We start from the raw sequence: 230,686 nt of genomic DNA, 5'->3' as shown, positions 1-230,686 counted from the left end.
TGGACGCGTGTATCGTCGGCATTATCGACTCGGTAGAACGTTATGGCTGAACAGTCCTTAGGTATTCTTGAACTTAGAAGCATAAGTAAAGGTTACGAAATGGCCGATGTTTTTTTAAAAGCTGGCAATGTAACTTTATTTACTTTTCGTCCGACATGTCCTGGTAAATTTTTGATTATTTTGCAAGGTGCTTCCGGTGAACTTACTAGTGCGATGCAAGATGCAAAAGAAGAAGCAGGGAAATTTCATGTTTCTTCTTATATTTTGCATATGGCGCACGAAGAATTACTTGCTTTTCTAAACAATAAACACCCTAAAGTTGATGTTGATGCAGTAGGAATTATCGAAATCAGTCAATTGGGTGCTGGGCTAAACGCGGTGAATGAAGCGCTAAAAAAATCAGCTATTCATTTAAAACGAATGACGCTCGGTGCTTCGATTGGTGGGAAATTTGTGGCTGTTTTTACAGGGGAAGTTAGTGCTATTCAAGAAGGGATGCGGATTCTAATCGAAACCGCAGAACCAAAAAAGGTGATACATCATACGGTCATTCCTTCTCCTGATGAACTTTTAAAACGCTATCTATAGAATGGAGGAACACTTTTGAGCATTAATGAAATTATTATTTATTTAATGGTAATCTTTATGATTCTAGGAGCCATTGACAAAATTATCGGTAACAAATTTGGCTTAGGAGCACAATTTGAAGAAGGTATTATGGCAATGGGATCGCTAACTCTAGCTATGGTCGGTATTATTACTTTAGCGCCAGTTTTAGCGAAAATTTTAAGCCCGATTGTTGTACCAATTTATACAGCGCTTGGGGCTGACCCAGCAATGTTTGCTACAACTTTACTTGCGAATGATATGGGTGGTTTTGCGCTAGCTCAAGAACTTGCGCTAACGCCTGACGCTGGTCTTTTTGCAGGAGCTATTTTAGGCTCTATGATGGGACCAACAATTGTTTTCACGATTCCAGTAGCACTTGGAATTATTAAAAAAGAAGACCATAAATACCTAGCGACTGGTGTACTATCTGGTATTATTACGATTCCAATCGGTTGTTTAATCGGTGGTCTTGTAGCTGGATTTTCACCAATCATGATTTTCAAAAACTTAGTACCAATTCTTCTTGTAGCTGTACTTATTATGTTAGGTCTTTGGTTCAAACCAGAAGGCATGATTAAAGGCTTTACGATTTTCGGAAAAGGGGTAGTAATTGTTGCTACTATCGGACTTGTGGCTGGAGCTATTCAACAACTTACTGGATTAACTATTATTCCAGGAATTGCACCAATTGGCGAAGGTATCGAAATCGTTGGTGGTATCGCACTAGTTCTAGCAGGAGCTTTCTGTTTAGTTTTTGTTATTACGAAAGTGTTCAACAAACCACTTATGAAAATGGGTAAATTACTTGGAATGAATGAAGTTGCAGCGGCAGGTATGGTTGCGACACTTGCAAATAGTATCCCAATGTTCCAAATGCTAAAAGATATGGATGAGCGCGGTAAAATTATTAACGTTGCTTTTGCAGTATCTGCGGCCTTTGTTTTAGGGGATCATCTAGGTTTCACAGCTGGGGTTGCCCAAGATATGATTTTCCCGATGATTGTCGGAAAACTTGTCGGAGGAGTAACTGCAGTAGCTGTCGGTATCTACATGGCTAACCGAATGATGAAGAAAAATAAAGCAAAAGAACAAACGGCGGTGAAAGATAATGGCTGATATTAGTAAAGAATTAATTGAGCAGCTAGTAAAACAAGTTGTCCTAGAAAAAATGGGTCAAAGTTCCAAACACGTTGATCCAAGTGGTATTTTATCCGTTAAACTTCCAGAAGTAAGAGTTTCTGAAGAAGACCGTTTAGATACTGGTAACCCTAGCGATGTTGTTTATACAAAAGATTTAGTAACACTAGAAGAAAGTAAACGTCTAGGTTTTGGTCTAATGGAAATGAAAGATACAACATTTGATTGGTTCTTAGATTACGATGAAGTAGATTATATTATTGAAGGCAGACTAGATGTTGTCATCGATGGTAGAAATGTTTCTGCAGGACCAGGCGAACTGATTTTCATTCCAAAAGGAAGCCAAATTAAGTTCTCTGTAACTGGAGAAGCGAGATTCATTTATGTTACTTATCCGGCTGATTGGCAGTCACAATAATCATAAAAAAACGATTTCGGCAATATTTGCTGAAATCGTTTTTATTTAAGTGAATCGCGATATTCTTTAGGAGTCATATCGAACTCTTTCTTAAAGACTTTGCAAAAATAACTAGCACGCGAAAATCCTAAATTCTTTGCAATCGTGTGGACGGCCCAGTCACTTTTTTCTAGTTGTTCCTTTGCATATAGCATTTTTTGTTCATTGACGTAATTAATAAAATTGATATTCAATTCGTTTTTAAATAATTTACTTAAATAAAAAGGGCTTAAATAAACATAATTGGCTACTTCTTCTAGAGTGATGGAACGATGAATGTTCTTTTTAATGTAGCGAATAGCTTGTTTGATTTCTTTATGTTCACCACTCGTTTTACTGGATGTGGCAGCTTCTTTTTTGGGTTGTTTTTGTTTTTCGTGAGCGGTGTAGTAGTCACTTAAAACATCAAGTACTTCGACTGTTTCGAGCGAATGAAGTAGGGCAGAGTGATCTGGATTTTTTTTGTTGAAGTCTTCTTGAATTTGTTGGGTAAATTGATTTTCTACCTGACTATTCATCAAAGGTTGAATATTTACTACTTTTTCTTTCTCCAAAAATCTTCCCTCCTTATTTTATTCTTGCACTAATTATACCATAAAATCGCTTAAAATAACGTTTTATCCTGCATTTTAAACAGAACAATAAATTCTTTTTTATAACAAAATATTGTCATTTTTGCTTTGTGAATTAGAGAAATTGAGAAAAAGTTCACACTGGTGGCTATTTTAAGTGTATACAATGAAAAAAATACGATTTTAAAAGCTTGCACTATTTTGCTTTCTAGCCTGTTAGTGCCCTTGTACCAGTGTTTTAACAGGGATATAATGAAATGGAAATAACGCTTTCACGAGAGGGTGATCTTTTCAATTGAAGATTCAAAAATTAGTATTATGTGCGATGTTGATTGCAATGTGTGTAATTGGCGCAAACATAAAATTAATGGGTTCTGTTGCATTTGACGCAGCCCCAGCTTTTATTGGGACTTTGCTGCTTGGTCCGATGTACGGTGCAGTGCTTGGGATTTTCGGTCATTTAACTTCAGCATTACTTGCGGGATTTCCGCTGACGCTACCGATTCATTTGATTGTTGCTGGAATGATGGGCGTAACGATGATTGCTTATGGATTTACGCGCCACAAGCTAGCTGAAAAGAATCAACTAGTTGCTATTAGTGCTTCTAGTGTTGTCGCTTTTGTTTTTAATTGTCCGTTATCATTACTTGCGCTTTATCCATTAATGCATCAAGCGGTATTTGTGTTATTTCCGGTTCTAGCTATTGGTTCGATTTGCAACATTTTTGTCGCTGAAGTCGTTTACCAAGTGTTACCAGAACGCTGGAAAAGGCGAATTGCCGGGTACTAAACAACTAAATAGGTGAATATATTAATCCGGGAAAGAGGTGAAAATCCTCTACAGGCCCTAGCTACTGTAATTCGGACGAAAGCCAAACATATGTCACTGGAAGAAATTCCGGGAAGACTGGTGAGTAGGTTGATGATAAGTCAGGAGACCGCTAGTATATTCGATATCCAAAAACAACTTCTAAGGGAGCGAGTTGTCTTTATTAAACAGATTTTCATGATAAGAAAGTTTCTTTGTGCTACATAGAATTCTTATTGATGTTAAATCTCTAAAAGACGCCAAAGTTCTGTTTGGCGTCTTTTTTTATGGCTAAAGTGAAAGGTGAAAAAAGATGAACAAAATCTTAATTGCAGCCGCATCAAGTGGTGCAGGAAAAACAACCGTAACCCTCGGAATTATGCAAGCTTTGAAAAAAAGAGGCCTCGCGGTTCAGCCATTTAAAGTAGGACCAGATTACATTGATACGAACTACCATCAAGCAATTACAGGTATTGCTTCCATTAATTTAGATAGTTTTCTTATTGACGATGACGAGATGCTAGCCTCCCTTTTCCAAAAGCACGGAGAATCTGCTGATATTTCGGTCATTGAAGGGGTGATGGGATTATTTGATGGGCTTGGGACTGATCGCGATAATGCCAGTACGTCCTTTATTGCCAAATGTACAAAGACACCAGTCATTTTAGTTGTGGATGGAAAAGCTATTTCGACTTCAGCAGCAGCGATTGTTGACGGATTCAATCGTTTTGATCCGGAACTTAAAATTGCTGGCGTCATTATTAATCGAGTTGCCTCAGAAAACCATTTTTCTTTAATCAAAGGGGCGATTGAGCGTTATACGGATGTACCAGTGTTAGGTTACTTGCCAAAAAATGCGGCAGTGGCACTTCCAGAACGGCATCTAGGATTAGTACCACAAGAAGAAATGACTGAGCTCGAAGCAAAATGGGAGCTACTTTCTGACCTCATTACCACACATGTGGATTTAGACAAATTACTCGAAATAAGCAAATCTAGTGAGAACTTATCTACTTCTAAAGCGCAAATGAAAGTAGCGGATTTTTCTGGGCTTCGTGTCGCTTATGCGCTAGATGCAGCATTTCACTTTTATTATCAAGATAACTTGGATCTGATTCGTTTGACTGGGGCAGAGTTAATTCCATTTAGCCCGCTTGAGGATAACGAGGTTCCGGAAGCAGATTTCATTTATATTGGCGGCGGTTTTCCAGAAATTTTTGCCAAGCAGCTTAATGACAACAGATCTATGCGGAAGTCAATTTTGGCTGCGCACGAAAAGAGCATTCCAATTTACGCCGAATGTGGTGGGTTGATGTACCTTGGTTCGAGTTTAGAAATGGAAGGAAAACAGTATGAAATGGTGGGAGTTTTTAACGGTATTAGTAAGATGACAACAAGGCTGCGGAAGTTTGGCTACTGTATCGCGGAACCTTTAGAAGAAACGTTAATCGGCAAAAAAGGGATGTCGATTCGCGGGCATGAATTTCATCATTCAGTTTTTGAAACGACTGAAACAGCTTGTATGAAACTTTCAAAAAAACGTGACGGTGAAATAGTTAAAGAGTGGCGTGGTGGTTATCAAAAAGGCAATACTTTTGCCAGTTATCTCCATATCCACTTCTACCAAAATCCGGCCATTTTAATGCAGATGTTTGGGGCTGGAAAGAGATGAGCGTACTCTTTTATACGATATCGTTTATTTTAGATTTCATACTAGGTGACCCTTACAGCTGGCCTCATCCTATCAAGGTAATTGGTAACTTTATTCAATTATTAACGAACGCTTTGCGGAAAATTTTTCATGGTAAATCACTGTATTTTGCTGGAGGGTTGTTATTCATTCTTACAGTTGGAATGACGGGAATTATTTCGTGGCTCATCCTTTATATTAGTGCAAAAATTGCTTTTTGGCTTTATGCGGCGCTGTTTATTTACTTAGGGTATACGACACTTGCGATGACTTGCCTTGCGAAGGAGGCGCGGAAAATTCAGCGAACACTCGCGGATGGTGATTTAGAAGCGGCTAGAGTACAAGTTGGGATGATAGTTGGTCGGGATACAGACAAGCTTACGGCAGAACAAATTAGTAAAGCCACCATTGAAACCGTGGCGGAAAACACAGCAGATGGCGTTATAGCACCATTATTTTACTTATTCATTGGAGGACCTGTGCTAGCTCTGATGTATAAAGCAGTGAACACACTTGATTCGATGGTCGGTTATAAAAATGAAAAATATCGCGCCATTGGTTTTGTTTCCGCAAAAATGGATGATTTGGCCAATTTCATTCCAGCAAGGCTATCTTGGTTTTTCCTTGTGATTGCGAGTTTTATTTTGAAGTATGATGGACGCACTGCATGGCGGATAGGGCTTCGTGACCGGAAAAATCATACAAGTCCCAATTGCGCATATCCAGAAGGCGCGGTAGCAGGAGCGCTTGGGATAACACTTGGTGGCACCCATGAATATTTCGGCGAGACAGTTGTTAAACCAACCATCGGCAGTGGAACAAAAGCAGTTACACAAAAAGAAATCAGTCAAACAATTCACTTACTATACACAGCTTCCATTATTGCTTTTCTAATTTTTATCAGTATACATTTAATACTATTTTAAAGGAGTGGCACAATGAACTACATTAAAAATCCAGCCAAAATTGAAGAGAAAAGTTTTGAAATCATTCAACAAATTATTGACGATATTCGACCAGATTATACATTTCAAAACAAACTAGAGGAAGCCATTATCAAACGTGCGATACATACGACAGCAGATTTTGATTACTTGGATAGCCTCGTTTTTCAACAAGATGTTATCCAAAAAATCATTCATGTTCTTCAAAATAAAGGAACCATTTTTACAGATACTAATATGGCGCTTAGTGGTATTAATAAACGGCTGTTAGATGAACTTGGCTGTAGTTATCACTGTTATGTGAGTGATCCAGAAACGATGGAAATTGCCAAACAGCATGGCATCACGCGCTCAATGGCCGGAATTAAACTTGCTTCTTTAAAAGATGGACCGAAAATATTTGTCCTAGGGAACGCGCCAACTGCGGTTTATAAAATTATCGAAATGACGGAAAGCGGGCAATTACAAGCAGATGCGGTCGTTGCAGTGCCTGTCGGATTTGTCGGGGCAGCTGAATGTAAAGAAGAAATTCTTGAAACCGACATTCCAGCAATTGTCGCTCGTGGTAGAAAAGGCGGTAGTAACCTTGCCGCGGCAATCATTAATGCAATCTTGATTACGATGTAAAGAAGGCGACGAGCAGTGGAAGATTTTATTTATTATAATGGCAAAAAATATCGTAAAGGCTATACAACTGGAACGTGTGCAGCTGCCGCGGCTAAAGCGTGTGTCGAAATGATAGAAAACCAAGAAGAAGTGAACGCGGTAAAAGTCACGACAACAGGTGGAACTATTCTTGAAATCCCAGTTGCCTATCAACAGTTTTCTGAAAAAAAGGCAACTGCAGCTGTTCAAAAAGATGGCGGCGATGATATTGATGCGACACACGGCATGTGGATTTTTGTTGATGTCGAATTAACAGATAGTCCGGAAGTTACTTTAGATGGTGGCGTTGGAATTGGTCGCGCAACACAAAAAGGTATTTCGGTTGAAGTGGGTGAAGCGGCAATTAATCCAGCCCCAAGGAAAAACATTTTAGCTACAGTGCGCGAATCACTTGGCGAAAATCGTGGCGCAACCATTTTAGTATATGCTCCTGAAGGGGAAGAACGCGCGAAACGAACAATGAATAGCAACCTCGGTATTATCGGCGGGATTTCCATTTTAGGAACGACAGGAATTGTCACGCCAATGTCGGATGAAGGCTGGAAAAAATCATTATCAATGGAGCTCGAAATGAAACGGAACCAAGGACTTGACCAAATTATTCTTGTTCCCGGCAATTACGGCGATGATTTTGTTCAAAATACACTTGGTTTTGCGAGTGATAACATCGTTTCCATGAGTAATTTCGTTGGCTACATGTTGAAAGAAACTCAACGGCTCGCATTTAAGAAAGTATTGATGGTCGGGCATTTTGGCAAATTAGTGAAGGTTTCAGCTGGTATTTTTACGACCTATAGCAAGGATGCGGATGCGCGGGCAGAAATCTTGGTGGCTAACTTGGCCTTACTCGGCGCACCATTATCACTTTTACAAGAAGTAGAGAAGTGTAATACGACAGAGGCAGCAGGCGAATTAATTGAAGCTGCTGGTTTCACTCAAGTTTATGAGGTAATCGCACAAAAAATCAAAGCAAGGTCAGAACGCTTCTTGAAATTCACTAAGCCAAGTGTGGAAATCGATGTCGTTACATTTTCAACTGAACGAGGTTTACTTGCTGCAACGAAAGACATAGAAGTATTGCGGGAGGAATGGCGATGATTACAGTGGTTGGAATCGGACCAGGAGATACGAATTTGCTAATAAATGCAGCAAGACAAGCTTTATCTTCTGCAGATTCAGTATATGGATCGAAAAGACAATTACAAGAAATAGCTGAATTAACAACTGCAACGTGCCTATTGTTACCGAAAAAATTAGCAGATTTAAAAAATATTCCTCATCAAAATAAAAACGTCGTGATTTTAGCATCAGGCGATCCACTGCTCTACGGGATTGGCAACTGGGCGATGACGAATTTTTCAGAAGATATTCATATTATCCCGGGAATCAGTGCAATCCAGATGATGTTTCACCAAATCAAACTGCCGATGAATGATTGTTTTATAACGAGCAGCCATGGTAAAACACCAAATTTCGATTTTTTGCTCCAACATGAAAAAGTCGCAATGGTAACAGATTCCATTATTGGACCATACGAAATAGCTGCTGAAATCTCAAAACGAAATCTAAAAAAAATCATGTTTATCGGTGAAAATTTAAGTTCAACAGAAGAACGAATTCATAAGCTAAGACCAGAGGAAGTTGAAAAAAAATACGATATGAATGTTGTGGTGATTGTCGATGAAAGATGACGTATTTATTCGCGGAAAAGTTCCGATGACAAAAAGCGAAGTGAGAGCAATAAGTATTGATTTACTCGGATTAGATAATACAAGTAAAAAACTGCTAGATGTTGGCGCTGGAACTGGAAGCGTTGGACTTCAAGTAGCTTATAATTTTCCACACATAAAAGTTACTGCAATTGAACGAAATAAAGATGCGGTGGACTTAATTAAACAAAACCAAGCCAAATTCGGCGTAGAAAATGTAGCAGTCATCGAAGCTTATGCACCAATCGAATTACCTCAGGAAGAGAAATTTGATGCCATTTTTATTGGTGGTAGTGGTGGGAATTTAACCGATATTATCGACTGGTCGTTGGTTCATTTGAAACTAGGCGGTCGCTTGGTACTTAATTTTATTTTATTAGAAAATGCCTTACAAGCAATGAACCATTTAGAAAAATTACCAGTTAGTGAATTGACAATGAAGCAAATTCAAGTTTTAAATTGGCATAAACTCGGTGCTGGACATTATTTTGAACCACAGAACCCAACCGTCATTATTGGCTGTAAAAAACTAGAGGAGTGAAGAAAATGGCAGAAGTACATTTCGTCGGAGCAGGACCAGGAGATAAAGAATTAATCACACTAAAAGGATACCAATTATTAAAAAACGCAGATGTCGTTATATACGCTGGCTCACTAGTAAATCCGGAATTGCTAGAATACTGTAAACCGGACTGCGAAATCCATAATAGTGCCAGTATGAACTTAATAGAAATTATTGACTGTATGGAAGCGGGAGTAACAGCTGGAAAAGAAGTTGTTCGTCTGCAAACAGGAGACTTCTCTATTTACGGCTCGATCCGTGAACAAGTGGAGGAAATGAAAAAACGTTCGATTCCATTTACATGTACGCCAGGTGTAAGTTCATTTCTTGGCGCAGCTAGTAGTTTTGGCGTTGAATATACGGTTCCCGAAGTTAGCCAGAGTGTAATTATTACTCGAATGGCTGGAAGAACGCCGGTGCCATCACGTGAGTCACTCAGATCTTACGCAGCGCACCAAACGTCCATGGTTATTTTCTTATCTGTTCAAGGTATCAGAAAAGTAGTCTCAGAACTTATCAAAGGTGGCTATAAACCTGAAACCCCAGCAGCTGTTATTTATAAAGCAACTTGGGCAGAAGAGAAAAAAGTAACTGGCACACTTAAAGACATCGCTGAAAAAGTGGCAGAAGCAGGAATTACTAAAACGGCCCTAATTATGGTTGGTGATTTTCTCGGCGAAGAATTTTATTATTCTAAGCTATATGATAAGGATTTCAAACATGAATACAGATAAAATTGCCATTATCGCAGTTACTGAACGAGGGCGCGATTTAGCACTTTCATTAACAAAAACAGTACCAGGAACGGTCTTTGTCCCAGAAAAGCACCAGAATGAACAGACTGCTGTTTTAACGCCTAATTTCGGCACAGCAATGCGCGAAATGTTCACGACGCATCAGGCATTAATTTGTATTATGGCAACAGGTATTGCGGTGCGGACGCTTGCTCCAGTCATTCAAGATAAACTATCAGATCCGGCGGTAATTGTAATGGATGAATATGGTCAATTTATTATTAGTTTACTCTCAGGACATGTTGGTGGAGCAAATGAGTTAACAGAGCAAATTGCTGCAATAACTGGTGGTGCCGCGGTAATTACAACCGCTACTGATCGTGCAAATGTGGCAGCAATTGATAATATCGCCAAAGAAATCGACGGATATTTACCCGATTTTAAAGCGACGACTAAACGCATTAATGGCTTGCTCGCTGCTGGAAAAGAAGTCAGTTTGCACATAGATGAGCCATTTGAAGTAGATTCACGAGGTTTTACAAATAAAGAAATTAGTCCACAAATTTTCATTTCGACCAAATACAATTTACCAGAAACAAAAATAGAAAGAATTCAGCTAGTACCAAGGAAGTTCGTGCTTGGTATTGGATGTCGAAAAGGCGTTTCAGCGGAAACAATGGAGGAAGTTTTCACCCATTTTTGTGAACAAGAAAACATACATCCGCGCGCTTTTCGTGAAATCCATAGCATTACATTGAAAGCAGAAGAACCAGCCATTTTGCAATTAGCGAAAAAGTGGAACATACATTTTATTGTTCATTCTGCAGAAGAATTACAAACGGTAGCTGAAAAATATCCAACGTCAGAATTTGTTTTAAAAACCGTAAAAGTTGGAAATGTCGCTTTATCATCAGCAGATATTGGCAGTAATGGAAACGTCGTTACGAAACGATTTGCCGAAAATGGCGTGACATTCGCAGCAGGAAAACTAATTAAAAATAATGAGGTGGCAAAATGATTTATGTAATCGGAATTGGCCCAGGAGATAAACGATTAATGACAGGTGAAGCGCTAGAAGCAATAGCGGACGCAGATGTAATCGTTGGCTATGTAACATATATCAAACTAATCAAAGAATTAATTAAAGATAAAGAAGTAGTGAAAACGGGGATGCGCCGTGAAATCGATCGCTGCCAGGAAGCTGTAAATATCGCATTAACAGGAAAAAAAGTAGCCGTCGTTTCAAGCGGAGATGCTGGTATATACGGGATGGCTGGATTGGTTTTAGAACTAGCCGAAAAAAGCAACCCAGAGTTAGAAGTCAAAGTAATCCCAGGAATTACAGCTAGTATAGGCGCAGCAGCCGTTCTCGGGGCGCCAATCATGCACGATTTTTGCCATATTAGCTTAAGTGATTTAATGACACCGTGGGAAGTAATCGAAAAGCGTTTAACACATGCTGCGATGGCCGATTTTGTTGTTTGTTTTTACAACCCGAGAAGTAAAGGGCGCGCTAATCACTTAGCAAATGCTTTTCAAAAGATGATGGAACACAAGTCACCAAAGACTGTCGTTGGAATTGTTAAAGATGTCGGTCGAAAAGAAGAACGAAAAATCATTACGACAATGGAAGATATTGACTATGAGTTAGTGGATATGACAACGATGGTTATTGTCGGTAACAAAGAAACATACGTAAAAAATGGCAAAATGATTACACCTAGAGGATATTCTTTATGATTTTCGTCCTTGGAGGAACTTCTGATAGCTTGTTAATTAGTGACTGGCTAACGGAAACAAAACGGCCATTTATTCTTTCAGTAGCAACAGATTACGGGGAAACTTTAGCTAAGCAACATGCGGAAAAGGTGTTTTGCGGTCGATTAGCCAAAGAAGCAATGCTCGCAAAATGGCAGTTAGAGCAAATAAAGCTCGTTATTGATGCCACCCATCCCTTTGCAACAATCGTTTCTGAAACGGCCATGGAAGCATGCAAAGAAGCGGGCATTCCATACATCCGCTTTGAGCGAACAAGCGAACAAACCGACAATACTTATTTAGTAGATGATATTAACGAAGCATGTAAAGTTGCTGCAAAACTTGGTCAACGAATTTTTCTTACAACAGGTAGCAAAAATTTACCTGAATTTGTGGGGGGGCTGAGAAAACAACACATTATCGCTCGTATATTGCCAGTGTCTGATGTGATTCGTTCAGCAGAAGACCTAGGACTCGTTGCCGACCAAATAATTGGCATGAAAGGTCCGTTCACTAAAGAAGCCAACCGCACACAGCTAGAAATGACACAAGCGGACGTATTAATTACTAAAGAAAGTGGAAAACAAGGCGGATTTCAAGAAAAACTCACGGCAGCAGCAGAATTAAATATTCCTGTTATCGTTATTCGCCGAAAAAAATTAAATTATCCAATCGAAATAAATCATTTAACCGAACTACCAGAAATTTTAACTCAATTGGAGGTCTACTAATGGGAAAAGTCATGTTAATTGGCGCAGGTCCTGGTGATGCACAACTTCTAACAGTAAAAGGATTAGCCGCACTTCAAAAAGCGGATGTTATAGTCTATGATCGCCTCGTTGAACCAGCGATGCTCCAAGAACGAAAAGCTAGTTGTAAACTAATTTATGTCGGAAAAGAACCATTACATCATCCAATCCCGCAAGATGAAATCGAACAAATTCTTGTAAGAGAAGCAGCGACAAATGAGCTAGTTGTTCGTTTAAAAGCAGGTGATCCGTATGTATTTGGTCGCGGCGGTGAGGAAGGCGAAACGCTTTATAAAGCAGGCATTCCTTTTGAAGTCATCCCAGGAATTACTTCAGCTATTGGCGGGCTTGCTTATGCGGGAATTCCGGTCACGCACCGTGATTTTGCTTCTAGTTTTCATGTAATTACAGGTCACTTGAAAAAAGGGCGCGATCCACTAGATTGGGAAGCACTTGCAAGACTCGAAGGAACCCTCGTTTTTCTGATGGGAATGACAAACTTACCTAACATTTGCGCCAATCTACTAGCAAATGGACAAAAACCGGAGACAGGCGTGGCAATTGTACAGTGGGCATCGCGTGGTAAGCAATTAACCGTTACAGGAACTTTGCAAACAATTGAACAAAAAGTAGCTGAATCTGGTATTTCATCTCCTGCGCTTATCGTAGTTGGTGATGTGGTGAGCTTACGTCCACAGCTTAACTTTTTTGAAGAAATGCCACTTTTCCATACAAAAGTATTACTTCCAAGAGCACGCGCAGGTAAAAGTATGCTCGCTGAAAAAATTCGCGATTTAGGCGGAGAAGTAACGATGTATCCAAATATTCAAGTGCTGGATATTCTGCCAACGAAAACAAAAGCAGAATTATGTGAAACTAGCGAACTTCTTTTCACTTCAAAAGAAGCTGTAGAGCGCTTTTTCGATTATCTAGCAACACTTGAGTTGGATATTCGTTCCCTAAAAAATACCCATCTTACCGCTATCGGAAAACAAACGAAAGAAGCATTTAGTGAAAAAGGAATCATTCCAGATAGTTTTATTAAAAGACGGAGCACAGAACTAATTTTAGAGCATATAGCTCGTTTTCAAAAAAATGCTAGCAACTTAATTATCGGTAGTGTTGTTGATACAGCAGAAGTTAGTGCAATTTTATCCGAAGTTAAAACAACCGAAATGATGCCATTGTACGATATGCGTCCAGTGACAGAGCGCCCATTTGACCTCGAAAGTTTTGAACAAGTGTGCTTTTCCAGTTCTCGTTCAGTCCAAAATCTACTCGATGTACTAACAACCGAAGAAAAAGCGATTTTACAAACGAAAACGATTCTCTCAATTGGAAGATTCACAAGCGCAACCTTGCAGTCATTTGGCATTAATGAATTTGAAGAAGCTGAGAATGCTACACCAGAGAGCCTAATTGAACTAATTCAAAAAACAAAATTAGAAGGAGTACCACAATGAAAAAAGCCATATTAGTCGTTAGTTTTGGCACTAGTTATCCAGAAACAAGAGAAAGAACCATTGAAGCTTGTGAAAAAAGAGTGGCCCAAGAATTTCCTGAGTACACTGTATTTCGTGCTTTTACATCAAACAAAATTATTAAAAAACTAAAAACCCGCGATAACATGCACATTAACACACCAAGTCAGGCTTTAAACCAACTAAAAGAATTAGGTTACAAAGAAGTCATTATTCAATCTCTACATATTATTAATGGCGGTGAATTTGAAAAAATTACAGCTCAAGTGGAAAAATTTAAAGCGGATTTTGATTCAATCATCATTAGTCAACCATTACTTGATTCAAAAGAAGATTACGAAAAAGCCATTGAAGCCATTCGCCACCAAATGCCTCCTTTGAAAGAAAATGAAGCATTGATTCTGATGGGCCACGGCTCCAAACACCATGCTTTCAGCGCATATGCTTGCTTAGACCACATGCTTTTAAACGAACCGATTTATCTTTGTGCCGTAGAAAGTTATCCCGGCCTTGATCAAGTGATTGAACGATTAAAACAGGCAAAGATCAAAAAAGCCCATTTGATGCCGTTCATGCTTGTTGCAGGAGATCATGCCACAAATGATATGGCTTCAGATGACGAAGATTCTTGGAAGAGCATATTGGAGCAAGCTGGTATTGAAACCGAGTGCCACTTGCAAGGGCTAGGCGAAAACCCACTTATTCAAGCTCAATTTATCGATCATATCAAAGTAGCAACAGAAAGGGTGAACACGCGTGGCTAAATTTTACGGCATTGGCACAGGTCCAGGTGACAGCAAGCTAGTTACGATGGAAGCTGCTGATAGACTGGGGAAATTAGCGATTCTCTATACTCCCCAATCTAAAAAAGGTGGAGAAAGTTTAGCAAAAAAAATCGTTAATCCATATTTAAAAAACACGCTTATCATCAAAGAACGTCATTTTCCAATGAGTTACAACAAAACAGAGAAAATGCAAGCTTGGAAAGAAATTGCCGAAGAAATCAAAACAGACGTTCAAAACGGACACGATGTTGGTTTCATTACCCTTGGCGATCCAATGGTCTATAGCACTTATAGTTATTTGCTAGAACTTTTAAAAGGCGAAATTGAAACAGTTACACTCGCAGGGATTTCATCATTTTCAAATATCGCCTCTAAACTAGAACTGCCTCTTGTAATGGACGAGGAAAGTTTTGCTGTAATCCCCGTAACAGCAGGAGCTGAAAAAATCGAACAAGCGCTCACATTATTTGACACTATTGTCTTAATGAAAGCAGCAAGCAATTTACCCCTTCTTACGACATTACTAAAAAAACTGAATTTGCTTGATGCAGCTGTTGTAGTAAGTGATGTTGCCATGGCGACTGAAAAAATCACTTACGGCATGGGCGAGATAAATCCAGAAGAAAAAATGTCATATTTTACCACGATTATCGTGAAAAAAAGAAGGGAGCAATATAAATGAAAAAATTATGGAAGTTTCTACCATTTGTTTTAATCGGCGTTATTTATTTTACTTTAACGAACCCAGAATCCGCACATGCAATGCATATCATGGAGGGCTTTTTACCCGTTAAATGGGCAGTCTTTTGGCTAATTGTCTTTATCCCATTCCTTGTACTTGGTTTAATTCGTATTCGTAAATTAATCGCTTTAGATAAAAATAATAAATTACTGTTGGCATTATGTGCAGCCTTTATCTTCGTTCTTTCTGCACTTAAAATCCCGTCCGTTACAGGATCTTGTTCTCATCCGACAGGTGTTGGACTTGCAACGGTTATGTTCGGACCGCTCGTTGTCAGTGTTCTTGGCGTGATTGTCTTACTTTTCCAAGCGCTACTTCTTGCACACGGCGGTATTACTACTCTTGGTGCAAACGCAATGTCGATGGCTGTTATCGGTCCAATGGTTGGTTTTGTCGTCTATAAACTAGCTCGTAAACTAAACTGTAATAAAAGTGTTTCGATTTTCTTATGTGCAATGACAGCTGACCTGGCAACCTACTTAACCACCAGCGTCCAGCTCGGAGTCGTTTTCCCAGATCCAGCATCAGGCATGATGGCTTCTATTCTAAAATTCATGGCAATTTTCTGTGTCACTCAAGTTCCAATCGCGATTGCAGAAGGCTTACTCACTGTAGTTATGTACAATCTTATTAGCAAAAATTTACCAGAAAAGGTGGCACAATTACGATGAAAAAAATCAATATTAATATCATTTTAATTTTATTAGTAGTTTTGTTAATGGTGAGCCCGTTTTTCTTCAATAAAACAGGTGAGTACGGGGGATCAGACGGGGAAGCTGAAGCAGAAATCACCAAAATCGATCCAAGCTATGAACCATGGTTTGAACCTCTTTATGAACCAAAAAGTGGCGAAATTGAAAGTTTATTATTTACCTTGCAAGGTTGTATCGGAACAGGAATCATTGCGTATGTCATTGGTGTGAGTCGTGGCAAGCGGAAAGCCGAGAACGATGTTAACCATTGATAAATATGCTTATCAAAACCGGTGGATAGCTTTTTCGCCATCATTAAAAGCTTTATTTTATGTCGCGATTCTAATACTCGCGTTAACTGGCCCCGTGCTCATACAAGCGATACTATTTTTATGCATGGTGCCACTGACGCTTTATGTTGTTAAAATCCACTTTAAACAATATTTGAAATGGCTCCTTTTACCATTTTCATTTCTATTATTTAGTTTGCTTTCGATTCTTATTTCAATTTCAAAAGATCCAAGTAGTTTTCTTGCTTCAATCTCTATTGGAAGTTTTTATCTTGGTATTTCTGACGTGACGATAACGACAGCAACTCAAGTTTTTTTCCGGAGTATTGCTTGCTTAGCGGCAACATACTTTTTCGTCTTAACTGTTCCCGTGGTACAATTAACGAAAGTGATGAAGCAAATTTTTATTCCAAAAGTACTTATTGAACTAACGATTTTAATTTATCGGTTTATCTTTATTTTCTTAGAAGAAGCGGCGGCAATTCGAAAAGCGCAGAGCCTACGTTTCGGTTATCACGGCATAAAAAATAGCTATCGTTCATTTGGAATGCTCGTAAATACTTTATTTAATCGCGTAATGAAAAGATATAATGAAATGGTTATAACACTTGATGTGAAGCTATATCAAGGAGAATTTCATATCTAGGAGGAAGCCAATTTGCTTAAGACAGAACATATTTCATTCCAATACGAAGATGGCAAACAAGCCTTAACGGATGTTTCAATCGATTTAGATAAAGGCAATATTATTGGTCTTATTGGTGCGAACGGCTCCGGGAAATCGACCCTTTTTATGCAGCTTTTAGGCATTAATAGGCCAACTTCGGGGACAGTTTATTTTGAAGGAAAACCACTTGCTTACAATAAAAACGCATTATTTGCATTACGAAAAAAAGTAAGCATTGTTTTCCAAGACCCCGACCAACAAATTTTCTATTCCAATGTACGTGATGACGTGGCTTTTGCACTTAGAAACCTAGGTGTCAGTGAAATGGAAGTGGAGTCGCGAGTAACAAATGTACTAGAAACAGTTGGTGCGACAGAATTTCAACATAAACCTGTCCAATATTTAAGTTATGGTCAAAAAAAACGTGTCGCTATTGCCGGAGCGCTTGTTCTTGATACAGATTGGTTACTACTTGATGAACCAACTGCAGGACTCGATCCGATTGGTAAAAAAATTATGATGGAAATTATCGAACGTCTTGCAAAACAAGGAAAAAAGATTCTCATCTCAAGTCATGACATCGATTTGATTTATGAGATTTGCGATTATGTCTATATGTTAAAAAACGGAACAGTTTTAACAAGCGGGGAGACGAGCGAGGTTTTCTTAGAGAAAAGTCATATCGAACAAGCAGGGTTAGTGCAGCCATGGCTAATCAAATTACACCAACAAGCTGGCTACCCACTTTTCAAAAAAGAAGCCGATTTTTTCGCACATACAGGAAAGGTGATTAATTAATGGTAGAGCAAATAATGATTCAAGGTACCGCTTCCGATGCGGGGAAAAGTGTAATAGTTGCAGGTTTATGCCGCTTATTTAAAAATAAAGGCAAGCGAGTTGTGCCTTTTAAATCGCAAAACATGTCACTTAATTCTTTTATTACCGCAACAGGTGATGAAATGGGACGTGCGCAAGTTTTCCAAGCTGAAGCAGCTGGTGTTTTTCCAGATGTTCGAATGAATCCCGTATTACTTAAACCGACCAATGATCGTCAGTCGCAAGTAATTTTTATGGGAGCGATTTTAGATAATATGGATGCTGTTTCTTATCACGATTTCAAGCAAACACTTATCCCAAAAATTCAAGCAGTTTATCAGAGTTTAGCTGACGAAAATGATATTATTGTATTAGAAGGCGCCGGAAGCCCAGCCGAAATCAATTTGAATGACCGAGATATTGTCAATATGGGTATGGCTAAAATGGTCGACGCGCCTGTCGTGTTAGTTGCTGATATTGATAAAGGCGGCGTGTTTGCTTCGATTTATGGCACGATTATGCTTTTAAAAGAAGAAGAACGTGCGCGGCTTAAAGGAGTAATCATCAATAAATTTCGCGGTGATGTAGCCCTTTTACAACCAGGCATTGAGATGATAGAAGAGCTGACAAACGTTCCTGTCATTGGCGTTATCCCTTATGCTAACCTACAACTAGAAGAAGAAGATAGTGTTTCACTCAGCGGGAAAAATTACGTTCTAGATAGTTCGGCGTTACTTGATATTGCCATTATTTGCTTGCCTCGTATTTCTAATTTTACAGACTTTCATATTCTAGAAATTCAACCTAACATCAGTGTGCGTTATATACGAAATTTAGCTGATTTTGGCAATCCAGATTTAGTGATTATTCCAGGCAGTAAAAATACGCTGGAAGATATGGCTTTTCTCGAACAATCAGGCCTGAAAAAAGCGATTCAAAACTATGCCGAAAATGCCGGGAAAGTAATTGGGATTTGCGGTGGCTACCAAATGCTCGGTAAAAGAATGCTTGACCCAAATCAAGTAGAAAGCGAAAAAGTAGAAATTGCGGGACTTGGCTTATTAGATACTGAAACAATCTTTCTCGACCAAAAACGCACTACACAAATTACTGGCGTGACATTTTCTTTGGAACCAGTCGAAGGATACGAAATCCATATGGGCCAAACTAAGCGCGGCGAGAATACTCAACCGTTTTGTAAAATTAAAGCAGTCAACGGTAACCAAGAAACACATGAGGACGGCGCCATCTCCGCGAACAAAAATATTATCGGCACATATATCCACGGTATTTTCGATAATGATATTTTCTTAGGAAATCTATTCAATGAACTGCTAACACAAAAAAACAAATCCATTTATCCACATGAAATTATCAAACTAAAAGAACATAAAGAAACGGAATATGATAAACTAGCGGCTCTTTTAGAAGCAAATATTCAAATGGATCAACTAGAAAAAATTATGAAAGGAGAAAAAATATGCGTATCTACACAAAAACCGGCGATAAAGGAATGACAAGAATTATCGGGGGGAGCAAAGTAAGTAAAGATAATATACGAATTAATGCATATGGTACACTCGACGAACTCAATTCGCTTATCGGTTACACCATTACAACCCTTGGAAATGAGCCCGAAATTCAAGCGGAACTTGAGCAAATCCAACAACAATTATTCGATGCAGGAGGCGACCTTGCAACAGAAGAAGGGAAGCGCGATTATAAACTGACAGCTGAGCCAGTTGCTTGGCTAGAAGACCGCATTGATATTTATGCCGATGAACCACCTGAAATTGAAAAATTCATTTTGCCAGGAGGTACTCAAGCAGCTTCTTTACTTCATATGGCTAGAACAGTGGCAAGAAGAGCAGAGCGAGAAATTGTTGGTATGCTAAAAATCGCCTCCACTAACCAAGAAGTATTAAAATATGTAAATCGTTTATCTGATTACTTTTTCGCAGTTGCCAGAGTCGTGAACTACCGCGCAGGCGAAACAGATATTTTCTACAAAAATTCCGAATTAGTTTTCCGAAATAAAAAGAAATAACAAAAAACCTCTCCAGACATTCCATCAGGAGAGGTTTTCTTTATTAAAAGCGTTGAATTAAAAATACACCAATAAGCATTAATAAAACACCAATCATTCGATAACGGTTAATTGGATGAGGAATAACCCCGAAAAAACCAAAATGATCAATAATAAGTGCGATAATCATTTGCCCACAAAGTGCTAAAACTACTGTCATAGCAGAGCCAAGTAATGGTAAAAGTAAAATGTTAGAAGTTACAAACAATACTCCAAGTGCGCCACCAGTGAATACCCACCAAGGAATTCGACCGACCCCTTTCAGTTGAAAAGTCAAACGACGCTCCACAATTAAACAAACAAGCGTAAGTAACGTAGTCCCAACTAAAAAGGAAATAAATGATGCTACAAAAGGAGAACCGACAGTGAGCCGAAGTTGGCTATTAATCGATGTTTGAATCGGTGAAAGTAGTCCAGAAACAAGTCCCATTGCCATAAATAGTAATAATGATTTGGATGATCTTTTTGTCATGATTTCTCCTCCTTTTAAAATCGTTGCATCAAGTAAATGCCGCCGAACATTAAAATAACACCAAGCAGTCGTTCGATGTTAATCTCATGCATCGGAACTTGAAATAAGCCAAAGTTATCAATTACAATAGCCATAATCATTTGTCCACACACCGTAATCATTACAAGCAGTGCAGAGCCAAGTCGTGGTAAAAGTAAAATATTAGCTGTTAAGAAAATAACCCCTAATGTTCCACCGCCAACCCATATATACCAAGGATTTGAGGCAATCATTTCTGAAGATATTGGCCATGATTTTTGTGTAAATAAACAAACAATAAGTAAAACAGTCGTCCCTACCATAAAAGAAACCCACGAAGCTAAAAACGGTGATTTCGTATATGTACTAAGTCGTGTATTGATGGCTGTTTGAACGGGTAATACCATCCCCGCCAGTAGACCTGATACAATAAATAATATAATCAAAAATTTCCCTCCCTTTTATCACAATGAGATAATTATAAAATAAAAGAGGGGTAAAAAGATAGTATTTAATTTAAAGCGAGGTGTTTTTATGAAAATCCGAATAATCGGATCTGTTGGAAGCGGCAAAACCACTTTAGCAAAAAAAGTTTCCAAGTGGCTACAAATAGATTTTTTTGAAACAGACCGAATTGTATGGAAAAGAGAAGAAACGGAAGTGAGACGAAGCGATTCAGAAAAAATAGCCGAGTTAAATGCAATTCTCCAGAAGGATAACTGGATTATCGAAGGTGTGCATTTAGAAGCCTGGACAGAAGAGAGCATTTCACAAGCCGACATTATTATTTACCTTGATTTACCTAAAAAACAAATCCGCTCTCAGCTTATAAAACGCCAATTCAAACAATTACTACGAATCGAAAAAGCGCACTACGTAGTCCGTTTCAGCATGTTAAAGAAAATGTTTTACTGGGATGATTTATTTGATCAAAGGACTAAACCATTAGTGAACGAAAAAATAAATCAACATCCAGCTAAATGGTTAATTATTAAAGAAAATCTAGCGTTTCATGAAATTCAACAAAAAATATTGCAAATTATATCGAGCCGTGATATATTATGAGTATCAAATACATCGAGGTGCGATATAATTATGGATGAAAAACTACGAAAAACCTATCTCCCCATGACTGAAACTGCCTTTTACATATTACTTTCGCTAGTTAAACCGAAGCACGGTTACGCGATAATTGAAAATGTTGCCAAAATGACCAATGAGCGGATTAAACTTGGACCAGGAACTATTTACGGTAGTTTATCCAAAATGAACAAAGACAATTTAATCCAAATCATCCAAGAGGAGAGTAACCGAAAAATCTATCAAATCACAGAAATCGGCGCCGAGGTTTTGCAGTTAGAAAAAACACGTATAGAAGAATTGTATAGAAATTCGAGGGAGGTTTAATCATGGAGAAAAAAGTCTTAAAGTTTTTTACTGTAGATAATATGGAAAAAGAAGAAGCCTATTTAAACGAAATGGCTCAAAAAGGCTGGTTATTTAAAGAATATAAATCTTTTAGATACCATTTTGAAAAAGGGGAACCGAACAAATATCGCTATGCCATTGATTATAAAGTGAATCAAGGCGACGAAGCATCGTATAAAGCACTCTTTGCTGATGCTGGTTGGGATAATGTATTCTTCTATCCAGTATTAAATGGTAATTGGATGTATTTCCGAAAACTACAAGCCGAAGAAGCGGGAAGCGAAACGATATTCTCAGATGAAGTATCATATATTCATTTATATCGAAGTATTCGGAAACGCTGGACGATTTTTGGCATATTAATGAGTATTCTTTTATTGCTGGATTTATTTTTCCTAAACAACGCTGGAAGTTATCAAGTAATTACTATTTTCATTTTTATTCTATTTATTATTCTCATCGGTTTGTACGGAAAGATGTTTATCCAATTAACGAGGAAAATAAATAAATTTGCGAACAAAAATCTATAAAACAGAATGTAAGATAATTATGATGGCGTCAACTAAACCATTTTATAATAGAAGAAACTCGCATTTTTTTAAAATCATCCCATTTAATCCTGAACTTATATGACTAAATGATGGCAAATGTTACAAAATGAAGAACAAACGTTATCAAAGAAAATTAAATTGAATCTATAACTAACTTTTTGCCTTATCATAAAATGTTAAAGATTTCTTAAAAGACATTTAGATGGATTGCAATTGTGTTCAAATTAACGTATTCTAAAAACATCAAGGGATTCGGAGACAGAAAGGCGTGACGACATCTGAAGTATAGAAAATTATCCAAAAAGAAAAAACAAAAAAGGCTAATTGGGATAGCAGGGATTTTACTGCTGATTATTCTAGTAGGTGTCATAGCATCTGTAGTCAGACAACAATATTTAATTATGACAGCACCGAAACCGGACCCAGCATTCCATTCAAAAGAGCAGAACTTTCTCAATGAACTTTCTCCTCGTGCACAAGAAATTCAAGCAGAACACGGCATTTTAACGAGTATTACTTTAGCACAAGCTATCCTCGAATCTAACTGGGGTCAAAGCGATTTAGCACAACAAGGTAATAATTTGTTTGGTGTAAAAGGCAAAGCTCCACAACCAATGGTAAACATGACGACAAAAGAATTTGTAGATGGAAAATGGATTGAAATCAAAGCCAACTTCCGAAAATACAAAGATTGGAATGAATCATTAGAAGCACACGCAGAACTCTTTTTAAAAGGAACTTCCTGGAATAAAGATAAATATAATGGCGTGATCAAAGCCGATGATTATAAAAAAGCTGCGCAAGAATTACAAACAGCAGGCTATGCAACCGATCCAGGTTATGCAGAGAAGTTAATCAATATTATCGAAAAATATGACTTAGCTTTATATGATCGTATAGATGATAAGATATACTACGATGCAAAATCAACTGGTTATGGCAACGTAAAAAAAGACGTTTCTGGAGCAATTTGGACAAGGCCATATGGACTATCTGGAGCGCAAAAAGTAGAAGAAATTAACTACTACAAACGAGAAGATTTGAAACTTTTACGAGAAGCAAAGACAGATAGTGGCGTTTGGTATCAAATTTCCGTGAAAAATGATCCAATTGGTTGGGTAAAACAAGAATTAATCGATAAAAAATAAGAAATAACCGAAAAAGAGCTAAAATGACTTGTCTTATTTGTAGGCAAAAAGTCCTTTTGAAGCTCTTTTTCTTTTTTATTTTCATAACAGCGACCTCTCAAAAGGATTACTATTCAATAGCTAAAGGCCTTTTGTAACATAAGTAATGTAAAAGTAATGTGTATTACAAAGAAGTTTTGTTAGAATGAAGTGGTTGTTTTAAAGAACACACGTTTCTGACTAAATTTATAGTTAGATGGATATTTCAAAGAAGGATGTGCAATAAATCATTATGTTACAACTCGCAAAGAAGCATTTGGTGACAATTGGTCTTGGAATTACAATTACATTATGTGCAGTACCAATACACTCCCAAGCTGCTGGTCTAGAGGACGGCTTAACTTCCAAGCAAGAGAGGTTTATTAATGAAATTGCGCCGCATGCTCAAAAAGTGCAAAGAGAACATGGTATTTTAGCAAGTATCACTATTTCGCAAGCTATACTAGAATCCAATTGGGGAGAAAGTATGCTAGCAAAAGATGGCAATAATTTATTTGGAATTAAAGGTTCTTATAATGGAGCCTCTATTAAATTACCAACCAAAGAACACAATGGTCTTGTTTGGGTTGGTACCGATGCTAATTTCCGCGCATACCCGGGTTGGTATGAATCGATGAATGACCACGCACTTTTATTTGTCAATGGCCCATCATGGAACCCTCATTTATACGGGGGCTTAATCAAAGAATATAACTTTGAAAAAGCGGCTATTGCACTTGGAAAAACTGGCTATTCGTCTGATCCAGAGTATGCAGCAAAATTAATCGACCTAATTAAAAAAGCAAATTTAGATAAATATGATACAGTTTATAGTGAACGAGTATCTGATAAAGCAATCAAAGCTGCTGGTGAAGTAGCTATAAAAGATAACTCCTTTATTTGGTCCGCGCCAGGTGGAACAAAAGGAGCAAATCCAGTCGAAAAAACAACCAAATATTTTGGACATCAAGTTTCTATTAATAGAGAAGTTAAAGTAACGGATTCCAATATTTCGTGGTATCACATTCATCATAATGGCGATTCTATCGGTTGGATTGAAAGCACCTCTATAAAAAAATTCTATCAATTAGAAGATTATGCTCCAACGCGCGACGCTTTACTTAAAACAGATGATCAAAATCGTTTAGTAATTAATATGGATATTGATACATCAGAACTGCACAAACCTACAATAGCTAAGGAAGACACAAAGGGCAAAACTGCACTTAATCTACCTTTATTAAACGTTCAGTCAATTGCTTGGTAAGTAAAACGCAAAAAAAGTCGAATAGCTGTTTCGGCTTTTTTTGCGTTTTCAAAGGAATTTTAGAGAGAAACTGTTATAATGTAAAAGGAGTTTATAAGGAGGGTTATTTATATGGATGAACAATTAAAGATGTTAAAAGCACTAACGGATGCAAAAGGTATTCCCGGTAACGAACGTGCGGTTAGAAACGTATTTCGTGAATATATTGAACCGTTAGCTGATAGTTTTGAAACAGACGGCTTAGGTAGCGCCGTTGCGAAAAAAGTGGGCGCAGAAGATGGACCAAAAATCATGATTGCTGGTCATTTAGATGAAGTTGGCTTTATGGTGACTCAAATCGATGATAAAGGTTTTATTAAATTTCAAACAGTGGGCGGTTGGGTTTCGCAAGTAATGCTTGCACAAAAAGTAACAATCGTGACGCGTTCTGGCGAAGAAATCACCGGTGTTATTGGCTCTAAACCACCGCATGTAATGACAGCAGCAGAACGTCAAAAATCTTTTGATATTAAAGATATGTTTATTGACGTTGGTGCGGTTGATAAAGCAGAAGTTGAAAGTTACGGCATTCGTCCTGGTGATATGATTGTGCCAGCATTTGATTTTACCGTAATGAAAAACGAGAAATTCTTACTTGCAAAAGCTTGGGATAATCGTATTGGGCTTGCTATTGCAATCGAAGTACTTAAAAACCTACAAAAAGAAGCACACCCAAATATCGTTTACGGTGTTGGAACAGTGCAAGAAGAAGTTGGTTTACGTGGTGCCAAAACAGCAGCACATTTCGTTCAACCTGATATAGGTTTTGCCGTAGATGTTGGTATTGCTGGTGATACTCCTGGAGTAACTGACAAAGAAGCAATGAGTAAAATGGGAGAAGGTCCACAAATCGTTATCTATGATGCTTCCATGGTAGCACATGCTGGCCTTCGTGATTTTGTAACGGACGTAGCAGACGAACTATCTATTCCTTACCAATTTGAAGCAATTCCAATGGGCGGAACAGATTCAGGGTCTATTCATTTAACAGGAAACGGAATCCCGTCGTTATCCATTACAATCGCAACTCGCTATATTCATTCCCATTCGTCCATGCTACATCGTGATGATTTTGAAAATGCAGTTAAACTAATTACCGAAGTAGTTAAACGTTTAGATAAAGAAAAAGTATCAGAAATTCGCCTAGGTTGAGTTTCGAGAAAAGAGGACAACTTTTATGGAACAGATTCAATCAGTAAAAAACGACCGTGTCAAAACATGGAAGAAACTACAAACGAGAAAAGGCCGCGATAAAACCGGAACTTATTTGGTGGAAGGCTTTCATTTAGTGGAAGAAGCGTTACGTCAAGATGGTTTAGTACTGGAGCTGCTTGTTTCAAGTGGTGTTTCTGTTCCAGAAGAGTGGTTAAAAGGCGACTATGATGTCTTTGAAATTAGTTCCGAAATCAGCCATCTAATTAGTGACACAATGACAGAACAAGGTGTATTTGCTGTCGTTGCTATATCAGAGCCAGACATGATGCTTTTATATGGTAAGAAATTGTTACTCGTCGATGCAGTACAAGATCCGGGTAATGTCGGCACGTTAATTCGAACTGCTGATGCGGCTGGATATGATTGTGTCGTTTTAGGCAGAGGCAGTGCAGACCTTTATAATCCAAAAGTTATTCGTAGCACGCAGGGGAGTCACTTCCATATTCCTGTCATTCAAGCAGATTTATTTGAGTGGGTGGCGAATTTAGAAGAAGAAGGTGTTCCAGTGATTGGAGCAGTTTTAGATGACCAAGCCAAATCACTCAATGATATGCCAAAGCGTGAAACATTAGCCTTAATGGTTGGAAACGAAGGAAACGGCATATCAGAAGAATTACAAGATCGACTTTCCGAAAAAGTATATATTCCAATTTACGGTGATAGTGAATCATTAAATGTAGCTGTAGCAGCCGGAATTTTACTTTATGGTTTAAGAAAATAATAAAAGTGGTTGATAAGTCGGAATGAACTTATCAACCACTTTTTTAAATCTCTTCTTGTTTTTTCATTTTTACTTCACGAATTGCGACGCGTTTTAAATCAGCTACGACACTATGCATATAATCAAACGCAGCGCCCCAGTCAATCCCAGTAAAGAAGCCGTTCGAACTACCTGTTGAGATAATCGTTACTTCTGTTTCTCCGTGGAAATTATTAATGTTAACAAATAATGCCGCTCGATTAGAAGAACGGAAGTAAAATTTTTCGCAAGCAAGTGTCGCTAGTTCTCCAAAATCAAATGTTCTAATTTCGGAAAATACAATATTTGACCCTACTTGACCAGCTTTGATTATTTCGAAGGTTTCTGAAACATCTGTTTTAACAATGTAGCGAATAGATGGCATGAGAGACGCCTCCTTCATTAATCTATCTTACTTATATTTTAAGTCAGAAGGATACTTTGGTCAATTATATTTCGACTTACTAAATATAAGCAACAAAAGATTTATTAGTTACTTTCTGATGATAGATATGGTACAATAACGTTAGAGGTGAGAATTATGACTGATGCACATACAGTATGTCCGAAGTTTGAATCGGCGTTCCAACTATTAGGTAAACGCTGGACTGGACTTATCATCAATGTCTTACTGACTGGTCCAAAAAGGTTTAAACAAGTTGCCGCTGAGATCCCACAAATGAGTGATCGGGTGCTTGCAGAACGTTTGAAGGAACTTGAGGAAATGGATATTTGCTTAAGACAAGTTTATCCAGAAACTCCTGTACGCATTGAATATGAACTAACCGAAAAAGGTAAAGCACTCCAAGAAGTAATGCTTGAAGTCCAGTGTTGGGCGGATAAATGGGTGGAAGTACCTAATTAAAAAGAGATAATCTCTCCAACTAATATGGGGAGATTATTTTTTAGCTTGAATCTTTCGTAGAACCATACTATAATAGAAACTATCTAAATAAGTAAAGACAATGAAAGAGCCAAGTAGCATAGTGAGTCTGTATAGGGAGAAGTGGTCATAGACTGAAAGCCACTTTACAAACGAATTTGCGAACATTTCACCTCTGGAGTCGCCCCCCGAGAAGCACGTTTTGTGTGAAGGTGGTCCGGTTACTAAGCCGTTATCGAATTTTGAGTGGGAACAAATTTTGTTCTTATTAGGGTGGTACCGCGAGAAGTCTCGTCCCTTTGTGGATAGAGCTTTTTTATTTTGTCTAAAAAGAAGGAGTGAACGGTATGTTAGAGCAATTACAAACGCTGAAAAGTGAAGCAGAAACGCAAATTAACGAAGCAGCAGACTTAAAAACATTGAACGACTTACGGGTAAAATACCTTGGTAAAAAAGGCCCGATGACCGAAATCATGAAACAAATGGGAAAACTTTCCGCAGAAGAAAGGCCAAAAATGGGTTCACTTGCTAATGAAGTAAGAACAGCCTTAACAGAAGCGATTTCCAGCAAACAAGAAATTCTGGAAACAGCAGCAATTAATGAAAAATTAAAATCAGAAACAATCGATGTTACTTTACCAGGCACAGCGCCAAGCATCGGAACAAAACATTTACTAACACAAGTAATTGAAGAAATGGAAGATATGTTCATTGGTATGGGTTATGAAATCGCAGAAGGACCAGAAGTAGAACTGGATTACTATAACTTCGAAGCATTAAACCTTCCAAAAGATCACCCAGCTCGTGACATGCAAGATAGCTTCTATATTACAGAAAATACTTTATTACGTACTCAAACATCACCTGTACAAGCAAGAACAATGGAAAAACATGATTTCTCTAAGGGACCAATCAAAGTTATCTGTCCAGGTAAGGTATACCGCCGCGACAACGATGATGCAACTCACTCCCACCAATTTACGCAAATCGAAGGGCTAGTTGTTGGTGAAAACATCACTTTTGCTGATTTAAAAGGGACGCTGACTGTCCTCGCTAAAACTATGTTTGGTGAAGAACGCGAAATTCGCCTTCGTCCATCATTCTTCCCATTCACTGAGCCGTCTGTTGAAATGGATATTTCTTGTTTCAAATGTGGTGGTAAAGGTTGCCGCGTTTGTAAAGGAACAGGTTGGATTGAAATTTTAGGAAGCGGTATGGTACATCCAAACGTACTAGAAATGTCCGGTATTGATTCCACTCGTTACAGCGGATTTGCTTTTGGCTTAGGACCTGAACGTGTTGCGATGTTGAAATATGCAGTGGATGATATTCGCCACTTATATACGAATGATTTACGCTTTACGAAGCAATTCCAAAGCACAGAAACGGGGGAAATCTAATGTTAGTTTCATATAATTGGGTCAAAGAATTTTTCCAAGACTTCCCGTTAACGGCGGAAGAGCTAGGAGAAGCAATTACAAGAACCGGAATTGAAATTGAAGGCGTAGAAGAATTAAGCGCTAGTTTGAAAAATGTCGTGGTAGGCGAAGTATTATCATGCGAACGCCATCCAGATGCAGAAAAATTGAACAAATGCCTTGTCCAAACTGACGAAGAAGAGCCAGTTCAAATTATTTGCGGAGCTCCAAACGTTGCTGCAGGTCAAAAAGTAATCGTAGCCAAAGTTGGTGCAAGACTTCCAGGCGGACTTAAAATCAAACGTGCAAAATTACGCGGCGAAGTTTCAGAAGGAATGATTTGCTCACTTGCTGAACTTGGCTTTGAAAGTAAAGTTGTACCAAAAGCTTATGCGGACGGCATTTACGTTTTACCAGAGCATGTTGAAACAGGCGTGAGCGCAGTTACTTTACTTGGCTTAGATGATGCGATTCTCGATATGGCAATTACACCAAACCGCGCAGATGCATTAAGTATGAACGGCGTAGCTCATGAAGTAGGCGCAATTATCCATCAAAAGCCAGCGCAACCAACCGAGCCCGATGTATCTGAAAAAGGTAAAGCAGACGATTTTATTTCTGTAGAAGTAGAAAATCCAACAGAAACACCTTATTATGCTATTAAAATGGTTGAAAACATCGAAATTAAAGAATCACCTCTTTGGCTTCAAACAAAATTAATGAAAGCAGGCATCCGTCCACATAATAACGTAGTCGATGTAACAAACTACATTAATTTATTATACGGACAACCACTGCATTCGTTTGACTATGATAAAATCGGCAGTAAAAAAATCGTCGTTCGTTCCGCAAAAGACCAAGAAGAAATTACAACACTAGATGGCGAGAAAAGAACATTACAAACAGGGCACACTGTTATTACTAATGGAACTGAACCGATAGCAATTGCTGGAGTTATGGGCGGAGAGTTTTCTGAAGTAACTGAAACGACAACAACTGTGGCACTGGAAGGAGCTATTTTCAGTAGTTCATCTGTTGGAAAAGCATCTCGCGAATTATATTTACGTACAGAAGCAAGTATTCGATATGATAAAGGTTCTGATGCTTGGAAAGTAGAAAAAGCACTTGCACACGGCGGAGCACTTATCGCTGAACTTAGCGGCGGAACGCTTGTTGGCGGCGTAGTAGAAGTAGATAATCGTGAAAAAGCAGTAAATAAAATCGAAACAAGCTTAACACGTATTAACCGTATTTTAGGAACGAAGATTTCCCTTTCCGAAATAGAAACGATTTTTGATCGCTTAGGATTTGTATTAGAAGTTAAAGAAGACACATTAATTATTGAAGTACCGACTAGACGTTGGGACATTACAATTGAAGCGGATATTTTGGAAGAAGTTGCACGTATTTATGGTTATGATGAAATTCCTGTCACACTTCCAGCAACGAGCACAACCGGTGGATTATCTGACAGCCAAAAAGCTCGTCGTGTAATGCGCGCTTATTTAGAAGGAGCGGGACTTAACCAAGCATTAACGTATTCCTTAACTTCCAAAAAAGATGCGACTCGTTTAGCGTTATCCGATGAAAAAACAGTGGCGCTTTCGATGCCAATGAGTGAAGAACATAGCCATTTAAGAACAAGTATCGTCCCACAATTAATTCGTAGCGCAAGTTATAATATTGCTCGTAAAAATATGGACGTAGCACTTTATGAAATGGGAACCGTGTTCTACGCAACAGAAGGTGATAATTTACCAATCGAACAAGAGCATTTAGCTGGCTTAATTACAGGAAATTGGCACACGGCTGATTGGCAAAAAACACCAAAACCAGTAGACTTCTTTGTTTTAAAAGGAATTGTAGAAGGTTTAGTGAACAAACTTGGAATCGAAGCCGAACTGCACTGGAAGCAAATCGAAAAAGAAGAACTGCATCCAGGAAGAACAGCAAGCATCCAGTTAGAAGGAAAAGAAATCGGTTATCTTGGAGCGCTTCATCCAGCAGTGGAAGCAAGCTACGATTTAAAAGAAACGTATGTATTTGAAATTAATGTAAAAGCGTTACTTGATGCAACGAAAGAAAAAGTAGTTTATCATCCAATTCCACGCTACCCAGAAATGACACGCGACTTGGCCTTACTGGTGGATAAAGATACTGACCATGCTACAATCTCTCAAGTAATCAAAGAGCACGGCGGGAATCTCTTAGTCGACATTGAACTTTTTGATATTTTCGAAGGAGAAAGTTTAGGCGAAAACAAAAAATCACTCGCTTATACGTTAACTTTCCTTGATAGCGAAAGAACACTTGTCGAAGAAGATGTACAAAAAGCAACTAACAAAGTAGTAGAAGCATTACAAGCAAAACTACATGCTATTATCCGCTAGTTAACTAAAAAGAACTGAACTATTTGGAAAACATTTTCGAGTAGTTTGGTTCTTTTTTTGTACAGTGGAAATCTTGCCTGTTTTAACACTTCACTAACTAAAATAACACATGTTATAATGGTTAAATATGACAAACAAAAGAAGGACGAATAAAATGACCTATGTAGAAATGAAGGACGTATCTAAATTCTATCAAATGGGCGAAAATGTTGTTACAGCTAATGATAAAATTAATTTTGGAATTAAAAAAGGGGAATTTGTAGTTATTGTTGGTCCTTCAGGTGCTGGGAAATCTACCGTATTAAATATCCTTGGTGGAATGGACAGTGCCAGTGAAGGGCGTATCATGGTAGATGGCCAGGATATTGCTCAATATAACGCAAAACAATTAACTAAATATCGCCGCACGGATGTCGGATTCGTTTTCCAATTTTACAATTTAGTGCCTAATTTAACTGCCAAAGAAAATGTGGAATTAGCAGCACAAATAGCGCCAAATGCATTAGATGCAGAAACCGTTTTAACCCAAGTTGGCTTGAGTCATAGATTAGATAACTTCCCGGCTCAGTTATCTGGCGGTGAGCAGCAACGGGTTGCAATTGCTCGAGCATTAGCTAAAGCACCCAAATTGCTTTTATGCGATGAACCAACTGGCGCCCTTGATTATGATACGGGTAAATCAGTCTTAAAATTATTACAAGAAACTTGCGAAAAGACTGGTACAACAGTTATTGTTATCACCCACAATACAGCGATTACGCCAATTGCAGACCGAATAATTGAAATTAATAATGCAAAAGTTCGGAGCATCAAAGAAAATACGGAACCAATGTCCATTGATGATTTAGAATGGTAGAAAGGAGCAAGCATTGAAACGTTCAGCTTTATGGAAAGATATCTACCGAGAAATATGGCATTCAAAAAGCCGCTTTATTTCAATTTTTATGCTGATAATGTTAGGTGTTGCTTTTTTCTCCGGACTAAAAGCAACTGGACCGGATATGCTTTTAACAGCAGACAATTATTTTAATAAGTATCAACTCGCCAATTTCAATGTCCAGTCAACATATGGACTAGATGATACGGATAAAGAAGCTTTAGAAGGTATTTCGGGAGTCGCTCAAGTAGACTTAGGATATACAGCAGATACTTTAATGAAAGAAAACAACATCGTTACAAAATTATATTCAAGCTCTGCAAGTGATAATTTAAATAAATATAAAGTAGTAAGTGGTCGTTTGCCGGAAAAATCAGGTGAGATTGCTCTGGATAACAACAAAGTTATTCAAGACAACATCAAAATCGGCGACAAAGTAACTTTTGTTAAAAATGATGGAAGTGAATTAACCCATACACTTAAAAAATCAACGTATAAAGTAGTTGGCTTTGTTCGTTCACCCGCATACATCCAAAAATCCGAACGGGGATCAAGTACTGTTGGAAAAGGAAAAACAGACGCTTTCGGTGTGATTCCAGAACAAGATTTTGATTTGCCAGAATACACTATTGCCAGTCTCACTTTTAATAATCTAGCGGATAAAGAAGCTTTTAGTGATGCTTACATTCGCACGGAGAAAAAAGATAACAAAAAAGTGGAGCAAGCTTTAGCAGGACAACCAGAAAAACGACTGAATAAAATTAAAACGAGCGAACAAAAAAAATTAGATGATGCCACAGCTGAAATCAATAAAGGAAAAGCAGAACTACAAAAAAATCAAGCCAAACTAGATGCTGCAAAAGCACAATTGGATGAAGGCTTTTCCAAGTACAATGCAGCAAAAGTCAGCTATGATGCCAAAATTAAACAAGGTGAATCAGAAATTGCTTCTGGTGAAGCGGAACTAGCGAACGCCAAAAAACAATTAGATGCCGCAAAAATACAGATTAATCAAGGCGAAGAAGCCATTTTACAAGCTGAAAGAGAATTAAAAGAAGGCCTAGCTGCATGGAATGAGGCCAATAATATCCTCAATACAGCAAATGGATACTTAAAAAATGCGCGATCAACCTTAGAAAATGCTTTAAAACAACCTGATTTAACAGCTTTTGACATCGACCGAGAAAGCTTAACTAATGCATTCAACATGGCGGCTTCAGAACTTGATATTTCAGCTGAAGAGCTCGCCGAATACGAAGAAACCATTAACACTTTGCTCGATGATTATGAAAATGGAGCCATTAGCGATGCACAAATCCGGGAAGCTCTGAACGCTGCACTTAAACAAGTTGCTGAAGGTGAAAATGCCTATCAATCGGCTCGAACAGTTTTAGATGAAGAAAAACAAAAAATAGAGCAAGGCGAAAAAACACTAGCTAGTAAACAACAGCAACTTGAGCAAGCAAAAATAGCGTATCAAGCGGGATTAGCAAAATATCAAGCCGGTCAAGAAAAAATCTCCCTCGCTAAGAAAAAATTGGCTGAGGGCAAAGAGGCAGGCGCTGCAGAATTACAAAATGCGCTAAAAAAATTAAACAATGGTCAAGCAGAATACAATAAAAACCTCGCACTATTTGAAAAAGAGAAAAAGGCAGCCGAAGCCAAATTAGCTAGCGCCGAAAAAGACGTTAAAATTGGCCAAGAAAAACTCGATGCACTTAAACTACCGAAATACTATGTCCTTGATCGTAACGATAATCCAGGTTATAGCGAATATAAAGAAAATGCCGATCGTTTAACTTCTTTATCCACGGCATTTCCAATCTTTTTCTTCTTAATCGCAGCACTTGTTTGTTTAACAACAATGACTCGAATGGTAGAAGAACAAAGAACGCAAATTGGAACATTAAAAGCATTTGGTTATTCGAACGGTAGCATCATTTTGAAATATCTTGTTTATGGTTCGATTGCAAGTATTGGCGGAAGTATCGTTGGAATTATAATCGGTTTCCAATTCTTCCCAAATATTATCTTTAATGCTTATAAAACAATGTATGAAATGCCAGCTGTCGACATTGGATTTTACTGGAGTTACAGTTTATTATCCGTTTGTGTAGCATTATTCTGTACGACTTTCACCGCTTATGCAGCGTGTCGGGCAGAACTAAGAGCGAATGCAGCTACATTAATGCGTCCGAAAGCTCCAAAAATCGGCAAACGAATTTTCTTAGAACGAATTAGCTTTATTTGGAAACGAATGAATTTTACGAGCAAAGTAACAGCAAGAAATCTCTTCCGCTACAAACAACGGATGCTAATGACAGTACTCGGTGTTGCCGGTTGTACAGCGCTAATTCTTACTGGCTTTGGACTACGAAATTCCATTAGTGATATAGCTAAAATGCAGTACGGTCAAATAATGAAATATGACGCAGCAGTTTATCAAGATATGAGCGCTCCACCAACAGCAAAAGAAACGTACGATAACCTAATGGAAGATTCTAATATCAAAAGTAAACTAGCGATGTCGCAAACAAATATTGATGCAGTCAAATCAGGGCAATCTGCACAAGCGAGTTCCATCATTGTCCCTAAAAATTTAAACGAATTACCAGACTATATCGTGTTGCGTGACCGTGCTAGTCACACAACAGAAAAGCTAACAGATGATGGCGCAATAATTAGTGAAAAACTAGCTAAATTATTCGATATAAAACCAGGCGATTCGATTACTGTAAAAAATGCGCAGAACGATAAGTACAAAATCAAAGTTAGCGCTATTACAGAAAACTATGCAATGCACTATATTTACATGACACCAACGTATTATCAACAAATATTTGACGAAAAACCTAGTTACAATTTAGATTTATTAATGCTTAAAGACACTTCTGAAAAAGTAGAAACTGAGTTCGCAGAAAAATTAACAGATAGTAAATCTATTTTAACGATTACTTTCTCAAACAATATAAGTTCGATGCTAACGGATACTCTAGATAGTTTAAATATTGTCATTGTCGTATTAATTACATCGGCAGCGCTACTAGCCTTTGTCGTTTTATACAACCTTACAAATATTAATGTATCAGAGCGTATCAGGGAACTTTCCACTATCAAAGTACTCGGTTTTTATCCAAAAGAAGTGACAATGTATGTTTACCGAGAGAATATCATTTTAACCTTGATGGGCATTGTCGCTGGATTTATCCTTGGCTTCTTCTTGCACCGATTTATTATCACGACCGCAGAAGTCGATCAAATGATGTTCAGCCCTGCAATTGATTGGACAAGCTATCTATTCTCCGGCATTCTTACCCTTGTTTTTGCATCCATCGTCATGGTTGTGATGCACATTAAACTTAAACGAATTGATATGATTGAAGCACTTAAATCCGTAGAATAACCTTGAAAAGAACTTGCTATTTAAGCAAGTTCTTTTCATTTGACTTCAAAATAAATAAAGCTTAAACTTGGAAATAGTTAAGGGGGTGAACTTTATTTGGAAAAGCAAAAAGTGAAACAACTGATAAAGAGTTACCAACAAACTTACATATTCGCGATGACACATATACATCAGGCTATTTCTGAAATTTCAGCTAATACAGTAGACTTATCGATTGAACAATTTTTTGTATTGCGAGAAATAGCTACTGGTGATGAAATAAGCGCTACAGAACTTTCTGCTTGTCTAAATGTAAATAAAAGCGCAATTACACCAAAGTTAAAAAAACTAGAAGAAAAAGGCTACATTAGACGAGAACGAAACAAGCATGATAAGCGCGCCGTTGTTTTAACCATTACAGAAAAAGGGAATAGCGTTTACGAAGAGTGTGAAAAACAATTAGAGTTACTCGTAAATGAATGGCTTGAAATTCTAGGGGAAAAAGACAGCGAGCAATTTTTTGAGTTGTTTCAAAAAATTACCAAGTCAGTTGTCAAACCGAAAAAATAAAAGGAGAGATTTGGCATGAAATGGATTATGAAACTCCGCTGGGCCATTTTAGCATTTTGGCTTGCAGCAGCAGTCGTATTAATGTTTATCGCACCACCCATGGCAGATCTTGTACGCGAAAAAGGCGAATTAAAACTGCCTGATGGTTATCCGTCATCACTTGCGACAGAAATGCAAAAGAAACACAATCCGGATGACAAAGGTTCAGCATACATTGCGGTGTACACAGCTGACCACAAGTTAACTGGAACCGAGTTAAACAATATTAAAAAATCACTAGATTCCATTGACAAAAATAAAGATGAACTTCACGTAACCAACGTTGTATCAAGTTTTAATCAACCCGAATTAAAAGATAAATTCTTATCAAAAGACGGTAAAACGATGGTAGCAAGTCTAACTGTAGATGACACAGATGCCTCTGTTAAAAGCATTCGAAACGCTTTAGATAAAAAAATGGATGTTAAAGGCGTTGATACTTACTTAACAGGAAATAAATTAATTCAAGAAGATGTTGTTCAAGGTTCAGAAGACGGTTTACATAAGACAGAAGGCATCACAGTTGTCTTTATTTTAGTCGTATTATTCCTTGTATTTAGATCTGCAGTAGCGCCGTTCATTCCACTTTTAACCGTGGGAATAAGTTATCTCGTTGCACAAAGCACGGTCGCTTTCTTAATTGACATCTTTAATTTCCCTGTTTCGACCTATACGCAAATATTTATGGTGTGTATTATGTTTGGGATTGGGACGGACTATTGTATTCTCTTAATGAGTAGATTTAAAGAAGAAATGGGAGCAGGGCTAGATCCAAGAGAATCTGTTCATGCAACTTATCGTACAGCGGGTAAAACAGTTATTTATAGTGGTGTAGCTGTACTCGTTGCCTTCACTTCGCTTTATTTCGTTCAATTTGATTTATATCGTTCCGCAGTCGCTGTTGGTGTCGGTATTGTCGTCTTACTCGCAGCACTTTATACACTCGTACCATTCTTTATGAGTACGCTCGGAACCCATTTATTCTGGCCATTAAATAAAAATATTAGCCATAAAGAAAATAAAGTGTGGGGAGCTGCTGGGAAATTCACATTTGCGAGACCGTGGATTGCTTTACTCATCGTTGCAGCTATAACATTGCCACCAATTTTGTTGCATACAGGAACAGAATCATTTAACTCATTAGATGAAATTAGTGATAAGTATCCTTCTAAAAAAGGATTTGAAATCGTTTCAGATAGTTTTGGAGCAGGACAAGTCGCGCCTACACAAGTTTTTATCGAAAATGACGATAACATGCGTACAACAGAATACATTGCGCAAATCGAAAAAATTTCCGATGATTTATCTCACTTAAAAGGTATTGATATGGTTATGAGCGCGTCACGTCCAGCAGGAAAACGTGTCGATGATATTTACATTAAAAATCAAGCTGGACAAGTAAATGACGGCGTTGGACAAGCAACTGACGGAGTAGGTGAAGTCAAAAAAGGCTTAGATTCTGCTAGCTCAGAACTTAAAAAATCAGAACCAGCTCTTGATAAAGCAGTTGCTGGAGTTGGCGACCTTCAAAAAGGTACCGTGGCAACCGAGCAAGGCATCAATCAACTTCAAGCTGCACTCGCTCAAATTCAAACAGGAATTGAAAGTGGCGCAACTGGTGCAGGAGATTTAAAACAAGGAGTAGCAGAAGCCAAGTCACAACTCGCTTCACTTCAAAATGGAGAAGCACAAATTCAAGCAGGTTACGTAGAAATTCAGAAAAACTTGCAAAATGTAGCAGATCAATTAAAAGGCTTTGGAAATCCCAATTCACCAGCAATTGACACATCCAAGCTCGAAGCACAATTTAAGAAAATCGGGGAATCGTTCCAAACATTCGCAGCAGCACATCCAGAAGTAAGAAATGATCCTAAATTCCAAAAACTAGCGGCTGATATACAAGGTCTACAAACAGCTGGTAATGAATTAAAAACAGCTGCAGGACAACAAATGGCCGCTCTTCAAGCAAAAATGAAAGAACTAAATCAAGGTATTCAACAATTAGCAACCGCAATGAACCAATTAAATGAACAGTCCAAACAAATTTCAGACGGCCTAAGCGCATTTGGCACTGGACTTGGTCAGATTGAAACTGGACTCGATCAATTAGAAAACGGTCTAAATCAAGCCGCAGACGGTCAAGGTCAAGTCGTTTCTAAAATGCCTGAAATCTCTAACGCCCTATCTCAAATTGCAGCAGGACAAGGTGCACTAAAAGAAGGTTTTGCCGGAATTAGCGGGCAAATGGGTGAACTAACAAATGGCTTAACTTCAGGAGCTGATGGATTAGGAAAAGTTGAAAGTGGTCTAAACACAGCTAATGGATTGATTGATGATTGGTCGAAAGTTCCTTACGCAAGTTCTGGAATTTATGTACCAGATGCACTATTAAAAAACGCTGACTTCCAAAAAGTACTAGACCAATATATTTCTTCTGATGGAAAACTAGCTACGATTAATGTTATTTTGACAAAAAATCCATATTCGAATGGAGCAATGGATTCCATAGATGACATTAATGAACAACTCGCAGCTAGTATGAAAGGCACAAAACTAGAAAATGCCAAAATTGGTATTGGAGGAATGACTAGCGCTAACTACGATACAAGAGATATGTCAACAGCCGATTATCATTTAGTACTTGTTATCGTTCTAGCTAGTGTATTCGTAACCCTTGTTATCGTTTTACGTTCACTTGTAATGCCAATTTACCTTATCGCATCACTTGTATTAACTTACTTTGCGGCACTTGGATTTGCAGAAATAATCTTTATGCGAATTCTCGGCTATAGTGGACTAACATGGGCAACCCCGTTCTTCGGATTTGTTGTACTCGTCGCACTCGGTATCGATTATTCGATATTCCTTATGTCACGATTTAATGAATATAATGGGCTTTCCGTTCGTGATAGAATGATAAAAGCGATGAAAAATATGGGCGGCGTTATCTTCAGCGCAGTGATCATTCTCGGTGGAACATTCGCCGCGATGATGCCAGCAGGTGTCCTTTCCTTACTTGAAATCGCAACAGTAGTTCTGATTGGCTTAGTGCTCTACGCCATCGTTATCTTACCACTATTCGTACCAGTTATGGTTAAACTATTCGGTCGTGGTAATTGGTGGCCATTTATCACAAGAAAAGGCGATCATCAAGAAAACGTACCACCGAAAAAATAATTAACAAACCGCATTCCTTTAATCGAGGAGTGCGGTTTTTAGTTTAATTTAAAAAGTTATTTTGCTAAGATGGGTATAGAGATGAATAAAGGAGGAAGGAAGCAAATGATAAAACTCGAAAATGACTGGGATGAGTTATTAAAAGATGAGTTTAACCAGCCATACTATTTAAAACTTCGCCAGTTCCTAAAAAATGAATACCAAACCAAAAGAGTATTTCCTGATATGTATGATATTTTTAATGCTTTAAAACACACGGCTTATAAAGATGTAAAAGTAGTTATACTTGGTCAAGATCCATACCACGGACCAGGGCAAGCACACGGTCTTTCTTTTTCAGTCCAAAAAGGTGTTCAAATTCCACCATCGTTACAAAATATTTATTTAGAATTACATAATGATTTAAATTGTGAGATTCCAAACAATGGCTATCTGATACCATGGGCGGATCAAGGCGTGCTCTTACTGAACACAGTTCTTACCGTTCGCGCTGGTCAAGCCAATTCGCACCGTGGCCAAGGTTGGGAACTGCTAACAAACCGCATTATTGAAATGATTAACCAGAAAGAAGAACCCGTTGTCTTTTTACTTTGGGGAAACAATGCAAAAGAGAAGTTACAGCTACTCACAAATCCAAAACACATTGCTTTCACATCCGTTCATCCAAGCCCACTTTCAGCTTCACGCGGCTTTATGGGATGCAAACATTTTTCAAAAACAAATCACTTCCTAGAGCAAAATGGCATCAAACCAATTGATTGGCAAATTCCTTCTATATAATTAAAAACGCCTCGTCTTTATCTGACGGGGCGTTTTTTCATTTTTTAGCAATTTTCAAGGCTTTTTCTGTGTTAGCAAAATGTTGTTTGGTATATTTAGCTAATGTTTCTAGTCCAAATCGTTCAATAATTTCTGCTGCAACAACGTCCACGTGCGGTCCGGCACCTTTTGGAAGCGAGATACCAACTTCTTTTGACATAGCATCAAAGGCTTGCACAAATTTATATCGAGCAATAATCGAAGCTGCTGCCACTGAAAGATGAAGTCCTTCTGCTTTCGTTGCGAAAAATACATCTTCTCGAATAATACTTGGCTCTTTTGCTAAATATCGATAGTAAGTATTTTTTTCAGCAAATTGATCAATTAAAATCGCTTCTGGTTTTATGGGAGCAAGTTTTTTTAGGACATTTTCAATAGCACGGTTATGTAGTAATGCTTTCATTTGGCCTTGGTTCATGCCTCTTTTTTGAAGTTCATTGTATTTAGGATTAGGGCAAAGTAGCACACTATGTGGAACGATTGGCATGGTTTTCTCTGCTATTCGGCAAATTTCTGGGTCTTTCATGGCTTTTGAATCTTTCACACCAAGCTCTTTTAAAAGTGGCATCATTTCAGCGTCCACATAAGCTGCACAAACTGTAATTGGACCAAAAAAATCACCAGTACCGACTTCATCTGAACCAATAACATTTTTGGCGGCAAAGTTCGCTGGAAGAACGCCTTTGGAAACACTCGGCGCCTTCGTTTTTGCTTCTGGAAGAGTCGCAACCCATTTTTTTGCTTCAGCTTCTCCGTTGACTCCTTGGAACATTACTTTACGAGATTTGTAGCCAGTAATCGAAACACCAGGTTTTTTTGCCGCAAAAACGGCTCCAGGTGGGAGTTTTGGGCTTGAAAAGGGAAGATAAGTTTGTTTCATTTTTTCGAGTGTTGATTGATCAACTATGATAACTGTATTTGCGATAAGGCATCATCCTTTCAAAGTTCTATTGTAACATACTACGACGAAAGACTGAATATCTGTTAAACGGGTGGTTGACTCTTTTCTTTCCAGCTTTTTCGTGATAAGATTATGACAAGTAGCGGCCTAAATGAATTTGGGCGAGGAGGAATTTACGTGGCAAATGAGAGAAATAAAGTAGTGACAACAATTTATGGTAGAGAATATACGATTGTTGGCGTAGAAACAGCTGACCACTTACGAAAAGTAGCTCGTCAAGTTGATGAAAAAATGCACGAAATTGGCTCCCAAAATCATGCGCTAGATAGTGGTAGGCTCGCGGTATTAACAGCTGTGAATGCAACTCACGATTATTTAAAACTAGAACAAAAATATCTAGAGTTGGAACAAGAACTGGCTCGAATTAAAGGAAGAGATTAATGATTTTAAATGCGATTATTTTAATTTTACTTGTTTGCGGCTTTTTCGCAGGATTTAGAACAGGCCTAATCAAACAACTTATTTTATTACTTGGTTATATTTTGGCATTTTTTATCTCGTATACGTATTACGAAGATTTAGCGCCACATTTAACTTTTATACCTTATCCAGGTAGTGATACTTCAGATGGATTATCCATTATTTTACAAGAATTAAGAACAGAAACAGCTTACTACAATGTACTTGGCTTTGCGATTATTTTCATTGTGGCAATCATTGTTGTGCATATGCTCGCTTCCCTTGTTGGTGGCTTGACTAAAATCCCAGTGTTGCGTCAAATCAATGGATTATTAGCAGCTGTTTTTGGTGTTATTAAGTCTTATTTAATTATTTTTATTGTTTTGTTCGTCATGGCAATTTATCCGGCAAATTGGTCTGAAAACCTCATTGATAGCTCGACGGTTGCTCAGTGGATGCTTGAAAATACGCCAATTTTGTCCGAACAATTTTATGACTGGATGACAGATATTCTGCCAAAATAAAAGAAACATTCGATACCAGATGTATACTCTTAGCCAATTTTGGATAGGATTTCTCTGGTATTTTTTAATGACCAAGCGAGGGAGGAATTAAGATGGCTACGAATAAAAAAGAAATCATTCGTTTACTTGAGGAAATCGCCACTTATATGGAATTAAAAGGAGAAAATAGCTTTAAAATATCGGCTTTCCGAAAAGCCGCGCAAGCAATTGAACTAGATAGCAGAAGTCTGTCGGAAATTGAAGACTTTACTAAGATTAGCGGTATTGGAAAAACGACGGGTGAGATTATTCAACGCTATTTGGACAGAGGCGAATGCCCAGAACTCGTGGAACTAAAAAAAGAAGTGCCAGCTGGCCTCGTTCCACTTTTAGATGTACCAGGGCTTGGTGGTAAAAAATTATCACGTCTTTACCATGAATTAGGCGTAATAGATAAAGATACATTACTTAAAGAAGCTCGGAACGGTCACATTGAAGCATTAAAAGGTTTCGGTAAAAAGTCTGCGGAAAAAATGGCAGAAGCAGTGCGCGAAATGGGCGAACGACCTGATAGATACCCACTAAATGATGTGTTACCAATCATTCAAAAAGTAGAAGATTACCTAGCTAGCATAGATGCAATTGCAACCTTTGCTCAAGCAGGCAGTTTACGTAGATTACGAGAAACAGTCAAAGATTTGGATTACGTAATTGCTACTGAAAAACCAGAAGACGTTCAAAAAGCATTACTAGAATTTCCTCTGATTACAGATGTTATTGGGGCAGGTGAAACAAAAGTATCAGCTGTGCTAGAAGATAACATTACAATTTCAGTAGATTTTCGTTTAGTAGAAAAGAAAGCTTTTGCAACAACCTTGCACCATTTTACCGGTTCCAAAGATCATAATATCAAAATGCGCCAATTAGCCAAACAATCGAACGAAAAAATAAGTGAATATGGTGTGGAGCAAGAAGATGGAAGTATGCGTCACTTTGAATCAGAAGAAACGTTCTTTAAACACTTTCATATTCCATTTTTACCTCCAGAAGTACGGCGCGATGGTACAGAAATTGAACGGGTGACAAAAGATACGAAATTCCTCGAGTTAAGTGATATTCGCGGTGATTTACACATGCATACAACTTGGTCGGACGGAGCTTACGCGATTCCGGAGATGATTGAAGCTTGTATCGCTAAAGGTTATGAGTACATGGTCATTACCGATCATGGAAAATTTTTACGAGTAGCCAATGGTCTGGATGAGAAGAGATTACTTGAGCAACAAGCAGAAATTAAAAAAGTAGCTGCTAATTATCCGGAAATTAACGTTTATTCTGGCGTTGAAATGGATATTTTAGCAGATGGCTCTCTGGATTTTGATGATGACACTTTAAAACAGTTAGATTTCGTTATCGCATCGATTCATTCCAGTTTTCAACAATCAGAAGAAGAGATTATGAAACGACTAAAAACAGCCTGTGAAAATCCATATGTGCGCCTGATTGCTCATCCAACAGGTAGAATTGTCGTGAAAAGAAAACCATATCATGTTAATATGAAAGAACTAATCAAACTAGCAAAAAATACAGGCACAGCGCTAGAATTAAATGCCAATCCACAGCGACTTGATCTAAACCGGGAGCATTTAGAAATGGCCCATGCAGCAGATGTGCCTATCGCAATTAATACGGATGCGCACGATACGAAACACCTCGATTTTATGTCGATTGGAGTCCGTGCTGCAACGAAAGCTTGGCTAGATAAATCTGCAATCCTGAATACAAAATCAGCCGCAGAATTTAAACAATTTTTACAGAATAAATAACTTTTAAAAAGAAGGATGACTAATGGAAAAAAAAGTAGAAGCCATTTTAGAATTTGATAAAATAAAAAAACAACTTGCTGAATTTGCTTCTTCCTCACTAGGGGAGCAAGCGATTTATGAACTTGCTCCAGCTACAGATTTTCAAGTCGTACAAAAAGCGCAACTTGAAACAGAAGAAGGAGCCAAAATTATTCGTTTGCGGGGAAGCGCGCCAATTACTGGTCTAACAGATGTTTTTGCACATTTGAAACGTCTAGAGATTGGTGGCGATTTAAACGGGCTAGAAATCTACCAAATTGGTAGTAACTTGCGTGTAAGCCGCCAAATGAAAAACTTTATGAACGATTTACTAGAAATTGGGGTCGAAATACCATTACTCGGCGCACTTTCTGATGAACTTTTAGTATTAAAAGATGTAGAAGAAGATATTGCCATTTCAATAGATGAAAGTGGGAAAATATTAGATACAGCTAGTGAAGCGCTTAGCTCAATTCGTCGTACTTTGCGTCGGACAGAAGACCGCGTGCGTGAAAAGCTAGAATCTTATTTACGTGATCGCAACGCTTCAAAAATGCTAAGTGATGCGGTTATTACGATTCGAAATGATCGCTATGTTATTCCCGTGAAACAAGAATATAAAGGACATTACGGCGGTATCGTTCATGACCAGTCTGCATCCGGTCAAACGCTCTTTATTGAGCCACAAAGCGTGGTTGATTTAAATAACGAGCGCAAAGCCCTTCAAGCGAAAGAAAAACAAGAAATCGAACGAATCCTAGCTGAAATTTCTGCTTCATTAGCTGGCTGGATTAATGAGATTCATCATAATACCTTTATTCTGGGTCGTTTTGATTTCATTCTCGCAAAAGCTCGATTTGGGAAAGCTCTGAAAGCCGTAACGCCGCATTTGAGCGATACTGGAATTGTCCATTTAATAGCAGCCAGACATCCGCTTTTAGATGCGGAGAAAGTTGTTGCTAACGATATTTATTTAGGTGAAGATTTTAGTACGATTGTTATTACTGGTCCAAATACAGGTGGTAAAACAATTACATTAAAAACATTAGGCTTACTAACCTTGATGGCGCAATCAGGCTTACAAATCCCAGCCCAAGAAGATTCGACTATCGCTGTTTTTGAAAACGTATTTGCTGATATTGGCGATGAACAATCGATTGAACAAAGCTTAAGTACTTTCTCGTCCCATATGACAAACATTGTTTCGATCTTAGAAAAAGTAAATCATAAATCACTTATTTTATATGATGAGCTCGGAGCTGGTACGGATCCGCAAGAAGGAGCAGCACTTGCCATTGCCATTCTTGATGCAAGTCACAAAAAAGGCGCAAGTGTTGTTGCAACGACTCACTATCCTGAACTAAAAGCTTATGGATATAACCGAGCACATGCAACCAATGCTTCCGTTGAATTTAATGTTGAAACACTTAGTCCAACGTACAAACTACTCATTGGCGTACCCGGACGAAGCAATGCATTTGATATTTCACGCCGCCTTGGTTTAAGTGAAAGTATCATCACAGAAGCAAGAAGCCTCGTTGATACTGAAAGTGCAGACTTAAATGACATGATTTCAAGTTTAGAAGAAAAACGAAATCTAGCAGAACGAGAATATGAAGAAGCGCGTGAATTAGCTCGCGGTGCCGATGCTCTTTTAAAAGATTTACAAAAAGAAATTACCAATTATTATCAACAAAAAGATAAATTACTCGAACAAGCAAACGAAAAAGCTGCTGGAATCGTAGAAAAAGCCGAAACAGAAGCCGAAGAAATTATCCACGAACTGCGCACAATGCAATTAAACGGGGCAGCGGGAATCAAAGAACATGAACTAATCGATGCTAAAACAAGACTTGGAAAAGCTAAGCCAAAAACAATTAACAAAGCTATTCCAAAAGCACCAAAACAAAAACCACATGTTTTCCAAGCTGGCGACAATGTTCGCGTCCTATCTCTTGGCCAAAAAGGCACACTTTTAAACAAAATTAGTGATAAAGAATGGAACGTCCAAATCGGCATCATCAAAATGAAAATCAAAACGACCGATTTAGAATATATCGAGCCAGAAAAACCGAAAAAACAACGCATTATCACATCTGTTCATAGTAGTGACTCACCAGCAAAAAGTGAACTCGATTTACGCGGTGAACGCTACGAAGACGCTATTCAAAAAGTGGATAAATACCTTGATGAAGCATTGCTCGCAGGATACCCGCAAGTAGCAATTATTCACGGTAAAGGTACTGGCGCGCTTAGAACAGGCGTCACGGAATATTTGAAGAATCATCGTATGGTTAAATCCATCCGTTTCGGAGCCGCAGCAGAAGGCGGGAACGGCGTAACAATCGTTGAGTTCAAGTAAACAACTGAGCAAAAACATGGCTCCAAATAGGTCTAGGTGCTATACTGTGTGTACAAAAGTCATAAGGAGTGAATTAAATCATGGTAAAAGAAATTACAGATGCAACATTTGAACAAGAAACTAGCGAAGGCTTAGTATTAACAGATTTCTGGGCAACATGGTGTGGTCCTTGCCGCATGGTGGCTCCAGTTTTAGAAGAAATACAAGAAGAACGCGGCGAAGCACTTAAAATCGTCAAAATGGACGTAGATGAAAACCCAGAAACACCTGGAAGCTTTGGTGTTATGAGTATTCCAACACTTCTTATTAAAAAAGACGGCGAAGTAGTAGAAACAATTATCGGCTACCGTCCAAAAGAAGAACTGGATGAAGTCATCAACAAATACGTTTAAAATTATGCTAAAATGAAAGAAGCTTAGAACAAACATTCTAGGCTTCTTTTTAAATGTGTAACTGGAGTTGATAAAATGTCTTCTGAACATATCCAAAATAAATTAGCGCTTCTGCCGGACCAACCTGGTTGTTATTTGATGAAAGATAGACAAGGAACAATTATATACGTTGGGAAAGCAAAAGTGTTGAAAAATCGCGTGCGTTCGTATTTTTCAGGTACGCACGATAGTAAAACGCAACGTCTAGTCCAAGAAATTGTGGACTTTGAATATATCGTAACTTCATCCAACGTAGAAGCATTGCTACTTGAAATTAATTTGATAAAAAAACATGACCCACGCTTCAATATTCGCTTAAAAGACGATAAAACTTATCCGTTCATTAAAATTACAAACGAACGACATCCGCGACTAATTATTACCCGCCAAGTAAAGAAAGATAAAGGGAAATATTTCGGTCCGTATCCAAATGTGTACGCTGCCAATGAAGTGAAGCGCATCTTAGACCGACTGTATCCACTTCGAAAATGCAGTACATTACCAAATAAAGTGTGTTTGTACTATCATCTCGGACAATGCCTTGCCCCGTGTGTATTTGACGTGGAAGCAAGTAAGTATAAAGAAATGCAAGACGAAATTGTAGCATTCTTAAACGGTGGCTATAAAACCGTCAAAAATGATTTAATGAAAAAAATGCAAGAAGCCGCAGAAAATATGGAATTCGAAAAAGCTGGTGAATTCCGCGACCAAATCAACGCCATCGAAACAACGATGGAAAAACAAAAAATGACAATGAATGATTTCGTTGACCGTGATGTATTTGGTTACGCCATTGATAAAGGCTGGATGTGCGTCCAAGTATTCTTCATTCGCCAAGGAAAACTCATTGAGCGCGATGTTTCCCAATTTCCATTTTACAACGATGCTGATGAAGACTTCCTCACATTTATCGGCCAGTTTTATCAAAAAGCAAACCATATTCCACCAAAAGAAATATACTTACCAGATGATGTTGATAGCGAAGCCGTTCAAGCCGTCGTTCCCGACACAAAAATCATCGTACCACAGCGCGGAAATAAAAAAGAACTCGTGAAACTTGCTTACAAAAATGCCAAAATCGCGCTAAACGAGAAATTTATGCTACTTGAACGCAACGAAGAGCGGACAGTCGGGGCAGTTGAACGACTTGGTGAAGCGATGGGGATTCCAACTCCATCACGCGTCGAAGCATTTGATAACTCGAATATTCACGGTACAGATCCTGTTTCTGCAATGGTCACATTCCTAGATGGAAAACCAAGTAAAAACGATTACCGCAAATACAAAATCAAAACCGTGGAAGGACCGGATGATTACGCAACGATGCGAGAAGTTATCCGCCGTCGTTACTGGCGCGTACTTAAAGAAGGCCTACCAATGCCAGATCTAATATTAATTGATGGTGGGAAAGGACAAATTGATAGCGCCAAAGATGTCCTAACAAACGAACTCGGCTTAGATATTCCAGTAGCTGGACTCGCAAAAGACGATAAGCATCGTACTAGCCAACTATTATTCGGCGATCCATTAGAAATAGTTCCACTCGAAAGAAACAGCCAAGAATTCTATTTACTGCAACGAATGCAAGATGAAGTCCACCGTTTCGCTATCACATTCCACCGCCAACTACGCAGCAAAACAGGCTTCCAGTCCATTCTTGATGGCATTCCTGGCGTAGGACCTGGCCGCAAGAAAAAACTACTGAAACATTTTGGCTCCATGAAGAAATTAAAAGAAGCATCAGTAGAAGAAATTAAAGAAGCTGGCGTTCCACTTAATGTGGCAGAAGAAGTGCATAAACATATTACCGCGTTTAACGAAAAAGCCAAAAATACTGAACAAAAATAGATTTTAAATAAAGCTAACATACCAATGATTTTTTAGTTATTGGCGTGTTAGCTTTTTTATTTCAGCATCTATGATTTTCGCTAGAAGTAAAAACAAAAGAAACTCACCCTTCCCTTCAACACATAAATGCGCTAAAATAAAACCATTGATAAAAAAGCACCAAAAAGTCAGGAGGAGCGAGATTGGGACTAGTAGTATTAAAATTTGGCGGAACCTCTGTTAGCACCGTAGATAAAATCGGAAAAACAGCAGATCAAGCCATTTACGAGAAAAAACAAGGGAATAAAGTCATTGTCGTCGTTTCCGCGATGGGTAAATCAACCGACAAATTAGTAGCGATGGCAGAAGAAATCAGTGAAGCTCCAGACAAGCGAGAAATGGATATGTTACTTTCAACCGGCGAACAAATCACGATTGCTTTACTTGCGATGACTTTAAAAGAAAAAGGACATGATGCTATTTCTTATACAGGATGGCAAGCAGGAATTGAAACAGAAGCAGTACATAGTAACGCAAGAATTGCTGATATTGATAGCGCGCGCATTGAGTCTGCACTTGAAGCTGGGCAAATTGTTATTGTTGCAGGGTTCCAAGGTATAACTACAGACGGCGAAATTACAACACTCGGCAGGGGTGGCTCTGATACGACAGCAGTAGCAATCGCATCCGCTTTAAAAGCAGAAAAATGTGCTATTTGTACAGATGTTGTCGGCGTATTCACAACAGATCCCCGTTACGTTAAAAAAGCCCAAAAACTAGAACAACTAACCTATGATGAAATGCTAGAATTAGCCAATCTCGGTGCTGGCGTTTTACATCCACGCTCCGTTGAATATGCGAAAAATTTCCGAATTCCGCTTGAAGTAAGAGCGAGTCATGAACTAGAACCAGGTACAATGATTGAGGAGGATTTAACAATGGAAAATACCAAAGTAGTCCGCGGAATTGCTTTTGAAGATCAAATTACTCGTGTAACTATTCACTGGAAACAAAAAGAAGCGATGCGTGTTTCAAAAGTTTTTACTAAACTAGCTGAAAATAACATTGATGTAGATATTATCATTCAAGGTATCACAGGTCTTGGTCACGGCAACTTATCCTTCACGATTAAAACAAGCGAACTATTAGCTACTCTAGCTGTTTTAGAAGAAAGTAAAGAACTACTTCAAATCGAAAAACTAGAATCCGAGCAAGAACTAGCGAAAGTATCTATTGTTGGTTCCGGTATGGTAAGTAACCCTGGAGTCGCTGCAAAAATGTTTGAAGCTTTAACTGAAAATAATATCCCAATAAAAATGATTAGCACTTCAGAAATCAAAGTTTCGACTGTTGTTCCCGCACGTAAAATGGTAGAAGCAGCACAAGTTTTACATGACCAATTTGAATTAGATAAATAAAAATAAGCTTGAATTAACGAGCTGCATCCCAGTTAAGAGGGGCGTAGGCAAGTTATTTCAAGCTTATCTTTTTAGTAACGTTCTTCGTTATCAATCGTTTCTTTACGATCCCATTTAACGATAATCGTCACTTGTTTTTTACGTTTATCTATTTCATCGTAACTTTCTGTATAGAGCTTCTTCTGTGTTTGTAATTGCTCGGCGATAAAACCAGCTTCTAATTTAAAAGTTGGATTTTCTTGTGTACGGAACCGCGAAACAACCATGTCACCTTCTAAAAGTAAACGCAACTCATCTTTCTTTTCCTTTAAAATACTAAGTGTCCCAAAAGAGGCTTCTTCAAAGAATTCTCTTATCTCTTCCATGGATTCAAGTGGGAATTTACGCGCTAAGTCTTTCCCAGCCCAGTACATAATGTGAGGCGCTTCATCTCCAAGGATTTCAGGAATTAAATAATCTCGCAGTACATCTAATCCAAAACTTGGAACGAGTGCTTTTTCCTCGTAATTATTCTGTTCATTTTCTGTCATTTCGGATACCTCACTTTCATACACCATTATAACCAAAATCACCCTAAAATGGAAAGCACAATAAATAAATTTCTATAAAAAACCTTTTTTCTCAAAAAAGACTTGCGAAAAAAGCGAAAAAATAAGAAAATGGAAGGTATAGATAAAAAAATTTGGAAATTAATAAAGAAATTGAGGCGAGACTGTGAAACAAGCTATAGGCTTTATCGATTCGGGAGTAGGCGGTTTGACAGTAGTGCGTGAAGTACTAAAGCAGCTACCCCATGAACAAGTATATTATTTAGGTGATACCGCACGTTGCCCTTATGGACCACGCGACAAAGAAGAAGTAGCTCAGTTTACTTGGGAAATGACCAATTTTCTCGTAGATCGTGGCATCAAAATGCTCGTTATTGCATGTAATACTGCAACAGCGGCAGCACTATATGACATTCGTGAAAAACTGGATATTCCTGTTATTGGAGTTATTCAACCTGGCTCAAGAGCAGCTCTTAAAGCAACAAGAAACAACAAAATTGGCGTATTAGGAACGCTCGGTACAGTCGAAAGCATGGCTTACCCAACAGCGCTTAAAGGACTAAACCGCCGAGTAGAAGTAGATTCACTCGCATGTCCAAAATTTGTATCCGTAGTAGAATCTGGCGAGTATAAAAGCGCCATTGCAAAAAAAGTCGTAGCCGAGTCACTCTTACCACTGAAAAGTACCAAGATTGATACGGTGATTTTGGGTTGCACGCATTACCCACTTTTAAAACCAATTATCGAAAACTTTATGGGCGATGGCGTTGCGGTCATTAACTCCGGCGAAGAAACTGCTAGCGAAGTCAGTGCTTTACTGGATTACCATAATTTATTAGATGCGACAGACGATGAAATTGAACATCGTTTTTTCACCACTGGTTCCACACAAATTTTCAAAGATATTGCAAAAGACTGGTTAAATATGCCAGATATGACAGTAGAACATATAAAATTAGGAAAATAAGAGGTGCCACTAATGAGATTTGATGGAAGAGAAAAGAATGCATTACGAGAAATCGAAGTAACACCTGATTACTTAATGCACCCAGAAGGTTCTGTTTTAATCGCATCAGGAAATACAAAAGTTATCTGTTCTGCAAGTGTAGAAACAAAAGTACCACCATTTATGCGCGGGGAAGGTCGTGGCTGGATATCTGCTGAATATTCCATGTTACCACGAGCAACGAATACACGTAATATCCGCGAATCTTCTAAAGGAAAAGTAACTGGAAGAACAATGGAAATTCAACGTTTAATTGGACGAGCTTTACGTGCCGTGGTTGACTTAGACGCACTTGGTGAACGAACAATTTGGTTAGACTGTGATGTTATCCAAGCAGACGGAGGAACACGCACAGCCTCTATTACTGGTGCATTTATTGCAATGGTCATGGCGATTGCAAAACTAGATGAAGAAGTTCCGTTCACGAAATTCCCTGTCAAAGATTTTCTTGCAGCTACAAGTGTTGGCGTTTTAGAAGAAGGTGGAACAGTACTTGACCTTAACTACGTAGAAGATAGCGCGGCACAAGTCGATATGAATATCATTATGACTGGTAGCGGAGCCTTTGTAGAACTCCAAGGAACAGGCGAAGAAGCTACTTTTTCAGAAGCCGAACTTGCTGAACTAATCGCTCTAGGTAAAAAAGGAATAAGCGAACTAATCGAAATCCAAAAAGAAACACTCGGCGACAAAATCACAGCGCGGATTAAAGGAGAATAAAAAATGAGTAAAATTATTATTGCCACCGCAAATAAAGGAAAAGCAAAAGAATTCGAAAAAATCTTTGCGAAGTTTAATATCGAAGTTGCTACCCTTGCTGATTTTCCAGAAATTGGTGAAATTGAAGAAACAGGCACAACTTTTGCTGAAAATGCTGCTCTTAAAGCAGAAACGGTCGCTAGCTTGCTAAATCAAACAGTTATTGCTGATGATTCAGGTTTAATTGTAGACGCGCTTAACGGGGCTCCTGGTGTCTATTCTGCACGCTACGCTGGAGTCGCTCATGATGATGCAAAAAATAATGAAAAACTACTTAAAAATTTAGAAGGCGTAGAACCAGCAAAAAGAACTGCTCGTTTCCACTGTACACTTGCTGTAGCTACACCCTCTGAGAAAACAAGCTTCTATACTGGAGAGGTAGAAGGCATTATCGCAGAACAACTATGCGGTACAAACGGCTTTGGCTATGATCCACTATTTTTCCTACCAGAATTCGGTCTTACAATGGCAGAAATTCCAGCAGAGAAAAAGAACGAAATCAGCCACCGAGCTAATGCTATTAAACAGCTAGAAAAAGATTTAGCAGAAGTTGTAGAAAAAGTTACTAAAAAGTGAGAGAATAAGTAACAGAGCACTAGGGGGAGGAAATAAAATGAAATTATTAGTAGTTAGCGACAGCCACTCAGAACGTGACTGCTTAATCCATCTTAAAGAAAAATACGAAAATACAGTCGATGCCATGATTCATTGTGGGGATTCTGAATTAGAAGCTGATGATCCAGCGATTCAAGGATTTCATACTGTTCGAGGCAACTGTGATTTTGGCGGAGGATTTCCAAATGATTGGGTAGGAGAAGTGGATGGCTATCGTATTTTAACCACACATGGACATCTTTACAACATCAAAATGACACTTATGAACTTACGCTACCGAGCTCGTGAATTAAACGCTGATTTCGCATTCTTTGGTCATTCTCATGAACTAGGCGTTGATATGCTAGATGACACCATCATTTTAAACCCAGGAAGCATTTCCTTACCAAGAGGTCGCATTCGTATCAAAACATACGCGCTCATCGACTCTACGCCAGAAGGAATCAAAGTTCGCTTCATGGATCGTGACGATAACGAACTAACTGACCTAACCCAAGTTTTTCCTTTAACAAAGCACAACTAGGTCAAAAGACACCCAAAAAAGAAAAAATGCAATAACTTAAAGAAAACCATTGACAAACAAGCAATTTAAACATAAAATGGTATTTGGCTGTTGAAAAAACAGTGCCATTTGTCCTGATAGCTCAGCTGGATAGAGCAACGGCCTTCTAAGCCGTCGGTCGGGGGTTCGAATCCCTCTCAGGACGTTAAATAAAGCACCATAAACGTTGGTAATACAATGTTTATGGTGCTTTTTGATTTGCGGAAGTTCAAATAATGGTGTTCAAGCAGTTGTATCTATTAAGAGGGGAAGACAACATTGAATGCCTCTTAGAAATAATAAATGCTACTCTAATATGTCTTTTAGTAAATAATATAGGTGAAGACTGATAAAAATCATATGAAATTCTTGTTTGATTTTATAAGTTAATTAGTTAAATAAAAAAGGAGATTTCATTTAAAAAAACAACATATATTTTAAGTGAATATGTATTTTTCGAGATATTCGAGAAGAGTAAAGCATAAATCGTGTATAATGAACTATATTACGTGTTATCTTGTGATTTAATACACAATATTGTACCTGTCGTTTAAGAAAAAGTTTAAATAAGCTCTTTTTTGTTGTTCATGACTAGAATTGGACATTTCATTATATTTTTGGTTATACATTATCTTATTGTATTACGATGAAACTAGACTAGGAGGAGGGAGAAAAACATGAAAAAAGGATTTTTTTACGCTATTTTTATTCTCTTAGTAATAATAGCAAGTACATTATTTGCTCTCAACATCATTTCCAGTGTAGGATGGATGGCTAGTGTTTTTTGTTTAGTGATAGTCGCTATAATATTTACGAACATGACAAAAAAACGGACATAACGGAGGGAAAAACGGTTATACTTTAGAGCATTAGATCGTATTAGCAGATGCTTTCAAAACGCTAAACAGTAAAATAAAAAATCTCTAAAACATTTGAAACCCTTTGTAATTAAAAGGTGAATGTTTTAGAGATTTTTTTATCTTGCATTTCCCATTTTTATTACGCTGTTTTTGTGGCAATTTTCATTAAAACTAGTTCAAGTAATTACTAATCTCATTGAAAACGAAGAACTACTTTATAAAATAGTCAAAAATGAGAACAAGCAGATGATTGATCCTTTACTTTAACAATAATTTTTATGTAAATTCATCCCTTATTAGGTATTCTGTTATATGACTTGACAGTAATTTTTGAGAATTACAAGTAATAAATTTAAATATATTAGAGAGTCTAAAATTAGTACCGAACCTTAAAAAGATATGAACGATATGTGAACGATGATACCAAGAAATGAAAAAACCCCCTATACTATATTCAAATGGCTAGCTTAGGACTGCTATAATTAGTACTTATTGAGGCGATAAATACCACATACATCAAACACAGAATTCAACTCATTCTTTAAGATAATAATTACATCTAAGGAGACTAATCATGAAAAGAAAGATAAGTTCTATCATTGTAGTCGGGATAATGCTCTTTCAATCATTAAGTGCGTATCCATTTGTCACCGAAGCTAAAGAAAATGAACAAAAAGTAGAAATAAATACACCTTCAAAAACAACTAAGGGATTAACTAATTCCCTAAAATACACTAAGACCATTCTTGAAACAGGGGACACCTATGAAAGTATATTTCCTGACAGTGCCTTAGCTAAAGTAATTGCTAAAGAAGCAACGGGATCAGAGAATACAACTCAGCTAGTAACACAAGCAGACTTGAATAAAATCACATCTCTCAATGGTTATAATAAAGGAATAAGCGTATTAACAGGAATCGATTTGCTAGTCAATGTGACAAGTATAAGCTTGAATAATAATCAAATAACAGACATTTCTCCAATAGATCAATTACCTAATTTAGTAAGCCTATCGGTAAAAAATAATCAAATTAGCAGTCTTATCTTAAATGCGCAAAATCAACTCCCGAAACTAACAACCATTGATATTGAAAATAATCCCGATCTTAATACTATTGACATCCAAGATCAACCCCAATTGGTAAATGTAAAGACTTCTGGTTATACAGGATTACGCAAGTTAACAACGGTAATTGCCAAAAACAATCCAGAATTAGTCAATTTAGGCCAATACACTATGCGAAATGTCTATTTTAGCCAAGTAGCAAGTTTAACAAAAGTCGAATTAGTCAATCTCCCTAAGGTAAGAAAAGCAAACCTTGACAAAAACAGTATTAATGAGCTAAAAGTTACTGATTTGGCCATTGAAGATCTGCCATTAGGAGAAAATGAATTAACAGATACAGTATTCGATAACATCCAAAATCTGCCTAATTTAAAAACGTTAGACCTGTCAAAGAACCAACTAGAAGAAGTTGTATTAGACAAAACGGATGTAGAAAATCTACCCAATTTGATGACACTAAATATACAGCAAAATTTGGCTATAAAATTGATAAATGTTCAAGATCAACCCCAATTGGTAGATGTAAAGACTTCCGATTATCCAGACTTATCTGCGTTAACAACAGTGATTGCCAAAAATAATCCAGAATTAGTTAATTTAGGTTATTACACTATGCGAAATGTCTACTTTAGCCAAATAGCAAGTTTAACGAAAGTCGAATTAGCTAACCTTCCAAAAGTAACTGTAGTTCGATTTGAACGTAATAGCATCGATCAGATAGAACTAAATAATTTAGTTTCTGTAACAGACATGAATCTAAATACTAACAAAATAAATAGCGTCGAGAAATTTAAAAATATTCCTATACTGGCAACTTTAAATTTAAACAAAAATCAAATTACCAATATAGATATGCTTGATGATTTTCCAGAAATGACTACTTTAAACATCGATTTAAACTCCATCAGTGTTTTACCAAGTAACCTTAAAACAAAAATGCCAAAACTATCGAGAATTAGTGCATTAAATCAAGCAGTTACTTTAGATAAAGCAATTGTAGTGGATGATTCAGATTTAATTATTAATAATGAGATTAGTAATTTTGATAAGTTAATCAAGCCACTCCCAATATCAAATTTTGGAACATACGCAAATGAAAAAATAACTTGGTCGTCTGAAAGAATCAAAAATTTAACAGAGGTCAGCTTTCAGTTTTCTGAGCTAATTAATGTGACTGGTATAGATGGAACTTTTTCAGGAAAAGTAACACAACCATTTAAAAGATCAACTACCCCAGTAATTAATGCAGATTCCGAAATTCATTATCCACAAGGGACAGAAAAAACAGAAGCAGAGTTTTTAAAGGATGTTCAAGCGCAAACAACGGATGATTTATCCATTAAAAGCGATTTTGAAACAATGGTGAATCTCAAGAAAGTAGGAAAATACACAGTAACATTAAACGTAGAGAATATGGATGGAATTAAGGCTACTCCAAAAGAAGTGATTGTTTATATTGATGCTGTACAAGGTGCAAATATAACTGTGAAATATGAAGACGAATCAGGGAATAAACTTGCGGAAAATAGCATATTAACTGGAAATGTCGGTGAAGAATATAGTTCAAGTGCAAAAGAAATTTTAGGTTATACACTAACTGAAATGCCATCAAATGCACAAGGAGAATTTAGCTTAGAAGAACAGACTGTGACATATATCTATTCGAAAAATCCCGTTCCAGCTAAAGACATCACGATACAATATACCGATGAGGATGGGATGGAATTAGCACCAACCGAAACATTATCAGGTAATGTTGATGAAAATTATGTTACAACAGCGAAGACTTTTACAGGATACGAATTAATTGAAACACCGAGCAATGCAGAAGGAAAGTTTAGCGAAAATGCACAAACAGTGACCTATGTGTATCGCGCGATTAAAGTAGAGCCAATTTTAGCTAAAGAAGTTACGGTGAACTACCAGGACGAATTAGGAGCTAAAATTAGTGAAACGGAAGTATTGACTGGTGAAATTGGTGAAACATACACAACAGTGGCTAAAACAATAGATGGCTATACCTTAATTAAGAGCCCTACTAACGCTAACGGGATTTTTAACGAGAATCCTCAAACGGTTACCTATGTGTATCAATTACAAAATAGCCCAATAGCAGCAAATATCACCGTTAAACACTTGGATGAAAACAACAACGAGCTAGCACCAAGTGAGGTACTAAGCGGAAATGTCGATGAAGCATATACAACTAAACCAAAAGAAATAAAAGACTATTCGCTAGTAAAAGTACCAACTAATGCTAGCGGAAAATTCACGACAGAAGCACAAACGGTGATTTATCACTATAAAAAGAACAGTATACCGACATCATCTTATATTACTGTAAAATATGTAGATGAAACAGGGAAAGAGCTGGCCATAAGCAAGGTATTAAACGGAAACATTAATGATTCCTACGCAACTACAGCCAAGGAAATTAAAGGCTATACGCTAGTGCAAAAGCCCGCTAATGCAACTGGTAAATTTACGGATCAGAATCAAACTATAAAATATGTATATCGTGCTAATAAAGCCGAAGTAAATCCAAATCCAAATTCAGATGTACTAGGGAGTAATTCCAATGGAGATATTCAACCAACGAATGATATTAAGCCAACAAACGATGTCCAACCAACAAATGAGGCTCCACAAACCCTACCTAAAACAGGTAGTCAGCCGGCGAATTTGATCTTTGGATTAGGAATTTTACTAGTACTTCTTAGTACCCAATGGCTACACCGAAATAAAAGAAAAAAAGATAAATCTCATAACTGCTGATAACGTTTCTTGAAAAAACTCTCCTTATCATTAGGAGAGTTTTTGTTTATTAAAATAATTTTACCTATCAAATAGTGAAGGCAGCGAGTCATTTCATATAATCACTACTAAGTTAGTATTAATACGCTTTCTTACAAAAATTTTCTCACGGTTAGAAGATTTTTTATTTTACGCTTGAATTTCCAAAAACAGGGGTATTGTACAAGTGTTCTAAAAAAAGCTAATTGAAGGAGGATTTTTACATGAAAAAAATGCTACCTGAGAGTAAAGTAGAATCAATAAGAAAAGAAGGATTTTTAAATCGAGCTGTGGAGGCATACCGATTTTTCTATCCAACCGTTTCGAATGTATCAAATTTTAAAGCATTACACGATTTAGGAATTACCGAGAATCACGATTTTATTATTCAACTTACGACTCCTGACTTAAATGTACTGACACAAAATTCAGATACCCCGTATTGTCTTGGAACAGGGAACACAGAGAATGGTCCTGTTGTCATCGAATTACCGCCGGGTGCAATTGTTGGTGTGGCGGATGATATTAATTTTAAATTTATTACGAATATGGGATTAACAGGGGATGAAGAAGGTAAAGGTGCCAAGTATTTATATCTTCCTCCTAATTATGACGGGGATATTCCAGAAGGATACATAGTTCGCAAACCATCTAGTTTTAGGTTTTTAATTTGTTTACGGGCGATGGTCCACCAAGCAAGTGATTATGAAAAAGCATTTGAGTTACTAAAAACAGTAAAATTTTATCCGCTAAAAGAAGCAAAAAATAATCCAACCAGTACTTTCCATGATTTTTCTCATCGTAAAGCCATTTCAACACCTTATTATGTGGAAGGAAAATTCGATTATTGGGAAGTAATCAAATGGGCGCTGGATAATGATGAAACAGATCCAGAATATTACCAAATGTATGGCTTACTAAAAGCAATTGGTTTGGCTCCAAATAAAGAATTTAATCCTGATTCAGACACAAAAGCATTGTTAATTGAAGCTGGCGAAAAAGCAGATAAGATGATGTTTGTGAATTCCTTTAATACAGATGATCCTGCAGCCATTGTTTGGCCAGGGAAAAACTGGGAATGGGCTGTATACGGTGAGAATAATGACTTCTATGAAAAAACGTATTTAAACCTTCCTGTAAGAGAGCGCTGGTTCTATCAAGCGACACTCGAAACACACATGATGTTTATGCATAAAGTCGGATTTGGTTCCGTTTATATGCTAGGGGTGAAAGATAAAGTAGGAAATTATCTGGATGGAGGTAAAAACTATACATTAAAAGTACCAACACCAGTGCCAACGAGTATTTTCTGGTCTGTAACTGTTTATGATATGGATACTCGTTCAGAAATTGTTACTGAGCAGTTTATGCCAGCGCTTAATTCAATTAAAGATACCTTTGAAGTAGATGCTGACGGCAATACAACGCTTTACTTTGGACCAAATCCACCAGAAGATGAGTCGCTACCTTGGATTCAAACTGTTCCTGATGCCAATTGGTTCACGTACTTCCGTATTTACGGACCAACTGAACCAGCATTTGACAATAGCTGGCAACTATATGATTTTGAAGAAGTTAAATAAATAAAAAGAGGCGTAACTTTTAATAGTTGCGCCTCTTTTTATTAATCATTAAGTCCTAATCCATCTAAAATCGTTGCTTCATATTTCTCAATGCGCGAAACACGCGTTTTTGATTGCTTTGGAGCCGCAAAATAAAGCAAGTACGCTTTTTGGCGACCAGGAGTTAACGCTTCAAAAGCTGTTTTTAAAGCAGGTAATTCCTCAAATTTCACAAGTAACTCTTCTGGAATAGGCGTTTCCGCTCTTGGTTTAAGCGCTACTTCTAAACCAGCTTTTTCAACTTCGATTGCATTTTGAATATATTTTTTTAAAATCTCTTTTTGAACAAGAATTTCTTGTAAATTAGTGAAGCGAATTTGTCTAGCAGCTTGCACATTTTCTGTTTGTTGCACTAAAATATTGTCCGGATCACGGAGTAGTGCGCCTTTCATAAAGAGTAGTGCACAGTAGTTTTTAAAACCATGAATTAAGAAAACGTTGCTGCCATTAATAGCATAACAAGGTTTTCCCCATTTAAATTCTTCTTCTAGTTCAAATGTGATAGCTATTTCTCTTAATGCTTTGAATTCAGCTTGCCAGGTAGAAGGTTTATTAAGAAACGAATCTACTTTAGGATTTAACTCTGTCTTTGCCATAAAGAATACCTCTTTTCTACTCTTAAATAAGTGTTGTTTTACCTCGTGTAAATATGCTTTTTTAGGACAAAATGACTTAAAGAAAGAACCTGAAACTTATCCCAGGTTCTTTTGCTTTTAGGATAGATTAAGCTGCCAACCAATACCAAACTTATCAGTAACTTGACCATATTTTTCTGACCAAAATGTTTTTCCGAGTGGCATAATAATATTGCCGCCTTCCGCAAGTTGATGGAATTGTTTTGTCAGTTTTATTTCGTCCGTTGTATCGATAACGAGTGTGATATTGTCGCCAAATGTAAGTGGCATAGACTTCGGCACATCGGAAAACATGACTTTTACTCCATCGAGTACTAAACTAGCATTCATAACTAAATCTTTTAGCGAATCTTCTATAGGTTCTTCAGCGGACTCGATTTCCCCATATGTCATCAAATCTGTACACTTTGTTCCAAAAATTTCTTCATAAAACGCGATAGCATCTCTGGATTGTGTTCTAAAATTCAAGTAAACATTTAACGTCATTTGAATTCCTCCTCGATTTTTATTCGCTATAGTTCTATTCATTTTGGTGTATTTATTATAGCAGATACGATGAAAAAGAGGAAAAATTAAGCTAATTATTACTTGACTTAGAGCTACTCCAAGGTGATAGACTTGAAATAAGATATAGATACGGGGGAATTTACATGAAAAAAACAATGTATTTAATGCGCCACGGTCAAACTTTATTTAACCAACGCAAAAAAATTCAAGGATTTTGCGATGCACCACTTACAGAGCTAGGTATTAAACAGGCAAAAATAGCGGGAAGTTACTTTAAAGAAAACAATATTACATTCGACAAAGCATATAGTTCTACTTCAGAGCGTGCATGCGACACTTTAGAGCTTGTTACGACAAAAGAATACACTCGTCTAAAAGGATTAAAAGAATGGAATTTCGGTACTTTTGAAGGGGAGAGCGAAGACTTAAACCCGCCGCTGCCATATGGTGACTTTTTTGCGACCTTTGGAGGCGAGCGTGAAGCTGATTTTAGAGATCGTTTAGTGGAAACAATGGAAAGCATTATGAGCCAAGATGATCACGATACCGTTCTCGCTGTATCACACGGAGCCGCTTGCGCTCAGTTTGCCCGTTACTGGGAAAAAACGAGCAAAATTGGCAAAGTAACAGGATTAAAAAACTGCTGTATTTTAAAATTTGAATATGAAAACGGTCAATTTACATTAGTCAATTTTATTAATCATGATTTTGATAAAGGGACACATATAAAAAGCGCCAAATGAAAAAAGCACTCGTAAATGAGTGCTTTTTTTCTTATTGAAACAAATTCTTTATTTTATCCAAAAAACCACCTGTTAATTCATTCGCTGTATCTTGCAAGTTTTCTGTAAGGCCGCTCGCTTTATCCTGTAAGTTTTCTGTTAAATTGGTTGCTTCATTTTGCAGATTCTCAGTGACATTATTTGCTTGTTCGCCAAGCTCAGATGCTTTGGTTGTTGCCTCTTCTGTCAGTGTTCCTAGATTTTCCAGGGGCAGGGACTCGGTAACTTTATTCTTCAAATCATCTAAATTCATTGTTTCCTCCTTATTTTGGAAGCTTAGAGTCCATTTTAAAGGAAGTAGGAGCGAAGTACAAACAATTCGTTCCGTCATTTGTGAAAAAATATGGTATGATGATATGAGGAAATGAGGACTGACATGAATAATTTAAAATTAAGTGAAGAAATTAAAAGAGCCATTAATGAACTAGGATATAAAGAAGCTACCCCTGTTCAAAAAGCAGTAATTCCAGTTGCCTTAACAGGTGAAGACATTGTTGCTAAATCACAAACTGGTAGCGGGAAAACAGCAGCATTTGCGATTCCAATTGCAGAACAGGTTGTTTGGGAAGAAAACAAACCACAAGCGCTAATTATCGTACCAACGAGAGAACTTGCAATGCAGGTTAAGACAGAATGTACGAATATTGGACGATTTAAACGAATTAAAGCAGCAGCAATATATGGACAATCACCTTTTGCTAAACAAAAATTAGAATTAAGTCAAAAAAATCATATTGTTGTTGGAACTCCGGGTCGATTATTGGACCATATCGAAAAAGGATCACTTAATGTCGACAAAGTAGCCCATTTAGTTTTAGATGAAGTAGACGAAATGTTAAGCATGGGCTTTATTGACCAAGTAGAAGATATTCTTAGCCGTTTACCAAAACAGCGTCAAAACTTATTTTTCTCAGCAACATTACCTGAAGAAATGCAAGATTTAATTAAACGCTATCAAGATAATCCAATGGTAATTGAAATGGCTTCCGAAAAAACAAATCCAATTTTTCATGTGGAAATGCAAACGGATAATAAAGAAAAAACGTTAAAAGATGTTTTAATTACTGAAAATCCTGACAGTGCAATTATTTTTTGTAATACGAAAAATCAAGTCGATGAACTCACCGATTTACTCGATGTAAAAGCGAGTAAAATTCATGGCGGTTTAAGACAAGAAGATCGTTTCCGCGCTATGGATGATTTCAAAAGCGGAAAATCACGTTTCTTAATTGCGACAGATGTAGCCGGTCGAGGAATTGATGTTGATAATGTCTCGCTTGTAATTAATTACGATTTACCGATTGAAAAAGAGAACTACGTGCACCGAATCGGACGTACTGGCCGTGCTGGAAAAAGTGGAAAAGCTATCAGTTTTGTTAAGACGAATGAAAATCCGCTTCTTCGTGATATAGAAGAAATGCTAAATATTACGATTGAGAAAAAGCGGAAACCAACTATCATCGAAGTAAAAGCAAATGAAGAAGCTTTCCGTAAAAAACAACAAAAACGCCCAACCATAAAGAAAGCTCGCGGTGAAAAACTAAATAAAAATATTATGAAACTTTATTTTAACGGTGGTAAAAAGAAAAAAATCCGTGCGGTAGATTTTGTTGGAACCATTTCTAAATTAGAAGGGATTACAGCGGAAGATATTGGTATTATTACGATTGAAGATCATGTGTCCTTTGTCGAAATTTTAAACGGAAAAGGCCCAGCTGTTCTTGAAATGATGCGCTCACGAAAAGTGAAAGGCAGACGTCTCAAAGTCAACGAAGCAAGAAAACGATAATTTAAAGCAAAGAAGGTCACGCAATGGAAAGGCCAGATAATCGACTTATTATAATGGTGTTAGAAGTTGTCAAAAATCCTGTATACAATATAAAATCATTAACCATCAATTTTCTGCAAAGTGATATTGTTGGCAATTCTACGAGAAATGAGTTGTTATACTGCACTTACTGGCTTGAATTTCATGGCTTTATCATACGTGACGAAAATAATAATAATAAAAAATATTATAGTATGACGCAGCAAGGTAATCATTTACTTCAAAAAATTAAAAATGAACTTTCTTAGTTTGTTCATACTTTTTTCATATTTATTCGGTATATTAAGAGTAACCTTTTTTTCAATGAAATATCTCACCTGACAGCATCCGTTTCCCAACCTAAACACGGATGCTGTTATTTTTTATGCTGTTAAATATGCTATACTAATAAAAACGAAAAAAGAAGGTTAAACTATGTATAAATACACGCTCTGCTTTATCCAAAGAGCTGATGAAATTTTATTATTAAACAGACAAAAATCCCCTTGGATGGGAAGTTGGAACGGTGTGGGTGGGAAAATCGAGCCCGGAGAATTACTCATTGAATCTATCAAACGTGAAATCAAAGAAGAGACTGGAATTAATGCAGCCGACTACGAAATACGTGATATTGGTGAAATGAAATGGTTTGTAGAAGGGGAGAACCTTGGCGGCATGCATTTGTTTGTTGCTAAACTGAAAGATGACTTTATATACCAAACCCCGCTGGCAACCGTAGAAGGAATTCTCGACTTTAAAAAAATATCATGGATACTTAATCAAGAGAATACTGGTGTAGTGAACAATCTACCTTATCTAATCAAACATGTTCCGGATGATTTGAAGAGAATAGAAGTTACAACAAAATACCATGAAAATACATTATTACATATTAGCCATCAAGTCTTATAAAAAAAGCATTGCGCTGATTCGCAATGCTTCCATTTATCAAGATGTAGTAAAATAATTAGCTTCCCATCTACTAATTAAATTTTGAGCATCATCGGTAGATAATTTTTTATGCCCGATAATTTGTTCTTTTGCAATTTCTAGACTTTCAAAATGATCAATCAATCGCTGCGATGGGTTATTAATATAGACGTCACTAAGCAAAATAGAATGATTTTTTTCACTTTCAATCGCTCGGACTCCTACGATATAACCTGCTGCGGTAATGAGTAATAATTTATTCATAATTCTTCGCTCCCTTTTAGTTGTTCATGTGCGCCACTGGACACTTTTTTTCTGGATAAAAACATGTAAATAAATACGCAAACAAATGCGATAGCACCAGCGATAATGTAAATACCTTGGAATGAAAGAACATGATGAATTTCACCCATAATATAAGGTCCGATACCAAGGCCTAAATCAAGCCCAATAAAGTAAGTAGATAAACCAATGCCAATACGGTGGGGTTCACAAACTTTCAAACAAACAGCTTGTCCATTCGACATAAAAGTTCCATAACCTAAACCAATTAATCCACCTGAAATAAGTAAAACAATACTTGATGTTGCAGTACTAAGCACAACTAGACCAACTGCTAAAAAGAGATAACTAGGATACATGACATATTTTTCACCTTTTGCATCAAATAGTTTCCCTGACATAGGTCTGGTAAAAGTAATAACTAACGCATAGACAACAAAGAAAAAAGTACCAGCGCTAACTAAATTAATTTCTCGCGCATACGAAGCAAGGAAGGTAAGTACGCTTGAATAAGAAATCCCCATCAAAAAGGCAATAAAAGTAATCGGAATAACTTTCGTTTCAATAAAACTTTTGACAGTCCAAGTTTGTAATGCTGTCCGATGTTCTTTTGTTAAAACAATATTTTTTACTGGTAGATAGAAACAAAGCAGTGCAGTTAATAAGACAATAACCGTGGAAAAAATAATAATCGTATAAAAGCTTGTTTTGCTTAACAATATCATTCCAATAAACGGTCCAATGGCAGCAGCAAGACTCGTACTAAGACCATAATAATTAATGCCTTCTCCGTTTCTAGAATTAGGAATATAAGCAGTGACAATGGCGTTTGTTGCAGTAGAAGTTGTTCCGTATGCAAACCCATTTAAAAAGCGAATAATAAACATAATTGCAATCGTCGGCATGTATAAGTAAGCCATCGTCGTTACTAAGAAAAATAAAATACCAAACCTTAAAACTTGCTTGCGACCAAATAACTCAAGCTTTTTCCCCATATAAAGTCTCGCAAGGAGCGTACCAATAATATAAATACCAGAAGCAAAACCCGCTTCGCCGAGTGATGCACCCAGCTCTTCTTGGGCAATGACAGCGATAATCACCATCAGCAAATAATAGACAAGATAAACGACAAAGTTAATCAATGTTATTAAAACAAAACCCTTATTAAATAATTTTTCTTTCATAAATTAAAATCCCTTCCTACGTGTGATTTATCTCAGCGACAAAGAGTATTATAGGCGAAATTTTAAGAGTAGACTTTTTAATTTGGTAATTATTTCTGATATATACAAATTTGTATAACATATGTTGAAAAAATAGGGAATAGTATTTTGTATGATTAATATGCTTTAACTGGAATGACAAAAAGGAGGTTAAGAACATGAAACAAAATATTCTTAATAATTATGTAAGCACAAATGATTTTCCAGTTATTACAAGGGGAAAACGTAAATATTTAACTTACGAAGGGCTTGAAGATTCTTATGTGTACATACTTAAAAAAGGGATTATTAAAACGAGTATTATCTCAAGGGATGGCAGGGAATTTAATTTAAACTACATTAATAAAATGGATATTATCTCACTTTTAAAAGATGAGTATTCTCAATTTGCCAATGCGCCGTTCAATATTCGTGTGGAGTCAGACACAGCAGAACTATATCAAGTAGACCGAGTACGTTTTTGGAAAGATGTAAACCGTGACGTTGATCTGCAAATTTATGTCAAAGATTATTATCGCACAAGACTTTTACAATCCATCAAAAAAATGCAGCAAATGCTGATGAACGGAAAACTTGGCGCAATTTGCACACAGTTATACGAACTTTATACACTTTTCGGCGTGGAAATCGAAAAAGATCAATTTTTAATCGATTTTTTAGTGAGTAATGAAGAAATTGGTCACTTTTGCGGAATAAATTCAGCGAGCAGTGTCAATCGGATTTTTCAACAATTAAAAAAAGAGGGCGTCATCACCATGAAAAACCGCTATATTATCATAAAAAAATTAGATGTTATTCAAGAAAACGTAATTTTTTAAATGATAACAGTAGAAAAGCACTGCAATCATAATTTGCAGTGCTTTTCTATCCTCTTTTTTTAAATGTATATCGAACTCTAAGTGTAATAAGCCCAATGATGATTAGCAAAGAGCCAACCAGCATATTTTCTAAGTCGCTAAAGTCCCAAAAAATAGAAATTCCGATATTAGATAGTCCCAAAAAAACAAAAACCAAGCCAACAACAAGTAAAACCATATATGCCGGTTTAGATATTTTCATAAGGACGCCTCACTTACATTAAAAATAATTTCCACATCATTGTAACATAAGTTTCATAAAACAACATCATTCGCTTGTAATTTGTTTTGTGAATCCTTCTCCAACAACACTTTGCACGTCATTAATAATAAAGAATGCTTTTTCGTCATATTTATTCACGATTTTTGTTAGTGGGAGAAGTTGATCACGACTAATCACGATATAAAGGATTTTTTTATCTTGACGCATATAGAATCCTTGACCGTTAAACAGCGTAATTCCTCGTTCCAAATTCGCATCGATTTCGGTAGCAATTTCTTCATAGTAGTCAGATATAATCGTAACAGATTTTTTAGGATTATAACCTTCCAGGATGAAATCAAGCACTTTTGTAGAAATATAAAGTGAAACAACCGTAAATAGCATATTTTCAAAACCAATAACAAAAACAGAAGGGATAACGACAATTAAATCAAAGAATAATAGCGCATAACTAGTATTCCAACCTAAATATTTATTTGCTATTTTTGCTAAAATAGCACTTCCAGCAGTAGTTCCGCCACCGTTCATAATAAGCCCCATACCAATTCCCATCATTAATCCAGCAAAAATCGCTGCCACGATAGATTGGCTTGCAACAAAAGCAAGCGGTTCAGAAAAATGTAAGAATAGCGAAGTGAAACTAATCGCGACAATCGTCCAAACAATCGTCATGCGATCCAAAAACTTATAACCAATAACAAGTAAAATACCATTAAAAATAAACGTCGTAATCGCTGGAGTCCAACCAAGCAAGTAGTAAAGCATCATCGTTAACCCCGTCACGCCGCCTTCCCCAAGATTATTAGGGATTGCAAAAACATTGACCGCAAGCGAGAATATAAGCGCTCCAACAATAATTTTTGCGATGTTCCAACCAGTTTTATTTTTCATATCCATTTCTCCTTTCCACACAAAAAAAGACCCAAGAACACCGCGAAATCGGCACTCTGGAGTCTTTTTATAAAAAAAGCATTAACTGACATCTCTGTCATTAATTGTCTCACCATAAAAAATTGCTATTCATTTCAACACAATTTACAATATACCATAAAAAATAAGCTGCTTCAAGCACTATTAAGTAAAAAAATTAACCGAAGATCGCTAAGAATGGCATTAAATTAAGTAAAAATAAACCAACAAGAACACTAATAACAATTTTGATGACAAGCGGTTTTTCACTTTCTGTTTTTTTCACCTTGATTCCCTCCCTATTAGATGCTTACTTTGCCCAGTGTACAAATTCATTTTTTAGTGGCATATAAGTGGCAGTTTTTTTCTTATAAATCTGATAAGCAAATAAAAATCCAAGAAATGCTGGAACGATAATTGCGATAATAGTTAAAATAACTTTAGTCATAGAAAATACCTCCTCTTAAATCAAAACACAAGAACAAATCTTACTACTATTAGTGTAACAAATTTCACGTGATTTTGGTAATAAAGCGGACTAGCAAATTTCGGTTACATTTACCTACAAATATGCTACAATAGCGGTGGGTGAGTTAATTTGAATAAAAAAAATAAGTTTTTTGACATTTATTTAGAATTAGAGCAAGATATTACATCCGGCGTTTATCCAGCAGGCACACTACTTCCGAGTGAAAATGTCCTGGCCAAGCGTTTTTCAGTATCCCGTGAAACAATCAGAAAAGCACTTGTTTTACTACTTGAAAACGGCTGTATTCAAAAGCTCCAAGGTAAAGGATCGATTGTAATTGATAGGGAACGATATTCATTTCCAGTTTCGGGATTAACTAGTTTTAAAGAATTACAAAAATCCGAACATATGAATGCGACCACCAAATAATTCGAAACGAGCGAGCAACCTTGCCAAATCGTATTGCTGATTTCGCTGGTCTTCCGCGTGGATCATCTTGTTTAGCTATCTTGAGAGTTCGTTATTTAGAAGGAGAAGCAACCATTCTAGACTACGATTATTTATTAGACAATACAAATCCGATTGAAACCGAGATTTTAGAAGACTCTCTTTATCAGTACTTAGAAAATGAAAAAGGCTATGAAATCAGTTACGCTCAAAAAGAAATTACGGTTGAGCCGCTGAACGCAGAAGATAAGAAATACTTAGCGCTCCACGGTGATACTCATGTGGTTGTCGTAAAAAGCACCGTATTTCTAAAAGACACAACTCTTTTTCAATATACAGAGTCACGTCACCGATTGGATAAATTTCGTTTTATTGATTTTGCTAGAAGACGTTAAAAGGCCCGAGAAATATTCCCGGGCTTTTTTTATTGAATTAAAGTTAATGTTTCATAAGGCGATAACTCTATCTCAGCACTAATTTCTTTACGGTCATAATTTGATAGTAATATCTTTCCGTCCGAAAATTCTTTTGGAAGCTGTATTTTTTTCTTTGTAGCTCCAAAGTAATGAATTGCTAGTAGCGATGCGGTTTCATTTGAACGCTTATAGGCGATAATCAAATCTTCCTCGGTCAAATATGGCGTATAATCACCAGTTTGAATGACCGGATATTCTTTACGTAAAGCTATCAATTTTTGGTAAAAGTAGAAAATACTTGTTTTATCGGATAGCGCTTTTTGAACATTAATTTCATTGGCGTTATCTGCTACTTTTAACCAAGGAGTGCCAGTCGTAAACCCAGCATTGTTCGAACTATCCCACTGCATTGGTGTCCGGCTATTGTCACGCGAACGTTCTTTAATAATCGTCATTACTTCTTGTTCGCTCAGCCCGTTTTTGTGTAAGATGTCAAAATGATTGAGTGTTTCAATATCGACATAATCATCAATTGTAGGGAATTTTGGGTTCATCATGCCAATTTCTTCTCCCATATATACAAAGGGAGTTCCACGCATAAAATGAATTGTCGCACCAAGCAGGGTGGCAGAGTGATAATAATGTTCCGGACGATCAGAAGCAAAACGCCCGAGCGCTCTAGGTTGATCATGATTATTCCAAAAAAGCGCATCCCAGCCATTCTCTTCAGACATTGCGACTTGCCACGTATGGAAAATCGATTTCAAATTAGCAAAATTCACATCCGCTAAACGCCATTTTTCCCCATCAGGATAATCCACTTTTAAATGATGGAAATGAAATACCATCGATAATTCTTTTTCTTTCGGGTCGCTATAACGGATACAATTATCAATATCAGTAGAAGACATCTCCCCAACAGTTACAATCGGCTTATCACCAAAAGTTCGCTCATTTAACTCTTTTAAATAGGCGTGAATGCCTGGCCCATCCGTGTAAAAACGACGACCATCACCTTCAAAATCATCTTCTAAAAACTTAGGTTTCGCAATAACGTTTAACACATCTAAACGAAATCCTTCCACACCTTTATCAATCCAAAAGTTCACCACATCAAAAAGCGCTTCACGTACATTTTTGTTAGCCCAGTCAAGATCAGCTTGAGTAACGTCATATAAATGCAAATAATACTCAGATGAATTAGGTAACTTTTCCCAAGCACTTCCGCCAAATTTAGACTCCCAGTTTGTTGGCGGAGATCCATCTGCTTTTGCCGGACGGAAATAATAAAAATCACGATAAAAAGGGTCACCAGCGAGAGCTTTTTTAAACCAAGGGTGTTCGGTTGAAGTATGATTTAAGACTAAATCAATCATAATTCCGATATTTCTTTTCTTGGCTTCAGAAATAAGCGTAGTAACATCATTCATAGTTCCAAATAACGGATCTACAGCCGTATAATCAGAAATATCATACCCGTTATCATTTTGCGGAGAAGGATAAAAAGGATTAATCCAAATCATCTCAATTCCGAGTTCCTGTAAGTAATCAAGCTTAGCGGTGATACCAGGAATATCCCCAGTACCATCGCCAGTCGTATCAAAAAAAGATTTTGGATACACTTGATAAATAGTTTTTTGAGCAAACTTTGTCATAAAGAGAAGCCTCACTTTTTAATTGGTTGATTTAGCAGAACCGCGATATTCTTTTTTACCAAAAGTTCGAATTGGAGCAGTATCTACTTTGTTTAAAATATTATATTTGCGGAATAATACAGTTAGAACGAATGGAACAACAATTGTAATCAACATACATACAGCAAAGATTGCATAGTATTTAGGATTAATTGACAAGATTCCTGGCAATCCTCCAACCCCACTGGAGTTAGCCATAACACCACTAGAAACGGAAACGACAGCTGCAATTGCTGATCCAATCATGGCAGCAACGAAAGGATATAAGTACTTCAAGTTAATACCAAACATCGCAGGTTCAGTTACACCAAGATAACAAGAAATAGTTGCAGGAATAGAAACTTGTTCTTCTTTTTCATTACCACGGTGAAGGAAAATAATAGCAAGAACAGCTGAACCTTGAGCAATATTAGATAAAGCAATCATCGGCCAGAGATTTGTTCCTTTAAATTGGCTCATTAATTGTAAGTCGATAGCGTTAGTCATATGATGCAGTCCCGTAACAACGAGCGGGGCATATAAGAAGCCAAATAGGGCAGCGAATAACCAACTTAGTCCACCAGTCAAACCAGCATAAACGACATTTGAAATCGCGTCGCCAATTTTCCATCCAATAGGTCCAAGAATGACATGAGCAGCTAGAACAGTTGGAACAAGGGCAAAGAATGGAACAAAAATCATCGAAATTGCATTTGGAATAAATTTACGTAACCAGATTTCGAGATAGGCTAGTAAGAAACCTGCCATAATTGCAGGAATAACTTGTGCCTGATAACCAATCATCTGCACTTGAGCAAAGCCAAAATCCCAGACAGGAATGTCGCCAGCTTTTGTTTCAACAACACTGTAAGCATTTAGCAGTTGCGGGGAAACGAGCGTTAAACCAAGGACAATCCCTAGAATTTGAGTTGTTCCCATTTTTTTCGCGATTGACCATGTAATTCCAACTGGTAGGAAGTGGAATACAGCTTCACCAATCAGCCATAAGAAACTATAAACACCAGCCCAAAATGGATACACATCAACAATCGTCTTAGTACCGTCTTCTAAAAACTTAATATCACCGATAACATTACGGAAACCGAGAATAAGACCACCAACAACGATTGCAGGAATTAACGGTGTGAAAATTTCAGCTAATCCGGCAAGCAAACGTTGAAGTAAGCTCATATTTTTCTTAGCATCTACTTTGGCATCCTCTTTATTTACACCTTCCACACCACTAATTTTTGTAAATTCATTATAAAAAATAGCTACATCATTACCTATAATAACTTGAAATTGCCCAGCTTGAGTAAACGTTCCCTTTACAGCTGGAATGTCTTCGATAGCTTCCACGTCAGCATTATCAGGGTCTAGCAAAACAAAACGCATTCTTGTTGCACAATGTGTAACAGATGAAATATTTTCTTTGCCGCCTATTAATTCTAAGAGAGCGCTTGCATCCTTTTTATAGTCAACCATAAAATTTCCTCCTTTTTAACTTGTATATACAAGTTGTTCGCCATTACTATACTATAAATCGTTTGAAAGCGCAACCACTTTATTTATGCTAAAATAAGAAAAAGGAGAGAGGTTTATGAAACATATAAGAGTAGCAGCGATTATCAGGCATCAAAACAAAATTTTACTCCACACAACTAAGAATGAAAGTTATTGGACATTGCCGGGTGGTGCCGTTGAAAATGAGTTAACTAACGAAGGCTTACAGCGAGAAATGAGAGAAGAACTTGGAGAAGAAGTGATTATTCGCGATTTAAAAATTATCGCAGAAAATCGCTTTGTATATCATGGCGAGGAAATTGATAGTATTGAGTTTTATTATATTGTGGAGTTATATCCAAATAGCGCACTATTAGAACTTTCGACGTTTACAAAAATAGAACAGTTTGGGCAAAACGGGGAGACAGATTACGAGTTAAATTTTAAATGGTTTGAAATAGACAAGGTGAGCGATATAGAAATATTGCCAAAATTCCTCCAAACAGAACTAACTCAACTTTCAAGTGATCGTATAAAACACATTCAATAAACAGCATAAAAATACCCCGCGAAATATAAGTTTCGCGGGGGTTCATTTAATTAGTCAAAGATACTAATGTAATTTCTTTTTTGCTAAGGTCTAAAAATGGTAATTTAACACGTGTATCTAAGCAATATGCGTTGTATAGTAAAGGTTTTAAAGTCGTTGTAGAGCTCTCGACTTGGCGAACAAAATTACCAATTTCTTGATACAAAATTTCAATATTTTTTAGACTACCAATTTTTGAATCAATGCGGTTTTCACTAACATTCACATTGGAGTTCGTTACTTTTTCATTAAATTCATCATTGATAGCATCTTTTGTACGTTCGATTCTTGTAAAACGAGTATCTTCCCAATCAATCTCAATGATATGGCAATCGTCAAGTTGGAGGAAGTCACCTGTCCAAAGTTTTCCATCGATTTCAACAATCATTCGCGTGTCGGGGAAAACCTCTTTGTTACGGTATTTTTTTAGTAAATAATCATACATTTGTAATTGCGCTAAACAGTTATCCATGTGTGTCATCTCCTTATGGGTTTATTATAGCACATTGTGATTATGTGAACAATCAAGTTAGGATAAATGAATAGTTGGAACTGTAACTTTTTAACTAGTTATACAAAAGTCCTAATAAAAGGCAGTGAAATAGTGAAAATAACTGCCAGATGTTATACTAATATTAAGATGAAATGGGAGGGAGACACATGTACAAACAAATGAAATTAAAAGCGACAGATGGGTTAGATTTACATTTACATATATGGGATGAAGTTGAAAATCCAGTTGGTGTAGTTCAAATTGTTCACGGCATGGCAGAGCACGGGGCTAGATATGGCTTGTTTGCTGAACGTTTGAATGAAGCGGGATATATCGTAGTAGCAGACGATCATCGTGGGTTTGGAAAATCAGCTATAGATGAAACTTATTTGGGTCATTTAGACGGCGAAACAGGTTTTCAAAATATGATACAAGATGAAGTAGTCGTTCGAACTTATTTAAAAGAAACTTATCCCGGACTGAGCTATTTTATTTTCGCACACAGTATGGGAAGTTTCGTCATCCGGACTTTTATGGCGCAACATCAAGTGGATGGAGTAATACTGAGCGGAAGCGGATTACAACCAATCCCACTCCTCAAAATGGGGCAAATTATAACGAAACAACGGGTAAAAAAAGATGAAATGAAACGAAGCGGATTTCTAAATAAATTAGCATTTTGGGGCTATAATAAGCCGTTTAATGAAAATCATCGCTTCAGTTGGCTTTCACGTGATGTGGCGATTTATGAAGCTTATGAGAAAGACCCGTTTTGCGGTCCAGTAGTGGGAACGAGCGGATTTTTCCATAATCTTTTTGAAGCCGTTAAAATAAGCCAGCAAAAAGAAACTGTCGAAAGTGTGCCGAAAGATTTGCCTATATTATTACTCTCGGGTAGTGATGATCCAGTTGGCCATTTTGGAAAAGATACGCCTAAAATTGCGTTAGCTTTAGAAGCAGCTGGAGTGGAAGATGTTACCTATAAAATCTACGAAGATGCGCGCCATGAACTTGTCAATGAATTATGTAAAGAAACTGTTTTTAAAGACGTTATTGCTTGGTTGAATACAAAAAACAAGGAAGCCTAACTATTAGGCTTCCTTTTCATTAATTACGGATTTGACCGTCCCCGAAAATAATATATTTAGTTGAAGTAAGCTCCGTTAAGCCCATTGGACCTCTGGCATGAAGTTTTTGAGTACTAATACCAATTTCTGCACCAAATCCCATTGCAAAACCATCTGTGAAGCGAGTAGAAGCGTTAATATATACTGCCGCAGCATCGACTTTTTGATGAAAAGCTTGTCCAGTTGCATAATCATTCGAAATAATTGCTTCGGAATGTTTTGTCCCGTATTTATTAATGTGATTAATTGCCTCATCTACTGAATCTACAACTTTAATGGCCAAAATAAAGTCTAAAAATTCATCTTCCCAGTCTGACTCTGTTGTTGCTTTAGAATCTTTTAGAATTTCTCGTGCGCGTTCATCCGCGCGTAATTCAACGTTATATTCCTTTAAAGCGGTTTCCATTTCAGGAAGAAAGGCTTCTGCTACATCTTGGTGAATAAGTAAGGTTTCAGCTGCATTACAAACAGAAGGACGCGAACATTTTGCGTTCACTAAAATATCGATTGCCATTTGTTTTTCAGCAGCTTTATCGACATAAATATGACAATTTCCTGTGCCGGTTTCAATAACTGGAACAGTAGCATTTTCAAGAACAGTTTGGATTAATTTAGCTCCACCGCGCGGGATAAGAACATCTAAAAAGCGATTTAAGCGCATCATATCACGAGCCGTTTCACGAGATGTATCTTCAATTAATTGAACGCTAGAACGAGGGAATCCAGATGCCTCAAGCGAATCCTGGATAACGGACATAAGAGCTTTATTCGAATCAATTGCATCACTACCACCACGTAAAATAACAGCATTACCAGTTTTAAAACAAAGTACAGAAGCATCGACTGTAACGTTTGGTCTTGATTCATAAATGATACCTATAACTCCAAGTGGCACTCTCGTTTTTCCGATAGTGAGCTCGGCTTCATTTTTCCACATATTTGTTACTTCTCCGATAGGATCTTTCAAAGCAACAACTTGTTTAACCGCATCAGAAATTTCTTTTATTCTTTCTTCTGTTAAACGGAGGCGATCAATCATTGTTTCAGGTGTCCCTTTTTCCCGAGCACGTATAATATCTTTGTTGTTTTCCTGTAGAAGGGAAGCTGTATGAGCAAGTAAATCATTGCTTAGATTTAGCAATGCTGCATTTTTTTGCTTAGTTGATGCTTGCGCTAAAAATTGGGATGCTTCTTTAGCGGCACTTCCTTTTTTAATGAGTTCCGTCATGGGAAAATTCCTCCTTTTTACTTGCAAATAAAGTCCCGATTTGTTCACCTTGCATTATATCAAAAATAATTGTAGGATTTTTGCCATTGGTTAAAATCATTTTTTGGTTAGCGTTCATACAATAAGCAGCCGCAGAAAGTTTAGTTAACATGCCGCCAGTTCCGAATTTAGAACCTCTACCACCAGCAAGCGCTTCGATTTCTGGTGTTATTTGATTGATTTCAGAAAACATAACTGCATCTGGATCAGTTGAAGGATTACTACCATAAAAGCCATCAATATCAGATAGCATGATAAGTAAATCAGCTTGCACGAGTTTAGCTACAATAGCTGAAAGAAGGTCGTTATCGCCGTATTTAGTTACATGTTCTAGTTCCTCAACAGCAACTGTATCATTTTCATTTACGATAGGAATAATGCCGCGTTCTAAGAGACTTTCAAGCGTGTTCATAACATTCTCTCTACTAATAGGGAAGTCAGTTACATCTCGAGTAAGTAGTACTTGACCAACAACTTGTCCGTATTCACCAAAAAACTTACTATATATATGCATTAATTCACTCTGACCGACAGAAGCAACTGCTTGTTGTTCGGGAATGCTTGTAGGTCGCACTGGAAGTTGTAATTTATGACAGCCAACGCCGATTGCCCCAGAAGAAACTAAGATAACTTCTTTGCCTTCATTACGTAAATCGGATAAAACCATCGCTAACTTTTCGATAGTTCTAAGATTAATATGGCCATTTCCATACATTAATGTACTTGTACCAACCTTGATAACTAATCTCTTGCTATTTTTTAAAGATTCGCGCATTTCTATGACCCCTCTGCTAATTAGATAATACTTCTATTTTACATGAAAATAGAGATATGTCTATAATATATTGTTGTTTGGTCAAGTAATCACTAAAAAAAGGATTCTAAGAAATTGTCTTAGAATCCTTTTTTATTATTTTGTAGCTTTACTCGCAGCTGAGATGACTGAAACTTGTTTTAATCCTTTGCTTATTAGGCGTAAAATAACGAACCAAACAATTACGATTAGAACAATTTGTTTAAACGCAATGGCTGGTAGTGGGTTGAAAGGACAATCCCAAACGAAATGTAAAGCAATCGGAATAATAAACCATTTCCAGAAAGTGCCTGTGAAAATATGGTTCATTCCTAGTTTTTGATCTCCTTTAGCAATTACAAGTGCGGCACCAGTTATTGCAGCCCATACAACATGACCACCGATAGACTGCCAACCACGACTAAAGATAACATTCATCATTGTTTCACCAGCAATATGAATATCCTTGAATAAAAATGCTGCATCGACACTATAGTTAAATGCATATCCAAGCGATTCAAAAGCAGCGAATCCAGCCCCAACAGCTGCACCAATAAGTAAGCCGTTTAGAATATACTTCGAATTAAGCGAGCGGATGAATAGGGCAACGATAATCATTTTTCCGGTTTCTTCTATAAAACCAACTAATAAAGCATTAAAGTAGTTTAATTTCCCAACTGGAATAATCGAATAAATGACAAGTGTTGCAACAAGCGCTGCGACACCACCGATGAAAAACATTTTTACAACATCAAAAACGCTGATATTTCGCGGTGCATTTGTTTCGAAAAAGAATAATAAGACCGAAAATGGAACTGCAAAAGAGCCAATAACCATCAGCCCAGGTATGGTATTGCTATTATCAAACAAATATGTACAAGCAAGAAGTAAAAAGTACGTAATGATTAAAACTAAGAATACTCTAGAAAACACCCATGGATGAGGCCAAGTATGGGGAATGTCACTAGTTGCAGGCGTCGTATATTTTGTCCCTGCGATAAATACTTTTTCGCCTTCCTCTTTAGAGTGCTTTTTAAACACAGCAGAGAAAAGATTTCCAATTTTTAATTCTGAATTCCCGTGATTTAACGCATGTTGATGTAATTCTGTTTGTTTAAATGCGACCCACTCTGGATGAGGGGATTTTTGGACCAATGTTAAATCATTAATCTCTTTCTTTTTATATAGAGCTATCATCTCTATATTAGTAAAAGGCCCAACTTTCTGTTCGTTCTTTTTGAAGTACCATTCTGACAAATGAAACTCCCCCTTTAACTTTTTAGTTTGACTCTGTTAATTATTCCCAAAAAAAGTCAAAGTTAAACGGGTGATGAATTTAATCATTAAGTTTTTTCGCTTGTTCATACAGGAAATCTATCGAATCAGCTAGAAAATGAGCAGCTGAATCATTCAAAGGCTTGCCGTTTAAATTCAAATCATCTTCATATCTTAAATCTTCACTAATTTTTATCATTCTTTTAGCAATATCTTTCTCACCTTGAAGTTCACTAGGAGCATATGTAGGAATACTTTGTTGACCTAGTAAATAATCGACACTAACGTCGTAAAGTGTTGCAATTTGTGTAACCATATCTAAATCAGGTTCGCGAATACCATACTCCCAGTTGCCGTAAGTAGAAGGTGCTTTCAAACCTAATCTTCTTGCTGTTTCAGCTTTTGACCAGCCTTGTTTTTCTCGTAGTAATGTGAGTCTATTACTTAAATTTGGCATGATTTCACTCCTTTTTGTTTGATTATACAATAAATTACACAATTTAGCTATAATTTAACACAAAGTGAATTATTTTGCAATTGACAACCTCTTATCGAGTTGGTATTATTGTATTAATAACTCAAACTGTGTAGATAAGGAGAAGATGACATGAAAACAATAGACAGCAGAAAAATTAACACGGCCAAAATTCGGGAATTACGATTAGAACGGGGAATAACACAAGCTTTTATTGCAAGAAAAATGGGTTATAAGTACACATCAGGTTATAGTAATATCGAAAAAGGGAGCGTACGGTTATCACATAAAAATGCCGTTATTTTGAGTGAGGTGCTAATGTGTGATTTAAAGTGTTTTTATGAATAACGCTTGTTGAAAAATAAAGTGAAAGCACACATAATGAGTGCCTTTCTTTATTTTTGATAAAATACACACAATGTGTGAAACTATAAAAGAGGAGCAAACAACATGAGGAAAAAAACTTTAGTAATGTTTCTTATTTTTACTGTGTTAGTTTCGTTATTTCTACCAACGAATGCAAGTGCGTATTCGAGACTTGGATATGTGATGACGAAGGCTAGCGCCAAGAATTTTAAAGTTTATGTTAATGGTTCTGCGCGAGGATATCGAAATATCATTATTAGAGGAGCAAAATCTTGGAATCCTTCCCCGTATTTAAACACGGTAACTATGGGAAACGATGTGAGGCCTAACTTTACGGTCAGTAGTTCAGGAACGAACAAAGGGAGAGTTTTAGCCGTATGTAATACAACTTACTACAAATCAAATAAATTAATTGTGAAAAATGAAATTACGCTATACAAAGGCTTCCGTTCACTTTCAACCAACCATAAAATCGAAACGGTAGTGCATGAATTTGGTCATGGATTTGGTTTAGGACATGTGAAAACTAGAAATGCAATTATGTTAGATAAAGGTTTCATCAACAAAACTAAACCGCAAAAAGACGATTTTAATGGCATCAAAGCTTTATATAAGTAAAAAGGAGGTTTGACGATGAAGAAAAAAATAACGATAATCATAGGCTTATTAAGTCTTAGTATATTAACCGCTTGTTCAAATAGCCAAAGTGTAAAAGAAAAGCCATCAGGGGAAAAAACAACCACACAAAGTGTATCAGAAACAGTAAAAGCGAATAATGGCGTTGTTTCTTATCATGGGAAATACCTCGAACTTGCTGAAGATGTGGATACTCTTGAGAGAGACGCTCCAATTATCATTAAAGCAACTAAAAAATCTGAAAAAGCAACAGTAAAAAAAGAAACGAAAGAAAATGTATTTCCAACCGAGTTTTATACGATGAGCGATGTGCAAATAAATTCTATTGAAAAAGATACAACTGGGAAATTGAAAGAGAATATGTCCATTAAAGTGTTAGAGTATAGCGTAGAAGATGTCTTAGTAGAAGGAGAAGAATGTGATCTAACCCTTGATGGCTACAAAAATATGGAAAAAGGGGAAGAATATACGCTTTTCCTAGAGAAAAATCCAGATGGTGATAACTATATACCATCAAACGCCGTAATAAGTAAATTTCCTGTGAAAGAGTTACCCAAAGAAGAATTATTCTTAGATGAGGGTGAAGCTACAGTAGATGCAAAAAATATAGAAGAAATTTATCAGGAAATCTATCAAGAAGTTTTAACAGAATATAGTGAGTAAATAAAGTAATCTAGATACTTGATAGACCTCGAGATAAAAATCGAGGTCTATCTTTCTGCTTATAAAAATTAAAGCTTATTCCAGGCGATTTTGCTCAATAAAACACCACAAAACTCACTTGACAGAACTAAACTATCCAAGTAGAATGAATCAAATCCAAGTCAACTTTTTTTGTTGAAAAGGGTTAGACTTTCTACAATAAGGGTAAATCCAGTTAGAATAAATAAAGCTTTTTCGAATAAAAGGAGATAAAACGATGAGTGAAAGTGGTGCTTTTTTTCCAATGAGCGTTAAAAAATTTATGGAAAAAGGGATTGCCTCGTTGACCGAAGAAGAAAAAATGAGTACGCTACATTATTTGGAAAATGCGTATCATCAAGAACCATGCAACGAGGAAATTGTACATAGGTTAATTCAATTTTATAATCAGACGAATAAAACCAAAAAAGCGCAAGAAATAGGTCAAAATTTCTTAACAATGAATGGTTACAATAAGGAAATTTTAGGGGAGTTATCTGTAACTTTCATGCAAGAAGATAATATGGATACTTATTTCACGTTAGTTCGTCATTATATGGAAGAAGAAAAACAGGAAGATACAAAAGAAGTCACAAATAATGTCATTCCATTTCCTAAACAATTTGTTCCTAGAAAAGATATCCGTGATTTTGCTTCATGGCAAACAGCGGAACAATTAGAGTTTTTACAAGAAGCTCGTTTTTTAGAAATTGATGATTTTTTGCCGGCTTTTAAAATGTTTTTAGCGGACGAAAGTTTTTCTCCGTTTGTGCAATCAATGATCTTTGAGCTGATGCAAGAAAAAGAAGTGAATGAAGAAATAGAAGTCCGAAAAATTGATAAGCATGATATTTTTAATCCGAGTGAGGTGCCGATGCTAGCCGAAAACGCATTTGCAACGGAACTATTCGCTGGCCTTGCGGATAAACTTGAACATAGTAATCCAAGTTTATTAGAACAAATAATTGGGATTATTCAACAACATTTATTTATGCTTTATCCGTTTGAGTTTGAGCCAAAAGAAGTGGATGTATGGGTGAATGCCTACTTTAAATGGGCCAACTCGATGTACGGTGATGTTAGTCTGATTTCAGATGCAGTAAATCAAGCAGCAGTTGAAGAAGCAATTTCTATTATTGAGGAGTTAGAAATCAGACAGCAAAATTATTTCATATAATGATATTTGTTGTTTTCAAGTCAGGGATATCTGTGTTATTATTAGTGAGTATGGCTGAAACTTGTCATGAGAGTAATTAAATTGAACTAAATAGATGATGGAGGGAATTATACCATGTCAGTAAAATGGGAAAAACAAGAAGGTAATGTTGGAAAACTTACTTTTGAAATTGAACAAGAAAAAGTAAAAGAAGGTTTAGATAGAGCTTTCGTAAAAGTACGTAAAACTCTTAACGTACCAGGCTTCCGTAAAGGGAAAGTTCCGCGTCAAATTTTCAACCAACGTTTCGGCGAAGAAGCTCTTTACCAAGATGCACTTGATATCTTGCTTCCAGAAGTATATTCTCAAGCAATTGATGAAGCTGGAATTGATCCAGTTGATACTCCTCAAGTAAATATTGAGTCTATGGAAAAAGGCGAAACTTGGGTTCTAACAGCAGATGTAACTGTAAAACCTGAAGTTAAACTTGGAGACTACAAAGGTCTTGAAGTTGAAAAACGCGAAACAGAACTAACAACAGAAGAATTAGAAGCAGAATTAAAACAATTACAAGAGCGTCAAGCTGAATTAGTTGTTAAAGAAGATGCTCCAGCTGAAAACGGTGACACTGTCATCCTTGATTTTGAAGGATTCAAAGACGGCGTAGCTTTTGAAGGCGGACAAGCTGAAAATCATTCTCTAGAACTTGGAAGCGGTCAATTCATTCCTGGATTTGAAGAAAAATTAGTTGGCTTAAAAGCTGGCGACGAAGCTGACATCGAGTTAACTTTCCCAGAAGAATACCATGCGGAAGACTTAGCTGGACAACCTGTCGTTTTCAAAGTGAAACTACACGAAATCAAAACTAAAGAAGTTCCTGCACTTGACGATGAACTTGCAAAAGACATCGACGAAGAAGTAGAAACTTTAGATGAACTAAAAGAAAAAATCTCTAAACGTTTACAAGAAGCAAAAGAAGATTCTGTTGCTCAAGCTAAACAAGAAGAAGTTATTGCTAAAGCTGTTGAAAATGCAGAAGTGGATATTCCACACGCAATGGTTCACCATGAAGCTGATCATTTAATGAATCATTTTGCACAAGATTTACAAGCACAAGGTCTAACTCCTGAATTATATTACCAATTCACTGGTCAAACAGAAGAAGCAATGCACGCACAAATGGAAAAAGACGCTGAAAAACGCGTGAAAATGAACCTAGTGCTTGAAGCTATTGCTGAAGCTGAAAACATTGAGCCAACTGAAGAAGCTATTGACGAAGAAATTTCTACATTAGCTGAAAAATATGGTATGGAAAAAGACGCTGTTCGTGCTGCTCTTGGCGATATGAGCGAACTTAAATCAGACCTTAAAATCCGTAAAGCTATTGACGTTTTACTAGATAGCGCAGTAGAAAAATAAGCAAAGAATGATTTAATAATTTCATTAAAAAATGGGGGACATGAGTTATACTCGTGTCCTTCTGAATGTAGAAATAAGGATACAGATGATTGGCATTTCTAATTAACAAATGATATTATTAACACACATAGGAGATGAAAAAATCGCCTATAAGCAACATACCTATGCGAAGGGGTGAAATATTTTGTTTAAATTTAACGACGAAAAAGGCCAACTTAAATGCTCCTTTTGCGGAAAGACTCAAGATCAAGTACGTAAATTAGTGGCCGGTCCAGGTGTTTATATTTGTGATGAATGTATCGAGCTTTGTAATGAAATTATTGAAGAAGAGCTAGGTATTTCTGAATTTGTTGATTTTGGCGAAGTGCCAAAACCACAAGAAATCCGTCATATATTAAGTGACTATGTTATTGGTCAAGAGCGAGCTAAAAAAGCACTCGCTGTAGCAGTTTACAATCACTACAAACGAATTAATTCCAATGAAACAAAAGAAGACGAGGTAGAACTGTCAAAAAGTAATATTTGTTTAATTGGTCCAACAGGTAGTGGTAAAACACTTCTTGCCCAAACACTGGCGCGAATTCTTAATGTTCCGTTTGCAATTGCAGATGCAACTTCACTTACAGAAGCTGGTTACGTTGGGGAAGATGTAGAAAATATTCTTCTTAAACTAATTCAATCTGCTGACTATGATGTTGAAAAAGCAGAAAAAGGTATTATCTACATTGATGAAATCGACAAAGTTGCTCGTAAATCCGAAAACCCATCTATTACTAGAGACGTTTCCGGTGAAGGAGTTCAACAAGCATTACTAAAAATTCTCGAAGGCACTGTCGCAAGTGTTCCTCCTCAAGGTGGTAGAAAACATCCTCATCAAGAATTAATTCAAATTGATACAGGAAATATTCTATTTATCGTTGGTGGTGCATTTGACGGAATCGAACAAATCGTTAAGAATCGAATGGGTGAAAAAGTCATTGGATTTGGAACTGATAATGCGAAACTAAAAGAAGATGAAACTTATTTATCCCGTGTCGTTCCGGAAGATTTGCTGAAATTCGGCTTAATTCCTGAATTTATCGGTCGTTTGCCGGTTATCGCGACGCTTGAACAATTAGATGAAGCAGCACTTGTTTCCATTTTGACAGAACCGAAGAATGCTTTAGTAAAACAATACAAACGTATGTTAGAGCTTGATGACGTAGAGCTTGAATTCGAACCAACAGCTTTAATTGAAATTGCGAAAGAAGCGATTGAACGCAAAACTGGAGCACGTGGTCTTCGTTCTATCATTGAACAAATCATGTTAGAAGTTATGTTCGAAATCCCTTCTCGTGATGACATTACTAAGTGTATTATTACTGAGAAAGCAGCGCGCGGAGAAGAAGAGCCGCAACTGCAATTAGAGGATGGCTCCATTATCCCTATTAAAACATCAGCATGATTCGAAATGCGCGTCGTAATTGGCGCGCATTTTTTCTATCAATCTAGCTTGTTTTACTGTAACATCTAGCTTGTTTCGTGCTATACTTTATTAATAATAATTGGAGAGGATAAAAAGACATGAAAAGTGAAAATAAATTTTTTTCTGGGGCATTTGGATGGATAAAAATAATTATCATTGCGCTCATACTCGCTTTCGGTATTCGCTATTTTTTAATTTCTCCAGTTACTGTTAATGGGAAATCAATGGACCCAACACTACATGACGGTGAACATCTATTTATTAACAAAATATCAGACCCAAAACGCTTTGATATTATTGTATTTCCAGCTCCTGATGAAGAAAATGCAGAATATATTAAGCGCGTAATCGGACTTCCAGGAGATAAAGTGGAGTATAAAGAAGACCAACTTTATATTAATGGTAAAAAGTATGATGAACCGTATTTAGATTCTGAGAAAAGTGCTTTAACAGGTGGTTATTTGACTACAGATGATAAGGGCGATCCTAATTTCACAATGGCTGATATTCCATACTCTGACGGCTCTCTTACCGTTCCAGATGGCAAACTTTTTGTGTTAGGGGATAATCGTCAAGTAAGTAAGGATAGTCGCTATATCGGCTTCATATCGCAAGACACAGTTCTTGGGAAAGTAATTTCGTTTGGAAAGTCTTTGCAGCGATAATTTAAACCCGCGAAGAGTTCTAGGAGGAGACATAGATGGCAGATTATTTGGAAGAAAAGCCTAAGAAAAAAAGTGGGGCGCATCAATTATTAAGCTGGGTGCTTGTTATCGTAGCGGCACTTTTAATAGCTTTAGTTATTCGTAATTTTGTTATTGCACCAGTAAAAGTAGAAGGAACATCTATGGTTCCAACCTATCAAGATGGCGACCGAATTTTTATTGAAAAAATAACAAATCCAGATCAATTTGATATTATTGTATTTGATGAACCACCAATGATTGGCTCAGGTGAACATTTTATCAAACGTGTTATCGGTATGCCGGGAGATAAAATTGCTTTTAAAAATGGCGAATTATACTTAAATGGCAAGCGAAAAGTTGAAAGTTATTTGCCAGAAGGAACGCTAACACTATGGAACCCGGACCCCACCCAAAAGCCTTACATAGCGGATTATACGTTAGAGGATATGACGGGAGAAAGTACGGTTCCTAAAGGCAAACTATTTGTTCTTGGGGATAATCGCGGTGGTAGTTCGGATAGCCGAGTTTTTGGATTTATTGATGACAAAACTGTAAACGGCACTGTAATTCAATTTGGGAAATAATAAGAAATCCGTGAAAGTTACTTTTTCGCGGATTTCTCTATTAAATGAAAGTTTTTTCGTTTATAATAAGACTGTTAGTAAAAAATAGGGCGGTGCAGTTTTTTGAAGGAGAAGAATTTAAAACGGTTATGGTCTTGGATTTGGGCGGCTGTTTTAGCAGTGTTATTAGCTGTTATAATCCGTTTTTATTTGTTCGTGCCTATTCTTGTGGATGGAATTTCGATGATGCCTACACTTCATAGTGATGACCGTGTAATTATAAACCGTTTTGGCGAGGTAGATCGTTTTGATGTAATTGTTTTTCGTGAAGCAGATGGAAAAGAGTACATTAAGCGAGTGATTGGTTTACCTGGCGATACGGTAGAATATAAAGCAGACCAACTTTACATCAATGGAAAAAAATATGATGAACCGTATTTAGATACTTACAAAGAAAAGCTGAAAGATGGCTACTTAACAGATGATTACAGTTCTAAAGACCAACTAGATGGCGGCAAAATTCCAAAAGATACCTATTTTGTTTTAGGTGATAATCGGAGAGCGAGTAAAGACAGCCGGATAATAGGACCGATTCCGCTAAGTAAGGTACTCGGAACAACACCAATTTGTTATTGGCCAATTGAAGATGCAAAACTAATAGATTAGGAGTATATGATGACAATTCAATGGTTTCCAGGTCATATGGCCAAAGCTCGTCGTGAGGTGACAGAAAAATTAAAACTAGTAGATGTGATTTTTGAATTAGTGGATGCACGTATCCCGCTATCTTCATCCAATCCAATGCTAGAAGAAATTATCCACCAAAAAAGACGAGTGATTATTTTAAATAAAGCAGACACAGCTGATGAGAAAACAACCAAAGAATGGATTGATTATTTTGCGGAGAAAGGCTTACCGGCAGTAGCAGTAAATGCTCAAGAAGGAAAAGGTCTATTCAAAATCGAACAAGCAGCTGAAAAATTAATGGCCGAAAAGTTTGAACGTTTAAGAAGTAAAGGTATGAAACCAAGAGCAATTCGCGCGATGATACTCGGAATCCCAAATGTAGGAAAATCAACATTGATTAATCGTTTGGCGAAAAAGAATATTGCGCGAACTGGTAATAAACCAGGGGTAACTAAAGCTCAACAATGGATCAAAGTAGGGAAAACATTAGAACTTCTTGATACACCAGGAATTCTATGGCCTAAATTTGAAGATCAAGAAATTGGATATAAGTTAGCTTTAACAGGTGCGATTAAAGACGATTTATTACAAATGGAAGAAATTGCGGGTTATGGATTACGTTTCTTAGAAAAACATTACCCCGATCGCCTTCAAAACTGGCTAAAAGTAGAGACAGTTTCAGAAGATCCAATTGAAACACTAGCTTTTATTGCTGAAAAAAGAGGACTTCTAGATCGTTATAATGATCCTGATTATTCACGCGCAGCTGAGACTGTTGTTCGAGAAATCCGTCAACAAAAATTAGGAAGAATGTCTTTTGATTTCCCTAATTGGGAAGACGATGCTGAATGAGTGAATCTATCGCTGTTATTCGAGAAAAACTCAGCCTAGTGACCTCAGAACAAGACCCTTTTTTTCAACTTTGCACTCAAGACGAACGAAAAGGTGTACAGAACCTTCTTCAATCGATCCGAAAAAAATGGGAAAAAGAAGCAACATTAGCTGCAAAATTAATAGAAATGAAACGCTATGAAACAGATCTTTTTAAGCAAGGGTTTCAATATATCGCTGGTGTAGATGAGGTGGGGCGCGGTCCGCTAGCAGGTCCTGTAGTCGCTGCCGCAGTCATTTTACCAGCTGATTTCTCTGTCGTTGGGATCAATGATTCTAAACAGTTAAATGAAGCCAAGCGAGATATGCTTTTTGAGGTCATAAAAAAAGAAGCTATCTCCATTGGTATCGGGATTATTGACCATGACATAATTGATCAAGTAAACATTTATGAAGCTACAAAAATAGCTATGCGCGAAGCTTTAGAAAAGTTGAATCCAGCGCCAGATTTCGTCCTAATTGATGCGATGCCACTGAAATATTCTGAATCAGAGTTATCGCTTATAAAAGGAGATACGAAAAGTATTTCTATCGCTGCTGCCTCTATCATCGCCAAAGTTACAAGAGATAGAATGATGCAACAGTATGATGAATTATATCCAGGGTATGATTTTGCAAACAATATGGGTTACGGGACGAAAAAACATTTGAATGGCTTAGATACTATCGGAATTTGTCCAATTCACAGGCTAAGTTTTTCTCCTGTAAAAGAAGCAAAGTTACATTTTGAGAGTCTAAAATAGCTAAATACTTAAAGCAAAAGCGTATTTTCTTAATAGAAAGTACGCTTTTTTGAGCTGAAAAGAAAATTTTACCGATTTTACAAAAAGAGCTAATCTTTGTACACTTGTGAATAACTATCACGGAGGTGCAGAAGATGAACTTTAAAGAACGAGAAACTTGGTTAAAAATCGCTTCATGTAAATCTATTTCCGCTAAAAAAAGGGCAGTTATCTGGCAAAAAATTACCACTTTTAATTGTTGGGAGATGTCGATTGAACAGATTGCAACTCATTTTTTTACTGCGGACAAAAAAGAACAAATAATTACTGAATTAGAGGAAGCAGCAATTTATTCGCCAGAAGAAGCGAGTGTGGTCTGTATTCTTGATGAAAACTACCCCGAGTTACTTAAAGAAATATATGAAGCACCCCCGCTTTTGTTTTATAAAGGAAATCTAGATTTATTAAAAAAACAAGCTATTGCAATTGTAGGGACACGACGAATGAGTGAGTATGGTAGAAAAGCATGTGCGTCACTTGCCGCTGAACTTTCAAATCATGGCTTTGCGATAGTTAGTGGACTTGCGCTTGGAATAGATGCTGAAGCGCACAAAGCTAGCCTCCGTAATAGCGGCGCCACCATTGCAGTACTTGGATCTGGAGTAAATAAAATTTATCCTCGTTCGAATGAACTACTAGCCAAAGAAGTAATCGCGCAAGGTTTACTTCTTAGCGAGTATTTACCAAATGAAGAAGCAAGAAGATGGTATTTTCCTGAGCGCAACCGTATTATTAGTGGCTTAGCTCTTGGTACGGTTATAGTTGAAGCTGCCGAAAGAAGTGGCTCCTTAATAACAGCTGACTTTGCTTTGGAACAAAATAGACAAGTTTTTGCGGTTCCCGGTAATATTTATATTGATACTTGGAGAGGTACAAACCGTTTGATTCAAGAAGGTGCGAAGTTAGTTTTAAATGCAAACAATATAATAGAAGAATTTTTTCAAATTCAACCATAAAAGTAGTCAAATTATCCTTTTTAAGTGATTTGACTTGCAATTCCTGATTTTTTAAGATAAGTTTGCTAAAGAAAGCTGTTTTACAACACATAAAATGGATTTTTTAATAAAAGTCATTGACAAACCCAGTAGGAAGGGCTAATATTTACTACTGAATTATGTGAAAAGTCAGCATGCAAACTTATTGAACGCGAGGCTAAGACTGTAATAGTATAATAGCAACTAGTTAAGCCCGTGTATTGACCCAAATCAGGGAGGAATATATAGATATGGCAGATTATTTAGTGATTGTAGAGTCACCTGCAAAAGCAAAAACAATTGAAAAGTATTTAGGAAAGAAATTTAAAGTTAAAGCTTCGATGGGACATGTTAGGGATTTACCAAAGAGTCAGATGGGTGTAGATACTGAACATGACTACGAACCTCGTTACATTACGATTCGCGGAAAAGGCCCTGTATTGAAAGATTTAAAACAAGCGGCCAAAAAAGCGAAAAAAGTCTATCTCGCAGCCGATCCAGATCGCGAAGGAGAAGCAATTGCATGGCATTTAGCTAATAGTCTAGATTTAGATCAATCAGATAAATTACGTGTGGTGTTTAATGAAATTACAAAAGAAGCTGTAAAAGAATCATTCAAGACACCACGGAAAATTGATATGGACCTTGTGAACGCTCAACAAGCACGGAGAATTTTAGACCGTTTAGTAGGTTACAATATTAGTCCTATCTTATGGAAGAAAGTTAAAAAAGGTCTAAGTGCGGGACGTGTGCAATCGATTGCGCTACGAATTATTATTGATCGCGAAAAAGAAATAAATAATTTCAAACCAGAAGAATATTGGACAATTGACGGGAACTTCCTAAAAGGTAAGAAAAAATTCCAAGCTAATTTTTATGGCGTGAATGGTAAGAAGAGAAAACTTTCCACTGCTGATGACGTAAAAGAAGTAATGTCAGCAATTAAAGGTAAAACATTTGATGTAACCGACGTAACTAAAAAAGAACGACTTAGAAACCCAGCAGCACCATTTACTACATCAAGTTTACAACAAGAAGCAGCACGGAAATTAAATTATCGTACTAGAAAAACGATGATGCTTGCTCAACAACTATATGAAGGAATCACGCTCGGAAAACAAGGTACAGTAGGTTTAATCACATACATGCGTACTGACTCTACTCGTATTGCAGATTCCGCCATTCTAGAAGCAAGTAATTATATTAAAGAAACATACGGAGCTGAATTTTCCCGTAATCATAAACGGTCTGATAAAAATGCTAAAGGCGCACAAGATGCCCATGAAGCAATCCGTCCAACAAGCGCTATGAGAAGTCCTCAAGAAGTGAAAGAATATCTAACTCGAGATCAACTTCGATTATATCGCTTGATCTGGGAACGTTTTATTGCTAGCCAAATGACACCAGCTGTCCTAGATACAATGCGAGTTGATTTGGATAATAATGGTGTTAACTTTAGAGCAAACGGATCGAAAATCAAATTCCATGGTTTTATGAAAGTCTATGTTGAAAGTAACGATGATAATACGGAAGAAAAAGAAAATATTTTACCGGATTTGAAAAAAGGAGATAAGGTGCAGTCCGAATCACTCGAACAGCGTCAACATTTCACGCAGCCACCTCCACGTTACACAGAAGCTAGATTAGTAAAAACACTTGAAGAAATTGGTATTGGTCGACCATCGACGTATTCACCAACATTAGATACAATCCAGCGTAGAAATTATGTTTCGCTGACAAATAAACGTTTTGTTCCAACTGAACTTGGTGAAATAGTCAATGAAATGATTGAGGAATATTTCCCTGAAATTTTAGATGTGAAGTTCACTGCTAATATGGAAAGCGAATTAGATGAAGTGGAGCACGGTGAAGTTGAATGGGTCAAAGTTATCGATGAGTTTTATAAACAATTTGAACCAAACGTTATTAAAGCTGATGCCGAAATGGAAAAAATCGAAATTAAAGATGAACCAGCTGGTATCGATTGTGACCTATGCGGGGCACCAATGGTATACAAAATGGGTAAATATGGTAAGTTTCTTGCGTGCAGCAGATTTCCAGATTGCCGAAATACAAAAGCAATCGTTAAAGAAATCGGCGTGACTTGTCCGAAATGTGAAAAAGGACATGTAATAGAAAGAAAAAGCAAGAAAAAACGTATTTTCTACGGATGTGATCGCTATCCAGATTGTGATTACGTTTCTTGGGATAAACCAGTCGAACGAGCTTGCCCGAAATGTAATAAGCGTGCATTAGTAGAGAAGAAATTGAAAAAAGGCGTACAAGTACAATGTACAAATTGTGATTATAAAGAATCCACACAACAATAAATGGAAAAATGGCAGCACTCGGATAGTTCCTGTGTTGCCATTGTTGCGCGAGGAGGCGGACAAATGGAAAAAAGTGTTAATGTAATTGGAGCAGGATTAGCTGGCAGTGAAGCAGCTTGGCAACTTGTAAAACGAGGTGTAAAGGTAGATTTATACGAAATGAGACCGGTAAAGCAAACACCAGCTCATCATACTGATAAATTTGCGGAGTTAGTATGTACCAATTCACTGCGAGCTAATGGCTTAACTAATGCAGTGGGCGTAATTAAAGAAGAAATGCGGATACTTGACTCGATTATTATTGAATCAGCTGACAAAGCTTCTGTGCCAGCTGGAGGAGCACTTGCAGTTGATCGCCATGAATTTTCTGGCTATATTACGGACAAAGTGAAAAATCATCCACTCGTTACAATTCATACTGAAGAAGTCACATCTATTCCAGAAGGACCAACCATCATTGCAACAGGTCCACTGACTAGCCCAGCTCTAGCCGAAGAAATTAAACGCTTAACGGGTGAAGAGTATCTTTATTTTTATGATGCAGCAGCGCCTATTATTGAAAAAGATAGTATCGACATGGACAAAGTATATTTAAAATCAAGATATGATAAAGGGGAAGCAGCTTACCTAAACTGCCCAATGTCAGAAGAAGAATTTAACACTTTTTATGAAGCATTAGTAACTGCCGAAACAGCTGCATTAAAAGAATTTGAAAAAGAGGTTTTCTTTGAAGGATGTATGCCGATAGAAGTAATGGCAAAACGTGGTATTAAAACAATGCTATTTGGCCCACTTAAACCAGTTGGATTAGAAGATCCAAAAACTGGCAAAAGACCATATGCAGTGTTGCAATTAAGACAAGATGATGCAGCAGGGACGCTTTATAACATGGTAGGCTTCCAAACGCATCTTAAATGGGGCGAACAAAAACGTGTATTTGGCTTAATTCCAGGCCTAGAAAATGCGGAAATTGTTCGTTATGGAGTAATGCACCGAAACACATTTATTAACTCACCGACTGTACTTGAGCCAACCTATCAATTGAAAACGAGAAATGACTTATTTTTCGCTGGTCAAATGACTGGTGTGGAAGGTTATGTGGAGTCAGCAGCTAGCGGACTTGCAGCAGGAATCAATGCAGCTAATTTTGTACAAGACAAAGAGCCGATTGTTTTCCCTCCTGAGTCTGCGATTGGAAGTTTAGCAAATTACATTACAAGTGCTAGTAAAAAATCTTTCCAACCAATGAACGTAAATTTCGGTCTATTTCCGGAGTTACCTGCTAAGATTCGCGCGAAGCAAGAGCGTAATGAAAAATTGGCTGAAAGAGCATTAGATGCAATAAAAAAGGTTGCAGAACAACTTTAAAAACACTATAATAATTGAGGACTATTCTTTGCTGTTCTTTTCATCACGATTATCGCTTTTATATTTTTAAGAGATTCGATAGTGATGAAAAGGCAGTTTTTCTTTCGAGGGAATGGTCTAGACAAATCACGTTAATAAATGTTGACTTTTTCACATAAAAGCTTTAATTAGATTGAATTGATTATAAATCCTGATTAATTCGAAAAGTTGCGAAAAATGTATAAAATTATTGCAACGTGCATATTCTTATGTTAACATGATAGTGTTTGAGAGGTGTATTCGCATGACGCAAGAGGGGCAGTTAGAGAAGCGATTTCTTGACTATCTTCACTCAGAACGAAATTATTCAGAACATACTAGTACGGCTTATGAAAATGATTTAAGTGATTTTCGTCGCTTCTTAAATGAACAAGCTATTACAGAGTATCAACAAGTTACATTTTTAGACGTTCGGATTTATTTAACTGAATTAAAGCAAAAATCTTTTTCTAGAACAACTGTAGCTCGAAAGATTTCAAGTTTACGGAGTTTTTACACTTTTCTTTTAAGAGAAAATGTTATTACTGAAAATCCGTTTACCTACGTTTCACATGCGAAAAATCAGCTAAGGCTTCCCAAATTTTTCTATTCAGAAGAAATGGAAGCTTTGTTTCAAGTGGTTTATGAAGATAATGAAACGCTTACACTGAGAGATCGAGTGATTTTAGAGGTGCTCTATGGTACAGGAATTCGGGTGAGTGAATGTGCAGGAATAATGCTTTCTGACTTAGATACATCTTATCAAGCAATTCTGATTCGAGGAAAAGGGAATAAAGAACGCTATGTACCGTTTGGTGCCTATGCGGAAGATGCGATAACAGATTATTTAAGTGGGCGAACAGAATTAATGACGCGTTTCAAAAAAACGCATGACTCATTACTTATTAATCATTACGGAGATCCACTTACAACAAGAGGGATTAGATATTGTTTAACGAAAATAATTAGTAAAGCTTCATTAACTCGAAAAATCCATCCGCATATGCTACGCCACACCTTTGCAACGGACTTACTTAACAACGGTGCGGATATGAGGACGGTGCAGGAGTTGCTTGGACATGCTAGCTTATCATCCACCCAGATATATACGCACGTGACAAAAGAACATTTAAAATCTACTTATATGAAACATCATCCGAGAGCTTAAATTTGGAGGAGGTTAAGGAAAATGGAATTACATGCTACTACAATTTTTGCTGTGCAGCACGATGGTAAAGCTGCGATGGCTGGGGACGGTCAAGTCACGCTCGGGGAATCGGTAGTAATGAAACACACTGCCAAAAAAGTTCGCCGCCTTTTTCATGATAAGGTAATAGCTGGTTTTGCTGGATCCGTTGCAGATGCCTTTACTTTATTTGAAAAATTCGAAGCAAAATTAAATGAATATAATGGAAACTTAGAAAGAGCTGCTGTGGAACTCGCGCAACAATGGCGAAGTGACAGTGTACTACGTAAATTAGAAGCGATGTTGATTGTAATGGACAAAGATACATTGTTGTTAGTTTCTGGAACAGGTGAAGTTATTGAACCAGATGATGGTATTTTAGCAATCGGTTCTGGTGGTAACTATGCTCTAGCTGCTGGTAGAGCGTTAAAAAGACATAATGGCGGACAAATGGAAGCTAAAGACATAGCTCGTCATGCACTGGAAATCGCTTCTGAAATTTGTGTGTTTACGAATGACCATATTACAGTAGAAGAGCTTTGAAGGAGTGGTTAATTTGACAAATTTAACGTTAATGAACCAGTTGACACCAAAGCAAATTGTCGAAAAACTGGATCAATATATTATTGGACAAACCGGAGCGAAAAAATCAGTTGCTGTAGCACTAAGAAACCGCTATCGTAGACAACTGATGGATGAATCTATCCGAGATGAAATTATTCCAAAAAATATTCTGATGATTGGCCCAACTGGGGTAGGTAAAACAGAAATTGCACGCCGAATTGCAAAAATCGTTCGCGCACCTTTTTCAAAAGTAGAGGCTACTAAATTTACTGAAGTCGGCTACGTTGGACGCGACGTGGAATCAATGGTTCGCGATTTAGTTGAAGTGTCAGTACGTTTAGTAAAAGAAGAAAAAATGCAATTAGTACGTGTGAAAGCTGAAAAAAATGCCGAAAAACGACTAATTAAATTACTAGCACCAAGTCAAAAGAAAAAGCAAATAACATCACAAAATCCACTAGAGGCGCTTTTTGGCAGTATGAATCAACCTGATGAACCTGCTGAGGAAGAAGTAGACCAAGAATTAAAGAATAAACGAAGCCAAATTGAATGGCGCCTTCAAAACGGAGAGCTTGATGATGAAATAGTAACAGTTGAAGTAAAAGAGCAACAAAACCCGATGTTTGATATGATGCGTGGAACTGGAATGGACCAAATGAGCGGCATGCAAGATGCTCTTTCAGGTATGTTCCCAGCGAAGAAGAAAAAACGCAAAGTAACCGTTCGTGAAGCGAAGAAAATTCTTTTTGAGGATGAAGCATCTAAATTGATTGATTCAGATGAACTCGCAGCAGAAGGAATTCATCGCGCAGAGCAAATGGGTATGATTTTCATTGATGAAATTGATAAAATCGCTAGTAAAGAAGGCGGCGGAAATGCGCAAGTTTCCCGTGAAGGTGTTCAAAGAGACATTCTTCCAATCGTTGAGGGGTCGCAAATTTCTACCAAATATGGTACAGTCAACACGGAGTACATTTTATTCATTGCCGCTGGAGCTTTTCATATGTCTAAACCAAGTGATTTAATTCCAGAGCTTCAAGGTCGTTTTCCAATTAGAATTGAGCTGGATAAGTTAACACAAGAAGATTTCTACAAAATCTTAACAGAACCAGACAATGCGCTAATTAAACAATACAAAGCTTTACTCAAAACAGAAGGAATAGACTTGATTTTTACAAAAGAAGCTGTAGAAAGAATCGCTGAGATTGCATTCCAAGTTAATCAAGATTCAGATAATATCGGAGCAAGAAGACTTCATACCATTTTAGAAAAATTACTAGAGGATTTACTTTTTGAAGCACCTGAAATTAATATGGAATCCATCAAAGTAACAGAAAACTATGTTAATGAAAAACTTGCGCCAATAATGACGAATAAAGACTTAACACAATTTATTTTATAAAATACTAGGAGGATCTAATAATGACTTTATTAGAAAAAACAAGAAAAATTAATGCTATGTTACAAAACGCTGCAGGTAAAACAGTAAACTTTAAAGAAATGGCTGATACTTTAACAGACGTAATTGAAGCAAATACGTATATCGTAAGCCGTAAAGGTAAATTACTTGGTTATTCTGAAGCATTACCAATCGAAAACGACCGCATGAAACAAATGCTTACAGAACGCCAATTCCCAGAAGAATATACTCAAAGTTTATTTAACGTTGGTGAAACTTCTTCTAACTTAGAAGTATCAAGTCAATATACTGCTTTTCCAATCGAAAACAGTGATTTGTTTACTAAAGGTTTAACAACTATCGTACCTATCGTTGGTGGTGGCGAACGCCTTGGAACACTTATCTTATCTCGCTTAGAAAGCAATTTCACAGACGATGATTTGTTATTAGCTGAATACGGCGGAACAGTTGTTGGTATGGAAATCCTACATGAAAAAGCAGAAGAAATTGAAGAAGAAGCTCGTAGCCGTGCAGTTGTACAAATGGCAATTAGCTCTCTTTCTTACAGTGAATTAGAAGCTATTGAGCATATTTTTGATGAATTAAATGGTAAAGAAGGCCTTCTTGTTGCCTCTAAAATCGCAGACCGTGTCGGCATTACACGCTCTGTAATCGTTAATGCGCTTCGTAAATTAGAAAGTGCAGGCGTTATTGATTCTCGCTCATTAGGAATGAAAGGTACATTTATCCGTGTACTCAATGATAAATTCCTAGTAGAACTTGAAAAACTTAAAAATAACTAAAAAACCAAAAAAGCTTTCTCTGAAAATATTCAGGGAGAGCTTTTTTTTAATTGCTTTGGTAAAATAAGAAGGAAGAAGTAGTTGTGACTGGAGGAATTTAGAATGGAAATTGCTGAAACAACCATTGAAGTACGCTATGCGGAAACAGATCAAATGGGGGTTGTTTATCATAATAATTACCTTGTTTGGATGGAAATTGGTCGAACAAGATTAATTGAACAATTAGGTTTTCGTTATTTTGATATGGAAGAAGCGGGGTACCTTTCTCCGGTATTAGATGTGCATATTCATTACGGAAAACCGCTGCGCTACGGACAGAAAGCAGTTGTAAAAACATGGATAAAAGGGTATGATGGACTTCGTGTTACTTATGGTTATGAAATTTGCTATGAAGAAACAAATGAAGTAGCAATAACTGGAGAAACAGAGCATGTTTGTGTAACAAAAGAAGATTTTCGGCCTGTTTCGTTAAGAAGAACTTTCCCGAATTGGCATGAAGCCTATCTAAAAGCTTTAGAATAAATAAGACTGGTAGTGATGAAAAATGGCTTTTGGTGTAAAACGCGATGAAATGGAATTATGGAAAGAAAAAGCAGCTCGTGGCGAGATTGCGATTATTACGCATTACTGGCTAGATGATCGTTTTCCTGATTCAAAAACAGTAACCAAGGTTGCATGTGTCGATTTGAAAAAACTGCAAGAATGGGGAAAACAATATGGTTTAGCGCCAGATTGGATTGATAACCGTCGAAAAAACTTTCCGCATTATGATTTGTTTGGCGAGATGCAACTCGTTGTACTAAAAAAAGAAAAAGCCTTTGAACAAATCGAGCGGTTTCATTTGGAGGAGAAATAACAATGATTAAACTAGAAAATGAATTACTACTTGTAGAAATGAAAGAAGCTGGTGCTGAATTAACGCGAATTTTCCACAAAGATACTAAGTTAGAGTATTTATGGAATGCAGATAGTGCCTTTTGGGGGCGCCATTCTCCGGTTTTATTTCCGACGGTAGGTAGACTTGTTGAGGATACTTATTTTGTAGATGGTAACCCGTATCACTTAGGTCAACATGGCTTTGCGCGTGATCGTGATTTTAAAGTAGTGGAGCACACAGAAAACTCTGTACGTTTTGAACTCGACGCGGATGAAGATTCATTAACGATTTATCCGTATAAATTTAAATTATCGATTATTTATACAATAGAAAAAGATTCAGTTGCGGTTTCTTATGAAGTGGAAAATACAGACAATAAGCGCATCTATTTTTCCATCGGTGCGCATCCAGCCTTTAATTTACCACTTACTGACGGAACTACATTTGAAGATTATTATTTGGATTTTGGAACAGAAGAGAACCTCGAAACACTTTGTCTGGAAGGCCCTTATCGCAGTGGGGAAATTGAAAAAGTTGTCAATGAACCAGCAAGATATTTGCCATTAAGCTATGATTTATTTAATAATGATGCACTGATTTTTGAAGCATTAAAGCAAAAAGAAATTACGATTAAATCAGACAAAACTCCACATTTTGTAAAAGTGTCATTTCCAGAGTTCCCGTTTGTTGGGGTTTGGACAGCAAAAGCAGGAACGCCTTTCTTATGTATCGAACCTTGGTACGGAATTGCAGATGGTGCTGGAAAATCTGTTGAGCTTCGAGATAAAGCAGGTATTGAACATCTAGAACCAGAAGCAGTTTTCGCTTCTGAATATAAAATTACTATTGGTTAAAACAAAAACCCAGCAGAGCTAAATAACTCTGCTGGGTTTTTATTACATCCATTTTATTTTTGGTTCTTCGCCGTTTCGAATGCGCGTAATATTTGCTCGGTGGCGCCAAATAACAAAGAGAGCGATGCAAGCAACGAGGATAATTAAAATCCAGTCTCCCATGAAAAAAGAAATAATTAATGCTGCAAGTGCTCCAATCATTGAACTAAGCGACACATATTTGCTGATTTTTAATGTTAATAAGAAAACGACTAGTGCTGCTACAAACAAAAGTGGTGCATAAGCAAGGATAACACCAGCTGAAGTAGCAACTGCTTTCCCACCTCTGAATCCTGCGAAAAGCGGGAAACTATGTCCGATAATCGCAAATGCTCCCGTAAGTAACCAGAAATGATGATTAACATTTAGTTGGAAAAAGAATGGAAGTAATGTTGCGACAGTACCTTTTAAAATATCCATCACTGTAACAATACTGCCCGCTTTTACCCCTAAAACACGGAAGGAGTTTGTAGCTCCTAAATTTCCGCTACCAAAATCACGAATATCTTTTTTGTAAAAAATTTTACCGATCCATAAGCCAGAAGGTATTGAACCGATTACATAAGCTAACAAAGAAAGCAGAATTAAATTAATAGTCATTTTTAAACCCCTCAAGAAGAAATGATGTTTTCCATAAAGAATTATAGCATAAAAAAAAGATTTTTGGCTAAATTGTTCTGATAAAACACGATGAAAAGTTGAAAAAACCGCAAAAATAGCTTATGATTAGAAAGAATAGTAGGGGGCGATTAGACTAATGCAAAATCCAACAAAAGAGGAAGTAGCGCATATTTTAAGAGAAGCAAAAGTAATCGCAGTCGTTGGTTTGAGTGATAAACCAGACCGCACAAGTTACCGAGTAAGCCAAATCATGCAACAAGCTGGGTATAAAATTATTCCAGTAAATCCTAATGCAAACGAAATTCTTGGAGAAAAAGCTGTAAAGAGATTAACTGACATTAAAGAACACGTTGATATTGTGAATGTCTTCCGTCGCTCGGAATTTTTACCAGACATAGCGCGGGAATTCGACCAAATAGACGCAGACGTGTTTTGGGCACAACTTGGCATTGTTAATCAGGAAGCATTTGATTTTTTGACAGAAAAAGGATATTCTACTGTCATGGATTATTGCATTAAGGTTGCTTATCAAGAAATGGATTACTAACAACCATTTTTGAAGGAAGCAGGTTCTTATAGCAGAGCCTGTTTTTTTATGAAAAAGAATTTGTCACCAAACTATCACTTTATTAATTAGCTGGTTAATGCTATTCTGATAAGGTGGTTTTAAGCGAAGAACAACGTAAAGTTGCAGATTGATGGAATGAAGGGAGTTTTGAAATATGAATCGGAATGAGTATAATGATGATTCTATTCAGGTGCTTGAAGGACTGGAAGCGGTCCGGAAACGCCCAGCGATGTATATTGGCTCAACTGATGTACGCGGGCTGCACCATTTAGTATATGAGATAGTAGATAACTCGGTCGATGAGACCCTTGCAGGATTTGGTAAAAAGATAGTTGTGACGCTTCATGATGATGGTAGCGTTAGTGTTAGCGATGAAGGCCGCGGAATGCCAGTTGGAATGCATAAAACTGGTAAATCTACGGTAGAAGTTATTTTGACCGTTCTTCATGCTGGCGGTAAGTTTGGCCAAGAAGGTGGCTATAAAACAAGTGGAGGACTTCACGGCGTAGGGTCTTCTGTTGTAAATGCACTTTCTGAATGGCTAGTTGTTACAATCAATCGTGACGGCGCAACATATCAGCAAAAATTTAAAGATGGCGGGAAACCAGATGGAACACTTAAAAAAATCGGCAAATCTAAAGCCACTGGTACTACGATTCGCTTTAAACCAGATCCAGCCATTTTCCCAACAACTTCCTTTAATTATGAAACATTATCCGAACGTTTAAGAGAATCGGCATTTCTTCTTAAAGGCATGCTAATTCAATTAGTCGATGAACGTGTTGGTATGGCAGAGTCTTTCCACTTTGAAGAAGGTGTGAAGAACTTTGTTGAATATATTAATGAAGGAAAAGATGTACTTCACCCAGTAGTCAGTTTTGAAGGAGAAAATGCGACCATTGAAGTAGAAATGGCGTTCCAATTCAATGATGGCTACTCTGAAAATATCTTGAGTTTTGTTAATAACGTTCGAACTCGTGGAGCAGGTTCGCATGAGTCTGGAATGAAAGCTGCGATGACACGTATTTTCAATGACTACGCTCGTCGGGTAAACTTACTCAAAGAAAAAGATAAAAATCTTGAAGGTAGCGATATTCGCGAAGGCTTATCCGCTGTACTTTCTATTCGCGTACCAGAAAAAATTCTTCAATTTGAAGGTCAAACAAAAGAGAAGCTAGGGACACAGGAAGCGCGTCAAGCAGTTGATGCAGTTGTGGCGGAACATTTAGCTTACTTCCTTGCTGAAAACCCAGAAACAAGCTCTCTTCTAGTTAAAAAGGCAGTTAAAGCAAGAGAAGCAAGAGAAGCAGCCAGAAAAGCCCGTGAAGAAACACGTAATGGCAAGAAAAAGAAACGTTCAGAAACACTTCTTTCTGGAAAATTGACACCAGCACAATCAAGAAATCCTAACAAAAATGAACTGTATCTTGTCGAAGGAGACTCGGCTGGTGGATCTGCCAAACAAGGTCGTGACCGCCGTTTCCAAGCAATTTTGCCACTTCGAGGAAAAGTAATTAATACCGAAAAAGCAAAATTACAAGATATTCTAAAAAACGAAGAAATTAGTACCATTATTCATACAGTTGGTGCCGGAGTTGGTACTGAGTTTGATGTTGAGGACTGTAACTATGACAAAGTAGTTATCATGACAGATGCTGATACGGATGGTGCCCACATTCAAGTACTATTATTAACATTTTTCTACCGTTATATGCGACCTCTTGTGGAAGCAGGAAAAGTCTTTATTGCCTTACCACCACTTTACAAAGTAAGCCGTGGTTCTGGTAAAAAAGAAGTGATTGAATATGCCTGGACAGACGAAGAATTAGATTCAGCTATTCAAAAAATCGGTAAAGGTTATATGATTCAACGGTACAAAGGTCTTGGGGAAATGAATGCAGACCAACTTTGGGAAACAACAATGAACCCAGATACACGTACGTTAATTCGTGTGCGCGTAGATGATTCCGCACGCGCAGAAAGACGCGTAGCAACACTGATGGGCGACAAAGTAGAACCAAGACGTCAGTGGATTGAAAAGCATGTCGAGTTTTCTATGGAAGATAATCAAAACATTTTAGAAAATGAAAACATGATGGTTGAGGAGGCGAAAGACATTTGAGTAATCCAGAACAACATATCCAAGACTTAGCACTTGAAGAAGTTATGGGCGACCGTTTTGGTAGATATAGTAAATATATTATTCAAGAACGTGCGCTTCCAGACGTGCGAGACGGACTAAAACCCGTACAACGCCGGATTTTATTTGCAATGAATGTCGAAGGAAATACAGCTGAAAAAGGTTTCCGTAAATCTGCTAAAACAGTCGGAAACGTTATCGGTAATTACCATCCGCATGGTGATTCTTCCGTTTATGAAGCGATGGTACGGATGAGTCAAGACTGGAAAGTACGCAATATGCTTATCGAAATGCACGGAAATAACGGTAGTGTTGACGGTGATCCACCAGCTGCAATGCGTTATACCGAAGCACGTCTTTCTCCAATATCAGCTGAACTACTACGTGATATTGAAAAAGAAACAGTCGATTTTATCCCGAACTTTGATGATACTTCTAGTGAGCCAACTGTTTTACCAGCGCGTTTTCCTAACCTTTTGGTAAATGGTTCAACTGGTATTTCGGCCGGATACGCAACCGATATCCCGCCACACAATTTAACTGAAATTATTGAAGCTGTAATTAAACGTCTTGATAAGCCATTTTCGACAACAGAAGATATTATGAAAATTGTCAAAGGACCCGATTTCCCAACTGGTGGAATTATTCAAGGCATTGACGGAATTCGTAAAGCTTATGAAACAGGAAAAGGCCGCGTAGTTGTTCGTTCTAAAACAGAGATTGAAGATATTCGTGGCGGTAGGAAGCAAATTACCATTCATGAAATTCCATATGAAGTAAATAAAGCCAATTTAGTTAAGCGAATGGACGAACTTCGTATTGAGAAAAAAATTGAAGGGATTTCAGAAGTGCGCGATGAAACTGACCGCACTGGACTGCGTATTGCCGTAGAACTTAAAAAAGATGCAAATGCGGAAGGCGTACTGAATTACCTCTTTAAAAATACAGATTTACAAGTAAGTTATAATTTTAATATGGTTGCAATTCATAATAAGCGTCCGGAATTAATGGGAATTATCCCGATGCTTGATGCTTATATCGAACACCAAAAAGAAATTATCACTAAACGTTCAGAATATGACATTAGAAAAGCGCGCGCTCGCCAACATATTTTAGAAGGCTTAATCAAAGCTCTTTCTATTTTAGATGAAGTGATTAAATTAATTCGTGGTTCTAAAGATAAACGTGATGCGAAATTAAACTTGCAAACAACATACGATTTCAGTGAAAAACAAGCTGAAGCAATTGTATCCTTGCAACTTTATCGTTTAACGAATACAGATATTCACGAACTTCAAAGTGAAGCAAAAGAACTTGCAGAACAAATTAGTATTTTAGAGAAAATCCTTGGCGACGAAGCAGAACTTGTTGCAGTCTTAAAATCGGAATTAGCTGATATTAAGAAAAAATACAAAACCGCTCGTCGGACAGAAGTACAAGCTGAAATTACAGAAATCAAAATTGACACAGAAGTACTTGTGGCTAATGAAGATGTGATTGTTTCTGTAACAAAAGAAGGCTATGTTAAACGCACAAGTCAGCGTTCTTATGCGGCTTCAAATGGCGCAGAGTTAGCGATGAAGGAAGCAGACCATGCGATCTTCATTCAAAAAATGAATTCTCTTGATTCGTTATTATTATTTACAAATAAAGGGAATTTCATTTATCGACCAGTACACGAACTACCTGATATTCGCTGGAAAAACCTTGGCGATCACGTTAGTCACTTAGCTAGTGATTTATCTGCAGGGGAAGAAATTCGTTCTGTTATCGCTATCGATTCCTTTACAGAACAAAAACGATTTTTATTTGTCACCAAAAACGGCATGACAAAACAATCGGCTATTACAAACTACAAACCGCAGCGTTATTCTAAATCAATGATGGCCATTAAGTTAAAAGAAGATGAACTTTTGAATGTATATTTAATTGATGGAACCGAAGATATTTTTCTAGCTACTAAAAATGGTTATGGATTACGTTATCCAATCGCTGAAATTCCTGAATCAGGCGCTAGAACTGCGGGTGTTAAAGCAATCAATCTGAAACAAGGTGACGTGGTTATAGGTGGAGTGGTCCTTACACCGAATGATAACAAACATATCTTATTAGCCACACAACGCGGCTCCTTGAAACAAATGAAAGCAAGTGAATTTGAACCAATTTCAAGAGCAAAACGTGGCTTACTAATGCTTCGCGAACTGAAAAGTAATCCGCATCGTTTCATCGGTCTGACGCTTGCTGATAGTAAAGACCACTTGTTTATTGAAACTAACAGAGAACAAATTGTAGAAATAGATGTAGCAAACCTTCGTGTAACGGATCGTTATTCTAATGGCTCTTTCGTATTAGATGAAACGATGGAAGGTGAACCAACTTCTATCTGGCTAGATATACCAGAAATAAAAGATACAACAGATGCTAAAGACGAATAAAAGTAAGAATCCTCGCATAGAAATATGCAAGGATTCTTTTTTTTGATATAATAACTAAGAATAAAAGGAGGGTACAATGATGGCAGAAAAAATGAACGTAGAAAGTTTTAATTTAGATCACACCAAAGTAAAAGCGCCTTTTGTTAGACTTGCTGGAACAAAAGTTGGTGTGCATGGGGATGAGATTTATAAGTATGATGTTCGCTTTAAGCAACCGAATAAAGAACATATGGAAATGCCTGCACTGCACTCTCTAGAACACTTGATGGCTGAACTTGCCAGAAACCATACTGATAAATTAGTCGATATTAGTCCAATGGGCTGTCAGACTGGTTTTTATATGTCATTTATCAACCATAATGATTATGATGACGCTTTAGAAATTTTAGCTACTACTTTAACGGATGTATTAGCCGCAGATTCGGTTCCAGCATGCAATGAAGTACAATGCGGTTGGGCAGCGAGTCATAGTTTAGAAGGTGCCAAAGAGCTTGCAGAAGAATTCTTAGCGAAAAGAAGCGAATGGAAAAATGTCTTTGGTGAATAAACGGAAAAATCTCTCTATGTGAATAGGGAGTTTTTTTCTTAGTAGAGACCTTTCGCGGGATGTAATTATTTTTTTGAAAGCGTATTCTACGAAAATGACATATTTTCGCCATATTTTATTATTCGTTTACTACTTAATAAAATACTGTTCAAAGGCTCATTACTAAGCCATTTCTCTTAATTAGAATAATTCTTTCTTAAGTATATGATTAATATATCGTAGAATGTTCACAATTTGTCCATTGGTATTTGGTCTATACCGGACTATAATTTACATTGTTAAGACGAGCAGACAGCCGTTTTAGACGATTACATTTGTAATTAATCTAAGTACAGAGAGGAACAACAGCGTATGTCGATTAAATCTAAAATCATGAAAGTCGGGATTTGTAGTGTCATGGTTATGGTACCACTATCTCAAGTTTCTTTACCTAGTTTTGCTGCAGAAGAACAAGGATTACAAGCAAGTCAAGATGTAGTAAATATTCCAGATCCAGAACTAAAAAAACAATTAAACGGTCATATGATGAAACCCGCTACTGCTGATATTACAGAGGAAGAAATGAGCAGGCTAAATAATGTTTCATTGGATGGGGGAATCACTGATTTAACTGGTTTAGAATATGCAAAGAATCTTACTAGACTATCATTCCGTAATCTGAATATATCCTATGACATGGTAACAAAATTTTCTCAACTTGAAGATTTAAGTATCATGGGTCCTAACGTTACCTCAGATAAAATCCCTAACCTAAATAATATGACTAATTTAACAACTTTAAATTTATACGAATCAAATTATGACAATTCGGTGCTTACTAAAATTAATGAGATCCCCAATTTGGAAGTTCTTAATATAAGTTATAATAAGCAAATAACCAATATTAGTTCATTAAAAAGCCTTCCTAATTTAACAACTTTACTAGCTATAGGCTGTCAAATTGACGATTTCAGAGGAATTGCAGATTTTCCAAAATTAAAAAATTTAACTGCCAATTACCAAAGATTTGAAGATGAAGCAAGCAAGAATCTTAAAAGTAGCGAGCTAACATTTAATGAAGCAGAACAAACGCTATTTATTCCATTTAAAATTTTGGAAAAACAAACGATTTATAACTACGATGGAACCATTTTACAATTCGATACAGATCCTGCTAATTTAATGATTGAAGTAGATGGTGGTTATGAATTCACAGATGATAAAACTTCCATCACACAAGAAGGTGTCACACTAAAGAATTTTTCCAAAGAAAACTATGATAGTATGGAAATGTTATACATGGTTGCTATGTTTGATGGAAGTAACATCGCAACACCACCAAATTTAGCTAATGGAAAATATGATATAACTGGAAATCTTTCTGGTGGATTATATAACGTCGATCATTCCGTAAGTATTGAAGCAGACGATAATGTATCTTATACGCAAGGACAAACTGTTACACCAGAACAATTCTTAAAAGATATTAATGCAAGTGCCAATGGTGGAACAATTACAAGCGACTTTGCAGATAAAGTAGATTTCTCCACACCAGGAACTTATACAGTTACTTTAAATGCATCTAATTCAGCTGGTTTAACGGCTGATCCAGTACAAGTAACCGTTACTATCGTAGAACAAACAGTGATTACCGCAGAAACAGAAGTTAGTTACAATATGAATGACGCAAAAACAGAAGCTGAATTTTTAGCGGATATTAATGCTGTAACGAATAATAGTGCTGCGATTACGACAGACTTTGATACAGTTGTTGATTTAACAACAGCTGGTGAATATACAGTTACACTAAATGCAGGAACAGCGAAACAAAAAGCAACACCACTTAAAGTTACTGTTAAAGTTGTAGATCCAACACCGGCGCCAGATCCAACGCCTACACCAACGCCGGATCCAACGCCGACACCAGATCCTGCATCTGACCCTGATCCATCAAACGATCCAGCACCAGCAGAAGATCCTGGAACATCCGTTGACTCAACGGATTCAATGGACTCAACTGACCCAGCTAATTCAACATCAGAAGATACAAGTTCTTCTACTCCGAAAGCAAGTAAAAAAGCTAACTCTGGCAACTCAACATTAGTAACAGCCAGCAAAGCAAGTTTACCAAAAACAGGTGATTCTTTACCTGTAACTGGAGTAGCAGTAGGATTCTTAGTTTTAGGATTAGGCGTTCTAATTGCTCGTAAAAAATAATATACAAAAACTACCCGTTTAATTAGTGAACGGGTAGTTTTTTTGGCTATCAATAGACAAGATTTAAATATAGTAAACAAAAAAAGCTGCCCGGATTAGGGCAGCTTACTATTTTTTCATTACACTTGTTAACATCGCGACATAGGCTTGAGCACCAGATTTAGTTAAATGAACACCATCAGGAGCGAAGTATTGCGACTGGCCACTTGATCTTGAATACCAATCAACGACAGTCACGTTCGAACGTGAGGCTGCGTTAGCAATGCTCTTGTTTACTTCATTTTGCCATCCTCTAGGAACACGTGTGTTGACTAGATAAATAGTTGCTTTATCGAATTGGTCTAATAGTGTATTGAGTTGATCTTCAGTGAAAGGACCGTTTGTGCCAAGTTCTAATATTACTGAGCTGTTTTCGCTATTAAACTTCTTATAACCAGTTGCAGTATTTATAGCATCGCGCAATTGTCGGCCAACTAGACCATCAATTGTCACATTAGGAACTGCTTCTTTTAAGTATGGTTCGATGTCAAGCATTACCGAATCACCAATAGCTACCGTTTGAGTAATTGTAGGGGTTGGAGTTGCAGCTTTATCTTTGTTATCTGGTTGGGTTGGATCATTTTGTCCCGCAGCTTTATTTGTTTCGGGTTCTTTCTTTTTCTCTGTATCCGTTGTTGTTTTTTCTTTCTCTTTTTCTTCTGCTTCTTTCTTGGTTTCTTTCTCAGTATCTTTTGTGGATGTTGTTGTTTTAACGGATGTTTGTTGTTTTTCAGCGTTTGTATTTACAGAAAGAACATTTGTCATCCCAAGCGCAAACACTGCTAAAACAGCTACAAGGCCAGCAATACTAAGCCATTTGCCAACCGGTTTATTTTTCAAGACAAAATAATTTTTATCTTTGAATCCTTTGAAATAATTAATGAAGCCGTTTTTGCGAATCGGTGTTTCAATGAAACGAAACGATAATTCGGCGATAATAAATGTTGCGGCAACTTGTAAGATAGCGCGCCAAATATTGGGCTGTGTGATTTCTAAAACAGGTGTAGTCAAAGTAATAATTGGATAGTGCCATAAATAAATACCATAGGAACGTGTCCCAATCCATCTAAGCGGCTTAAAACTAAAAATTCTGCTTAAATAAGAGGCGGGGTGGGAGATAGTTGCAATCATGATAACGCCAAGAATGGCAACTAACAGCAAACCACCGCGGTATAAAAATGGTTGGTATTCACTAACAAACGCTGTAAATAATAGGAAGAAAAGAATACTAATTGTTCCAGCAATATTAAGAGCAGCCTTACTTTTCTTCGGTACAACTGGGCTAAGTCGGTTAAAAGGCCAAACAAAAGCGAGTGCACAACCAGCTAGTAAATCAAATGCTCTTGTATCTGTTCCATAATAAACTCGACTCGGATCAGTTCCCGGGACATATAACACAGTCATTAAAATCGCAGAAAGAAGACCTAATCCTACAACGATTTTTAAAAGTAATTTAGGATTTTTAACCCACTTGAGGAATACAAGTAAAAACAAAGGCCAAACCATATAAAATTGTTCTTCAATTGCAAGAGACCATAAGTTTTTTAATGGTGATGGGAGTCCAAATGAATCGAAATAAGATACATTATGGAAAATAAACCACCAATTACTTACATAAAAGAATGAAGCAATGGCGTCACCACGTAAGTTTTTTAAAATTTCAGGATGGAAAAACACGGAATAAATCACAACTACTACAATCATCACGTAAACAGCTGGAATAAGCCGTCGAAAACGTCTGAGCCAAAATTGCTTTAACTGCAGTGATTGATTTTTTTCCCATTGTGTTAATAAAATGTTCGTAATTAAATAACCAGATAAGACGAAAAATATGTCTACGCCGATGAATCCACCTTTAGCCCAACTGAAGTTCAGATGGTAGGCAATTACAGCGATAACAGCGAGTGCTCGAAGTCCATCAATACTCGGAACATATTTTCTACTGTAGCGAGTAGTCCTTTTCAAATTAACATCTCCTATTTGTGATAAATATATGTGTGTAAACTTAGACAGAGATAGTAAAGCCATCTGTTTTTAGCTCCATACTATAATACCATAGATAAAACAAGAAGTAATTTAAAAAGCTGAAATTATATATGGATTTTAAAAATTTGAGTATATTTACTTATTTTTGTTATAGTAATTATAAGTAAATAGTTTGGGGGGAAGCGATTTGACAGAGATTTATGCTCATAGAGGAAGTAGTGGCACACATCCTGAAAACACATTGTCGGCTATGAAAAAAGCTATAGAAATAGGTGCAGATGGGATAGAATTAGACATACATGTACTAAAATCTGGAGAATTAATCGTAATGCATGACGAACGTGTGGACAGAACGACTAATGGGACAGGATTTTTAAAAGATTTTACATTGCTTGAGGTGAAAAAATTATATACCGCCAAACACTTATTTAGAAAAGTTCGCGTTCCTACTTTAGAAGAAGTATTTAAATTAGTTAATCACACTGGAGTAAGCCTCAATATTGAATTAAAAACAGACGTCTTTGAATATGAAGGTATTGAGAAAAAAGTGTTAGAATTAGCTAGTCAGTTTCCGAATGTTGAGCGGATGTATTCTTCTTTTAATCCTGATACACTGATTCGCCTTAGAGAACTAGATAGTGGAGCAAGGTTAGCGCTTATCACACATGGCAATTTAGACAAAGTGCTTCCCCTACATGAAAAAATTCAGTTAGACGCGGTTCATCCGCCAATAAAATCGGAAAACAACCCAATTCTCCAACACATTCCAGCGCGTTTTTGGACAGTGAATAAAGAAGCGGACATAACTCATTTTATAGATATTCATGCAAAAGGAATTATGACTGATTTTCCGGAAAGAGCTGTAGCAATTAAAGAGAGTAAAACAAGTCGCTGAGCAAAACGCTTTCATTCTAAAAGATTACAAGCTATAATCGAAGTAAGTTAATAATTAAATTGTCTGAGATTCGGAGAGACTGCAAAAGGCGAGCGCAATCGCCTTCATTTGCAGTCTCTTTTTTTGTTTTTTTATAACTTAAAGCGTTTCAGTTCATTGGAATAGTGGAAAAGTAGCAAGAAGGCATAAATCAGACGTAAACAATTTGAAGGGGGCAAACAAAATGGTACAATTATTCTCAGCTTTTGATAGAGAAATCATTGAAAGAAATTTACAAGAAGAAAAATTTGATTTAGTCATTGTTGGTGGCGGTATTACTGGAGCAGGAATCGCATTAGATGCAACTTCCAGAGGTATGAGTGTGGCGCTAGTAGAAATGGGTGACTTCGCAAGCGGAACTTCAAGTCGCTCCACGAAATTAGTCCACGGTGGCTTACGTTACCTACAACAATTTGAAATTAAAGAAGTAGCAGACCTTGGGAAAGAACGCGCTATCGTTTATGAAAATGGTCCACACGTTACGACTCCAGAATGGATGATGTTGCCATTCCATAAAGGTGGAAATATGGGTAAAACAACAGCTTCCTTTGGTATTCGTTTATATGACTATTTAGCAGGCGTAAAGAAAAATGAACGTCGCAAGATTTTAAGCGCCAAAGAAACATTAGCGAAAAACCCATTTGTTAAAAAAGATGGTTTGAAAGGTTCTGGTTATTATGTAGAATACCGGACCGATGATGCCAGATTAACGATTGAAGTAATGAAAAAAGCCGTTGAACTTGGCGCAAACGCAATTAATTATACGAAAGCAGAACACTTCTTATATGATGATAAAAAACAAGTGGTCGGCGTGACTGTAACAGACCGTCTAACTGGAAAAGCTTATGATATTAAAGGACATCGCGTAATTAATGCAGCTGGACCATGGGTAGATAAAGTAAGAAAACTCGACTATGCTACAAATAATAAACACCTTCGCTTAACAAAAGGTATTCATTTAGTTATCGATAAACAAAAATTCCCAATGGAACAAGCGGTTTATTTCGATACACCAGATGGTCGAATGGTTTTTGCTATCCCTCGTGATAAAAAAGTGTATGTTGGTACAACGGATACAGTTTATGATGAAGCAGTAATTAATCCAAAAGCACTCGAGTCTGACCATAATTATGTTATTAAAGCGATCAACTATATGTTCCCAGATGTGCATATTAGCGAAAAAGACATTGAATCAAGCTGGGCTGGCGTGCGTCCGCTTATTTACGAAGAAGGAAAAGATCCTTCTGAAATTTCTCGAAAAGATGAAGTTTGGTTCTCTGAAAGTGGCTTAATCACAATGGCTGGTGGTAAATTAACAGGCTACCGCAAAATGGCTGAAAAATTACTAGACGATGTATCCAAAACATTGTCCAAAGAAACTGGTAAAAAATATAAAACAGTTCAAACAAAACATTTACCTATCTCAGGAGGAGACATTGGTGGTTCAGAACAATTAGAATCATTCCTTTCGAAAAAAGCGAAAGAAGGAAATAATCGTTTCGGTTGGACGCTAGAAGAAGGGCGAGAAATTGCTAAACGGTTTGGTAGTAATATTGATCAATTATTTACCTACGCGCAAGAACACAAAGACCAAAATGAAACTACTCTACCAAATAGCCTTTATGCAGAACTTCGCTATTCGATTCAACATGAAGCCGTAACAACGCCGATTGATTTCTTGTTACGCCGTACAGGTTACTTGCTGTTTGATATGCCATATTTACTTGAATGGAAAGACGCTGTTGTAGATGAAATGGCCAAACAATTCCACTGGAGCGACGATGTAAAACAAACTTATATAGAAGAATTAAATATCCAAATTAATGATGCCAGAGAACCAGCAGATTGGCATGATAGATAAAAGAATCTTAAAAAGAGCGCATTTCTTCCAGATTTGCGCTTTTTTTATGAAAAAAATCATTTTCGCTATTTTCAAGAAACCATTTTCATGGTACATTGATTACAGGCGAAAAGGAGGTTTTTTTTTGAGTAAGATTCCTGTTATCGTCATCGTTGGCCCAACTGCTGTCGGTAAAACAAGTCTTAGTATTACCTTAGCGAAGAATTTTGATGGAGAAATTATTAGCGGCGACTCTATGCAAGTATATCGCGGATTAGATATTGGTACTGCAAAAATCACACCAGAAGAAATGGGTGGGATAAAACATTATCTAATTGATGTAACTGACCCAGCTGTTCCTTTTACAGCAGCAAAATTCCAAGCAGAAACAAGGGGCTTAATTGAATCCATACATAATAGAGGAAAACTTCCAATAATAGTTGGTGGAACAGGACTATATATTCAGTCTGTTTTTTATGATTATGGTTTTGGAAATGCAAGTGAAGATAAGGCTTACCGAAGAGAACTAGATCAATTGGACAAAACGACTTTATGGCAAATGTTAGATCAACTTGATCCAAAAAGCGCAGAACTTATTCATGAAAATAATAAAAGGCGTGTCATAAGGGCTCTAGAAGTGATACATTTGACTGGAAAACCTTTTTCTGAATATCAAGTTCATCATACGTTAAACGAAGCATATCAACCTCTTTTTCTAGGACTTGATTTAGACAGAGAGTTGCTTTATGAACGAATCAATAGGCGCGTAGAGCTAATGTTTGAAGAAGGACTAGTTTCAGAAGCATCGAAACTATATAATGAACATTTAGTCGATGTTCCAGCCATACGAGGCATCGGTTATAAAGAATTATTTACTTATTTTGATGGAAATAGTTCGCTTGAAGAAGCAAAAGAATTAATTCAAAAAAACTCGCGTCATTTCGCGAAAAGACAGTTAACGTGGTTTAGAAATAGAATGGATATTGACTGGATTCAAGCGGGTGTTAGCACAACTGACACTGAAGCAATGGAAAAAGTGAAGACCTTTTTAGCATCTAAATAACACTTTTCTGTTTGGTAGTAAGAAATAAAGGGTATTTGAAATTAGCCAACCAATTGCACAATGAAACTACATTGGGGTTTGGGAATTTTTTAGTATAAGATAGAGATTGGAGAGGGAAATTATGAAACAAGGTGGACAAGGGTTACAGGACTATTACTTAAATCAATTGCGTAAGGAAAAAATTCTTGCAACAGTATTTTTAACAAATGGCTTTCAGTTAAGAGGACGCGTTGTAAGTTTTGACAATTTTACCGTACTACTAGATGTCGAAGGAAAACAACAACTTGTATTTAAACACGCAATTTCAACTTTCTCCCCGCAAAAGAATGTCGCTTTGAATCCTGATGCGGAATAAGCAATTCCTTTAAAAGGCAAGAAACTCGTTTTGGCGATGTTTCATGTCTTTTTTTTATACCAAAAATATGCTACGATTAGTTTTGTCTGAAAAAGGGAGATGTACTTGTGGAACGGGAGAAAATAATACTTGTAGGCGTCATATTGCCAAATAAAACAGAAGAAGCTTTTTGGAACTCCGTGAGCGAACTCCATAGCCTTGCTAAAACGGCGAACGGGGAAGTTATGGATAAGTTGATTCAAAAATTAGAACGCGTGAGTCAGACGTCCTTCATAGGTTCAGGTAAGCTAATGGAACTTTCAGAGTTAGTGGAAATGCATGAAGCGGATGTCGTTATTTTTAATAGTGAACTTAGTGCTACACAAGTGCGCAATATTTCTAAAATAGTGGATGCCCGAATTATTGACCGCACACAATTGATTTTAGATATTTTTGCGATGCGAGCTAAGTCTAAAGAAGGTAAACTACAAGTCGCCTATGCTCAGTACAAATATTTACTACCTAGACTTAGTGGACAAGGTGCCTCGCTTTCGAAATTAGGGGGCGGAATTGGTTCAAGAGGTCCAGGTGAGTCGAAACTAGAAATGGATAAACGTCATATCCGCGAAAAAATGCATGATATAAAAGCACAACTGACACACGTCGAGCGACATCGCAAGCGTATTATTGATAGAAGAAACACCCAATCCGTATTTCGTTTTGGTTTAATCGGTTATACGAATGCGGGAAAATCAACCATTTTCAACCGTCTAACAAATGAGACGACACTTGAAGAGGATAAATTATTTGCAACACTCGATCCAACAACAAGAAAAATTCGATTTGAAGGCGGGTTTCAAGCACTTTTAACAGATACAGTAGGTTTTATTCAAGACTTGCCAACAACTTTGATCGCAGCATTTCGTTCTACGTTGGAGGAAACCGCAAATGTTGATGTTTTAATTCATGTAGTGGATGCCTCTGACCCAGATTACTTACAGCATGAAACGACTGTAATAAACTTGCTAGAGGAACTTGAGATGAGTCACCTTCCAACATTAATTGTCTATAATAAAATGGACAAAGCGCCGTCTACATTCGTACCTGATCGCCCAGAGCACTTACTTATTTCTGCATTAGATCAAGATGCTCCTAAAGAAATAAAACAAAGAATGATTGAACTAATTGAGAAAAACTGGACTTTCTTTATAGAAGATTTATCTGAAGAAAAAGGTAAGGAATTAGCGCAACTGAAACAACAAGCATGGATAACAAAGCTTGAATATATGGAAGAAAAAGCATGTTACCGAATCGAGGGTTATCGACCTAGAAAGGAAACTACTAATGACTGAAATTCAAACAATAAGAAAAAAAGTCGAACAACAAATTGCTTCATTACAAAACGAAACTGATGAAATTGCCGAGTTTAACCAAGCAAAAGTGCTTGATGCTTTCCAGGAAAATAAAGTAAGTGATTTTCATTTTAATCCATCGACTGGTTACGGTTATGATGACGAAGGGAGAGATACGTTAGAACGCGTGTATGCAAGCGTATTTAGAACGGAAGCGGCTCTTGTTAGACCGCAAATTATTTCTGGCACGCATGCAATTTCTACCGTTTTATTCGGAATCTTGCGACCAGGGGATGAGTTATTATATATAACTGGTGAGCCATATGATACGTTAGAAGAAATCGTGGGTATTAGAAGCGAAGGTCAAGGTTCGCTTAAAGACTTTCAAATTGGCTACGATGCAGTACCGCTACTAACAAATGGCGAAATAGATTATCCGGCAGTATCTAAAAAAATATCCGCTAACACAAAAATGATTGGTATTCAGCGTTCTAGAGGCTATGCAGATCGACCTTCTTTTACAATAGAGAAAATAAAAGAAATGGTTACTTTTGTAAAGAACATCAACCCCAATATCATTATTTTTGTAGATAATTGTTACGGGGAATTTGTGGAACGAATAGAACCGACCGAAGTAGGCGCAGATATTATTGCAGGATCGCTCATAAAAAACCCGGGTGGAGGTTTGGCAAAAACTGGTGGTTATATTGCTGGAAGAAATACCTTAGTCGATTTATGCGGCTACCGGTTGACGACTCCTGGGATAGGAAGAGAAGCGGGCGCATCGCTTTATAGCTTATTAGAAATGTATCAAGGATTCTTCTTAGCACCACATGTAACTGCTCAAGCAATTAAGGGAGCTCGTTTTACTGCTGCTATGTTAGCTGAATTCGGCGTAGAAGCAGATCCGCTTTGGGATGCCAAAAGAACTGACTTAATCCAGAGTGTATCTTTCCACAGCAAAGATAAAATGATTGCTTTTGCTCAAGCAATCCAAGCTGCCTCCCCAGTTAATGCACATGTTTTGCCAATCGGCGCATATATGCCGGGCTACGAAGATGACGTGATAATGGCAGCAGGTACATTTATTCAAGGAGCTAGCCTTGAACTTACAGCGGACGGACCGATTAGAGAACCTTATCAACTATACGTCCAAGGCGGTTTAACATACGAACACGTTAAAATTGCTGTCACTAGAGCAATAGAAAATTCTTTATAAAAAAGTAACATCCATTTTCAAAAAAGTTTTTATTTTTTTACCACGGTAGTTTCTATCGTGGTTTTTTTGTTGTAAAAATGTTGATATATATGGGTTTGTGAGAGATGTTAGATAATCTTACATAAATTTGACAAAACATCTGACGTACATTATAATGCTACTATCATCAAAAAATAATTATGTTTTGAGGGGGAATTGTCGTGAGTGAAAAGGAAATCCGGAGATCGATGCCGCTGTTTCCAATTGGGCCTGTGATGAAGCTAACCGATCTCACCGCTAGACAAATTCGCTACTATGAAGACCAAGGATTAATCCATCCAGCACGCAATCAAGGAAATCACCGTTTGTACTCACTTCAAGACATTGATGTTTTGCTAGAGATAAAAGATTATTTGAATGATGGTCTGAATATTGCGGGAATTAAGAAAATGTATCAAATGCAGCAAAAAGAATCAAAAGAACCTTTGACAGATGATGATGTACGCAAAATACTTAGAAAAGAAATGCAACAAGCCGGCCGCTTTGTAAAACAAGATGCCACAGGAAAACAACAATTACCAAGGTTTTAAAAAGATTAGAAGAGGTATTTACTTTATTTAGAAGTTAATATAAAAAGATTATTTAGGAGGAATTTAGATTATGGCAAAATATACAAAAGAAGACATTTTCCGCTTTGCAGATGAACAAAATGTAAAATTTATTCGTTTACAGTTCACGGATATTCTCGGGATAATAAAGAATGTGGAAATTCCTGTTAGCCAACTAAAGAAAGCACTAGATAACAAGATTATGTTTGATGGTTCCTCCATAGAAGGTTTTGTAAGAATTGAAGAGTCCGACATGTATTTATTCCCGGACTTAGACACATGGGTAGTATTCCCTTGGACAGCTGAAAAAGGGAAAGTAGCAAGAATGATTTGCGACATTTATAATCCTGATATGACACCATTTGCAGGAGATCCACGTGCCAACTTAAAACGTGTACTTAAAGAAATGGAAGAGCTAGGTTTCACTGAATTCAACTTAGGACCAGAACCAGAATTCTTCCTGTTCAAACTAGATGAAAATCGTCGCCCAACACTTGAATTAAATGATAGCGGTGGTTACTTCGATTTAGCGCCAACTGATTTAGGCGAAAACTGTCGTCGTGACATTGTACTTGAATTAGAAGAAATGGGCTTTGAAATTGAAGCTTCTCACCATGAAGTAGCTCCAGGTCAACATGAAATTGACTTTAAATATGAAGATGCAATTACTGCGTGTGACAGCATCCAAACATTTAAGTTAGTAGTTAAAACAATTGCTCGCAAACACGGTTTACATGCTACATTTATGCCGAAACCACTATTTGGTGTAAATGGTTCAGGAATGCATTTCAATATGTCCTTATTTACAGAAGAAGGTAATGCGTTCTTTGATAAAGAAGGCGAACTTGAATTAAGCAAAACAGCTTATCATTTCTTAGCGGGTATGTTAAAACACGCTCGTGGATTTACAGCTGTTACTAACCCGACAATTAATTCGTTCAAGCGTTTAGTTCCTGGATACGAAGCACCATGTTACATTGCATGGTCAGGTAAAAACCGTAGCCCACTAGTACGTGTTCCTAGTTCTCGCGGATTAAGTACTCGTCTTGAATTACGTAGTGTGGATCCATCCGCTAATCCATATTTAGCAATGGCTGTACTTCTAAAAGCTGGTTTGTCCGGCATTAAAGATGAGCTAACTCCTCCAGCGCCAGTTGACCGTAACATTTACGGCATGAACGAAGAGGAACGTGAAGCAACAGGAATTTATGATTTACCAGAAAGCTTAGGTCATGCTTTAATCGAGCTTGAAAAAGATGACATCATCCGTGATGGCTTAGGTGAACATATTTTCGAACATTTCATTGAAGCGAAAACAATTGAATGTGATATGTTCCGTACAGCGGTTCATCCGTGGGAACGTGAACAATATCTTGAAATTTATTAATATTAAAAAGCTCGTTTCCGACTTGGGAGCGAGCTTTTTTTATGCAATTGAAAATCAAATGTTTGATGTTTTGGTGATTGAGGCATATATTTATAAATGTGCTAGCAAAAGGGATTAATATTTGCTAGGGAAAGGGGCAGGTATGCAGATTACTTTAGCTGTTTTAGTTTTTGCCTTAACGCTTATATTTGTTATTTGGCAACCTAGAAACTTGTCGATTGGATGGTCCGCTTGTATTGGAGCATTACTCGCATTATTACTTGGCGTTGTCACTTTAACAGATGTTGTAACTGTAACAGGCATCGTTTGGAATGCAACACTCGCTTTTATTGCAATTATTATTATTTCACTTATTTTAGATGAGATTGGTTTTTTCGAATGGGCAGCGTTACATATGGCAAGGTTAGCAAGAGGGAACGGATTACTCATGTTTGTACTTATTTCTATTTTGGGAGCTCTAGTGGCAGCCCTTTTTGCGAATGATGGGGCAGCTCTGATTTTAACTCCAATTGTTTTGGCGATGGTGCGTGCGCTTAATTTTGATGAAAAAAAGGTGGTTCCCTTTATCATTGCCAGTGGATTTATTGCTGATACGACTTCTTTACCGCTTGTTGTTAGTAATTTAGTGAATATAGTTTCGGCTGACTTTTTCGGCATTAGTTTTTCAAAGTACGCATTAATAATGTTGATTCCGACGCTTTTTTCGTTGGTTGCGAGTATTATTGTTCTTTATATTTATTTTAGAAAAGCGTTACCTAGAACTTATGAAATTAGTGGAATTCGTAAGCCGGCTTCTGCGCTTAAAGATAAAAAAATGTTTCGGATTTCATGGGGAATACTTATCATTCTAGTGATTGGATATTTCTTAAGTAGCTTTTTGGACATTCCAGTGTCATTTATCGCTTTACTTGTAGCGTTTATCTTTTTGCTAGTTGGTGGAAAGAGTCATGCTGTTTCTACAAGGAAGATTTTAAAAGGGGCGCCGTGGAATATTGTGTTTTTCTCGATCGGGATGTATGTCGTCGTATACGGTTTGCAAAACGCTGGCATTACTAAATTATTAGCAGAGGCTATTTCATATATTGCGCATTATGGGCTTTTCGTAGGCACGATTGGGATGGGCTTTATTGCCGCGATATTGTCGTCTGTAATGAATAATTTACCAACTGTAATGATTAATGCACTTGCAATCGATCATACTTCATTTACAGGAGTAATGAAAGAAGCCTTAGTCTATGCAAATGTTATCGGATCTGATTTAGGACCTAAAATAACGCCAATCGGTTCGCTTGCAACGTTACTATGGTTACATGTATTAGCTCAAAAGGGGATAAAAATAAGCTGGGGATCTTATTTTAAAATAGGTATTGTGATTACTATTCCAGTATTGTTTATTACACTCGTCGGACTTTATATTTCACTCCTTATTTGGAGCTAAGAAAACCCTGTACAATTTTGTACAGGGTTTTTACTATGCTTTATAAAGAATATGTGGCTTTAAAGGATGTCCTTCCGCTAGAGCAGGATGCATAAATGTAGCTACTTTTGTAAAATGGATTTTTTTCATTACTTGTTCTGATGGCTTATTTAACATAGCGGTGAAACTGTAAATTTCATCGATAGTTGTTTTCTGTTTGGCGAAATCGAGAGCTCCTAGTGCGGCTTCGGTTGCATAACCTTGGTTCCATACACTTTTCTTTAAGCGCCAGCCAATTTCGATACAAGGGGTGAACGCAGCTTCAAAAGTTGCTTCATGAAAACCGGTAAAACCAATAAATTCGCCAGTAGATTTTTCTTCAATGGCAAAAAGTCCGTAGCCAAGTGCCGTTAATTCTTGTTGATTTCTTTCTAAAAAAGCATTACTTTCTTCTTTTGAAAGTGTAGATGGAAAGTACTTCATTACGACTTTGTCACCGTTCATTTCGCTAAAGGGAACATAATCACTTGCTACATAATCTCTTGCAATTAGTCTATCTGTTTCAAAATAAATCAATATAAAAACCGCCTAACAAAATATAGCTTTTAGTGAATATCTCTATAAAGACCGATAACTTTGCCTAAAATAGTAACGTTATTTAAGATAATTGGTTCTAGTGCATCATTTTCTGGTTGTAATCTAAAATGATTCGCTTCTTTATAGAAACGTTTACAAGTCGCCTCATTTTCTTCAGTCATCGCTACGACAATTTCGCCATTAATTGCTGAACTTTGTTGTCGAACAATTACTTTATCTCCATCTAAAATCCCGGCATTTATCATACTTTCTCCGTCGATTTCAAGCATGAAGACATTGGTTTCTCCTGCAGCCATATATTCAGGGAGTGGGAAATATTCTTCTATATTCTCAATCGCTGTAATAGGCATTCCGGCAGTAACTTTACCGATGATTGGGATATTGACTACATTCGGCGTCTCTGCTTCATCTTCTAAAGACAAAATTTCAATAGCACGAGGTTTCGTAGGGTCACGTCTAATTAGTCCTTTACCTTCAAGTCGAGCAAGATGGCCATGGACTGTGGAGCTAGATGCTAAACCAACAGCTTCACCGATTTCACGTACGGAAGGTGGATAACCTTTTTCTTTTACTTCTGATTTTATAAATTCATATATATCTTGTTGACGTTTAGATATTTTCATGGTTTCACCTCATTGATTTAATGGTTATTTTATAAATCAAGTATAGCAAAAGAAAATCCAATATGCAAACAAAGGTTCGTTTTTTATTGACATATGCGAACGGCCGTTCTATAATATAGAAAAGCGAACGTACATTCTTTTTTGGAGGGATTATTAATGACTTTAAAATTAATTTGGGATAAATTTTATGTTTCTATTATATTTGTAATAACTTGTTTAGTTCTAGGAATTATATTGATGTGCACTGTTATTGGGAGTGGCAGTGAGTATTCTGAGGTAGATGTAAATGAAGGGGATTCTATTTGGGCAATTGCAGACCAATATGCAGCGAAGAGCGATATGGCAAAAGCAGATTTTGTATCTTGGGTTGAAAAAGAAAATAACCTTACAGATGGACATGTGAAAGCTGGGGATTCTGTAGTTATACCAGTACACGAAACAAAGTTACAAAGAAGCGATAGTACTATTCAATTAGCAAACCAGTAGAAACGATTTTAGTGTCGTTTATGATATAATAAAGAAAGTAGCGATATAGCTACTTTCTTATTTTAATATAATGAAGAAAAGGATGAAGTGTGATGCTAGAAAAAGCTAAAATAGATAGAATCAATGAACTTTCTAAAAAGAAAAAAGCAGGGACTCTAACTGCTGATGAAAAAGTAGAACAAGAAAAATTAAGAAAAGAATATATTAAGTCGTTTCGCACTCATATGAAGGGAACAATCGAAAATACTACGATTATTGACCCTAAAGGAAATGATGTAACACCGCATAAAATAAAACAAATGAGAAAAAATAAGAAGTAAAAATTAGTACCAAATGAACATTTTTGCGCAAATGAACAAAAATACCAATCAATTAAGCAATTTAAAGCAATTATTAGTTGTGTTAATTGCTTTTTAGGCTTATTATTAAAAGTAGTTAAAATTATATTGAAGAGAGGATGTTTCATTTGTTCGATAACACAGATAGTTTAGCAGTAAATACAATTCGTACATTATCAATTGATGCAATTCAAAAAGCAAATTCTGGTCATCCGGGATTACCAATGGGAGCGGCTCCAATGGCTTATGCACTTTGGTCTCGCGTATTAAATACAAACCCTAAAAATTCACATTGGTTTAACCGTGATCGTTTTGTACTTTCTGCTGGACACGGCTCAATGCTTTTATATAGTTTATTACATTTAAGTGGTTTCAAATTAGAAATAGAAGACCTTAAAAACTTCCGTCAATGGGAAAGTAAAACTCCAGGTCACCCAGAATATCGTTATACTGATGGAGTAGATGCAACTACTGGTCCACTTGGTCAAGGTATTGCGATGGCTGTTGGTATGGCTATGGCAGAAAGACATCTTGAAGCAAAATATAACAAAGATGGTTTCCCAGTTGTGGATCACTATACTTATGCACTATGCGGGGATGGAGACTTAATGGAAGGTGTTGCTTCTGAAGCGGCTTCTTACGCAGGTCACCAACAACTAGGAAGACTTGTTGTTTTATACGATTCCAATGATATTTCTCTTGATGGCGATTTAGACAAATCTTTCTCTGAAAATGTAAAACAACGCTTTGAAGCATATGGTTGGGAACATTTATTAGTTAAAGATGGTAATGATACAGCTGAAATTCTAGCTGCTATTGAAAAAGCAAAACAAAATACATCACAACCTACAATGATTGAAGTTAAAACAGTTATTGGTTTTGGTGCTCCTAATGCAGGTACTAGTAAAGTTCATGGTGCTCCTCTAGGTGACGAAGGTATTTTAGAAGCGAAAAAAGCTTATGGTTGGAACTACGAAGAAAAATTCTTTGTTCCTGAAGAAGTTACAGCTCGCTTTAAAGAAACTATTGGGGAACGCGGTGAAAAAGCAGAAGCAGCATGGAAAGAATTATTTGCTTCTTATAAAGCGAAATACCCAGAGCTTGCTAAACAATTAGAAGATAGCTTAAATAACAAGTTACCAGCTGATTGGGATGCAGATCTTCCAGTATATGACGATTCTAAAGCACTTGCTAGCCGCGCTTCAAGTGGTGAGGTTATCAATGCATTAGCTGCGAAAATACCTACTATTTTTGGTGGTTCAGCAGACCTTGCTGGTTCTAACAATACAACAATTAAAACAGATGGTGAATTCACTAAAAAAACACCAGCAGAAAGAAATATCTGGTTTGGTGTTCGTGAATTTGCAATGGGTGCAGCGTTAAACGGTATGGCACTACACGGCGGGTTACAAGTATACGGAGGTACATTCTTTGTATTCTCTGACTATGTACGTGCTGCGATTCGTTTATCCGCAATCCAACATTTACCTGTAACATACGTAATGACACATGATAGTATTGCTGTTGGGGAAGATGGGCCAACCCATGAACCAATCGAGCAACTTGCAAGCTTACGTGCTATGCCAGGACTTTCTGTTATCCGTCCTGCTGATGGAAATGAAGTAGTAGAGGCTTGGAAACTAGCGATTACTTCTACAGATACTCCACATGTGCTTGTTCTTACTCGTCAAGGATTACCAACTTTACCAAATTCTGCGAAATTATCTGCAGAAGGCGTTAAAAAAGGTGCTTATGTTATCTCTCCAGCTAAAGGTGAGGTTCCAGAAGCAATTATTCTTGCAAGTGGTTCTGAAGTTAATTTAGCTGTTGAAGCGCAAAAAGAACTTCAAGCTCAAGGAACAGATGTATCCGTTGTGAGCGTGCCATCATTCGATCTATTTGAAAAACAATCAGCTGAATACAAAGAAAGCGTCTTACCAAATGCTGTTAGAAAACGTGTAGCAGTAGAGATGGGTGCTAGCTTTGGTTGGGAACGTTATGTTGGTTTAGACGGTAAAGTGATTGGAATTGACAAATTTGGTGCTTCTGCTCCTGGTGAAACAGTTATTAAAAATTATGGCTTTACTGTAGAAAACGTTGTTAATACAGTAAAATCACTTTAATTAAACAAACAGACCGCGTCTAGTATATTTATCTAGGGCGGTCTTTTTTTTATGCTTTTATAGATTGCGCAGGGGTGCCTTTAATGGTATAATTACGAGGTTGTTTGCAGCTTTTATTGATAAATTGATCTAGATGATAAGTTTTCTTGAAAAGTATTGTCTGTTTAATATAAATCAAGTACAATAAAAGAGGATTTTGTTTCAAGGAGGAGAAAAGAGACTATGTGGATTTACATTCTTGTCGGCATTATTTGTTTACTAGCTGGTCTTGCGGGAGGATTCTTTATTGCAAGACGTTATATGATGAGCTATTTAAAAAACAATCCGCCAATTAACGAACAAATGTTACAAATGATGATGGCGCAAATGGGTCAAAAACCATCACAAAAGAAAATCAATCAAATGATGAGCGCGATGAACAAACAGCAAGAAAAAGAAAAACCAAAAAAAGCAAAGAAATAATCTTTTAACAAAGTAAAACCCTTCTATAATAATTAGAAGGGTTTTTTGATTACTTTTTAGTTGCTGAAATAATTAACATCATTGGACGACGATATTCATCTTGCATTTCTGGTAAATTTTTAAGTTCTGGAGCCGGTTCTGGTTCAATAACACTTTTAAGCTCAAAATTATTTTGAAGGAGTGTCTGGATATAAGTTGTAAGGGTGCGATGGTATTTTTTTACATCTTCGCCAAGGAAATGGGTTGTTCGAATCGATTCGTTAAAATAGCAATCAACTGGCCAGTGTAACTTATTACCAGTTTCGTCAGTATACCAATCTTGTCTGCCATCCGCGGTAAAAACTGGATGTTCGACAGAGAAAATAAACTCGCCACCGGTTTTTAAATTAGTATGGACTTTTTTACAAATGTCTTGAAAGGAAGCGACATAATGAATAGCGAGTGAACTCATAATAACATCATACATCTCTGGTTCATTATCCATATCTTCTATCGCTTTTTGTTTATAACTAACTGCATTTGAAGTAGTTTTTTGTTTTGCTTCGGTTAACATGCGCTCAGATAAATCAATTCCAACTACTTTCTTCGCACCATGGTCAGCTGCATAAATACAGTGCCAACCAAATCCACAGCCTAAATCAAGCACTGTCTTTCCATTAAAGTCTGGGAGAAGTTTTTTAAATTCATGCCACTCTCCAGCTGCTGCAAGTCCGTTTTTAGAACGAGGCATTTGACTATATTGTTCAAAAAATTCTTTGTCATCGTATTTATTTTCTTTCAATTTTAATTCCTCTTTTCTTCAATTAATCAGAAGCTTTACTGAATTCTTTATCTAAGAAGAGGTGAGTAAGGCCGCTCACTTGTTTTAAGCGTAAGATTTCATTTGCATCCATTCCAATATTTTTCATAATCCAACTGTCTGACATGCCGCTATCTGCTAATTCGCCAACAATTGAAGACATAAGTTCTACGTTATGGAAACCGCGAGCACGATTATGACGAATAGTAGAAGCTATTCGGTTTACGGTATCTTTTTCTAAAATAACTACTGGTAATAATTCTTTTTCTCTTTCGCGGATCCGTTTAGAAGTCTGCATGATAGTATATCGATGAAACCCGTCTATTATTTCATATTTATCAGAGTTTTCCAAGGGATAGCAAACGATTGGTTGTGTAAATCCATCTTCCCAAATAGATTTTTCTAGTAGTTTTAGTTCCGTGGCTGGAACAGTATTTGGATTATAATTATTTGCTTGAAGTTTGGTGTAGTGAATGGGAGTGACGTTGTATACTGGGCTTTTATAATTCATTATATCACCTCATAAAATATTATTATATTTCTCTAATGCATGTTTTCTTTTCTCTAATTCAAGCTTGGTTTGACCAAAACCCATATACTTACAGGTATAATCATTTTTTAAAATAGCGATACACATTCTTTTATATGTTGGAACGCTGGCGAATTCTTTGATTTTCAAGTCATCTGGATATTCTTTGAAGCGAACAATTTCCATGGGATTGGAATATGTACGTTTATTTTGAGGTTTTCCAAGAAAGTCAGCTTGTACATTTAAGTTTTTTAATTCCTCTACGGTTTCTACTTTTAAAGCGCCGCCTTTTTCGGTCCAATAATTAATACTTGTTTTAAATTTTTTTAAATAACGTTCTCTTGTATAACTTGGTAACGTTGTAAGTAAAAACTCCAAATAAGATTTCCATGTGTGGTTTGGAGGTAAATTAATTTCTTTCCATGCCATCGCTGAAGTTCCACCATAAATAGCTGTGAAATTGGCTCCGTTCACGCGACCAACTAATTTAGACCAAAGCGCAGGTTCAATTACGCGATATAACTTAAGACTCTCGGTTGCGGAATCATTGAAAGGGCTAGCGACGCGCATATCGTTTAAAGTTAAACCGGCATGGTAAAACAAATCGTAAATTTTATTGTAAGGCCAATCGAATTTAGCATTTGCAGTCCATATATCTTCTACTAACCAATCATGAATCGGGTAGGCGTTATATATGTTTTTGGAAATTTCAGTAGTCCAATTATAATTTTTATACATGCGTTCTTTTTTATGGATCGCATTATAGCGGTTGAGCGATTCTTGTTGTCGAATACCGATTAAGGCAATGGTTTTTTCAGCTTTATTTTTAGTATGCAGCCAGTGGATAAGTTTCTTGTTGAATTCGTAGTCCCAAATTGTATGGAAATCAAAATCAAAAGGGGCGTTGTCTTCATTTATCACAGATGGATAATCAGGCATTTCTCTTACCCAAATATCTTGTTTTGATTTTTCCCAAGGTATCCAGTGGTCGGTATACATCGAAACTGCGGATTGGGCTGCAATAGGTAGGCAACACCAAAGCGGCTCGATAATATCTAAGTTACTAGTTAACATTTCAGCTACAAAATCACTCGTCGCTGAATATTGACCTTCATAGTCCAAATGATATACATAAATTTTCTTTTGAATATTATTTTTTCTTATATAATCAATCATTAAATGAAGCATCACAGCACTATCTTTACCGCCAGAAAATGACACAATGATGTTATCGAATTCGGAAAAAATAACTTCCATTCTTTCTTGGGAAGCATCAAAGACTGTTTTAGAAAGCATCCATAATCACCTCAAAAGAATTTTTTTGTGAGAGTTCTTTTTTAAATTCATGCAATAAACTCGTTTTTTTAGAAATGTTTGAATCAATTAGGTTATCTAGACCAACATTTCCGCTTAAATCATGATAGTAACAGTCTTGTGTTTGGCCGGTGCGGTAAATCCGACGTTCTGATTGATCGCGCTGAGAATAATCAAATGTTTTGTCAAAATAAATAATTTGATTATAATATTGCAAATTAAGCCCGTAAGACGATTTAGCAAAAGTGGTAATTTTTACATTAGGAAACGCTTTAATTAATGCTTCTTCTGATCGCTTATATTTACAAAAAATGATGGTTGTAGCTTCTTTTCCTGCAATTAAAGATTCGACAATAGTGAATTTTTCTGAAGAGAGACAATAACAATGTTGCATTACTTGGGACATCTCTAGAAAATTAATATTAATTGTGTAAGCAGCTGCTTTTTGAAGGTAATCATCTTTTATTTCATAATATTTTTGCAAAAGTTCGTCGTCTATAGTGAAATCGTGACGAATATAATGCCAATTGACTTTTAATTCAAGCGAAGAAGAGAATGTAAAAGGAGCGATTAATTGGTATAAATACTCTAAATTATGATATTTCTTAATAATGTCCATTGACTGTTGTTTGTTTTTCGATACTTGGGTAATGGTTACATATTCGCAAAATGTTTTTTTGAACTGGGAAAAACTTAAGTTCAATATTTTAGGAGAGAGAAATTCTAGTTGCGACCATAAGTCTAAAATATTTCTGCTTAATGGAGTTCCATTCATGATTAGTCGATAGTGTGCTAATCGAGAAAGTTTAATGGCTCGTTGCGTTCGGAGCGCGTGTTTATTTTTTATTTTTAAACTTTCATCCATAATAATATAGCTGTTAGACGATTTTTTTAGTTTGTCCCGGCATTTTAGATATAAGTGATCTGAGTTGGAAAGGGATTCAATGCCAATAATATCTTGTGGAAATTCATAGCCCCATTTCTTAATCTCATTAGCGAGATTTTCTTTCGTCTGGAATGGCGTGATCCACAAGACATAATCAGGACTTACTTCCTTAATTAATTCGCAAGCTACACGTGTTTTGCCTGCACCGGGTTTCATAAATAAAGCGCCAACATTATATTGTTTAAGTTTCTGTATTGCTTGTATTTGGTTGTCTAATAAGGTCATTTGCAATTATCACATCTTTTTCAATTTTTTTAGGTATATGTGTACGAACTTTGACGATACTATCGTTTATTTTTTTTGTTTGAAAATGTTGCATTATTTCTTCGTTTTCCTGCTTAAAAAGGAGCATCATTGTTGCTGCATCTATACTCTTTTTTTCGGTATGCTTTTTTAATGTAAAAATCCATGTATCTGGAAAATAAAAATAACTATAATCCGGAGAAACAGAAAATACCATTTTTCGCGGCAATAAGAAAAAATAACCCGCATATTCACTATAAGAGGGTATTTCTATAATTGTTTGTTTTTCCCATTCTTCAATTCTTTCGCTATATGTATAAATTTTGTTCCATTTTACCATTAAATCTAAAACTCCCGTGTGTTTTGTCATTTTCGTTCATTTTTTAGCTATTTATGTGTTTATTTTAACATAAATACAGCTATGATACTTTACAAAACCATTTTAATTGTGAAAAAATACTGTTTTGGGTGTCTAACAAATGACAAAGTAAGTAATTTAGCTAATAAAATTTGGAGATTTTGTGAATTTTAAAATGTTTTTTCACTTTTTGATAGAAAACACTTTTGTAATAGCTAGCTTTTTAGTAGAATAGATAATGGTGGATGGAAAAGTTTTCTGTCTATGAATAGAATATGAAATTGGAGGCTATTATGGATACCCCAGATTATAAACGAGTTGTATTAAAATTAAGCGGTGAAGCACTTGCGGGAAATGATGGCTTTGGAATTAACCCGAGCGTAGTCAATTTAATTTCTGCTCAAATCAAAGAAGTAGTAGAATTAGGAGTAGAGGTAGCTATCGTAGTTGGCGGCGGAAATATCTGGCGCGGTAAACTTGGTAGTGAAATGGGAATGGACCGTGCAGCAGCAGACCAAATGGGTATGCTTGCGACTATTATGAATTCCTTGTCTTTACAAGATTCTCTTGAAAATATTGGAGTTGCAACACGTGTACAAACATCAATTGATATGCGTCAAATTGCTGAACCGTACATTCGTCGTAAAGCAATTCGTCATCTTGAAAAAGGTCGCGTAGTTATTTTTGCAGGTGGAACGGGTAACCCGTACTTCTCTACTGATACTGCAGCAGCACTTAGAGCAGCTGAAATCGAAGCAGATGTAATTTTAATGGCGAAAAACAATGTAGATGGTGTCTACAATGCCGATCCAAAATTAGATGAAAATGCGAAAAAATATGAAGAACTTTCTTATCTTGATGTTATTAAAGAAGGTTTAGAAGTAATGGATACAACAGCATCATCACTAAGTATGGACAATGATATTCCATTAATCGTCTTCTCATTTACTGAACAAGGTAATAATATCAAGCGAGTTATTTTAGGTGAAAAAATCGGGACTACTGTCAGGGGGAAAAAATAATGAGTAAAGAAGTATTATCTAAATCCAAAGAAAAAATGGAAAAAGCAGAACAAGCTTTAACTAGACAATTAGGTACTATCCGTGCTGGTCGAGCTAACGCGTCATTACTTGATCGCTTAACTGTCGATTATTACGGAGCAGCTACACCGGTAAACCAAATGGCATCTATCAGCGTTCCAGAAGCTAGAATGTTGCTTATTACACCTTATGATAAAACTATTTTAGGTGAAATCGAAAAAGCAATTTTAAAATCAGATTTAGGTTTAACACCTAATAATGACGGCTCTGTACTACGTTTATCTATTCCACAATTAACAGAAGAACGTCGTAAAGAGTTAGTTAAAGAAGTGAAAAAAGAAGCAGAAGAAGCGAAAGTTGCTGTTCGTAACATTCGTCGTGAAGCAAATGAAGACTTGAAAAAACTAGAAAAAAATGGCGACATCACTGAAGATGATTTACGTTCTTACGGTGAAGACGTTCAAAAATTAACAGATGAAAGCATCAAGAACATCGATAGCATCACGAAAGACAAAGAAGCGGAAATCTTAGAAGTTTAATTGATACTTTTCAAATAGTAACAAATAGGGTTAAACACCTTTTAAGTTGAAGTGACATTCCTAATTCTTTCCATATGTGTTGGGTTAGGAATGTTTTTTAATGGGCAATTCCATCTCTCTCATGAAAATCTCATCTGTTCACATGGAATTTTTAGTACATTAATTGATTCTTTTTTGTTATTATAGGTATAGACATGCTCTAAGAAGTGTATCAATTGGAGGATTTATGATGTTTAAAAAGCTATTTCGACAAGATGAAAATATATTAAATAGTGAACTTGCAGAAGATTTGCCAATTCCACGTCACGTCGCAATTATAATGGACGGAAATGGGAGATGGGCAAAAAAACGTTTCTTACCGAGAATTGCAGGGCATAAAGAAGGTATGGATGTTGTTAAACGAGTTACACGATATGCAAACGCGATAGGCATTGATGTTCTTACACTCTATGCTTTTTCAACTGAAAACTGGAAACGACCTACAGATGAAGTGGATTTTTTAATGAAACTACCTGTAGAATTTTTTGACTCTTTTGTACCAGAGTTGATAGAAGAAAATGTTCGTGTTAATGTGATGGGGTATCGAGAAAATTTGCCTGAACACACAATGCGTGCAGTAGAAAAAGCAATTGCGGATACAGCTCATTGTACAGGTCTTACGCTTAATTTTGCGCTTAACTACGGTGGACGTTCAGAAATTATCACAGCAGCAAAAGAAGCGATGAAAGAACTTGTTTCAGAGGGCAAATCATCTGAGGACTTAACAGAAGAATTACTGAATGATCATTTAATGAGTCACGGTCTTGGGGATCCTGATTTATTAATTCGTACTAGCGGGGAACTGAGATTAAGTAATTTTATGTTATGGCAACTTGCTTATAGCGAATTTTATTTTACAGAAACACATTGGCCTGATTTCTCAAAAGAAGATTTTTTACAGGCGATTATTGAATATCAAAATCGGTCGCGTCGTTTTGGAGGGCTCTAGGGAGGAAAAAAGATTGAAAACGAGAATTATTACTGCAGTTGTTGCGCTTATATTTTTTATTCCATTTGTTGTTTACGGGGGAATTCCATTTGAATTATTAAGTATTTTACTTGCAACTATTGCGTTATATGAAGTGCTTGTAATGACGAAACAACGAATTTTTTCGATGAATGGAATAATTACCTTACTATTAATGTGGTTAGTTGTCGTGCCAGATAGATATTTGGACTTTTTAGATAAACTGCATATTACTGAAATGGAAGTTATTTTTATTTTAATGGCACTTTTACTTGCTAATACGGTGTTTTCTCGCAATAAATTCCATTTTGATCAAGTTGGAATTTGTATGGTTGCTGCTTTTTATACTGGATTTGGGTTCCATTATTTAGCACTAACTCGGGAAGCTGGATTAATGTATGTCCTTTTTGCATTATTTATTGTGTGGTCAACCGATACGGGGGCTTATTTTATTGGGAAAGCAATTGGTAAGCATAAATTAGCACCAAATGTTAGTCCTAATAAGACGGTAGAAGGTTTTGTCGGTGGGATTGTTTGCGCACTTGTAATTGCAGGAGGTTTTTATTATTTTGCAGAACTACCAGGAAATATAGCACTTGTTTTAGCGCTTCTAGTATTTTTATCTATTTTTGGTCAACTGGGAGATTTAGTAGAGTCAGCCTTGAAACGATTTTACGGTGTTAAAGATTCTGGGAAAATCTTACCTGGACATGGCGGTATTTTAGACAGATTTGATAGTTTGTTATTCGTATTACCTCTGCTACATATACTTCAAATTATTTAATTGGAGATGGGATAATGAAAAAAATTATTTTACTGGGCGCAACTGGTTCTATTGGAACGCAAACACTTACAATTATTCGAGAAAATCCGGAAAAATTTCAACTTGTTGCTTTTAGTTTTGGACGTAATATTGAGCGCGGCCGGGCAATTATTCAAGAATTTAAACCTAAAATGGTAGCTGTTTGGCATACGAGAGACCGTGTGACACTGGAATCTGAATTTCCTGATGTGAAGTTTTTTAATGGTTTAGATGGACTTAGAGAAGTAGCAACATATCTAGATGGGGACGTTCTTTTAAATGCTGTTATGGGGAGTGTTGGGTTATTACCGACTCTAGATGCTATTGAAGCTGGTAAGGCAATCGCTATAGCAAACAAAGAGACACTTGTTACAGCAGGACATTTAGTTATGCAAGCTGCAAAAGAAAAGAACATTTCACTACTACCTGTTGATAGTGAACATTCTGCTATTTTACAAGCATTAAACGGTGAAAATCGGGAAAGAATTGAGAAAATCATTCTAACTGCGAGTGGTGGTAGTTTCCGAGATAAAACGCGGGAACAACTTAGCGAAGTTACAGTAAAAGAAGCTTTAAAACATCCTAATTGGAACATGGGTAATAAATTAACGATTGATTCAGCTACGATGTTTAATAAAGGCTTAGAAGTAATGGAAGCGCACTGGCTGTTTGGTGTGGATTATGACGATATTGAAGTAGTCATTCAGCGTGAAAGTATTGTTCATTCTATGGTTCAATTCGTGGACGGAAGCTTTATTGCGCAACTAGGCACACCGGATATGCGGATGCCTATTCAATATGCGTTAACTTATCCCGATAGACTTTCTATTCCATACGAAAAAGAATTCCGGATTACTGATTTTTCAGCACTTCATTTTGAAGAAGTGAATTATGAAAGATTTCCGGCATTGAAACTCGCGTATAATGCTGGTAAAATAGGTGGAACAATGCCGACAGTTTTGAATGCGGCAAATGAAATTGCTGTTGCTGGCTTTTTAAATGGGCAAGTCGCTTTTTATAATATTGAAGCGCTTGTTGAAAATGCAATGAACCGTCATACTAGTATTTCTAATCCCAACTTGGATACTATTTTACAAGTTGATCAAGAAACACGAGCGTATGTAAAGACACTTTTATAGAGGTGAAGCTATTTTGACAACTATTATTGCTTTTATTTTCGTTTTCGGACTGATTGTATTTTTCCATGAGCTGGGTCACTTCTTGTTTGCAAAACGAGCTGGCATTATGGTCAAAGATTTTTCGATTGGCTTCGGACCGAAAATTTTTGCTTATCGAAAAAAAGAAACACAGTATACCATTCGCTTACTACCAATTGGTGGCTATGTACGAATGGCTGGGGAAGATGGGGAAGAAATTGAGCTAAAACCTGGTTACCGAGTAGGGCTTGAATTAACTCCAGAAGAAACTGTTAGCAAAATTATCGTTAACGGTAAGGATCAATATGTCAACGCCCAACCGATTGAAGTTTCTCTATGTGATTTAGAGAAAGAACTATTTATCGAAGGCTATGAAGACTATGACGACACAAAGAAAGTTCGGTACCAAGTAGAACGTAATGCACTTGTTATTGATGGTAAAATCGAAACGATGATTACGCCATATGACCGTTCTTTTAATGCAAAATCTTTAGGAAACCGGGCGATGACTATTTTTGCGGGCCCGCTGTTCAACTTTATTTTAGCAATTTTAATTTTTACCGCACTTGCTTTTGTTCAAGGTGGGGTCCCGAGTACCGATAATACACTTGGTAACATAATGCCGGATGGGGCAGCTGCACAAGCCGGTCTAGAAAAAGGAGACGAGGTTCTTTCTATTAATGGTAAAGAAACAAAGTCTTGGACAGATATTGTTCAAAGTGTTTCTGAAAACCCGGGAAAAACACTTGATTTCAAAATAGATCGCGATGGAAAAACACAAGATATTGATGTGAAACCGGCGACGCAAAAAGAAAATGGTAAAGAAGTTGGGAAAATTGGAGTAGAAACACCAATGGACACTTCATTTACTGCTAAAATAACCAATGGCTTCTCGCAAACATGGAATTGGATTGTTCAAATATTTACGATTCTGGGTAACATGTTTACTGGTGGATTTTCACTGGATATGCTAAATGGGCCAGTTGGTATTTATACAAGTACGCAACAAGTAGTTCAATACGGATTTATGACCGTGTTAAACTGGACTGCTGTTTTAAGTATTAACTTAGGAATTGTTAACTTATTACCGTTACCAGCACTTGATGGTGGACGCTTGATGTTCTTCTTATACGAACTCGTTCGCGGGAAACCAATCGATCCTAAAAAAGAAGGTATTATCCATTTTGCCGGATTTGCACTTTTGATGGTTCTGATGATACTTGTGACATGGAACGATATACAACGAGCATTTTTCTAAAAAGAGAAAGACTAATAAAGGGAAAAAGGGGTGTTTTAAATGCGTCAAACGATGACATTTATACCAACATTAAAAGAAGTTCCAGCTGATGCGGAAGTAAAGAGTCACCAATTACTTCTTCGCGCTGGTTTTATTAGACAAGTAGCGAGTGGGATTTACAGTTATTTACCACTTGCGACATTAACATTAAGAAAAATTGAAGCAATTGTCCGCGAAGAATTAGAAGCAATTGGCGCTGCAGAAATGCTTATGCCTGCGCTTCAACCTGCGGAACTATGGCATGAATCTGGTCGTTGGGCTGATTATGGTCCAGAACTAATGCGTCTAAAAGATCGTGCCGCTCGTGATTTTGTGCTCGGACCAACCCATGAAGAATTGATTACGTCCCTTTTACGTGATGAAATTAAATCTTATAAACGTTTACCAATTACGTTATATCAAATCCAAACAAAATTCCGTGATGAAAAACGTCCTCGCTTCGGTCTATTACGTGGACGGGAATTTATTATGAAAGATGCGTATTCATTCCATGCGACAAGTGAAAGCCTAGATGAAACATTTGAGCTAATGCACCAAGCTTATTCTAATATCTTTAGTCGTTGTGGCCTTGAATTCCGTTCTGTTATTGCAGATTCTGGTTCAATTGGCGGAAACGAATCCAAAGAATTTATGGCATTATCTGATATTGGCGAAGATACCATTGCTTATAGCGATGCTTCTGATTATGCAGCAAACACAGAGATGGCTCCAGTTTTATATATGGAGAAAAAATCGCATGAACTTGAGAAAGAACTTGAAAAAGTAGCAACAGAAAATCAAAAAACTATTGCTGATATTGTTGAATTTTTAGAAGTTCCTATTGAGAAAACAATGAAATCAATGCTTTATCAAGTAGATGAAGAAGTGATTATGGTCTTAGTTCGTGGTGACCATGAAGTAAATGATATTAAAATTAAAAATGCTTTAGATGCAACAAATGTCGAATTAGTAGACCCAAATGTTGCGTTTGAATTACTCGGTGCTAATTTTGGTTCCCTAGGGCCAATCGGTGTTCCTGAAAAAATTCGTGTCTTTGCTGATAATGCAGTAAAAGATATTGTTAATGCTGTAGCTGGAGCAAATGAAGATGGTTATCATTATGTTAATGTTAATCCAAATCGTGATTTTGAAGTTACAAGTTATTTTGACTTGCGTATGATTCAAGCAGGCGATTTGTCTCCTGATGGTCAGGGCGTTATCAAGTTTGCAGAGGGTATTGAAGTTGGTCATATTTTCAAACTTGGTACTAAATATAGTGAAGCAATGAATGCGACTATTTTAGATGAAAACGGCCGTGCACAACCAATTATTATGGGTTGCTATGGTATTGGTTTATCTCGAATTTTATCTGCTATTGCTGAACAATCCAATGATGAAAATGGCCTTGTATGGGATAAGCAAATTAGCCCATTTGATTTACATTTAATTCCTGTTAATATGAAGAGTGAAGAGCAAGTTGCATTTGCAGAATCACTTTATGACTCGTTACAAAAAGCAGGATTTAGCGTACTAATAGACGACCGGACTGAACGTGCTGGCGTTAAGTTTGCGGATGCTGACTTAATCGGTCTACCAATTCGTATTACGGTTGGTAAAAAAGCCGCAGAAGGTATCGTTGAAGTGAAAATTAGAAAAACAGGCGAAATGATTGAAGTTCGTCAAGATGAGCTACTAAATACGCTACCAATTCTTTTTGGAGATAAATAATTACTGATACAATTGTGCCAGATGAAACTCCACTCGTTCCATGTGAAAACGGGTCATGAGGGACATCTGGCTTTTATAAATTTGGATAAAGGGGTGTTATTCGGAATGACTGCAAAAGAGGAAGAAAAACAAGAACGATTTCAGCTGTTAATGACACAAATTGGTTTACAAGATGTAACTACTTACGAAGAATTCACGAAAGATGCTAAAATCGAAAAATTAGTCGCCGATAAGAAAAATAAAACTTGGCAATTTCATTTACACGTACCACAAATTTTCCCAGCTGCACTTTTTCATATGATGGATGTTGGAATGAAGCGTGCATTTAGCCAAATTGCAGAAACAGAAATGCAAATAGTTCCGGAAAATCAGACGATTAACGAAACACTTATTCAAGAGTATTGGAACTTGATTGTTGAGCCCATTGGAAAACAGTCACCAATGATTGGGAAACTTTTAATGGAGCAAAAGCCTACGTTCAAAGAGCCGCATTTTATTGAAGTAGCGGTTCATAATGATATGGAAGAAGCGACAATTCAACAACGATTCCAAGCGAAAATTATCGAAAACTACGGAAAAGCCGGTTTTCCACGACTAGCAATGAAAATGCATATGCTAGATCAATCAGAAACCGATGAATATAAAGCTTTTGCACAGGCGAAACAAGAAGAAGACCAGAAAAAAGCCGCAGAAGCTGTCCAAGTAATGCAAAAACGTCAAGCAGAAGGACAAAATGGCAGTGCAAATGCAGCGCCACTTACCGGTCCATTTCAAATTGGCTATAAAATCAAGGATGATGAAGAAATCAAACGCCTTGGTGATGTCTATGATGAAGAACGTCGTATTACTGTTCAAGGGCTCATCTTTGCAACAGAAATTCGTGAGCTTCGTAGTGGTCGTAGTCTTTTGCAATTTAAAATTACCGACTATACTAGTTCGATGATTATAAAAATGTTTTCGCGTGATAACGAAGATGCAGCCATGTTCCAAAATTTGAAAAAAGGCATGTGGGTGAAAGTACGAGGCAGTGTTCAAAATGACACCTTTGTGCGCGATTTAATTATGATGGCTCAAGACATCAACGAAATTGCTGGAGTGAAGCGTCTTGATACTGCCGAAGAAAAACGTGCAGAACTTCATCTCCATTCACCGATGAGTCAAATGGACGCGACTTCATCAGTTGATTCACTGTTTAAGCAAGCAGCTGATTGGGGTCATAAAGCAATTGCTATTACCGACCATTCCGTTGCGCAATCTTTCCCAGAAGCATACGGAGCAGGTCAAAAATATGGCTTAAAAGTAATTTTTGGTATCGAAGCAAATCTTATTGATGACGGAGTACCAATCGCATATAATGATCAACATATCGCTTTAGAAGATGCAACCTACTGTGTATTCGACGTTGAGACTACAGGTTTATCCGCTGTTTATGACACCATTATCGAGCTTGCAGGCGTAAAAATGAAAAACGGCGAAATTATTGATAAATTTGAAGCGTTCATCGATCCGGGGCATCCACTTTCAGCAACTACGATTAATCTAACAGGTATTACGGATGATATGGTAAAAGGATCTGATCCGATTGATGTTGTATTAAAACAATTCAGGGAATGGAGCGGCGACGACATCCTTGTTGCCCACAATGCTTCTTTTGATATGGGCTTTATTAATACCGCTTATGAAAAAGTTGGGCTTGAAAAAGCAAAGAATGCAGTTGTTGACACATTGGAGTTAGCGCGTTTCCTTTACCCGCACTTTAAAAATCATCGTTTAAATACGTTAACAAAGAAATTTAATATTATTCTTGAACAACATCACCGGGCTGTATTCGATGCTGAAGCAACCGCATATTTAGCTTGGAAACTAATTAAAGATGCAAAAGAAATGCACGATATTGAATTTCATGATTCCTTAAATGACTATATGGGAGAAGGCGATGCATACAAACGCGCTAGACCTTTCCATGCAACAATTTATGCGCAAACAGATGTAGGCTTGAAAAACCTATTTAAATTAATCACTATGTCGAACATTAACTATTTCTACCGAGTACCACGAATCCCTCGCTCTCAGCTGAAAAAAATGAGAGAAGGCTTAATCATTGGGACAGCATGTAGTCAAGGTGAATTATTTGAAGCAATGATGCAAAAAGGAATGCAAGCTGCAGAAAAGGTAGCCGAATTTTACGACTTCATTGAGGTTCAACCTAAACCCGTATATGCTCCGTTAATTGAACGTGAACTTGTTCGTGATGAAAAAGCGTTAGAAGAAATATTAAAAAACATTGTCCGCGTTGGTGAAAAAACTGGAAAACCTGTCGTTGCGACTGGGAATGTGCATTACAAAGATCCAGTTGATAAAATTTACCGTAAAATTTTGATTCATTCACAAGGGGGAGCTAATCCTCTCAATCGTGCGGAATTACCAGATGTTCATTTCCGTTCTACAGATGAAATGTTGAAAGAATTCGCCTTCCTTGGAGAAGAAAAAGCAAAAGAAATTGTCGTAACAAATTCCAATTTAGTTGTCGATTGGATGGATGATTTAAAACCGATTAAAGATGAACTTTACACACCAAAAATTGATGGCGCAGAAGATGAAGTGCGTAATATGAGTTACGGGATGGCGCACCAATTATACGGTGAAAAATTACCGGAAATTGTAGAAGCTAGACTGGAAAAAGAATTGAAGAGTATTATTGGTCACGGGTTTGCGGTTATTTACCTTATTTCACATAAACTCGTTAAGAAATCACTTGTAGATGGTTATTTAGTAGGGTCTCGGGGATCGGTTGGTTCTTCTTTTGTCGCTACAATGACAGAAATTACCGAAGTAAACCCACTTCCACCACATTATCTTTGCCTGAATTGTAAGGATTCTGAGTTCTTTGATGATGGTTCAGTTGGTTCTGGTTTTGACTTACCTGATAAAGATTGCCCGCACTGCGGAACAGCTTATCAAAAAGAAGGCCAAGATATTCCTTTTGAAACTTTCTTAGGATTTAAAGGGGATAAAGTACCCGATATTGACTTGAACTTTTCAGGTGATTATCAACCTGTAGCACATGCCTATACAAAAGAAATTTTTGGGGAAGATTACGTTTTCCGTGCAGGCACTATTGGTACAGTAGCCGAAAAAACTGCATTTGGTTATGTTCGGAATTACGAACGTGATATGAACATGACCATCCGCGGGGCTGAGGTGGATCGCCTTGTTGCTGGATGTACGGGTGTTAAACGGACTACTGGGCAGCATCCAGGTGGTATTATCGTTATTCCTGATTATATGGATGTTTATGATTTTACTCCTGTTCAGTTCCCAGCAGATGCAACGGACTCAGAATGGAAAACAACCCATTTTGATTTCCACTCGATTCACGACAATGTGCTTAAACTCGATATACTTGGGCACGATGATCCGACCGCTATCCGGATGTTACAGGATTTAAGCGGTATTGATCCGAAAACCATTCCAACAGATGATCCAGATGTGATGAAATTATTTGGTTCTACGGAATCGCTTGGTGTTAAACCAGCAGACATCGATTCAAAAACAGGGACGCTTGGAATTCCCGAATTTGGAACTCGTTTTGTACGACAAATGTTAGAACAAACAAAACCAACGACATTTTCTGAGTTAGTACAAATCTCTGGTCTTTCCCATGGTACCGATGTTTGGCTTGGAAATGCGGAGGAATTAATTAAAAATAAAACATGCGAATTACCAGACGTAATTGGTTGTCGTGATGATATTATGGTATTTCTAATTTACCAAGGATTAGAAAGTTCATTAGCCTTTAAAATTATGGAATCTGTCCGTAAAGGAAAAGGTTTAACCGAGGAAATGGAAGAAGCAATGATAGCAAATAAAGTGCCGCTTTGGTACATTGAATCTTGTAAAAAAATCAAGTACATGTTCCCGAAAGCCCATGCCGCTGCTTACGTTTTAATGGCGGTTCGGATTGCTTATTTCAAAGTACATCACCCATTATATTTTTACGCGACTTATTTCACCGTTCGTGCCGATGATTTCGATTTAACATCGATGGTAAACGGGAAAGAAGCGGTAAAAGCTACAATGAAAGAAGTAAACGACAAAGGTATGGAAGCTTCAACGAAAGAGAAAAACTTACTAACTGTTTTAGAAATTGCGAACGAAATGCTTGCTCGTGGTTTCCATTTCCAAAAAGTCGATTTGTATAAATCGTCTGCTGATGAGTTTATTATTGATGGAGACTCACTTATTCCGCCATTCAATGCGATTCCAAGCCTTGGAACCAACGTAGCGAAACAAATAGTTGCCGCTCGTGAAAATGGGGAATTTTTATCCAAAGAAGACTTACAACAACGCGGAAAAGTATCAAAAACGATTATTCAGTACATGGATGACCAAGGATGCTTGGAAGGATTGCCTGATCAAAATCAGCTGTCATTGTTCTAAAAATGGGCAAAACTTGCTTGTAGTCACAATTTGTGATAAACTTATTTAAGAAATACTACGATAACTCAGCCAAGCGTGGGCCAATGCCCACGCTTTCGTTTTGCAAATCTGTCAAAGAGTCACCTGTGGCAGAAGTAGGGGACGAATTAGCTGGAAAAGCGTATCTCTTAAGGAGGCTGAAATGAGTAAAGTACTAGAACAAGTAGAAGCAATTGTTGCGCCAATCACGGATGAACTTCAATTGGAGCTTGTAGACATTGCGTTTGAAAAAGAAGGTCCAAACTGGTTTTTGCGAATTTTTATTGATAAAGATGGTGGCGTGGACATTGATGAATGCGCAGCTGTAAGTGAAAAAGTTAGCGAAAAAATGGATGAATCTGACCCAATTACACAAAATTACTTTTTGGAAGTTTCATCACCAGGGGCTGAACGTCCGCTGAAGAAAGAGCAAGATTTTGAAAATGCGGTAGGTAAATATGTCCATGTGACTTCTTATGAACCAATTGATGGTCGTAAAATGTGGGAAGGGACGCTTGTTAGTTATGACGGCACGACACTTGTCATTACTATCACAGATAAAACACGCAAAATCACTTGTGAAATTCCAAAAGACAAAGTAGCCAAAGCAAGACTCGCAATTCAATTTTAAAAAGCAAAGAATAAGGAGCTGAATAAAAAATGAGCACAGAATTATTAGATGCTCTTCATGTGTTAGAACATGATAAAGGTATTTCAAGAGAGGTTTTAGTGGAAGCGATTGAAGCTGCTCTTACTTCTGCATATAAACGAAATTTCAAAGATGCACAAAACGTACGCGTAGATTTAAATATGGAAAACGGTTCTATCCGTGTATTAGCTAGAAAAGAAGCGGTAGAGCAAGTATTTGACTCTCGTCTTGAGATTTCGATGGAAGAAGCGCACAAACTGAATCCAGTATACAAACCAGGTGACGTCGTGGAACTTGAAGTAACACCGAAAGATTTTGGACGTATCGCTGCTCAAACAGCGAAACAAGTCGTTACTCAGCGTGTTCGTGAAGCGGAACGTGGCATCATTTATGATGAGTTCATCGACCGTGAAGATGATATTATGACTGGTATTGTTGAACGTCAAGATTCTCGTTTTATCTATGTAAACCTTGGTAAAATCGAAGCCATTTTATCTCAAAACGAACAAATGCCAAACGAAACTTACCATGCACATGACCGCATCAAAGTGTATTTAACAAAAGTAGAAAAGACTACAAAAGGACCACAAATCTTTGTATCCCGTACACATCCGGGCTTACTTAAACGTCTTTTTGAAATGGAAGTACCTGAAATTTATGATGGCGTTGTAGAAATCAAATCAGTTGCTCGTGAAGCTGGAGATCGTTCAAAAATCTCTGTTTACACAGCAAATGAAGAAGTGGACCCAGTTGGTGCATGTGTAGGACCAAAAGGCGCACGTGTCCAAACTATCGTCAATGAACTTAAAGGCGAAAAAATCGACATCGTTGAATGGTCAGAAGATCCTTTCACATTCGTAGCCAATGCTCTTAGCCCTTCAAAAGTGCTAGATGTTATTGTAAACGAAGCAGACCAAGCTACAACCGTTATCGTACCGGATTATCAGTTATCACTTGCAATTGGTAAACGTGGTCAAAATGCCCGTTTAGCAGCGAAATTAACTGGCTGGAAAATCGATATTAAAAGCGAAACAGTTGCAACTGAACTAGGCATCTATCCTCGTAATGACATAGAAGCACCTGTTGTTGAAGAAGCAGAGAGCGAAACTTTTACAGAAGATGAAGAGTAAAAAGGAGAATTATCATGCGTAATAAAAAAATCCCCCTTCGAAAATGTATTATTACCGGTGAACGCTTGCCAAAAGGCGAACTTCTTCGTATTGCGTATTCGAAAGACGGAGCGCTTACGATAGATCCTACTGGAAAAGCCCCTGGACGCGGTTTTTACATTGTTAAAAATGTAGAAGCTTGTGAAAAAGCGAAAAAGAAAAACGCTATTTTTCATCAACTAAAAATGCCGGAACAAGAGTCCTTTTATGATGAGCTAATTGCTTATGTGAAGACTCTCGAGGAACCAACTAATGGATAAAAAAGCACTTTCCTTATTAGGCCTTGCTAACCGAGCACGTAAAATTACCACTGGTGAAGAATTAGTACTAAAAGCAGTTAGAAATGGGAAAGCGAAACTCGTTCTCATTTCAGAAGATATATCCGAAAAAACCGAGAAAACAATCCGCAACAAGTGTGAATACTACAATGTTGTCGTGAAAAAGGCCGGTACCCGGGAAATGATAGGGGGTGCAATCGGCAAAGATACACGTGCAATAGTTGCAATACTTGATAAAGGATTTGCTAATAAGTTAGCAGAATTACTCGGTTGAATCTTATACGGAGGTGTACGACATGAGTAAAGTTCGTGTATATGAATATGCAAAAGAACATCAAGTATCAAGTAAAAAAGTCATTGAAGCATTAAAAGACTTAGGTATTGAAGTGGCAAACCATATGTCCACTATTAATGAAAATGCGTTAAGACAATTAGACAATGCTATCGATGGTACAAATAAAAAAGCCGAAGCACCCAAGAAAGAAACTACTAGCAACGAAAATGGAAATAGTAAGGGGCCAAACAAACCAAATATGACAAATAGTAATGAAAAGTCGAATAAACCAAATAAACCAGCAGGACAAGCTAATAAACCAGCAACTGCAAACAAAAGCCAAGGTGCAAAACCAGCGACAAATAAACCAGCAAACACAAGTAATCAGACACAATCAAGCGGCAATAAGCAACCAGCTGGCGGACAAAAACGCAACAACAATAACAACAGTAATCGTCCAGGCGGCGGCAATCCAAACCGTCCAGGCGGCAACAATCGTCCGAATCGTGGCGGCAATTTTAACAATAAGGGCCGTAACACGAAGAAAAAAGGTAAATTAAACCACAGTACAGTACCACCAACGCCGCCGAAACCAAAAGAACTTCCTGAAAAAATCGTTTTCAGCGAATCTCTAACAGTAGCGGAATTAGCTAAAAAATTATATAGAGAACCATCTGAACTAATCAAAAAACTATTTATGCTTGGTGTTGTTGCAACAATTAACCAATCATTAGATAAAGATGCAATCGAATTAATTTGTGATGATTACGGTGTGCAAGTAGAAGAAGAAATCAAAGTCGATGTAACAGACTTAGATGTTTACTTTGAAAATGAACTAAATGAAGCTGTTGACGAGTCTAAACTTGTTGAACGCCCACCAGTTGTTACGATTATGGGTCACGTTGACCATGGTAAAACAACTTTACTAGATTCCCTTCGTAATACAAAAGTTACTTTAGGAGAAGCTGGTGGTATCACACAACATATTGGTGCTTATCAACTAGAAATTCACGATAAAAAAATTACTTTCCTTGATACACCAGGACATGCTGCGTTTACAGCAATGCGTGCTCGTGGTGCGCAAATTACTGATATTACGATTTTAGTTGTAGCAGCAGATGATGGCGTTATGCCACAAACAATTGAAGCAATCAACCACGCGAAAGCTGCGGGAATGCCGATTATTGTTGCTGTTAATAAAATTGATAAACCACAAGCAAATCCAGACCGCGTAATGCAAGAATTAACGGAGTATGAATTAGTTCCAGAAGCTTGGGGCGGCGATACAATTTTCGCACCAATCTCAGCTAAATTTGGTGAAGGTCTTGAGAACTTGTTAGATATGATTTTACTTGTTTCTGAAGTAGAAGAATTAAAAGCAAATCCAGATCGTCGTGCAATTGGTTCTGTTATTGAAGCAGAACTTGATAAAGGTCGTGGTCCAGTTGCGACTTTACTAGTACAAGATGGAACGCTTAATATCGGGGATCCAATCGTTGTAGGGAATACTTTTGGTCGTGTTCGTGCCATGGTTAATGACCTAGGCCGCCGCGTGAAAAAAGTTGGACCTAGTACACCAGTTGAAATCACTGGATTAAATGATGTTCCACAAGCTGGCGATCGCTTCGTTGTTTTTGAAGATGAAAAAACAGCAAGAAACATCGGGGAAACTCGCGCAAGTCGCGCACTTGTAGCTCAACGTTCAGCAACAAACCGCGTAAGTTTAGATAACTTATTTGAACATATGAAAGCTGGCGAAATGAAAGAAGTTAACGTTATTATTAAAGCAGACGTTCAAGGTTCTGTAGAGGCTCTTGCTGCGTCACTTCGCAAAATTGACGTAGAAGGCGTTAACGTTAAAATCATTCATACTGCCGTTGGTGCGATCAATGAATCAGATATTACTTTAGCTGCAGCTTCTAATGCAATTATTATTGGATTTAACGTTCGTCCAACTACACAAGCTCGTGAAGCAGCAGAAAACGAAAGTGTAGATATTCGTCTACACCGTGTTATTTATAAAGCAATTGATGAAATTGAAGCAGCGATGAAAGGTATGCTTGACCCAGAATTCCAAGAAAAAATTATTGGTCAAGCGCAAGTTCGTCAAACAATCAATGTTTCTAAAGTGGGTACAATTGCCGGCTGTTACGTAACAGATGGTAAAATAACTCGTGATAGTGGCGTTCGTATTATCCGTGACGGAATCGTTGTTTTTGAAGGCGAAATTGCAACACTTAAACGCTTTAAAGATGATGCTAAAGAAGTAGCAAAAGGTTACGAATGTGGTATTACAGTTCAAAACTTCAACGATATTAAAGAAGACGATGTAATCGAAGCATACGTTATGGAAGAAATTGAAAGAAAATGATTCAATCAGTAATTAGTGAATTTTTCATGCAGGAACCACAAAACCTTAAAGAAAAACGCGCTATACTGCAACGAATTTTAACGAGAACAAAGCAAAAATTTAATATCTCCATTGCAGAAACAGATTATCAGGATTTATGGCAGCGAACTGAAATTAGCTTTGCTGTTGTATCCGCCTCGCATATCCAAGCTGAAAAAGAAGCTAGAGAAGTACTTGCTTTTCTAGATTCTTTTCCAGAGTGGGAGCGAGCTGAGACAGTAATGGAGAAGTTATAAAAGAGGTGAATACAATTGAACGTACGAGCAAATCGTGTCAGTGAACAAATGAAAAAAGAATTGGGCGATATTTTAAATCGTAAAATCAAAGACCCTCGCTTAGGTTTTGTTACTGTAACGGGAGTAGATGTTACTGGGGACTTACAAGAAGCTAAGGTGTTCATTTCCATTCTTGGTACCGATAAGGAAAAAGAAAATACGTTACTCGCACTTGCGAAAGCGCATGGCTTTATCCGCTCTGAAATCGGTCGCCGTATTCGACTTCGTAAAGTTCCAGAAATGTCTTTTGAAATAGATAATTCCATCGCTTACGGAAATCGAATCGATGAATTGCTTCGTGACTTAAATAACGATCAATAATAAATAAAAGTTTAAGGCAATCCCTTTATCTTCTCATTCAAACGGGATGTAAGTGGAGAATTGTCTTAAACTTTTTTTCTTAGAAGGAGGAGCTAGATGAACGGCATTATCCCACTGTGGAAAGAACGCGGAATGACAAGTCATGATTGCGTTTTTAAATTAAGAAAAATTTTACATACAAAAAAAGTCGGCCATACCGGTACTCTTGATCCAGAAGTGGAAGGCGTTCTCCCAATTTGTATCGGTCGTGCAACAAAATTGGCGGAATATGTGACAGATGAAGGGAAAGTATATGTAGCTGAAATAACATTAGGTAAATCCACAACAACAGAAGATGCCACGGGCGAAACTGTTGCAACGAAGGGATTAGCCGAAATTTCAGCAGAAGAACTTCAAGCTGCCCTTACAAAGCTGACCGGAAAAATCACACAAATTCCACCGATGTTTTCAGCCGTAAAGGTTAACGGTAAGAAGTTGTATGAATATGCAAGAGCAGGAATAGAGATAGAACGACCATCCAGACAAGTGGATATTTATTCATTAGTCCGTTTAGATGGCGTCACTCCGCTAACTGAATCAAATCCGACTTTTAAATTAGAAATTTCATGTGGTAAAGGAACATATATCCGCACATTAGCTGTCATGATCGGCGAATTGCTGGGGTATCCAGCCCATATGTCCAAACTAGAACGGACCCGTAGCGGCTTTTTCAAAAAAGAAGATTGTCTAACCCTGGCAGAAATTGATGAAAAGATGCAAGCAAATGATACTGATTTTTTATATCCGCTTGAAAAAGGCATTGAATCAATGGCAAAACTAGAAATAGATGAAGAAATACACGCAAAAGTTTTAAACGGCGTATTATTACCAAAATCTTTATTCCAAACAGTTGAAAACGAACCTCGTGTCGCACTTATTTTTCAAGAGAAATTAACGGCAATTTATAAACCGCACCCGGAGAAAAAAGATCTCTTTAAACCAGAAAAAGTCATTGAGTTACAACAAGCATAGTAATTGCGACTGCAACTTTCTTATATTATGATATTAGAGGAATTCGAATTTAGAGGAGAAGTGGCAAAAAAATGAAGACGATATACTTACATCATCCAATTACAACGGATGAATGGACTGACGTAAAAAAAGTAATGGCACTTGGGTTCTTTGATGGGGTTCATTTAGGTCATCAAGCAGTCATTAAACAAGCGAAACAGATTGCTGAAGAAAAAGGGCTTCAAACAGCAGTATTGACGTTTGATCCTCACCCATCTGTCGTTTTAAGCAATATTCGGAAACAAGTGAAATATTTAACGCCACTCGAAGATAAAGCAGAAAAAATGGCTGAACTTGGCGTTGATATAATGTATGTAGTTCGCTTTACTACACAGTTTTCAGAGCTGTCCCCCCAAGCGTTTGTTGATAAATACCTCGTTGCATTAAATGTAGAACATGTTGTAGCTGGTTTCGACTATTCGTATGGAAAAAAAGGCGAAGGAAAAATGACGGAATTAGAAAACTACGCAAATGCTCGTTTTGAAGTAACTATTGTGGATAAACAAACAGCTGCTAGTGATAAAATAAGTTCAACTAACATTCGCCGAGCAATTACAGAAGGCGAACTGGAAGAAGCAAACCAATTACTAGGCTATCCTTATACAACAAAAGGAACTGTTATTCATGGTGATAAACGCGGCAGAACTATTGGATTCCCGACAGCAAACATTCTTGTTAATGAAGATTATTTGATTCCAAAGCTTGGTGTCTATGCAGTGAAATTCCGCGTGAACGGTGAAACGCATCTTGGTATGGCGAGCATTGGTTATAACATTACTTTTAAAGATGACCAAGCGTTGTCTATTGAGGTTTATATTTTAGATTTCCACCGCGAAATTTACGGCGAAGAAGCGGAAATAGAATGGTACCAATTTTTCCGTCCTGAACTTAAATTTAATGGTGTAGAAGGCTTGATTGCACAATTAGAAAAAGACGAGCAAGATACAAGAGCTTTTTTTGACAATTTAGATGATTAAACGACTATTTCTGCTTGCTTTTGGAGCCTAAATAGTGTATCTTTAAATCTGTACGAACAGAACCATTACTTGGCTTTTGCGACTCACCGACGCTTGGCTCAGTAATCGGGGATATTTTAGAAGGAGGTGGAAAGAAATGGCTTTAACTCAAGAACGCAAAAATGAAATTATTGCAGAGTACCGTGTCCATGATACAGATACTGGTTCACCAGAAGTACAAATCGCTGTATTAACTGCTGAAATCAATAGCTTAAATGAACACGTTCGCGTACACAAAAAAGATCATCACTCTTACCGTGGATTAATGAAAATGGTAGGTCACCGTCGTAACCTATTAACTTACCTACGTAAAAAAGATGTTCAACGTTACCGCGAACTTATCAAACGTTTAGGTTTACGTCGATAAAAACCAGACGAAAGCGGGATACCAAAAGTTCCCGCTTTTTTTGAGTATTAACTATACTAAATTTTGGAAAACACGCCGAAGAAATGAAACTTTATCGCATGAATCCAAAAACGTGCTTCAAAAATCGCTATTTTTAGCAGGTTTTTGGATTCATGTGTGCTTTAGAAAATCTAAAGTGTGCGTGAACATTCTTATGCATGGTAAAGTTTCTGGTTCGTGTTTTTCCTAATCAAAGGAGATTAAAATATGTCTGAAAAACAAGTATTTTCAACAGAATGGGCAGGTAAGACATTATCTGTCGAAGTAGGTCAATTAGCAAAACAAGCAAGTGGAGCAGCCTTAATTCGTTACGGCGATACTGTCGTTTTAACAGCTGCAGTTGGTTCAAAAAAACCACGTCCTGGCGACTTTTTCCCATTAACAGTTAACTATGAAGAAAAAATGTATTCCGTGGGTAAAGTTCCCGGTGGATTCTTAAAACGTGAAGGACGTCCAAGTGACCGTGCAACATTAACAGCGCGCCTAATTGACCGTCCAATCCGTCCATTATTTGCAGAAGGTTTCCGTAATGAAGTTCAAATTACTTCTACTGTATTCAGTGTGGATCAAGATTGTTCTCCAGAAATGGCAGCAATGCTTGGATCTTCTGTTGCATTAGTTATTTCTGATATTCCATTTGAAGGACCAATCGCTGGTGTTGATGTTGGCCGTATTGACGGAAAATACGTTATTAACCCAACTATTGAACAAGCAGAAAAAAGTGATATTAGCTTAACTGTTGCAGGAACTTATGATGCAATCAACATGGTAGAAGCTGGAGCAAAAGAAGTTTCAGAAGAAGCAATGCTTGAAGCAATTATGTTTGGACATGAAGAAATTAAACGCCTTTGTGAATTCCAACAACAAATCATCGCTGCAGTTGGTAAAGAAAAACGCGAAATCGAACTTTTCGTAAGCGATCCTGAACTTGAAGCAGAAGTAAAAGCAGCAAGTGAAGGTAAAATGAAAGCAGCTATCAAAACAGAAGAGAAAAAAGCTCGTGAAGCTGCAATTGAAGAAGTAAAAGAAGAAATTTTAGAAAGCTATAAAGCAAAAGAATTAGAAAATGAAGCAGAAATTCTTGGTGAAGTAGCTCATATTCTTGAAATGATTGAAAAAGACGAAATGCGTCGTTTAATTTCTCAAGATAAAATCCGTCCAGATGGTCGTAAAGTAAATGAAATCCGTCCACTTTCTTCTGAAGTTGGCATGCTTCCACGTGTCCATGGTTCAGGTTTATTCACTCGTGGTCAAACACAAGCTTTAAGCGTATGTACATTAGCGCCGCTTCGTGAACACCAAATCATTGACGGTTTAGGCACAGAAGAATATAAACGATTCATGCACCATTATAACTTCCCGCAATTCAGTGTTGGGGAAACTGGTCCTCGTCGTGCCCCGGGTCGTCGTGAAATCGGTCATGGTGCGTTAGGTGAACGTGCATTACAATATGTTATTCCTTCCGAAGAGGAATTCCCGTACACAATCCGTCTAGTATCAGAAGTTCTTGAATCGAACGGTTCTAGTTCTCAAGCAAGTATTTGTGGATCTACACTTGCAATGCTTGATGCTGGTGTTCCAATTAAAGCGCCAGTTGCTGGTATCGCAATGGGTCTTGTAAAACTTGGTGATGACTACACAATCCTTTCTGATATTCAAGGTATGGAAGATCACTTTGGCGATATGGACTTCAAAGTTGCTGGAACAAAAGATGGTATTACAGCACTTCAAATGGACATCAAAATTGATGGCTTAAGTCGTCAAATTTTAGACGAAGCATTAACACAAGCAAAAGAAGGTCGCTTGCATATTCTAGAACACTTAACAAGTACAATTAGCGAACCTCGTGAAGAACTTTCTGCGTATGCTCCAAAAATTATTACGCTTAATATCAAACCAGAAAAAATTAAAGATGTTATTGGACCTGGTGGAAAACAAATCAATGCAATCATTGAAGAAACAGGCGTAAAAATTGATATTGAACAAGATGGTACAGTTTACATTGCTTCACAAGATCAAGCGATGAACCGTAAAGCAATTGCTATCATCGAAGACATCGTTCGTGAAGTAGAAGTTGGAGAAGTTTACACTGGTAAAGTTCGTCGTATCGAAAAATTTGGCGCGTTTGTTGAATTATTCAAAGGTACAGATGGTTTAGTTCATATTTCTGAATTAGCACATGAACGTGTTGGTAAAGTGGAAGACATCTTAAAACTTGGCGATGAAGTAACGGTTAAAGTTATCGAAGTAGACCACCAAGGCCGCGTTAACTTATCACGTAAAGCATTGCTAGAGAAAAAAGAACAACCAGAAGGCGACAAAAAACCTCAAGCAGAGAAAAAATTCTACCCTAAAACAAAAAAACCAGAATCTAAATAATAGCAAAAAAGCAAGTAGTTAAAAACTACTTGCTTTTTTTATTATCTTTTTGGTCGTGTTTTTAAATGTGTTCGAAGTGATTTTTGAATCGTTTTCCAGCGATCCCGTTCTTGTCTGGCTAAAGCAGGGCTGTTTTTTCGAGCATGATAAGCCATTTCACGTTGTAATTTCTGCCAATTTTCATAATGTTTTAGCGAAAGCGTCCCATCTGCTAATGCTTCCTGAACCGCACAGCCAGGCTCACTTGTATGAGAACAATCGTGAAAACGACAATCTTTACTTAATTCTTCTACGTCAGAAAATGTAGTTTCTAGACCAGCTTGATTTAAACCAATCCCGAATTCACGCATACCAGGCGTATCAATAATAATCCAACCATTAGCAAGCAAGTGCATTTCTCTATGAGTCGTTGTATGCTTTCCTTTACTGTCATCCTCGCGAATCTCCGAAGTTTTCATCAGATCCGCTCCTGCAAGACTATTAATAAAGGAGGATTTACCAACCCCGGATGATCCGAGTAAAACGAGGGTGCTATTTGGCTTCAAATCAGCCTCCAGAGCTTCAAAACCACGGTGCGATAAATTATCTACATAATAAGTAGGAACGCCATAAGCGACCGTTTCGAGCTCCATAGTGAAGGGCGTAAGGTCATCAACTAAATCTGCTTTTGTTAAAATGATAATTGGCGTAGCACCACTATCCCAAGCAACCGTTAAATAACGTTCTAGCCTATTTAAATTAAAATCATGGTTCAAACTCATAACAATAAGCGCATAATCAAAATTTGCGGCAATTAATTGTTCCTCTGAATCCTTAGTCATTCGAGAAAAAATTGTTTTCCTTTGTAATACAGATAAAATTTGTTTCTCATTGCTTACTTCGACAAAGTCACCGACAGCTGGCAAATTAGAAGGGGATAATTCGTAAAAATTTCCTCGTTTAAGCGTGGCTAAAAATTCCCCATTTTCCGTTATAACACGATAAAAATATCTAAATACCGCTGTAACTCTCCCGTATGAAGAAGTGGCAGCAATTTTTTGTTCTTCAAAAAAACTTGTAAAACCATATTTTTCAAGTATCAATTGTTTCGCTCCTTTGTAAGTCGGGAGCATTCTATAGGTAAAATACCCCCGTATTATTTATGAGGTTTTTCATTTTTACATTTTCCATATCTCATCATCCTTTCTTTCTTAAATAATAACAAAAAAAGGAAATAAGTTCTAGACTCATTTCCTTTTTTAATAATTAATCTTTATGTGTCAAGATTTTTGCGATTTTTTCATAATCCATGTCACTCTTGAGCGTATAACTACCGTCACGAATGTATTTTTCATAATTATTATCTCTTAAGTATTTATCGAACTCTGAAGAACTTTTAACGATACCATTTGCTTCAAGTTCGTCGCCAGCTTTGGAAGAGGGATCTCCTCTAGAAATCGTTAATGTATAGCTTTTTACTTTTTTAGCTTCTTCAGCTTTCTTTTTAGCAGCTTCTTCGGCTTTTTTCTTTGCGTCCGCTTCTGCTTGTTTATCTAATTCTTGTTGAGCTAATAATTTTTCGTATTTGCTTTTCCATGTTTTTGAGTTTTCATCAGAACCAGTTTTTTTTGATGTGACTTTAGTTTCATCTGCTTTGGTCTGAGTTGAGAAAAACTGATTATAAACCAGTAAGACAACGGCAGAAATTAAGAAACCTAGCGCCAACATCCGTAAGTTTTTCTTCACAGATAGGCTCCTCCTTTAAAATTTAAATCAATGTTTTAAATATTCTTCAATGATTTTTTCTACTTCTTCTTTAGGTAGGGATGACTGTTCAGCAATTTCTGAAGTTACGATTCCAGAAGTATAAAGGGTAATCACTTGTTTTTTCATCAATTCGCGAACTTTTGGACTTTCAGGAACTTGCTCAACCTCAACGGTAGGGGCATCCATTTTCATTGCTTTTTCTAATTCAGAGACACGTTGTTTTAATTCAAAGTTTTCTTGCATCCACTGAGCAGCAACATCTTCCAGTTCTTTTTCTAATTGCTTATTATCGCCTTTTTGTAAAAATGAAATGACAAACAGCGCAATAGCAGCAATTAATAAGATAATTATGACTGTGGTCATGGGTTTTATAAACACCTCTCTTCCATAAACTCTACTACTAGTTATAGCATAATTTAACATAAAACACCATCCGAAATAAGGTTTTGTAAAGAAAATAAAAAGAAAATGCATAGAGTCCTTGCAACAACTGTGTAAAAATGATATTATTATACAGGTTTAGTAAATAAATTCGTCAGTCGGAGTTGGAGGGAAAAATAATGCGCGTTAATATTACTTTAGAATGCACTGAATGCGGTGATCGTAATTATATCACTACTAAAAATAAGCGTGAAAATCCGGAACGTATTGAATTAAAAAAATATTGTCCAAGATTGCGCCGTGTAACTTTACACCGCGAAACTAAGTAAGCAGCAGGATCTCCATTCTGTTGCTTTTTTTATTATAAAAAAGGGGGAAGTCAAGATGGCAGACAAACACCTTATTCGAGAGAAAGTTTTGCGTAATTTAAACACTATTGATAAAGTAGAACACCGAGAACGTTCTATTAAACTTGCAGAAAAACTATTTCTATTACCAGAGTGGAATCAAGCAAAAGTAATCGGGATTACACTAGCAAGACATCCAGAGATTGAAACGGAAACAATAATACTTCAAGCGAAAAAAGAAGGAAAGACCGTTTTAATTCCAAAAACATTTTACCCAAGTAGAAAAATGGAATTTAAAAAAATGGATTCTAGTCATCCGCTTATTAAAACAAAATTTGGTATTTTAGAGCCTCATGAGTTAGCAGAAACAGTCGATAAAGATGCAATTGACTTATTAATAGTTCCAGGAGTTGTTTTTAATAAAGCGCATTTTAGAATAGGTTTTGGCGGCGGCTTCTATGATAGATTTTTAGCCGATTTTAAAGGAGAAACAGTCTCTTTGTGTTTATATGAGCAACAAATAGAATTCACTCCAGAAAGCCATGATAAACCTGTTTCTATTCTTATTGAAGGATAGATAAAAATAATTCTATAGAAAATAGGGTGGATTGTTTACAACGCCCCTTTTTTTGCGTATAGTAGTAAATATAATTTGTAATGAAAGCAGGGAATTTTTTGAGCTTCCAAGAACAATATGTCTTCTGGCGCCTAACTAACTATTTCTTGGGTGTTGAAAAATACCGTTTGATCCATCTTCATGAGGAGAAACAAGAACTTTGGTTAGAAAATACCAGCCAGAAAAAAAGACCAGTCATCCGTATTCAGATGAAAGAATTAAGTTGGGCAAATGTGGTGGAACGTGATGTGACCCACACATTACATGTAACTGAAAACCTTCGTAAGCAAATGGGACGCTTAAAATTGCCTCTTGTTAATATATATATAACTCCATTTGAGCCTATGGGTGACATTTCGCCTTTTTTTGGACAAACCATTGCGTCTCCAAATGAAAAAGTGAAATTAGAAAATATATTACTTGCAAACGAGCAGATGCAGGAGCACCTTGAATTACTTATAAAAAAACTAGATGTACCAGAAGAAGCATTTATTCTTCCTAATGAAATAACAAAAGAAATGGTAGCAAAAGAACGTGAGCAAGTAATCACTTATATTACTACTAAAGTAAATGAAGAACAAAAAGTAGCTAGAAATTCTAAACCAATTGTCACGTATTCATTTATTGGACTTATAGTTGCAGCATTTCTATGGGTTACCTTCCAAGGTGGCTCAACAGATACTTTTAACTTAATTAAATGGGGCGGGAAATTCAACCCACTTATTTATGCCGGGGAATGGTGGCGCTTTATTTCACCAATTTTTCTCCATAGCGGTCTAATTCATCTTGCATCCAATGCAGTAATGCTCTATATTGTTGGTGCCTGGGCAGAGCGTATTTATGGTAAATGGCGATATATTCTTATACTTCTTTTAGGTGGTATTTGTGGTAACATAGCAAGCTTTGCGTTAAATATGAATTTATCCGTTGGAGCTAGCACGGCAGTTTTTGCTGTAATGGGTGCACTATTATATTTAGTTGTATTAAAACCAAATCTTTATGCGAAAACAATTGGAACAAGTATTGCTTCCTTAGTAGCGATTAATCTACTGATAGATGTCTTCTCTACGCAAATTGATATTGCTGGTCACATTGGTGGATTAGTTGGCGGATTTTTACTCGCAGGAGCATTATCATTACCAAAACAATTTTTCCATTGGCGTAGACTTGCTTATGGAGTATCCCTTGTTGCAGTAGCTATCCTCTTTTTATATTTTGGTTTCCAAAAAGGGGAACAGCCTTATGATCCCATGCCAGCCAATATAGCAGTTCAACAATATTTGCAAGAACATAACAAAGAAGAAGCTACAAAAATTATAGATAATTTAATTGAAAGCGGAAGTGCTGATGGCTATTCTTATACTTATGCATCATCTATTGCTTTACAAAATAAGCAAATAGATAAGGCAGAAGATATGGCGAACGAAGCAATTAGTCTGGATAATGACATCCCAGAAGCCCATTATTATTTATCTTTTTGTTATAGAGTACAAGGGAATATAGAGGGCGCCCTTAAAGAAGCCGATACTGCTAAACAATTATCCAGTAATCCGTTTTTTGATTCTTATTATGATGAGTTAGAAAAAAGCAAAGAATAAGAGGTTTTTAATGTGAAAACAGTTTATGATGTTGCTCAATTATTACGAAAGCATGGCATAATTGTTTATTTAGGAAAGCGACAATATGACATCGAAATGATGGAATATGAAGTCACAGAACTTTTTAAGCATAATATTTTAGATAGAGAAGTTTTTGCTAGAGCTCGCAGTATATTGAAACAAGAATTAATCAAAGAACAACGAAAAAATAGTAGTTTAAATTAAATTGATTATAAGGAGAACAGCAGAATGAACAAAAAATTGATTGGTGTAGATTTAGGCGGGACAACTGCAAAATTAGCTATTTTAACAAAAGAAGGCGACATTGAAGAAAAATGGACTATCGATACAAATATTGAGGATAAAGGTGCTCATATTGTAAAAGACATCGGTGACTCTATTAATCAAAAATTAACTGACTTACAGCTGGACAATGACATTTTTTACGGTATTGGAATGGGAACTCCAGGAACAGTAAATTATGAAACAGGAACAGTTAAAGGTGCATATAACCTTGGCTGGGCCGAAGAACAAAATGTTAGCGAAGACTTAGAAAAAATTACTGGTTTAAAAATAGAATTAGATAATGATGCGAATGTTGCAGCACTAGGTGAACGCTGGAAAGGTGCTGGTGAAGGTGGTGCGAATGTTGTATTTGTAACACTTGGAACAGGCGTCGGCGGTGGAATCTTTGCAGAAGGTAAAATTCTTCACGGAATTCGTGGCGCAGCAGGTGAAATCGGTCACGTAACAGTTGTTCCAGAAAATGGCTATGATTGTACTTGCGGTAAAAAAGGTTGTTTAGAAACTGTAGCTTCCGCAACTGGTATTGTGCGTGTAGCAAAAGACCTAGCAAAAGAATTTACTGGTGAATCAGCACTTAAAGAAGCCATCAATAAACAAGAAACTATTACTTCTAAATTAATTTTTGAATTAGGTGCAGAAAATGATAAATTAGCAAATGAAACGATTGATAAAATCTCTTTCTATTTGGCCCTAGCACTTAGTCACATCGGTAACATGTTAAATCCTGAAAAAATCATTATCGGCGGGGGAGTTTCAGCAGCAGGAGATCAACTTTTAACACCTGTCAGAAATTATTTTGAGACAATGGTATTTCCAGCAGTTAAAGAATCCACTAAATTATCCATTGCGACAAAAGGGAATGACGCTGGGATAATAGGTGCTGCTTGGTTAGCATTACCAGTTGAAGATTAATAATTTTTATAAGCTACAATAACACTCCATTATTGTAGCTTATCTTACTTAAGATGATCTTTCTATCACTCATTGTTTTAGCTTACTATGAAAAGGGTAAAATTCTAGCATAGAGAGATTGGAGGCCAGAGATGAAAAAATCAAAAGCTTTTTTGCTAATTACCTTGTTAATGGGCTTGGTTTTTATCTCTTTTGGTTGCTCAGAGGAAAAAGAAACGCCAAAAAAGACTGCAAAAGAAGTTCAGGGTGTTCAAATTAAAACAAAAGAATTCCAACGTGTTGTTGGCTGGTTGTCAAAAGATACTGTCTTGTTACAAACCAAAAAGCATGGGACAACCTACTTTGAAGAATTAGATATTTATAATGAAAAAAAGCGTGCTATCTTTAATACAAATGAATCTATTTCAGAAGTCCAAATTAGTCCGGATTATCGAAATATTTTGCTTTATTCTGCTGAGTCAGACAAAAAAGCAACCATGCGAATCATCGCCTTAAATGATGGATCAATAGTGGCGTCTAGAGATACTAAACCGCTAACGACAACTTTCTATTGGAATGATGAATCGCCTGAAAAAATAATGTTTGTGACTTATAGTCCTCAGTGGAATTTTCATATTGAGAACTGGGATTATACAACTAATCAAGTTGATAATGTAGATTTAGTATCTCCGTTTATCTCTTGGTATGGTGATAATTTGGTTATTTCAAATAATAAAGATAAACCAGATGATGAATTAGGGAACTTATATTTACAAGATATTAGAGATAATGCCACTAAAAGTTTAATTGTTGCTAATATAATGCAATTTGCTGTACATGATAATGTTTTACTTACGATTGAGAAATCTTCGAATGAAAAATTATTGTATGTTTTTAGAACAATAGGTTTTCAAAATTTTTTCTCTTATGATTCAGCAAGAGAGTATGATGAATTAGGAACTTTTATCCCGTATTTTGATATAAATTTTGATAAAAATACTTTTTTAACTTTCGTACCTTATAAGAGTCAAAAAATAAGCAGTGGGCCACATGAATATAAATTGGTAAAAGTTGATCCGACGAACAAAAAAGAAACAACGGTACTCGAATTAATGGATAATCAACCTATTTTATCGTATGAAACAGGAGACTTAGTGCTCTATGGTTATCTATTTGATAAGGTTATTGATACAAAAACTGGCAAAATGTATAATTTAATCAATACACCAACTAAATCTTTTTAAACAACGAACTCTTGCTTATGGGTTCGTTGTTTTTGTTAGCGTATAACCATTTTCTAGGGTGATGTTGCAGTTAAAGCTAGATAAAGTATCGTCAGTTGATTGACATTTTATTATTGAGCTACCGTATTTTATGTTAAGTTGGTTGGCTAACATCGAATCATCTTTTGCTACTAACAGTGCTAAATTCAACTCTGCAGATGCTAAATAATAGTTTTGAAGTTGTTTTTCATATTGAATTTGAGTCTTAAAAATTGAAGCGCTACCTGTCACAATTAATATTGTAATCAACGCTATAAAAAGTATAAACGGGAGCGTAAATCCATTATTTTTCATTAGAATTCATTCGCTTTCGTCAGAGGGAATTTGGAAGTATAGAACTTATTATTGGAAAAAGTAACTTTTAAAATAAGCTGGTTTTCCTCATTGGTAATTTGCCAGTTAGTTACTTTGTGTAATAAAGGCTCATGTCCTTTACCGTTTACTTGCCGCCGTAGAATGTTATTGTATTTTGAATAAGTAACGAGATTATCATTTACTTTGAAAGATAGTTTTTCTGGATTCACTTGTATATTTGTTGCTTTTTCTAATTCTAACCGAGTTTGTACCAAAAATAATTGCCATTCACTTGTTTGATCTAAATTACTAAGCTGGATAGTTTTATGATAACATTCGAAAAATAATGGAATAAGAGAGCTGATACTTAAAACGATGGTGATCGATAGAATTGTTTCAAGCAAAGTGAAGGCTGATGTGCTCTTTTTATAATGTACATTTTTCAATTGTATTAGTTTTTGCACAAACTTGGATACCTCCTTGATAATAAAAGCTTTTTATTTGCTCATCATCGAAAATAACTGGAACACTTCTAAAACGTAGTAGCTCGCTGTGTTCGAAAATTTGTTGATATAGTTGGCTAATTTCTTTCTGCTGATCTAGCTTTTGAAAAATAGTCATAGAAATTGGTAACAAAAAACTACATACAATAGAGAAAAGCAGTAAAGAAACCATACTTTCTACTAATGAGAATCCATTAACCTTATTCAACTCGAAAACGTCCTTTCCCAATTTGGAATATAATCTTATACTTTTTATTTATTCCTGAAAGATGAATCGTAGAAAAACGATTGATAGTAGCATCTAGACTAGAAAAACGATAATTCTCAATTTTGGTTTGTTGTAAACTTAAAGTATTTCCAAATGGAATAGTGATAAGTGGTTGATTGTTATAAGTCGCAATGAATTGATTTTCACTAGGAATAAAAGAAATGGTAGTATCTTGTTTTGATGTTATAGCATTTATTTGGGCAAGGTAAATAGCGGCTTTTACTTCCTCTAATAGTTGTTTCTCTGTAAGTGCAGAAATAGTGTTTGAAATGGGATAAATAGTTAGGGTAATCATAGTGAGACTAATGGATAAGACGAGTAACATTTCTAGTAAAGTGAAGGCGTTCTTTTTCATTTATTCTCAGAAACATTTCCTGAACTGTCTATTTTAATGCTTTTTCCATTAGGACAAGATTTTTGAGTGGATTTCAAATAACCACCACTAACTAAGTCATTTACTGACGGTATCGAATTTTTGTCTAGCTGGTATGATTGAACTTGTCCTTGAACCATCGAAATAAAAGCCTCGCAACCTTTGTTATTAATAGATTTACTTTGTGTAACGATATTTGGAATGGTTAGAAGTAATAATACGCTGACAACTAAAAGAACGATGAGCATTTCTACTAAGGTAAAGCCTCGATCATCTTTCCAGTCTATTTTGAATTTATACATTAGAACTCCTCCTCTAAATTTGATTTACCATGGAAAACATTGGATATAAAATTGATAAATAAATCGATATGATTAAAACTCCGATAATTATAAAAACAATTGGTTGGATAAATGAAAATAGTTTTTCTGTTTTTTGTAATACTTTTTGATGGCATAAATTGTAATAGAATAAAAATTCTTCTGCTAAATTACCATTTTTTTCTCCATGTATAGCAATGTAATATAGTTCTTTTTCAAAAATAGGCATTTTTTCTAATGCGTTTGTTAAAGATAAACCGGCTTCAAGTGAAGGAATAATATGCTTGGCTATCGAACGAATAAAAGCCGGGGAGTCATCTCGCGCAAACAATTGCATAACATGAGAAATAGAAAGGCCGCTTTTTAATAGGTAACCTATTTCTCGTGAAAAATATTGCGAATAATGGATTTTGACGAACTGTTTTATATAAGGGACACGACAATAAAAATAAGCGCGTTCATAAGCTGATTTTTTATTTTGCTTTCTAATAATAAAACCAACAAATAGAAAGAGAGTGAGCAAAATAGCACCTAATATAATCGGCATTTTTTCAAGCAAAAAATAAGTGAAATTAGTGCCAAGTGAACCATTACTTGCAAGTTGCGAAAATAAAAGTTCGAATTTTGGTAAAAGAAATATTCGAAGCAAGAAAAATACTACAATAACTGTTGAAAATAAAACTAGTGGATATTGAAATGTTTTCATTAAGGCGTTTTTTTCTTCAGCTTTTCTTTTCATATGAATACCTGTTTCTTGGATTGTTTGAATAAAAAAACCATGATTAGAGGCGTAATGAAGTTGAGAGCAAATAAACTCTGGAAACTCGCTTTGTCTAAGGGCATAAGAAAAAGAGTTGCCAACTGCAAGGGAAGCGATAATTTGCCTATATCGCTCGCTATGTTTAGGAGTGGTGATGCTTAAATAACTAATAGCTGACTCCAGCGAAAAGCCTTTATCAAGTAAACTAGCAATTCTTATTAAAAATTCGCCATCGTCTTTCCAATTAATCCGGTGAAAAAAAGCCATAAGCAACCCCTTTCTGATAAATTGCATCTAATGTATATTTAGGTTTGTTTTGTTGATAACTTGAATTAAAATAATTTTGTATATCTTTTTTAGTGATTACTTCATAAATAGCTGTTCTTTTTCGCTGTAAATGGCTACAAAGTGGATGGCACTTTGAACCACAATAGACACAATATAAATGGGATAATTGTTGAAAACTAATACCAAGTAAACATTGAGCTAATTCTTCTTTGCTAACGCCAAATTCAAGCAATCTTAATAAAACTCCATAAGTATCACCAGCATGAACAGTGCTAAATACCAAATGACCTGTTAGAGCAGCACGTACTACAATTTTTGCTGTTTCAAAGTCGCGAATTTCTCCAACTATAAGAATATCAGGGTCATGGCGAAGAACAGAACGAACAACGGGGGCATAAGTGATATTAGCTTTTTCATTAATTTCCACTTGGAGAAAACCAGGAGAATAGTGCTCAACAGGATCTTCAATTGTAATTACTTGAAGTTCAGTTTTATTTTCTATAGAGGAAACTAAACTATACATGGAACTTGATTTTCCGCTACCGGTGCTCCCTGAAAAAAGAAACAATCCTGTTTGGTTATTACATAGTTGTAAAATTTGTTTAGCTACCTTAGGAAATAGACAAGACTTTAAAAAAGGGATTGGGTATTTATAGCGGAAAATACGAATTACCATACTCTCGTGAAAGTCTTTATTAGGCATGGTAGAAAGCCTTAAAGCTATTTTTTCAGATTTAGTTTCTTTCTCGTAGCTACCAGATTGAGGCTTTCGTTTTTCGCTTATATCTAGAGCAGCTTGAAATTTGAGAAATGATATTAGCTTTTCTCCAACATCGAAGGAAAGATAGAGAAGTGGTATTAGCGTTCCATTGACCCGGAGACGAAGCAAATAACGGTTCCTTAAAGGGTGGATATGAATATCGCTTGCATTAACCCGAAGTGCTTGAGATGTAATATGATCCATTAGTTTTTGTGGCATAACAACCTCCTTACAAGTCATATTCTACAACTGTGTCTAAAATCCTTTGTTATACGATTTTTCACAAAAACTAAAAAGCGATTTTCTTAGTTAAAAAGAGTCAGATGATAGAAAATGCTTTATTAAAAAATCTTTTTAGTGTATCTCAGCCCATAGAAAAAACTTTTTTCACATTTAATATATTTTCACAATCTTTGTGCGTAATGTAACAAGCGTATAATAAGAACTTTAAATCAAGATAAAGCCCTTACATTCCGAACGAAGCTATTAAAATAAGAATTTTTTAGGAATAAAACTAATTATTTGCCGAACAATACAACTCGTGATAAGCTATAGAAAAGGCAGATACATAATAGAATTAGCGGGTGAATGTAAACAGAGAGACTGTGAAAAGCAGCGCCGACGGGGAAAGCATAAGTTATGTGAAACTCTCAGGCAAAAGGATGTTTACGGGACGCAACTCTGGAGTCATTTTTATGTAACGACAGGGCTTATGAACTATATAAGCCTTTTTGTTATGTGAAAAAGGAGGATATAATAATGACGGAATTACTTAAAACACCGATTCATCCACTATATGCAAAATATGGTGCGAAAACCATTGATTTTGGCGGATGGGATTTACCAGTACAATTTGCTGGAATAAAAGCAGAACATGAGGCCGTGCGAACTGATGCAGGGTTATTTGACGTGTCCCATATGGGCGAAATTTTGGTGGAAGGCCCTGACAGTACTTCTTATTTACAGTATTTGTTATCTAACGACATAGAGAAAATAAAAATAGGGAAAGCGCAATATAATATTATGTGCTATGAAACAGGCGGAACAGTAGATGATTTAGTTGTTTATAAGAAATCAGAAACCGAATACATACTTGTCGTCAATGCGGCAAATACAGAAAAAGATTTTGAGTGGATGGTTCAAAATATTGTTGGGGATGTTACAGTTAAAAATGTCTCTTCGGAGTTTGGACAGTTAGCTTTACAGGGACCAAATGCAGAAAAAATCCTTTCTAAATTAACAGATGCGGACTTAAGCTCTATAAGTTTCTTTGGTTTTATAGAAGATGCTGATGTTGCCGGAGTGAAAACAATTATATCGAGAAGTGGATACACTGGAGAAGATGGTTTTGAAATATACATGCAAAGTGCGGATGCTGGAAAAGTATTCGAGGCAATCTTGGCTGAAGGTGTAGCGCCAATCGGTCTTGGAGCTCGTGATACGCTACGTCTAGAAGCAGTTCTTGCGCTTTATGGTCAAGAATTGAGTAAAGATATTACTCCGCTTGAAGCCGGCCTTAATTTTGCAGTGAAATTAAAAAAAGAAGCAGATTTTATCGGAAAACAAGCACTTATCAAGCAAAAAGAAGCGGGACTAACGAGAAAATTAGTTGGGATTGAATTGATTGAGCGAGGCATACCGCGTCACGACTATCCAGTATTTCTAAATGATAAAGAAATTGGAGTTATCACTTCTGGCACCCAATCTCCAACTCTTGGCACAAATATCGGTTTGGCATTAATAGATGCTGCTTATACTGAATTAGACCAAGAACTAGAAGTCGGAATTCGAAATAAGAAAGTAAAAGCAAAAGTAGTACCAACACCATTTTATAAACGCGCAAAGTAAAAAGGAGGAAATAATATGGCAAAACATCGTTATTTACCAATGACGGAACAAGATGAGAAGGAAATGCTTGAAGTGATAGGGGTTAAGTCGATTGATGACTTATTTCAAGATATTCCAGAAAAAATTAGATTTAAGCGAGATTATGATTTAAAACCGGCAAAATCAGAACCGGCGTTGTTACGAGAATTATCTAAACTTGCCTCTAAAAATGCCAATACTTCAGAATATGCATCCTTTTTAGGAGCTGGTGTATATAGTCACTATATTCCAACTGTGGTAGACCACGTTATTTCTCGTTCAGAATTCTATACAGCTTATACGCCTTATCAGCCAGAGATTTCGCAAGGGGAGCTACAGGCGATTTTTGAATTCCAAACGATGATTGCAGAATTAACTGGAATGGATTTAGCGAATTCCTCCATGTATGATGGTGGAACAGCTCTTGCCGAAGCAGCGATGTTAGCAAGCGGACATACTAAACGCAAAAAAATCCTTATTTCAGGAGCGGTTCATCCAGAAAGCATTAATGTCCTAAAAACCTACGCTACAGGTCAACATATTGAAGTTGAAGTTATTCCTGAAGTGGATGGCAAAACGGATATAGACGTACTAAAAAAAGCTCTTTCCGATGATATTGCAGGGTTTGTTGTACAATATCCGAACTTTTATGGACAAGTAGAACCTTTAGCAGAATTAGAAAAATTGGTTCATGAAAATAATTCTTTACTTCTTGTTTCAAGTAACCCGCTATCTCTTGGCTTACTAACGCCACCAGGAGAATTTGGCGCGGATATTGTTGTTGGTGACTCTCAAGTGTTTGGTATTCCAGAATCATTTGGTGGACCGCACTGTGGTTTCTTTGCGGTAACAAATAAATTAATGCGTAAAGTTCCTGGACGTTTAGTCGGGGAAACGGTAGATGAAAATGGGAAACGTGGTTACGTCCTAACATTGCAAGCACGCGAACAACATATTCGCCGCGATAAAGCTACTTCCAATATTTGTTCAAACCAAGCTTTAAATGCATTAGCTTCTTCAGTTGCTATGGCGACACTTGGAAAAACTGGGCTAGTAGAGATGGCGAAACAAAATCTTGATAAATCTCATTATGCTAAACAAAAATTCCGCGAAAATGGCTTTGAAGTATTATTTTCTGATGGTTTTTTCAATGAATTTGTTGTTAAGCTTTCTAAACCAATTAAAGAAGTAAATGAATCGCTTCTAGATGAAGGCATTATTGGTGGTTATGACCTCGGTTTTTATGATGCTAAATACGAACAACATATGCTTGTAGCTGTCACAGAGATGCGTACAAAAGAAGAAATTGATGCCTTTGTGGCAAGCTTGGAGGGTGTAAAATGAATTTAGAAGAAACAATGCCATTAGTCTTTGAACGCTCTATTCCAGGAAGAATTGGTTTTAGTTTGCCAGAAAGTGATGTTCCCGAAACAAATGCAGGTGACTATTTTGATGAAGCATATCTTCGTTCCACACCAGCAGATTTACCTGAACTCAGTGAACTGGAAATTATGCGTCATTATACCAATTTGTCCAACCATAATTTTGGTGTAGACTCTGGTTTTTATCCGCTTGGGTCTTGTACGATGAAATATAATCCGAAAATTAATGAAAAAGTAGCTAGATTCCCCGGTTTCGCCAATATTCATCCTAACCAACCAGAAAGTTCTGTCCAAGGTGCGTTAGAGCTGCTTTATGATTTACAAACAAGTTTAGTTGAAATTACTGGAATGGATGAAGTAACGTTACAACCAGCTGCTGGGGCGCACGGTGAGTGGACTGGCTTAATGTTAATTCGTGCTTTCCATGAAAAAAATGGTGATACAAAACGTACGAAAGTAATCATTCCGGACTCCGCGCACGGTACCAATCCGGCCTCTGCGGCAGTCGCTGGCTTTGATGTCGTTACAGTTAAATCCAATGAAAAAGGGCTTGTCGATGTTGCTGATTTGAAAAAAGTAGTAGGTGAGGATACAGCTGCACTAATGCTTACAAATCCAAATACATTAGGTCTTTTTGAAAAAGATATTGTTGAAATGGCAGAAATTGTCCATGCAGCTGGAGGAAAATTATACTACGATGGTGCCAACTTAAATGCAATCATGGCAAAAGTTAGACCAGGAGATATGGGCTTTGACGTAGTACATTTAAACTTGCATAAAACATTCACTGGTCCTCACGGCGGCGGTGGACCTGGTTCGGGGCCAATTGGTGTTAAAAAAGAGTTAATTCCATTCTTACCAACGCCAGTCCTTACGAAAAAGGAAGATGTTTACACATTTGATTATAATTATCCTGATTCAATTGGGCGAGTGAAGCCGTATTATGGTAACTTTGGCATTAATGTGCGCGCTTATACTTATATTCGCACTATGGGGCCTGATGGTTTGAAATTAGTGACAGAATACGCTGTTTTAAATGCCAATTATATGATGCGCAAATTACAAGACGCTTATGATTTACCATTTGACCAAGTTTGCAAACATGAATTTGTTTTAAGTGGTAATAGACAGAAGAAACTTGGCGTCCGTACAGTTGATATTGCAAAACGCTTACTAGATCATAATTTCCACCCACCAACTGTCTACTTCCCATTAATTGTTGGTGAAGCAATTATGATTGAACCGACTGAAACAGAATCGAAGGAAACACTGGATTTCTTTATTGATACAATGCTGAAAATTGCTAAAGAAGCGGAAGAAAATCCTGAAATCGTTCAAGAAGCGCCGCATAGCACATATGTGAAACGACTGGACGAAACAAGAGCTGCCAGAAAACCAGTGTTACGTTATCAAAAAGAAGTATAAAAAAGAAGCCTTGCCATGGATCTCACGGCAAGGCTTTTTCTTATTTAGATTTTGTTTTACCTGTCCATTTACGATAGCCGCCTTTAAGCTGATAAACATCTTTATAACCACGTTTATACAGCATAATAGCTGCGCGGTTACTACGTTGTGCTGTTTGGCAGTATAAGTAAACCGGTAAATCTTGACGAATCTCTGTTGTCCGATTTTTCATTTGTGTAACTGGGATATTTCTAGCTCCGAGAATATGTCCAGCATCGAATTCATTTGGCTCGCGAACATCAATTAACTGTGCTTTACGATAACCTTTTTTAAATTCTTCTTCTGTTAAAACTTTTAGTGCTTTACGTCGCATTACAAACTGGTAAATTTCGTATCCTAAAAGAATAACCAGAATGATAATTGCTATAATCCAACTAATCAATTGTGTAAACCCCTTTCATCCTGAAAACTGCTTTTTTTAAAGCATCCTTTTCTATTATAACTTATTTTTTGCCGCCATCAATCACTTTAAAAGAAGATTTTCGTTTTTTCTTCGTTTTTTTCTTCGGATCATGTAAATTCTTTGATTGTTTCACTGCTTTTTGGTAATTTGTATCTGTTTTCCTATTAGCAAAAAGTCTTAGAAGTAGGGTGAAAATAAGTGTACCAATTAAAACAGAAATTATTAATATGAAAAATGATTTAAAACCACCCATTAAAAGCCCAATACCAACCAGTGCGAGTAAAATAATAACAATAAGAGGATATTTCTTCACTATGAATCAACTCCTATTCTAAAAGTTCCAGATTCTCCGGTTCAGCCGCATCAACTGGAGCGCCTTCTTTTTCAACACGTAAAAGTTCGTTGAATGACGCAATGGCAACTTCTACTTGATCATCGGACGGTTCTTTAGTTGTAAGAAGTTGAAGCCACAGTCCAGGAACACCTAAATATTTAAGCACTGGGATATTTCGGCATTTATTGGTTAATTGTAAAACTTCAAATGCTACACCTAGTACAACTGGAATAAGTAAAATCCGGTCGACAACCCGAAGCCAAAGTGGGTCAGTTGGAACTAGCAAATAAATAAACATACCAACAATAACTGTAAATAAAATAAAACTACTACCACAGCGGTAATGAAGTCGTGACTGCTTTTGAACATTTTCCACTGTTAAAGGTAAATTTTCTTCGTAACAGTTAATGACTTTATGTTCAGATCCATGATATTGAAAAACCCGTTTAATAATTGGAGTCTGAGAAACTGCAAAAATATAAGTTAATAGCAGAATCAATTTGAAAAAACTCTCTAAAAACACTTGTGCTGTGTCGCCTGGAACGATAGGGCGAAATAACTCTGCTAAAAAGACCGGAATTAACGTCATCACAAATTTAGCAAAAACGAAAGATAAGATACCGATTACCGCAACACCTAACCACATCGCAATTTTCGATTCTTTCTTCTCGATTTTTTCTTCTTCAACAGGGTTATTTGGATCCTCATCATATCGGTCTGTCGCAAAAGCGAGGTGTTTGGAACCGATAGCACTAGATTCAATTAAAGCAACAATACCTCTTAAAAAAGGAATTTTCTTCATACGCATGACCCAAACTGGGCTATGTTTTTCTAAATAAAAATATTCTAATGAACCATCTATACGTCTAACAGCTGTAACTGTTTGTTTTCTGCCGCCAAACATGACGCCTTCTACAACAGCCTGTCCACCATATGATGGCACGTTTTGTTTGCTCAAACTTTTCACCAGCCTATTCATGTTTACTAATATGTTATTTTACGCTAAAAACTGTTTTTCGTATAGCGCAAAACGTCTAAAAAAAGTTATTTTTTCTAAATTGTGATAAAATAGTTTCGAACGCGTTTAATAATGCGATTTTTGCAGGCTTAAAATTTAATAAAAGTGGGGGAATAAAAATGTCTAAATTAACTAAAATTCAAGAAACACTTGGCAAGGAAAAGATTGAAGCGGTTCTTGTTACAAGTGAATTTAATAGAAGGTATGTCTCAGGTTTCACTGGAACTAGTGGTGTAGCACTCATTTTGCCTGAAAAAGCATATTTTGTAACAGATTTCAGATATACAGAACAAGCGGCTAAACAAGCTGAGGGATACGAAATTGTTAAACATGAAGGACCGATTTTTGATACAGTAGAAGATTTGCTAATTAAAAATGATACAAAAACACTGCATTTCGAAGCGGATTATGTAACGGTATCAGAATTTAAACAAATGGAACGCGTGTTTAATCGTCAATTAATTCCTCTTACTGGATTTTTTGAAGAAATGCGTAAAGTAAAAACAGCGAGCGAATTGAAAGCTATTCGGACAGCTTGTGACATTGCAGATGCTGCATTTGCGCATATTATTAAGTTCATTAAACCAGGAATGGCAGAAATTGAAGTATCCAATGAACTAGAATTCTTTATGAGACGTGCTGGAGCTACATCATCTTCGTTTGATACAATTGTTGCTTCAGGTGTTCGCTCTGCACTTCCGCATGGTGTTGCTTCTGATAAAAAAATTGAGGTTGGCGACTTTGTAACGATGGATTACGGTTGTTACTATGACGGTTATTGCTCTGATATGACAAGAACAATTGCTGTCGGTGAACCTGCTGAAAAATTAAAAGAAATTTATCAAATCACTTTAGATGCGCAATTAAAAGTAATTGATAGCTTAAAACCAGGTATGACTGGAATTGAAGCAGATGCCATTGCACGTGATTATATTGCTTCCTTTGGTTATGGCGATGCATTTGGACATTCATTAGGTCACGGGATTGGATTAGAAATTCACGAAGGACCTAATTTATCATTCAAAAGCCCTCAAAAATTAGAAGTTGGTCACGTTGTTACAGATGAACCAGGAATTTATTTGCCAGGAATCGGCGGGGTTAGAATTGAAGACGATCTTTTAATTACAGAAACTGGTAATGAGATTTTAATTCATTCACCAAAAGAATTAATTATTTTATAAAATTCCTTTGTAACTTTGTGTGTTTTATGGTTAAATAAGGAAGAATGAGCAGTTTTAATATGCTCCAAATAAAGATACTTTGCAAATTACAGGAGGAAAAACATGATTTCAGTAAATGACTTTAAAACAGGGTTAACAATAGAAGTAGATAATGGTATTTGGCGTGTGCTAGATTTCCAACATGTAAAACCCGGAAAAGGAGCAGCATTCGTTCGTTCCAAATTACGTAATCTTCGTACAGGTGCAATCCAAGAAAAAACATTCCGTGGTGGCGAAAAAGTTGCAAAAGCACAAATTGATAATCGTAAAATGGCTTACTTATACGCTGATGGTACAAATCATGTATTCATGGATAATGAGTCTTATGAACAAATTGAGCTTCCAGAAGACCAAATTGCTCATGAGCTTAAATTCTTAAAAGAAAATATGGAAATTAATATTATCATGTATCAAGGCGAAACAATTGGTATTGATTTACCTAATACAGTAGAATTAGTTGTTACTGCAACTGATCCTGGAATTAAAGGTGATACTTCTTCAGGTGGTTCTAAACCAGCCACTCTTGAAACTGGTCTTGTTGTCCAAGTGCCATTTTTCGTTAATGAAGGAGATAAACTAGTAATTAATACAACCGAAGCGGCATATGTTTCTCGGGCGTAAGAAAGAAGAGTTCGTTACAGCTGGAGTTAATTCTTCAGCTGTTTTTTCTATTTGCTAGCGCTTCCTGTACACCTTTTGAATAAAAAGTATGGTACAATAAGGACAATGCGTGATTCATGCAATTTTTTATTTTTAGTATTATTAAGGAGTGTAAATGGAATGTTATCAATAGATGAAATTAAACAGCTAATTGAGCTGATTGACGAGTCAACTCTAGATGAATTTGAGTTAGAAACAAAGGATAGTAAGATTTTGCTTAAGAAGAATAAAACAGTGGTTTCTGCGCCTCAAGTAGAAGTACCTGTTGCTGTAACACCAGCGCCAGTTCAAGCACAAGCAACTGAACAAGCGGCGGCACCTCAAGCGGAAACAACTACGTCTGATGCAGGGTTAGAAGTTATCACCTCTCCTATGGTTGGTACTTTTTATGCATCTGCTTCACCAGAAGATGCGAATTTCGTTAGTGTTGGTTCTAAAGTATCCGCACAATCTGTCGTATGTATTGTAGAAGCAATGAAATTATTCAATGAAATCACTGCTGACATTGACGGAGAAATTGCAGAAATTCTTGTTTCAAGTGGCGAATTAGTCGAATTTGGACAACCACTATTCAAAGTTAGAAAAAAATAAGGGGTCGAAAAACATGATTAAAAAAGTACTGGTAGCGAACCGTGGAGAAATCGCTGTCCGTATCATTCGCGCTGCAAAAGAACTTGGAGTGGAGACAGTGGCGATTTATTCGGAAGCAGATAAAGAAGCGCTACATATTCAGCTAGCGGATGAAGCTTATTGTGTAGGTCCCGCGGCAACAAAAGATAGTTATTTAAATATGTCTAATATTATTAGTCTTGCTGTTTTAACAAACTGTGATGCTATTCATCCTGGTTACGGATTCTTGGCTGAAAATGCTGACTTCGCTGAGTTGTGCGAAGACTGTAACATCACTTTTATTGGGCCAAGTGCCTCTGCAATTTCACAAATGGGGACAAAAGATGTGGCTCGCGAAACAATGCGAAAAGCTGGCGTACCAATCGTACCTGGTTCACAAGGAATTGTCGCTGATGTAGAAGATGGCAAAAAAATCGCTAAAAAAATCGGTTATCCTGTAATCATCAAAGCAACTGCTGGTGGTGGAGGTAAAGGTATTCGTGTAGCAGAAAACGAAGAAAAACTAATTTCTGGTATTCAAACTACACAACAAGAAGCCGAAGCAGCTTTCGGAGATCCTGGCGTTTATTTAGAAAAATACATTCAAGATTTCCGCCATGTAGAAATTCAAGTGCTTGCCGATAATCATGGTAACGTTATTCATTTAGGAGAACGTGATTGCAGTATTCAACGTCGCTTACAAAAGCTAATTGAAGAATCACCTTCACCAGCTATTGATGAAAAGACACGCCAAAAAATGGGTAAAGCTGCTGTCAAAGCTGCAAAAGCCGTGAATTATTCGGGTGCAGGAACGATCGAATTTATTTTTGATCATCACGAAAATAATTTTTACTTTATGGAAATGAATACTCGTATCCAAGTAGAACATCCTGTAACAGAGCTTGTTACTGGTATTGATTTAGTAAAACAACAATTTTTAGTGGCTTCAGGTGAAGAACTGAAAATCAAACAAGCCGATGTTAAATTAACCGGTTGGGCGATGGAATGTCGGATTAATGCTGAAAATCCTGAGAAAAACTTTATGCCAGCACCAGGAGAAATTAAATTTTATCTTCCACCAGGTGGCTTAGGCGTTCGAATTGACTCAGCAGCATATCCAAACTACAAAATCCCGCCATTTTATGATTCAATGATTGCAAAAGTAATCTGTTATGCAGAAACACGTGAAGAAGTTGTTCAAAAAATGAAACGGGCACTTTCGGAATTTGCTATTGATGGCATTCCTTCCACAATACCGTTCCATTTACGTGTGCTAGATAACGATGTATTCCTGTCAGGAGACTTTAATACAAAATTCTTGGAGCAAAATGATGTAATGAATCTTTCTAAGGAGGGCTAAAAATGGCTTACACAAAAGATTTAAGAAAACAAAATGATGCACCACTTGGTAAAATTGAAATTGCGCCTGAGGTTATTGGTGTAATTGCTGGTCTTGCTGCGAGCGAAATCGAAAACGTTGCGTATATGCAAGGTGGTTTTGCTACAGAAATGCGCGAAAAATTCAGTGGTGCCGTTAACTACCGTAAAGGTGTAAAGGTAGAGCTAACTGAAGAAGGTATTCTAATCGAACTTTATTGTTCTGTACTATTCGGTGCAACTATTCCACTTGTTGCTCAAAATATTCAAGATGCTGTCCGAGATACTATTTTCAATATGACAGGCTTGAATGTTCTTGAAATCAACGTGCATATCGTTGGCGTACAATTTGAAAAAACAGAAACACTTTCCTTCGATGATTTTGAGCTTTAAAATTCAAGGAAAAAAAGGAGCAGCCTTAACATGAAAAGAAGAGAAGCGCGCGAGAAAGCACTTCAAGCATTATTCCAAATCGAATTAAACGAAATGTCGTTAGATCAAGCCATTAAAAACATCATGGAAGACGAACAAGACGATTATATGGAGCAATTAGTTGAAGGAGTTATGGCAAATAAAGCTGAAATAGATGCAATTATTGAGCCTAACTTGGATAATTGGCGCATCGATCGTTTGAACAAAGTAGATCTTTCTTTGCTACGACTAAGCGTTTACGAAATTAAGTACTTGGATGACGTACCAAATCGAGTTAGTTTAAATGAGTCCATAGAAATTGCGAAAATTTACAGCGATGAAAAATCAAGTAAATTTATTAATGGCGTACTTGCTAATATTGCACCTGAAGATAAATAAACTTGATTGAGTGCAAGGTTTTCCTTGCACTCCCTTATTTCGCGATTTTTAAGCATAATAGCGTGGAAAGTATTTTAAGGGGGCCAAACTCATGGGAGAAATTATTGATGGCAAAAAGTTAGCCAAAGAAATCCAAGAGAAAGTAACATCAGAAGTAGCTGAATTAGTAAAACAAGGTAAAAAACCGGGTCTTGCAGTTGTGCTCGTAGGAGATAACCAAGCCTCTCGTACATATGTTAGAAATAAACAAAAACGTACTGAAGAAGCAGGAATGAAATCTGTTTTAATTGAACTTCCTGAAACAGTAACAGAAGAAAAATTACTAAAAGTAGTAGAAGAGTTAAACGAAGATAATACAATTCATGGTATATTGGTACAATTACCTTTACCAAAACATATTTCAGAAGAAAAAGTCATTGATGCTATTAGTTTTGACAAAGACGTTGACGGTTTCCACCCAGTGAATGTAGGTAACTTATTCATTGGTAAAGATTCTTTCGTTCCGTGCACACCTGCAGGAATCATTGAGTTAATTAAATCAACCGGCACTCAAATAGAAGGCAAACGAGCAGTCGTTATTGGCAGAAGTAATATTGTAGGTAAGCCAGTAGCACAATTATTATTAAATGAAAATGCTACAGTAACAATAGCTCATAGCCGTACAAAAGATTTACCTCAAGTGGCAAAAGAAGCCGATATTCTAGTTGTTGCAACAGGATTAGCTAAATTTGTTAAAAAAGAATACATTAAGCCAGGCGCAATTGTTATTGATGTTGGTATGGACCGCGATGAAAACAATAAATTATGTGGTGATGTAGATTTTGATGATGTTAAAGAGCAAGCAGGATTCATCACTCCAGTTCCAGGAGGCGTTGGGCCAATGACAATTACCATGCTTCTTGCTAATACATTAAAAGCTGCAAAACGCATTTGGAAGATGAATTGATTAATTGGATGTGAAATGATGGAACAAGATAAATATTTAACGGTAGCCGCAATAACCAAATATATTGAAAAGAAATTTGAAGTTGATCCGTATATGAAACAAGTATTCGTGCGCGGAGAAATTTCTAATTTAAAACAACCAGCGAGTGGACATCTGTATTTTACGGTGAAAGATGAATTTGCTATGCTTCGTTCTGTCATGTTTCAAAAAGCAGTTCAAAAGATTGGTTTTGTTCCAGAAGATGGTATGAATGTACTTATCACGGGGCGAATTGGCGTTTTCACAAAAGCTGGACGTTATCAGTTTTATGCCGAACATATGGAACCAGATGGCGTCGGTGCACTATATATTCAATTAGAACAGCTGAAATCACAATTAGAAAAGGAAGGACTTTTTGCGGAAGCGCATAAAAAAGTGCTTCCTTCTTTCCCGTCCAAAGTTGCGGTAGTTACATCTAAAACAGGTGCTGCTGTAAGGGATATTTTAACAACGATTCATCGTAGAATGCCCTCGGTGGAAGTAATCGTGTACCCTACAGTCGTTCAAGGTGATAAGGCAGCACAGCGAATAGTAGAAAACATTGGTCGAATCAATCAGCGAAATGATATTGATGTGATGATTATCGGTCGTGGTGGTGGCTCTCTCGAAGAACTATGGGCTTTTAATGAAGAGCCAGTTGTTCGAGCAGTTTATGATTCTGATGTACCTGTAATCTCTGCTGTAGGACATGAAACAGACTTTGCCCTCAGTGATTTTTCAGCAGACGTTCGAGCAGCGACACCAACCGCAGCAGCTGAACTAGCGGTTCCAGATTATCGCGATCTAGAAGAACGACTTGCAGAACGTAAATATCGCTTATTAGCAGTTACAAGGCAGTTGTTAGAACGTAAAGAAAGAACCCTTGAGCAACTAAAACAACATTTAATCTTAAATGGGCCAAAACATCAATTAGAACAGCAAATGGAACGTACAGATTATTTTGCTGAACGACTAAAAAATGCTTTTTCCAAGCAAGTATTGCTAAAACAAACTACTTTTAACCGACTTAATGATCGCTTACACTATTATCATCCCAATAAAGAAATAGCCTTACAAAAAGAGCAAATAACATTACGTAAGCAAGCGCTAGATAAAGCAATGAAACAACAACTTAAAGATAAACAACAAGCTTTTATTAGACAAGTCGAGGCTTTAGAACATTTAAGTCCGCTCGCTTTATTGAAACGTGGATTTGGTGTAACGTATAAAGCAGGAGAGTTAGTTAAAACCGTCCAAGAATTGGAAATTGGTGATAATATTCAAGTAAAAATGCAAGGTGGACACATAGACGCACACATTACCGCAAAGGAGGAAGATACAAGTGGCAACTAAAAAGAAAACTTTTGAAGAAGCAATCGCAGAACTAGAAACAATCGTAGAAGCGCTCGAAAACGGTAGTGCCTCACTTGAAGATTCTCTTGATATGTATCAAAAAGGAATCGAATTAACGAAATTATGCCAAGATAAATTGCAATCAGCCGAGCAAAGAATGGCTAAAGTAGTCACAGAAGCAGGAGAAGAAATTCCTTTTGAAGCGGATGGTGAATAAATTTGCAAGATTTGACGCTTTTTCTAGATCATTATAAAAAAGTACTTGATGAGTCGCTTTTTAAAGAAATAAATATGCGCAATATCGAACCTAAGTTGAAAGAATCAATGTTATATTCAGTACAAGCTGGCGGAAAACGAATTCGTCCAATGCTTGTTTTTGCAACACTTCAAGCCTTAAATATTGAGCCAATGCGCGGTTTAAAAACAGCTACGGCACTTGAAATGATTCATACGTACAGCTTAATTCACGATGATTTACCAGCAATGGATGATGATGACTATCGACGCGGGAAATGGACGAACCATAAAATATACGGTGATGCAACAGCAATTTTAGCAGGAGATGCTTTGTTAACACTCGCTTTTTCTATTTTAGCTGAAGATGAAAACCTATCCTTCGAAACGCGTATTGCTTTAATTAATCAAATTAGTTATAGCAGTGGAGCAGAAGGCATGGTAGGTGGGCAACAAGCCGATATGGAAGCTGAAAATAAACAAGTCACATTAGAAGAACTAGCATCAATCCACGCTCGCAAAACTGGTGAACTATTAATTTTCGCAGTAACCTCAGCCGCAAAAATCGCTGAAGCAACTCCAGAACAAACAAAACGATTACGAATTTTTGCAGAAAATATCGGCATTGGTTTTCAAATTAGCGACGATATTTTAGATGTAATTGGCGATGAAACAAAAATGGGTAAAAAGACAGGGGTGGACGCTTTTCTGAATAAAAGTACCTATCCCGGATTACTCACACTCAAAGGTGCTAAACGGGCATTAAATGAGCATGTTTCAATTGCAAAGTCAGCGCTTTCAGGACATGATTTCGACGATGAAATTCTCCTTAAACTTGCTGATTTAATCGCACTTAGAGAAAATTAATCATAATTATCTAGTAATTTCAAAAATTTTTCACATATATAATTCAAATTGATTTGCTTTTCTTAAAATACCGTGTTATACTAATGTAAGATTATTTTTGTGGGTGAAAGATACGATTGTGAACAACTTTCCATCTCGTGCCGTTAAGCAAGAATAGTAAATAATTAGTGTGCATAACACACGAGGAGGAACATGAACATGGAACAAGGTACAGTAAAATGGTTTAACGCAGAAAAAGGATTTGGTTTTATCGAACGCGAAAACGGTGACGATGTATTCGTACATTTCAGCGCTATCCAAGGCGACGGATTCAAATCTTTAGACGAAGGTCAAGCAGTAACTTTCGACGTTGAAGAAGGCCAACGCGGACCTCAAGCAGCTAACGTTCAAAAAGCGTAATTCTATTTTTTGAATAAGAAAAAGCAAATCATTTCGGTGATTTGCTTTTTTATTTGCCTAAAATCACCTTTCCTTGTTTGGTATAACTAGAATTATTTGCTATAATAAGAACAATTAATCGAGAAAAAAGACTTTGCACGTATTCATGCGTGGACTCTTTGGAAAGTGAGTTGTTTTTATTTGGATCTTTTAAAAATAAAGGATCCTTCCTTTATGAAACAATTGGATATACAAGAATTAGAAGCACTTGCGGCGGATATTCGCGCTTTTTTAATTACTTCTACTTCCAAATCAGGGGGGCATATTGGTCCTAATCTTGGTGTGGTAGAACTAACGATTGCGCTGCATTACACTTTTAATAGTCCAAATGATAAATTTATTTGGGATGTGGGCCACCAGTCTTATGTGCACAAAATCCTAACTGGAAGGGCGAGTCAATTTGGTACATTACGTCAACACGGCGGACTAGATGGATTTCCAAAACGAAAAGAATCTATTCATGATGTATTTGAAACTGGCCACAGCTCGACTTCCTTGTCTGCTGCAGCCGGTATGGTTATTGCTAGAGATATAAAAAAAGAAGACTTTTATGTTATTCCGATAATTGGTGACGGGGCGCTCACTGGTGGGATGGCATTTGAAGCCTTGAATCATATAGGAGACATGGGAAAAGATATGATTGTTATTTTAAATGATAATGATATGTCCATTGCGCCTAATGTAGGAGCACTCCACAATGTCCTTGGAAAATTAAGAACGTTGAATACATTTCAACAAACAAAAACAAATATAGATAAATTAATGCGAAAAATTCCAACTGCCGGTGAAAAGTTAGCTGAGACTGCTGAAAAAGCAAAAGACGGCATAAAACATTTGCTTGTAGAGGGTACTTTTTTTGAAGAATTGGGTTTTATGTATCTTGGACCGATTGATGGGCATAATTTAGAAGATGTTATTACCAACTTAGAAATAGCTAAGCGGACTAAAGGGCCTGTACTCCTCCATATCATCACGAAAAAGGGAAAGGGGTACCAACCTGCCGAATTAGACTCCCGTGGCACCTGGCATGGTACAGGGCCATATAAAGTCGAAACAGGGAGCTTTATTAAGCCTGTTAAGACTGTCGCCTCATGGAGTTCTGTTATTAGTAATGAATTAATGCGTCTAGCAGCGAATGATGAACGTATCGTTGCCATAACTCCTGCCATGCCTGTAGGTTCCAAATTAGAAAAATTTGCTAAAACTTTTCCAGAACGTTTTTTTGATGTTGGAATTGCAGAGCAACATGCAACAACAATGGCGGCTGGTTTAGCAACGCAAGCAATGAAGCCTTTTCTAGCTATTTATTCGACATTTCTACAAAGAGCTTATGATCAGTTGGTTCACGATGTTTGTCGGCAAAAATTAAATGTCGTTATCGGGATTGATCGTGCTGGCCTTGTTGGAGCAGACGGTGAAACACATCAAGGTATTTTTGATATTTCTTTTCTAAATAGTATTCCAAATATGATTATCACGATGCCGAAAGATGAAGAAGAAGCTAGACAATTAATGGACACTGCTTTTGCTTATGATGATGGGCCTTTTGCAATTCGTTACCCACGTGGAAATGGACCAGGTAAAGAGCTTTCTGAATCTAATAAGCTTATACCAATTGGCGAATGGGAAACGATTATTCAGCCTGTTGATGCTGTTATTTTAACTTTTGGACCAACACTCGAACAGGCACTTAAAGCAGCTGAACAATTAGAGAATCAAGGTCAGCGTGTTGGTGTCATTAATGCACGTTTTATTAAACCGCTAGATGAAGCTTTATTACACCGAATTTTTAAGCAAAAAATCCCTATTTTAACAGTGGAAGAATCATTATTAAAAGGCGGATTTGGCGCAAGTGTGTTAGAATTTATGGAAGAAAATAATTATACGGATGTTACTATCCATCGTATTGGATTGCCAGATGAATTCATTGGTCACGGTTCTGTCCCGCTAATTCTTGAATCATATGGTATATCTCCAACTGGTATTGTATTAAAAATAAATGAAATGCTCGCACAAAGCGAGTAAGTTAAGGGCGAAGAAACTATGACAATAAAAAAAGAACGCGCAGATATTCTGCTAGTAGAACAAGGACTATTTGAAACAAGAGAAAAAGCAAAGCGTGCCATTATGGCTGGAATTGTTTACCGTAAAGAAGAACGTGTCGACAAACCTGGAGAAAAAATTCCGGCAGATAGCGAACTGCAAGTCAAAGGAAAACAAATGCCTTATGTGAGTCGTGGTGGCTTGAAATTAGAAAAGGCATTACAAGTATTTAATTTTGATGTGAAAGATAAACTAATGCTTGATATTGGAGCTTCTACTGGTGGTTTTACAGACTGTGCTTTGCAAAATGGGGCGCGCCATTCGTATGCGCTTGATGTTGGCTATAATCAACTTGCATGGAAATTACGTAATGATGAACGAGTTACAGTCATGGAGCGGACTAACTTTCGCCATGTGACGCCAGCTGATTTTACGGAAGGTTTAGCGGAATTCGCAACGATTGATGTTTCCTTTATTTCACTCAAACTTATTTTACCTGTACTTAGAACTGTGCTCGTAACAGGCGGCGATGTGATGACTTTAATCAAACCACAATTTGAAGCAGGACGTGAACAGGTGGGGAAAAAAGGAATAATTCGCGACTCAGCTGTACATGAAGCTGTCGTTGAAAACATTGCTCTATTTGCGCTTGATAATGGTTATGACTTGATGGGGCTTGATTTTTCACCAATAACTGGTGGAGAAGGAAACATTGAATTTATCGCGCATCTTAAATGGACTGGCAAAGAAACTGGTGAAAATCATTTAGAGCCAGCTGCAATTACAAGACTTATTAAAAAAGCACATACTAAATTAGATAAATAATGTATACCGGAAAGCAGCGATGTTTTCCGGTTTTTGCTTTTACTATGCTGTTTATACTCATTTAAGCATGTATTTTCAATGTATAGAGTATTAAACTAGACTTTATTGCATAATTTTGCATTAATTCCGTGACTTTATGCGTTTTTTCGGATAAGATGTAAGTAGAAAATTATCGTGAGGTGAAGAAGGAATGAATAAAGGTCATCGTCATATTATTATTCGAGAATTGATTACATCTAATGAGATTGACACGCAAGAAGATTTAGTAGAACTTCTGTTAGAACGCGATGTTAAAGTAACCCAAGCAACCGTTTCCCGTGATATTAAAGAACTTCATCTAGTCAAAGTTCCAACACAAACTGGTGGCTATAAATATAGTCTCCCTGCCGATAATAGCTTTAACCCCCATCAAAAATTAAAACGCGCTTTAATTGATTGCTTTATTGGTATCGATACAGTGCAATTTATGATTATTTTAAAAGTAATGCCAGGTAATGGGAACTCTGTTGGTGCGCTAATAGATAACTTAGACTGGCCAGAAAAAGCAGGAACACTATGCGGAGATGACACTTGTTTAATCATTTGTCGCTCAGAAGAAAATGCAAAAACGTTAACAGATCGTTTTATAGATATGCTTTAAAAATTGTTGGAGGTGAAGGATTTTGCTTCAAGAAATGACAATTAAAAACTTTGCTATCATCGAATCACTCTCTTTAACTTTTCAAGAAGGGATGACGGTATTAACTGGGGAGACCGGCGCAGGTAAATCAATTATTATTGATGCGCTTGGTCTTCTTGTTGGCGGACGGGGATCGACTGATTTTATTCGCCACGGTGAGGACCGTTTGGAACTGCAAGGCTTATTTGCCCTAGCAGAAGATAATCTTGCTTGCCGTAATGCACTTTTGGAAAATGGAATAGATGCTTCGGATGATATGGTCGTTTTGGAACGTAGCTTATTTCGCTCCGGTAAAAATAGTTGCCGTATTAACGGAAAACTAGTAACTACGGTGTTGCTACGTCAAATCGGTTCTAAATTGATAGATATTCATAGTCAACATGAACACCAAGAATTAATGAATGAAGAATTTCATTTATCGTTACTAGATAGGTTTGCTGCTGATAAAATTAAACCCGCTTTAACGAAATATCAAACTAATTTTAAAGAGTACCAAACTATTTTGAGAGAATGGCAAAATTGGACGAAAAATGAGCGAGAACTTGCACAGCGGCTCGATATGCTTCGTTTTCAACAACAAGAAATCGAAAATGCTAATTTGCAAGCTGGGGAAGAAGATCGTTTATTAGAACAAAAAAATGTTTTAGCCAATTTTGAAAAGTTAAATGAAAACTTGCAAGGAGCGTATACAGCTATCCAAGGAGAACCGGGCGGACTTGAATTTATTGGAGAAGCAATGCGTCAGATGGAAGCGGCTGCGAGTATTCATACTGATTATAAAGCAGTTAGTGAAGCAATATCATCCAGTTACTATATGCTTGAAGACAGTATGAGCCAAATTAGACAATCGCTTGATCAGCTTGAATTCCAACCAGAAGAACTGAATCAAATTGAATCACGCTTGAATGATTTAAATCAACTGAAACGTAAATACGGTAAAACCATTGAAGATATTATTCAGTATGAAAAAGAAATTAGTACTGAAATGGAAAAACTGACGGATAGTGAGTCCCACGTTGGGCATTTAGAAACTAAAATGGCCACATTAAAAACAGAACTCACAAAACAAGCAAGTACACTCACTGACATCCGCAAAAAAGCAGCAACCACGTTAGAAAAACAAATTAAACAAGAATTAAATCAACTATATATGGAAAAAGCTATTTTCAGTGTTCACTTTGAGTCTGACAAAACAGAATTAACGGAATCAGGCCAAGACAGTGTCGTCTTCTATATGTCGACCAATCCAGGTGAGCCGCTAAAACCACTTGCGAAAATCGCTTCAGGCGGTGAGTTATCACGAATGATGTTAGCGTTAAAAACTATTTTTTCAAGACATCAAGGCATTACATCTATCATTTTTGATGAAGTGGATACGGGTGTAAGCGGACGTGTCGGCCAAGCGATTGCTGAAAAAATTTATGCAGTCTCTGTTGGTTCACAAGTTCTTTGTATCAGTCATTTGCCTCAAGTAGCTGCAATGGCCAATCACCATTACTACATCACAAAAAAAGTGCAAAATAAACGGACAACTACTTCCGTCACAATTTTAAAAGGCGAGCAAAAAGTAGAAGAAATCAGCCGTATGATTGCTGGGATAGAAGTGACTGAACTAACAAAACAACACGCGAAAGAAATGATTCAACAAGCTGAAAAAGTAAAACAAACCTATTAAAAAAACGAAATTGCTTGCATATCGAATAGTTTTTGCTTAAAATGAATAAGGTAGAAATTATTACCTGGTCATAAAAACAACTACTAATTCGAAATGCGGCTTTTTTGTGCGATAAAGGAGTTATTTTTTATGACAAGCAAAAGATTTTTCAAAGAAGTGGCAGAAACGAGTTCGCTGGTTTTTGCAGTAGCTGGAGCAGATGATGAAGTCGTTTTAGAAACCATCCGTCTAGCGCTGGATCAAGGTTTAGGCAAGTTTCTTTTATTTGGAAAAAAAGAAGATCGAAGCTTAACGGCAAACGACAGCGTTACTTGGATTCAAGCGAATACAGCAGAAGAGGCAGCACAAGGCGCGATTTTAGCTGTGAAAAATAAAGAAGCAGATATATTGGTCAAAGGATTTATTCCGACAGCTACTTTAATGCATCATGTCTTAAAAAAGGAAAATGAGTTGCGGACAGGGCAATTATTAAGCCAAATTGCTATTTTCGATATTCCGACATACCACAAGCCTTTATTATTAACAGATTGTGCGATGAATGTTGCTCCAAAAACAAATGAAAAAATAGCAATTACAGAAAATGCGCTAAATGTTGCTCAGAAAATCGGTCTAACAAATCCAAAAGTGGCTTTACTTAGTGCAGTAGAAGAAGTTACCGAAAAAATGCCTTCCACGGTCGAAGCTAATGAAGTAGCAAACCATTTCAAAGAGAACGTAGATATTGCTGGTCCGCTTGCACTTGATGTAGCTATTTCAAAAGAAGCAGCACAGCATAAAGGGATTAAAAATAATGCTGCGGGCGATGCGGATATTTTAATTGCTCCTAATATTGAAACTGGAAATGCCCTTTATAAATCGCTCGTATACTTTGCGGGAGCTAGAGTTGGTAGTGCTATTGTCGGAGCAAAAGTACCGATTGTTATATCTTCCAGAAATGATACACCAGAAAATAAATTAGCTTCATTTATCCTAACTGTTAGAATGGTTGGAAAATAATGAAATAATGTGAATAGACGGACTTTAATGATATGAATGCAAAGGCTTTTATTTGATTACGCCCTACGTGTTACAATAGTCCTTGGGAAAATGATAACCTACAGCATTTTTCACAATTAAATTTGGAGGAAATCAAATGTCTTATGATGTTTTGACAATAAATCCTGGTTCCACTTCTACAAAACTCGCCGTTTATCATGGCGATAAAGTACTTTTTGAAGAAACAGTCAGACACACAATGCAAGAATTCGCCGACTTTAACAATGTACAGGAACAATTTGATTTTAGATGGCAAGTTTTGCGACGAGTGATTGATGCGTTTGGTTATGATGTAAATAAATTAGATGCAGTAGTTGGACGAGGTGGTTTGCTTCGACCAGTTGCTGGCGGTACATATATGGTTACTGAAAAAATGCTAGCGGATTTAAAAAACAACAAGTACGGTGAGCATGCTTCCAACCTTGGTGCTATGCTTGCTAAAAAATTAGCAGATAAGCTCGGAATACCAAGTTTTATCGTTGATCCCGTTGTAGTAGACGAAATGCAACCAGTAGCTAGATTCTCTGGAAATGAACTTATTGCTAGAAAAAGTATTTTTCACGCATTGAACCATAAGGCGGCTGGGCGGAAAATTGCTAAAGAGCTAGGTTCGGAATATGAGAAAATGAATTTTGTTATCGCGCATCTTGGTGGAGGTATTTCCGTTGCAGCACACAGACAAGGGAAAGCAGTGGATGTAAATAATGCACTAGATGGCGATGGTCCTTTTAGTCCTGAACGATCTGGTTCACTCCCAATGAATGATTTTTTAGAAGCATGTTTTAGTGGCAAGTGGACGAAACGTGAACTACACGAGCTAATCGTCGGTCGTGGCGGGATGATTTCTTATCTAGGAACAAATAGTATGTTAGATGTAGAAAATAAAGTTCAAGCTGGTGACGAGGATGCCATCAAAGCTTTTGATGCGATGGCTTACCAAGTTAGTAAAGAAATAGGCGCATGTTCCGTCGTTTTACATGGCAAAATTGATGCTATTATTTTAACTGGTGGACTTGCTAGAAGTGAACTATTTACAAGTAAAATTATCGAGCAAACAAACTGGATAGCCAGAGTAATCATAGAACCTGGAGAAGATGAATTAGAAGCTCTAAACAGTGGTGTACAACGTGTTCTCGCTGGAATTGAAAAAGAAAAAGTGTACTAAAGGAGGAGATAATGTGGCAACAGAATATGATGTAGTTATTCTTGGTGGGGGAACAGGCGGATACGTTGCAGCGATCCAAGCCGCAAAGAACGGACAAAAAGTAGCCGTGGTTGAAAAAGGAAAAGTTGGTGGAACATGTCTTCACCGAGGCTGTATTCCAACGAAAGCTTTATTACGTTCAGCTGAAGTATTGCAAACGGTTAAAAAAGCAAGTGAATTTGGAATTTCGGTAGAAGGAACTGCCGGAATAAACTTTTTACAAGCCCAAGAGAGGAAACAACAAATAGTAGACCAATTAGAAAAAGGGATTCACCAATTATTTAAACAAGGCAAAATCGATTTATTTGCTGGCACGGGAACTATTTTAGGACCTTCCATCTTTTCACCAACAGCCGGAACAGTTTCAGTTGAATTTGAAGATGGTTCAGAAAATGAAATGCTAATTCCTAAAAACCTAATTATTGCAACTGGTTCAAAACCTCGCACATTAAATGGTTTAACAATTGATGAGGAAAATGTATTATCTTCTGACGGTGCACTTAATTTAGAAACTTTACCAAAATCGATTATTATCGTTGGTGGTGGAGTTATCGGAATGGAATGGGCTTCGATGATGCATGATTTTGGCGTAGAAGTTACTGTGCTAGAATATGCGGACCGAATTTTGCCAACAGAAGATAAAGAAGTAGCAAAAGAATTAGCAAGACTTTACAAAAAGAAAAAATTAATCATGCATACATCTGCTGAAGTTCAAGCAGCTAGTTATAAAAAAACAGATTCCGGTGTGGAAATCAAAGCAGTTATTAAAGGCGAAGAGCAGACCTTCGCAGCAGATAAAATTCTTGTTTCAGTTGGTCGTTCTGCCAATACAGAAAACATCGGATTACAAAACACGGATATTGCGACTGAAAACGGCTTTATCCAAGTAAATGATTCTTACCAAACAAAAGAAAGTCATATCTACGCGATTGGTGACTGTATTCCGACAATTCAACTTGCGCATGTAGCAATGGAAGAAGGGACAATTGCAGCCAATCACATTGCTGGTAAAGAAACTGAAAAACTCGATTATGACTTAGTTCCGCGCTGTATTTATACTTCTACTGAGATCGCAAGTGTTGGTATTACAGAAGAACAAGCAAAAGAACGTGGTCATGACGTTAAAAAAGGCAAATTCTTCTTCCGTGGCATTGGAAAAGCGCTTGTTTACGGAGAATCTGATGGCTTTATTAAGATTATTGCAGATAAAAAGACAGATGATATTCTTGGTGTTAGCATGATTGGACCGCATGTGACGGACATGATTAGCGAAGCCGCTTTAGCACAAGTTTTAAATGCAACGCCTTGGGAAGTGGGAAACACAATTCACCCACACCCAACTTTATCAGAAAGTTTTAGAGAAGCTGCCCTTGCTGTGGATGGTAATGCAATTCATGGTTAATACAGCTTTAAAGGAGGAACAAAAATGACTTTAAAAGAAGCAGGTTTAACAGAAGATAAATTAATTAAAATGTATGAAACAATGTTAATGGCAAGAAGACTCGATGAGCGTATGTGGTTGCTTAACCGTTCTGGGAAAATTCCTTTTACCATTTCTGGACAAGGACAAGAAACAGCACAAATCGGCGCTGCATTTGCTTTTGATTTAGATAAGGACTATGCCTTGCCGTATTACCGTGATTTAGCAGTCGTATTAGCATTTGGAATGACAGCAAAAGATATTATGTTGTCTGCCTTTGCTAAAGCGGAAGATCCAAACTCGGGCGGACGTCAAATGCCAGCTCACTTTGGTCAAAAATCTAATCGCATTGTTACTCAAAGTTCTCCTGTAACAACTCAATTTCCACATGCAGCCGGTATTGGTCTTGCTGCCAAAATGGCTGGAGATGACATTGCAATTTATGCGTCAACAGGTGAAGGATCTTCTAACCAAGGAGACTTCCATGAAGGAATCAACTTTGCATCTGTACATAAGTTGCCAGTTGTTTTCGTTATTCATAATAACCAATATGCGATTTCTGTACCTGCATCAAAACAATATGCAGCAGAAAAACTATCTGACCGGGCACTTGGTTACGGTATCCCTGGTGAGCGGGTAGATGGCTCGAATATGGGAGAAGTATATGCTGCCTTTAAACGTGCGGCAGATCGTGCAAGAAATGGCGAGGGACCAACATTAATCGAAACAGTTTCTTACCGCTTCACACCACACTCCTCAGATGATGATGATAGCAGTTATCGTTCAAGAGAAGAAGTCGACGAAGCAAAAGGAAAAGATCCGCTGAAAATTTTCCAAACAGAATTACTTGAAGAAGGTTATTTAACAGAAGAAAAAATTGCTGAAATCGAAAAAAGTATTGCTAAAGAAGTTAATGAAGCGACCGATTACGCGGAAAGTGCAGCATACGCTGAACCAGAATCATCTCTACTTTATGTATACGATGAAGAAGCGAATAGCTGATTAGGAGGGAATTTGAATGCCAGTCATTTCATATATTGATGCAATAACAATGGCGCTTAAAGAAGAAATGGAGCGCGATGATAAAGTATTTATTTTAGGAGAAGATGTAGGGAAAAAAGGTGGCGTTTTTAAAGCGACTGCTGGTTTATATGATGAGTTCGGTGAAGACCGAGTTCTTGATACACCACTTGCTGAATCCGCGATTGCTGGAGTTGGAATTGGAGCAGCGATGTATGGATACCGCCCAGTAGCAGAAATGCAGTTTGCTGACTTTATTATGCCAGCTGTGAACCAAATTATTTCAGAAGCTTCCAGAATTCGTTACCGTTCTAATAACGATTGGTCTTGCCCAATGGTTATTCGCGCACCTTTTGGCGGCGGGGTACACGGAGCACTTTATCATTCACAATCAGTCGAAAAAGTGTTTTTTGGACAACCTGGTTTAAAAATTGTCGTACCATCTTCCCCGTACGATGCAAAAGGACTTTTAAAAGCAGCGATTCGCGACAACGATCCAGTACTTTTCTTTGAACATAAACGTGCCTATCGTTTACTAAAAGGTGAAGTACCTGAAACGGATTATATTGTTCCTATTGGTGAAGCAAATGTGGTACGTGAAGGCGATGATATCACGGTCATTACTTATGGTCTCGCTGTTCAATTTGCTCAACAAGCAGCAGAACGGTTAGCTGCAGAAGGCGTAGAAGCGCACATTCTTGATTTGCGCACAATTTATCCATTAGACCAAGAAGCTATTATTGAAGCAACAAAGAAAACTGGTAAAGTACTTCTTGTAACAGAAGACAATAAACAAGGAAGTATCATTAGTGAAGTAGCTGCAATTATTTCTGAGCATTGTCTATTTGACCTAGATGCACCGATTGCACGACTTGCAGGACCAGATACTCCAGCGATGCCATTTGCGCCAACGATGGAAAAACACTTTATGATAAATCCAGATAAAGTTGCTGATGCAATGAAAGAATTAGCGGAATTTTAGACCCGTTTTAAATTAAAGGAGTGAAGACCCGTGGCAGTTGAAAAAATCACCATGCCCAAATTAGGGGAAAGTGTAACAGAAGGTACGATTAGTTCATGGTTAGTTAAACCAGGAGATACAGTCGAAAAATATGATGCTATCGCAGAAGTACTTACTGACAAAGTAACAGCAGAAATCCCATCTTCTTTTAGCGGGACAATTAAAGAAATTTTAGCAGAAGAAGACGAAACGCTTGAAGTGGGCGAGATTATTTGTACAATTGAAACAGCAGATGCAGGAAGTTCTGAGCCTGCTGAAGAAGTAGAACAAACAGAAACAAAAGCTCCAGAAAAACAAGAAACAAAACAAGTGAAACTAGCAGAAGCACCAGCTAGTGGAAGATTTTCACCAGCCGTACTACGAATTGCTGGTGAAAACAATATTGATTTATCCACTGTAGAAGGCACAGGTAAAGGTGGTCGAATTACAAGAAAAGACTTACTTCAAGTCATCGAAAACGGACCAGTAGCTACTAAAACAGAGGAACCAACAAATAGAGCACAAGAAAAAGCACCAACTCCTGCACCTGTTCGTTCCGCAGCTGGCGATAAAGAAATCCCAATCAATGGGGTAAGAAAAGCTATTGCTAAACATATGAGCGTGAGCAAACAAGAAATTCCGCACGCATGGATGATGGTGGAAGTAGATGCAACTGGACTTGTTCGTTACCGTAATGCAGTAAAAGATAGCTTTAAAAAAGAAGAAGGTTATTCATTAACTTATTTCGCCTTTTTCATCAAAGCCGTTGCACAAGCGTTAAAAGAATTCCCGCAACTTAACAGCACGTGGGCAGGCGACAAAATCATCGAGCACGCGAATATCAATATTTCGATTGCGATTGCAGCTGGTGATTTATTGTACGTTCCAGTTATTAAAAATGCAGACGAAAAATCCATTAAAGGCATTGCTCGCGAAATAAGCGAACTTGCCGGAAAAGCACGTAATGGTAAACTGAGCCAAGCTGATATGGAAGGTGGTACTTTCACTGTGAATAGTACTGGTTCATTTGGCTCTGTTCAATCAATGGGCATTATTAATCACCCGCAAGCAGCTATTCTTCAAGTGGAATCGATTGTTAAACGTCCTGTCATTATTGACGATATGATTGCTGTACGAGATATGGTGAACCTATGTCTATCCATCGATCACCGTATTTTAGACGGCCTACTAGCAGGTAAATTCTTACAAGCAATTAAAGCCAATGTCGAAAAGATTTCCAAAGAAAATACAGCATTGTATTAAAAATGTTTTAATCTAGGTTTAGCGGGTATTGTTTAGTACATCTAGATCCATACCCCTAAACTCCCTAGATGTCTTGGGTAGTACTTTCGGGTGCTGCTCTTTTTTTGAGGAAAAAAATAAAAAAAGCCTGAACCAAATTGGCTCAGACCTCGGATGTCTATAAAAACATTAATAACCCGGTTAAAACGCTGGATAATACAATCGCGATTAACATTAAAATAACGACAACGCGAACTACTTTTTTATTAGTCATTGCGGAAGAAAACTCCTCTCATAAAGCATTTCAGATATATCCATCTTACTTATAATTACAGTAAATTTCAAGTGGTTTATTTATTTTTTTAAGCAAAAAGGAAGAATGTAGGTGAAAACAAGATGATAGCTAATGTAAAAAAATATTTTACAGAATTAATTCAAATCCCATCTGTTTCTGGGAAAGAAAAAGCAGTGTTAACTTACATAAAAAAACAAATAACAAAATTAAATATCCCCTACAGTTTAGATGAAGACAACGGATTAATTGCGCGAATTCCCGCAACTGCTGTGAAATTCCCGACCATTTTCTTTTGTGGCCACGTTGATACGCATCCAAATGCAGCTTCACCAGAATTCCAAGTAGAAGATGGCATATTTACTTCTCTAAATGGGACTTCTTTAGGGGCAGATGATAAAGCAGCAGTTGCAGCCATGTTAGCGGCAATGGATTATTTTAGTACAGAAGAAACACCTCATGGGGAAATTGAATTTATTTTCACTACTAAAGAAGAACTTGGCATGATTGGGATGCGTTTATTTCCAGAAGAAAAAATAACAGCAGCGTATGGTTATTGTCTCGATGCTCCTGGAGAAGTTGGGAATTATCAATTACAAGCGAATACATTAGTTGCAGTTGATTTCACGATTGCAAGCCCTGATGCGACCCAGATGTCACCCATATCAGTAGCGAGAATGGCGCTTCATGCAACGAGACCAGGCCGGATTGACCGCGAGAACAGATGGGAAATCCAGTCGTTTTCTGGTGGAGTAAATGATGAAAATCAACAAGATGCACAATTAGAAGTTCTGTTCAAATCTGCTGCTAGTTTTAGGAAGGCATTACCTCATATCCAAACAATCAGAGAACGTTTTAATCAAACCTGTGAGAAATATGGCGCTACATTAGCAGAAGATACAAGACTTATTTACGAAGGCTACAAAATCCACCCGCAACATCCACTTATGAATATTTTTCAAAAAGCAGCTAAAAAACAAGCTTTAAAGACTAGCGAGATCTTTTTAGAAGGTGGTACTGATGCCAACGTGCTTAATGAAAAAGGCGTGCCTACAATGCTCTTATCAGTCGGTTATGAACATGCCCATTCAGAAAAAGAAACTATTTCCGTAGAGCAGTTAGAAAAACTGACACAACTCGTCATTGACTTAGCTGAATCGGCAAAAAATGAGAAAATTTTACTGAGAAAGCTAAATTAATAAAAAAAAGTCAAATAATTCGGATTGATTCATTGTCCAAGAAGCAATTCTTTGATATAGTAAATGATGTTGATACTTTTATGTGTCATGTTGAAGTAAGACAGATTTTTCTGCCTTAATAAACCGGAAAGGAAGAAGTGCAAAATGGCAAAACAAGAAATTGGCGTTATAGGAATGGGCGTTATGGGTCGTAACTTGGCTCTAAACATTGAAAGCCGCGGTCATACAGTATCTATCTTTAACCGTTCTACTGAAAAAACGAAAGCGGTTATGGAAGAAAATGCGGACAAAAAATTAGTACCAACTTATAGTTTAGAGGAATTTGTCGAATCTCTTGAAGTGCCTCGCCGTATCCTTATTATGGTAAAAGCTGGCGATGCTACAGATATGATGATTGAAGCAGTTAAACCTTTCTTAAACGAAGGCGATATTTTAATTGATGGCGGTAATGCTTTCTTTAAAGATACAATTCGTCGTAATAAAGAACTAAGTGAAGAAGGCTTTAACTTCATCGGAACTGGTGTATCAGGCGGAGAAGAAGGCGCACTTAAAGGTCCGTCTATCATGCCAGGTGGTCAACGCAAGGCATATGACCTTGTAGCTCCTATCTTACGTGAAATTGCTGCAGTAGCAGACGGAGAACCATGTGTGACTTATATTGGTCCAGATGGTGCCGGACATTACGTTAAAATGGTGCATAATGGTATCGAATACGGAGATATGCAATTAATCGCAGAAGCTTACACTATTTTGAAAGAAATCGGTGGATTAAGCCATGATGAACTTGCTGACGTATTTGAAGAATGGAATAACGGAGAATTAGATAGCTATTTAATCGAAATCACTAAAAACATTCTAAAAGTAAAAGACGAAGAAACAGGCAAACCAATTGTCGATGTTATTCTTGATAAAGCTGGACAAAAAGGAACTGGTAAATGGACTAGCCAAAGCGCACTTGACCTAGGTGTTCCACTTTCCTTAATTACTGAATCTGTATTTGCTCGTTACATCTCTGCACTTAAAGATGAACGCGTTTATGCAAGTACAGTTTTATCTGGCCCATCTAATTATCGTTTTGAAGGCGACAAAAAAGCATTTGTTGAATCTGTTCGCCGCGCACTTTATTTCAGCAAAATCGCATCTTATGCACAAGGTTTTGCACAAATGAGAGCAGCTAGTGAAGAGAACGATTGGGACTTACAATACGGCGAAATCGCGAAAATTTTCCGTGCTGGTTGTATTATCCGTGCTCGTTTCTTACAAAAAATTACTGATGCATATAACAAAGATAAAAATCTTAAAAACTTACTATTAGATCCATATTTCAAAGATATTGCGCATAACTACCAAGGCGATCTTCGTACTGTAGTAGCAGAAGCTGTCAAAGCTGGTATTCCAGTACCAACCTTCACTGCAGCAATCAGCTATTACGATAGCTATCGTTCTGAAGTATTATCTGCAAATCTAATTCAAGCTCAACGCGACTACTTTGGTGCTCATACGTATGAAAGAGTTGACAAACCAGGCGTATTCCATACAGAATGGCCACAAGTTGAAGATTGATTTAAAATTAAGCATCCACTTTCACGAGTGGATGTTTTTTTATGAGATTTAAATTAGTAAATAATGGTAAAGTGCTAAAAAATACAGGAAATATCTATTTATGCGCTATTATTAGTTGTTTTTGAGCCAAAGTTCGTTACAATAGTAATAGGAATATAGTGTAATGATCGAAAGAGAGGGTTAGGCCAAATGAATAGAATATTAATCGTAGAAGATGAAAAAAACTTAGCACGCTTTATTGAACTAGAATTACAACACGAAAATTATGAAACTGCTGTTGCTAATGATGGACGTGCTGGGCTAGAACTCGCACTAAATGAAGAATGGGATGCTATTTTACTAGACTTAATGTTACCACATTTAAACGGGGTAGAAGTTTGTCGTCGTGTACGCCAAGTGAAACAAACACCCATCATTATGATAACTGCGCGAGACTCTGTGATTGATCGCGTATCTGGACTTGACCACGGAGCAGATGATTATATCGTTAAGCCATTTGCAATTGAAGAACTACTTGCACGTCTACGTTCGCTGTTACGCCGAGTAGAAAATGCAGAACAATCTGCTAAACAAACAACGCTACAATACCGCAACTTAATCGTTGAAAAAGAAAATCGGATTGTAAAACGCGATGAAGAAATTATCGATTTAACAAAACGCGAGTATGAACTACTACTTACTTTAATGGAAAATGTCAATATTGTTCTTACTCGGGAAGTATTACTTAACAAAGTATGGGGTTATGAAACAGAAGTAGAAACGAATGTAGTAGATGTATATGTTCGTTACTTGCGAAATAAAATTGATCATCCTGACGAAGAAAGTTACATCCAAACAGTTCGCGGGACTGGGTATGTGATGCGTACATGACAACTAGCCCATTCTCCTTAAAAAGTCGTTCTTTGAAATTTAAATGGACTTTTGGAGCTAGTGCAGCGATTTTTCTAACATTTTTCTTATTTTCCTATGCGATTTACCAAGGGATTGGGCAAATGTTGCTAAATGAAGAAGAACCGGAAGTAAAAGAACTGCTTCTAGCAACTACAAGTACGTTAACAAACCAAGATTTAACGGACAATGAGGAAATCAAATATTTATTTAATAACGATAAAACCGTTAATCGTAAATTACAAGATCAAGTGATTAATCTATACGATAAAGATGGTCATTTTATTAATAAGTATTATTTTTCCAGAAACCAAGATATTACGAGTATCGATTTTTCGCAGTATTTTGTTAGCGGCACGGATAAATTTATTATGAATAAGCCAACCATTGAAGGGCAGAAAATGATGACTGCACAAATGCCAATTGTGGCAGATGATAATACGACAGTGATCGGTTATGCGCAAGTGGTAAATCCGCTAACTTCCTATAATCGGATGATGGACCGGCTTCTAGTAACAATGATTTTGCTTGGAGCAGTAGCGCTCTTTATTAGTGGAATGCTCGGTTACTTACTAGCACAGAACTTCTTAAATCCACTCACTCGGTTAGCACGTACTATGAATGATATTCGTAAAAATGGTTTTCAAAAACGAATCGAAACGAAAACGAATTCCAGAGATGAAATTGGCGAATTGACAGTTGTTTTTAACGATATGATGACGCGAATTGAAACTAGTTTTGAGCAGCAAAAACAATTCGTTGAAGATGCTTCCCATGAACTTCGGACACCAGTTCAAATCATGGAGGGACACCTGAAGTTACTAACTCGGTGGGGGAAAGACGACCCGGCAGTACTGGATGAATCGTTAAATGCTTCGTTAACGGAATTAGAACGGATGAAAAAATTAGTACAAGAAATGCTCGATTTATCAAGAGCAGAACAGATTTCTCAAACGAAAGAATTACAAATTACCGATGTAAACGCAACAGTTGAGCAAGTGAGACGTAATTTTGAAGTAATGTATGAGAACTTTACGTTTACTTTAAAAGAAGATGATACGGATTTACGAGCGCTTATTCAACATAATCATTTAGAACAAATCTTAATTATTATTATGGATAACGCAGTGAAATATTCGGGTGATGGCACTGAGGTGGATATGCATGTCTATAAAGAACAAAAGCAAATCCATATTGATGTGCGTGATTACGGAGAAGGCATCTCACAAGAAGAAATTGATAAGATCTTTAATCGTTTCTATCGTGTAGATAAAGCCAGAAGCCGTGAAAAAGGTGGTAATGGCCTCGGTCTTGCGATTGCTAAACAATTAGTCGAAGGATATTTAGGAACGATTAATGCAGTTAGTGAGCCGGATAAAGGTACAACGATAAAAATTACACTTCCATACATTGAACCGAAATCCAAATAGAAAAACCGCAACCTTATAACGAGGTTGCGGTTTCTTTTATTTTTCTTTATTTTGTTCTTCTACAATTTGTTCAAATTCTTTTTCTTCTTGTTCCATTACTTTGATTTCTGGATGTTTATTCATATAAAGTTTCTTCGTTAGTAATGTTTGGCCAGCTAAGAATAGTCCGCCGACAGCCCAATATAACGCTAGGGCAGAAGGAGCTGTGAAGGAAACGAATAAAATCATAATTGGCGACATTAAGCCGATAATTTTCATTTGTTTCTTTTGTTCTGGTGAATAACCAATCATAGAAACAAAATATTGTGCTAAGTAGACAAGACCTGCGATTATCGCAAGTACCATATCTGGTGAACCTAAGTTAAACCATAAGAATGTGTGACTAGCAATTTCGGAAGATCCGCGAATAGCATAATAGAACGCCATCAAAATCGGCATTTGAATAAGTAATGGTAGACAACCCATTTGCATCGGATTGATATTATACTTGGAATAAACGGCCATCATTTCTTTTTGAATATTTGCTTGTTCTTCTTTCGATGTAGCACGTTTTAGTCGAGCTTGAATTTCATCGATTTCTGGTTTGGCAACGGCCATTTTGGATTGCATGCCCATTTGAGCTTTAGCAGTACGTAAGTTTAGTGGCATGATGAGTGCACGGATAAGTAACGTTGTAATAATAATCGCAATCCCGTAATTACCCCCAACAAACTTTGCAACGAACATAATAAAGCTAGTAAATGGTTGGATTAGATAAGTACTGAAAAAACCATCTGTATTTTGTGACGGGTCCATACTACAACCTGTAAGTAATAGTAGAGCACCTAGTAATACGCTAATTAAAATAATATTTTTCTTTTTCAATGTTTCATTTTCCTCCTAAATAGTAAAATAATCATTTCATCTGTTGGAAAATGAAAAACTGTCTTCATCATCAGTAATGGCGCTACATTTCTTAGTAATAGCCAGCCAATTAATAATAAAATTAGGCGAGGTTCTAACAAAATGTGCTCGAAGTAAAGTCTTTACTGGCTTTAAGCAGGTAGCGTCAGCGGGTAGCACCATTTTCGGTTTTAATAATGTAATGGCCGACCAATAACTAAAAATCGTCAACATTAATAAAAACGTCACTGTGAGTGAAATGAATTCTGGTTCAAGTAAGATTTGCAAAATGGAAATCATGCCACGCAGTCGCTCCTTTCAAGGTTTTAGTACTCATTAACTATAATGCAAAAAGAGCTATAGCACAACCACTATTTTTGGATTTTTAATAAACAATATCAAACGTTTTTCGATCTTCAACAGGCGCACCTTTATAAATGTAAACATGTTCAATACGGCAACCAGGTGAAGGTCCTTTTTTTATTGCATCAATAAATTTATTTAAGTTTTCTTCTTCTGCAATTGCATGAATTTCAACGGAACCATCGTCTAAATTTTTCACTGTTCCACTAATGTCATATTTGTAAGCGACGTGTTTTGTTGTGTAACGAAACCCAACACCTTGTACAAATCCAGTTACTCTCAAAATCGCTGTATCTCTAGCCATGACGAAACCAACTCCTTTTATTTTTCCTTACTACCAGTGTATCTTTTTTTGTTGTTACTTTCAAAAATTTGCATTCCAGTATTTCAAAGGAGCTTATGCTATAATATGTGTATTATATTTAGTGTTGGGAGTTTTTGATATGACAAAATGGAATGTCTATCTAACTAAAGGAGAATACGAGCCTTGGTGGTTTTTTGAGGAATGGGAAACTTCTATTCAAGCAGACTTTACTTTTTCAGAAAAAGAAGCTGCGTTTGCGAAGTACCAAGAATTAGCAGAAGGTTTACTGCGAAATTATCCTAACCATCAAACGAAGAAAGATTGTTTGTTAGCGGCTTGGAATGAGGAAGAAGTAGAATATTGCGAAGACTGTGAAGACGATATTCAAACTTTTCATGGACTTATTTTATTTTTTAATGGAGAAGTATATCAACCAACTTCTGAAGAGAAAGAAACCATTTTTAAAAATGTTTTAACTTTTGCTTAAGGTTAGAAAGAAATTAGCGATTTTTTGGAGGATTAATACATGCAGAAGAACGATGACTTATTACGAGAACGCCGGAAAGACGAACATGTTGCTCTTGGTGTAAAGCAAAATGAGAACTTAGCTCCGTCGAGTTTAGAAGATATTCAATTGATTGGGACATCTATCCCACGCTACAATGTGAAAGATATTGATCTAACAACAACTTTTTTAGGAGCAACAGTACCATTTCCATTTTATATTAATGCTATGACGGGAGGAAGCCGGCATACAAAGAGAATTAATGCCGAACTCGCTGAAATAGCTCGCGAGGTAGCTATCCCGATGGCCGTTGGTTCCCAGTCTGCAGCTCTAAAAAACAGTTCGCTAATAGATACATATCAAGTCGTTAGAGAAGTTAATTCAAAAGGTATCATTTTAGCCAACGTTAGCCCAGAAGTTGATATTCAAGACGGAATTCGCGCAATCGAAATGTTAGAAGCAGATGCGCTACAAATTCATATAAATCCTGCGCAAGAATTGGTGATGCAAGAAGGCGACCGTTCCTTTAGTCACTGGTTATCAAGAATCGAAGCATATGTAAAAAATTCCCCAGTACCAGTTGTCGTCAAAGAAGTTGGTTTTGGAATGACACGAGAGACTGTAAAGACTTTAGCTGAAATCGGCGTTACAACAGTAGATTTAGCCGGAAAAGGTGGAACTAACTTTGCGCAAATTGAAAATGATCGCCGCCGCGACCAAGCCTATAATTTTTTACTTGATTGGGGTATTTCAACTGGGCAAGCATTAATAGATATGCAACATGCTGACGCGCCAAAAATAGCATATTTAGCATCTGGAGGTATTAGAAACCCGTTAGATATTGTCAAAGCACTTGCGCTAGGAGCAGATAGTGTTGGGATGGCTGGGCAAATTATTTATTCACTGAAAAAAGATGGTGTATCAAAAACGATCGAAAAGTTAGAACTTTGGAAAGAACAGTTGCGAGGACTCTTTGTTTTAGCAAATGCGAAAAATATTGCAGAACTAAAAGAAACACCATTAATTGTAAGTGGTGAACTTGCAAAATGGGGTAGTTTACGAGAAATTGATTTAGTTCAACTTGCAAATAGAAAATAAAAAAACCAGCAGCTATTCATTTAGCAATGCTGGTTTTTCGTTTATTGAACCGTTTCCGGTAAAGTTTCATCAATCGCTTGAAGTCGTTCTGTAAATTCTTCTTTAGATAATTCTTTTGTATAAAGATTTGCTGGGTGAACGCGGCATTCATGCGAACAACTACGCAAATATTTTTTTTCGTTTTCTAAAGAAGCGAGAATTTGTTTATTACAATATGGATTTGCACAATTGATGTAACGTTCGCAAGGTGTTCCGTCAAAGTAATCTTTCCCTACAATAGTAGGATTTACTTGGTTAATTGGAACGGCGATTCTTTCATCAAAGACGTACATTTGTCCATCCCATAGTTCGCCTTTTGTTTCTTCATTTTTACCGTACGTTGCAATGCCGCCATGAAGTTGACTTACATCTTCAAAGCCCGCAGTTTTCAACCAGCCAGAAAATTTCTCGCAGCGAATTCCACCAGTGCAATAAGTAACGATTTTTTTATCTTCTAGTTGATCGCGATTATCTTCAATCCAGCCTGGTAGTTCACGGAAGTTCTGAATATCTGGGCGAACTGCACCACGAAAATGGCCAATATCAAATTCATAATCATTCCGAGCATCTAAAATAACAGTATCCTCGTCTAGTAGTGCTTCGCGAAATTCAGCAGGTTCTAAATAATCACCTGTAATTTCAAGTGGATTGACATCTTCTTCTAAACTTAAACTAACAATTTCAGCACGAGGTCTGACATGCATTTTTTTGAAAGCATGGGAGTCAGCCGCGTCAATTTTAAATACCATATCAGCGAAGCGAGCGTCATTTGCCATATAATCCATATATTTGTTTGTTGCTTCTACTGTTCCCGAAACGGTGCCATTAATCCCCTCAGTAGCCACCAAAATTCGGCCTTTTAACTCCATTTCTTTGCAAGCAGCAAGATGCTCTTTTGCAAAAGTTTCTGGATCATCAATCGTTGTGTATTTGTAATATAACAACACTTGATAGTCACTCATAATCTTATCACCCTTCAAAATGTATTTCATGTGTAAGAAAAATTCTCCACAAGTTTGCGCATTAATACTATACTATAGCAAATTAAGACTGGCAAGTAACCGAACCGTAAAATAAATGCTTCTTATAGTTAACTATATGTACAAGTACAAAACAGCTATGGTATACTTATTAAATATGAAGCGAAAATTTTGTTGATGAAAGCAAATCCTGTTTTCATTGCCTAAAATAAAGAATGAAGTAAGGATTGGGCGTGAGCTATGTGCAAATAAATGAATCGTTTATGGAAGAACTAGCTTTAAAAAAAGTAAAACAAGAACGCAGAAAAAGACTGAAGTGGTTTGTTTATAAATTTCTAATGATTACCTTTGGGGCGATTTTAATGGGGGTAGGTTTAGAACTTTTCCTTGTAAACAACCGAATTTTAGATGGTGGAGTCGTTGGTATTTCCATTATTATTTCTCAGTTAACACCGCTACCTTTAGGGGTTTTAACTTTTGTACTTAATATTCCATTTTTCATTATTGGTTACCGGAAAATCGGAAAAGTTTTTGCACTTTTTACTTTGTACGGGATTGCAGTTATGTCGATTGTGACACTTGTTTTACATGATATGGACCCAGTGACAGATGATTTATTACTTGCGACTGTTTTTGGTGGAATGACACTCGGTCTTGGTGTAGGACTTGTTATTCGTAATGGTGGAGCACTTGATGGGACTGAGATTATTTCCATCATTATCAACGGAAGAACACCATTTTCAACCGGGCAAATTATTATGTTTATCAATATTGTGATTTTCATCGTTGCTGGACTTGTATTTAACTGGGACAGAGCTATGTATTCATTAATTACGTATTTCCTTGCGTATAAAGTTATTGATATTGTTATTCAAGGTGTAGATGAATCGAAAAGTGCTTTTATTATTAGTCGGTATTACGAGGAAATCGGTGCAGAAATCATGGAGCAACTAGGAAAAGGCGTAACATACTTAGATGCAACTGGTGGATACTCTGGTGATGTAAGAAAAGTAGTTTTCGTTATCGTCTCAAGATTTGAAGAAGTGAAAGTGAAAGCTATTCTGGACGAAATAGATCCAGATGCCTTCTTAGCTGTCGGGGGAAGCATGTCAGAAGTCCGCGGCGGAAAGCTGATGAATACGAAAACACCACACCTATAACAAAGCTAAAACCATATGTCTCTTACTTGAGATATGTGGTTTTTTGACGAAAGGAAACATTTGTTTGTATAATAGGGCTATAGTATGAGCTACAGGACGGATAGATGTGCTATAATAAAACAAGCAAAAAAGGAATAGGTGGGACTTGAAATGGCGACACAAAAGAAAAAAACGGCTGGGCGAAAGAAAACGTCCACACGTTCAAAAAAGAAAAAATCAGCTTCTTTTCGTTTAGAGATAACGGGTGCTGTTCTGATAGCAATAGGGATAATCGGGATTTTACAATTAGGTTTTGTTGGCAGAGGTTTCTTTGCCCTGGCTGAAATGTTTGTTGGTCTTCTTAGTTATGTATTACTTGCTGGGAGTATCGTTCTCGGCGGATACATGGTAATTAGAAGAAAGATGCCACACCTTTTTAGCAAACGATTAGTAGGTGTTTATCTCATTGTTTTAGGGTTTTTAACATATATACATATGTATTTCATCATCCATAATTTAGGTGCCAATGCGCCTGTTGTTTCCAGTACATGGAAATTAGTTCTAGAAAATTTATTTAGACCAAATCAAGTAGGTTTTGTTGGTGCAGGAATGATTGGGGCTGCTATTACTTCAGTTACCTATTTCTTACTAGACCGACTTGGAACAAATATTATTGCCATTCTTTTAATCATTTATGGATTTTCACTAGTTTCAGGTATTTCTGTACGCCAATTCTTCTCGAAAATTACTGAATTCGTTCGCTACTTATTTTCAAAAGGTAAGGCTGCTAAGGAAAAAGGGAAAGAAGTAAAAGCTAAACGAGATAAAAAGAAAGCGGAAAAATTAGTTGAAGTAGAAGCGGATGAAGTAATCGAGGTAAGCCAACCAATAGATGCTTCAAAAGAAGAAAAAACACCGCCAATTATCTCGAATTTTAGTTCTAAAGTAGAACAAGAAAAAGCCCCTCTAGAAGAAAAAACAGAGTCCGATGTGAAAGAAAAAGATTTAGAAATGTTCCAACAAGAGTCTTTTGAAAATGAAATCTATCAATTACCGTCAGTGGATATTTTAGAACCTGCCAAAGTAACTGATCAAAGTAAAGAGTACGACCAAATTAAAGTTAATGCGAAAAAATTAGAAGACACATTCGAAAGTTTTGGTGTGAAAGCAAAAATCACTCAAGTGCATCTTGGGCCAGCCGTTACAAAATATGAAGTGCAACCGTCAGTCGGAGTCAAAGTGAGTAAAATTGTTTCCTTAAGTGATGATATTGCACTTGCTTTAGCAGCGAAAGATATTCGGATTGAGGCGCCAATTCCTGGTAAATCAGCAATTGGAATTGAAGTAGCAAATCAGAATGTAGCGATGGTTTCTTTACGGGAAGTACTAGAAAATAATCCGAAAAATAACCCAGATGAAAAATTACAAATTGCTCTTGGTCGAGATATTTCTGGTGAAGCAATGATGGCAAGCCTTGATAAAATGCCCCATTTACTTGTAGCGGGAGCGACTGGTAGTGGTAAATCGGTTTGTATTAATGGGATTATTACGAGCATTTTACTTCGAGCTAAACCACATGAAGTAAAAATGATGATGATTGATCCAAAAATGGTTGAATTAAATGTTTATAATGGTATCCCGCATTTACTAGCACCAGTTGTTACTAATCCCAAAAAGGCAGCTCAAGCTTTACAAAAAGTAGTTGCTGAAATGGAGCGGCGTTATGATCTGTTTTCGCATACAGGGACACGAAACATGCAAGGCTATAATGATTACGTAAAAAAACATAATGAACTTAACGAAGAAAAACAACCGGAATTACCATTTATTGTTGTGATAGTAGATGAGTTAGCTGACTTAATGATGGTTGCTTCTAACGATGTAGAAGATGCGATTACACGACTTGCGCAAATGGCACGTGCTGCGGGAATTCATTTGATTATCGCGACTCAGCGTCCATCTGTGGATGTAATTACTGGAGTCATTAAAGCGAATATCCCATCTCGAATCGCTTTTGCAGTATCAAGCTCGATAGATTCAAGAACAATTCTTGATATGGGTGGAGCAGAAAAACTACTAGGTCGCGGAGACATGTTGTTACTACCAGTCGGTTCTAGTAAGCCAACTCGTATTCAAGGCGCCTTTTTATCAGATAAAGAAGTAGAAGATGTAGTTAATTATGTTATCTCGCAACAAAAAGCACAGTACAACGAGGAAATGATTCCTGATGATATTCCTGAAGTTGAAGGGGAAGTAACGGATGAGCTGTATCATGAAGCAGTCGAACTTGTTGTAGAAATGCAAACAGCTTCCGTTTCGATGTTACAACGAAAATTCCGAATTGGTTATAACCGGGCAGCCAGATTAATTGATGAAATGGAGCAAAGAGGAGTAGTTGGACCTCATGAAGGTAGTAAACCGCGACGAGTCAATGTGGAACTTCCTCCAGATATAGAATAAATAAAAAGAGGTTGCGACTAAAATCGCAACCTCTTTTTTAAGAAAGTAAATCTCGTTTTTGAGCTTCAATTTCTTTTTTACTTGTAGCATATTTTCCTTGAGTTCGGTCAAGTAATTCATCGAAAAAAGAAGGTAAGTTGCTTTTGCTAAGTTCAACGCCTTCAGCACTAATCCCGCCTTTTGTAGCAACACGGTCGATTAAACCGCTAAACGTATAATCTTCCTCCACTAAGAGTTTAGAAGTCCCAGCTAAAGCAAAATTAATCATTTGAAAAATTTCTGCATCTGACAAAGTCGACCTGCGAAGAGCTGCTTCCACGAATTGTTCGAAAATAGCCGCTATAATGCCGGGGGAGGAACTCGTTAAGTCACTCGCAATATCAATATTTTCTTCTCGAATCGTCATCACATGTCCGAAATTTTCAAAAGCTGATTCTAACCAAGCGCTGTTCGTTTCCGAAACAGTATCTGCGTGTGAAATTAAGGTAGTTCCAACACCAACAACTGTTGTGATTGATGGTATTAATTTACTTACTTGTAAACTCGGAGATAGTTCCAAAATATCAGAAGTACTAACTCCGGCTGCAATTGAAATCACATGGCGATCTGCCGTTAATACAGCCTCACAATCTTTAATAAGGGGCAATACAGCTAAAGGTAATTTACAAATAAAGCTGTGATCTGCTTTTGTAAAAACTTCTGCTTCATTGGCTGCTAATTCGGTTGTAGGATATTTATCATAAAATTGCTTGAAATGGTCGTTTGCCGAACTAGAGTAAAGGATGATTTCCTCTGGAGTACAAACCTTTGTTTCAATCAATTTAGTGGCTATCAACGTTGCCATACTCCCAAAACCGATAAAACCTATTTTTGTCATTTTCATCCCGCCTTTCATCGTTATTTTTTATTATGAAGGGAATAAAATCGGATTGCAAATATATCAGATTGTTTGCTTTTTCACGTTAACGCGCTTCCACCTAGGGATAAGCTTGAAATCGAATGATTCCGACAGAATTAAATTTTCTGAATTCATTTGCATTAAAAATTTATGAAGTTGGTTATTTATTTATTTTATTTTCCATGTTATATTAAGAACAGTTAGAGAAGACGTTAAATGTTTTTGTGCGTTTTCCGAAAAAGGGACCATACATAATTTTTTAATACGCGCCTGAATGTTTGTTTTGACAGAAAGCTCTGACTAACATTATATCTCTCGGGAGGGGTTTTAAGGTGAAAAAGCGTACATTTGCTTTAGCACTATCAATGATTATTGCTTCTGGCGTTGTCTTAGGTGCTTGTGGTTCGAGCAGCGACGATAAAAAAAGTGGCGATGATAAGAGCAGTAAAGATTTTACAGTAGCTATGGTTACAGATACTGGTGGTGTTGATGACCGTTCGTTTAACCAATCAGCATGGGAAGGCTTACAAAAATTTGGTAAAGCTAACGACATGGAAAAAGGTACAGACGGTTATAACTATTTGCAATCAGCTTCTGAAGCAGACTACAAAACAAACTTAAACACTGCTGTTCGTAGCGACTATGATTTGATTTACGGAATTGGTTACAAACTGAAAGATGCAATTGAAGAAGTTTCTAAACAAAAACCTAAAAATCAATTCGCTATTGTTGATGACACAATTGATGACCGTGATAATGTAGTAAGTATTGGATTTAAAGATAACGATGGTTCTTACCTAGTTGGTGTTGTAGCCGGCTTAACAACAAAAACAAATAAAGTTGGATTTGTTGGTGGGGTAAAAGGAGCTGTTATCGACCGTTTTGAAGCTGGTTTCACTGCTGGTGTAAAAGCTGTTAATCCTAACGCACAAATTGATGTACAATATGCAAACGATTTCGCAAAAGCAGACAAAGGACAACAAATTGCTTCTTCCATGTATTCAAGTGGAGTTGACGTAATTTTCCATGCTGCTGGCGGTACTGGTAACGGTGTCTTTGCAGAAGCTAAAAACCTGAAGAAAAAAGATCCTAGCCGTGCTGTTTGGGTAATCGGTGTTGACCGTGACCAATGGGACGAAGGAAAAGTTACAGCAAACGATGGCAAAGATTACAATGTAACACTTACATCTGAAATCAAACGCGTTGATATCGCTGTAGATGACCTTGCAACTCGTACTAAAGCTGGAGATTTCCCTGGCGGAACTAAAATTGAATATGGTCTTGATAAAGATGCTGTAGGGCTTTCTGAACATCAAGATAATATTTCTAAAGACGTTTTAGCTAAAGTAGAAGAATACAAACAAAAAATCGTTGATGGGGACATTAAAGTTCCAGAAAAACCTTGATTTTATAGTTATAAAAACTAAGTAATATGAACGAAGTAAAACCTTTTATGAAAGTCGGTATTAAACGTACCGACTTTCATAAAAAAATAATTTGTAAGCGTTTTAATATGATAGGTAAACCCTTTTACTAAAAGAAAATAATCGGTATATTGGAATTTATGATTGCAATGAATGCCATTTAGAAATAAAATAAGGAGATGGCTTTTTTAACCGCTTAAAAATGTGAGGACAAGCTTTTGTACATAGATGGTATAATGAAACGTATTTAGCAACATACCGAAGCACTTTAGCGAAAAAAGTCATTGAACAACAAACGGATAAAAAACTCGGAACCTTCTTCGGGAGGAAGTACGGGGAGAGGCGGCGTCCTTCGAGAGAATCGCGCGTGTGGCTGTTTTTCCAGTTTGAACCAGACGACAAGGGGAGTGAAGAAGTGGACTTTGTTATTGAAATGTTAGGAATCAGGAAGGAATTCTCTGGATTTGTAGCAAATGATAACATCACCTTACAGTTAAAGCAGGGCGAAATCCATGCTTTGTTAGGTGAGAATGGCGCAGGAAAATCTACGCTAATGAACGTCTTGTTTGGTCTATATGAACCAGATGGTGGAGAAATTCGTGTTCGCGGTACGAAAGAAAATATTAATAGCCCGAACAAAGCGAATGAACTTGGAATCGGAATGGTCCATCAGCATTTCATGTTAGTGGATAAATTTACGGTTGCAGAAAACATTATCCTTGGTAAAGAGCCAAGCAAGCTCGGAGTTATCGAGAAGAAAAAAGCGGTAGAAGAAATTAAAGAAATCTCTGACCGATATGGTTTACGAGTTGATCCAAATGCTGTTGTCCGCGATATTTCTATCGGAATGCAACAACGTGTGGAAATCTTAAAAACACTATATCGTGGTGCGGACATCTTGATTTTTGATGAACCAACAGCTGTTTTAACGCCCCAAGAAATTAAAGAATTGATTCAAATCATGCGTTCTCTTATAAAAGAAGGGAAATCAATTATTTTAATTACACATAAACTAAAAGAAATTATGGATGTTTGTGATCGCGTAACTGTTATCCGCCGTGGTAAAGGCATGGGTACAGTAAATGTTCCAGAAACAACTCCGCAAGACTTAGCTAATTTAATGGTTGGTCGTGAAGTCGTTTTTACAACAGAAAAAATCGCTGCAACTCCTGGGAAAGACGTTTTAGAAGTAAAAGATTTAGTTGTTAAAGAAAGCCGCGGCGTCGAAAGTGTTCGTGGACTTAATTTGACTGTTCGAGCAGGCGAGATTGTCGGAATTGCTGGGGTCGATGGTAATGGTCAAAGTGAACTCATTTCTGCAATTGCAGGTCTTTCTAAAGTAACAAGTGGAAGCATTCTTCTAAATGGTGAACACATTGAGAATAAAAAACCACGTAAAATTACGGAAGCTGGTTTAGGACATATTCCAGAAGATCGTCATAAACATGGTTTAGTACTTGAGATGTCACTTGGAGAAAATATTGCTTTACAAACGTACTATAAGAAACCTATTTCTAGTAAAGGTTTCTTAAATCACAAAGCAATGTATGACTTTGCGCGCGAGTTAATTGAAGAATACGATGTTCGCGCAAGTAGCGAATACGTAGCAGCAAAATCGCTTTCTGGTGGTAACCAACAAAAAGCAATTATTGCGAGGGAGATACACCGTAATCCAGATTTCTTAATTGCGGCTCAGCCAACACGTGGACTAGATGTTGGAGCAATTGAATTCATTCATAGACGCTTGATTGAACAACGAGATAACGGAAAAGCTGTATTACTTATGTCGTTCGAATTAGATGAAATCATGAATGTAAGTGACCGTATTGCGGTTATATACGAAGGGAAAATCGTTGCTATTGTTGATCCGAAAGAAACAACGGAGCAAGAACTTGGTCTGATGATGGCTGGTTCATCCAAACAGGAAGCGGAAATGGGGGAGAAAGAGCATGTCTAAACGACTACAAGCATTAGTTATCCCAGTTACAGCCGTTATCCTTGGACTTATCTGCGGTGCGATTATCATGCTTATTTTTGGATATGACCCAATTGCTGGTTATTCAGCACTTATAGAAGGTGTCGTTGGTGAAAATTTCTATATTGGTGAAACAATCCGCCAAGCTACACCGTACATTTTAGTTGGTCTATCTGTTGCAGTTGCATTTAAAGCCGGACTTTTCAATATTGGTGCGGAAGGTCAAATGCTGATGGGCTGGTTAGGTTCCATTATCATCGCTGTAAACTTTGATGGTTTAACTAAATGGATTCATTTACCACTTGCGATTATTACTGGTATGGTTTTTGGTGCACTTTGGGCATTCATTCCAGGTATTTTAAAAGCAACTTTACGAGTAAATGAAGTTATTGTAACAATCATGCTTAACTATACAGCACTTTATATTTTCAACTATGTAGTACAAAATTTACTTACAGACGGATTAGATAAAACACAAGAAATTCATGCGTCTGCGTCTTTACAATCTGAATTATTGCAATCAATGACTGATTATTCGTCACTACATTGGGGGATTTTAATAGCCCTTGGTTTTGCACTTATTATTTGGTTAATGTTAAATAAAACTACTTTTGGTTATGAAATCGAAGCAGTCGGATTTAATGAAAATGCATCGCAATATGCCGGTATGAGTGTAAAGAAAACAATTATCTTTTCTATGGTTATTGCCGGAGCGCTCGCTGGTCTTGGTGGCGTAATGGAAGGCCTTGGAACTTATGGAACGGCTTATGTATTAACTTCTTCTCCAGGAATTGGTTTTGACGGTATTGCCGTTGCGTTACTCGGAGGAAGTTCTCCAATTGGGATTGTCTTCTCTGCCATCTTGTTCGGCGCTCTAAAAGTCGGAGCACTAAACATGCCAGCAGTTGCAGGCGTTCCAAACGAATTAGTCAATGTAATTATCGCTCTGATTATCTTCTTTGTGGCATCCAGCTACATTATCCGCTGGGCGATGGCAAAATTTAAGAAGGGGGCGAAAGCAGAATGACAGCCATTTTAGCGACAATTGTTTCTAGTACACTGCTTATGGCAGGCCCACTAATTTTTACCGCACTCGGGGGCGTTTATTCAGAACGAGGCGGTGTGGTTAATATTGGACTAGAAGGTATGATGGTTATGGGAGCATTCTCAGCTATCGTCTTTAACCTTACTTTCCAAGACACTTTTGGCAATTTAACTCCTTGGATATCACTTATTGCGGCTATGGTCGTTGGGGGATTATTCTCTCTTGTTCATGCCGTTGCAACAATTAACTTCCGTGCTGACCACGTAATCAGTGGTGTAGCGATTAACTTTTTAGCAACAGGTCTATCTTTATTCCTTGTAAAAGTAATTTATGATAAAGGCCAAACTGACCAAATTAAATATTACTTTGGTAAACCAGATATTCCTGTTTTAAGTGATATTCCAGTTATTGGTGATATTTTCTTTAAAAACATTCCGGTGATGAGTTATGTGGCGATTCTATTTGCAATCGCATCATGGTTTATCATTTATAAAACGCGCTTTGGTCTTCGTCTTCGTTCTGTAGGGGAACATCCTCTTGCAGCTGATACGATGGGAATTAAAGTACGTTGGATGAGATACCAAGGTGTTATCATCTCTGGTATTCTTGGTGGTCTAGGTGGTGCAGTTTACGCGCAATCCTTTACACTTGATTTCGGACACGCAACTATTTCCGGTCAAGGTTATATGGCCCTTGCAGCAATGATCTTTGGTAAATGGAATCCACTTGGAGCAATGGGAGCAGCAATCTTCTTCGGTTTTGCGCAATGTTTGGCAATTACTGGGGGCTCGCTACCGTTTTTCAAAGACATTCCAGACGTTTACTTACAAATTGCGCCTTATGTATTAACAATCCTCGCGCTTGTTGGATTTATCGGTAAATCCGAAGCTCCAAAAGCAGATGGTGTTAACTACATTAAAGGCAAATAAAACATTAGGACAGCCTAGATATTATTCTAGGCTGTTTTTTTATGCTAGAAAATTGTGTGTGGCAACAACTTAGGATACAATAGGAAAGTGAGATCATTGCTTGAAAGGAGCATTATAATGACAGACAAAATATTTCAAGAAAAAGTTGGTCCGGTTGCACTAACAATCGTTCCCACCCAAAAATATAAATCTAATAAAATTGTTTTTAAATTTCGCGCTCCATTAGAAAGAGAAACAGTTACAAAAAGATCATTATTATCAATTTTGCTAGAAACAAACAGTGAAAAATATCCAACGCAAACAGCTTTCAGAAAGCAGTTAGCTAACTTATATGGCGCAAACTTCTATACAACTACGGCCAAAAAAGGAAATGAACACGTTTTAACTGTCATTTTCGATATGGTAGACGGTCAATATGTTTCTGACGGCGAAAATATTTTAAAAGATGCTTTTGCTTTTATTGAACAAGCTATATTTCAGCCAAATGCAACAAATGGCGCTTTTGATGAAGAAATAGTTGCCCGTGAAAAAGAGAATCTAAAAAGCAGTTTAGAAGGAATTTATGATGATAAAATTCGTTTTGCTTCTAAAAGACTAGTAGAAGAAATGTTCCGAGACGATGAATTTCGCTACGGGGCGGCAGGAGTTTTAGAAGATGTTGATGCGATCACAGCAAAAGATTTATATGAATACTATTTGAAATTTATTAAAGAAGATGTCATTGAAATTTTTATTTGCGGCGATGTTACAAAAGAAGAAGTTATGCCGCTTATCGAAAAAATGGCTTTTTCACCGCGTCCAGAACGAAAAGGTGTTTTCTATACAAAAGAGGCACCAAAAGAAACTCGTATCATCCATGAACAACAAGCAATTAACCAAGGCAAACTAGTGCTCGGTTATCAAACAGAAACATTATTTGGAGACGATGATTTTGTTGCTCTTCAACTCGCTAATGGACTTTTAGGTGGCTTTGCAAATTCCAAAATCTTTATCAATGTTCGTGAAAAAGCAAGTCTAGCTTACTATGCTTCCAGCCGAATTGATTCTTTCAAAGGCTATATGATAATTTCAGCTGGAATTGATGAAGTGAATTATAAACAAGCTTTAACCATTATTGAAGAACAAATCGTCGCAATGAAACAAGGCGATTTCACTGAAGACGAATTAAATCAAACAAAAGAAATGCTCATTAATCAATTGCTTGAAACAAATGACCAAGCACAAGGTTTAATTGAACTTGCTTATAATAACGTTTTACGCGAAGCAAACTTAGACCTAGAAAATTGGATTGCAAAAATTAAACAAGCAACAAAACAAGAAGTAGTTGCTGCTATTAATAAAATCAAGCCAGACACAATATATTTCTTGAGCAAGGGAGGAGAAGAACTTCATGGAAAAAATCACATTTGAACAAGTAAAAGAAGCTGTATTTCATGAAAAAATGTCTAATGGTTTACAAGTCTACCTTCTTCCAAAACAAGGATTTAGTAAGACGTATGCTGTTTTTACAACTAACTACGGTGCAATTGACAATAATTTCGTTCCAATTGGCGAAACTGAATTCACTAAAGTACCCGATGGCATAGCTCATTTTTTAGAGCATAAAATGTTCGAAAAAGAAGACGGTGATGTATTTTTTAAATTCGGTGAAAAAGGCGCTTTTACGAATGCCTTTACTTCATTTACAAAAACTGCCTATCTTTTCTCAAGCACCTCTCGTGTAGAAGAAAACTTAGAAACATTAATCGATTTCGTGCAAGAACCATATTTTACAGAAGAAACAGTTGAAAAGGAAAAAGGAATTATCGGTCAAGAAATCAGAATGTATGATGATGATCCAGATTTTCGCGCTTATTTCGGTGTAATCGAAAATATGTATCATAACCATCCAGTGAAAATTGATATTGCTGGAACTGTTGAATCAATTGCAGAAATTAACAAAGATCTGCTGTACCTTTGTTATAATACTTTTTATCATCCAAGCAATATGGTACTGTTTGTCGTTGGTAACTTAGAGCCGGAAGAAATGATGAACCAAATTCGTGCAAATCAAGCGAAAAAAGATTTCAAAGAGGCTGCTCCAATCAAACGTCATTTTCCAGATGAACCAAAAACTGTCGCTGTAAAAGAACGTAAAATTCATTTTCCAGTACAAATTGCTAAAAATATGGTAGGTATTAAAGAAGATATAGGATCTCTAGAAGGACAAGCAGCACTTAAACAAGAAATTATTGGTGATGTAGCGCTTGAAATGCTTTTTGGAACTACATCTGATACTTATTTAGAATTGTACAACCAAGGAATCATTGATGATAGTTTTGGTTATGATTATACACTGCAAGACAGTTTTTCCTTTGTCCTTGTTGGTGGGGATGCAAAAGACCCAGATATGCAAACAACTAAAATTATTGAGGCGATTCAAGCAGCAGCTAAAAACGGCTTAAATGAAGCGGATTTAGCTTTAGTAAAACGTAAACGTATTGGACAATTTTTACGCTCGCTTAATTCACCAGAGTTTATTGCCAACCAATTTAGCCAATATGTAATGAAATCTGCTTCTCTCTTTGATATTTTACCTTTAATGGAAACAGTTACATTAGAAGAAGTAAATAATTTCGTGAAAAACCTGGACAGTGAAGAGCGCACTACTAGTTTCCAATTGCTTCCAGAAAAATAATCGTTCTGTGTCTTTTTTACTTTTTTTTGTATAAAAAATGGCATAAATTCCTGAGTCATGCTATCATAAAAGAAATAGACTGGAAAGGGTTGCCTTTTTTTGGATAAAGATATAAAATATGCTTTTGTAACTGGAGCTAGCGGAGAAATAGGTCAAGCGATTTGTATATCACTTGCGAAAGCTGGCTGGAACTTGTATCTTCATTATCATCAAAATAAACAAGCTGTGGAGAATTTATTACCACTACTACAAGCTGAAAAAATAGATGTATTTCTTATTCAAGCTGATTTCGATGATGTTGCAAGTTTAGCAGAAATGGAAAAGCAAGTTTTTCAAGTAGATGCATTTATCCATGCAGCAGGGCATTCTCACTATGCTTTATTCCAGGATACAACAGATATAGAGACTACAAAATTATGGAATGTGCACATGTTTATGCCAATGCGTTTAATCCGCACTTTCATACCAAAGCTAATGAAAAGCAATCAAGGAAGGATTGTTTTCATCAGTTCTATATGGGGAGAAGTCGGAGCATCAATGGAAGTAGTTTATTCCACTGTAAAAGGGGCTCAAATCGCCTTTTGCCGAGCACTAAGTCAAGAATTAGGGCCTTCTGGAATAACTGTTAATGCAGTGACACCAGGAGCGGTAGAAACGAAAATGATGGATCAATTTTCAGCGAATGAAAAAGAAGAACTTCGTGAGGAAATTCCCTTGAAACGCTTTGCAAAACCTGAAGAAATTGCAGAAACTGTAGAATTTTTAATAAGCAAAAAAGCAAGCTATATCACTGGAGAAGTTTTGCGCTTAAATGGCGGTTGGCTTATGTAATTTTAGTAAAAAGTGGAAAATTGAAATAGTAATGGTAGGTGTTTAATTTTGACAGAACTCGGTGATAAACTGAAACAAGCTAGACGTGAAAAAGGACTCAGTTTAGACGACTTGCAACAAATAACGAAAATTCAAAAACGTTATTTAATAGCGATTGAAGAAGGAAACTATGCTGTAATGCCTGGAAAATTTTATGCAAGGGCATTTATTAAACAATATGCAGAAGCAGTTGGACTAGATAGTGCGACACTTTTTGATGAGTTTGAAAGCGAGGTTCCTGAAACACCGCAACAAGAAGTAGTAAATAATGAGCCAACTCGTGTACAAAGTAAAAGAAATCCTATGCCCGCTCAATCGGTCGGCAATCAAGCTAACTCTCGTAATCGTTTCTTTGATATTTTACCAAAAATTCTTATTGCTTTATTTATTGTTTTTATTCTTTTCATTGTTTGGTTTTTCTTGCTTAATAAACAAGATAATACCTCTGAAAAAGTTAAAACTGATACAAGCAATCCGACTGTAAAAGTAGAAGATTCTACAAAAAATAAAGACACGAACAAAGATACAGAGAAAAAAGACACAACATCTGATGAAAAAAAAGCAACAGATACAACTGAAAAACCAGAAGACACAGCTAAAGAAGTTGAAGTAACTAAAGGTGAAACATCTGGTAACGAAACTAGTTATACAGTAAAAAACACTGATAAAATGACTCTTTCTCTTAGCGCGACTGGTGACTCTTGGATTGGCGTGTCGGATGCAAACGGAAGCACCATTAAAAACGTGACGTTATCCACATCCAACCCTTCTACCGAAATTGATTTAGGAGATAACAAAACAGTTTCTATCGTTATTGGAAACTCGCCTGTTACAACTGTTAAAGTCAATGGTAAAGAGTTAGAACTTGCTCCAACGCTTGTTAAACAAGTGTTAACTATTAATTTAGAAGCAAGTGATACTACTAGTAACTCAGATGCAGAATAATTTGTTTTATATGGCGAAATCTACTCATTAGGTTTCGCCAACATTTTTATCATTACATACTGTTTAAATGTAAAAAAGGGGAGAAAAAGATGAATTTACCAAATAAATTAACGGTTATCCGTATTTTTATGATACCAATTTTTGTCGTTCTATGTGTTGTACCATTTGACTGGGGAAGTGTCTCTTGGCTTGATTCGACCATTCCAGTTACAAGTTTAGTAGCAACTATTATTTTCATCGTAGCTGCCCTTACAGACTGGTTTGATGGGCATCTTGCACGTAAATATAATTTAATTACAAACTTCGGTAAATTTGCGGATCCAATGGCAGATAAATTACTTGTAGCTGCAGCATTTATCATTCTAGTTGAAATGCATATTGCTCCTTCTTGGGTAGTTATTTTAATCATCAGTCGCGAACTTGCTGTAACAGGTCTACGTTTACTTCTTGTAGAAGGCGGCGAAGTTTTAGCAGCTGGCCAACTTGGGAAAATTAAAACATTCACACAAATGATTGCAATTCCACTTATGTTATTAAACAATTTCCCATTTGCTTGGACAGGTATCCGCGTTGACTTAATTTTCTTATATGTATGTGCATTCTTTGCAGTATGGTCTGGAATAGACTATTTCTACAAAAATCGCGGAGTATTTAAAGGTTCTATGTAATAAATAAAAAAGCATACCATTGTGTGCTTTTTTTCTATACAAAAAAATGAATGGAGATGGATTCAAATGGCAAGCGCGGAAATTATCGCAGTTGGAACAGAACTTTTACTAGGACAAATCGTGAACTCTAATGCTGCTTTTATTTCAGAAGAATTAGCAGCTAACGGGATTTATGTCTACCATCACACTGTCGTTGGTGACAACCCTAAACGTTTAAAAGATGTGATAGACATTGCTGAAAAACGTAGTGATATTCTCATTTTTACGGGTGGATTAGGTCCTACAGAAGACGATATTACGAAACAAATTTTAGCAGAACATCTACAGAAAAACTTAGTAGAAGATGCGTTTCATATGAACAAAATCACGGAGTATTTTGCTTCAAGAAATAGAACAATGACGGAAAATAACAAATTGCAAGCTGTAATTATTGAAGGATCTACTGTATTAAATAATGATTATGGCTTTGCTGCAGGAATGTTCTTAAAAGAAAATAATCATACGTACATCTTACTTCCAGGCCCACCTTCAGAAATGAAACCGATGTTTTCGAGTTATGCTGAACCTTTACTCGTAAGTGAAAGTGCTGAGAAAAATGTGTTAGAGTCTAAAATAATGCGCTTTTTCGGTATTGGAGAATCGCAATTAGCAGCAGATTTAAATGATATGATTTTAGCGCAAGTAAATCCTACTATTGCTACATATGCAGGTGATAATGAAGTAGTTGTGCGGATTACTGCTACTGCAAAGACTAAAGAGGAAGCGAGTGCCCTTGTGAACGAAACGGAACAAGAAATTTTACGCAGAGATGGAACTTTTTTATACGGTTATGGCGAAGTTTCTTTACCAGAGTTAGTAACAGCCATGCTACTTGAAAAAAATATCACTATTTCCGCTGCTGAAAGTTTTACCGCTGGATTATTCCAAGCAGAAATTGCCCGTTTTCCTGGTATTTCTAAAATTTTTAAAGGTGGCATGGTCACATACAGCGAAGAGACAAAACAATCTATTCTTGAAGTCTCACCTCAAACAATAAAAGAAAATGGAGTCGTAAGTTCAGAATGCGCGAAAGAAATGGCGAAGAATGTCAGCAGACTTTGTAACACTGATATAGGTATTAGTTTTACCGGCGTTGCAGGCCCAGATAGCTTAGAAGGACATCCGGCAGGTACTATTTGGATAGGCTTGCATGTAGCTGGTTTTGAAACAGAAGCTTATCAGTTCGTTTATGGTAGAGATCGAAATCACAATCGCCGTCGTGCTGTAAAACAAGGCTTTCAGTTAATTAAGCAATTTTTAGATACAAATAAGTAATTTTCCTTTATAGAAAAGAATAAAAACAGCTTTATAATATACAAATAAGCGATAAAAAAGTATTAGACGAACGCTTGGAATCCCGTTATAATGGGGAAGAAAGCAGCCGGTGCTTACACAAAATAAAAAATACGAATAAATGTTCGCTTTTTGCTTGCTTCTCGCTTAGAAATGCGTTATAGTAATTCTAGGAAAAACATTCTGACTGTTTTTTAAGAGAGAAGAAGCAAAAAAACAGCTATTAGAATATTATGAAGGAGGCAACAACGTGAATGATCGTCAAGCGGCATTAGACCAAGCATTAAAACAAATTGAAAAACAATTCGGTAAAGGTTCCATTATGAAATTAGGGGAACATTCAGACCAAAATATATCTACTATTTCTAGTGGCTCATTAGCATTAGATATTGCTTTAGGAGTTGGCGGGTATCCGCGGGGACGTATTATTGAAGTATACGGACCTGAGAGTTCTGGTAAAACAACTGTTGCACTACATGCGATTGCAGAAGTCCAAGCACAAGGTGGAACAGCAGCATTTATCGACGCCGAACATGCTCTAGATCCAGCTTATGCAAAAAATCTAGGTGTAAACATTGATGAGCTATTACTATCGCAACCAGATACAGGGGAACAAGCTTTAGAAATCGCTGAAGCACTAGTTAGAAGTGGCGCTGTTGATATGTTAGTTATTGACTCTGTTGCAGCTCTTGTACCACGCGCTGAAATTGAAGGCGAAATGGGAGATGCCCACGTTGGTTTGCAAGCACGTTTAATGTCCCAAGCTTTAAGAAAACTTTCAGGTGTTATTAATAAATCAAAAACGATTGCTATCTTCATCAACCAAATTCGTGAAAAAGTTGGTGTTATGTTCGGGAATCCTGAAATCACTCCTGGTGGCCGTGCGCTTAAATTCTATTCTACTGTCCGTTTAGAAGTAAGACGTGCTGAGCAGTTGAAGCAAGGTACTGATGTAATGGGTAACAAAACAAAAATAAAAGTTGTAAAAAATAAAGTAGCACCACCATTCCGTATCGCTGAAGTGGATATTATGTACGGAGAAGGTATTTCACGTGAAGGTGAACTTGTTGATATGGCTGCTGAAGTTGATGTAATTAACAAGAGTGGTTCTTGGTATTCTTATAAAGAAGAACGTATCGGACAAGGTCGTGAAAATGCAAAACAATATCTAAAAGAACACACAGACATTCGAGACGAAATCTCTAAACGCGTTCGCGAAGAATACGAAATTGATGGCACTAACAAAGAACCTTTAGACGAAAATGAAGAAACATTAAGTTTGCTTGATGATGAATAATTACTAGTAAATACGTGATAGGGAAATTACTTCCTATCACGTATTTTTTGCTATTTAAAAAAATCTCAGGAAAATAAGCCTTCATTTCATTCCTTTTCTTGACATTGTATGCTTTGACCTATAAAATTAAGTTGTATATTTTATATTGCTGGGAGACAAGGGGGAAGTTTTTCCTTTGAAAATCGGCTTCAACTGAATGGGGAGATTAGCACTCGGTTGTTGATGAAAAATACGCATGTGCCAGAATTCTGGCCACCGACATAACAATAACGAAAATTGAATAGCAAAGGAGGTGTAAGGATGACAATCGCAATCACGATCATCTCCAGTTTGCTTTTCTTAATCGTCGGTCTAGTTGTTGGTTCTCTAATTTTTAAATCTAGTACAGAGAAAAAACTGGCTGCTGCAAGGGGGACTGCTGAATTAATTGTAGAAGATGCAAAGAAAGAAGCAGAAACTACAAAAAAAGAAGCATTGCTTGAAGCGAAGGAAGAGAATCATAGGTTACGTACTGAAATCGAAAATGAACTTCGTGGGCGAAGAACAGAGACACAGAAAGCAGAAAATCGCTTATTGCAAAGGGAGGAAAACCTCGACCGTAAAGATACTTCTTTAAGTAAACGAGAAGCTACACTTGAAAGAAAAGAGGAGAGTATCAGTAAACGTCAACAACAAATTGAAGAGAAAGAAAGCAAACTAGCTGAGATGATTCAAGCGGAGCAGACAGAACTCGAAAGAATTTCTGCGCTCAGCAAAGAGGAAGCGAAATCTATCATCCTTAACCAGGTAGAAGAGGAATTAACACATGATACTGCAATCATGGTCAAAGAATCAGAAAACCGGGCCAAGGAAGAGTCGGATAAAAAAGCAAAGAATATTCTCTCACTAGCTATCCAGCGTTGTGCAGCTGATCATGTGGCAGAAACAACGGTATCTGTTGTTACCTTACCAAATGATGAGATGAAAGGACGGATTATCGGCCGTGAAGGACGTAATATCCGTACGCTAGAAACGCTAACAGGGATTGATTTGATAATTGATGATACCCCGGAAGCAGTTATACTTTCCGGATTTGATCCAATTCGACGTGAAATCGCTAGAATCGCCTTAGAAAAACTTGTTCAAGATGGAAGAATCCATCCAGCTCGAATTGAAGAAATGGTGGACAAAGCCCGTAAAGAGGTGGACGAACACATTCGTGAAGTCGGGGAACAAGCTACATTTGAAGTTGGAATTCATTCCATCCATCCTGATTTGATAAAAATTCTTGGCCGCTTGCGTTACCGTACTAGTTATGGACAAAACGTTCTTAACCACTCACTCGAAGTTTCGAAACTTGCTGGAATTCTAGCAGGAGAGCTTGGCGAAGACGTTACGCTTGCTAAACGGGCCGGACTACTTCATGATATTGGGAAAGCAATTGACCATGAAATTGAAGGAAGTCACGTTGAAATCGGCGTAGAACTTGCTACTAAATACAAAGAAAATGATGTGGTAATCAATAGTATTGCTTCCCATCATGGTGATACAGAAGCTACTTCTGTTATCGCGGTATTGGTTGCAGCAGCGGATGCACTTTCAGCTGCAAGACCAGGAGCTCGTAGTGAAACGCTTGAAAATTACATTCGTCGTTTAGAAAAATTAGAAGAAATTTCTGAGTCTTACGATGGTGTAGAAAAATCTTATGCTATCCAAGCGGGACGTGAAGTACGTATCATCGTTGAACCAGATACAATTGATGATCTATCTTCCTACCGACTTGCTCGTGACATAAGAAAACGAATTGAAGAGGAATTAGATTATCCTGGTCATATCAAAGTGACTGTAATTCGTGAAACAAGAGCAGTTGAATACGCTAAATAATATTTAAAAGATACATCGCAAATTTATTTTGTGATGTATCTTTTTTTAATCGGTTGCCTAGCTTGATTAAGAACGGTATAATCAAAGGATAGATGAAAAAAAGGGAGGCGGAGTTTTTGGGTGAGTGGAAAATTTTGCCGATGCTAAAAGAACATTATTCTGGTGTAGCTAGAGTGCATCAAGAAGGTATAGATACTGGAAACGCTACTTTTCAAGAAAAGACGCTATCTTTTGAAGCTTGGGATGAGAAGTACTTAAAAACTTGCCGCTTAGTGGTTTTAACGGAGGGTCAAGTGATTGGTTGGGCAGCGTTATTGCCATTTTCAAGTATGCATGCTTATCGCGGAGTAGCTGAATTAAGCATTTATATAGCAAAAAGCGCTCGAGGAAAAGGCATCGGAAAAGCTCTTATGCAAGCAATTATTCAAACAAGTGAGCAAAACGGCTTCTGGACTTTGCAATCTTTAATTTTTCCGGAAAATGAAGCGAGTATTACACTTCATCATACATACGGCTTCCAAACTTTATGCATCCACGAAAAACTAGGTGAAATGAATGGCGTTTTTCGAGATGTCGCATTATTAGAACGTAGAAGTAATAGAAACGGAGAATAACGAAATGAAATTATTATTTATTGGTGACGTTGTTGGCTCAATCGGTCGCGACGCTATTACAGAATATTTACCACAATTAAAGAAAAAATATAAACCTACTGTCACAATTATAAATGGAGAAAATGCTGCAAGTGGCAGAGGAATCACAGAGAAGATTTATAAGGATTTTCTGGAGCTTGGTGCAAATGCCGTAACTTTAGGTAATCACACATGGGATAATCGCGATATTTTTGAATTTATTGATGACGCTAAATATCTCGTTCGCCCAGCAAACTTCCCAGATGATACAACACCCGGAACAGGCATGGTTTTTGTAAAAAGTAATCAACATGAAATTGCCGTTATCAACATGCAAGGCCGAACTTTCTTAGCAGATTTAGACGATCCATTCCGCAAAATGGACGCATTAATAGAAGAAGCAAAGAAACGAACAAATATAATTTTTGTCGATTTTCATGCTGAAACTACTAGCGAAAAAGAAGCAATGGGTTGGTATTTAGATGGGCGAGTTACTGCGGTAGTTGGTACTCACACACATGTACAAACTTCTGATAACCGCATTCTTCCAGAAGGTACTGCGTATTTGACTGATACAGGTATGACAGGACCATATGACGCTATCCTTGGAATGGAAAAAGAAGCTGTTATTCGTCGTTTTAAAACAGCTTTGCCAACAAGATTTGAAGTTCCTAAAACAGGTCGAGCAGTCTTATCTGGCTGTTTAATCACTTTAGACGAAACAACCGGGAAAGCTCAAAAAATTGACCGAATTCTCATCAATGAAGACCACCCATTTTCCTTTGATTAAGAATGGAGATGTAATTGTGACAGTTTCAAAAGAAGAAATCATGAAAAAAGCAACGGAACTTCGGGATGCTTTACAACAAACAGAAGAAGTATCATTCTACCGCTTAGCTGAGGAGAGAATAAACGCTAATTCCAAAGTAGCCGCGAAAGTTTCTAAAATAAAGTTACTGCAAAAAGAAGCAGTGAACTTAGAACATTATCAAAAATTAGAAGCAATGAAACAAACCGAAAGTCAAATTGATAATGTGCGTGCGGATATTGATTCCCTGCCAATTGTGACAGAATTCAGACGCGCTCAAGAAGACGCTAACGATCTTTTACAATCCATTACAACGGAGATTACTACAAAAGTAACAACAGAGCTTGAAAAAGAAAATTAACCATTTAAAACTGCCAAACTACTGGCAGTTTTTTTCTTTTGAGGTCGCGGGAAAATGTAACTTTATGCTATAATGAAAGGATGAAAATGAAGTAAGGGATGATGAGATAATGACAGAATATACACCAATGATTAAGCAATACTTAGAAATCAAAGACAAATATCAAGATGCTTTCTTATTTTTCCGTTTAGGAGATTTTTATGAAATGTTTTTTGAGGATGCACTCAATGCTTCTCAAATTTTAGAAATTACATTGACTGGTCGCGAAGGTGGAACAAAAGAGAAAATCCCTATGTGTGGAGTTCCTTATCATTCAGCGAGCGGTTACATTGATACGTTAATTGAAAAGGGATATAAAGTAGCTATTTGTGAGCAAGTAGAAGATCCTAAAACAACGAAAGGCATGGTAAAACGAGAAGTAGTGCAGTTAATTTCACCTGGAACCGTCATGGATGAACGAGGATTAAAGGCGAAAGAAAATAACTATATTGCCTCACTTTACTGTTACGAAGGAAAGGAATACGGTTTTGCTTACTCTGATCTATCTACTGGTGAATTAAAATCAACGGTTATTGAAGCTAGCGAAGACCGCTTAATTAATGAATTAACAACCCTTTCAACTAGAGAATTAATTGTTTCCAAATCAGAAAAAGAAGTTCTTTCTGACGTGATGAAAGAACAACTTGGTTTAACTTTTTCGGTTCATGAAGAAGATACTATCCCAGCGGAAAACGAAAAATTAGTTACGCGCCATATGTCGCTCTCAGAAAAACGAGCTATAGGTAAATTACTCCACTATTTAAAAGAAACCCAAAAGCGGGACTTAGGTCACCTGCAACAAGCCATACACTATGAAACTAGTAACTACATGAAAATGGATTACTATTCGAAACGTAATTTGGAATTAGCAGAATCCATTCGTGGTAAAGGACGCCAAGGAACGCTACTTTGGCTTTTAGATAATACACAAACAGCTATGGGCGGAAGAATGCTAAAACAATGGATTGATCGCCCGTTAATTGACCGTAAGCAAATTATTGAACGTCAAGATGATGTCAGTGAACTAATGGCTCACTTTTTTGAGCGGCTAGAATTAGTAGAAAACCTAAAAAACGTTTACGACTTAGAACGTCTTGCTGGTCGAGTTGCTTATGGAAATGTAAATGCGCGTGATTTAATTCAACTGCGCAATTCGTTATATCAAATACCCCGTATCCGAGCGACGTTATTATCAATGAATAGTAAGAGTTTAACAGCACTTGCTAATCAATTGGATCCATGTGAAGAACTAACGGAAAAACTAGAAGAAGCAATTGTCGACTCAGCACCGATTTCCATTCGCGAAGGCGGAATAATTAAAGATGGTTACAATAGTCAACTTGATACGTATCGTGATGCAAGCCGGAACGGAAAAACATGGATTGCAGAATTAGAGCGGAAAGAGCGCGAACTAACTGGAATTAAAACGATGAAGGTAGGCTTTAACCGCGTATTTGGCTACTATATTGAAGTTACCCGGGCGAACACGCATCTGCTCCCAGAAGGCCGCTATGAACGCAAGCAAACACTAGCTAATGCAGAACGTTATATTACTCCAGAACTAAAAGAAAAAGAAAAACTCATTTTAGATGCAGAAGAAAAAAGTATGGAATTAGAATATCAACTATTTACAGAAGTACGCGAAATGGTAAAAGACTACATAGAACGCCTCCAAAAATTAGCGAAGTCTGTAAGTGAAATCGATTGTTTACAAAGTTTTGCAGATATTAGTGAGAAAAACCATTTCATTCGCCCTACCTTAAGTGAAGACGGCTCACTGCACGTTAAACAAGGTCGCCATCCTGTCGTAGAAAAAGTAATGGGTGCGCAAAGTTATGTCGCTAATGATTGCGATTTAGATCAAAATAGAGAAATTTTGCTTATAACGGGCCCCAATATGTCGGGTAAAAGTACGTATATGCGTCAAGTTGCTCTAACAGCGATATGTGCTCAAGTAGGATGTTTTGTTCCCGCCGAAGAAGCAATTCTGCCAATTTTTGACCAAATTTTTACTAGAATAGGGGCAGCAGACGATTTAATAGCTGGCCAAAGTACCTTTATGGTAGAAATGCTAGAAGCTAGAAACGCTATTGTCCATGCTACAAAAGATAGTTTGATTTTATTTGATGAAATCGGTCGTGGAACTGCTACTTATGATGGGATGGCGCTTGCTCAGGCAATTATCGAGTATATTCACGAAAACGTTCATGCTAAAACACTATTCTCCACCCATTACCATGAATTAACAGATCTTGAGAAAGAATTACGTGGATTACAAAACATCCATGTGAGTGCTGTTGAAGAGAATGGGAAAGTGGTATTTCTTCATAAAATTAAAGAAGGACCAGCAGATAAAAGTTATGGTATTCATGTTGCTGAATTAGCAGAACTACCTAAATCCTTGATTGAACGAGCAAGTCGCATTTTAGAGCAGTTAGAAAGTAATGATAAAAAAATAATTATTACCCAAGATAAACAACCAGAAGAAATTCACGAAGAAGTACAACTATCAATGTTCCCGGTAGAACCTGAGAAAAAAGCATCTTCTAAAGAAACAAAACTATTAAAAGAAATTGCCGCCATGAATATTATGCAGATGACGCCAATGGATGCGATGAACAAATTATACGAACTCCAAAGTAAAATTCATTAAACAGAAAGGCGGGTTTTAAATGGCTAAACATATAGTGGAATTAACCGATGCTTTATCCAATAAAATAGCTGCCGGAGAAGTAGTAGAGCGACCTGCTTCTGTCGTTAAAGAATTAGTCGAAAATGCGATTGATGCAGGGAGCACAGTAATTGATATTTTGGTGGAAGAAGCGGGATTAAATAAGATTACAATTATTGATAACGGTAGTGGTATTGAGGAAGAAGACGTTGCAACAGCCTTTTTGCGCCATGCTACGAGTAAAATTAAAAACGAAGCTGATCTATTTCGTGTTCATACTTTAGGGTTCCGCGGAGAAGCACTTCCTAGTATTGCGTCTGTATCTCATTTAACTTTAGAAACTTCTACAGGTGAAACAAAAGGAACTACTATCTCTCTTGAAGGCGGAAAAATCATCGAACAAAAAAGTGGTCACGCCCGAAAAGGAACGCAAATCGAAGTATCGCAATTGTTCTTTAATACTCCAGCAAGATTAAAATATTTAAAAAGTTTACCAACTGAACTTGGAAATATTACCGATATTTTAAATCGTCTTGCTTTAGCTCATCCAGATATTAGTTTCCGGTTTTCACACAATGGGAAACCTTTGCTTCAAACAAATGGAAATGGAGATTTACGTCAAGTGATCGCAGCTATTTATGGCGTGTCTATCGCTAGAAAATCGATTCCAGTTAAGGCAGAGTCGCTTGATTTTAAAATTTCAGGTTATGCCGTATTGCCAGAAGTAAATCGTTCCAACCGTAATTACATTTCAACGATTATTAATGGCCGTTTTATCAAAAACTTCGCACTAGTAAAAGCGATACAAGAAGGGTACCATACACTTTTACCAATTGGTCGTTTTCCAATAATCGTGCTACAAATCGAAATGGACCCAATTATTGTAGATGTCAACGTTCATCCAGCAAAACTTGAAGTACGTTTAAGTAAAGAAAAAGAACTTGGCCAGCTCATTAGTCAGATGATTAAAGACGCATTTCATCAGTTGCAATTAATTCCAGATGGAGAAGTTTCAAAAAAACAAAAAGAACAACAAAAATCCGAACAAATTCAGATGTCATTTGAAGAAAACAGACAGCCAAAAGAACCGCCAACGCTTTTCTCAAAACCAAATATTCCAGAATACGTACCATCTGATGAAAGAGCACCAAAAGAAGACGACTTTATTTTAGAAACAATGCCTACTTATAATCCGGAAACGCAGCCTGAACAAGTAGAAGAGCAAAAAGAACGTATTCCGAAAATGTATCCAATCGGACAAATGCACGCGACGTATATTTTCGCTCAAAATGAAAATGGCCTATATATTATTGATCAGCATGCCGCGCAAGAACGAATTAAATATGAATTTTATCGTGAAAAAATTGGAGAAGTAAGTCGAGAATTGCAAGAATTACTCGTGCCTATCGTGTTAGAATTCCCATCAGATGAATATGTCCGACTAGAAGAACAAAAAGCGAAACTAGAAGAAGTTGGTGTTTTTCTTGAAAACTTCGGACAAAATAGCTTTATTATTCGCGCACATCCAACCTGGTTCCCAAAAGACCAAGAAGAGGAAATGCTACGCGAAATTATCGATGAAGCCTTGTCAGCACCAAGTATAAGTATTCATAAATTAAGAGAAGATACCGCGATTATGATGAGTTGTAAAAAATCAATTAAAGCAAATCACTATTTAACTATGCAAGATATGGAAGCACTTCTTGACACACTTAGAGAAGCAAGCGATCCATTCACTTGTCCTCATGGCCGCCCAGTTATTATTCAATATTCAACTTACGAACTCGAAAAAATGTTTAAACGTGTCATGTAGAAGAGGAGGAATACAATTGGAGTTACCATTTTCTGGTCAATCAATCATCCCAGCTGCACATAATCAAAAAGACATGGAAAAGATATTAGAGCTTGATTTGACCTATATGGTGATGCTCGAGACTCATGTTGCTCAGCTTAAAGCTTTAGTAAAATACGCACAAGCTGGCGGGAAAAAAGTTTTGCTACACGCTGATTTAGTCAATGGTTTAAAAAATGATGACTATGCAATTGACTTCTTATGTAAAGAAATTCGCCCAGATGGCATTATTTCTACAAGAGGAAATGCGATTATGAAAGCAAAACAACATAAAATGCTTGCCATTCAGCGTTTATTTATGATAGATTCTAGCGCTTATAACAAAGGAGTGGCTTTAATCCAGAAGGTCCAGCCTGATTGCATTGAACTTTTACCCGGCATCATTCCAGAACAAGTACAAAAGATGACTCAAAAGCTTCACATTCCAGTGATTGCGGGAGGATTAATCGAAACAACACAGCAAGTGGATCAAGTAATTGCTAGTGGCGCAATTGCTGTTACCACATCGAATAAATATTTATGGTGAAAAATAGCTAAGTCGTAGTTGTAAAAACGGCTTAGCTATTTTCATGAAAAACAATGAAAACGCTACATAAACTGTAAAAGCATTGGTGCGCAATAGATTAAGCGTTTTCCAACTGTTTTATACAAATGAATGAAATTAAAACTGTACCATAACAGGAGTGGGTGTTTGAAGTGGTACAGGAAATATAAGAAATTAAAATTAAAACAAAATTAGAATAATGATAAAGTGGTTAAAACGCATTAAATTAGCGTTCTTGGCTATTTTGAAAGAAAAAGTCACATAAAATTCATAAAAAAGTTTGAAAAATATTGCACAAAACTGTAGCATTTTTTTTAGAATATGTTATGATAACAGTGTAGATTATTTATAAATTAGTTTGCTCAAAAAAGCACGCTCGAGATTGAACAATAAATGGAGGTTATATGATGACTGAACAATGGTATGAATTCGCAGGTGGTAACTGGCAACAAGAAGTAGATGTACGTGACTTTATCTTAAAAAACTATCGCTTATATGACGGTGACGACACATTCTTAGTTGGCCCAACCGAAGCAACAACAAAACTTTGGGATCAAGTAATGGACTTAACTAAACAAGAACGTGAAAACGGTGGCGTACTAGATATGGATACCAAAATCGTTTCAACCATTACTTCACATGACCCAGGTTACTTAAACAAAGATTTAGAAAAAGTTGTCGGTGTTCAAACTGACGTACCTTTCAAACGCGCTTTACAACCATTCGGCGGAATCCGTATGGCAGAAGTTGCAGCTGAATCTTATGGTTTTAAAGTAGACGAAGAAATTAGCCATATTTTTTCTGAATACCGTAAAACACATAACCAAGGTGTATTTGATGCTTACACAGCTGAAATGCGCGCAGCTCGTAAATCAGGCGTAATCACTGGTCTTCCAGATGCTTATGGCCGTGGACGTATTATTGGTGACTACCGTCGTGTTGCACTATACGGAGTTGACTTCTTAATTAAACAAAAGAAACAAGATTTAAACAATACAGGTTTACGTACAATGAGCGATGACGTTATCCGTCAACGTGAAGAACTTAACGAACAAATTCGTGCTCTTGGCGAATTAAAAGTACTAGGCGAAAAACATGGTTTTGATCTTGGTCGCCCAGCTAAAACTGCTCAAGAAGCTTTCCAATGGTTATACCTTGGTTACCTAGCTGCTATTAAAGAACAAAATGGTGCTGCAATGAGTTTAGGACGTACATCTACATTCCTTGATATTTATGTAGAACGTGACCTACGCAATGGCCTAATTACTGAAGAAGAAGCACAAGAAATTGTTGACCACTTCATCATGAAATTGCGTCTTGTAAAATTTGCTCGTACACCAGATTACAATGAATTATTCTCTGGAGATCCAACTTGGGTTACTGAATCCATCGGTGGTATTACGGAAGAAGGCGTTCCACTTGTAACGAAAAACTCATTCCGTTTCTTACACACATTAGATAACTTAGGACCAGCTCCAGAACCAAACTTAACAGTACTTTGGTCCACTCATTTACCATCAGGATTCAAGAAATTCTGTGCTAAAATGTCTATCAAAACATCTGCTATTCAATACGAAAATGACGATGTTATGCGCCCTAAATGGGGAGACGACTATGCGATCGCATGTTGTGTATCCGCAATGCGCGTTGGTAAACAAATGCAATTCTTTGGTGCTCGTGCCAACCTTGCTAAAACACTTCTTTATGCAATCAATGGTGGTGTCGATGAAAAATCTAAAGCACAAGTTGGACCTGCTTATCGTCCAGTTGAAGGCGACGTATTAGACTACAAAGAAGTAATGGAAAAATATGATGCAATGATGGAATGGATTGCAGAACTTTACCTTAATACATTAAATGTTATTCACTATATGCATGATAAATATGCTTACGAACGTATCGAAATGGCTTTACACGATACAGAAGTATTACGTACAATGGCAACTGGTATCGCTGGACTTTCTGTTGCAGCTGACTCCTTATCTGCTATTAAATATGCTACTGTTCGTCCAATCCGTGACGAAGACGGCATCGTGGTTGATTATGAAATCGAAGGCGACTATCCTAAATACGGAAACAATGATGACCGTGTAGACGAAATTGCTGTAGAACTTCTAAAAACATTCATGACTAAAGTTAGAAAACATAAAACTTACCGTGATGCAGTTCACACAACTTCTGTTCTTACAATCACTTCTAACGTGGTTTATGGTAAGAAAACTGGTAACACACCAGACGGACGTCGTGCTGGCGAACCATTTGCACCAGGTGCGAACCCAATGCATGGTCGCGATACTAAAGGTGCTTTAGCTTCTCTATCTTCCGTAGCTAAACTTCCTTACGAATATGGCCAAGATGGTATTTCTAACACATTCTCTATCGTACCAAAAGCTTTAGGTCGCGAAGATGAATCACAAATCAATAACTTAGTTGCTATGCTTGATGGTTATTCCACAAAAATGGGACATCACTTAAACATCAACGTATTCAATCGTGATACATTACTTGATGCGATGGATCATCCAGAAGAATATCCTCAGCTAACTATCCGTGTTTCTGGATATGCAGTTAACTTCATCAAATTAACTCGTGAACAACAATTAGATGTTATTCACCGTACAATGCACGAATCTATGTAATATTAAGGCGAGAACGCTTCAACAAGGATTGCTCACCAGTAGCAATCCTTGTTATTTAGGAAAGGAAGAGGAGAATTATGACAGAGGTTTTAGGAAGAGTTCATTCAGTAGAAACAATGGGAACAGTGGACGGTCCAGGTATCCGTTTTATTGTTTTTATGCAGGGGTGTTTACTTCGTTGCCAATTTTGTCATAATCCCGATACTTGGAAAATTGGTACAGGCACAGAACGTTCGGCTCAAGATGTATTTGACGAAGCGATTAAGTATAAAGAGTTTTGGGATGCATCAGGTGGTGGCGTTACAGTTAGTGGCGGTGAACCATTACTTCAAGTAGATTTCCTAATTGAGTTTTTCACGCTATGTAAAGCAGCAGGAGTGCATACAACTATCGACTCTTGTGGTGGCTGTTTCACTCGTGATCCTGAGTTTATCGAGAAATTGGATCGTTTGATGGAAGTAACAGATTTAATTTTACTTGATATTAAACAAATCAATCCAGAAAAACATTTAAAACTAACTACGAAATCCAACGCACCAATTATCGATTTTGCTCACTATTTACGCGATAAAGAGCAACCAATTTGGATTAGACACGTGCTAATTCCAACTAAAACAGACGACCCAGAAGATTTAACAAAGCTACACGAATTTATTCAAACCCTTCCAAATGTAAAACAAGTGGATGTGCTTCCATACCATACGATGGGCGTTTACAAATGGAAAGAAATGGGCATCCGTTATCCGTTAGAAGGTATCGAAGCTCCAGAAGAAGAAGTGGTAGCACTTGCAAATAAAATCTTAGAAACTAGTAGTTATAAATAGTAAAAACCGGCGAATACTATGTTCGCCGGTTTTTTTATAGTATTTTATACATTTCCTCACACCATTTTAATTCGGTTTGAATCAAATCTAATCGCCTTGCATATACTTGATAAGACATGTTTTTTAGCTTGTCTTGTTTGGTTTTTAAATCAAATAATTTAGCGAAATGGTCGAGCGTTTCTTCAATTAGACCTAACTGTTCTTTTAAGTAAGTTTCTCGTTCTTGAATAAGTCCTTTTGTTCGAGTGTTATTTAACCAATCTAGTTGAACTTTTGTGGTGAATTCATCTCTTGTTACAGGGATTTTAAGTGGAGTTTCTGACCATTCAAGTAGGGAATCTAAGCCGGATTGTGTAATAGTGTAGACTTTTTTATCGGGCTTTTTATTCTGTGAATGTTTATGAACTACTAAAAATCCTGCCTTTTCTAACTTAGATAATGAAGGGTAGATTTGGCTGTGATGTGTATTTTGCAAGATTCTAAGTCGATTTGCTAGCTCGTAGCCACTCGATGCTTCACGAGCTATCATTTGTAATAAAGTATATTCTAATACATTGGGTATCATAAAGTAGCACCTCTAAATTTCTATTTAACCTTATTGTAAGCGATAAACATCAATAAGTAAAATGGTTATATATGTAATAAATTATATATGTAAATATTGACATTGGTATTTATCAAGCGTAATATAATAGTTGAGTTTTATTTTGGAAAGGGAAGTGTAGTTGTATTATGATGACAGACAAGGAAATGAACACGGGGAAATGGATAACTGCAGCAGCTAGTTTGCTTGCTTTTATGGGGATTGGGGTTGTGGATCCACTTTTACCTTCTATTGCAGAAAGTATTGGCGCATCCCATTCACAAGTAGAAATGTTATTCACTGCTTATATTTTTACAATGGCGATTATGATGATTCCAATTGGTATTGTCGCAGGTAAATTGGGTGACAAAAAATTAATCGTTATCGGACTATTTATCGTAACTATTTTTGCATTATTATGTGGTTTATCAGATACAATTGGCGCTTTATCCATTTTTCGTGCTGGCTGGGGCTTTGGTAATTCAATGTTCATGGCTACAGCGATGACAATGTTAATTGCTTTATCAGAGACACCAGGACATGCGATTGGGATTTATGAAGCTTCTATGGGCCTTGGGATGGCATTTGGACCTTTATTAGGAGGTATTTTAGGAAATGTTTCGTGGCGTTATCCATTTTTTGCTACAGCTTGCTTAATTTTTATCGCATTTTTACTGATTTTGTTCAAAGTAAAAGAACCGAAAAAAGTTGTTCAAGCGCCTACTGAAAAAAATGAAGTGGCTATCAAGCAGATGTTACATTTGTTTAAATATCGCCCATTTTTACAAATTGCATTTAGTGGCATGTTTTATTATTATTGTTTCTTCACAATTTTAGCTTATTCGCCACTCGTTCTTGGTTTATCAGCAATTCAAATCGGTTTTGTATTTTTTGCTTGGGGACTATGTTTAGCGCTTGGTTCTGCAAAAGTTTCTCACGCATTAGAATTTCGTTTTAATAGTAAACAAATATTAAAGGGATCGTTACTTGCGTGTGCTGTTATTTTAGCATTACTAGGATTTATTGATAATACAGCCGTTGATATTGGTTTAATAGTTATTTCAGGCTTAATATTAGGCATAAACAACGCCTTGTTTACAACAACTGTCATGGAGCACTCGCCATATGCAAGAAGTGTCACTAGTGGGGCATATAACTTTGTACGTTGGCTAGGGGCAGCATTTGCACCACTTTGTTCCGGCTTACTCAGCGAAGCATTTGGTATGAAAATGCCATTTATAGTAGCCAGTGTTATTTGTTTAGCTGGTATGGGACTTCTCTTTATTAAACTAAAACCGGCACATTTCGCACTTCAACAATCTACTTCAATAAAAAGTGAATAAAAACGACAGGCTGAGCAATTTTGTTCAGTCTTTTTTTATGCTAATTATTAATTATTTAATGTTTATCATTAAAAATCTGTTGACACACTATCTCTCTATTATGTATAATCTAGAAAAAAGGGGGAGACTTACATGAAACTAAAACGATTGCAAAAAATGAGTTATTTTCTACATATTACCCTTAAGATTTTGTCTGTAGGTGCGATTCTGGTAGCCGCTTTAGCTATTGTGCTGAAATTGTTTAATCGTAATAATATCAGTATAAATAAGATGGAATTAAACACTATTTTAAATTTTAATACCGAATATTTTGTAGGTAATGACATTTCCCAATATGTTCAAACGGAAGAGTGGCTTACAGTTGGTATTTCAGTCCTTTATGCTATTTTAATCGCTTGGATGCTATGGATTGCTAGTACCATTTTTAAAGATTTAGCAGCTGAATTCACACCTTTTAATGATGTTGAAATCAAAAGGCTGCATAGAATTGCACAATTAATGCTCGTTTATGCGTTAGGTCCACAAATTTTATACTCAGCTTTGCACACAATTTTAATACCGGGTTATAGTATTCATTTAGGGCTAGATATGGCATTTTTCTTTGCAATTATTTTTTATTGTTTGACTGAAATATTTCGTTATGGTGCAGCTTTGCAAAAAGAATCCGACGAAACTTTATGAATGGAGCGAAAAACGATGGCAATTGTATTGAGGCTAGATCGTATAATGGCTGACCGTAAAATATCTTTAAACCAACTGTCCGAAGAAGTTGGGATTGCTAATGTCAACTTATCCAAAATCAAAACTGGCAAAGTAAGCGCGATACGATTTTCCACATTAAATGAAATCTGTAAAGCATTAAACTGCCAGCCTGGTGATATATTAGAGTATGTGGCTGATGAGACGCCTGAAAACAATCTAAAAAACGGAGGATGAACAACTATGAAGCATAACAATCAACTAGAAGCCGTGTTGGTAAATAAGAACAAAGTATTAGTAATCGGTCCAAATGGTGCCGGAAAATCAACTTTCGCAGCAAAAATCGGCGAAAAATACGGCTTTGAAGTATGTCATCTTGATAAAATTTTTTGGCAAGAAAATTGGAATCATATAACTGAAGCGGAATTCGAAAAGAAAGTTAATGAAGTAATGAGTTCTAACAAGCCATATATCATCGATGGAGACTATTTTTTTAATCTAAGTAAAAGGCTTGAATATGCTGACTTAGTTATTTGGATTAAAATTCCGTTATTAGTATGTGTAGCAAATATAATCAAAAGACGCTTTAAATACATGTTCAGTACACGACCTGATATAACTGCTGGTTGCGTCGAAAAGTTAAGTTTTT

228 protein-coding genes, 1 tRNA gene, 2 pseudogenes, 2 riboswitches and 1 other annotated feature (2 of these 234 running past the window's edge) are annotated in these 230,686 nt (G+C 37.0%); of the genes and pseudogenes, 181 read left to right on the top strand and 50 right to left on the bottom strand.

The genetic code is table 11. The annotated features are described in order from the left end of the window. The 4 genes in view from AC4PG8_RS02525 to AC4PG8_RS02510 are tightly spaced (at most 15 nt apart) and all read left to right on the top strand, a layout consistent with a single transcriptional unit that may run on beyond the window. Positions 1-50 carry the final stretch of a EutN/CcmL family microcompartment protein gene (locus AC4PG8_RS02525; protein ID WP_003761800.1) on the top strand. Its footprint begins 220 nt before the window's first position, so 50 of the gene's 270 nt are visible here — the last part of the coding sequence; the start codon falls outside the window, past its left edge; its stop codon occupies positions 48-50. Beyond that, positions 43-588, top strand: a complete 546-nt coding sequence (locus AC4PG8_RS02520) for an ethanolamine utilization microcompartment shell protein (RefSeq protein ID WP_003761802.1) — start codon at positions 43-45, stop codon at positions 586-588. The genes AC4PG8_RS02525 and AC4PG8_RS02520 overlap by 8 nt, the downstream gene beginning before the upstream one ends. 15 nt (positions 589-603) lie before the next feature. Next, complete coding sequence (gene eutH, locus AC4PG8_RS02515) at positions 604-1,725, top strand: ethanolamine utilization protein EutH (protein WP_003761804.1); 1,122 nt, start codon at positions 604-606, stop codon at positions 1,723-1,725. After that, positions 1,718-2,164 (top strand): cupin domain-containing protein, encoded by a 447-nt coding sequence (locus AC4PG8_RS02510; protein ID WP_003761805.1) that lies wholly within the window; start codon positions 1,718-1,720, stop codon positions 2,162-2,164. The genes eutH and AC4PG8_RS02510 overlap by 8 nt, the downstream gene beginning before the upstream one ends. Positions 2,165-2,205: 41 nt before the next feature. Here the strand turns inward: AC4PG8_RS02510 and AC4PG8_RS02505 are convergent, their stop codons facing one another. Further along, a complete protein-coding gene (locus tag AC4PG8_RS02505; protein WP_003771472.1) occupies positions 2,206-2,757 on the bottom strand; it encodes a helix-turn-helix transcriptional regulator in 552 nt (183 codons plus the stop codon). 313 nt (positions 2,758-3,070) lie between these two features. On the opposite strand from AC4PG8_RS02505, the gene cblT reads away from it, so the two are divergent. From cblT to AC4PG8_RS02405, 20 genes are all read left to right on the top strand, one after another. Continuing rightward, positions 3,071-3,565 carry an alpha-ribazole transporter gene (gene cblT / locus AC4PG8_RS02500; RefSeq protein WP_003761812.1) on the top strand — a complete coding sequence of 165 codons (495 nt, stop codon included), beginning with the start codon at positions 3,071-3,073 and terminating at the stop codon, positions 3,563-3,565. Beyond that, positions 3,540-3,735, top strand: a riboswitch (cobalamin riboswitch). (Overlaps the previous gene by 26 nt.) A 161-nt stretch (positions 3,736-3,896) precedes the next feature. Then, a complete protein-coding gene (locus AC4PG8_RS02495; protein WP_492169992.1) occupies positions 3,897-5,255 on the top strand; it encodes a cobyrinic acid a,c-diamide synthase CobB in 1,359 nt (452 codons plus the stop codon). After that, a complete protein-coding gene (gene cbiB, locus AC4PG8_RS02490; protein WP_185543054.1) occupies positions 5,252-6,199 on the top strand; it encodes an adenosylcobinamide-phosphate synthase CbiB in 948 nt (315 codons plus the stop codon). The genes AC4PG8_RS02495 and cbiB overlap by 4 nt, the downstream gene beginning before the upstream one ends. A gap of 12 nt (positions 6,200-6,211) precedes the next feature. After that, positions 6,212-6,844, top strand: coding sequence for a cobalt-precorrin-8 methylmutase (locus AC4PG8_RS02485; RefSeq protein ID WP_492169991.1), 633 nt, complete (start codon positions 6,212-6,214; stop codon positions 6,842-6,844). Between the two features lie 15 nt (positions 6,845-6,859). After that, entirely contained in the window at positions 6,860-7,981 is a 1,122-nt protein-coding gene (gene cbiD / locus AC4PG8_RS02480) for a cobalt-precorrin-5B (C(1))-methyltransferase CbiD (RefSeq protein ID WP_003771481.1), read from the top strand. Then, complete coding sequence (locus tag AC4PG8_RS02475) at positions 7,978-8,574, top strand: cobalt-precorrin-7 (C(5))-methyltransferase (RefSeq protein WP_003771482.1); 597 nt, start codon at positions 7,978-7,980, stop codon at positions 8,572-8,574. Before cbiD ends, AC4PG8_RS02475 begins: the two co-directional genes overlap by 4 nt. After that, a complete protein-coding gene (locus AC4PG8_RS02470; RefSeq protein ID WP_492169990.1) occupies positions 8,564-9,133 on the top strand; it encodes a decarboxylating cobalt-precorrin-6B (C(15))-methyltransferase in 570 nt (189 codons plus the stop codon). The genes AC4PG8_RS02475 and AC4PG8_RS02470 overlap by 11 nt, the downstream gene beginning before the upstream one ends. A 5-nt stretch (positions 9,134-9,138) precedes the next feature. After that, entirely contained in the window at positions 9,139-9,888 is a 750-nt protein-coding gene (locus AC4PG8_RS02465) for a cobalt-precorrin-4 methyltransferase (protein WP_003761825.1), read from the top strand. Then, on the top strand, positions 9,875-10,906 hold the full coding sequence (gene cbiG, locus AC4PG8_RS02460; protein ID WP_492169989.1) for a cobalt-precorrin 5A hydrolase: 1,032 nt from the start codon (positions 9,875-9,877) through the stop codon (positions 10,904-10,906). Before AC4PG8_RS02465 ends, cbiG begins: the two co-directional genes overlap by 14 nt. After that, complete coding sequence (gene cobJ, locus AC4PG8_RS02455; protein ID WP_003761829.1) at positions 10,903-11,628, top strand: precorrin-3B C(17)-methyltransferase; 726 nt, start codon at positions 10,903-10,905, stop codon at positions 11,626-11,628. Before cbiG ends, cobJ begins: the two co-directional genes overlap by 4 nt. Next, a complete protein-coding gene (gene cobK, locus AC4PG8_RS02450) occupies positions 11,625-12,377 on the top strand; it encodes a precorrin-6A reductase (protein ID WP_492169988.1) in 753 nt (250 codons plus the stop codon). Before cobJ ends, cobK begins: the two co-directional genes overlap by 4 nt. Next, positions 12,377-13,858: a uroporphyrinogen-III C-methyltransferase gene (gene cobA, locus AC4PG8_RS02445; protein ID WP_185512678.1), complete on the top strand. Its 1,482-nt coding sequence runs from the start codon at positions 12,377-12,379 to the stop codon at positions 13,856-13,858. The genes cobK and cobA overlap by 1 nt, the downstream gene beginning before the upstream one ends. Then, positions 13,855-14,640 carry a sirohydrochlorin cobaltochelatase gene (locus AC4PG8_RS02440; protein ID WP_185512677.1) on the top strand — a complete coding sequence of 262 codons (786 nt, stop codon included), beginning with the start codon at positions 13,855-13,857 and terminating at the stop codon, positions 14,638-14,640. Before cobA ends, AC4PG8_RS02440 begins: the two co-directional genes overlap by 4 nt. After that, positions 14,633-15,343, top strand: coding sequence for a cobalt-factor II C(20)-methyltransferase (locus tag AC4PG8_RS02435; protein WP_003761835.1), 711 nt, complete (start codon positions 14,633-14,635; stop codon positions 15,341-15,343). Before AC4PG8_RS02440 ends, AC4PG8_RS02435 begins: the two co-directional genes overlap by 8 nt. A gap of 80 nt (positions 15,344-15,423) precedes the next feature. After that, a complete protein-coding gene (locus tag AC4PG8_RS02430) occupies positions 15,424-16,074 on the top strand; it encodes an energy-coupling factor ABC transporter permease (RefSeq protein ID WP_010990808.1) in 651 nt (216 codons plus the stop codon). After that, positions 16,071-16,367 (top strand): energy-coupling factor ABC transporter substrate-binding protein, encoded by a 297-nt coding sequence (locus AC4PG8_RS02425; RefSeq protein WP_003761837.1) that lies wholly within the window; start codon positions 16,071-16,073, stop codon positions 16,365-16,367. The genes AC4PG8_RS02430 and AC4PG8_RS02425 overlap by 4 nt, the downstream gene beginning before the upstream one ends. Then, a complete protein-coding gene (locus AC4PG8_RS02420) occupies positions 16,354-17,031 on the top strand; it encodes an energy-coupling factor ABC transporter transmembrane protein (RefSeq protein ID WP_003771501.1) in 678 nt (225 codons plus the stop codon). Before AC4PG8_RS02425 ends, AC4PG8_RS02420 begins: the two co-directional genes overlap by 14 nt. Positions 17,032-17,043: 12 nt before the next feature. Next, complete coding sequence (locus tag AC4PG8_RS02415; RefSeq protein WP_492169987.1) at positions 17,044-17,850, top strand: ATP-binding cassette domain-containing protein; 807 nt, start codon at positions 17,044-17,046, stop codon at positions 17,848-17,850. Beyond that, positions 17,850-19,385, top strand: coding sequence for a cobyric acid synthase (locus AC4PG8_RS02410; protein ID WP_492169986.1), 1,536 nt, complete (start codon positions 17,850-17,852; stop codon positions 19,383-19,385). Before AC4PG8_RS02415 ends, AC4PG8_RS02410 begins: the two co-directional genes overlap by 1 nt. Continuing rightward, positions 19,349-19,915, top strand: coding sequence for a cob(I)yrinic acid a,c-diamide adenosyltransferase (locus AC4PG8_RS02405; protein ID WP_003761841.1), 567 nt, complete (start codon positions 19,349-19,351; stop codon positions 19,913-19,915). Before AC4PG8_RS02410 ends, AC4PG8_RS02405 begins: the two co-directional genes overlap by 37 nt. A 43-nt stretch (positions 19,916-19,958) precedes the next feature. Here AC4PG8_RS02405 and AC4PG8_RS02400 read toward each other — a convergent pair whose 3' ends face one another. Further along, positions 19,959-20,426, bottom strand: a complete 468-nt coding sequence (locus tag AC4PG8_RS02400; protein ID WP_003729724.1) for a DMT family transporter — start codon at positions 20,424-20,426, stop codon at positions 19,959-19,961. A gap of 14 nt (positions 20,427-20,440) precedes the next feature. Next, complete coding sequence (locus tag AC4PG8_RS02395; protein WP_003761842.1) at positions 20,441-20,890, bottom strand: DMT family transporter; 450 nt, start codon at positions 20,888-20,890, stop codon at positions 20,441-20,443. 88 nt (positions 20,891-20,978) lie between these two features. Between AC4PG8_RS02395 and AC4PG8_RS02390 the strand changes: the two genes are divergently transcribed. The 7 genes from AC4PG8_RS02390 to AC4PG8_RS02360 all read left to right on the top strand — a co-directional run bounded on the left by AC4PG8_RS02390 (position 20,979) and on the right by AC4PG8_RS02360 (position 26,831). Next, complete coding sequence (locus AC4PG8_RS02390) at positions 20,979-21,509, top strand: shikimate kinase (RefSeq protein WP_003761843.1); 531 nt, start codon at positions 20,979-20,981, stop codon at positions 21,507-21,509. 30 nt (positions 21,510-21,539) lie between these two features. After that, the gene (locus AC4PG8_RS02385; protein ID WP_070217302.1) at positions 21,540-21,851 is read left to right on the top strand and encodes a PadR family transcriptional regulator; all 312 of its coding nucleotides are present in this window, start codon (positions 21,540-21,542) and stop codon (positions 21,849-21,851) included. 2 nt (positions 21,852-21,853) lie between these two features. Next, positions 21,854-22,402, top strand: coding sequence for a DUF2812 domain-containing protein (locus tag AC4PG8_RS02380; RefSeq protein ID WP_492169985.1), 549 nt, complete (start codon positions 21,854-21,856; stop codon positions 22,400-22,402). Between the two features lie 299 nt (positions 22,403-22,701). Then, complete coding sequence (locus AC4PG8_RS02375; protein WP_492170202.1) at positions 22,702-23,571, top strand: glucosaminidase domain-containing protein; 870 nt, start codon at positions 22,702-22,704, stop codon at positions 23,569-23,571. 271 nt (positions 23,572-23,842) lie between these two features. Continuing rightward, complete coding sequence (locus AC4PG8_RS02370; protein WP_033533111.1) at positions 23,843-24,856, top strand: glucosaminidase domain-containing protein; 1,014 nt, start codon at positions 23,843-23,845, stop codon at positions 24,854-24,856. A 111-nt stretch (positions 24,857-24,967) separates the two neighbouring features. After that, positions 24,968-26,047 (top strand): M42 family metallopeptidase, encoded by a 1,080-nt coding sequence (locus AC4PG8_RS02365; RefSeq protein WP_003761851.1) that lies wholly within the window; start codon positions 24,968-24,970, stop codon positions 26,045-26,047. Between the two features lie 25 nt (positions 26,048-26,072). Beyond that, positions 26,073-26,831 carry a TrmH family RNA methyltransferase gene (locus AC4PG8_RS02360; protein ID WP_070753274.1) on the top strand — a complete coding sequence of 253 codons (759 nt, stop codon included), beginning with the start codon at positions 26,073-26,075 and terminating at the stop codon, positions 26,829-26,831. 43 nt (positions 26,832-26,874) lie between these two features. Here the strand turns inward: AC4PG8_RS02360 and AC4PG8_RS02355 are convergent, their stop codons facing one another. Then, a complete protein-coding gene (locus AC4PG8_RS02355; RefSeq protein ID WP_492169984.1) occupies positions 26,875-27,234 on the bottom strand; it encodes a DUF6054 family protein in 360 nt (119 codons plus the stop codon). Between the two features lie 156 nt (positions 27,235-27,390). Between AC4PG8_RS02355 and AC4PG8_RS02350 the strand changes: the two genes are divergently transcribed. The 8 genes from AC4PG8_RS02350 (at position 27,391) to AC4PG8_RS02315 (ending at position 40,365) form a co-directional block, all read left to right on the top strand. Continuing rightward, entirely contained in the window at positions 27,391-27,714 is a 324-nt protein-coding gene (locus AC4PG8_RS02350) for a winged helix-turn-helix transcriptional regulator (RefSeq protein WP_003721618.1), read from the top strand. A gap of 91 nt (positions 27,715-27,805) precedes the next feature. Next, positions 27,806-28,034: a binding site (T-box leader), on the top strand. Positions 28,035-28,079: 45 nt separating this feature from the next. Further along, a complete protein-coding gene (gene pheS, locus AC4PG8_RS02345) occupies positions 28,080-29,132 on the top strand; it encodes a phenylalanine--tRNA ligase subunit alpha (protein ID WP_003761856.1) in 1,053 nt (350 codons plus the stop codon). Then, the gene (pheT, locus tag AC4PG8_RS02340; RefSeq protein ID WP_185570848.1) at positions 29,132-31,540 is read left to right on the top strand and encodes a phenylalanine--tRNA ligase subunit beta; all 2,409 of its coding nucleotides are present in this window, start codon (positions 29,132-29,134) and stop codon (positions 31,538-31,540) included. Before pheS ends, pheT begins: the two co-directional genes overlap by 1 nt. Positions 31,541-31,694: 154 nt before the next feature. Beyond that, positions 31,695-32,396 carry an ABC transporter ATP-binding protein gene (locus AC4PG8_RS02335; RefSeq protein ID WP_003761859.1) on the top strand — a complete coding sequence of 234 codons (702 nt, stop codon included), beginning with the start codon at positions 31,695-31,697 and terminating at the stop codon, positions 32,394-32,396. A gap of 13 nt (positions 32,397-32,409) precedes the next feature. Further along, positions 32,410-35,820, top strand: coding sequence for an FtsX-like permease family protein (locus tag AC4PG8_RS02330; RefSeq protein ID WP_492169983.1), 3,411 nt, complete (start codon positions 32,410-32,412; stop codon positions 35,818-35,820). 96 nt (positions 35,821-35,916) lie between these two features. Beyond that, a complete protein-coding gene (locus tag AC4PG8_RS02325; protein ID WP_033533107.1) occupies positions 35,917-36,369 on the top strand; it encodes a MarR family winged helix-turn-helix transcriptional regulator in 453 nt (150 codons plus the stop codon). A 15-nt stretch (positions 36,370-36,384) separates the two neighbouring features. Next, on the top strand, positions 36,385-39,585 hold the full coding sequence (locus tag AC4PG8_RS02320; protein ID WP_185484217.1) for an MMPL family transporter: 3,201 nt from the start codon (positions 36,385-36,387) through the stop codon (positions 39,583-39,585). Between the two features lie 105 nt (positions 39,586-39,690). Next, a complete protein-coding gene (locus AC4PG8_RS02315) occupies positions 39,691-40,365 on the top strand; it encodes a uracil-DNA glycosylase (protein WP_070753268.1) in 675 nt (224 codons plus the stop codon). Between the two features lie 37 nt (positions 40,366-40,402). On the opposite strand, the gene rnhC is transcribed toward AC4PG8_RS02315, so the two are convergent. Next, positions 40,403-41,329, bottom strand: a complete 927-nt coding sequence (gene rnhC, locus AC4PG8_RS02310; protein WP_492170201.1) for a ribonuclease HIII — start codon at positions 41,327-41,329, stop codon at positions 40,403-40,405. Positions 41,330-41,482: 153 nt separating this feature from the next. Here rnhC and zapA point away from each other — a divergent pair, with 153 nt between their 5' ends. The 7 genes from zapA (at position 41,483) to AC4PG8_RS02275 (ending at position 50,149) form a co-directional block, all read left to right on the top strand. After that, positions 41,483-41,746: a cell division protein ZapA gene (gene zapA / locus AC4PG8_RS02305; protein ID WP_003761872.1), complete on the top strand. Its 264-nt coding sequence runs from the start codon at positions 41,483-41,485 to the stop codon at positions 41,744-41,746. Further along, the gene (locus AC4PG8_RS02300; protein WP_003766594.1) at positions 41,746-42,288 is read left to right on the top strand and encodes a CvpA family protein; all 543 of its coding nucleotides are present in this window, start codon (positions 41,746-41,748) and stop codon (positions 42,286-42,288) included. The genes zapA and AC4PG8_RS02300 overlap by 1 nt, the downstream gene beginning before the upstream one ends. A gap of 92 nt (positions 42,289-42,380) precedes the next feature. Further along, positions 42,381-44,093, top strand: coding sequence for a DNA polymerase/3'-5' exonuclease PolX (gene polX, locus AC4PG8_RS02295; protein ID WP_492169982.1), 1,713 nt, complete (start codon positions 42,381-42,383; stop codon positions 44,091-44,093). Positions 44,094-44,115: 22 nt separating this feature from the next. Beyond that, the gene (locus AC4PG8_RS02290) at positions 44,116-46,473 is read left to right on the top strand and encodes an endonuclease MutS2 (protein ID WP_010990823.1); all 2,358 of its coding nucleotides are present in this window, start codon (positions 44,116-44,118) and stop codon (positions 46,471-46,473) included. Between the two features lie 80 nt (positions 46,474-46,553). After that, a complete protein-coding gene (gene trxA / locus AC4PG8_RS02285; RefSeq protein ID WP_003723853.1) occupies positions 46,554-46,865 on the top strand; it encodes a thioredoxin in 312 nt (103 codons plus the stop codon). Positions 46,866-46,940: 75 nt separating this feature from the next. Further along, positions 46,941-48,752 (top strand): excinuclease ABC subunit UvrC, encoded by a 1,812-nt coding sequence (gene uvrC, locus AC4PG8_RS02280; RefSeq protein ID WP_003771538.1) that lies wholly within the window; start codon positions 46,941-46,943, stop codon positions 48,750-48,752. A 182-nt stretch (positions 48,753-48,934) separates the two neighbouring features. Then, on the top strand, positions 48,935-50,149 hold the full coding sequence (locus AC4PG8_RS02275) for an aspartate kinase (protein WP_003761883.1): 1,215 nt from the start codon (positions 48,935-48,937) through the stop codon (positions 50,147-50,149). Positions 50,150-50,220: 71 nt separating this feature from the next. Here AC4PG8_RS02275 and AC4PG8_RS02270 read toward each other — a convergent pair whose 3' ends face one another. Beyond that, on the bottom strand, positions 50,221-50,715 hold the full coding sequence (locus tag AC4PG8_RS02270) for a YslB family protein (RefSeq protein ID WP_072218612.1): 495 nt from the start codon (positions 50,713-50,715) through the stop codon (positions 50,221-50,223). A gap of 148 nt (positions 50,716-50,863) precedes the next feature. Here AC4PG8_RS02270 and racE point away from each other — a divergent pair, with 148 nt between their 5' ends. The 7 genes from racE to AC4PG8_RS02235 all read left to right on the top strand — a co-directional run bounded on the left by racE (position 50,864) and on the right by AC4PG8_RS02235 (position 59,920). Beyond that, positions 50,864-51,664, top strand: coding sequence for a glutamate racemase (gene racE, locus AC4PG8_RS02265; protein WP_003761886.1), 801 nt, complete (start codon positions 50,864-50,866; stop codon positions 51,662-51,664). 12 nt (positions 51,665-51,676) lie between these two features. Then, on the top strand, positions 51,677-52,423 hold the full coding sequence (rph, locus tag AC4PG8_RS02260; protein ID WP_003761888.1) for a ribonuclease PH: 747 nt from the start codon (positions 51,677-51,679) through the stop codon (positions 52,421-52,423). A gap of 3 nt (positions 52,424-52,426) precedes the next feature. Next, complete coding sequence (locus AC4PG8_RS02255; RefSeq protein WP_003761890.1) at positions 52,427-53,038, top strand: XTP/dITP diphosphatase; 612 nt, start codon at positions 52,427-52,429, stop codon at positions 53,036-53,038. A gap of 37 nt (positions 53,039-53,075) precedes the next feature. Continuing rightward, a complete protein-coding gene (locus AC4PG8_RS02250) occupies positions 53,076-53,600 on the top strand; it encodes a metallophosphoesterase (protein ID WP_003766609.1) in 525 nt (174 codons plus the stop codon). A 110-nt stretch (positions 53,601-53,710) separates the two neighbouring features. Further along, a tRNA-Arg gene (locus AC4PG8_RS02245) sits at positions 53,711-53,784 on the top strand. A 1,268-nt stretch (positions 53,785-55,052) separates the two neighbouring features. Beyond that, the gene (locus AC4PG8_RS02240) at positions 55,053-58,319 is read left to right on the top strand and encodes a MucBP domain-containing protein (RefSeq protein ID WP_492169981.1); all 3,267 of its coding nucleotides are present in this window, start codon (positions 55,053-55,055) and stop codon (positions 58,317-58,319) included. Between the two features lie 242 nt (positions 58,320-58,561). Further along, entirely contained in the window at positions 58,562-59,920 is a 1,359-nt protein-coding gene (locus tag AC4PG8_RS02235) for a DUF1254 domain-containing protein (protein WP_492169980.1), read from the top strand. 41 nt (positions 59,921-59,961) lie between these two features. Here AC4PG8_RS02235 and AC4PG8_RS02230 read toward each other — a convergent pair whose 3' ends face one another. Both AC4PG8_RS02230 and AC4PG8_RS02225 read right to left on the bottom strand, forming a co-directional pair. Beyond that, positions 59,962-60,555 (bottom strand): YdeI/OmpD-associated family protein, encoded by a 594-nt coding sequence (locus AC4PG8_RS02230; RefSeq protein ID WP_492169979.1) that lies wholly within the window; start codon positions 60,553-60,555, stop codon positions 59,962-59,964. Positions 60,556-60,672: 117 nt separating this feature from the next. Then, a complete protein-coding gene (locus AC4PG8_RS02225) occupies positions 60,673-61,080 on the bottom strand; it encodes a VOC family protein (protein ID WP_010990829.1) in 408 nt (135 codons plus the stop codon). A 164-nt stretch (positions 61,081-61,244) separates the two neighbouring features. Here AC4PG8_RS02225 and AC4PG8_RS02220 point away from each other — a divergent pair, with 164 nt between their 5' ends. Beyond that, positions 61,245-61,844 (top strand): histidine phosphatase family protein, encoded by a 600-nt coding sequence (locus AC4PG8_RS02220; protein ID WP_492169978.1) that lies wholly within the window; start codon positions 61,245-61,247, stop codon positions 61,842-61,844. Positions 61,845-61,875: 31 nt separating this feature from the next. Here AC4PG8_RS02220 and AC4PG8_RS02215 read toward each other — a convergent pair whose 3' ends face one another. Then, a complete protein-coding gene (locus tag AC4PG8_RS02215; protein WP_185539989.1) occupies positions 61,876-62,136 on the bottom strand; it encodes a hypothetical protein in 261 nt (86 codons plus the stop codon). A gap of 123 nt (positions 62,137-62,259) precedes the next feature. Between AC4PG8_RS02215 and dbpA the strand changes: the two genes are divergently transcribed. The 3 genes from dbpA (at position 62,260) to AC4PG8_RS02200 (ending at position 64,602) form a co-directional block, all read left to right on the top strand. After that, positions 62,260-63,672 (top strand): ATP-dependent RNA helicase DbpA, encoded by a 1,413-nt coding sequence (dbpA, locus tag AC4PG8_RS02210; protein WP_010990836.1) that lies wholly within the window; start codon positions 62,260-62,262, stop codon positions 63,670-63,672. Positions 63,673-63,695: 23 nt separating this feature from the next. After that, positions 63,696-63,959: a DUF3116 family protein gene (locus tag AC4PG8_RS02205; RefSeq protein ID WP_033533095.1), complete on the top strand. Its 264-nt coding sequence runs from the start codon at positions 63,696-63,698 to the stop codon at positions 63,957-63,959. A gap of 166 nt (positions 63,960-64,125) precedes the next feature. Further along, positions 64,126-64,602, top strand: a complete 477-nt coding sequence (locus AC4PG8_RS02200) for an NUDIX hydrolase (RefSeq protein WP_185570838.1) — start codon at positions 64,126-64,128, stop codon at positions 64,600-64,602. Between the two features lie 36 nt (positions 64,603-64,638). Here AC4PG8_RS02200 and AC4PG8_RS02195 read toward each other — a convergent pair whose 3' ends face one another. Both AC4PG8_RS02195 and AC4PG8_RS02190 read right to left on the bottom strand, forming a co-directional pair. Then, on the bottom strand, positions 64,639-64,884 hold the full coding sequence (locus AC4PG8_RS02195; RefSeq protein ID WP_003761904.1) for a hypothetical protein: 246 nt from the start codon (positions 64,882-64,884) through the stop codon (positions 64,639-64,641). Next, positions 64,881-66,086, bottom strand: a complete 1,206-nt coding sequence (locus tag AC4PG8_RS02190; RefSeq protein WP_003771551.1) for an MFS transporter — start codon at positions 66,084-66,086, stop codon at positions 64,881-64,883. Before AC4PG8_RS02190 ends, AC4PG8_RS02195 begins: the two co-directional genes overlap by 4 nt. Before the next feature lie 197 nt (positions 66,087-66,283). On the opposite strand from AC4PG8_RS02190, the gene AC4PG8_RS02185 reads away from it, so the two are divergent. Next, positions 66,284-66,943 (top strand): Crp/Fnr family transcriptional regulator, encoded by a 660-nt coding sequence (locus AC4PG8_RS02185; RefSeq protein WP_003761907.1) that lies wholly within the window; start codon positions 66,284-66,286, stop codon positions 66,941-66,943. A gap of 46 nt (positions 66,944-66,989) precedes the next feature. Here AC4PG8_RS02185 and AC4PG8_RS02180 read toward each other — a convergent pair whose 3' ends face one another. The 3 genes from AC4PG8_RS02180 to AC4PG8_RS02170 form a co-directional block, all read right to left on the bottom strand. After that, complete coding sequence (locus tag AC4PG8_RS02180) at positions 66,990-67,184, bottom strand: hypothetical protein (protein WP_003761910.1); 195 nt, start codon at positions 67,182-67,184, stop codon at positions 66,990-66,992. Positions 67,185-67,250: 66 nt separating this feature from the next. Beyond that, entirely contained in the window at positions 67,251-68,096 is an 846-nt protein-coding gene (locus AC4PG8_RS02175; RefSeq protein ID WP_003766635.1) for a YitT family protein, read from the bottom strand. Between the two features lie 328 nt (positions 68,097-68,424). Further along, complete coding sequence (locus AC4PG8_RS02170) at positions 68,425-68,562, bottom strand: hypothetical protein (protein WP_003761913.1); 138 nt, start codon at positions 68,560-68,562, stop codon at positions 68,425-68,427. 150 nt (positions 68,563-68,712) lie between these two features. On the opposite strand from AC4PG8_RS02170, the pseudogene treR reads away from it, so the two are divergent. Continuing rightward, positions 68,713-69,425, top strand: a pseudogene (gene treR, locus AC4PG8_RS02165) (trehalose operon repressor). A gap of 29 nt (positions 69,426-69,454) precedes the next feature. Here treR and treC read toward each other — a convergent pair. Together treC and treP are read right to left on the bottom strand one after the other, a co-directional pair. Further along, entirely contained in the window at positions 69,455-71,101 is a 1,647-nt protein-coding gene (gene treC, locus AC4PG8_RS02160; RefSeq protein WP_185482129.1) for an alpha,alpha-phosphotrehalase, read from the bottom strand. An 18-nt stretch (positions 71,102-71,119) separates the two neighbouring features. Continuing rightward, entirely contained in the window at positions 71,120-72,604 is a 1,485-nt protein-coding gene (gene treP, locus AC4PG8_RS02155) for a PTS system trehalose-specific EIIBC component (RefSeq protein ID WP_492169977.1), read from the bottom strand. Between the two features lie 115 nt (positions 72,605-72,719). Between treP and AC4PG8_RS02150 the strand changes: the two genes are divergently transcribed. Then, positions 72,720-73,172, top strand: a complete 453-nt coding sequence (locus tag AC4PG8_RS02150) for an NUDIX hydrolase (protein ID WP_185504846.1) — start codon at positions 72,720-72,722, stop codon at positions 73,170-73,172. 46 nt (positions 73,173-73,218) lie between these two features. On the opposite strand, the gene AC4PG8_RS02145 is transcribed toward AC4PG8_RS02150, so the two are convergent. Next, positions 73,219-73,683: a hypothetical protein gene (locus AC4PG8_RS02145; protein WP_003723558.1), complete on the bottom strand. Its 465-nt coding sequence runs from the start codon at positions 73,681-73,683 to the stop codon at positions 73,219-73,221. A 188-nt stretch (positions 73,684-73,871) separates the two neighbouring features. Here AC4PG8_RS02145 and AC4PG8_RS02140 point away from each other — a divergent pair, with 188 nt between their 5' ends. Next, on the top strand, positions 73,872-74,792 hold the full coding sequence (locus tag AC4PG8_RS02140; RefSeq protein ID WP_010990841.1) for an alpha/beta fold hydrolase: 921 nt from the start codon (positions 73,872-73,874) through the stop codon (positions 74,790-74,792). A gap of 19 nt (positions 74,793-74,811) precedes the next feature. On the opposite strand, the gene AC4PG8_RS02135 is transcribed toward AC4PG8_RS02140, so the two are convergent. From AC4PG8_RS02135 to AC4PG8_RS02120, 4 genes are all read right to left on the bottom strand, one after another. Beyond that, positions 74,812-76,059 carry a glutamate-5-semialdehyde dehydrogenase gene (locus AC4PG8_RS02135; RefSeq protein ID WP_492169976.1) on the bottom strand — a complete coding sequence of 416 codons (1,248 nt, stop codon included), beginning with the start codon at positions 76,057-76,059 and terminating at the stop codon, positions 74,812-74,814. Then, positions 76,043-76,873, bottom strand: coding sequence for a glutamate 5-kinase (proB, locus tag AC4PG8_RS02130; protein ID WP_185512661.1), 831 nt, complete (start codon positions 76,871-76,873; stop codon positions 76,043-76,045). Before proB ends, AC4PG8_RS02135 begins: the two co-directional genes overlap by 17 nt. Before the next feature lie 135 nt (positions 76,874-77,008). Then, on the bottom strand, positions 77,009-78,148 hold the full coding sequence (locus tag AC4PG8_RS02125; RefSeq protein WP_185504850.1) for a PrsW family glutamic-type intramembrane protease: 1,140 nt from the start codon (positions 78,146-78,148) through the stop codon (positions 77,009-77,011). 79 nt (positions 78,149-78,227) lie between these two features. After that, positions 78,228-78,623: a helix-turn-helix domain-containing protein gene (locus AC4PG8_RS02120; RefSeq protein WP_003771574.1), complete on the bottom strand. Its 396-nt coding sequence runs from the start codon at positions 78,621-78,623 to the stop codon at positions 78,228-78,230. A gap of 150 nt (positions 78,624-78,773) precedes the next feature. Here AC4PG8_RS02120 and AC4PG8_RS02115 point away from each other — a divergent pair, with 150 nt between their 5' ends. From AC4PG8_RS02115 to AC4PG8_RS02015, 21 genes are all read left to right on the top strand, one after another. Continuing rightward, positions 78,774-78,989: a helix-turn-helix domain-containing protein gene (locus AC4PG8_RS02115; RefSeq protein WP_003761933.1), complete on the top strand. Its 216-nt coding sequence runs from the start codon at positions 78,774-78,776 to the stop codon at positions 78,987-78,989. A gap of 102 nt (positions 78,990-79,091) precedes the next feature. Then, positions 79,092-79,625 (top strand): matrixin family metalloprotease, encoded by a 534-nt coding sequence (locus AC4PG8_RS02110; protein ID WP_492169975.1) that lies wholly within the window; start codon positions 79,092-79,094, stop codon positions 79,623-79,625. Between the two features lie 15 nt (positions 79,626-79,640). Beyond that, complete coding sequence (locus tag AC4PG8_RS02105; protein ID WP_070753248.1) at positions 79,641-80,306, top strand: hypothetical protein; 666 nt, start codon at positions 79,641-79,643, stop codon at positions 80,304-80,306. Positions 80,307-80,562: 256 nt separating this feature from the next. Then, a complete protein-coding gene (locus tag AC4PG8_RS02100; RefSeq protein WP_045554116.1) occupies positions 80,563-81,501 on the top strand; it encodes a hypothetical protein in 939 nt (312 codons plus the stop codon). A 114-nt stretch (positions 81,502-81,615) separates the two neighbouring features. Then, positions 81,616-82,899: a trigger factor gene (gene tig, locus AC4PG8_RS02095; protein WP_003771581.1), complete on the top strand. Its 1,284-nt coding sequence runs from the start codon at positions 81,616-81,618 to the stop codon at positions 82,897-82,899. A 184-nt stretch (positions 82,900-83,083) separates the two neighbouring features. Further along, positions 83,084-84,343: an ATP-dependent protease ATP-binding subunit ClpX gene (gene clpX, locus AC4PG8_RS02090; protein ID WP_003766662.1), complete on the top strand. Its 1,260-nt coding sequence runs from the start codon at positions 83,084-83,086 to the stop codon at positions 84,341-84,343. A gap of 119 nt (positions 84,344-84,462) precedes the next feature. Beyond that, positions 84,463-85,029, top strand: a complete 567-nt coding sequence (sipX, locus tag AC4PG8_RS02085; RefSeq protein WP_003771597.1) for a type I signal peptidase SipX — start codon at positions 84,463-84,465, stop codon at positions 85,027-85,029. A gap of 35 nt (positions 85,030-85,064) precedes the next feature. Beyond that, complete coding sequence (gene sipY / locus AC4PG8_RS02080; RefSeq protein WP_003761950.1) at positions 85,065-85,634, top strand: type I signal peptidase SipY; 570 nt, start codon at positions 85,065-85,067, stop codon at positions 85,632-85,634. Positions 85,635-85,736: 102 nt separating this feature from the next. Continuing rightward, positions 85,737-86,279, top strand: coding sequence for a type I signal peptidase SipZ (sipZ, locus tag AC4PG8_RS02075; protein WP_003771599.1), 543 nt, complete (start codon positions 85,737-85,739; stop codon positions 86,277-86,279). Between the two features lie 9 nt (positions 86,280-86,288). Then, entirely contained in the window at positions 86,289-87,152 is an 864-nt protein-coding gene (gene ylqF / locus AC4PG8_RS02070) for a ribosome biogenesis GTPase YlqF (RefSeq protein ID WP_003766667.1), read from the top strand. After that, entirely contained in the window at positions 87,149-87,934 is a 786-nt protein-coding gene (gene rnhB / locus AC4PG8_RS02065) for a ribonuclease HII (protein ID WP_492169974.1), read from the top strand. The genes ylqF and rnhB overlap by 4 nt, the downstream gene beginning before the upstream one ends. Before the next feature lie 134 nt (positions 87,935-88,068). Continuing rightward, entirely contained in the window at positions 88,069-88,929 is an 861-nt protein-coding gene (dprA, locus tag AC4PG8_RS02060) for a DNA-processing protein DprA (protein WP_492169973.1), read from the top strand. Positions 88,930-89,198: 269 nt separating this feature from the next. Next, positions 89,199-91,277 (top strand): type I DNA topoisomerase, encoded by a 2,079-nt coding sequence (gene topA / locus AC4PG8_RS02055; RefSeq protein ID WP_003766673.1) that lies wholly within the window; start codon positions 89,199-89,201, stop codon positions 91,275-91,277. Positions 91,278-91,340: 63 nt separating this feature from the next. After that, positions 91,341-92,645 carry an FADH(2)-oxidizing methylenetetrahydrofolate--tRNA-(uracil(54)-C(5))-methyltransferase TrmFO gene (gene trmFO, locus AC4PG8_RS02050; protein WP_003766675.1) on the top strand — a complete coding sequence of 435 codons (1,305 nt, stop codon included), beginning with the start codon at positions 91,341-91,343 and terminating at the stop codon, positions 92,643-92,645. 283 nt (positions 92,646-92,928) lie between these two features. Continuing rightward, positions 92,929-93,831, top strand: coding sequence for a tyrosine recombinase XerC (gene xerC, locus AC4PG8_RS02045; protein ID WP_003766677.1), 903 nt, complete (start codon positions 92,929-92,931; stop codon positions 93,829-93,831). Between the two features lie 21 nt (positions 93,832-93,852). After that, complete coding sequence (gene hslV / locus AC4PG8_RS02040; RefSeq protein ID WP_003761964.1) at positions 93,853-94,392, top strand: ATP-dependent protease subunit HslV; 540 nt, start codon at positions 93,853-93,855, stop codon at positions 94,390-94,392. Positions 94,393-94,405: 13 nt separating this feature from the next. Then, on the top strand, positions 94,406-95,815 hold the full coding sequence (gene hslU, locus AC4PG8_RS02035; RefSeq protein ID WP_492169972.1) for an ATP-dependent protease ATPase subunit HslU: 1,410 nt from the start codon (positions 94,406-94,408) through the stop codon (positions 95,813-95,815). A 20-nt stretch (positions 95,816-95,835) separates the two neighbouring features. After that, positions 95,836-96,615 carry a GTP-sensing pleiotropic transcriptional regulator CodY gene (codY, locus tag AC4PG8_RS02030; RefSeq protein ID WP_003747412.1) on the top strand — a complete coding sequence of 260 codons (780 nt, stop codon included), beginning with the start codon at positions 95,836-95,838 and terminating at the stop codon, positions 96,613-96,615. Between the two features lie 102 nt (positions 96,616-96,717). Next, on the top strand, positions 96,718-97,137 hold the full coding sequence (locus AC4PG8_RS02025; protein WP_045552999.1) for an acyl-CoA thioesterase: 420 nt from the start codon (positions 96,718-96,720) through the stop codon (positions 97,135-97,137). A 22-nt stretch (positions 97,138-97,159) separates the two neighbouring features. Then, positions 97,160-97,471 carry a hypothetical protein gene (locus tag AC4PG8_RS02020; RefSeq protein WP_003761975.1) on the top strand — a complete coding sequence of 104 codons (312 nt, stop codon included), beginning with the start codon at positions 97,160-97,162 and terminating at the stop codon, positions 97,469-97,471. Between the two features lie 2 nt (positions 97,472-97,473). Beyond that, positions 97,474-98,346: an aldose 1-epimerase family protein gene (locus AC4PG8_RS02015; protein ID WP_492169971.1), complete on the top strand. Its 873-nt coding sequence runs from the start codon at positions 97,474-97,476 to the stop codon at positions 98,344-98,346. 42 nt (positions 98,347-98,388) lie between these two features. Here AC4PG8_RS02015 and plsY read toward each other — a convergent pair whose 3' ends face one another. After that, positions 98,389-98,985 (bottom strand): glycerol-3-phosphate 1-O-acyltransferase PlsY, encoded by a 597-nt coding sequence (gene plsY / locus AC4PG8_RS02010; protein ID WP_003761980.1) that lies wholly within the window; start codon positions 98,983-98,985, stop codon positions 98,389-98,391. A 157-nt stretch (positions 98,986-99,142) separates the two neighbouring features. On the opposite strand from plsY, the gene AC4PG8_RS02005 reads away from it, so the two are divergent. From AC4PG8_RS02005 to AC4PG8_RS01985, 5 genes are all read left to right on the top strand, one after another. Then, positions 99,143-99,553, top strand: coding sequence for a CoA-binding protein (locus AC4PG8_RS02005; protein WP_492169970.1), 411 nt, complete (start codon positions 99,143-99,145; stop codon positions 99,551-99,553). 175 nt (positions 99,554-99,728) lie between these two features. Beyond that, the gene (parE, locus tag AC4PG8_RS02000; RefSeq protein ID WP_185625269.1) at positions 99,729-101,696 is read left to right on the top strand and encodes a DNA topoisomerase IV subunit B; all 1,968 of its coding nucleotides are present in this window, start codon (positions 99,729-99,731) and stop codon (positions 101,694-101,696) included. Next, on the top strand, positions 101,693-104,149 hold the full coding sequence (gene parC / locus AC4PG8_RS01995) for a DNA topoisomerase IV subunit A (RefSeq protein ID WP_185539981.1): 2,457 nt from the start codon (positions 101,693-101,695) through the stop codon (positions 104,147-104,149). Before parE ends, parC begins: the two co-directional genes overlap by 4 nt. Before the next feature lie 79 nt (positions 104,150-104,228). Beyond that, complete coding sequence (locus AC4PG8_RS01990; protein WP_010990926.1) at positions 104,229-104,696, top strand: S-ribosylhomocysteine lyase; 468 nt, start codon at positions 104,229-104,231, stop codon at positions 104,694-104,696. Between the two features lie 351 nt (positions 104,697-105,047). Next, entirely contained in the window at positions 105,048-106,892 is a 1,845-nt protein-coding gene (locus tag AC4PG8_RS01985) for a LapB repeat-containing protein (protein ID WP_492169969.1), read from the top strand. Between the two features lie 108 nt (positions 106,893-107,000). Here AC4PG8_RS01985 and AC4PG8_RS01980 read toward each other — a convergent pair whose 3' ends face one another. Continuing rightward, positions 107,001-108,896, bottom strand: a complete 1,896-nt coding sequence (locus AC4PG8_RS01980) for an acyltransferase family protein (protein ID WP_492169968.1) — start codon at positions 108,894-108,896, stop codon at positions 107,001-107,003. Between the two features lie 208 nt (positions 108,897-109,104). On the opposite strand from AC4PG8_RS01980, the gene AC4PG8_RS01975 reads away from it, so the two are divergent. The 9 genes from AC4PG8_RS01975 (at position 109,105) to AC4PG8_RS01935 (ending at position 119,071) form a co-directional block, all read left to right on the top strand. Further along, the gene (locus AC4PG8_RS01975; protein ID WP_492169967.1) at positions 109,105-109,812 is read left to right on the top strand and encodes a glycerophosphodiester phosphodiesterase; all 708 of its coding nucleotides are present in this window, start codon (positions 109,105-109,107) and stop codon (positions 109,810-109,812) included. A 223-nt stretch (positions 109,813-110,035) separates the two neighbouring features. Then, positions 110,036-111,712: a glycerol-3-phosphate dehydrogenase/oxidase gene (locus AC4PG8_RS01970; protein ID WP_492169966.1), complete on the top strand. Its 1,677-nt coding sequence runs from the start codon at positions 110,036-110,038 to the stop codon at positions 111,710-111,712. 124 nt (positions 111,713-111,836) lie between these two features. Continuing rightward, the gene (gene miaA / locus AC4PG8_RS01965) at positions 111,837-112,754 is read left to right on the top strand and encodes a tRNA (adenosine(37)-N6)-dimethylallyltransferase MiaA (protein ID WP_070753222.1); all 918 of its coding nucleotides are present in this window, start codon (positions 111,837-111,839) and stop codon (positions 112,752-112,754) included. A 121-nt stretch (positions 112,755-112,875) separates the two neighbouring features. Beyond that, the gene (gene hfq, locus AC4PG8_RS01960) at positions 112,876-113,109 is read left to right on the top strand and encodes an RNA chaperone Hfq (protein ID WP_003719566.1); all 234 of its coding nucleotides are present in this window, start codon (positions 112,876-112,878) and stop codon (positions 113,107-113,109) included. Between the two features lie 107 nt (positions 113,110-113,216). Then, on the top strand, positions 113,217-114,440 hold the full coding sequence (gene hflX, locus AC4PG8_RS01955) for a GTPase HflX (protein WP_492169965.1): 1,224 nt from the start codon (positions 113,217-113,219) through the stop codon (positions 114,438-114,440). After that, complete coding sequence (locus tag AC4PG8_RS01950) at positions 114,433-115,659, top strand: methionine gamma-lyase family protein (protein ID WP_492169964.1); 1,227 nt, start codon at positions 114,433-114,435, stop codon at positions 115,657-115,659. The genes hflX and AC4PG8_RS01950 overlap by 8 nt, the downstream gene beginning before the upstream one ends. Before the next feature lie 200 nt (positions 115,660-115,859). Beyond that, positions 115,860-116,228 carry a MerR family transcriptional regulator gene (locus tag AC4PG8_RS01945; RefSeq protein ID WP_003719570.1) on the top strand — a complete coding sequence of 123 codons (369 nt, stop codon included), beginning with the start codon at positions 115,860-115,862 and terminating at the stop codon, positions 116,226-116,228. 70 nt (positions 116,229-116,298) lie between these two features. Beyond that, complete coding sequence (gene glnA / locus AC4PG8_RS01940) at positions 116,299-117,633, top strand: type I glutamate--ammonia ligase (RefSeq protein WP_003762004.1); 1,335 nt, start codon at positions 116,299-116,301, stop codon at positions 117,631-117,633. Between the two features lie 142 nt (positions 117,634-117,775). Then, a complete protein-coding gene (locus AC4PG8_RS01935) occupies positions 117,776-119,071 on the top strand; it encodes an arsenic transporter (protein ID WP_492169963.1) in 1,296 nt (431 codons plus the stop codon). A 33-nt stretch (positions 119,072-119,104) separates the two neighbouring features. Here the strand turns inward: AC4PG8_RS01935 and AC4PG8_RS01930 are convergent, their stop codons facing one another. Together AC4PG8_RS01930 and lexA are read right to left on the bottom strand one after the other, a co-directional pair. Further along, entirely contained in the window at positions 119,105-119,626 is a 522-nt protein-coding gene (locus AC4PG8_RS01930) for a GNAT family N-acetyltransferase (RefSeq protein WP_492169962.1), read from the bottom strand. A 29-nt stretch (positions 119,627-119,655) separates the two neighbouring features. Continuing rightward, positions 119,656-120,270 (bottom strand): transcriptional repressor LexA, encoded by a 615-nt coding sequence (lexA, locus tag AC4PG8_RS01925; protein WP_160465591.1) that lies wholly within the window; start codon positions 120,268-120,270, stop codon positions 119,656-119,658. A 156-nt stretch (positions 120,271-120,426) separates the two neighbouring features. On the opposite strand from lexA, the gene yneA reads away from it, so the two are divergent. The 4 genes from yneA (at position 120,427) to AC4PG8_RS01905 (ending at position 123,679) form a co-directional block, all read left to right on the top strand. Then, complete coding sequence (gene yneA / locus AC4PG8_RS01920; protein WP_033533074.1) at positions 120,427-120,756, top strand: cell division suppressor protein YneA; 330 nt, start codon at positions 120,427-120,429, stop codon at positions 120,754-120,756. A 92-nt stretch (positions 120,757-120,848) separates the two neighbouring features. Next, the gene (locus AC4PG8_RS01915; protein WP_003771647.1) at positions 120,849-121,076 is read left to right on the top strand and encodes a DUF896 domain-containing protein; all 228 of its coding nucleotides are present in this window, start codon (positions 120,849-120,851) and stop codon (positions 121,074-121,076) included. 146 nt (positions 121,077-121,222) lie between these two features. After that, the gene (gene tkt, locus AC4PG8_RS01910) at positions 121,223-123,217 is read left to right on the top strand and encodes a transketolase (protein ID WP_070753210.1); all 1,995 of its coding nucleotides are present in this window, start codon (positions 121,223-121,225) and stop codon (positions 123,215-123,217) included. Between the two features lie 222 nt (positions 123,218-123,439). Then, positions 123,440-123,679, top strand: coding sequence for a YneF family protein (locus tag AC4PG8_RS01905; protein WP_003723442.1), 240 nt, complete (start codon positions 123,440-123,442; stop codon positions 123,677-123,679). A gap of 49 nt (positions 123,680-123,728) precedes the next feature. Here AC4PG8_RS01905 and AC4PG8_RS01900 read toward each other — a convergent pair whose 3' ends face one another. From AC4PG8_RS01900 to AC4PG8_RS01880, 5 genes are read right to left on the bottom strand one after another with little or no spacing between them, the layout of a single operon-like run. Beyond that, positions 123,729-124,460 (bottom strand): class I SAM-dependent methyltransferase, encoded by a 732-nt coding sequence (locus tag AC4PG8_RS01900; RefSeq protein ID WP_492169961.1) that lies wholly within the window; start codon positions 124,458-124,460, stop codon positions 123,729-123,731. A gap of 22 nt (positions 124,461-124,482) precedes the next feature. After that, entirely contained in the window at positions 124,483-124,989 is a 507-nt protein-coding gene (locus AC4PG8_RS01895) for an IbrB-like domain-containing protein (RefSeq protein WP_003762025.1), read from the bottom strand. Positions 124,990-124,998: 9 nt separating this feature from the next. Next, the gene (locus AC4PG8_RS01890; RefSeq protein WP_045553009.1) at positions 124,999-126,303 is read right to left on the bottom strand and encodes a phosphoadenosine phosphosulfate reductase; all 1,305 of its coding nucleotides are present in this window, start codon (positions 126,301-126,303) and stop codon (positions 124,999-125,001) included. Continuing rightward, entirely contained in the window at positions 126,293-127,498 is a 1,206-nt protein-coding gene (locus tag AC4PG8_RS01885) for an SNF2-related protein (protein ID WP_185539963.1), read from the bottom strand. Before AC4PG8_RS01885 ends, AC4PG8_RS01890 begins: the two co-directional genes overlap by 11 nt. After that, positions 127,449-127,850 carry a hypothetical protein gene (locus AC4PG8_RS01880; RefSeq protein WP_003762030.1) on the bottom strand — a complete coding sequence of 134 codons (402 nt, stop codon included), beginning with the start codon at positions 127,848-127,850 and terminating at the stop codon, positions 127,449-127,451. The genes AC4PG8_RS01885 and AC4PG8_RS01880 overlap by 50 nt, the downstream gene beginning before the upstream one ends. 311 nt (positions 127,851-128,161) lie before the next feature. Between AC4PG8_RS01880 and pyrH the strand changes: the two genes are divergently transcribed. The 19 genes from pyrH (at position 128,162) to pnp (ending at position 150,101) form a co-directional block, all read left to right on the top strand. After that, positions 128,162-128,890, top strand: a complete 729-nt coding sequence (gene pyrH / locus AC4PG8_RS01875; protein WP_003723449.1) for a UMP kinase — start codon at positions 128,162-128,164, stop codon at positions 128,888-128,890. Continuing rightward, positions 128,890-129,447 carry a ribosome recycling factor gene (frr, locus tag AC4PG8_RS01870; protein WP_003771660.1) on the top strand — a complete coding sequence of 186 codons (558 nt, stop codon included), beginning with the start codon at positions 128,890-128,892 and terminating at the stop codon, positions 129,445-129,447. The genes pyrH and frr overlap by 1 nt, the downstream gene beginning before the upstream one ends. 229 nt (positions 129,448-129,676) lie before the next feature. After that, positions 129,677-130,435, top strand: a complete 759-nt coding sequence (uppS, locus tag AC4PG8_RS01865; protein WP_003762040.1) for an undecaprenyl pyrophosphate synthase — start codon at positions 129,677-129,679, stop codon at positions 130,433-130,435. Positions 130,436-130,448: 13 nt separating this feature from the next. Next, the gene (locus tag AC4PG8_RS01860; RefSeq protein ID WP_070753202.1) at positions 130,449-131,237 is read left to right on the top strand and encodes a phosphatidate cytidylyltransferase; all 789 of its coding nucleotides are present in this window, start codon (positions 130,449-130,451) and stop codon (positions 131,235-131,237) included. Positions 131,238-131,251: 14 nt separating this feature from the next. After that, positions 131,252-132,394, top strand: coding sequence for a 1-deoxy-D-xylulose-5-phosphate reductoisomerase (locus tag AC4PG8_RS01855; RefSeq protein ID WP_003762042.1), 1,143 nt, complete (start codon positions 131,252-131,254; stop codon positions 132,392-132,394). A 13-nt stretch (positions 132,395-132,407) separates the two neighbouring features. Further along, positions 132,408-133,670: an RIP metalloprotease RseP gene (gene rseP, locus AC4PG8_RS01850; protein ID WP_492169960.1), complete on the top strand. Its 1,263-nt coding sequence runs from the start codon at positions 132,408-132,410 to the stop codon at positions 133,668-133,670. Positions 133,671-133,709: 39 nt separating this feature from the next. Then, the gene (locus AC4PG8_RS01845) at positions 133,710-135,416 is read left to right on the top strand and encodes a proline--tRNA ligase (protein ID WP_033533071.1); all 1,707 of its coding nucleotides are present in this window, start codon (positions 133,710-133,712) and stop codon (positions 135,414-135,416) included. 105 nt (positions 135,417-135,521) lie between these two features. Next, the gene (locus tag AC4PG8_RS01840) at positions 135,522-139,856 is read left to right on the top strand and encodes a PolC-type DNA polymerase III (protein ID WP_492169959.1); all 4,335 of its coding nucleotides are present in this window, start codon (positions 135,522-135,524) and stop codon (positions 139,854-139,856) included. Between the two features lie 181 nt (positions 139,857-140,037). Continuing rightward, positions 140,038-140,505 carry a ribosome maturation factor RimP gene (rimP, locus tag AC4PG8_RS01835; protein WP_003762048.1) on the top strand — a complete coding sequence of 156 codons (468 nt, stop codon included), beginning with the start codon at positions 140,038-140,040 and terminating at the stop codon, positions 140,503-140,505. A gap of 29 nt (positions 140,506-140,534) precedes the next feature. After that, the gene (gene nusA, locus AC4PG8_RS01830; RefSeq protein ID WP_185539959.1) at positions 140,535-141,653 is read left to right on the top strand and encodes a transcription termination factor NusA; all 1,119 of its coding nucleotides are present in this window, start codon (positions 140,535-140,537) and stop codon (positions 141,651-141,653) included. Positions 141,654-141,667: 14 nt separating this feature from the next. After that, positions 141,668-141,952, top strand: coding sequence for an RNase P modulator RnpM (gene rnpM, locus AC4PG8_RS01825; protein WP_003752263.1), 285 nt, complete (start codon positions 141,668-141,670; stop codon positions 141,950-141,952). Beyond that, a complete protein-coding gene (locus tag AC4PG8_RS01820) occupies positions 141,945-142,244 on the top strand; it encodes a YlxQ family RNA-binding protein (protein WP_003762050.1) in 300 nt (99 codons plus the stop codon). Before rnpM ends, AC4PG8_RS01820 begins: the two co-directional genes overlap by 8 nt. Positions 142,245-142,266: 22 nt before the next feature. Continuing rightward, a complete protein-coding gene (gene infB, locus AC4PG8_RS01815) occupies positions 142,267-144,615 on the top strand; it encodes a translation initiation factor IF-2 (RefSeq protein WP_003771674.1) in 2,349 nt (782 codons plus the stop codon). Then, positions 144,612-144,890 (top strand): DUF503 domain-containing protein, encoded by a 279-nt coding sequence (locus tag AC4PG8_RS01810; RefSeq protein WP_003762053.1) that lies wholly within the window; start codon positions 144,612-144,614, stop codon positions 144,888-144,890. Before infB ends, AC4PG8_RS01810 begins: the two co-directional genes overlap by 4 nt. A gap of 15 nt (positions 144,891-144,905) precedes the next feature. Further along, positions 144,906-145,250: a 30S ribosome-binding factor RbfA gene (rbfA, locus tag AC4PG8_RS01805; protein WP_003719600.1), complete on the top strand. Its 345-nt coding sequence runs from the start codon at positions 144,906-144,908 to the stop codon at positions 145,248-145,250. Between the two features lie 96 nt (positions 145,251-145,346). After that, positions 145,347-146,261 carry a tRNA pseudouridine(55) synthase TruB gene (truB, locus tag AC4PG8_RS01800; RefSeq protein WP_185504870.1) on the top strand — a complete coding sequence of 305 codons (915 nt, stop codon included), beginning with the start codon at positions 145,347-145,349 and terminating at the stop codon, positions 146,259-146,261. A gap of 71 nt (positions 146,262-146,332) precedes the next feature. After that, positions 146,333-147,277, top strand: coding sequence for a bifunctional riboflavin kinase/FAD synthetase (locus tag AC4PG8_RS01795; RefSeq protein WP_185510282.1), 945 nt, complete (start codon positions 146,333-146,335; stop codon positions 147,275-147,277). A 136-nt stretch (positions 147,278-147,413) separates the two neighbouring features. Further along, positions 147,414-147,683 carry a 30S ribosomal protein S15 gene (gene rpsO / locus AC4PG8_RS01790; RefSeq protein ID WP_003719603.1) on the top strand — a complete coding sequence of 90 codons (270 nt, stop codon included), beginning with the start codon at positions 147,414-147,416 and terminating at the stop codon, positions 147,681-147,683. 246 nt (positions 147,684-147,929) lie between these two features. After that, positions 147,930-150,101 carry a polyribonucleotide nucleotidyltransferase gene (gene pnp, locus AC4PG8_RS01785; RefSeq protein WP_003771683.1) on the top strand — a complete coding sequence of 724 codons (2,172 nt, stop codon included), beginning with the start codon at positions 147,930-147,932 and terminating at the stop codon, positions 150,099-150,101. Between the two features lie 41 nt (positions 150,102-150,142). Here pnp and rsgA read toward each other — a convergent pair whose 3' ends face one another. The 3 genes from rsgA to AC4PG8_RS01770 all read right to left on the bottom strand — a co-directional run bounded on the left by rsgA (position 150,143) and on the right by AC4PG8_RS01770 (position 152,210). Further along, a complete protein-coding gene (gene rsgA / locus AC4PG8_RS01780) occupies positions 150,143-151,183 on the bottom strand; it encodes a ribosome small subunit-dependent GTPase A (protein ID WP_185539953.1) in 1,041 nt (346 codons plus the stop codon). Between the two features lie 163 nt (positions 151,184-151,346). Then, on the bottom strand, positions 151,347-151,826 hold the full coding sequence (locus tag AC4PG8_RS01775; protein ID WP_003762065.1) for an endolytic transglycosylase MltG: 480 nt from the start codon (positions 151,824-151,826) through the stop codon (positions 151,347-151,349). 27 nt (positions 151,827-151,853) lie between these two features. Next, the gene (locus AC4PG8_RS01770) at positions 151,854-152,210 is read right to left on the bottom strand and encodes a hypothetical protein (RefSeq protein WP_010991501.1); all 357 of its coding nucleotides are present in this window, start codon (positions 152,208-152,210) and stop codon (positions 151,854-151,856) included. 197 nt (positions 152,211-152,407) lie between these two features. On the opposite strand from AC4PG8_RS01770, the gene rpmG reads away from it, so the two are divergent. The 6 genes from rpmG to AC4PG8_RS01740 all read left to right on the top strand — a co-directional run bounded on the left by rpmG (position 152,408) and on the right by AC4PG8_RS01740 (position 157,230). Next, positions 152,408-152,557 (top strand): 50S ribosomal protein L33, encoded by a 150-nt coding sequence (gene rpmG / locus AC4PG8_RS01765; RefSeq protein WP_003719608.1) that lies wholly within the window; start codon positions 152,408-152,410, stop codon positions 152,555-152,557. A 55-nt stretch (positions 152,558-152,612) separates the two neighbouring features. Continuing rightward, positions 152,613-153,152 (top strand): 5-formyltetrahydrofolate cyclo-ligase, encoded by a 540-nt coding sequence (locus AC4PG8_RS01760; protein WP_003762069.1) that lies wholly within the window; start codon positions 152,613-152,615, stop codon positions 153,150-153,152. Positions 153,153-153,250: 98 nt separating this feature from the next. Then, on the top strand, positions 153,251-154,789 hold the full coding sequence (locus AC4PG8_RS01755) for a rhomboid family intramembrane serine protease (RefSeq protein WP_003766750.1): 1,539 nt from the start codon (positions 153,251-153,253) through the stop codon (positions 154,787-154,789). 12 nt (positions 154,790-154,801) lie between these two features. After that, positions 154,802-155,014, top strand: coding sequence for a YqgQ family protein (locus tag AC4PG8_RS01750; protein WP_003762076.1), 213 nt, complete (start codon positions 154,802-154,804; stop codon positions 155,012-155,014). A 24-nt stretch (positions 155,015-155,038) separates the two neighbouring features. Beyond that, entirely contained in the window at positions 155,039-156,007 is a 969-nt protein-coding gene (locus tag AC4PG8_RS01745) for an ROK family glucokinase (protein WP_003762078.1), read from the top strand. A gap of 131 nt (positions 156,008-156,138) precedes the next feature. Next, the gene (locus AC4PG8_RS01740) at positions 156,139-157,230 is read left to right on the top strand and encodes a YqgU-like beta propeller domain-containing protein (protein WP_045554137.1); all 1,092 of its coding nucleotides are present in this window, start codon (positions 156,139-156,141) and stop codon (positions 157,228-157,230) included. 15 nt (positions 157,231-157,245) lie between these two features. Here the strand turns inward: AC4PG8_RS01740 and AC4PG8_RS01735 are convergent, their stop codons facing one another. From AC4PG8_RS01735 to comGA, 7 genes are read right to left on the bottom strand one after another with little or no spacing between them, the layout of a single operon-like run. Then, a complete protein-coding gene (locus tag AC4PG8_RS01735; protein ID WP_045554138.1) occupies positions 157,246-157,563 on the bottom strand; it encodes a hypothetical protein in 318 nt (105 codons plus the stop codon). Then, positions 157,563-158,027, bottom strand: coding sequence for a competence type IV pilus minor pilin ComGF (gene comGF, locus AC4PG8_RS01730; protein ID WP_160463879.1), 465 nt, complete (start codon positions 158,025-158,027; stop codon positions 157,563-157,565). The genes AC4PG8_RS01735 and comGF overlap by 1 nt, the downstream gene beginning before the upstream one ends. Then, positions 157,990-158,274: a competence type IV pilus minor pilin ComGE gene (gene comGE, locus AC4PG8_RS01725; RefSeq protein ID WP_160463878.1), complete on the bottom strand. Its 285-nt coding sequence runs from the start codon at positions 158,272-158,274 to the stop codon at positions 157,990-157,992. Before comGE ends, comGF begins: the two co-directional genes overlap by 38 nt. Further along, complete coding sequence (gene comGD, locus AC4PG8_RS01720) at positions 158,267-158,689, bottom strand: competence type IV pilus minor pilin ComGD (protein WP_185539950.1); 423 nt, start codon at positions 158,687-158,689, stop codon at positions 158,267-158,269. Before comGD ends, comGE begins: the two co-directional genes overlap by 8 nt. Further along, positions 158,686-159,009, bottom strand: coding sequence for a competence type IV pilus major pilin ComGC (gene comGC / locus AC4PG8_RS01715; protein WP_003771709.1), 324 nt, complete (start codon positions 159,007-159,009; stop codon positions 158,686-158,688). The genes comGD and comGC overlap by 4 nt, the downstream gene beginning before the upstream one ends. A 13-nt stretch (positions 159,010-159,022) precedes the next feature. Beyond that, positions 159,023-160,054: a competence type IV pilus assembly protein ComGB gene (gene comGB, locus AC4PG8_RS01710; protein WP_492169958.1), complete on the bottom strand. Its 1,032-nt coding sequence runs from the start codon at positions 160,052-160,054 to the stop codon at positions 159,023-159,025. Further along, entirely contained in the window at positions 160,032-161,054 is a 1,023-nt protein-coding gene (gene comGA / locus AC4PG8_RS01705; protein WP_045553017.1) for a competence type IV pilus ATPase ComGA, read from the bottom strand. Before comGA ends, comGB begins: the two co-directional genes overlap by 23 nt. A gap of 365 nt (positions 161,055-161,419) precedes the next feature. Continuing rightward, a riboswitch (glycine riboswitch) is annotated at positions 161,420-161,511 on the top strand. An 83-nt stretch (positions 161,512-161,594) separates the two neighbouring features. Here comGA and gcvT point away from each other — a divergent pair. Genes gcvT through gcvPB form a run of 3 tightly spaced genes read left to right on the top strand, consistent with a single transcriptional unit; the run spans position 161,595 to position 165,508 of the window. Next, a complete protein-coding gene (gcvT, locus tag AC4PG8_RS01700) occupies positions 161,595-162,683 on the top strand; it encodes a glycine cleavage system aminomethyltransferase GcvT (RefSeq protein WP_185539948.1) in 1,089 nt (362 codons plus the stop codon). 15 nt (positions 162,684-162,698) lie between these two features. After that, complete coding sequence (gcvPA, locus tag AC4PG8_RS01695; RefSeq protein WP_003766769.1) at positions 162,699-164,045, top strand: aminomethyl-transferring glycine dehydrogenase subunit GcvPA; 1,347 nt, start codon at positions 162,699-162,701, stop codon at positions 164,043-164,045. Further along, positions 164,042-165,508, top strand: coding sequence for an aminomethyl-transferring glycine dehydrogenase subunit GcvPB (gene gcvPB, locus AC4PG8_RS01690; protein WP_185539947.1), 1,467 nt, complete (start codon positions 164,042-164,044; stop codon positions 165,506-165,508). The genes gcvPA and gcvPB overlap by 4 nt, the downstream gene beginning before the upstream one ends. A 40-nt stretch (positions 165,509-165,548) precedes the next feature. Here gcvPB and AC4PG8_RS01685 read toward each other — a convergent pair whose 3' ends face one another. The 3 genes from AC4PG8_RS01685 to AC4PG8_RS01675 form a co-directional block, all read right to left on the bottom strand. Next, complete coding sequence (locus AC4PG8_RS01685) at positions 165,549-165,929, bottom strand: rhodanese-like domain-containing protein (protein WP_003762099.1); 381 nt, start codon at positions 165,927-165,929, stop codon at positions 165,549-165,551. 61 nt (positions 165,930-165,990) lie between these two features. Continuing rightward, positions 165,991-166,263, bottom strand: a complete 273-nt coding sequence (locus AC4PG8_RS01680) for a hypothetical protein (RefSeq protein WP_045554143.1) — start codon at positions 166,261-166,263, stop codon at positions 165,991-165,993. Positions 166,264-166,276: 13 nt separating this feature from the next. After that, a complete protein-coding gene (locus tag AC4PG8_RS01675) occupies positions 166,277-167,242 on the bottom strand; it encodes a DUF1385 domain-containing protein (RefSeq protein ID WP_003766778.1) in 966 nt (321 codons plus the stop codon). Between the two features lie 179 nt (positions 167,243-167,421). Here AC4PG8_RS01675 and AC4PG8_RS01670 point away from each other — a divergent pair, with 179 nt between their 5' ends. The 21 genes and pseudogenes from AC4PG8_RS01670 (at position 167,422) to AC4PG8_RS01570 (ending at position 187,998) form a co-directional block, all read left to right on the top strand. Next, a complete protein-coding gene (locus AC4PG8_RS01670; protein ID WP_003766779.1) occupies positions 167,422-168,483 on the top strand; it encodes a M24 family metallopeptidase in 1,062 nt (353 codons plus the stop codon). Positions 168,484-168,585: 102 nt separating this feature from the next. After that, positions 168,586-169,143 carry an elongation factor P gene (gene efp, locus AC4PG8_RS01665; protein ID WP_003722482.1) on the top strand — a complete coding sequence of 186 codons (558 nt, stop codon included), beginning with the start codon at positions 168,586-168,588 and terminating at the stop codon, positions 169,141-169,143. 159 nt (positions 169,144-169,302) lie between these two features. After that, positions 169,303-169,773: an acetyl-CoA carboxylase biotin carboxyl carrier protein gene (accB, locus tag AC4PG8_RS01660; protein WP_003762103.1), complete on the top strand. Its 471-nt coding sequence runs from the start codon at positions 169,303-169,305 to the stop codon at positions 169,771-169,773. Between the two features lie 13 nt (positions 169,774-169,786). Then, entirely contained in the window at positions 169,787-171,151 is a 1,365-nt protein-coding gene (accC, locus tag AC4PG8_RS01655) for an acetyl-CoA carboxylase biotin carboxylase subunit (protein ID WP_003762104.1), read from the top strand. Between the two features lie 2 nt (positions 171,152-171,153). Beyond that, the gene (locus tag AC4PG8_RS01650) at positions 171,154-171,561 is read left to right on the top strand and encodes an Asp23/Gls24 family envelope stress response protein (RefSeq protein WP_003722485.1); all 408 of its coding nucleotides are present in this window, start codon (positions 171,154-171,156) and stop codon (positions 171,559-171,561) included. Positions 171,562-171,591: 30 nt separating this feature from the next. Next, complete coding sequence (gene nusB, locus AC4PG8_RS01645; RefSeq protein WP_003762105.1) at positions 171,592-171,978, top strand: transcription antitermination factor NusB; 387 nt, start codon at positions 171,592-171,594, stop codon at positions 171,976-171,978. A 91-nt stretch (positions 171,979-172,069) separates the two neighbouring features. Further along, a complete protein-coding gene (folD, locus tag AC4PG8_RS01640; RefSeq protein WP_003771725.1) occupies positions 172,070-172,924 on the top strand; it encodes a bifunctional methylenetetrahydrofolate dehydrogenase/methenyltetrahydrofolate cyclohydrolase FolD in 855 nt (284 codons plus the stop codon). An 18-nt stretch (positions 172,925-172,942) separates the two neighbouring features. Then, positions 172,943-174,295: an exodeoxyribonuclease VII large subunit gene (xseA, locus tag AC4PG8_RS01635; RefSeq protein WP_070753160.1), complete on the top strand. Its 1,353-nt coding sequence runs from the start codon at positions 172,943-172,945 to the stop codon at positions 174,293-174,295. After that, the gene (locus AC4PG8_RS01630) at positions 174,285-174,512 is read left to right on the top strand and encodes an exodeoxyribonuclease VII small subunit (RefSeq protein WP_003762111.1); all 228 of its coding nucleotides are present in this window, start codon (positions 174,285-174,287) and stop codon (positions 174,510-174,512) included. The genes xseA and AC4PG8_RS01630 overlap by 11 nt, the downstream gene beginning before the upstream one ends. Before the next feature lie 2 nt (positions 174,513-174,514). Beyond that, on the top strand, positions 174,515-175,396 hold the full coding sequence (locus tag AC4PG8_RS01625) for a polyprenyl synthetase family protein (protein WP_070753158.1): 882 nt from the start codon (positions 174,515-174,517) through the stop codon (positions 175,394-175,396). A 198-nt stretch (positions 175,397-175,594) separates the two neighbouring features. Next, positions 175,595-175,795 (top strand): cold-shock protein, encoded by a 201-nt coding sequence (locus AC4PG8_RS01620; protein ID WP_003719639.1) that lies wholly within the window; start codon positions 175,595-175,597, stop codon positions 175,793-175,795. Positions 175,796-175,960: 165 nt separating this feature from the next. Next, positions 175,961-177,881 (top strand): annotated as a pseudogene (gene dxs / locus AC4PG8_RS01615) (1-deoxy-D-xylulose-5-phosphate synthase). Beyond that, positions 177,878-178,702 (top strand): TlyA family RNA methyltransferase, encoded by an 825-nt coding sequence (locus tag AC4PG8_RS01610; RefSeq protein ID WP_185539940.1) that lies wholly within the window; start codon positions 177,878-177,880, stop codon positions 178,700-178,702. Before dxs ends, AC4PG8_RS01610 begins: the two are co-directional and overlap by 4 nt. Before the next feature lie 190 nt (positions 178,703-178,892). Continuing rightward, positions 178,893-179,342 (top strand): transcriptional regulator AhrC/ArgR, encoded by a 450-nt coding sequence (ahrC, locus tag AC4PG8_RS01605; RefSeq protein WP_003766793.1) that lies wholly within the window; start codon positions 178,893-178,895, stop codon positions 179,340-179,342. Between the two features lie 22 nt (positions 179,343-179,364). Further along, complete coding sequence (gene recN, locus AC4PG8_RS01600) at positions 179,365-181,056, top strand: DNA repair protein RecN (RefSeq protein ID WP_492169957.1); 1,692 nt, start codon at positions 179,365-179,367, stop codon at positions 181,054-181,056. A 129-nt stretch (positions 181,057-181,185) separates the two neighbouring features. Then, on the top strand, positions 181,186-182,052 hold the full coding sequence (locus AC4PG8_RS01595) for a phosphate acyltransferase (RefSeq protein ID WP_185542988.1): 867 nt from the start codon (positions 181,186-181,188) through the stop codon (positions 182,050-182,052). A 136-nt stretch (positions 182,053-182,188) separates the two neighbouring features. Next, the gene (gene buk, locus AC4PG8_RS01590; protein ID WP_010991519.1) at positions 182,189-183,256 is read left to right on the top strand and encodes a butyrate kinase; all 1,068 of its coding nucleotides are present in this window, start codon (positions 182,189-182,191) and stop codon (positions 183,254-183,256) included. Between the two features lie 13 nt (positions 183,257-183,269). Continuing rightward, positions 183,270-184,697 (top strand): dihydrolipoyl dehydrogenase, encoded by a 1,428-nt coding sequence (gene lpdA, locus AC4PG8_RS01585; RefSeq protein ID WP_185549717.1) that lies wholly within the window; start codon positions 183,270-183,272, stop codon positions 184,695-184,697. A 24-nt stretch (positions 184,698-184,721) separates the two neighbouring features. Continuing rightward, positions 184,722-185,717, top strand: coding sequence for a thiamine pyrophosphate-dependent dehydrogenase E1 component subunit alpha (locus AC4PG8_RS01580; RefSeq protein WP_112119844.1), 996 nt, complete (start codon positions 184,722-184,724; stop codon positions 185,715-185,717). A 16-nt stretch (positions 185,718-185,733) separates the two neighbouring features. Next, positions 185,734-186,717: an alpha-ketoacid dehydrogenase subunit beta gene (locus AC4PG8_RS01575; protein ID WP_003729885.1), complete on the top strand. Its 984-nt coding sequence runs from the start codon at positions 185,734-185,736 to the stop codon at positions 186,715-186,717. 30 nt (positions 186,718-186,747) lie between these two features. Beyond that, a complete protein-coding gene (locus AC4PG8_RS01570) occupies positions 186,748-187,998 on the top strand; it encodes a dihydrolipoamide acetyltransferase family protein (protein WP_492169956.1) in 1,251 nt (416 codons plus the stop codon). A 157-nt stretch (positions 187,999-188,155) separates the two neighbouring features. On the opposite strand, the gene prli42 is transcribed toward AC4PG8_RS01570, so the two are convergent. Further along, entirely contained in the window at positions 188,156-188,251 is a 96-nt protein-coding gene (gene prli42, locus AC4PG8_RS01565) for a stressosome-associated protein Prli42 (RefSeq protein WP_087942097.1), read from the bottom strand. Positions 188,252-188,373: 122 nt separating this feature from the next. On the opposite strand from prli42, the gene AC4PG8_RS01560 reads away from it, so the two are divergent. From AC4PG8_RS01560 to AC4PG8_RS01545, 4 genes are all read left to right on the top strand, one after another. Continuing rightward, positions 188,374-189,468 carry a M20/M25/M40 family metallo-hydrolase gene (locus tag AC4PG8_RS01560; RefSeq protein ID WP_492169955.1) on the top strand — a complete coding sequence of 365 codons (1,095 nt, stop codon included), beginning with the start codon at positions 188,374-188,376 and terminating at the stop codon, positions 189,466-189,468. Positions 189,469-189,612: 144 nt separating this feature from the next. Beyond that, positions 189,613-191,031 (top strand): NADP-dependent phosphogluconate dehydrogenase, encoded by a 1,419-nt coding sequence (gene gnd / locus AC4PG8_RS01555; protein ID WP_003727468.1) that lies wholly within the window; start codon positions 189,613-189,615, stop codon positions 191,029-191,031. Positions 191,032-191,220: 189 nt separating this feature from the next. Further along, positions 191,221-191,901 carry a response regulator transcription factor gene (locus tag AC4PG8_RS01550; RefSeq protein ID WP_003719652.1) on the top strand — a complete coding sequence of 227 codons (681 nt, stop codon included), beginning with the start codon at positions 191,221-191,223 and terminating at the stop codon, positions 191,899-191,901. Then, a complete protein-coding gene (locus AC4PG8_RS01545) occupies positions 191,898-193,349 on the top strand; it encodes a HAMP domain-containing sensor histidine kinase (RefSeq protein WP_003771747.1) in 1,452 nt (483 codons plus the stop codon). Before AC4PG8_RS01550 ends, AC4PG8_RS01545 begins: the two co-directional genes overlap by 4 nt. 36 nt (positions 193,350-193,385) lie before the next feature. Here AC4PG8_RS01545 and AC4PG8_RS01540 read toward each other — a convergent pair whose 3' ends face one another. From AC4PG8_RS01540 to AC4PG8_RS01530, 3 genes are all read right to left on the bottom strand, one after another. Continuing rightward, positions 193,386-194,213 (bottom strand): membrane protein insertase YidC, encoded by an 828-nt coding sequence (locus AC4PG8_RS01540; RefSeq protein WP_003771748.1) that lies wholly within the window; start codon positions 194,211-194,213, stop codon positions 193,386-193,388. Between the two features lie 36 nt (positions 194,214-194,249). Continuing rightward, the gene (locus AC4PG8_RS01535) at positions 194,250-194,531 is read right to left on the bottom strand and encodes a hypothetical protein (protein ID WP_010991524.1); all 282 of its coding nucleotides are present in this window, start codon (positions 194,529-194,531) and stop codon (positions 194,250-194,252) included. 85 nt (positions 194,532-194,616) lie between these two features. Next, positions 194,617-194,898, bottom strand: a complete 282-nt coding sequence (locus tag AC4PG8_RS01530; protein ID WP_003771753.1) for an acylphosphatase — start codon at positions 194,896-194,898, stop codon at positions 194,617-194,619. Between the two features lie 139 nt (positions 194,899-195,037). On the opposite strand from AC4PG8_RS01530, the gene AC4PG8_RS01525 reads away from it, so the two are divergent. Both AC4PG8_RS01525 and fni read left to right on the top strand, forming a co-directional pair. Further along, complete coding sequence (locus AC4PG8_RS01525; RefSeq protein WP_003766820.1) at positions 195,038-195,385, top strand: DUF1033 family protein; 348 nt, start codon at positions 195,038-195,040, stop codon at positions 195,383-195,385. A 39-nt stretch (positions 195,386-195,424) separates the two neighbouring features. Then, positions 195,425-196,501, top strand: coding sequence for a type 2 isopentenyl-diphosphate Delta-isomerase (fni, locus tag AC4PG8_RS01520; RefSeq protein WP_492169954.1), 1,077 nt, complete (start codon positions 195,425-195,427; stop codon positions 196,499-196,501). Positions 196,502-196,542: 41 nt separating this feature from the next. Here fni and trhO read toward each other — a convergent pair whose 3' ends face one another. After that, positions 196,543-197,502: an oxygen-dependent tRNA uridine(34) hydroxylase TrhO gene (gene trhO, locus AC4PG8_RS01515; RefSeq protein ID WP_033533052.1), complete on the bottom strand. Its 960-nt coding sequence runs from the start codon at positions 197,500-197,502 to the stop codon at positions 196,543-196,545. A 251-nt stretch (positions 197,503-197,753) separates the two neighbouring features. Between trhO and AC4PG8_RS01510 the strand changes: the two genes are divergently transcribed. Both AC4PG8_RS01510 and AC4PG8_RS01505 read left to right on the top strand, forming a co-directional pair. Next, positions 197,754-198,680 carry a YitT family protein gene (locus tag AC4PG8_RS01510; RefSeq protein WP_003727465.1) on the top strand — a complete coding sequence of 309 codons (927 nt, stop codon included), beginning with the start codon at positions 197,754-197,756 and terminating at the stop codon, positions 198,678-198,680. A gap of 150 nt (positions 198,681-198,830) precedes the next feature. After that, complete coding sequence (locus AC4PG8_RS01505; protein ID WP_010991527.1) at positions 198,831-201,119, top strand: FtsK/SpoIIIE family DNA translocase; 2,289 nt, start codon at positions 198,831-198,833, stop codon at positions 201,117-201,119. A 37-nt stretch (positions 201,120-201,156) separates the two neighbouring features. Here the strand turns inward: AC4PG8_RS01505 and proG are convergent, their stop codons facing one another. Then, entirely contained in the window at positions 201,157-201,996 is an 840-nt protein-coding gene (gene proG, locus AC4PG8_RS01500) for a pyrroline-5-carboxylate reductase ProG (RefSeq protein WP_492169953.1), read from the bottom strand. Positions 201,997-202,349: 353 nt separating this feature from the next. On the opposite strand from proG, the gene AC4PG8_RS01495 reads away from it, so the two are divergent. The 20 genes from AC4PG8_RS01495 (at position 202,350) to pflA (ending at position 227,412) form a co-directional block, all read left to right on the top strand. After that, positions 202,350-203,423: a BMP family lipoprotein gene (locus AC4PG8_RS01495; RefSeq protein ID WP_003766833.1), complete on the top strand. Its 1,074-nt coding sequence runs from the start codon at positions 202,350-202,352 to the stop codon at positions 203,421-203,423. Between the two features lie 433 nt (positions 203,424-203,856). Next, positions 203,857-205,398 (top strand): ABC transporter ATP-binding protein, encoded by a 1,542-nt coding sequence (locus AC4PG8_RS01490; protein ID WP_003766835.1) that lies wholly within the window; start codon positions 203,857-203,859, stop codon positions 205,396-205,398. Next, complete coding sequence (locus AC4PG8_RS01485; RefSeq protein ID WP_003762163.1) at positions 205,391-206,443, top strand: ABC transporter permease; 1,053 nt, start codon at positions 205,391-205,393, stop codon at positions 206,441-206,443. Before AC4PG8_RS01490 ends, AC4PG8_RS01485 begins: the two co-directional genes overlap by 8 nt. Further along, the gene (locus tag AC4PG8_RS01480; RefSeq protein ID WP_003727462.1) at positions 206,440-207,390 is read left to right on the top strand and encodes an ABC transporter permease; all 951 of its coding nucleotides are present in this window, start codon (positions 206,440-206,442) and stop codon (positions 207,388-207,390) included. Before AC4PG8_RS01485 ends, AC4PG8_RS01480 begins: the two co-directional genes overlap by 4 nt. Before the next feature lie 117 nt (positions 207,391-207,507). Further along, positions 207,508-208,800, top strand: coding sequence for an EF-P 5-aminopentanol modification-associated protein YfmF (gene yfmF / locus AC4PG8_RS01475; protein WP_492169952.1), 1,293 nt, complete (start codon positions 207,508-207,510; stop codon positions 208,798-208,800). Beyond that, positions 208,781-210,067: an EF-P 5-aminopentanol modification-associated protein YfmH gene (yfmH, locus tag AC4PG8_RS01470; protein WP_194318363.1), complete on the top strand. Its 1,287-nt coding sequence runs from the start codon at positions 208,781-208,783 to the stop codon at positions 210,065-210,067. The genes yfmF and yfmH overlap by 20 nt, the downstream gene beginning before the upstream one ends. 99 nt (positions 210,068-210,166) lie before the next feature. Next, complete coding sequence (gene ymfI / locus AC4PG8_RS01465) at positions 210,167-210,898, top strand: elongation factor P 5-aminopentanone reductase (protein ID WP_003771775.1); 732 nt, start codon at positions 210,167-210,169, stop codon at positions 210,896-210,898. A 48-nt stretch (positions 210,899-210,946) separates the two neighbouring features. Continuing rightward, entirely contained in the window at positions 210,947-211,882 is a 936-nt protein-coding gene (locus AC4PG8_RS01460) for a helix-turn-helix domain-containing protein (protein ID WP_003762172.1), read from the top strand. An 89-nt stretch (positions 211,883-211,971) separates the two neighbouring features. Further along, positions 211,972-212,550 (top strand): CDP-diacylglycerol--glycerol-3-phosphate 3-phosphatidyltransferase, encoded by a 579-nt coding sequence (pgsA, locus tag AC4PG8_RS01455; protein WP_003762173.1) that lies wholly within the window; start codon positions 211,972-211,974, stop codon positions 212,548-212,550. 66 nt (positions 212,551-212,616) lie between these two features. Beyond that, on the top strand, positions 212,617-213,864 hold the full coding sequence (locus AC4PG8_RS01450) for a competence/damage-inducible protein A (protein ID WP_185484164.1): 1,248 nt from the start codon (positions 212,617-212,619) through the stop codon (positions 213,862-213,864). A gap of 268 nt (positions 213,865-214,132) precedes the next feature. After that, entirely contained in the window at positions 214,133-215,179 is a 1,047-nt protein-coding gene (gene recA / locus AC4PG8_RS01445; RefSeq protein WP_003766841.1) for a recombinase RecA, read from the top strand. Between the two features lie 300 nt (positions 215,180-215,479). Then, on the top strand, positions 215,480-217,042 hold the full coding sequence (gene rny / locus AC4PG8_RS01440; RefSeq protein WP_003721904.1) for a ribonuclease Y: 1,563 nt from the start codon (positions 215,480-215,482) through the stop codon (positions 217,040-217,042). 116 nt (positions 217,043-217,158) lie between these two features. After that, positions 217,159-217,656 carry a GNAT family N-acetyltransferase gene (locus AC4PG8_RS01435; protein WP_003771777.1) on the top strand — a complete coding sequence of 166 codons (498 nt, stop codon included), beginning with the start codon at positions 217,159-217,161 and terminating at the stop codon, positions 217,654-217,656. A 4-nt stretch (positions 217,657-217,660) separates the two neighbouring features. Further along, positions 217,661-218,464 (top strand): TIGR00282 family metallophosphoesterase, encoded by an 804-nt coding sequence (locus AC4PG8_RS01430; RefSeq protein ID WP_003762187.1) that lies wholly within the window; start codon positions 217,661-217,663, stop codon positions 218,462-218,464. Positions 218,465-218,480: 16 nt separating this feature from the next. Continuing rightward, positions 218,481-218,843, top strand: a complete 363-nt coding sequence (locus tag AC4PG8_RS01425; RefSeq protein ID WP_003762190.1) for a YlbF/YmcA family competence regulator — start codon at positions 218,481-218,483, stop codon at positions 218,841-218,843. A 109-nt stretch (positions 218,844-218,952) separates the two neighbouring features. Beyond that, entirely contained in the window at positions 218,953-221,535 is a 2,583-nt protein-coding gene (gene mutS, locus AC4PG8_RS01420) for a DNA mismatch repair protein MutS (RefSeq protein WP_492169951.1), read from the top strand. Between the two features lie 19 nt (positions 221,536-221,554). After that, on the top strand, positions 221,555-223,366 hold the full coding sequence (gene mutL / locus AC4PG8_RS01415; protein ID WP_045553034.1) for a DNA mismatch repair endonuclease MutL: 1,812 nt from the start codon (positions 221,555-221,557) through the stop codon (positions 223,364-223,366). A 16-nt stretch (positions 223,367-223,382) separates the two neighbouring features. Continuing rightward, positions 223,383-223,931 carry a glycerol-3-phosphate responsive antiterminator gene (locus AC4PG8_RS01410; protein ID WP_003762196.1) on the top strand — a complete coding sequence of 183 codons (549 nt, stop codon included), beginning with the start codon at positions 223,383-223,385 and terminating at the stop codon, positions 223,929-223,931. A 425-nt stretch (positions 223,932-224,356) separates the two neighbouring features. Then, the gene (gene pflB, locus AC4PG8_RS01405) at positions 224,357-226,588 is read left to right on the top strand and encodes a formate C-acetyltransferase (RefSeq protein WP_010991535.1); all 2,232 of its coding nucleotides are present in this window, start codon (positions 224,357-224,359) and stop codon (positions 226,586-226,588) included. A 77-nt stretch (positions 226,589-226,665) separates the two neighbouring features. After that, positions 226,666-227,412, top strand: a complete 747-nt coding sequence (gene pflA, locus AC4PG8_RS01400) for a pyruvate formate-lyase-activating protein (protein ID WP_003721912.1) — start codon at positions 226,666-226,668, stop codon at positions 227,410-227,412. A 34-nt stretch (positions 227,413-227,446) separates the two neighbouring features. Here the strand turns inward: pflA and AC4PG8_RS01395 are convergent, their stop codons facing one another. Continuing rightward, positions 227,447-227,977, bottom strand: a complete 531-nt coding sequence (locus AC4PG8_RS01395; RefSeq protein WP_003762199.1) for a PadR family transcriptional regulator — start codon at positions 227,975-227,977, stop codon at positions 227,447-227,449. A 167-nt stretch (positions 227,978-228,144) separates the two neighbouring features. On the opposite strand from AC4PG8_RS01395, the gene mdrL reads away from it, so the two are divergent. From mdrL to AC4PG8_RS01375, 4 genes are all read left to right on the top strand, one after another. Beyond that, positions 228,145-229,338 (top strand): multidrug efflux MFS transporter MdrL, encoded by a 1,194-nt coding sequence (gene mdrL, locus AC4PG8_RS01390; protein ID WP_003762202.1) that lies wholly within the window; start codon positions 228,145-228,147, stop codon positions 229,336-229,338. Between the two features lie 132 nt (positions 229,339-229,470). Further along, on the top strand, positions 229,471-230,019 hold the full coding sequence (locus tag AC4PG8_RS01385) for a DUF2975 domain-containing protein (protein WP_003766848.1): 549 nt from the start codon (positions 229,471-229,473) through the stop codon (positions 230,017-230,019). Positions 230,020-230,034: 15 nt separating this feature from the next. Continuing rightward, complete coding sequence (locus AC4PG8_RS01380; protein ID WP_031649315.1) at positions 230,035-230,274, top strand: helix-turn-helix domain-containing protein; 240 nt, start codon at positions 230,035-230,037, stop codon at positions 230,272-230,274. Between the two features lie 6 nt (positions 230,275-230,280). Continuing rightward, positions 230,281-230,686, top strand: the 5' portion of a protein-coding gene (locus AC4PG8_RS01375) for a P-loop NTPase family protein (RefSeq protein WP_492169950.1). 125 nt of this gene lie beyond the right edge of the window; the window shows 406 of its 531 coding nt (coding positions 1-406); the start codon lies at positions 230,281-230,283; its stop codon lies off the right edge, out of view.

The organism is Listeria sp. MAN/IMW/UF555, from assembly GCF_058684075.1.
This window is presented reverse-complemented; position numbering and strand designations above follow the sequence as displayed.

Excerpts from the sequence above, each read along its gene's own strand:
- AC4PG8_RS01970 (WP_492169966.1), top strand. The coding sequence starts at position 110,036 with ATGGTACAATTATTCTCAGCTTTTGATAGAGAAATCATTGAAAGAAAT.
- cobJ (WP_003761829.1), top strand. The coding sequence starts at position 10,903 with ATGATTTATGTAATCGGAATTGGCCCAGGAGATAAACGATTAATGACA.
- rny (WP_003721904.1), top strand. The coding sequence starts at position 215,480 with ATGACAATCGCAATCACGATCATCTCCAGTTTGCTTTTCTTAATCGTC.
- AC4PG8_RS01735 (WP_045554138.1), bottom strand. The coding sequence starts at position 157,563 with ATGAAAAATAATGGATTTACGCTCCCGTTTATACTTTTTATAGCGTTG.
- AC4PG8_RS01535 (WP_010991524.1), bottom strand. The coding sequence starts at position 194,531 with ATGATTTCCATTTTGCAAATCTTACTTGAACCAGAATTCATTTCACTC.
- dbpA (WP_010990836.1), top strand. The coding sequence starts at position 62,260 with ATGAATAATTTAAAATTAAGTGAAGAAATTAAAAGAGCCATTAATGAA.
- AC4PG8_RS01525 (WP_003766820.1), top strand. The coding sequence starts at position 195,038 with ATGACAAAATGGAATGTCTATCTAACTAAAGGAGAATACGAGCCTTGG.
- comGC (WP_003771709.1), bottom strand. The coding sequence starts at position 159,009 with ATGTATAAATTCAAAATAGACTGGAAAGATGATCGAGGCTTTACCTTA.
- AC4PG8_RS01915 (WP_003771647.1), top strand. The coding sequence starts at position 120,849 with ATGCTAGAAAAAGCTAAAATAGATAGAATCAATGAACTTTCTAAAAAG.
- AC4PG8_RS01935 (WP_492169963.1), top strand. The coding sequence starts at position 117,776 with ATGCAGATTACTTTAGCTGTTTTAGTTTTTGCCTTAACGCTTATATTT.
- cbiB (WP_185543054.1), top strand. The coding sequence starts at position 5,252 with ATGAGCGTACTCTTTTATACGATATCGTTTATTTTAGATTTCATACTA.
- buk (WP_010991519.1), top strand. The coding sequence starts at position 182,189 with ATGTCTTATGATGTTTTGACAATAAATCCTGGTTCCACTTCTACAAAA.
- AC4PG8_RS01770 (WP_010991501.1), bottom strand. The coding sequence starts at position 152,210 with ATGACCACAGTCATAATTATCTTATTAATTGCTGCTATTGCGCTGTTT.
- AC4PG8_RS02405 (WP_003761841.1), top strand. The coding sequence starts at position 19,349 with ATGCGTATCTACACAAAAACCGGCGATAAAGGAATGACAAGAATTATC.
- AC4PG8_RS01745 (WP_003762078.1), top strand. The coding sequence starts at position 155,039 with ATGAACAAAAAATTGATTGGTGTAGATTTAGGCGGGACAACTGCAAAA.
- AC4PG8_RS02235 (WP_492169980.1), top strand. The coding sequence starts at position 58,562 with ATGAAAAAAATGCTACCTGAGAGTAAAGTAGAATCAATAAGAAAAGAA.
- dprA (WP_492169973.1), top strand. The coding sequence starts at position 88,069 with ATGAACTTTAAAGAACGAGAAACTTGGTTAAAAATCGCTTCATGTAAA.
- AC4PG8_RS01550 (WP_003719652.1), top strand. The coding sequence starts at position 191,221 with ATGAATAGAATATTAATCGTAGAAGATGAAAAAAACTTAGCACGCTTT.
- AC4PG8_RS02440 (WP_185512677.1), top strand. The coding sequence starts at position 13,855 with ATGAAAAAAGCCATATTAGTCGTTAGTTTTGGCACTAGTTATCCAGAA.
- cbiG (WP_492169989.1), top strand. The coding sequence starts at position 9,875 with ATGAATACAGATAAAATTGCCATTATCGCAGTTACTGAACGAGGGCGC.
- cobA (WP_185512678.1), top strand. The coding sequence starts at position 12,377 with ATGGGAAAAGTCATGTTAATTGGCGCAGGTCCTGGTGATGCACAACTT.
- AC4PG8_RS01670 (WP_003766779.1), top strand. The coding sequence starts at position 167,422 with ATGTCTAAATTAACTAAAATTCAAGAAACACTTGGCAAGGAAAAGATT.
- trxA (WP_003723853.1), top strand. The coding sequence starts at position 46,554 with ATGGTAAAAGAAATTACAGATGCAACATTTGAACAAGAAACTAGCGAA.
- efp (WP_003722482.1), top strand. The coding sequence starts at position 168,586 with ATGATTTCAGTAAATGACTTTAAAACAGGGTTAACAATAGAAGTAGAT.
- AC4PG8_RS01450 (WP_185484164.1), top strand. The coding sequence starts at position 212,617 with ATGGCAAGCGCGGAAATTATCGCAGTTGGAACAGAACTTTTACTAGGA.
- proB (WP_185512661.1), bottom strand. The coding sequence starts at position 76,873 with ATGCGCGAATCTTTAAAAAATAGCAAGAGATTAGTTATCAAGGTTGGT.
- AC4PG8_RS02215 (WP_185539989.1), bottom strand. The coding sequence starts at position 62,136 with ATGAATTTAGATGATTTGAAGAATAAAGTTACCGAGTCCCTGCCCCTG.
- sipX (WP_003771597.1), top strand. The coding sequence starts at position 84,463 with ATGAAAAGTGAAAATAAATTTTTTTCTGGGGCATTTGGATGGATAAAA.
- AC4PG8_RS02485 (WP_492169991.1), top strand. The coding sequence starts at position 6,212 with ATGAACTACATTAAAAATCCAGCCAAAATTGAAGAGAAAAGTTTTGAA.
- yfmF (WP_492169952.1), top strand. The coding sequence starts at position 207,508 with ATGACAGACAAAATATTTCAAGAAAAAGTTGGTCCGGTTGCACTAACA.
- AC4PG8_RS02240 (WP_492169981.1), top strand. The coding sequence starts at position 55,053 with ATGAAAAGAAAGATAAGTTCTATCATTGTAGTCGGGATAATGCTCTTT.
- AC4PG8_RS01560 (WP_492169955.1), top strand. The coding sequence starts at position 188,374 with ATGATAGCTAATGTAAAAAAATATTTTACAGAATTAATTCAAATCCCA.
- AC4PG8_RS02250 (WP_003766609.1), top strand. The coding sequence starts at position 53,076 with ATGAAATTATTAGTAGTTAGCGACAGCCACTCAGAACGTGACTGCTTA.
- AC4PG8_RS01985 (WP_492169969.1), top strand. The coding sequence starts at position 105,048 with ATGTCGATTAAATCTAAAATCATGAAAGTCGGGATTTGTAGTGTCATG.
- AC4PG8_RS01795 (WP_185510282.1), top strand. The coding sequence starts at position 146,333 with ATGAAGACGATATACTTACATCATCCAATTACAACGGATGAATGGACT.
- trhO (WP_033533052.1), bottom strand. The coding sequence starts at position 197,502 with ATGAGTGACTATCAAGTGTTGTTATATTACAAATACACAACGATTGAT.
- AC4PG8_RS02425 (WP_003761837.1), top strand. The coding sequence starts at position 16,071 with ATGAAAAAAATCAATATTAATATCATTTTAATTTTATTAGTAGTTTTG.
- AC4PG8_RS02185 (WP_003761907.1), top strand. The coding sequence starts at position 66,284 with ATGAAACAAAATATTCTTAATAATTATGTAAGCACAAATGATTTTCCA.
- accC (WP_003762104.1), top strand. The coding sequence starts at position 169,787 with ATGATTAAAAAAGTACTGGTAGCGAACCGTGGAGAAATCGCTGTCCGT.
- AC4PG8_RS01855 (WP_003762042.1), top strand. The coding sequence starts at position 131,252 with ATGAAAAAAATTATTTTACTGGGCGCAACTGGTTCTATTGGAACGCAA.
- AC4PG8_RS02190 (WP_003771551.1), bottom strand. The coding sequence starts at position 66,086 with ATGAAAGAAAAATTATTTAATAAGGGTTTTGTTTTAATAACATTGATT.
- AC4PG8_RS01380 (WP_031649315.1), top strand. The coding sequence starts at position 230,035 with ATGGCAATTGTATTGAGGCTAGATCGTATAATGGCTGACCGTAAAATA.
- hfq (WP_003719566.1), top strand. The coding sequence starts at position 112,876 with ATGAAACAAGGTGGACAAGGGTTACAGGACTATTACTTAAATCAATTG.
- AC4PG8_RS01760 (WP_003762069.1), top strand. The coding sequence starts at position 152,613 with ATGGCAGACAAACACCTTATTCGAGAGAAAGTTTTGCGTAATTTAAAC.
- pheS (WP_003761856.1), top strand. The coding sequence starts at position 28,080 with ATGTTAGAGCAATTACAAACGCTGAAAAGTGAAGCAGAAACGCAAATT.
- AC4PG8_RS01620 (WP_003719639.1), top strand. The coding sequence starts at position 175,595 with ATGGAACAAGGTACAGTAAAATGGTTTAACGCAGAAAAAGGATTTGGT.
- polX (WP_492169982.1), top strand. The coding sequence starts at position 42,381 with ATGGCTACGAATAAAAAAGAAATCATTCGTTTACTTGAGGAAATCGCC.
- codY (WP_003747412.1), top strand. The coding sequence starts at position 95,836 with ATGACTTTATTAGAAAAAACAAGAAAAATTAATGCTATGTTACAAAAC.
- AC4PG8_RS02320 (WP_185484217.1), top strand. The coding sequence starts at position 36,385 with ATGAAATGGATTATGAAACTCCGCTGGGCCATTTTAGCATTTTGGCTT.
- pyrH (WP_003723449.1), top strand. The coding sequence starts at position 128,162 with ATGGATACCCCAGATTATAAACGAGTTGTATTAAAATTAAGCGGTGAA.
- treC (WP_185482129.1), bottom strand. The coding sequence starts at position 71,101 with ATGACAAAGTTTGCTCAAAAAACTATTTATCAAGTGTATCCAAAATCT.
- AC4PG8_RS02495 (WP_492169992.1), top strand. The coding sequence starts at position 3,897 with ATGAACAAAATCTTAATTGCAGCCGCATCAAGTGGTGCAGGAAAAACA.
- AC4PG8_RS02170 (WP_003761913.1), bottom strand. The coding sequence starts at position 68,562 with ATGACTAAAGTTATTTTAACTATTATCGCAATTATCGTTCCAGCATTT.
- AC4PG8_RS01740 (WP_045554137.1), top strand. The coding sequence starts at position 156,139 with ATGAAAAAATCAAAAGCTTTTTTGCTAATTACCTTGTTAATGGGCTTG.
- AC4PG8_RS01905 (WP_003723442.1), top strand. The coding sequence starts at position 123,440 with ATGTGGATTTACATTCTTGTCGGCATTATTTGTTTACTAGCTGGTCTT.
- rnpM (WP_003752263.1), top strand. The coding sequence starts at position 141,668 with ATGCGTAATAAAAAAATCCCCCTTCGAAAATGTATTATTACCGGTGAA.
- AC4PG8_RS02255 (WP_003761890.1), top strand. The coding sequence starts at position 52,427 with ATGAGTAAAATTATTATTGCCACCGCAAATAAAGGAAAAGCAAAAGAA.
- AC4PG8_RS02475 (WP_003771482.1), top strand. The coding sequence starts at position 7,978 with ATGATTACAGTGGTTGGAATCGGACCAGGAGATACGAATTTGCTAATA.
- topA (WP_003766673.1), top strand. The coding sequence starts at position 89,199 with ATGGCAGATTATTTAGTGATTGTAGAGTCACCTGCAAAAGCAAAAACA.
- AC4PG8_RS01385 (WP_003766848.1), top strand. The coding sequence starts at position 229,471 with ATGAAACTAAAACGATTGCAAAAAATGAGTTATTTTCTACATATTACC.
- AC4PG8_RS02410 (WP_492169986.1), top strand. The coding sequence starts at position 17,850 with ATGGTAGAGCAAATAATGATTCAAGGTACCGCTTCCGATGCGGGGAAA.
- trmFO (WP_003766675.1), top strand. The coding sequence starts at position 91,341 with ATGGAAAAAAGTGTTAATGTAATTGGAGCAGGATTAGCTGGCAGTGAA.
- mutS (WP_492169951.1), top strand. The coding sequence starts at position 218,953 with ATGACAGAATATACACCAATGATTAAGCAATACTTAGAAATCAAAGAC.
- AC4PG8_RS01820 (WP_003762050.1), top strand. The coding sequence starts at position 141,945 with ATGGATAAAAAAGCACTTTCCTTATTAGGCCTTGCTAACCGAGCACGT.
- comGD (WP_185539950.1), bottom strand. The coding sequence starts at position 158,689 with ATGAAAAAGAACGCCTTCACTTTACTAGAAATGTTACTCGTCTTATCC.
- AC4PG8_RS01395 (WP_003762199.1), bottom strand. The coding sequence starts at position 227,977 with ATGATACCCAATGTATTAGAATATACTTTATTACAAATGATAGCTCGT.
- AC4PG8_RS02105 (WP_070753248.1), top strand. The coding sequence starts at position 79,641 with ATGAAGAAAAAAATAACGATAATCATAGGCTTATTAAGTCTTAGTATA.
- yneA (WP_033533074.1), top strand. The coding sequence starts at position 120,427 with ATGACTTTAAAATTAATTTGGGATAAATTTTATGTTTCTATTATATTT.
- infB (WP_003771674.1), top strand. The coding sequence starts at position 142,267 with ATGAGTAAAGTTCGTGTATATGAATATGCAAAAGAACATCAAGTATCA.
- AC4PG8_RS02220 (WP_492169978.1), top strand. The coding sequence starts at position 61,245 with ATGAAAAAAACAATGTATTTAATGCGCCACGGTCAAACTTTATTTAAC.
- uvrC (WP_003771538.1), top strand. The coding sequence starts at position 46,941 with ATGTCTTCTGAACATATCCAAAATAAATTAGCGCTTCTGCCGGACCAA.
- AC4PG8_RS02300 (WP_003766594.1), top strand. The coding sequence starts at position 41,746 with ATGATTTTAAATGCGATTATTTTAATTTTACTTGTTTGCGGCTTTTTC.
- ylqF (WP_003766667.1), top strand. The coding sequence starts at position 86,289 with ATGACAATTCAATGGTTTCCAGGTCATATGGCCAAAGCTCGTCGTGAG.
- yfmH (WP_194318363.1), top strand. The coding sequence starts at position 208,781 with ATGGAAAAAATCACATTTGAACAAGTAAAAGAAGCTGTATTTCATGAA.
- AC4PG8_RS01950 (WP_492169964.1), top strand. The coding sequence starts at position 114,433 with ATGACTGAAATTCAAACAATAAGAAAAAAAGTCGAACAACAAATTGCT.
- fni (WP_492169954.1), top strand. The coding sequence starts at position 195,425 with ATGCAGAAGAACGATGACTTATTACGAGAACGCCGGAAAGACGAACAT.
- AC4PG8_RS02465 (WP_003761825.1), top strand. The coding sequence starts at position 9,139 with ATGGCAGAAGTACATTTCGTCGGAGCAGGACCAGGAGATAAAGAATTA.
- rnhB (WP_492169974.1), top strand. The coding sequence starts at position 87,149 with ATGAGTGAATCTATCGCTGTTATTCGAGAAAAACTCAGCCTAGTGACC.
- AC4PG8_RS02400 (WP_003729724.1), bottom strand. The coding sequence starts at position 20,426 with ATGACAAAAAGATCATCCAAATCATTATTACTATTTATGGCAATGGGA.
- sipY (WP_003761950.1), top strand. The coding sequence starts at position 85,065 with ATGGCAGATTATTTGGAAGAAAAGCCTAAGAAAAAAAGTGGGGCGCAT.
- AC4PG8_RS01890 (WP_045553009.1), bottom strand. The coding sequence starts at position 126,303 with ATGCTTTCTAAAACAGTCTTTGATGCTTCCCAAGAAAGAATGGAAGTT.
- AC4PG8_RS01480 (WP_003727462.1), top strand. The coding sequence starts at position 206,440 with ATGACAGCCATTTTAGCGACAATTGTTTCTAGTACACTGCTTATGGCA.
- pheT (WP_185570848.1), top strand. The coding sequence starts at position 29,132 with ATGTTAGTTTCATATAATTGGGTCAAAGAATTTTTCCAAGACTTCCCG.
- AC4PG8_RS02150 (WP_185504846.1), top strand. The coding sequence starts at position 72,720 with ATGAAACATATAAGAGTAGCAGCGATTATCAGGCATCAAAACAAAATT.
- rpsO (WP_003719603.1), top strand. The coding sequence starts at position 147,414 with ATGGCTTTAACTCAAGAACGCAAAAATGAAATTATTGCAGAGTACCGT.
- AC4PG8_RS02360 (WP_070753274.1), top strand. The coding sequence starts at position 26,073 with ATGGAACAGATTCAATCAGTAAAAAACGACCGTGTCAAAACATGGAAG.
- AC4PG8_RS02355 (WP_492169984.1), bottom strand. The coding sequence starts at position 27,234 with ATGCCATCTATTCGCTACATTGTTAAAACAGATGTTTCAGAAACCTTC.
- truB (WP_185504870.1), top strand. The coding sequence starts at position 145,347 with ATGAACGGCATTATCCCACTGTGGAAAGAACGCGGAATGACAAGTCAT.
- AC4PG8_RS02195 (WP_003761904.1), bottom strand. The coding sequence starts at position 64,884 with ATGAATAAATTATTACTCATTACCGCAGCAGGTTATATCGTAGGAGTC.
- AC4PG8_RS02510 (WP_003761805.1), top strand. The coding sequence starts at position 1,718 with ATGGCTGATATTAGTAAAGAATTAATTGAGCAGCTAGTAAAACAAGTT.
- frr (WP_003771660.1), top strand. The coding sequence starts at position 128,890 with ATGAGTAAAGAAGTATTATCTAAATCCAAAGAAAAAATGGAAAAAGCA.
- AC4PG8_RS02110 (WP_492169975.1), top strand. The coding sequence starts at position 79,092 with ATGAGGAAAAAAACTTTAGTAATGTTTCTTATTTTTACTGTGTTAGTT.
- xerC (WP_003766677.1), top strand. The coding sequence starts at position 92,929 with ATGACGCAAGAGGGGCAGTTAGAGAAGCGATTTCTTGACTATCTTCAC.
- xseA (WP_070753160.1), top strand. The coding sequence starts at position 172,943 with ATGGAACAAGATAAATATTTAACGGTAGCCGCAATAACCAAATATATT.
- AC4PG8_RS01505 (WP_010991527.1), top strand. The coding sequence starts at position 198,831 with ATGGCGACACAAAAGAAAAAAACGGCTGGGCGAAAGAAAACGTCCACA.
- AC4PG8_RS02200 (WP_185570838.1), top strand. The coding sequence starts at position 64,126 with ATGTATAAATACACGCTCTGCTTTATCCAAAGAGCTGATGAAATTTTA.
- AC4PG8_RS02385 (WP_070217302.1), top strand. The coding sequence starts at position 21,540 with ATGGATGAAAAACTACGAAAAACCTATCTCCCCATGACTGAAACTGCC.
- nusA (WP_185539959.1), top strand. The coding sequence starts at position 140,535 with ATGAGCACAGAATTATTAGATGCTCTTCATGTGTTAGAACATGATAAA.
- glnA (WP_003762004.1), top strand. The coding sequence starts at position 116,299 with ATGGCAAAATATACAAAAGAAGACATTTTCCGCTTTGCAGATGAACAA.
- AC4PG8_RS01895 (WP_003762025.1), bottom strand. The coding sequence starts at position 124,989 with ATGAATTATAAAAGCCCAGTATACAACGTCACTCCCATTCACTACACC.
- AC4PG8_RS02005 (WP_492169970.1), top strand. The coding sequence starts at position 99,143 with ATGCAAAATCCAACAAAAGAGGAAGTAGCGCATATTTTAAGAGAAGCA.
- proG (WP_492169953.1), bottom strand. The coding sequence starts at position 201,996 with ATGACAAAAATAGGTTTTATCGGTTTTGGGAGTATGGCAACGTTGATA.
- AC4PG8_RS01610 (WP_185539940.1), top strand. The coding sequence starts at position 177,878 with ATGACAATAAAAAAAGAACGCGCAGATATTCTGCTAGTAGAACAAGGA.
- AC4PG8_RS02350 (WP_003721618.1), top strand. The coding sequence starts at position 27,391 with ATGACTGATGCACATACAGTATGTCCGAAGTTTGAATCGGCGTTCCAA.
- AC4PG8_RS01595 (WP_185542988.1), top strand. The coding sequence starts at position 181,186 with ATGACAAGCAAAAGATTTTTCAAAGAAGTGGCAGAAACGAGTTCGCTG.
- cobK (WP_492169988.1), top strand. The coding sequence starts at position 11,625 with ATGATTTTCGTCCTTGGAGGAACTTCTGATAGCTTGTTAATTAGTGAC.
- mdrL (WP_003762202.1), top strand. The coding sequence starts at position 228,145 with ATGATGACAGACAAGGAAATGAACACGGGGAAATGGATAACTGCAGCA.
- comGB (WP_492169958.1), bottom strand. The coding sequence starts at position 160,054 with ATGGCTTTTTTTCACCGGATTAATTGGAAAGACGATGGCGAATTTTTA.
- gcvPB (WP_185539947.1), top strand. The coding sequence starts at position 164,042 with ATGAATTTAGAAGAAACAATGCCATTAGTCTTTGAACGCTCTATTCCA.
- AC4PG8_RS01575 (WP_003729885.1), top strand. The coding sequence starts at position 185,734 with ATGCCAGTCATTTCATATATTGATGCAATAACAATGGCGCTTAAAGAA.
- AC4PG8_RS01810 (WP_003762053.1), top strand. The coding sequence starts at position 144,612 with ATGATTCAATCAGTAATTAGTGAATTTTTCATGCAGGAACCACAAAAC.
- rimP (WP_003762048.1), top strand. The coding sequence starts at position 140,038 with ATGAGTAAAGTACTAGAACAAGTAGAAGCAATTGTTGCGCCAATCACG.
- AC4PG8_RS01845 (WP_033533071.1), top strand. The coding sequence starts at position 133,710 with ATGCGTCAAACGATGACATTTATACCAACATTAAAAGAAGTTCCAGCT.
- rph (WP_003761888.1), top strand. The coding sequence starts at position 51,677 with ATGAGATTTGATGGAAGAGAAAAGAATGCATTACGAGAAATCGAAGTA.
- AC4PG8_RS02335 (WP_003761859.1), top strand. The coding sequence starts at position 31,695 with ATGACCTATGTAGAAATGAAGGACGTATCTAAATTCTATCAAATGGGC.
- AC4PG8_RS02015 (WP_492169971.1), top strand. The coding sequence starts at position 97,474 with ATGATTAAACTAGAAAATGAATTACTACTTGTAGAAATGAAAGAAGCT.
- AC4PG8_RS01880 (WP_003762030.1), bottom strand. The coding sequence starts at position 127,850 with ATGGTAAAATGGAACAAAATTTATACATATAGCGAAAGAATTGAAGAA.
- gcvT (WP_185539948.1), top strand. The coding sequence starts at position 161,595 with ATGACGGAATTACTTAAAACACCGATTCATCCACTATATGCAAAATAT.
- AC4PG8_RS01430 (WP_003762187.1), top strand. The coding sequence starts at position 217,661 with ATGAAATTATTATTTATTGGTGACGTTGTTGGCTCAATCGGTCGCGAC.
- AC4PG8_RS01840 (WP_492169959.1), top strand. The coding sequence starts at position 135,522 with ATGACTGCAAAAGAGGAAGAAAAACAAGAACGATTTCAGCTGTTAATG.
- AC4PG8_RS02205 (WP_033533095.1), top strand. The coding sequence starts at position 63,696 with ATGGAAAGGCCAGATAATCGACTTATTATAATGGTGTTAGAAGTTGTC.
- uppS (WP_003762040.1), top strand. The coding sequence starts at position 129,677 with ATGTTTAAAAAGCTATTTCGACAAGATGAAAATATATTAAATAGTGAA.
- AC4PG8_RS02115 (WP_003761933.1), top strand. The coding sequence starts at position 78,774 with ATGAAAACAATAGACAGCAGAAAAATTAACACGGCCAAAATTCGGGAA.
- folD (WP_003771725.1), top strand. The coding sequence starts at position 172,070 with ATGGGAGAAATTATTGATGGCAAAAAGTTAGCCAAAGAAATCCAAGAG.
- AC4PG8_RS02140 (WP_010990841.1), top strand. The coding sequence starts at position 73,872 with ATGTACAAACAAATGAAATTAAAAGCGACAGATGGGTTAGATTTACAT.
- AC4PG8_RS01545 (WP_003771747.1), top strand. The coding sequence starts at position 191,898 with ATGACAACTAGCCCATTCTCCTTAAAAAGTCGTTCTTTGAAATTTAAA.
- nusB (WP_003762105.1), top strand. The coding sequence starts at position 171,592 with ATGAAAAGAAGAGAAGCGCGCGAGAAAGCACTTCAAGCATTATTCCAA.
- AC4PG8_RS01650 (WP_003722485.1), top strand. The coding sequence starts at position 171,154 with ATGGCTTACACAAAAGATTTAAGAAAACAAAATGATGCACCACTTGGT.
- AC4PG8_RS02135 (WP_492169976.1), bottom strand. The coding sequence starts at position 76,059 with ATGACGGAACTCATTAAAAAAGGAAGTGCCGCTAAAGAAGCATCCCAA.
- parE (WP_185625269.1), top strand. The coding sequence starts at position 99,729 with ATGAATCGGAATGAGTATAATGATGATTCTATTCAGGTGCTTGAAGGA.
- AC4PG8_RS02315 (WP_070753268.1), top strand. The coding sequence starts at position 39,691 with ATGATAAAACTCGAAAATGACTGGGATGAGTTATTAAAAGATGAGTTT.
- pgsA (WP_003762173.1), top strand. The coding sequence starts at position 211,972 with ATGAATTTACCAAATAAATTAACGGTTATCCGTATTTTTATGATACCA.
- AC4PG8_RS02390 (WP_003761843.1), top strand. The coding sequence starts at position 20,979 with ATGAAAATCCGAATAATCGGATCTGTTGGAAGCGGCAAAACCACTTTA.
- AC4PG8_RS02020 (WP_003761975.1), top strand. The coding sequence starts at position 97,160 with ATGGCTTTTGGTGTAAAACGCGATGAAATGGAATTATGGAAAGAAAAA.
- AC4PG8_RS01580 (WP_112119844.1), top strand. The coding sequence starts at position 184,722 with ATGACTTTAAAAGAAGCAGGTTTAACAGAAGATAAATTAATTAAAATG.
- comGA (WP_045553017.1), bottom strand. The coding sequence starts at position 161,054 with ATGCCACAAAAACTAATGGATCATATTACATCTCAAGCACTTCGGGTT.
- ahrC (WP_003766793.1), top strand. The coding sequence starts at position 178,893 with ATGAATAAAGGTCATCGTCATATTATTATTCGAGAATTGATTACATCT.
- plsY (WP_003761980.1), bottom strand. The coding sequence starts at position 98,985 with ATGACTATTAATTTAATTCTGCTTTCTTTGTTAGCTTATGTAATCGGT.
- AC4PG8_RS01530 (WP_003771753.1), bottom strand. The coding sequence starts at position 194,898 with ATGGCTAGAGATACAGCGATTTTGAGAGTAACTGGATTTGTACAAGGT.
- AC4PG8_RS02420 (WP_003771501.1), top strand. The coding sequence starts at position 16,354 with ATGTTAACCATTGATAAATATGCTTATCAAAACCGGTGGATAGCTTTT.
- AC4PG8_RS02470 (WP_492169990.1), top strand. The coding sequence starts at position 8,564 with ATGAAAGATGACGTATTTATTCGCGGAAAAGTTCCGATGACAAAAAGC.
- AC4PG8_RS02145 (WP_003723558.1), bottom strand. The coding sequence starts at position 73,683 with ATGGATAACTGTTTAGCGCAATTACAAATGTATGATTATTTACTAAAA.
- mutL (WP_045553034.1), top strand. The coding sequence starts at position 221,555 with ATGGCTAAACATATAGTGGAATTAACCGATGCTTTATCCAATAAAATA.
- prli42 (WP_087942097.1), bottom strand. The coding sequence starts at position 188,251 with ATGACTAATAAAAAAGTAGTTCGCGTTGTCGTTATTTTAATGTTAATC.
- pflA (WP_003721912.1), top strand. The coding sequence starts at position 226,666 with ATGACAGAGGTTTTAGGAAGAGTTCATTCAGTAGAAACAATGGGAACA.
- AC4PG8_RS02290 (WP_010990823.1), top strand. The coding sequence starts at position 44,116 with ATGGAAAAAAAAGTAGAAGCCATTTTAGAATTTGATAAAATAAAAAAA.
- rpmG (WP_003719608.1), top strand. The coding sequence starts at position 152,408 with ATGCGCGTTAATATTACTTTAGAATGCACTGAATGCGGTGATCGTAAT.
- AC4PG8_RS02380 (WP_492169985.1), top strand. The coding sequence starts at position 21,854 with ATGGAGAAAAAAGTCTTAAAGTTTTTTACTGTAGATAATATGGAAAAA.
- AC4PG8_RS02230 (WP_492169979.1), bottom strand. The coding sequence starts at position 60,555 with ATGGCAAAGACAGAGTTAAATCCTAAAGTAGATTCGTTTCTTAATAAA.
- AC4PG8_RS01485 (WP_003762163.1), top strand. The coding sequence starts at position 205,391 with ATGTCTAAACGACTACAAGCATTAGTTATCCCAGTTACAGCCGTTATC.
- gcvPA (WP_003766769.1), top strand. The coding sequence starts at position 162,699 with ATGGCAAAACATCGTTATTTACCAATGACGGAACAAGATGAGAAGGAA.
- treP (WP_492169977.1), bottom strand. The coding sequence starts at position 72,604 with ATGGTTGACTATAAAAAGGATGCAAGCGCTCTCTTAGAATTAATAGGC.
- AC4PG8_RS02225 (WP_010990829.1), bottom strand. The coding sequence starts at position 61,080 with ATGACGTTAAATGTTTACTTGAATTTTAGAACACAATCCAGAGATGCT.
- AC4PG8_RS02100 (WP_045554116.1), top strand. The coding sequence starts at position 80,563 with ATGAGTGAAAGTGGTGCTTTTTTTCCAATGAGCGTTAAAAAATTTATG.
- AC4PG8_RS02180 (WP_003761910.1), bottom strand. The coding sequence starts at position 67,184 with ATGAAAATATCTAAACCGGCATATATGGTTTTACTTGTTGTTGGCTTG.
- AC4PG8_RS02520 (WP_003761802.1), top strand. The coding sequence starts at position 43 with ATGGCTGAACAGTCCTTAGGTATTCTTGAACTTAGAAGCATAAGTAAA.
- AC4PG8_RS02370 (WP_033533111.1), top strand. The coding sequence starts at position 23,843 with ATGTTACAACTCGCAAAGAAGCATTTGGTGACAATTGGTCTTGGAATT.
- lexA (WP_160465591.1), bottom strand. The coding sequence starts at position 120,270 with ATGAAAATATCTAAACGTCAACAAGATATATATGAATTTATAAAATCA.
- hslV (WP_003761964.1), top strand. The coding sequence starts at position 93,853 with ATGGAATTACATGCTACTACAATTTTTGCTGTGCAGCACGATGGTAAA.
- AC4PG8_RS02430 (WP_010990808.1), top strand. The coding sequence starts at position 15,424 with ATGCATATCATGGAGGGCTTTTTACCCGTTAAATGGGCAGTCTTTTGG.
- AC4PG8_RS02025 (WP_045552999.1), top strand. The coding sequence starts at position 96,718 with ATGGAAATTGCTGAAACAACCATTGAAGTACGCTATGCGGAAACAGAT.
- AC4PG8_RS02175 (WP_003766635.1), bottom strand. The coding sequence starts at position 68,096 with ATGAAAAATAAAACTGGTTGGAACATCGCAAAAATTATTGTTGGAGCG.
- accB (WP_003762103.1), top strand. The coding sequence starts at position 169,303 with ATGTTATCAATAGATGAAATTAAACAGCTAATTGAGCTGATTGACGAG.
- tig (WP_003771581.1), top strand. The coding sequence starts at position 81,616 with ATGTCAGTAAAATGGGAAAAACAAGAAGGTAATGTTGGAAAACTTACT.
- pflB (WP_010991535.1), top strand. The coding sequence starts at position 224,357 with ATGACTGAACAATGGTATGAATTCGCAGGTGGTAACTGGCAACAAGAA.
- pnp (WP_003771683.1), top strand. The coding sequence starts at position 147,930 with ATGTCTGAAAAACAAGTATTTTCAACAGAATGGGCAGGTAAGACATTA.
- AC4PG8_RS02120 (WP_003771574.1), bottom strand. The coding sequence starts at position 78,623 with ATGCCAAATTTAAGTAATAGACTCACATTACTACGAGAAAAACAAGGC.
- AC4PG8_RS01990 (WP_010990926.1), top strand. The coding sequence starts at position 104,229 with ATGGCAGAAAAAATGAACGTAGAAAGTTTTAATTTAGATCACACCAAA.
- AC4PG8_RS02365 (WP_003761851.1), top strand. The coding sequence starts at position 24,968 with ATGGATGAACAATTAAAGATGTTAAAAGCACTAACGGATGCAAAAGGT.
- gnd (WP_003727468.1), top strand. The coding sequence starts at position 189,613 with ATGGCAAAACAAGAAATTGGCGTTATAGGAATGGGCGTTATGGGTCGT.